The following is a 229,473-nucleotide window of genomic DNA, read 5'->3' as shown; positions in this document are numbered from 1 at the left end:
CGGACAAGAGCATCCGCAGGCCTTTCTTGGCGACTACCGCGGCATCTTGATGAGTGACGGCTATCAGGCCTGGCGCACGTTGAAAGGTGCCACGCATGTCGGGTGCATGGCCCATGCCAGGCGGCGCTTTGTCGAGGCTCTCAAGGCGCGCAAGAAACCCGGTGGGCCGCCGGCACAGGCCATCAAGTTCTTCGACCAGCTTTATCGGATCGAAAGGCAGGTGCGGGACGAAAAGCCCGATGACGGCGAAACGCAGGCCGATTACATGCGTCGCTTTCGCCAGAAACATAGCGTTCCGGTCCTTTCCGCCCTCAAGGAATGGCTCGACAAAATCGCGCCAAAGGTCGTGCCCGACACCAAGCTTGGCGATGCCGTTTCCTATACGCTCAACCAATGGGACTATCTGACCCGCTATACCGATGACGGCAGGATGCCGATCGACAACAATTTGCTGGAGCGCGACATCAGGATTTTTGCAACTGGAAGAAAGAGTTGGCTCTTTAGCGATACAGTCCAGGGGGCCAAAGCCAGTGCCGTCATCTACAGCTTGATGCTGACCTGTCGCGCCTGCGGTGTCGAACCATTCGCATGGCTACGCCACGTCCTCACCGAACTGCCGCAGCGCCCCGACGATGTCGATATCGACGACCTGCTGCCCTTTAACTTCAAAAGCCAGCCAGCCTGAGCTGCCCCTTCAAGCCGCTTACCACGTGCAATGAAACGCGCGCTTACGATATCGCAACCCGCACATTGCAGCCAAACTCTTGCTCACATCGCGTGGACTTGGCGGCGACACGCTCTATCGAAGTAGTGCCGACGCTCGCCAAAAACGATTCGATTTCGATCGAACGACGGCACCTCCCCCAGCGGTTGGTCTACGTCCGCAGAAGAACACGGCAATAATCGCGAGAACCGCGGCCGCGGTATGAAGCGGCAAGGCGACGGACAGGACCCTCTATATCGAGCAGCACCTCTCGCCTTTGAGCTCTGCGAACGCTATGCCTACTGGAGCAGGTATGCGATATTGATTATCGACAACGGCATCCGTCTGGCACCAATCTTGATCAAACACCAAAGAACTGCGGCAGCTTCACGAATTCGGCTTTTGGCACGGGCTTGCTGTACAAGAACCCTTGTGCCGCGTCGCATCCGTTAGCCCTTAGGAACGCCGCCTGTTCGACCGTCTCGACACCTTCCGCCACGACGTTTTGCCCAAGGCAACGGGCGATCGAGAGAATGGCCTTGACTAGCTCTGCGCTGCGCTTGTCGCCACTGCTGATGAATGATCGATCGATTTTCAGGGTGTCGATGGGAAAGCGAGCCAAGTAATTCAACGCCGAATAGCCGGTACCGAAATCATCGATGGCAATTGAGATTCCCATCGTCCGAAGGGCACAAAGAGTGGCCAGTGTCTCGTATTGTTGATCCAGCAGAAGGCTTTCCGTGATCTCAATCTCGATCCACTCAGGGCGGCAGGCGGTTTCATCGAGAATCTGGGTTACCATCTCCAGCAGATCAGATCGCTGGAACTGCCTGGATGAGACATTGATCGCCATTTTGTGAGACGCTGGGGTGTCGGCGTTCAATTCTGCCGCGGTTCGACAGGCTTCGCGAAATACCCATCGGCCCAAATCCGCGATTAATCCAGTGTCCTCGGCAATCGGAATGAACTCAGCCGGAGGAACCATGCCCATCTTTCCGTGATGCCATCGCAGGAGAGCCTCCGAGCCGACTATCCTGCCGTTTTCGACGAGTACCTTGGGTTGGTAGTACACTTCCAGTTCGCAGCGCTCGATGGCCCGGCGCAATTCCGATTCCAGCATCAGGCGGTGTTGCGCGTCTGCTGTCAGTTGCCTCGAATAAAATTGGAAGCCTCCCCGCCCAAGACGCTTTGCCAAATACATTGCGGAATCGGCATATTTGACGAGATCGTTTGCATCAGTGCTATGCTCTGGATGGAGCGCGATCCCGATGCTGCATGAGACGAAGACTTCCCTGCCGTCGAGCAGGAAGGGTTCGTCGAATGTTTTGAGCATCTTGGTGGCGATATCGCGCAAATCGTCCGCGTGCCGGATGTCTGGCAAGAGGATGGCGAATTCATCGCCGCTGAGACGGGCCACGGTGTCGGCGCTGCGCACGCTTGCCTGGAAGCGTCTGGCCGCCTGACAAAGCAGTTCGTCGCCGACGGGATGTCCCATCGTGTCGTTTACGGCTTTGAAATGGTCGATGTCCATCATCATGACGCCTACAACTTGGCGATGGGACTCAGCATCTGCCATCGCTTGCCGCAACCGCCCAAAGAACAGTTCCCGGTTGGGCAAGTCCGTAAGCGAATCGTAGAAGGCCATCCGATGAATTTTTTCGCGGGAGGCGTTCAACTCGGTAATGTCGCGGGCCACGCCGAGAACACCCGTTGTCTTTCCCTCGGCGCCAACGATTGGGACCTTTCGTGTTTCCAGAAGTATGCGTTGTCCACTGTCGTGGTGTGTGACCCATTTCTCATTGATCACGACGCCTCCGGCACGGATCGCTTCCAGCTCCCTTTCGCGGAAAAGGCGTGCGACGTCGGCGTCAAACAGGTCTAGATCCGTTTTGCCAACAATTTCGGACTCCGACTTGCCGATCAGACGCTCATAGGCGTGATTGCAAAGGAGATAGGCGCCCTCGATATCCTTCAACCATACCATGTCGGGTATAGTCTGAAGTACCGTGAGGAGGCGTGTTCGCGCTTCATCTAGAATATGCTCTCCCAGCTTCCGTTCGGTAACATCCCGTGACAGAACAAGAAACGTTTGGGAGGATGTTTCACTGCCCGCTTTCTTTGCAACATGATGCTCGAACCATCGGGACTCGCCGTTCTGTTGGACGATGCGAATGACGTGACAATCGCTGGCGCCTTTCTCGTCGGCCTCGCGGATGGCGCGCAACGCAGCCGCCGCGTCTTCAGGCGGGAGGACGTCGTTTACCGTTTTGCCCAGCAGTTGTTGTTTGGTCGCAGCCAGTAGTTCCGGATGCTTTGTCCATATCTGGAGATACCGTCCGTTTCGGTCCATCTCAAACAGAATATCAGGGATGGCGGCGATGATCGTTTCCGCGAATTCAAGCGCATCTTCAAGCCGCTGCTTCTCGTGCCGGCTAGACTCGTCCACGTGGGCAATCGCGCCGGGCTGAGCAACTGAATCGCTATCCGCAAACGAACCTTCCGCCTGCCAGTTATGGGAGAGAGATAGCAGCATCACATGGATCCTCCTGCCGGCAAAGGGACAGGAGGTGTCATACATCCGGTCGAACTTTCATCGGGAAGAACCGCACAATTCATTCCAGCGGAGTTGAAGGCTCAGCGAATTCATCGATCAAGAAAGAAGATGAATAGGCGCAATGCAGTTTGAGTACAGAGTCCTTAACAAACTACATCGCCGATTGCGGCAAACACAACTTGCTGCCAATTTGGATCGAAGGTCGAGAAATGGATAGGGTCCGTTGCGCCAAACCATATACCCGCGTCGAATGATGCTACGCCGAGCAGGTCCAACATCCGCTGGACGGCAGCCTCTACATCACCGACTGTGCAAGCTTCAAGGAGGGCGATTTCAGCAATCGTCTTTCCCCCCTCTGCGATTGGCCCAACTCTTGTAATCAGCTTCACCTTGATTCGTCGGGCTCGGTTTTGACCTAACCCGCTCGTAGAACTCGAAAATCGGCTACAATCCAAACTCCCTCCAGGTGGCAGGGACGAAACGGCGACAAGCAACCCGGCGTTTTTTTCAGGTCGCCATTGTCATAAATTTCCGCGGGTTGGAGATCCAGACCTTCGACTGATTCAGTTCAGGCCGACTTCCGAGTTGAACTCGCTAATCAGCTCATCCCAAGCCAAAGAGGTGCCTGCTGCATGCTTCCAGAACGATTGGTCCTTGCGGAGGTTGAAGTCCTCGACCGAAACACCTTGCTGTTCAACCCAGGTGAAATAACCGAGGTTGAATAGTCGCCGACGGTCGCGTGCTGTGGTCTCGATAAGGGTATCGCCGATATGTTCGTACAGGCAATCGCTCATGATGAAGTCGCGGTCAGCATCGGAGATGCCTGCGGGATAGTCGCGGTCCAGCGTCCGCTTGGCCTCGCTTTCGTAGAGACCCGCGCCATCGGTCGCTATAGTCATCACCACATCGTCCGGGCCATAGTTCATGTATTTGGCGAGCTTGATGGCCGCGACGATGTTGGCAAAACCGGAGATGCCGACATAGTTGAAGACGTTCAGCATCGCCGCGTCCGCCCCGAGCTTTTTCGCCAACCAGGCTCGGTTTTCATTGCCTCTGAAAAGAACATTCAGTCGGTCGGTGCTGCGATCCGAGACCCCGATGACGAAGTCCAGGTTCATCACATTATGGATTAGCGGTACGTGCTTGTCTCCGATGCCCTGTATGTTGTGTTCGCCATATCCGCTTTCGAGAAGGGTGGGGCATTCGAGTGCTTCTACCGCCGCAATCCGCGTTCCGTAGACTTCCTTCAGCCTGTCGCCAGCCGCAATGGTTCCCGCCGAACCCGTCGCAGATACGAACGCCGCAAGGCGAGAATTGCGATGAGACTTAAGGCTTTCGAAGACCTTACCGCATGCCGATCCGGTGCAGAGATAGTGGGCCATGTAGTTCGGGAAGGCGGAGAATTGATTGAGGATGACGTTGTCTTCGTGCAATGCGAGCTCGTGGCACTTATCGTAGATCTCTTTCACATTGCTTTCCGTGCCGACGGTCCGAACCACATGTGATGGATCGGTCACCCAGCCAGACAGCCAGTCATAACGCTCGCGGCTCATCCCTTCAGGCAAAACGGCAACGCCATCGCAGCCGAGTATCCGGGAGATTGCGACGCCGCCGCGGCAATAATTCCCCGTCGACGGCCAGATCGCACGATTGCGTTGCGGATTGAATCGGCCCGAGACCAGTTTTGTGACCAGGCCGGCGTAAGCCGGCAGCACCTTGTGTGCCCCGATCATCGGAAAGTGAGCACCGAGAAGGACGACAATCGGAGCGTCGACGCCGGTCACGGTTTTGGGAAGAACGACGTGGCAGGGGACGGCGGTCGCGCTTTTTCGATCCTCGCCGTTGAACCAGTTGACGCGCCATAGGTTGCTTGAATTCGGTGTGTCGGGATCGACGTTATGCAGCGTCGATGTCACGGATTCTGGAAGAGCATCGAGACCGGCAAGCTGCGAAAATGTCGGAAGGCGGATGCCTCGCGAACGAGCGCGTTCGATTGCTACAGCACGCACTTTGCTGTCGACGACCTCGATGGTGTCGAGAAGATTGGAACCCGGACCGGACATGTTTCACTCCCAGATGCTTGGCCGACGAGAGCACTTAATTGGCGTCGTCTGCATGAATTGTTCGATTTGGCGTGGGCCGCGTAGCGCGGAGAATATTTCACCCAGAACTTTATTTGTGCTCGGATTTGAGGGCGGTCTTGCAACAATTACTCCTCGGCAAGCTCTGTGGAGTAGCGTTGAGCTCCTGCTGGATCTCGATGCAATCGAAAATTCCCCCCATGATTGGCCCGACCACACCGGCCAATCCGGTTGCGGGATCCAGATGGTGGCGGGCGAGCCGGAAGCCCCCGTTCTGAACTTTGGCACGAAGCGATCGGGTGCGGTGCCTCAAGCAAGCAAGCTCGCAATGAAGCGCCCGCACACAATCAACAGGAAAAGCCCGAAGGTCACCTCCAACCGGCGCTTCGAAAGAGTGTGTGCGAGCCGCGCACCTCGTGGAGCCATCCAGGTGCTTGTGGGAATGAACAATGCCAGCCCGAGCAAGGAAACGTAGCCGAGTGCGAGTGGTGGCTGCAGCACTGCTAACTCCGGATAATCAGCCATCCGGGGCCAACCAGCATAGATATATCCGATGGCGCCGGGGACCGAAATGAGAACGCCTAGGCCAGATGATGTTGCGATCGCCTGATGAATGGGGCGGTTATAAAAAGTCATGAACAGATTGGATAGCTGTCCTCCTCCGACCCCCATCAAAGCCGACAGCACGCCAATCAGCCACCCATAGGAAAGCATGACACCCCTTCCGGGCATGTCGAGGCCGAGCCGCCAACTGTCCCTCCCGAAAAGGAGCCGCACAGCCGACACGGCCGCCACTGCTACATACACGATCTTGAACAAATCTCCGGGCGCGAACCGAGCAGCAATGCTGCCCATGACCACTCCGATGACGACCGGCCCTGCCCACAGCTTCAGGATGGAAATATCTACCGCACCTTTGGCTCGATGAGCGATGAATGAAAGAACTGACGTGGGAATGATGATTGCCAGCGATGTGCCGACAGCCATCGGCATTCTGACTTCTTCCGGAACGTTGAGAAGGCTAAAAAGCTCATAAAGGATCGGGACAGCCACGGCGCCGCCCCCGACCCCGAACAGCCCCGCGAGAAGGCCCGTAATCGCGCCTGCGGCGAGCAACCCAAAACCAAGGCCCACAAAGCTTATGAGAGACAACTCGGTCAATACGTTTCCTTGCTATTTTGCAGAAGCCAACAAAATTCTCGCTGCATTCCCAGAAGAACGAGACTGCTGTACAACGTCGTACGGAAACAGCGTCCTCGAACTCGCGACGTGCTCGCTACGCGTGGTTGCTGGCGAGGAAATCGATTCCGGCCTGCGCACATTCGGTATCCTGCGCGGGGGTCCCTGAGCTCACCCCGATTGCCCCCACGACCTCCCCTTCGACGATAACCGGGAGTCCTCCCGCCACCACCATGAGGCGGCCGCCGATCGCGGAATTAATTCCAAATGCCGGGCTGCCGGGCTGGCTCGCGACCCCGTAGCTTTCGGTCGTACGTTTCGCACCCGCTGCCGTATATGCCTTGTCCTGGGCGATTATGGTGCTGGTGATCTTGCCGCCGTCCATGCGCTCGAATGCAATGAGTTGTCCGGACTCGTCGGAGACCGCGATGCACATCGGCACCCCGATGTCGCTTGCCTTCGCGGCGGCACCTTGGATGAGACGACGCGCATCATCGAGGCTCAGGCGTTTAATTGTAAGCATGGAATTTCCTCTCGTATCCTAGTCGTCAGCTGTTATGAAGGATCTGCCCCAAGAAGCCTCTGAGGCGATCTGTCTTCGGTGAGCCGAACACTGCTTCTGGGCTTCCCGATTCCACGATCTCGCCACGATCCATAAAGATCACGCGGTCAGCGACTTCACGGGCAAAGCCCATTTCATGGGTCACACACACCATGGTCATGCCGTCCTTCGCCAGCGAGACCATGGTGTCCAGAACCTCCTTGACCATTTCCGGGTCGAGCGCCGACGTCGGTTCGTCGAACAACATGATCTTCGGCTTCATGCAGAGCGCCCTGGCGATAGCGACACGCTGTTGCTGACCACCGGAGAGCTGACCGGGGAACTTGTGGGCCTGGTCGGGGATGCGGACACGTTCGAGATATGCCCTCGCCTGCGCTTCGGCCTCGGCTCGCGCGACCCTGCGGACAAGCATCGGCGCGAGAGTGCAATTCTCCAGTACGGTCAGGTGCGGGAAAAGATTGAAGCTCTGGAACACCATGCCGACTTCGCGGCGGATGGCGTCGAGATGGGCGATATCCTTGTCGAGGGCGATGCCATCGACGACGATCTTGCCCTCCTGGTGTTCCTCCAGGCTGTTGATGCAGCGAATGAGGGTCGACTTGCCGGAACCGGAGGGGCCGCAGATGACGACCCTCTCTCCGGTCGCAACCTCGAAATTTACGTTCCGCAGAACATGCATGTGGCCATACCACTTGTTGATGTTCTGCATCGAGATCGCAATTTCATGCTTCTTGGAAGCGGTGGCGACTGCTGCTGCGTGAGCCATGTTCTTGACCTTTCGAGAATTGATGCGTCTCCGATCGGCGGGCACGGGCGCCCGCCGGGCTGCGGCTAGCGTCGCCGGTGGCGGTTGAGGTCGACCTCGAGGCGCTGGCTATATCTCGACATCGCGAAGCAGAAGACGAAGTAGATGAGGCCGACAAAGACCAGGGCCTCGACGGTGAACCCCTGCCACGCGGGTTCGCTGGCGGCGGCCTGCGCGGAGTGCAAGAGATCGTAAAGACCAATGACGAGAACGAGCGACGTGTCCTTGAAGAAGCCGATGAAGTTGTTCACCAGCGGCGGAATGACGAGTTGCAGGGACTGCGGCAGGATGATCTTCCGCTGCGTCTGCCAGTACGAAAGGCCGAGAGCATGGGATGCTTCGTACTGTCCCTTGGGAAGAGCCTGGAGACCGCCTCTGACGACTTCCGCCAGATAGGCGGCGAAGAACAGGATGATCGCGATCTGTGCACGCAACAGCTTGTCGAGGTTAACCCCTTCCGGCATGAACAGCGGGAACATGACGCTCGCCATGAACAGCAGCGATATGAGCGGTACGCCACGAATGATCTCGACGTAACCGACGCATAGCCATTTGATGAACGGCAGGTCGGAGCGGCGACCGAGCGCGACGAAAATCGACAACGGAAAAGCGACCGCAACGCCGATAGTTGCCAGGATAAGGGTAAGCGCGAGACCACCCCAGTTCGATTGCGAAACGAAGGGAAGGCCAAGGATGCCGCCCCACATAAGGATGCCGATGACGATCAGTGTCGCAGCCCAGATGTAAGCAAGCTCAATCCTCCAGAACCGCTTCATCGCCGAGATCACGTAAAGGGCCACAAACAATCCGATCACCAGCGCAGGCCGCCACTGTTCATCGAAGGGATAGAGGCCGAACAGGATGAGCCTGTACTTCTCTCCGATGATCGCCCAGCAGGCGCCTGTCCCCTGAAGCGCGCGACAGCTGTCAGTGACGGCGCCATTCGGGCCGAAGGGGACGGACCAGATTGCGTTCGCAAGGGCCCAACGATAGAGCCCCTGCGCCAATTCGGCCACCAGCGCAATGATCAGGATGGTTGTGAGCCCAGAACCCCATGAGTAGAACAGATTCTGGCGTATCCACTGGACGAAGCCTCCGCCGAGTTCGGCCGGGCGGTCGCGTGTTTCCACAGTTGTCGGATGAATGATGTGTTCAACAGCAATTGTCATGATCAGCGCTCCACCAGGGCCATGCGGGCGTTATAGATGTTCATGAGAAGACTGATCGTCAGACTGATTGTCAGATAGACGGCCATGATGATCCCGACGAGTTCGATCGCGTGCCCGCCCTGATTCATCGCGGTATTTGCGACCGAGACCAGATCTTGGTAGCCGATGGCAACGGCAAGCGAGGAACTCTTGGTCAGGTTGAGATATTGGCTCGTCAGCGGGGGTATGATCACGCGCAGGGCTTGCGGGAAGACGATCCATTTCAAGGTGCTGTTGGGACGCAGGCCAAGCGCACGAGCGGCTTCGTGCTGGCCATTGCCGACCGACTGCAGCCCGGATCTCACGATCTCCGCGATGAACGCGGCGTTGTAGACGACGAGACCAACCAGGAGTGCGAAGAATTCAGGTGACACGGAGCTACCGCCGCGCACGTTGAAGCCGCGCGCCTCCGGAAATTCCAACACATAGGATGCACCGAACATCAAGCTGACCACCGCTGGCAGACCCACAACCAGGACAAGCACGAGCGGCCAGATCGTCCGGTGTTTGCCGTCATCGAGTCGCTTCCGGGTAGCGGTCCTAGCGATGAAGTAGGCGGCGACAATCCCTAAGACCAATGCCAGGAGTGTCCAGGTGTGGGCGGGCTGCCACATAAGCGATGGGAAGCTCAGGCCACGATTTGAAAGTATAACGCCTGTCACCGGTTGGAGGGCTTGGCGCACAGGCGGGAGCTTCTGCAGTACCGTGTACCAGAGAAGGAGTTGCAGGAGCAGCGGGATATCGCGAAAGAACTCGACGTAGACGGAAGCGACTTTCGCGAGCAGCCAGTTCCGGGAAAGGCGCGCGACGCCGATCGAGGTTCCTATCAGTGTCGATAGCAGGATAGCCCAGAAGGCGACCCAGAGTGTGTTGATCGTACCGACGAGCAAGGCCCTGAAGTAGGAGTCGGTCGGCTCATACGGGACGAGGTGCTCGGCGATCGGCAGACCAGCCTCACTGCCGAGGAAGCCAAAGCCGGAGGTGATGTTACGGACAGCCAGGTTGTTCTGAAGATTGGAAACCATCCATGCGACGGAGCCGAACACGACGATCGCCGTCACTGCCTGCCAAAGGAGCCGCCGGAAACCGACGTTTGTGAGAATTCCAACTATGCTCGGTCTGCTGGCTTCGGTCATTCCCACACCATTGGTGTCAATTGCCATTGGTACCTCCCTTGGTTTGACCCAAGTTTCCGGAGATCGACGCTCCGGCGAAGAATAGTTGGCCGGGGGGCTGACCCGCCCGGCCGTCGTCGGTTGGCCCTGAATGATCAGCGCATCGGAGGGGCGTATTGCACGCCACCGTCCTTGACGAGGTGGTTCTGACCACGCTTGACGCCAAGCGGGATGATGTCCCGTTCGAACATCTCGCCGTAATTGCCGACGGCCTTCACGGCGTTCACCGCCCATTGGTTGTCTAGGCCGAGCGCCTTGCCGAGATCGCCGTTTTCGCCCATGAAACGCTGGATGTCGGGATTCGCATTGTTCTTGAAGGTATCGACATTGTCCTTCGTGATGCCGAATTCCTCAGCCGTCAGAAGAGCGGTGTGCGTCCAGCGAACGATGTCGTAAAACTTCTGATCACCCTTGCGGACGAACACGCCGAGCGGCTCCTTGGAAATGATTTCAGGGAGGATTTCGTAGTCGTTGCCTGCCTCGCCCATCGCGACCTTCAGCGAACCGAGCTGCGACGAGTCGTTGGTGTAAGCGTCGCAGCGGTCGCTTATCAGCGCGTCTCGGATCTGGTCCACCTTTTCGATTACGACGGGCTTGAGCTCCATCTTGTTGGCGCGGAAGTAGTCGACCATGTTCACTTCGCCGGTCGACCCAGGCTGTACACAAATTGAAGCGCCGCTGAGGTCCTTGGCGCTCTTTACGCCGAGGCTCTTCTTAACGAGAAAGCCCTGACCGTCATAGAAATAGACAGATGCGACCTGCAGACCCTGCGTCGCCTCACGAGTGAGAGTCCAGGTCGTGAAACGCGCCACCATGTCGACCTCGCCCGACTGAAGTGCCGGAAAACGGGTAAGACTGGTCAGCGATGCAAATTTGACCTTGGACGGATCACCGAAGATTGCTGCGGCCACCGAGCGGCATACATCGGCGTCGAGACCCTGCATGACCCCCTTGCTGTCTGGAAAGGCGAAGCCGGGCCGGTCGCCTGCGACACCGCAGATGAGATAGCCGCGGGACTTGATTGCCCCGAGCGTGTCTGCGCTCGCGGTCGCGGTGGCAGCTGGCTGCGTCTGGGCGCTGGCGACGCTCGGAGCCAGAGCCATTGCCGATGTGACGATCGCGGCGCCGACAACTGAGTTAATGACCTTGCTGCGCAAGGTTGTTTGAGATTTCTTCATAATCTTTCGTTCCCTTGTTGAATTGGAGGTAATCGTGGCCCGGTCTGTTCCAGGTCTTCTTCGTTGACTGGGCGGCACCCCTGCGGCTGCCGCTTCACACATACGCACGCAGGCCGAGTTGCCAGCGGCCGGCCATGAATTACGAATTGATCGGAGTGCCCGAAGCCACCTCGGCTTCGCCGATATCCCAAAACAGGCCCGTCATCATCTGCATGCCTTCCTCGACGACGCTCACGAGCATGTGCTCGTCAGGGGCATGCTGGGAGCAGTTGGGATAGGAATGCGGGATCCACACCGTCGGCATGCCGATCACATCAGAAAACACCTCGTTCGGCAGGGATCCCCCGAAGTTCGGCTGCAGCGCCGGCTCCCGTCCAAGCGTCTTTTCCAGCGACTGCATCGTGAACTGGGTCCATGGGTTGTCCGGCTCCGTGCGTGTCGCGAGGTAGAAGTCTTCCGGGATCTCCTCGATCACCATGTCCCGGAAGCCGCGCGCGTCGAGATGCTCACGGAGTGCGGGAAGGACCCTCTCCGGTGAAACGCCGACGACATAGCGCAGCTGGCAGACCGCCCGTGCGATGTCTGGCACAGCATTGACCGGCGCCTCGGGACGGCCAGCGATGAAGGCGAGGATCTCGAAGTTGCACCAGCCATAGACCTGTTCCGCACCTTTAAGACCGGGCTCACCCCAGCTGTCATCGATCTCCGGGTCGGCCGGGTTCTTCTCGAGCTTGATTTTCTTGAGCGCTGCGAGAACGGGTCCCGGGATTTCGCCAGGAGTCCATTCGGGGATCAGGATGCGGCCGTTCTCGTCGGTGATGGTCGACAAGGCGTGGGACAGCCTGATCGCAGGATTGGAAAGGAGACCGCCCCAATTGCCCGAATGATGCGCACCAATGCGAGGCCGGCACGTCAGGTTGAAGCCGACGCTGCCGCGGCCTCCAAGAAAAACGGTGGGCGTATTGGGTCCGACACGCGGTCCGTCTGACGCGATGAGACAGTCCGCCTTCAGAAGGTCGCGATGGGCGGCTGCCATCTCGGCCAGCCCGAGCGATCCGGTCTCCTCACCCGTTTCGATCAGAACCTTCACATTGAAGCCGAGGCTGCTCTTGGCCCGGAGAACAAGCCGAAGCGCAGCGAGGTTGATCGTGTGCTGACCCTTGTTGTCGGCAGTGCCGCGTCCGTAGATCTTGCCATCGGCCTCCGCGATGACCCAGGGATCGCGACCGTCCTTCCAGTCGCCGGACATTCCCCAGAGAACGTCGCCATGACCATAGATCAGAATGGTTGGACGGGCCCCATCTTCGACCCGTTCGGCAAACAGCGCCGGAAGTCGTGCTTCCTTAGGGTTCTCAAACAGCCGGCAGGAAAAGCCCATTCCTTCGAGCAGCGGCCTCATCTCTTCATTCAGGTATCGAAGGTTGTCGGCAAGGCTATCCTCGCGTGGGCTCTCGCTGCGTATCGCGATACGCGGTGCCATCTCGGCGACGAAACCGCCGTCCCGGACGTATGACAGCGCGGCGGAAACCGCCTCTTCCCGGCTTGGGATGTCGACACCGACTTTTACAGTCATTGTGAGCCTTTCGCATGTGATCGACGGGTCCGAGGTCTTACGAACAGTGTTGTGCCGCACCCTTGGGCAAGTCGCTTGGAGAGAAGGTCGCGCAATCAGCGCTGTGACTAAACTCTGCGTTTTCGGTTAACTGAAGAAACCATATTCAATCCGATGCTTAATGTGCGCTCTATTTGGCAGGTCGAAATGCAATTTTGTTTCATTTGGGTCGACTGCCAGTTCAGGGATCAGACTTGCTGCACGGGCGCTAGGCACCGGTTGTTCAAAGAATGTGCATCCGGGCAGATGGCTCAGTCGGCGATCAGGTCGGCAGCGCTCCAGCAAGGACGCGCGCGACATGGATAGCCTCACGTCCTGCCCCGTCATGGATCTGATGCCGGCAGCTCGTGCCATCGGCCACGATCAGGTCGGCTGGGGCTGCCTCGCGCACGGCAGGCAAGAGCGAGAGTTCCGCCATCTTCATCGACACGTCGATGTTTTCCTTGGCATACCCGAATGCCCCCGACATGCCGCAGCATGAGCTTTCTATGACCTTCACCTCGAGTCCGGGCACGCTTCGCAGCACGGTCTCGACCGGTCCCATGGCCGCGAAGGCCTTCTGGTGGCAGTGTCCGTGAACATGGGCGGTCCGGCCTTCCATGGACTTCAACGGAAGCGTGATCTTGCCAGCCGCCAAATCAGTCGCGATCAGTTCCTCGAAGAGAAGCGCCTTGCCCTCAACGAACGCCATCTCCTGCTTGGGAAGAAGCGCTTTCATCTCGTCGCGGAAGGTGAAGATGCACGAGGGTTCGAGCCCGACGACGCGCGCCCCGCGCTCGACATATGGCCGCAGAGCATCAACGGTTCGTTTTGCCTCTGCCCGTGCGGACTCAGTCTGACCGGAGGCGAGATATGTCCGGCCGCAGCACATCGCCCGGCTCTCGCCGCTCACGGCCACATGATGGAGACGATAGCCCGCCGCCTCGAGCACCCGCTCAGCGGCTTCGAGGTTTTCGCGCTCGAAGTAACGGTTGAAGGTGTCGCCGAAGAGAACGATATCCCGGCCGTCGCCAACCACTGCGCCCGGGCCGGAGGTCGTGCCCCCCTGCTTCCATGGCCTGCGCCATTTCGGGAGCGAGCGGCGCGCCGAAAAGCCAAGGTATTTTTCCGAGAGGCGAGCGAGCAGAGGCACCCGGTCCCGCAGATTCATCACGGGCGCGAGAACCGACGCGATCGCCGCGTACTTGGGCAGATGAGCGACGAGCTTCTCGCGCAGCGGCAGGCCATGCTTGCCATGGTAGTGGTGCAAGAACTCGATCTTCATGCGTGCCATGTCGACGCCCGTCGGGCAGTCACGTTTGCATCCCTTGCAGGAGACGCAGAGATCCATTGTCTCCTTCATCTCTTTCGAGGTGAATGCATCCGGCCCGAGCTGTCCCGAGATGGCGAGACGCAGCGTATTGGCCCGGCCTCGGGTGACATGCTGCTCGTCCTTGGTGGCGCGGTAGGACGGACACATGGTCCCGCCGGCAAGCTTACGGCAGGTGCCGTTGTTGTTGCACATTTCGACAGCGCCGCCAAAGCCGCCCCATTCCGACCAATCCAGGGCTGTCTTGCTCGGAACCGGCGTTCCGTACCCCGGCTTGAAACGCATCAGGCTCCGGTCGTCCATCTTCAGCGGCCGGACGATCTTTCCAGGGTTCAGGCGGTTCTCGGGATCGAAACTGTCCTTTACCTGTTCGAATATGCGGGTCAGCTTGCTGCCGAACATTGGCTCGACAAATTCCGAGCGCGAGATGCCGTCGCCATGTTCGCCTGAGAATGATCCCTTGTAGCGGCGCACGAGGGCGGACGTCTCCTCGGCGATCGCGCGCATCTTCCGGACACCGTCCTCTTCCTTCATGTTGAGGATGGGACGGACATGGAGGCAGCCGACCGATGCGTGGGCATACCATGTGCCGCGGGTGCCATGCTTGCTGAACACCTCGGTCACGGCATCGGTGTAGTCGGCAAGATGCTCCAGCGGGACCGCGCAGTCCTCTATGAATGAGATCGGCTTCCCATCTCCCTTCATGGACATCATGATGTTGAGGCAGGCTTCGCGCACCTCCCATACCGATTTCTGGCGGGCGGGTTCGACGACCTCGACGACAGCGTCGTGGAAGCCGTAGTCGGACATGCACTGATCGAGACGCTTGAGATCGTGGCCCAGTTGGTCCGGATCGTCGCCGGCGAATTCGACGAGCAGGAGACAGTTCGGTGTGCCGCGGGTGATGTCGCCGAGGGTCTTCACAAACATCGGAATGTCGGCACCGAGCACCAGGACGTTGTTGTCAACGAGCTCGACTGCGACAGGCTGCAGCGCGACGATGTGCCGGGTCGTCTCCATTGCCGACCGGAAGCTCGGGAAGTGACAGACCCCCATCACGCGATGTTTCGGCAGCGGCGAGAGCTTCAGGGTGACGGCGGTCGTCAGCGCGAGCGTCCCTTCGGAGCCAACGAGAAGACGAGAGAGGTTTGGATCCTTCGGCAGCAGTTCATCGAGATTGTAGCCACCGACACGGCGCTGCACCTTCGGGAAGATCGTCTCTATATCCTCGCGATGCTCGCGGGCGAGCGAAATAAGGCGATCCATAAGTGGCCGGATGCGCGGCGACATGTTGTCTGCCAGCGGCTCCGCACCGAGCCTAAACTGCTCGCCATCGTAGAACATCGCTTCGATGGCGAGCACGTTGTCGGCCATCTTGCCGTAGAACATGGACCGCGCGCCAGACGAGTTGTTGCCGCTCATGCCGCCGATCGTACAGCGCGTCGCCGTCGACGGCTCGACGGGAAAGAACAGGCCTTCCTTGCGCAGGAACGTGTTCAGCGTGTCAAGAACGGTCCCCGGTCGGACGCGGACAATGCGGGAGGATTTATCGAAGTCCAAGATGCCGCCAAAGTGTCGGGACATATCGATGACGAGGCCGTCTCCGATCGGCTGGCCGTTTTGTGACGTTCCGCCGCCGCGGGCGATAACCGGAATGCTGTGCTGGGCGGCGATTGACAGGACAGCCTGCAGATCCGTTTCGTGTTTCGGAAAGACGACGCCTTTCGGGATGATCTGATAGATTGATGCGTCAGTGGCATACCGCCCCCGCGTACCCACATCAAAGCGCACCTCCCCTTCCAATTCAGCCTTGAGCGCTGCCTCGAATTTATCGTCGCGTGGGAGAAGCTGCGGATGCGTGACAACGTGGGTATTCATGCGGGTAACTCCGGAAGGGCGCTCCAAACGGGAGACGAATGCAGATTGGCGACCATGCGCGCATGCAGCATCAACTGTCGCCGAGGCGACATTCAATAAGCTTACCCACATGCAAATGTGCCTTGGCATTGACGGACGGTGCCGTCGCGAAGGACTATCCCCTGCGACTTGGCTTCGGCATCACCCGCTGAGCGGCGGCCACGGTCGGGTAGTGAAATTCACGCATGCCTCCTCCTCCGAATAACGGCCATGGCCCCTCCAGCGGCCACTGGCAGAACTGCGACCTAGCCGCGGCTCTATTTTGAATTCAAAATTCGTATATATCCATCGAAACAGGAATGCAATAATTAATCTTGTACGCGCTCCGGAGACTGCAGTTTTCGAACGACCACGGTCTGTTTATGCCGCAGATGATCGAAGAGGATGTCGGCCAACTCACTCCCAGCCCTGCGGCGAAGAGCATCAAGGATGAGTTCATGCTCTCGAACAGCCGCACTCCAGCGCTCACCGCGGTCATCAAGATTGGCAGCATAACGGAAGCGGCGGATGCGTCCTGACAGGCTGCGATACATGACGGTAAGCGCATCGTTGCCTGCAATGCGGAGGATCGCTTCGTGGATTGCCTGGTTGCACCGGAAATAATTGGAGCGATCCCCACGAAGATAGTAGCCGTACATTTCCTGATGAAGCGCCTCGATCTCCTGCAGATCATCGTCCGTGATCCTCTCGCAGGCCAGTCGTCCCGCAAGCGATTCCAGGCCGCCCATCAAGTCGAACAATTCCCTGATGTCATCTTGGCTCAACGCCCGCATCCTGGCGCCCCGGTTGGGCAAAAGCTCGATCAGCCCCTCACTGGCAAGAACCTTGAGCGCTTCCCTGAGGGGCGTGCGGGAGACCCCAAACTCCTCGCACAGGCGCTTTTCCGGCACCCGTTGGCCGCCAGCAAGATTGCCTTCGACCAGGTAGTCGCGGAGCCGCTCCACAATCCCCGCATGCAATGTCGACGATTCCCGGCCCGTGCCCTCGTCTTGCCTTACCATGACATCTTCCATCAGTCCGTCCATGACCTTCCGCTTCCGACCTCCCTTGTGTAGCCGATTTTTCGACGAATGCGAATTTTCTTCTGCCACATTTTGAATTCATTTTACAGGGAGAGTCTTTCTGTGTATCGGAATTTTTGCATTCAATTCTTTGCAAACAGCAACATCTGAGGAGGAATCCATGACAACTGGCCGCCATTTTCTGCAGATCCCAGGCCCCAGCCCCGTTCCAGAGCGTGTCATGCGCGCCATGGACATGCCAGTCCTCGATCACCGCGGACCCGAGTTCCAGAGGCTAGGCCAGGAAGTCCTCGAAGGCTGCAAGGCGGTCTTCCAGACACGCGGCCCCGTGGTCGTCTATCCGTCCTCAGGCACCGGCGCTTGGGAATCCGCGATCGTCAACACGCTAAATGTCGGCGACAAGGTGCTCATGGTCGAGACAGGCCATTTCGCGACGCTTTGGAAGAATATGGCGACGAAGCTCGGGCTCGAGGTCGAGTTCATTTCCGGCGACTGGCGGCGGGGCGTGAACCCCGAAGCGATCGGCGCTCGTCTCGCCGAAGACAAGGAATTGAAGATCAAGGCAGTCGCGGTCGTCCACAACGAGACGTCGACTGGTGTCACGAGCCGCATCGCCGAGATCCGACGCGCCATCGACGGCGCGAACCACCCCGCACTGCTCCTCGTCGACACGATCTCCTCGCTGGGCTCTGCCGAGTACAAACATGAGGAATGGGGTGTGGACGTTACCGTGAGCTGCTCGCAAAAGGGCCTGATGCTGCCGCCGGGCCTCGGATTCACGGCCATCTCCGAAAAGGCACTTGCCGCCTCGAGGAGCAACAACATGCGCCGCTCCTATTGGGATTGGGAGGAAATGCTGAAGCCAAACGCAACGGGCTTCTTCCCCTACACTCCTGCAACCACACTCCTTTACGGCCTCAAGGAAGCGATCGCCATGCTTCTGGAGGAAGGCCTGTCCAACGTGTTCGATCGCCACAAGCGCCTGGCAGCGGCCACTCGCAGTGCGGTGCAGGCCTGGGGCCTAGAGATCCTGTGTCAGGAGCCGCTTGAATATTCACCCGTCCTGACGGCTGTCGTCATGCCGGAAGGACACGATGCCGACGCCTATCGCAAGGTCGTCCTTGAAAACTTCAACATGTCGCTGGGCGCAGGCCTCAGCAAGCTCGCCGGCAAGGTCTTTCGCATCGGTCATCTCGGCGAATGCAACGAGCTGACGCTCATGGGCGCGCTTTCCGGGGTCGAAATGGGCCTGACGCTTGCCGATGTGCCGCACCAGACTGGCGGCGCTGCGGCTGCTATGCGAGCGCTGCTGGACTCCGCTGCTAGGTGATAAGAAACGCCTCTCTTCCTTCGGGAAGGAGGCGTCGGCACATGGGAAGGTCAGGGGCCGATCCCGACGAGAAGCAGGCGCCGAAGAACCTCGAAAGCTGGTCAATGGAAAACTAAAAGCCCTCGACGAAAACCGCGCCGAATAGAGACGAGCCCTTCTTCTATGCCTAATCACATTGATACGCGCCTTGATGGATTGGAAAAGCCGTGAGCCCCGTGCTTGCTCAATGGTCAATTGCTTTCGTCGGATGAGAAGACATTCGCAGCGTTGGCGGGAGCGGAGAGCCTTCAAAAGGCCATTTGAGGTCAAATCAATTTTTCGTTAGAAGCTGACCGGGGGCCAGTTGTTTGCCGTCACTGCGAGCGCGCGCGACAAAACAGTGAAGTGGGTGGAGCAAATTGACCGAAATTTTGACGCTTAAACTCGAGGCGACGTCGCTCACGACGAGTGAGGTCTCCGAATGGCTTAACGGTGAAAAGCACGACAATTTCTATCGGCCTCTCAGTACCGACAGCCGTGGTCTCTTCTCATTCGGTGTTCATGGCGCTGGCGAGCTGGTGGGCTGGGTGGGATCGACTTCGACGGATCGCGCCTTTTCCGTCACCATCGAGAATGATGACTTCATGTTTTTTCTCGAGCATGGAACCTGCTACGATCTGGCAACAGGCGGCATACGACATGCTATCACGCCCTGCACGGGACTGCTGACGACGGCCGACCGCTATTCCGCGGTGAATATTCACGCAGGCTCTGTTGCGGAGGGATTTTGCGTCCCGAGGAGCGCGGTACACGCGGCCCTAACCAACACCTTCGAGCGGCTGCCACCTATTGATTTCGAATTCGCTCCCCGTCAGGACCTGACAGCGGGACCGGCGGCACATCTTTTCAAACTCATGCGTTTCTTTCGAGATGAGATTTGCGCCGATCAAAATCTCGAGATTTCTCCCATTGCCCTGACCAGCTTCCAAGAGATGTTCTGTCTCCTGATGGTGCAGAATCTGCCCCACACGCTTTCGGACACAGGATCGCCGGTGCAGACAATTGCCCCTCGCCAGCTTCGAAGAGCGCTGGAGTTTGCCAGAGCACATATTGCAATGCCTATCACGATCACGGACATGGCAGCGGCAGCGGGCGTCAGCGTGCGAGCACTTCAGATCAATTTTCGACGATTTTTGGATGTCACTCCAATGGCTTATCTGAGGCAGCTCCGCCTTGATGGCGCGCGTCATGATCTGTTGACCGCCACGCCATGCGCAACGATCAATGAAATCGCGCGCCGCTGGGGGTTTATACATCATGGCCGCTTCTCTCAGGAATATCGTACGGCTTTTGGTGTCCTGCCGAAATACGATCTCGGGCGCAGCTATGAGAAGAATCGGCGTGCGGCGCTATTCGCGGATTCCGATGATGGACAAATCGAAGGCGATGGATCTGCCAGCTAGAGAAACTGAACTCTCTGGGCAATTGCATCGGCTATTTCGGTCGGGCTGAATTCCCACGCATCCAGGTACCCATCAGATCCAGCAACGCTCTCCGCGTCGCCATGGTCAAGGCGAACATGCATGACACGATCATGCGCTCATTATGCATTGTGCATCGAAAAAGACAATCGGAGGGAGTTCGTCAGAAGCACCAACCTGTCCCATCTCTCTGAATGCCTCTATGGCAATGCAGACATAACAGCAATGACGCCCGGATCAGGTCATTGTCCGTGAGAATTATGGCTGATGCCGCTTCTTACTTCGTACGAAAATCATTGCTGCCGCCGCAATCCTGGCGGCCATTTGCGCATGATCGCCGGCGCCCCAGGTCATTCGCCAACAGGGAAGGCAGGTGCCTTGGCATCAGCCTCGATCGTCGAATTTGACCGGCTCGAGCGGACTATGCTGTGCAAACCCAGTTATACCACTGAGCGAAGGTAGTATCCCATTTCCGCATAAAAGTGCGCGGTAGGAAAGGTGGGGATGGGGCATTTAATTAATTGTAGATGTTCATCTTCAATGAAGCCGATGATAGAAAGTGGAGATTGCATCGTGCTCAGATTTTTTAACGGCAAAGCCGCAGCAAATGCGGAAAAAGTTACGAATCTCATCGCCATTAAAGAGCGTAGCGAATTGATGGAGGAGGTTTGTGGTATCGGCCTTTGGCACGCCACCAGCAGGATCAACGACCATCAGGCCGGCGACAATACAGTTGTCTGGTCTGCCGAGGTGCGCCGCCTAGTCGGAGCAGAGACAGAAGCGGAATTCCCCAATCGGCTCGAAGCGTTCTCGGAACGGATTCATCCAGACGACATGTCCAGAGTATTTGGTGACTATGCTGAGCATTTGAAACATCCGACCGGCGATGGAAGGTTCCGAACTACCTACCGAATGAGAGTCAAAGACGGAAGCTATCGGTGGTTCAGAAATACCGGCGGCAGCAGAGTGATTTCCAACGGGCAGATACTCGTAAGCTGTGGCTCGCTGGCCGATGTGCATGATGAAATCATAGCGGCTCAGGACGCCGAGCGCGTCGCCCAAGAGGATCGGCAGACGATTGAGGCCCTAGGTCGCGGCCTTGCTGCCCTTGCTAACGGTGACCTCACGTTCAGGATTATAGATTTACCCGAAAAAACCGGAAAATTGAAGGACGATTTTAACTGCATGGCCGCTAAACTAGAGGCTAGTATCCTTCAGATTGCATCAGCGGTTGAGGAGATCGCTGTTGAAACAGGAGCATTGAAGCATTCAGCGGCGGAACTAAGTGACCGCGCCGAACAGCAAGCCTCGGCAATTCAGGAAACCTCGGCTGCACTCGAGGAAATAACCGCCACCGTAAAGGCCTCCGCAGAGAGTGCCGCCAAAATGGTAGACATTACGATGGATGCCAAAACATGGGTAGAACAATCCGCCGGCGTTGTGGAAGGCGCTATTGGTGCAATGGCCGCGATCCAGGGTTCTTCTGACCAGATTGGCCGGATTATCGGGGTTATCGATGAGATCGCCTTTCAGACTAACCTGCTGGCGCTAAACGCCGGTGTTGAGGCGGCTCGCGCCGGAGATGCAGGCAAGGGCTTTGCTGTCGTCGCTCAGGAGGTTCGGGAACTTGCACAGCGTTCCGCAGCCGCCGCTAAGGAGATCAAATCGCTCGTCAACACTTCCTCACATCAAGTCGCAAAAGGTGTTTCTCTCGTAGGGGAAACCGGCACGGCGCTGACAACTATTGCGGAACGGATCAGTGAAATCTCCAACCATAGCGCCACTTTCGCGGTTACGTCGCGCGAGCAATCGATGGGAATCTCGGAGATTGGCAAAGCCGTCAACAGTATGGACCAGATCACCCAAACAAATGTCGGGATTGCAGCGCAAACGAATAGTGCAACACATTCGATGATGGTCCAGATGAACGGCCTTCGGTGCCTGATAGCACAATTCCGAATACCCTCGGAACGCGATGCCAGTGTTGCCAGAAGGGCAGCGTGAGGGCCGAGAGAAATTCGGAAATTAGCTCAGATGTTTGGTATCAGAAAAATATCGCGTGCTGATCCTATTCTTTCCTCGTAATGGATACCTTGATGACCGACAAGCTTGCGGCGGAAATGGTGGAACTCGACCGCTTCGATCTCGCGATCCTCGAAATTCTTCAGAAGGACAACAAGACACCACAGCGCTCGATCGCAGAGGTCATCGGCCTGTCGGCGCCCGCGGTGCAGCGCCGTATCAAGCGCATGGAGGAAACGGGCACGATCGTCGCCAACGTCGCTGTTGTCGAGCCGTCGCATGTGCGTCACGAGATCACGGTCTTCGTCGAGGTTGAGATGCACAGCGAATTCGGCACCACGCATGACGCGACGAAAAGATCCTTCGCCGAGGCCCCTGAAGTCCAGCAGTGCTACTACGTTACCGGTGAGGTGGATTTCATTCTCCTCGTCGTCGTCCGAACGATGGCGGACTACGAAGCCATGACGAGGCGGTTGTTCTTCACGAATAAGAACGTCAAGCGGTTCCGTAGCTTTGTTGCCATGGACAGGGTGAAGGTCGGATTGAACGTCGGTCTGGATCCCAAGCGCGATCGGAGCTGATGTAGTGGTTTCCTTGACGCCCACTCCGTTTTGTGTGAGCCTCTCCTAGCATAGCTAGTTCCCGTCCATAAACGACAAGGTTCTGATATTGTTATATTATTCTCGCTTTTTCCGCGCGTAAAGCCCGACGGTTTCAGGTACACTTTAGGTTCAAGCGACTGATTCTAAAGGGAAACCCGCAACCGCCGGAGCCGACAATGCGCCGAGAACGCACCGTCCAGGCCAGCATATTCGATCTTTTCGCCGAACATGAGATTGGCCGTGAACTAAAAGCGATGTCGCAGTGGCTGGACGAGCATGGCGAGCTGCTGAGCCGGGTGACACGGGATCTGCGCCGACACGGCATCAAGGAAACCGGCCGCGAGGGCCTGCCAACGGAGGCAGTGCTGCGCTGCGCGCTACTCAAGCAGTATCGTCAGTTGAGCTATCAGGAGCTGGCGTTCCATCTGGAAGACTCCGCCTCGTTCCGGGCTTTTGCCCGGCTGCCGTGGGGGTGGAGCCCGAGTAAGTCGGTCTTGCACAAGACGATCAGCGCAATCCGAGCCGAGAGCTGGGAAGAAATCAATTGGACGCTGCTGTAGGTGATACGCCAGTAGAAGCCATTGCCACCAAGTTACATGATGCGGCCACCGCGCTCGGAATAATCTCGGTAGGCGTCGAGCATTTTCGTGCTCCTGTATTCCGGATAACTTCCGGTAACGACGACCTTGTATTCGGCCAAGGCTTCGGCGCCTTCCGCTTCAAGGTCCTCACCTGCACCTCCTCATCCGGATTGAGAATGATTTTGCCCGAATGTTCGTGAGCCAATCCGGCGGGAGGCCAAGGCGCAATTCGCCGCGTGCCGCTTTCTGGCGCGCGCCCTGATGAAGGCGCTGCTTGATCTGGTGCAGCTCCGCTTCGCTCATGATGCCGGACAAGCCCAGCAATAAGCGATCGTGGTTAGCGCACGGATCTAGAGCCGTTCGCGCGACGAACCCTGAAGCAACTTCACTCGGATTTGGTGACTCTCGGCTTTACCGGCTCACGGTGAACGTCGGCTCGATCGTACCCGCGCCAAATACTTCGCGATCGTCTTGCGTGACAGCCCAGTGCCCGTGCCACCCGAGCCAGTCGCCGGTAGCTCTATTGAACGGCCCGTGTCACTGCCACGGCGGCTCTGGCAACAGGCATGGCTGCGAAAAGGCCTTATCCTGATCTTTCTCGCCATTTTATGGAAGATTGTCCGGGACTTCAGGGAAACGACCCTCTCCTGCCGTCGTTCACAGAAACATTTCACGCCTTCTTCGAAGATATCGGCAATGGGGTTTTACCTGGCCGGGCGGCAAACTCCATCAATATTCCGGTCAAAAGGCTATGTCGCGGGTATCGTTCTGGCATTCGTCCTGACAACAGCTTGCTGTATCCAGCCAACTTGGCTGCGATTTCCTGTCGACGTTGACCTCCATGCTCAATCCTCTCTCTCCTATCGCACTTTTGCCGCTCAACTCTTGTGGTTCGGGCTCGGCCAGGGAAGCCTCATCTTCGTGCTGATCCATTCGGTGCTCTGGCCGCTTGCCCTAAACATGTATACGGGGCTTTCCAGCGTACCGGAGACCCTGCGCATGACGGGCCGCAATTATGGCATGCGCAATTGCGATACGTCTTCCTCATTCTTGTGCCGGCTGCCCTCCCGTCGATCACCGCCGGCCTCAAGATCGGCTGGGACTTCGCGTGGCGCACATTGATTGCCGCGGAACTTGTCTTCGGCGCATCCTCAGGCCGAGGCGGGCTTGGCTGGTACATCTTCCAGAACCGCTACGAGCTGTATACCGACCGGGTGTTCGCGGGTCTGATGACGGTCATCCTGCTCGGCCTCCTCGTCGAGAATGTCTTGTTCCGGCAGTTGGAGCGGCGCACGATCCTGAAGTGGGGCATGACGAGATAGCGTGGTTGGCAAACAATAACGGCACAGAAGAAATGCGTAGTCGGTATCACCGATCATCGGTAGTCCAGATCTGGAGGCCGACGTGCTCGGCCAGGATGTCGAGATCGATTTTTCGCGACGACAAAGAGAGGCTGTTTAACCCAGATCGTTTGGCAAAACTCGAGGCGTTGATGGTCTGGGGCGCGTATCCAGCTTGCTGAAGAATTCGAACACCTGCGATCGCCGTAAAGCGCGATGAATGATAACGGTGCCAGCGTCGCCAACAGCGTAACGCTTATAACTGGACACGAGAACATCCATTTTGCGCACCAGCAGTCCATTTTGCGCATGCAAACCCTCATTCGTCGAGCGAACGGTGGAGTAGGCAAAGCGAAAACAGGATTTCGTTAAATGATTTCAGGCAAATAGATTATCTTGCCTGCTTTACTTTGGACGTCCCGGGAAGCGGCAATTCCTCCGCCGCTCGAATGACTCGATCGGATCATTTCCCAGAGTTCCCACAGACAGGAATTATGACGAGCTCCTGTACTTCATTGCGCGGGAGTATCGGATGAAACCTGCATTCCTTTCCTCCAAAGGCTTCCTCGCCAGAACCTTTGCCTTGTTGCTGCTGTTTACGCGAGACTTTTCGCTCCTTCGTGGAGCGGCGGCGTTTACACACGTTCAGCCCTTAGCCGCCAAATAGGTGCAGCGCGTTGATAGCAGTAACGAGAACCGTCTCAATTCGGAAAATCCGGAGAGTGCATGAGGCAAATAGAAAAATATTAGAAAGGGATAGGCTTCGGCTTGTCGTAGATCGATCGTATGAGTGGAAAGCACGCCAATACAGCTTATCCGGTCCAGAAGCGGTTTGACGTTCTGTCGAACGAACCGTGTGCCGAGGCGCAGAACGCCGACATATTGGTTCGGGCCAATGCCGTCGATAGCAACAAAACGCGCCAGATGTCGTACCTATCCATCGCTAATCTGGCTTCCTGGTCATTCGACGTTGGAACCGGTGACCTTTGGTGGTCCAGCGAACTCGATTGGCTTCTCAATCAGCTTCCAGAGGAGGTTGATCGGCACCAAATGCGGGAGGCTGTAGGTAGAGCGCTGGCGCCCTGGCTACAAGCCATTGCCTTGCGCTCCGCTTCGTCGGACGGCGATCAATGGCAAGACCTAACACTAAAGGTTGACGCACTCAACAGTCCCGGCAAAATCATCCAATTTCAATGCCATGCAGGAGCACGCCACCACCGCTCAATGATCCTCACAGGAATTGCATATGAATACGAACCTGACAGTATAGATCAGCGTGACCGGTTGTTTCGCGAAGCATTCGAATACGGACCATTCGGCGCGGCGCTGATCGATTCACACGGTCGCTATCTGAAAGTGAATGAAGCATTCGCGGAATTGCTGGGTTACAGCCGTGAGGAGCTTTCCGGGCGTTACGCCCATGAACTTACGCCCGCCGACGATATCAGTGTCGACCGCGAGGCCATGCAGGCTCTTCTGCAGGTGGGCAACGGACGCGCGACAATTTCCAAGAAATACTTTCACCGCGGCGGGCATCTGATCGATACTCGGGTCGAGATCGCAATAATCTCGGGAGATATCACAAGACCTGATGAAACCCTCCGCTTTCTCGCCTTCGTCCAGGACCTCACGGAGCTCCGGAAAACGCAAGCCGAGCTAAACGCGTCTCGGCTACGCTCCGAACTTGCGCTCGAAAGCGCCGGAATCGGTATATGGGAATGGAACGGCAAGGAAAATATAGGTTTTTACTCACCCCGCACCTGCGAAATCCTCGACGTTGACCTAAAGGAGCTTTCCTCTGAGGAAAGCTGGTTTGCCCGCATCCATCCGGGGGACCTTCAGAAGTACGTTGACGCCCGTACGCAGCATTTGAACGGCAATACCCCTCAGCAAAAAGCGGAAATCCGTATTCGCCAACGAAATGGTTCATACAAGTGGGTTGAGGATCTCGGCAAAGTCGTCGATCGCGACAAGCATGGTCGGCCGTTGCGTGTGGTGGGGACTCTCCTGGATATTCATGACCGCAAGGTCATGGAAGAAACGTTGGCGCAGCAATCGCGCGAAATCGCTTCCCTCGTAGAACACTCCCCTGATGGGATGATTCGTTATGATTGCGAATTTCGCCGATTGCACGCCAATCCCGCGATGCGCCGCTTTCTAAGTGGAATTGATCCAAAAGAGGTCATCGGCCTGCCTGCTGCCGAAGGCGATATCACGGGCATTCCCGCTGATTATCTTGAGACGCTGCGGTCTGTCCTGAGGACCGGCCAAGAGGCCGAACTGGAGACGAGCTACAAGTCAACCTCGGGATCTGACAACTGGCTGCACGCTCGCTTTACACCGGAAATCAATACCGACGGCAAGGTCTCGACCGTTCTGGTATTGATGCGCGATATTACGGAAGCCGTTTCGCACCGAGAAGACATACAGAAGCTCGCCTATTTCGACGCCCTCACGGGACTTCCCAATCGCGCCCGATTCAACCGCGTGTTTGAAACCATACTTGCCGACGCTGAAGCCAAGAAGGAGCAATTCGCGCTCATCATACTGGATCTCGACAATTTCAAGGACGTGAACGATACACTCGGCCATGCGGCAGGTGATCAGCTCCTCTGCGAGGTCGCCCGGCGTCTCTCGGCCGAGCTGCGGCATTCCGACAATTTTGCCCGCCTTGGCGGCGACGAGTTCGCGATTTTTCTGCAGGATGTCAGACGTCGCCAAAATGTAACAGAAATCACCAATCGGTTGTTAACTGCAATAGCTTGGCCTTTCCATCTCGATGGTCGCAATATCTTAGTGTCCGGTAGTCTGGGGATAGCGTGCTATCCAGACGACGGCGCTTCCCCTAGCGATCTCTTTGCTCACGCGGATGCCGCCCTTTATGAGGCAAAAGCACGAGGCAGGAACAATTTTCAGTACTACGATGAAGCATTTACCGCGCAAGCAAGGCTGCGAGTGAAGCTCGGTAATGCCTTGCACACCGCTTGCGCCAACAAAGAGTTGGAACTCTATTACCAGCCGAAGGTGGACCTCTCGTCCGGCGAGACTATCGGTGCCGAGGCATTACTGCGCTGGTGGCATCCGGAGTTTGGACTCTTGATGCCCAGTTCCTTTATCGCCATCGCTGAGGAAAATGGGACGATCGTTGAGATTGGCGACTGGGTTATTCGAACAGCCGCGCAAACGGCTGTCGACTGGAACTCCAAACGCCGGAAGCCATTGAAAATTGCCGTCAACCTTTCGCCCCGTCAGTTCAAGCAGAACGACCTCTCGAAACAGATTGAACTCGCCCTTACTCAGACTGGGTGCCCAGCGGCATGGTTGGAATGTGAAATCACCGAAAGCCTACTCCTCGATGACGAGCCGAGTGTTCATGCGACTCTGGAAAAGCTGCGGACGATGGGGCTCAGTATTGCCATTGACGATTTTGGAACCGGCCATTCGGCGCTTGCTTATCTCAGTCGTTTTCCCATTGACGTTCTGAAGATTGATCGTTCTTTCGTCGCCCAAATGGCCAAAGATCATCGCAGCAAAGAACTGGTAAAAGCATTCACGTCGATCGCCAATGCGCTTGGAATGACCACTGTGGCCGAAGGCATCGAGACAAGTGGGCAAGCTGTTAGTCTAAACGAATTCGGCTGCGAAATCGGGCAAGGCTATCTGTTCGGCAAGCCGGTTCCGCTCCAAGACTTCGCGAAGTATTTTGAGCACCGTTCACCTACATGATCCGCAAGCTTTGCAAATCCATGTAAAGACTGGCGGCTCGAGGGAGGATCCCATGTCATCGCTCGATGTAAGCTCTTGATTGGAATCGAATGCGCAACCAACGGCTGCCCAGTTTCCGGGCGATGACGCAAGTTGCTGATACCTGATTCTTTGCCACCAAGGTGGAGAATCAAGAAACCCGAGCGAAGGCGAGGTTGCCAGAGCTCTCCGTAGGCGGGTTGCCAAAAATGGGCCGGAGACGATGTCTCACGGCCCAGGCTTTTTCATAGACTGCGGAGGGAGGAGCCGCAATGCGTGGTCAATACGAAGTAAATCCATAATGTGATGGTCTTCTCCGGTTAGCGGAAGCCTTGTCGATCAGTGCAAACCACATCCAGCCCGTGCCGGATTTCGGCGCGACCTTCGACCCCGCGTTTTCGTACGGGATTATCCCTTGAACAAGGCATGGTCTGCTTCCTCAATCTCGACCACATGTTCGACGGGCCCGAAGACAACGCAGACGCCGCATGAGCATCGCTCCCGGCCGCATGACAATTTGGCGACGGGATGAGAGCTTCAGCGATCGCCAAGAAATTCGCGACCAGCCGACAGACTATTATGCGGGTTCGCGGATAACGGCTGAACATTCGAGAAGCCGTCGCCCACGGAAAATTGCAAGAGTACGCTCTACGAAACACTCATATTGGAAGGAAGATGAAATGACCAACCGTGACAAACTGTTCTTACTACGCCCGGGCTTTGAGGATCCGGCTTATCCGGGCCAGCAATTTTATTGCTGGCATTGTGCCCTCTTAGAGGGGGTTCTCGCATCGTTTCCGGATTTGGCACCGCAGCTTGATGTCCAGCGTATCGAATGGCCAAGGCCGAGACAAAGCGTCATCGCCCTTATTGGAGAGCAGAATCAGTCCTTACCCTTGTTGGTGCTGGCGGAAGGAGCGAACTCGCTCCATCAAACAGGAATCTACGACGGACGCGTCTTCATCTCGGAGAAAGACAAGATCCTTGCCGCGCTGTCGGAGCGGCACGGCTTTCCTCTCCCACATCCATGACCTGAGAAAACCAAGTCTTATTTGCTTCTCAAAAGCCGCGGGCATTTGATTATGGCGGATACGCGAGGATATGCCACGGAATACGCTAAAGTAGCTTAATCATCGATCTTGGGTTCCGTCAGGTGATAGACATCCGCATCGTCCTGCAGCTCTCGAAGTCGAGGCGTGACGCAGCTTGCCGTCATCCGTCCAGGCCGGTATTCGATCTCCGAAAGAGCGTCGGCTGTACCCAAACGACATCCTTTCGCTTCAGGTTGATCGGTGCGCGTGTTGTTTTGAGTCTGTCGAGATCTTTTCGCAGCTTTGTCATCTCTCGCTCTTTGAAGCCTGTTCCAACGCCACCGAAGATTAGATTATGGCCACGGTAATCGGCAAGAAGCAGACGCCCAATCCCGCCGAGCGCAACCTGGGACGGTTCATAGCCTACTATGAAAAAGCCATCGCTCTGGATGCATTTGACCTTGACCCCATCGCCGACGCGACCAGAGCGATAAGGCCGCTGGCGATGCTGGATGATGCCTTCCCGTCCATGAGCACACGCTACGGTATCAGCTTGTCGGCCTCGGCATCGATCTCCTCGGAAAATCTCATGACAGCTGAGGTCTCATTGAGGAGACCTTCCAACAGATTCCGGCACTCCGTCAGCTACAACTTCGTCAAGTCATGCCCGTCCAAATAAAGAAGATCGAACGTAAAACACCGCTTCGCTAGCTGCCTCCGAGGGCACGGTGCAGGGCGCCGAAATCCAGCCTTCCCTTTTCATCAAGAACAACGGCCTCGCCGTCGAGGATCATGGTCGTGCCGAAGCTTGCGGACTCGAACGCAACAGCTGGAAAGCGATCCATCCAATCGTGGCCACCGCGCGCAATAATCCTCACCCGATCCGGTTCGACGTGAACGGCCAGGCGATAGCCATCCCATTTTACCTCGTAGAGCCATTCAGGCCCTTTGGGTGGCTTCGGTTTCAAAAGCGCGAGAGCCGGCTCGATCCGGGTGGCCATTGGATCGAGCAGTAACTGCAGTTGATCTGGATCGCGTCGTTTGCGCGGGCGGCTCCGGAGCTGGAGCTCGCTCCGTGCAAGGAGCGGTTTTGATGACTTGCGCAGGGACTTAGTCATAAGGAAGTGCAACAGAGAAAGCTTAATAAGTCGAGTCGTTCCTCATCTCGGAAGCTGGCCTAGTATCCATTGGTTGCCCTGCTTGTTGCCGCATCTGAGGCAGCGACGCCTGGGGGCAAGGGAATTCGAGATAGGTGCCGCTCCCATTTGCTGGCCACATCCCAACGCTGCACCCACACTTCGCGCTCGTACTTCGGGCAATGGCCTCCGAGGGCGTAGCGTTAGCTTCTCGCCAAATACGGTTAGTCCTGCTCAAACGGAAATTGTCGTAAGAAACGTCGGCCATGGAGTGCTTCACACAGGCGAGATTTGGTAGCCCCCTCCCTCGGCCGCACGTCGTACGCGGCCAAATCCGGTCAGGTGACTGCCGGCAATGATCCAGTGTTCGCGAGTGGCTAATTCCAGGGTGGCTTGACGAGTTCGCGCCGCCATCTGGACATCGAGATCGTAAACCAGTCCAATCTCCGGATCATTGGATTGGAGTTCTCCCAGGTGCAAGGTATCTCCCCAGATCAAGAGATTGCTGTTTTCTTCTCCTTGCACCAGATAGCCGGTGTGACCTGGGGTATGCCCTGGCAGGGCGCGTGCCTCAATGCCAGCCAACACAGCGCCTTCCGGAATCCGTCGTACTCTTGGCCCATATATTTGCTGAAGTTGTTCAGCCATATCGAAGCCGCCTCGACGAGCTTCCGGAGTGGCCCGCCAAGCGCACGGATCGGTGAAGAAGGCCAAATCCTTCTCAGGCACGAGCACTTCGGCATGCGGGAAATAAGGCGTCCCCTCGTCAAACAAGCCCAGGACATGATCGTCGTGGATATGGGTCAGCAATACGCGTTGGACCTCTTCCCGAGCGATGCCTGCCTCGCGCATCGCGGTTCGCGCTTGACCAAATGTTGATCCCCAAGAGGTGCCAGCGCCAGCGTCAACAAGAGTAATGCCTTCTGCATTGCGTAGAGCGAAACAGTTTATATCCATTTGAACCGTCGTCTTAGCCCATGCCTCGATCGTGCGCCGCCGTTCAGGCCCCCCACGTGCGTGTGTCAGTACCTCCGATGAGGCTTCAAAAAAGCCATCACGCAAAGGGATGACTTCATATCGCCAGAACTTAAGAACGCTATCTGTCATTGCAATTATTCCTTAAAGACTTATTCATATCAACCGCGTAGAGCGGGCCGCACTTTTACCCCATGCGGGCCGCGACATCGGCGAAGAGGTTTTCAACGTCCGCCCGAAGGTCAGACAGGTCTTCTAGCCCGACACTAATCCGCAGGACTGGGTCAGCACCGGTCCAACCGCAAACCGAACGGTGTTGTTTGACCGGAATCGGCGCCATTAGGCTGCGCGTTCCGCCCCAGGAATTGCCGATTGCAAATGTTTTCAGTATGTCGAGCGCAGGCGGCAAATGTGGTGCTGCGGCCGGCTGAAAGACCACGCTGAATACGCCGCTCGCACCGAGAAAATCGCGTTTCCAAAGCGCGTGACCCGGAAAATCACGTAGCGTCGGATACAGGACTTGGTCAACGATCGGATGCTTTTGGATCCACTCGATTAGCGCTTGCGCGCCGGATGCAGCGTGGCTGAGCCTCACTCCCAAAGTTTCCAGTCCTCGCAGAACTAGCGATGCATCGTCGGGGGAAGCGCCGATGCCCAAGCGCCCGAGTGTGGAGCGAATGGGCGCTATTAAGTTTTCGTTTCCGACCGTCACAGAACCCATCAAAAGATCGGAATGGCCTGAGACGTATTTCGTCAGGGCTTCTGTCACGAAGTCGGCCCCGAGGGTTAGCGGTTTGCAATGGAGAGGCGTCGCCCATGTGTTGTCGCAACCCACCAACGCTCCGTACCGATGTGCGATATCTGCGATCCGGGGCAGATCCTGAATTTCCATGGTCGTTGAACCAGGAGACTCGCACCACACGATCTTTGTGCGCATATCAATTTGGCGTTCCAAATCCTGCGGATTGGAGGCGTCATAGTAACCAACGTCAACGCCAAAGCGCGCAAGGTCGCTGTCGGCGAAATCCCGAATGGGTGGATAAACCGTATCAGCGATAAGAACCTTGTCACCCGATTTCAGAAAAGAAAATATCGCGATCGCGTTGGCAGCTTGGCCCGATGGTAGAAGAAAGGTACGGATACCTTGCTCAAGCGCCGTGAGCTTGGCCTCGAGCGTCCGGGTCGTGGGTGTGCCGTAGAGGCCATAGGCATAACCATCATGTCCGCTCTGCGCACGGCTGGCATAGGCATTGGCGTTCTTGAAAACAATGGTTGAACCGCGATGTACGCCGATGCCCAGTGTTTCGAAACCCGCCGTCTTGACCTTGGGTGTTACGACACATTGCGTGAGATCTTTCATTTGCTTCGTTCCGTTCGATTTTTCCCGAACGTTAGAACACACGTCTTGCCATTCCGTCTAATATCAAGATCAAGAGACATTATTCCCAGTAGTTATATCTCGCGCAGGACAAGGCGATGAACATCAGGCAAATAGAAGTCTTTCACGCGGTCATGACAAACGGCACGGCGTCGCGTGCTGCGCAAATTCTGCGCATTTCGCAGCCTGCTGTCAGCAAAGCGGTTCAGGAGCTTGAGCGTATCGTCGGCTTTGCCCTCTTCCATCGCATCAGCGGACGGATGGTGCCAACGTCAGAGGGGCAACTGTTTTTTCGTGAAGTGCAGGGGGCATTTTCCGGCTTGGTCCATCTTCGGAGTTCGGCGGCGCGAATAAGGGATTTCGGTTCAGGCGAGATACGTGTGGCTAGCCTGTCCGCGCTGAGCACGAATATAGTGCCGAAGGCGCTAAAGGGCTTTCAGACGCGTCATCCGAACGTCGCAGTCACCTTCCAGGTGCACATGTCGTCCCTCGTCAGGGACTTGGTTGCCAGTGGACAGTTCGATGTGGGTTTAGCCGCTGATGAAATCGACGTAACCGGCGTCGACCCCTCGCCTTTTGCACGCCATCGGATGGCGATAGCAATCCCGGCTGGCCATCCGCTTAAATCGCTTGATGTTATCCAACCGGAACATCTTGATGGCCATTCTTTTGTTGCGTTGGCACCCGAAGATACGGTGAGACGGCAGGCCGACATCATTTTCATGAAAGCGGGTGTGGAGCCTAAGGTGGTATTGGAGACACCCTACTCGACGACTATCTGTGCCATGGTTCAAGCTGGTCTCGGCGTCGGAATGGTCAATCCGATGACCGCCGGGCCTTTTCTCGGCAAGGAGCTGGTGCTTCGCCCCTTTGAACCTGGCATCTACTTTCACACGCTTTTGTTGCTGCCGCCGCACCAGAAGCCTCCCCGGATTGTCGGCGATTTCATCGAAGAGCTCATGAATTTTTCGACGTTCGAGGAATGATGTCTTCCAGCGTCCTTGGCATCGGGGTAACCCGCAAGACATCGGTCGTGGCGGCGGCAATGTCCGTAGCAATTGCTGCTCCGTCCATCCTTATGCAGTGCGTCACAATGGCCGCGGCATCCGAGTCCAAGGTGACTTTGGTCGGCGATCAGCTAAAATCGGCCACTCTCGAAGGGTTTGCGAATAGCCTGGAGATCGGCCCGGATTTACATTCAAAGGCACTCGACCGAATATTGCCAGGCGATTGGGCTACATTCGCGCCGGAAGCGCCCCTTTCTTTGAAAGAGGGCAGTGAGCTAAAACTGTGCTCGTTCCTAAAAATGCATATTGAGCACCCAGATCCGCTCTATCCAATCTTCAACGTGGCCACGGGATTGCATGGCAGTCAGCGATCCGAGCTTCGGATCATCGCGGGCACCAAGTTCTATCTGATCGCCAATGTGTTCGACCAAATGCGCGCTCTCGGCTTGGAAGAAGCCGCCGATCCCAAGGCTAACGATGCAATGAACCTCCAACGAGGACTAGCATTGGCACAGAGCATCTCTCAAGGAACGCTTGTTCCGGTCAGCGATGACGTTCTAGCCATGATTAACGTCCAAAATCCATACCGGCCGGCGTTCATGGTCCGATGCCCCAGCGCATCAGACAACGCTGCGAATGTTTCCGAACGCGTCTCGTCAGCAAACGCGGTAAAGAAGAAGATGGAAGAAAGCGCCGCGTTCCTGTCCTATGGCGCAGATGGCACAGTCCCATTCGTATCGAAAATGCAAGGTCTTTGGACGTTGGTCGATGATGCCAATGCCTTACAAGTCTCAAAAATGCGGCTTGAGGAATTATGTCGCGTACGACGTATTGAGGTACGGGCAGAACATGCACCTCTGCCCATTTTGACCTCGCATGCCGTGGATGGCCTATCCGCGGAACAAAGGCCAGTTCCGGCGTCCCAAGATGAATTTGAGTTACGCCTCGCCGGCAATAACGAGCTTATGCGTGTGCCGACCCAGGATCCAATGAAGGATGTCTTGGAAAATCCAACGCGTTTGGAGGTTCCATCGGCCTTGCCAGGAGACATCGTGGCCAATCGACGGCAGCAAGAGGCCGTTCGATGGTATCGCCACGCGGTTTTGTCCTCGGCATTGCCAGTAACTCTGAGCCCTATTGATGAAAACACGTTCGTGGAAAAGCCCATACAGGCCTGGAAGCTGAACGGTGAACTCCCTGACTTAGGACTCTTTGGTTTCGAGCGTTTCTGGCTTCGCTGCCCGGCTTAACCGAGAGGTGGATCAATCTCGTTTAGCATCTTGCGTCGCTTTCATCTTCCCGGTCTTCAATCTCGCCCTGGATATCGTCAATGACCTCGGCCAGAAGTTGGCTGTACCCATCGAGAATATAAGCTAAATCATGGTCAGAGTCGGAGTGGGCCTTCGCTATGCGCGCTGCCACGCGTTGCTCTTCAAGCACAAGGGCATCACGTTTGACGGTCAGTTCGGCGGTGCGCATCAGTCAATGGCCTCTCTATTTTTGGCAGGGTTTCGAGGAAATCGCCATCGCCGCGTTCGATCAGGTCCTGCTTCGCTCGTCGCAGAGCGAATGGCGTTCCCATGCAAAACGTCATTGTGCAGGTTAACCCTCGATCCGATAGACCGCAGCATTATCCTGCTTTTCCCGCAAGCCTTTATAGGACGAATGCCGCAGCTTTCCGTCGTCCGTCCAACCACGATATTCGATCTCGGCGATAAGCGTCGGCTGCACCCATACGGCGCCCTTCCGCTTCAGGGCGACTGTCGGTTTTGACGTCCTCAATGTATCCAGATCCTTACGCAGCTTTATGGCCTCGTGCCGCTTGAACCCGGTCCCTACTCCGCCGACGTAGACAAAGTCATCGCCTTGGCCCGCCGCCAGTAGAAGGCGGCCTATGCCGCCCAGTGCGGCTGTTGATGGTTCGTAGCCGACGATAAAGAAGCTGCCGCTCTGAACACATTTGATCTTGACCCAATCGCCGCGACGATCGGAATGATAGGGCGCGTCCAGCCGCTTCGCGATGATGCCTTCAAGACCATGTTCGCAGGCGGCAAAGAGCACGTCGCCATCGCCTTCGATCTCCTGTGATAGCCGAATAGCGCCAAAGACCTCGACCGGAATGAGGCTCTCAAGCACCTGCCTGCGCTCAGCGAGGACCATGCGCCGGAGACCCATCGAGATAAAGGACATCGAAGGCAAAGAAAATCGCTTCATTTGCACTTCGCTTACCGCCGCGGCCGCCGAGCGCCTGCTGCAAGGCGCCGAAATCGGCGCGGCCCTGTTCATCGAGCACGACGGCTTCGCCATCGAGGATTATCGTGCCGCCAAGCCAGGACGCCGTCTTTGCGATCGAAGGGAACCGATGCGTCCAATCGTGGCCACCTCGAGTGATGATACGAACCCTCGTCGGCTCAATGTGGATGGCGAGGCGATACCCGTCCCATTTGATTTCATAAAGCCAATTGTCACCCTTCGGCGGCTTGGATACGAGCAGCGCGAGGCACGGCTCAACGCGTTCCGGCATCGGATCAAATGGAAGGCGTGGCTGCTCAGGATCGCGCGGCTTGCGCGGCCTGCTGCGAAGTGGCGGCTCGGTCTCGCGAAGAAGCGGGCGAGATGGCTTACGAGGAGCCTTTGTCATACGCGATAGTGCAGCAGACAAAGTAGGGAGAGTCGAGTCATCCTGACGGAGTAGCGAGAGGGCCATCACTTGACGCAGACGGAAATAATCACGACATTTCAGAGATGTCTGATATTCAACCTCCGCGCTGTGATAATTCCGATCCGGATCGGCACCTTTGGTGCCAGTACGCGATGCATCTGTCCTTTGCCGAACTTGTCAGCAAGGCGGTCGACGCCGGTTGGGGCGAGCGGGAGGTTGCGGCAGCCCTCGTCGAGTTGGCCGATCATCACATGCTCGGCCTCATTACATCGGGTGAAATTGACGAACTGCTTGGCGCCATCAAAAAGCGTCCTTGACTCATATTGAAAAAAGAGAACATAATAGGAACACATTGGCGGCGGAATGACCCGCCGTTCACCCTCAATACCCTGCTGATGAGACTCCCTGGCGACAGCGGAGAAGGAAGACGCTTGTCCGATGAGTACCGTAGTCGCCCAAACCGAAGAACCGGAATTTGATCCTGTCGAAGCCGCACTTGCCTTTTGTGGCGGTGACGCCCATGCGACGATTGCCGCCCTGTTGGACGAATTGCAGTTCGTCCGCGGCCAGTTGGCCTTGAGCGAAGCCGGAATGTCGGTTGGCTTTACACGGGGCTGGAAGCCGCGTTTTGAAATCAAAGGAGATACTGATGTTAGAGATCAAGTATGATCCTGAGTGGGATCCGACGCCGAAGGAAGGCGCTTTAACAGTCAGTGATACGGACATCGAGGCCGTAAGTGCTCTGGTAAAATACATTAGCGACGACGCGTTTGATCACTTTCACGGAAGTCGGCTTGAATTCCGTGAAAAGTCTCCGGAGTTTTTGGCTCATATCCAACGTGTCGGAGGTATTGTTGCCGGCTTGCGGCCTAACTCGACTATTGGCCAAGAGGATGTCATTGCCATCTACCTGCTGATGAGGTTCATCGGCTACAAGGTCTTCGATGTGTTCGGAGATCCGCCGGGCCATCGCGGTAAATCGTTTGAGCTTCAGGAGCTTGAACGCCCCGTAGATGCGATGCTCGCGAAGCTCATGAACCCAGGAGCGCCCGACTTCGAGGGCTTCTTCTGGAGGGAACCTTTCCCGCTCGCAGTCGACGAAGTACATCCCGAACTCCTGGAGGAGATCGGCAATCGGCAAGTGCGAATGCTGCAAGTCGATCTTTCTTACCAGAGTGAGGAGTTTTATCTTGGGTCACTCGAAATGGCATTCGATGACGACAGTGGCAAAGTGTGCGGCTTAGTCCGCTTGAACGCCAATGGAAGCGACTTCGTCGCTGGCCCTGCTTGGATCGAGACGAAGGCGGATGTGAATGACGTGATCCAGACTTTTGCCGATGCGATACCGGTAGATGAGTTCTTTGCTCTGATGCAGGGAGAAGACGAGCCCGCACATAAGGTCGCCTGATTGTGCCCGAAACGCATCCCCCCGCTTATCTATCGCCCACGAAGATCGCGCAACTTCCGAAGCTGTCGAGCTTCCAAGACAGACATTATGTTCAGATCAAATGCAGTCGGTGTCGAAGCCAACATCTTTACGAGCCAGCCGACCTCGTGCAGATTTTCGGCGATCTTCCGTTCATGGGAATCGAGGAGAAGTTCCGGTGCAGTCAGTGTGGGAAGAAAGAATATCTCACGTCGAAACTACGATCCGTGAGCGGCGCTGAAGCCGTCGGCATTACTGTCCGCCGCCTTGTCAGGATCAAAACGCTCAGGCGTCCCGTCTGGAAAGATGAAAAGCGATAGTCGATGCATCGACGCCGAGTGTGTCGTAGACACCCCGGAGAATTTTACGATGATGGCTTTTAGGAAGAAGGAGGGAGCGAGATCGTGTGCAATCTGTACAATGTCACGACTAATCAGGAAGCCATCCGACAATTCACCAGGGCGATGATCGACAGCATCGGCAACCTTGAGCCGTCGCTCGACGTCTATCCCGACCGCATGGGGCCAGTCGTTCGAAACACGCCTGCTGGACGCGAAATGGCAATGGTGAGATGGGGATTGCCGAGCTCGCAACAGGCGCTCATGCAGGCTGCCAAAAAACGCGCCGATAAGCTGCAGGCAAAGGGTTCACCGTTTGACTTCGCGCAGCTCCTGAAGATGGAGCCGGACGGCGGCACCACAAACGTCCGGAATACAAACAGCAAGCACTGGACGCGCTGGCTTGGTGTAGAAAACCGGTGCGTCGTGCCTTTCACCCGATTTGCCGAGCCCGACTATGGAAGTCGCGTAGAAGGTGGCCGGGTGCCGAACGCCTGGTTTGCAGCCAATGAAGAACAACCACTCATGTTTTTCGCCGGCATATGGGTGGCGCAATGGCGATCCGTGCGGAAGATCAAGGAAGGAGAAATTTCCGCCGACCTCTACGGCTTCCTGACGACTGACGCCAACAGGGTCGTCGGCGAAATCCACGAAAAGGCGATGCCCGTCATTTTACGGAATGTGGAAGAGATCGAACTTTGGCTGACTGCCTCATGGGAGGAAGCAAAACGGCTGCAGCGTCCAATGCCGGATGATGAGTTGCTGTTGCTTTCGCCAGAGAGCGTCCCCGCATGAGCGATTGGAAACGGAAAGAAGAACGCGTGCCAAGTGATGTTGCGGGTCAGCTGGAGTATGCAGCCGATCGCATTGGAGACGCGTCTCGTGCCGATCTACAGATCATGTTGCGACGTGCGGCGCTTGTGATCCGGAACGCAACACCGATCGGCCTGGATGCTGAAACGGACGATGCTTTGCTCTCGATCGCCGGCGAACTTGGCATGACGCGAAACGATATTGTCCGCCACATCATCAAAGAATGGCTGGAGACGAACGCCTACCTGCCGGTGCGGGAGCTGGATGAGGATGGCGACGTGGATGGCACCGCATGAAGACGTGGGTTGTTTCACGCTGCCTGCCCCTCCTTCTTGCCTACTTTGCCTTCTGGAGCATTGCACTGGGCGGATCTCTTCGGAACGACGGGTATCCCCCATTGCCACTCGCCATGAACGACTTCGACGCGTTCGTGCAGAAACTGGCCATTGAGGCGAACGGAAGCAAGGCTGTGATGGCGGAGAAGCTCCGTGGATTGGGCTTCACCTGTACCCCAGTTTCTAAATCGACGCAGTTTGAATGTGTGAGATTTGGTTGCCAAAGAGGCTTTTGGGGTCGTGGTTCGCTCATCCAGTGGTTGGTGAGCGAAGACCCTTTCAAACCTACGAAGAATGCTGTCTCTGGTACGGCCGTCAACTATTCGTGGGTCGCTCGTTGCCTCCCGCTTGAGGAGACAGAGGAAGCTCAGAAAAGTTTCCTTTCTCGGAACATTCCGGGCCGCTGACCCTAACCTTCCAACTTCATTGGCGAAACGTCGGTCGTCGTTACATTCCTTCTTGCATCCGCCCGTTAGGCCGGAAACCCATGAGGAAATCAATCACCTTTGACGACGACATCTCGCACGGCTTCAGCGTCAGCCTTCCCGACACTCGATAGAAGTTGAAGCTGACGATGTCTCTCCCGCCGGGCCCTTCGGCGAACAACCATGTTCGACGGCCATCAAGCGACCGTGTCGCGGTCGACCCCCATATTCGACCTCGGAAGTTGCCTTCGACGCACCCGTCCGGATGACACGTCAATGCCGCCTCGAAATCTTCGAGGGACCTGTCGGAGACTTGCGTTATGACGCCAGGCATTCTTCGCATATCCCGCAGCCGTCATCATGCATCCACTGACGTGACCGGAGTATGGCCGCAGCAAAGACATAGCGTTGCTCACTCGCCGACCCTATCGCGTCGCTTGGGTGGAAGGATAGCGTTTCGGTCGGCAGGTCGTCCATCTCGAGACTCCAGTCGAGGTCACCAAGGAAATGGGGAACCACTCGAACAGCGGCAAGGCACGCCAACATTCATTTAATTGTCGGCATAGCCGCTGAACAGCAGTCGCGGGTGCCGTCCCCACAGGACCTCCATCCGAGCCGAATTCAACGAGGTCGCCAGGTATTGCAGTCACTGTGCCACGCCGGTTATTGAATCAACGATCGGCCGCTCGCTCTCGTCCTTGCTATCCGACACGTTACGAGCAAGATAAATTTCTCTCGCCAAGATTGTCTGCTATAGACTGCCCCGCCCTGTCGCTGTCACACCATGCCATCCGTGCCAGCGACCGCCCTGTCATTGCCCGCCACGCGGTAGTGACAGGGCAGCCCCCAAAACGTTGAGAATTGATCTCACGTCAGTCATTTGGATATGATTGCACTCTCGGAAGCGAGACCGATGGCCAACGTTGTTAATCGCAACTTCTCTGATGAGGCTTTCGCGATCTCGCGAGCGTGCCTGTCATCAATCCCCGGATGGATTGACGATCTTAAAAGCGTCTTCGGCCGCGAGCTCGCTGGCCTTGACGGTTTCCGAGAAACGAAAGAGCGGCGGCCCGCTTAGCCAGCACCCTCTCCCTCCGAAAATGCGAGGATGAAATCGGCCGCGGCGGCTGATGCTGTTGCAGCTCGAAAGATAGCCCGCTTGTCTTCTTTGAGCATTTTGAGGTAGCCCGCGATGTATTGGGCGTGGTCAGCCCTCGGAACCGGCGCAATATCGAGGCGAGCGCAAAGGAAAGCAGCGGTCATCTCGGCGATGATCTCTTCGAAATTGTAGATGGCGTCGAACTGCCGCTTGTGATCTTCACGGTTGAGCCGGTGAGCCGCGCCCGCCCAATGACCGAGCTCGTGAAAAATTGTGCTGTAAAAAGACTCCTGTGGCGAACTGGTACGCGTTCCTGTGAAGTCGGCAGGAACAGGTATCTGAATGTGATCGTCGGAGGGCAGATAGAAGGCGCGCGAGCCTCCATAGCGGATGTCAGCTCGGGTTTGCGTGATGATATCCTCGACTTGCGCCAGTCGTTCGAAAAGCGTGCGCGGTTCCGGCGCTGCCGGAATTTCATAACCGTCGACCTGATCGACATTAAACACCCAGCTTGCTCGTGCGAAGGGAATCTTACGCCGATCGGCGTCCAGCTCAGCGAGAGTCTCTTCGATCTCGATTTGCCGATAAAAGACAATGGGAGTACCACGTTCACCCTTGCGAACCTGTGCACCGACCTCCTGCCACTGCTTGAAGGTTGCCCAGCCGCGACTTGTGAAACCGCGATTTTGAGCGCCGACCCAAAGAGACAAGACATTGATACCGCGATAGCCATTGCCGGTCACGGCGTTGATTGGCATCTGGAGATTTGGAGCGGAATACCAGGGCATCACGAAATTGCCGGGACCATTCTCGATCGCATTGACGATCGTGCTGGTGATAGTGTCGTAAATGTCGAAGCTCGGTTGCTGTTTCATCTTTTGCTCTCCTTGGGGAACGGTCCCCGTGAGAGCGACGAAGCGCGGGAGACGGCTGGCGCACCCGCAGGGCAGGCTCCGCCTGAGGGCTTGCCCCTTGCGCCTGGTGCCGGCATCTGCGGTAGAAGCGAACTGACATCGGGGCCGTGTCCAGGGAGTGCGAACAGGAGAAAGCGATGCTGAAGAAATTCGACATGGAGCCGGGAACGGGCATCGTTATCGCGACGGTCCTGATCTTAATGCTGTCCGGTGCCCGAGTTCTCAATCAGTGGGACCGTCTGTCGTTTTGGAGAGAACCGGCTCTGATCGCCGCTATCGTCCTTGGCTTGATTTCGGCGATTGCACTGGCCGTCGCTTTCGTGATCCGGCGGCGGCCTCTGCGGGATGTCGACCATGATGGAGTTTACGAGGGTCCGGTTATTGATTTGCAGGCGGAATCGAAGCCTGAGCAGGCGCATTAGCGGCGTTGCGGATATCTCGTAGGATGATGACGTTCGGATCGGGAACATCGGAGAATTGCCATAGGCCAAGGCGCTGTTTCTTTGCGACGTCCTGTGCGACGATATAGGGATCATGGACCGGAGCGCCGTTTGGTGTGACGGCCGCAAAGGCCCAACCGGTCGAAATCAATGCTGTGCCCAGATCGATGCGAGAACCAGCCGCAGATCCAGAAGTGGGCTGAGCGACGCAAATGACGAAGCGTGTCTTGGTCGCGGCCTGCCAAGCCGCAGTGTAGCATTCGGGTTTAAGATCCCTGATAAGAGAGACGAGCATAGCAAGGCTTGCTTCGCCGCAATCAACAGGCGCCCCTGCCCCATTTGTGAAATATGTGCCTCGCAAGCAGGCTTGAACGCCATAGAGGCGGTGCGTCTCCCCTGCATAGGTCCAGGTGTCACCGGTCGTGAAAGAAGCCGTGGCGGGCACCTGAAACCAGGGATTGGGTTTATCCTCGGCCCGTGCCGGCGCGCTGGCGAGGAAAGCTGCGAGAATGCCGGCAGCGAGAAATCCAGGCTTTTTCATTGATACTTGCTCAGATTGAACCAAAAGCGCTGTTTGCCGTCGGTCGTTGTCAGGTCCAGATAGTTGGGCTCAGTCCGGACCTCACGCGGTATGGCGGTCGGTGAAAGGCGTGCATCTGAATTTGATCCCGATTGGGACCCGTACGATGTGGAGGTCCCGAGCGGCCGGGCGCAGAAGGCGCCATCTTTGTCGGCCTTATAAACGATCTTCGAATGGGCGCTGTTGGAGCTTCCATTCCACTCGTTGGCGGCGGTCGCGGCCACAGTCCCATCCGGACAAGGTTTGTATTTTTCATAACCGATCCGGCCCGAGCTGCCGGCTTCCGGGCATTGTGGCCAGGGATGCCCTCGAGCAACCAGGCTGAAAGCCCTTTCGACCGGCGGCACACAGTCGCTGACACTCGTCCAGCCCTCAGGGTTGAGGATGCACAACAAGACCTTGCAGCCGAATTCGTCAGCATAGACCGGCTCGCTCGAGAGAGCCGCCAGGGTCGGCAAAAACGCCACAACGGGTAGAACTCTTGTCATTTTCATTGATCCATCTCAAATTCGCGATTGCAGTTCATCGGATCATTGTATTAATTCGATAGCGCAATTTCTGCAACGACGCAGGATTATTTTAATGGTTCTAATTCGAAAGGCGGTTCTGGCGGTGTGCGCATCCATGGCGGTAAGCCAGGTTGCGGTTGCGCAGGAAGCTTCACCGAAATTCCAGGATCGCGTGACAGCACCTGCTAAGCGCGTCATTAACGCTGCCGTCGACGCCGACGGCCGGGTCGTTCCGGCCTATCAAGTTGAGAGCCAAGACATTCAGCGGGTTGGTGGACCGGATGGCGCGCAAGGCAGTGCGCCCATCCCTGCGACGGCGACTGCTGAGAACCCCTGCCCGGGCATCGCAGCCCTTCCCAAAGAAGACGGCAGGCGGATCGTCGAAACGGTCGCACGACAACAAGGTTTCGATCCGTCGCTTGTCCTTGCGGTCGCTCGCGCAGAAAGTCGCTTCAATTCCGCTGCGCTATCGCCCAAGGGTGCCTATGGGCTTATGCAGCTTTTGCCATCCACTGCGGTGAGCTACGGCGTCAACATCTGCGATCCGGCAGACAATGTGAAAGGCGGAATTGCCTTTCTCCGGGATCTCCATCGCAAATATCCGAACCCGATCTACATGCTCGCCGCCTACAACGCCGGCGAGGTCGCGGTTCTCAAATATAAGGGCGTGCCGCCCTACTCCGAGACTGTCGGCTACGTCGCCAACGTCATCAATGATTTTTACCAATGGCCATCGGTCGGGTCCGAGGATGTGATGCCCGCAGGGGCGATGACCCTCGACCGGACGGGTGGGCAACAGGCTGTGATCGGCGCAGCGGATCATTTAAATGATCCGATATCCCAAACCAATTCTCGTAATGCCGGCACCGCAAAACGTCGCGAAGCGACGCCGCCGGTCTGGCAGGGCGGAATGGTGCAAAACTTTGACTAAGGAGAAGGGTCGATGAACTTGTTAAAGACTATTGCTGCTCGCAGCACGGGTGCGATGCTGCCGCTCATGCTGTTCGCAACGCAGGCGATGGCCGCGGGCGGAACTCTCCAGCCGGTGCAAAGCACGCTTCAGACCTTGGTGGAGACCTTGACCGGCCCGATCGCGACGGCGCTGGCGGTTCTGTTCTGCATCTTCATGGGTTTCATGGCATGGGCGGCCCGCCTCTCATGGTTTGTGGCTGGAAGCTGGATTTTGGGCGTGGTGCTGGTCTTCGGGTCGGCCCAGATCGTCGAATTTTTTCAGTCCGCAGTGGGTACGTGATTGAGATGGCAGATGGTCGGATCGATCCTAACGAACCCAAATTGTTGATCACTCCGCTCGTCAAGGGTTTGACCCGAGCGCCAACGGTACTCGGCATACCCTACGAGCTTGCCGGCTTCATCGGCGTATTGACGGCCGTCGTCTTTCTCGCAACCCACAATCTGTTCATGCTCGCTGCCTGCGTCCCTCTCTATGCGGTCGCCAGGATCGCTATCATGCGCGATCCCATGTTCATCGAGATCATGTTCATCCGCTCAAGAAAGACGCCGCCCCGAAGCACAAGCTTCTGGGGGGCGCGCAGCTATCGGGTGTGACCATGACAATTGCGCGTGCTCTTCGTGACGAATTGAGTTTTGGGGCCGTATCCCGACGGGAAAACCCGGTCTCGGCCCACATCCCTTATTCGCGGCACGTGTCCGACGAGGTGATCAAGACTGAGGACGGCATGTTGATGTCCTTCGTTCACATGAGCGGGCTGTGCTTCGAAACGATCGATATCGCAGAGATCAATTCGCGGCTGCTCGGCCGTAACGATCTCATTCGAGGGCTGGCGAATTCCCGCTACGCGATCTACTCGCACATTGTGCGTCGCGAAGTGAAGCCGGCAATCGAGTCGACCTTCGAAAACAAGTTCTGCCAAGACTTGGACGAGCGCTATACCAGGGCACTGCGCACCCAACGCATGTTTGTGAACGATATCTACCTGACGATTGTCCGGCGAGAGCTGCAGGGCACAGTCGGCGCCGCGGATCTTTTGATACGCAAGCTCTTCGGACGAAGGGCCGCAGACGGCCGCTCTTCCACGGAGGAGCGGGCACTCATCGAACTCACGGATGTGATGAAGGCCGTCCGGGAAAGCCTGCAGGCTTACGGCGCGCGGGTTCTCTCCGTCGTCAAGCGCAACGATGTCTGGCATTCCGAGCCGCTGGAATTCCTCGTGCAACTTGTGAATGGCGGCTCTCCGCGGCCGATGGCGCTGCCTCGCATGAAGCTGTCGGAGGCTTTGGCGACGAAGCGGTTGTTCTTTGGCCCGAATACGTTCGAAATTCGCGGGGCATTCCCCGGTGAAACGCGATACGGCGCCACTATCTCTGTGAGCGAGTATCCCTCCATCACCGGGCCGGGGATGCTCAACCCCATGCTGAAGGTGCCGCACGAGTTCATCGTGACGCAATCCTTCGCGATCATCGACAAGCCCCAGGCGCTGACCCAGATGGAGCGGGTCGGGCGCAAGATCGACATGTCCGATGAAGCCGGCTCGATTGTGGCCGAACAGCTCGGCGAAGCTCGCGATGAACTGCTGTCCTCGGAAGCACTCTACGGGATGCACCATCTGTCGGTGCTATGCCTCGGGAAGAGCATGGACGAGGTGGCGCGCTGCGTGACCGATGTCGGCACAGCGCTGACGGAGGTATCCGCTCTTTGGGTTCGCGAGGATCTGAATTGTGAACCGGCATTCTGGGCCACCCTGCCCGGCAATTTCGCCTATGTGGCGCGCAAGTCGATGATTTCCTCAAAGAACATGGCGGGCTTCTCGGCTTTCCACAATTATCCGAGTGGCCGGCCGAGTGGCGTTCATTGGGGACGCCCGATCAGCGTTCTCGAGACGACATCGCAGACGGCTTACTTCTTCAATTTTCATGTTCGCGACCTCGGCAACTTCACCCTGAATGGCCCCTCGGGATCGGGTAAAACGGTGTTGCTCGGTTTTCTCGCGGCGCAAGCCCAGCGCATTACCCCTCGCCCCAAGCTTGTGATGATCGACAAGGACCGGGGCCTGGATATCTTCGTGCGGTCGCTGGGCGGCCGCTATGAGGTCCTGAAAGCTGGGGAGCCCTCCGGGTTCAATCCGCTGCACCTTGCCGACACGCTACATAACCGGGAATTCCTCTTTCAGCTGTTCAGCTTCATGCTGCGTCGGTCCGACGGACATGAGCACTCGACGCGCGAGGAGCAGGTCATCCGAAACGCGATCGCCCAGGTGGCGAGCGCACCGCCGGAGGGTCGCACCATGGAGGAATTCGCGGAGCTGCTGCGCGGCGCCATGCGCGCCGGCGATGACGATCTCTACTCGCGCCTCCAGACCTGGATCAGGCGCGATCAGCGGGGCTGGCTGTTCAACAACGCGGAAGACTCGTTCTCGATATCGTCCATATTCGGGTTCGATATGACGAGCGTGCTTAGCGATGCCACGACCAGCACGGCAGCACTGCTCTATATCTTCCATCGCATCGAGGAGCTGCTTGACGGGCAACCGGTCATGATCTTCCTCGACGAGGGTTGGAAACTACTCGACAACGAGATTTTCAGCTACTTCATCAAGGACAAGCTGAAGACCATCCGTAAGCTGAATGGCATCATTGGCTTCGGCACGCAGTCTGCGGCGGATATTGTGAAGTCGTCGATCGCCAACACGCTGATCGAGCAGACGCCGACCAATATCTTTTTCCCCAACCCGAAGGCCGATGAGGAATCGCACCGGGCGTTCGGGCTCTCGGATCGCGAAATCAAATGGATCCGCGAAACGCCGCCGGAAGCGCGCAAATTCCTGATCAAGCATGATCAGGACAGCGTCATCGCGCGCTTGAACCTTTCTGCCATGCCCGACGCGATCAAGATCCTGTCCGGTCGAACTTCGACGGTTCAGGAGCTCGACGCGCTGCGCGCCCGTGTGGGCGACGATCCGGACGTTTGGTTGCCGCTCTTTCTCGGGAGGGACCCGGAATGAAAACCATCATGGGCGCCACAGTCGCCCTTCTAACGATATCAGCCGGATCGGCGGCCATGGCGGCCGTATCGGTATCCGACAGCTCGCTCTTGTCGCAGCGAAGCGAGGACAAGAGCGACAAGGTTCAGATCAAGCTAATTCAGGCTGGCACGAAATCCTCAGCGCAAGGGGTCAATTGTTCGCTGACGACCCCGAAAAAGGCCGGAAACGTAAAGAGCCCGACGGGTACGGTCGTTCCGGAAAGCGGCCGCGCATCGCTCGAACAGGCCAATCCGGACATCAAGAGCTCTACCGCGTTCGCCTCGACTGGATCTCAGTCGGGCGCAGGCGGCAGCAGTGCCGGCGATCGGAGCCAGTTGGATATAACCGGCCAGATCGTTGGCGGCATGAATGGCGGCCTGTCGACCGTCGCACCCAATAGCCAAGTCTTTCAGACCATGGGGCAGGATATCGGAACTGACAAAACAGCCATGGAGGCCTTCGACCGCAACAGCGGTATCCGGGCTCAAGGCGGGTTGACCTTCAATGAGGTGATCCAGGCGACGGGCTACTTCGCCCAAGCATTCAACGTTCGAAACATCGGCACGGCAACGATGACGAGCCGCGGAACCTCCGGATTGGTGGTGCCAGCACCGGCGCCTTCTCGTTCCTCAAATGGCGCGGACGGCGCCATAAGCTGCCCGAAGGGTACGAGCGGCGCCGGCACGACCAGCAACCCGTGCTGCTCGTCGGCTGACAACGGATGCACCGTTCCGCGCACGACCGATACCGTGGAGAACGTGTCGCCCATGCTTTCGCAGGTTCAAAACGAGGCGAGCAACGCCCCTGTCACCATGACCACGGACGATCTGACATCCGCAGTCAATCAGCATCAGGCGCAATAGGAGACATGGCTATGCGTAGATTTGCGTTTTCAGCGGCTCTCTTTCTAGGCTTCGCGAGCGTCGCCTTGGCGCAGGTGCCAACGAGAGACGACGCCAATCTGGAGCAGGCGCGCGAGATTGCATCGGCGACGACCCAGATCCTCAGCACCGACCGCAACATCATGAACTATACGCAACAGACGCTGCAGGCCGTCACGGGCGACCGTTCGAGCCAGGCCGGCCAGCTCGCGCACATGGCGCTCGGCAATGGCGGCTTCTCTATGGGCAGTGCGCCGTCTCTTGGTGGCGTGATTTCTGGCGGCTCTCTGTCGTTTGGCGGCCTTGGCAGCGGATCGCAGAGGATCGTTTCAAACCTGATCAATGGCCTGCAGCTTGTGCAATCCATCTCCGGCCTCATCAACGGACAAACGACCCAGATGGATAAAAACTATAACTCCCTCGTCAACGTTGCCGCCACCGTGACGGGTCTGGTCGACTCCTCGCAAAACAGTGTGAAGACCCGTTCGAGTGCTTTCCAATCGGGAGCGCAAAAGATCGGCACAGCGCAGGATATCAAGGGGTCAATCGATCAGAACAGCCAGATCATGGTCCAAACCGGCCTCACCGTGAACGAGTTGATCGGCTCCGTTAACACCGCCACCGCCGCAGCCAATCAGGAAAACATCGATCGGATGAACCTGATGACGCAGGCGACGCGCGCCCTTGATTACAAGTCAGGTCAATGACAGCACGCTTTTTCCTTCTGACCGCCGCCGTCATTGGCGCGGTCGCGATCTCGGGCTGCAGTCACAAGCCGCTCAAAGCCCCATGTGCGCGCGATGAAGGACCGATGCAGCCGATGGCGTTTGCGGCGGTTGAACCAAGAACAGAAGTGGCGAGCCCCTTCGATGCGTGCGGTCCAATGAAGGCGCTGAATAGCGATCCATCTCTGTTACCGGGTGGGATGATCAAATGAACTTCAATATCACGACGCTTCTGCAACAGGTCGACAAGTTCGGCGATAATTACGTATCGCAAGCCTACCAGAACCTCGCGTCGGCTTTGACCGGCGGAGGCACGGTCGGTGTCGCCGACCTGCTGCTGACGCTCTACGTGATATTTTGGGCGGTCAGCATCTGGCAGGGAACCTCGACGGGATCGGGAAAGGAGATGGTTTGGCGCTTGTTCCGGGCCTTCGTCATCTACGCCCTAGCAACGAGCTGGGCGGACTTTCAAAAATATGCCTACACATTCGCAAATGAGACGCCATCCGCGATCGGAAACAGCCTTCTCACCAGCGTGTCGGCCAATGTAACCGGGAACTCGGCCGGATTGAATTCCGTCAATTCCGTACAGACGGCCCTACAAAATATCTGGGATTCGCTGGCCAACTCGACCGCTGCCTTTATCAAGAACCTGGGTGTGTTGAACTTCGGCGGTTATGTGCTCGGGGCACTCATCCTCATCGTTGGCGCACTGCTCATCGGTTATGCGATCTTCCTGATCATCCTGTCGAAGATCTTTCTTTGGCTTCTGCTGGCGCTCGCGCCGGTATTCATCATTCTTATGCTGTTCGGCTACACCACCCGGTTCTTCGCCGGCTGGATGACGGCGATCGTACAGTACATGTGTGTGCAGATACTGGTCTATGCCTTCTGCGCATTCTTCATTTCGATCACGCAGACCTATTTCGACGCTGTCAACCAGTCGAACGCGTCTGCGACAACGACGTTGACCGAGGCGGCACCACTTATCCTGATCTGCCTGGTTGGCGTGCTGTTGCTGTCGCAAATCACGAATGTTGCGGCATCTCTGGCAGGCGGCATTGGCATAGGAACGCCGTTCTTTGGACGGTTCTACAGCCCCGCTTTAGGAGCATTGGGAGCCGGTTCGAACGCGACCATGAGACGCGCCGGGATGAGCACCCGACAGGAACGCCTGGCGGGCCGGGAGCGGGCGCGGGTTGGCGTCTCCCAGAGACGATATGAGAGTTCAGCCGAATATGCGCGGCTTTCTCGAAAGCTGACAGATCCGGCATAGAGGTTTGGGAGCATCAATGAGCGATGTGACGGAAAACGTCGGGGCACCGGCGAAGGAAAAAGAGTCGCCGTTGCCGTACTACCGAGACGCGGCAATTTGGGAAAAAGATATGGCGCGCCGTAATCGCTGGTCGCGATCTCTGGCATGGTGTGTCGCGACAGTCGCCTCGATCATTGCCGTTGCAGCAGTGGCAGCGCTGATCCTGGCCCTGCCGCTCAAGACCTATGAGCCCTATATGGTGGTTGTCGACAAATCGACCGGGTTTGTCGAGGTGAAGCGAGCACTTGCGGACGGTCCTTTGCAACAGGACGAGTCGATGGGAATGTTCGATATCGTCCGCTACGTGAAAGCGCGTGAGACCTATGATCCGAAGGCCCTGAAGGACAATTTCGACCTTGCCCAACTGTTGAGCACCGGCGACGCCTCGCGCGAGCTCGTCGAGCTGTTCAGTCCCGCCAACAAGGTTACCAACCCGGTCGTCCTCTACGGTCGCAACGCGATCGTGGATGTGACGGTGAAGTCGGTGACATTTCCCAATCAGAGAACCGCCTTGGTCCGGTTCATGACGGTAGAAAAGAGCCAGGCGAATACGATCCAGCGGCATTGGGTGTCGTTGATCCGGTTTCGCTACACGGGCGTTCCCGCCAGGAACGAGATCCGCTTTCAGAATCCGCTCGGTTTCCAGGTGCTCGAATATCGGCGTGATCAGGAAACAGCGCCGGCACCGACCTCGGAGAGCCCGAAATGAGGGTCGCCGGCATGCTGACAGCAATCGGGCTTGCCGTCTTCGCGGTTCAGCCGGCGCTTGCGGAGCAAACACCCCGGGCCGGATCTCGTGATAGTCGCATTCGCTTTGTCACCTATCAGAAGGACGACGTGGTGGCGGTGCCCGCGAGCTACGGCGCCTCAACCATGATCGAATTCGGCGATGACGAAAAGATCGAAACGCTCGGCGCTGGCGACGTTCCGGCTTGGAGCATCGAGCCCAATAAGAAGGGCAACGTGCTTTTTGTGAAGCCGATAGAGAAGAACGCCGGCGGGAATCTCAACGTGCTGACGAACAAGCGCAGCTATGTGTTCTTCCTGCAGGGCGAGTTTCGTCCTGTTGCGCAGCAGGTCTATGCGATCAAGTTTCGGTATCCGGAGGAAGTCTCCGACGCTGCCTTGATGGATGAGGCCAAAGCCCGGGCAGCGCAGCCGAACCGGCAGGGCTTCAAAGCGGAAAACGCCAACTCATCCTATGGCTACAAGGGGTCGTCGGCAAATGAGCCACTCGTGATCTATGACGACGGCGTAAAGACCTGGTTCCGCTTCGACCCCGCACGCGAAGTGCCGGCGATCTATGTGGTCGACAGCGAGCGGAACGAGACCTTGGTCAATTACCGGCGCGAGGGAGCCTACATCGTCGTCGACAAGGTCAATTACCAATGGACCCTGCGCAACGGCGATGACGCAACCTGTGTCTTCAATCTTCGACTGAACAATGTGAACGAGCCGACCGGACTTGAACCTTATGAGCCGCAACGTGTCGACGGCGGGACGGTTCGCAAAGTGAGGGGACCCGATGCCATCTCCCAATGAATACAAAGCGCTCGCTGAAGAAGGAACAGTGGTTGCTGCGCCAAAGTTCGGGGCAAGCGCGTTCTTCAAGCTCTTGGTGCCGCTGGGTGCGGTCGCTTTTGCTGGCTGGATGCTCTATGCGGCGACGCGAGCACCAGATAGGCCGCTGTTGACGGCGTCGGACGGTGAGGACTTTCATACGACACAGTTTCCGGCACCTTCGCTCGATACCCCTCGCCCCCAACTTGATAACGGCACCATCAAAATTCCAGCCACTCCGGAGGAGACGCCGGCGGTGCCTCTCCAGCCACCAACGACAATCCAGGCACCGCCTCTCCCGCCGCCATTGCAACCACCAACCACAACGCCTGAGGTCCAGGATGACTCGGAGGCACGACGCCTGGCCGAAGAAGAACGGCGGCGGCAGGAGGAAGAGGAGCGGCAGAAATGGGAGCGCCTGCGCGCCAAGCAGGTCGTCGTCGATAGCGGTGACACGTCTGGCAATGCCTCAACTCTTGGCGGAAATCAGACCGATGCGGCATCGGCCGGAAACGCTGGCGAGGGCGAGGAGGACCCCAACCGACGTTTTTTGGCCAGAGCGAGCCAGAGCGGAACGGATACATCGAAAGCCACGATGAACCCGCGAACGGATGCTTTGGTCGCTCAGGGTACGATGATAAAGGGCGTGCTCGAGACGGCGATAGAGAGCGATCTTGCAGGCATGGTTCGAGCAGTCGTATCGGAGGATGTGTGGTCGTTCGACGGCCGCAGGGTTTTGATCCCCGGTGGTTCCCGCCTTATCGGTGAATACCGCAGTGGCCTGGCAACCGGTCAAACACGGGTGTTTATTGTTTGGACCCGCCTGCTTCGATCGGACGGCGTATCGGTCCAGCTCGGCTCGACCGGCACGGACGATCTCGGCCGGAGCGGTATGCCGGGTGAGGTCGACAACCATTATGTCCAGCGCTTCGGCTCCGCCATTCTTCTGAGCGTCGTAGGTGGCGCCACGCAATTCATTGCCAATCTTGGCAGCGACCAAAATGCGTCGAACACCAATCAGACCTACACCGATCCGACCACTGGTCAAACAGTGACAATCCAGACGCAGCCGAACCAATATATGCAGAACGCCCGCCAGATCGGCGCACAGCAGATTTCGCAAAGCCTCAACAATATTGCGCAGGAGGCGCTTCGCAACTCGATCAACATCCCCCCCACGATCAATGTCGATCAGGGGGCGCGGATTATGGTGTTCGTCCGGCGCGACCTCGATTTTTCGGAGTTTTATCCGGACCCGGTGCGCGAGGCATTGAGGGAGATAAAACTTGAGCGGGCAGCAAAGAACCGTATTTCTAAATAGGGCGCTCGAGCCTCTGCGGCGCTGGCTCGATGACGACAGCGTGGTGGAAATCTGCGTGAACGACCCAGGACGTGTCTGGGTCGAAATTGTCGGCTCGACACATATGGAATGCTTTGATGTGCCGGAGCTTGATCGCGCCGCGATCACCTATCTCATGGAGCGGGTGGCGGCATCGTCGTCACAGTCCGTCAGCGAGGAAAATCCATTGCTTTCGGCCTCCCTCCCGGGCGGAGAACGCTTTCAAGGCGTCCTTCCGCCTGCAACATCGACGGGAGGCGCCTTCGCAATCCGCAAACAGGTGGTGAAGGATATGCGTCTTGAGGATTATCGCGAGAGAGGATCGTTCAAGGCGATTTCCGTTCAAGACCCAGGCGAATTGAGCGACACTGACAACGCCCTTTGTGAATTTCTCGATACCGGCAACATCGAGGAATTCATCCGCTTGGCGGTGCGGGAGCGTTATTCGATCTTGCTGTCGGGCGGCACATCATCGGGCAAGACGACGTTCTTAAACGCAATTTTGCACGAGGTGCCTTCGGACGAACGTATTCTCACCATCGAGGATACAAGAGAGGTCAAGCCACGCCAGCCCAACTATCTGCCGCTGGTCGCATCGAAGGGCGACCAGGGCCTGGCGCGTGTGACCGTCGAAACGCTGCTGCAAGCCGCCATGCGCTTGCGACCCGATCGAATTTTCCTGGGCGAGATCCGCGGGCCTGAGGCCTATTCGTTCTTGAGTGCGGTCAACACAGGCCACCCGGGATCGATCTCGACAATACACGCGGATAGTCCGACCGGTGCGTTCGAGCGGCTAGCCCTCCTCGTCATGCAAGCGGGGCTCGGTCTCAGCAAGGCAGAGATCATTGATTACGTGCGGTCTGTGCTGCCGATTGTCATTCAACAAACGCGCCGGGGCGGCTGGCGCGGGACTTCGGCGATCTGGTTCAACCGCATGACGGAATGGAGAGCCGCCGGAAAGGTTCCCCAGAATGTCTCGCGCATTCGTTCATAGACTTATCGTTGGCATCTTCGGCCTCATCGCCTTTTTCGCGCTGTGGAGCCTAGCTTATGAGTTGGTGACTGCGGCGCGGTGGAATCCGGCCCTTCCCGCGGAAGGCACCTCGAGATGGGCGCTCCTGCGGTACCAGAACACACAGCGCAGCCTTAGCGGTCTCTTGGTTGCCTGGCAGCACTTCAGCGAGCGCTTGGTCTATCCCCCTACCCGGAGCGAGACCATGGTCCGTGGCGCGATCGCTGCCGCGGCCGTCGTTGCGATCGGCGTCGCCATGACCCTCGTAAGCATAATCAACCGCAAGCCGACGCACCTGGGAAATGCGCGTTTCGGCACGATCATGGATGCCGAAAAGAAAAATCTCCTTGCAAAGCAAGGCTTGATCCTCGGCAAGATGGGTGGAGCGACAATCCGCTCGGATGAGCCCTCGCATGTCCTGGTGGTCGGACCGACACGATCGGGCAAGGGGGTGAGCTTTGTAATACCGAACGGATATATGTGGCGAGGCTCGTCCGTCTGGTTTGATCCGAAGCGGGAGAACTTCGAGGCATTCGGCGCGCACCGGCAGGCGCTCGGCGACAAGGTCTTTTTCTTTTCGCCCGGCGAGCGGGACTCGCATCGTTACAATCCGCTGGATTTCATCCGGCGGGATGCGCGTATGCCGACGGACTGCGCCGTGGTCTCCTCGTTCATTATTCCGGAAGCGACGGGAAGCTCGGAGATCTGGGCGCGCGCCGGCCGGCAGCTCCTCACAGCCATGATCGGCTACGTCCTCACGTCGCCCCGCTACGAGGGACAGCGCCATTTGCGGGCTGTCACGATGCTTCTTTCGACGGGCGTGGACTTCCTGCGGGTGCTGACGAATATCCACAATGACGAGGAAGGATATCTACCCCGTTGGGTTCTCCAGGGGCTCAATCAGTTTATTGCGCTGGAAAAGGAAACGCGAAACTCAGCATATTTTAATCTGACAGCCGCCCTCAATCCCTGGACAAATGATCTTGTCGCGGCCGCCACGTCGACGACAGATTTCGATATTTCGAAGTTACGCAAGGATCCGACAGCCCTCTTCATCGGCTGCTCGGTGGCGCAGCTCGACGTGTTTCGGCCGATCATCAAGATCTTGGTGCAGCAAATTCACGACGTGCTGATGGCAGCGTTGCCGGGGCCCGATGAGCCTCATCAGGTGCTGGTCATGATCGACGAATTTCGCCAGCTCGGCAAAATGGACTCTGTGGTCTCCAAACTGACGATCAATGCCGGCTATGGTTTTCGCATGGTCCTGATCCTCCAGGACCTTGCCCAGTTGGACGAGGTGTACGGGAAGGCCACTCGGCAAACGACGGTCTCAGCATGCCAGGTGAAGCTCTTCATCCGGATGAACGATATGGAGACCTCGGAATATGTTTCCGAGATGCTGGGATCGACCACGATCGAGGTTCGCACACCGATCATTCGGGCGGGACAGGGCTTCTTTGGCGCTCGTGATAAGAGCGTGAGCTATCAGGAGCGAAGGCTACAGACGTCGGCCGAACTCCGGCAGATGCCGGCGAAGCAGGCAATCGTGCTCGTGCCGAACGCCCCCGGATTTATGGTGCGGAAGGTCACCTATTATCAGGATGCGCCATACAAGACGACTTATCAGGAATTCCGCGGTCGGCGCCTGAAGGTCCCGCCGCTCTCTACGTGGCAGGATCTCCCCTTACGATCGATGGCGGAGGTCGAGGCAGCGGTTGACAGCAAGCCGGCGGTGCCTTTTGAGCTTGAGGATCCTGAGACGATCGAGGCACCTTCCGCGGGCGGCACCGCTTATGCCGAGGCTATCCCGCCCGGAAGATGGCCGATCCCGTCGAACGGTGCGGCGGCGGAAGGGCTCGAACCAGTCGAATTGAAGCCGAAGGCGAATTGGAATAGTTCGGACGCTTCGCGTAAACTGCCAAACTTAGACCCTCGGCCGATCGTTGAGCCTGAGGCGAGTGCTCCTGAAAGTGAGCTCGCCAGTAATGTTCCAGAATTAAAGCCGAAGGGAATTGATCAGGGCGACGACGGCGCTCCTTGGCCTCTCCCCGGCCTTGGCGGGCGATCGGCTCCGGCAAGCTCATCGGCCCCTGGTACGAATGTTGGGAAAGACAGTATCCTGCAGTTTCAGGTCCGGCCCGAAAACAAGGCGACCTCTATTGCGGCGCTGCTCGCCTCGCTCGATCTGGAAATAGAAAACAGCGCTCGATCCCTTGTGCCGGAAGATGGAGCATCTGTGGCCGCGATCGCAGCACTGCATCAGCAGATCAGCCGTCATGGTGATCGCCGCGATGCCGGCGCAGGGACCGTGTGAGCGTACCTGGAGCAAAATCGGCCTCGACAGCGCGGTACGCCGGTGGTCCTGGACATATGTCAGTCTTCGGGCAAAGCTTCGGGCCATTGCTGCGCGCCGTGCAGGACACGGAGAATGCGGACTGCAGTTTCCGTCACGACATAGGCAGCGATATAAGGCGTGCCGGTAATCACCAACTCGCGTGTCCCGGCAATCCTGCCGGGACGGCCGCTCTCCGGAAAATCCCGCAGACGACGGGCCGCGGCCGCAATCCGTTCGTCGACCGAGGCGGCGGCGGCCGGATTGTCGGCCTCAATATGGGTGAAGATGCCATCGCGATCGGCGAGCGCGAAGGCGGACCAGATGAGCTTCAAGGTTTCAGGTCGGCTGCCTTACGGCGTGCCGCCGCGCGCCGCTCCGCAAAGTGTGCTTCGACCTCATCATCGGGGATATCGGGCCGCGTATCGTTCAGCGCCTCCAGCACCTTGCCCCGGAACCAGGCATCATGCGCCTCGCTGCCAGTCACCAGTTCGAGCGGCAGTGCACCTTCATTGGCGGTCCGGGTGAGCAGGATCCGCACGGCATCGGAAACCGTCAGCCCCATGCTTTCGAGCACGGCGGATGCACGATCCCGAACCGAGGAATCAATGCGGGTTTGAACGAGAGCATTTGCAGCCATGGTCGCCTCCTGTATCGACCCCAAGGTAATGCAATTGAATGACGATTACCATACTTCAATATGCCGCAAGCCTTTCCTTTTTTCGCAGGGCAGGAGAAGATCAAGGAAGAGCTGGCGACTATCGGACTTCGAACGAAACCTCGATCGGGCTGAATAGGATACACCATCTCGACAAGATTCCCCTTATGCGTTAGTCCTAAAACTTCCGGAACGGAAGAGGAACAGCCATGCTCGTCATGCCAAAGAAGCTCGCACCCTATGCAGACCGTGATCTCGATTGCCAGGCAGCCCTCGAGACCACCTTCAATCAGGTCTTACACCTCGCCGAGCAATATGGCTGGACACGGACGGAAGCCGCCGCTGCCCTCCAGGAGCTCGCCTTCGCGCGCCTCGCCACAGATGAGGAAGATCGGCTCACCGCGGTCTCTGTCGAGGTGCAGAGCCGCGCCAAGCACTGAGAAGTAGCTCGGCCTCCTCCGGAAGGTCGATGGCGATCAACTCGGCGTCAAGATCCTAAATGACACCATCGAGCAACAACTGAGTGCCAAGCGGCAAATTGACGGGGAGCATTCAAATTCAATGCATCGGTCAGATTTTCTGCGGTCCGGATTTTTGTGATCCATCCGCACCGGCAACGGGGGTGACGTTGATGCCTCTGCTCAAGCGCTGCGCGTGAGACTGCTCTTCCGACTGGCGAGCTGCCGTTGTGATGGTGACCGTCTCGCCGTTCTGGGGCGGCGGGTTTGGCAAATCGGATGAGCGACCGACAAGGATCTCAGTGCTTGTGCGTGCCATGAAATTTGGCCCCGCCCGGCCGACAAGGGTCAGGGTATAGGTGCGCTCCCCTTCCGAGGTGGCCATATAGTGATCGCGCCAATCGACCGCTCCTTGATGCTGATCAAGGAAACTCTGCGCCTCCCGCAAAGCAGAAACGCGTTGAGGATCTGTGATTTTGCGGATCATCCGCTGAAAGCCGCTCACGCCGCCATGCTCATGGGCGGCTACGCTCGTCCGGAACATTCGTTCTCGCGACACCACATCGAGGCGCAGGGTATGACCCGCCCGCTCGCCCAAGGCGACCATGAAGGCTCGTTGCGTGCGACCATTACCCTCTCGGAACGGATGGACGCTGTTGATTTCGGCGAGGAGCTCGCCAGCCTTCATCGCGAACGTCTCGCGGTCAAGGCCCCGCCAATGATCTTCGGCGGCAAGCTCTGCAAAGACGCGGTTCAGGCGGTCGGGGATGTGGGGTCCGATCGCAAAGTCCTCACCTTCGACCTTGCGCAGGGTTGGTTGATAGGCGAGCTCGCCATCGGCGAGCCGCACACGCTCGTCACGGGTATGGCCGGCCCATTCATAGACGTCCTGGAAGATGTGGTGATGCAGCGCCTTGAGGTGCGCCAGGTCCAGATTGCCACGCGGGCCCGCACCCATGGCGATTTCTACGAGACGGATGGCGATATGCGGGGTTTTCCAAACGTTCAAGCTCGACGCTGGTTGTGGCGCCGAGCTTGTTTTTCAGGGTTTGGCCATCTGGAAGCGTGTAGCCCGGCATATCACCGGGTCTGGTTTGCAAGAAACTGTTTGAGGCGAGGCATCATTTCCGAAACTTCGATCTCACCATTGATGAAAGCTTCGAAGATATGATCAGTCTCTGGATGGCGTCGCTGGCCTTCAAGCAAATTCTCATGATCGACGCGGCGAATAATTTCGCGGCGCCGTTCGATTTCCTCGGCGGAAATCCGGACCGGAGTGGATCGAATACGCGATTTTGCTGCAATTGCCATGGTCAAATCCTCTGCTTTCTCTGTAGCACATCCAGCGCTCCCATGCGAGTGCATGCCGAACGGTGCCCTCGCCCTCCCGGGGCTCCGCTTCGAGAGAAACGAGCCTACGTGAAGCTGAACAACGAGGTGACTATTGCTTTTGCGGCTTCTGTGACTCCGGCTCTTCGCCATCGACGGGGGAGGTGTTGATGCTTCTCGATTGCAGGCGCTGCAGCTCCTCGAGATGTTCGCCCTTGACCATGTTGGGATCAAGCCGTTCGTTCGGATTCTGCGCCAATGCGCGAGCGGCCTCGCCTGCAGCCTGCGCCTCACGCGCTTCCTTTGCGGCGATACTTTCGGCATTGCGAACCATTTCGCGGTCTTGAGCAACCTGTTCAAGCGAAGTCGGATCAGCCGATCCAGCTCGCTCGTCACGAATTTCCTGCTCGACGGCGCGATTGCGGATTTCGCGAGCCCGATCCGCCTCAAGCCGCTCGGCCGCCTCGATCTCCTGAGCGCGGTGAATCAATGCTTCGGCGCGCGGACCGGCAATCTGCTGGGCCTGGTCCTCGCTGATGTGCGTCAGACCACGTTCCTGCATGGATTTGAGATCCGTTCGGATCGCCAGCAGTTCCATGGTGGGACCCGCCCGGCGCAAAAACTCGGCCCTCGTCTGGCCGTTCATCATGGCGGCCGTCTTGGCGACGGTGTCGTTGATCTCTTTCAGGTTTTCGCGCATCTGATCCGCGGTGGCATCTGAACTCATTCGAATACCCTTTCCGTCCCGAATAGCCGTCACGATAGTACCTGAGCGAACGGCTTGCGTCATCCGATTATTGAATTGATTCGCCATCGCGTTGTTTGGCTGAGCTGCAGCGACGGACCGCCAGTCCTGAAGGCCCGCTTGCGTCGCTTGTAGCTGACGTGCCGAAACCGGAATTTTTATGGGGTTGGCCTTGGCATCATTGATGCGCTGGCGGGCCTTCTGAATGACATGCGGGTTTGCCCGTGCATAGGCGCGATCCCGCGCCTCCCTGCCCTGCCGTGGCTTGTCGGCGGCCGAGACGATCGCCTTGTCACGCGGACCATAGCTTTGGGATGACGCGCGATAAGCTGCGGAGGTTGCGACGATTTTCATGCCTTGGGCTCTCGCATGCTGAGCATAAAGGGCGCGCCATTCCCGAAGCTGCGTCGGTCCGGCCCTTAATCGCTGGCCATCTTCACCTTTCACCGCAACGATGGCGTGGGCATGGATATGGCCGCCCTCCTCCGCCATGTCGGCATGCATGCCAAAGGCAAATTTGTGATCTGGGAACTGCTCGTGCAGGAACCCGCGCGCAGCTCGAACCAGGGCTTCCCCGTCTTCCCCGGCCTTCGCCGACAGGATCATGTGCATCGTGTCGCGCGGCTTGTAGGAATTGAGGATCTTGTCCCAGGATTGTGCCGTCTGTCGAACCGCCGCCTCCGACGCGATTGCGGCACCATCGGCGCCATCAGCTGCTCCGTCATGGGTAAGGCGCGAGAGCTGGAACACGACACCGGCCTTGCCGTGACTGGGTTCGCCGAGCGGTTTCACTGAAACCACATCCTCCTGGATTCCAAGCGCTTCAGAGATCCGGGCGGCGATCATCGCCTGGGTCGGCGCCGAAAACTGCCGATCACGTTGGCGGCGATCGGTAAGGTGAAACCGGTGGTTCACCTTCTCGTTCCCGTTTTCACCGCGCACGAAACTATGTCCTGCCATCGTCGCGACGATACGCGCAACGCTTGACCCGTCATCCAGTTTGTCGATGCGGTAGGCAAACCCATGTCCGGAGAAACCAGCCTGAACGGCTTGGGCAAGGCGCTCAGCACTGCCCTCCCCCGCTAGCGAAAGCCGGAATGTGGCGACATCCTCGCTTTCCCGGCGTTTGTCGAAACCCTTTGCCCATTCCTTCATTTCGTCGGCAACAGCCTTCTGCGTTGCCAGCACGCGGGCATCGTGGGTTTCGAGCGTGACGCCCTCCTTCTGGATATACTGTCCGATGGCAGTTGCCCTCGTGACACCATGCCCGTAGGAAATCACCTTGAGAACCGCGGGTTGATATCCGGCCGCCAGCTTGCCGGCCGTCGTCGATAGGGCAGCAGCGCCGGCGACTTGTGGACGTTTCGTTGGTAGCGCGAGACCCACTCGCCCAGCTTTGCCGCGTGGCGGATCGAGCTCTCGGCCTGACGCACTTGGTATCGCTGGTTCTGGTGGCCGGCCTGCTCCAAACCCGCCCTCTCCTTTCCAGCCGCGAACCGTCTTGAACAGCCAATCATCGTCATTTGCAGCAAAGGATAATGCGGCCTGGCGCCGTCGCTTGCGGTTTTCTGCCTCGTAGGCAGCGCTCGCGCGGATCCGATCGGCTATTGCCTGTATTGCCGATTGCTCGAGGTTCATTCGTCCTCACCATCCAGCAGATGCGCGGCCTGGCGAAGTTTCAGGCCATGGGCGATCGTCATCGCGGTCAATTCGGTATCGACCGCTCTCACCCGTTCATCCAAGGCTTCCCAGATCGGCAACGCGGCTTCCATCGGGACGACACGGCCGGAGTGAATGGCATGGAGAAGCTGACTGAGGTTTCGACCGACCATCCGGACCTGCGAGGCCAACGCAGCGAAAGTTCGTGAATTGTCGGCAGTAAGGGCTGGCCCAACATCCAGTGTGGCCCTGATTATGCGCCGCAACGTTTCCGCGCGATCAAGCTGGAACACTTTGGAAGCCTCGTCCAGGAGAGCGCTCGCCTCCGCCCCGACATCGATCCTGGCGCGCTTTCTTCTGTCCTTCTGTTCAGCGGTTCCGACCAAAACTTCCTCACAGTGATGCATGGGTCTCCCGTCGAAGACGGTCCAGGTCGAAGCGAAGCGACGAACTGCTCAGCGATTTGGACCCAAATTGCGTATCTTGTCAACTTAATCAACCCATGAATCATTAACTCATCTCCATCCAACTAGTTGATCTTACATGACTTCATGAGACAATGACTGCATGAGTTCATTGTCTCATTGCTATATTTTATCATTTATTCATCTGGTCATTGATACATTAAATCATTATCATATTTCATCATCGAACCATGCATGTTGTGATCCGCGAAATGCGCAAAGGGAAAGATGAGGGATGGCCGTGGTTGAAAGCGACGAACGACCATTCGTAATCACCATCGGCTCGCCGAAGGGTGGTTGCGGCAAGACAATGACGACGATCCTGCTTGCGGGCGAATTTGCGGCTGGGGATTACAAGGTCCTTGTGATCGACACGGATCCGCAGAGGTCGGCCGCCAACTGGTACGACACCAGCAAGAAAGCCGGCTATCCGCTCAAAAACATCGAGGTCCGGACAGTCACAGAACTTGGTGATCTGGCCAAAACGCTGGAAAAGCCGGGCGATTACCAACTCGTGTTGGTTGACATCCAGGGAACCGCAGCCGCAGCCGTCGGATCGGCTGTTGCATTTGCCGATTTCGTGGTGATCCCAACCAGAGCGCACATGTACGATGTGAACGGAACGATCGGCATGGTCGACCAAGTAAGGCTTGCGGGCGGCAGGAACCGCAAGATTCCCTTCGGCATCTTGCTCAATGCGGTGAACGGGATCGATGCGAGGACGACGGCGTTCAAGCTCGCAATGGACCGCCTGAAAACCACTGGGCTGCAGCTCATGGATAGTTACCTGTCCCTTCGACCGACGTTTCAAGCGATCGCGACCGCGGGCAGCCTTTATGAAACGGATGGCACGAACAAAGCGATCCAGGATGCACGCGATCAGACCAATGCGCTGGCCGCCGAAATCATCAGGCGCATAAGTGAGGAGTCTCCATAATGCCCGATGAAAGGAACAAGGGCGCGGCCGCGAAACAGCCAGAAGCAACGAAGAGCAAGCTTCCGACACTTCCAAAGCGCAGTAGTCCATTTTCCAAACTCGCCGATCTCGATCCGCTATCCTTCGCGAGCCCTCCGAGCTTGGCCGAACAGGCGAAGGTCGATCCTCAGACGGCCGCGTCAGAAAGCGCGCCGGATGGGGAAAAGGTAGACGTGTCGGAAGACCTTGCATCGCCAGCGCCGATCAGAGCGGAAGCAGTGCCGGCCGTGCGCGCCGCTGCCCGAGCGACACGTCCAGGCAAACCCGCAATGACCGAGACACCCGGCGAAGTCATGGTCCTGCAGACGAGTGTTCCATTCGAAATAGCGCTGGCCTTCAAAGCCTTGTGTGCCAGGTCCCGCTCGTCAGTGCGTGAGGAGCTAGCCAAATTGGTGCAGGCGGCCGTCGATAGAGCCAGATGAGGATTAGTTGTAAAAGTGAGGACTCGAGACCCTAACGTAACGGCGCCAGATAACGACTGCTGCGCAGAAAGACAGAATGGTTATGTCCCCTCAGCTGACCAATCACGCGATTCTGCAATTTGTTCCACGAACCATCCTGGTCGAGTCTATCGGAGATCGATCAATGTTCGTGAGCAGGCCGCTTCTCAACCATCGCGAATTTCTCAAATGGTAGCGTCTGAAGGCTTTGCCGATCCTGTACCCGCGAAGATGCTGCACGTCACGATCGCGAAAGGTCTTGGCGACAGGAACTGGCGTCAGCTTCCTCCCAACGAGAATGATCTAACAGTACGCGCTGGTCACCATCGGTTCGTTAGAAATTTTGGTGGCGTGGTGGTGTTAGTTTTCAGCAGCGGGAAACTCGTCCGTCGCCATACTGAATTCCGCCAGGCCGGGATGACTTGGGAACATCCTCACTACCAGCCCCATATCTCTTTCGCGGTTGATAACGGTATCGACTTGTCCACCGTGAAGCCGTTTTTCCGCCGGCTTATTTTCGGCCCTGAACGTTTCGGAGCGATCTCGATCTCAAATTGACTGCTTCGGCGGCGGAGGGCTCCAGGAGTTTCATGGCACAGAACTCGAAAGAGTCAGCGTTTTGTGCAATTGGGCACGATATTCGAGCCTTTGGAAGGGATATCCTTCAATTTGAATTCGATATCCCTTAACACCCTACGCTGATGGCTATGGCACAATTGGCGGCCGATCATTTGCAGCCAGGGAAGGAGCTTCGCCGGCGTTAGCATCACGGTTTCGTCATCGCTGATATCGGCCGGGCAAAGTGCGGTGGCGGCAGCCGATACACTTTCGGGCGACAACAGCGTTTATGGCATCGCCCCGGCTGTGCTGGCTGGGGTCAACGGTTATAAAGCAGTGCAGGCGCTGACGCGCGACAAGGAAGGTAACTTCAAGGGCAATGTCGCCTCGGTCTCGATCACCGCCGGCTATTCCTTTACCGAAAGCTCTGAGCAGCAGACCATCTCGATCCCGGTTCCACCGACCATCCGCTGCAGCTCCGTGACGATTGCCGCCGTTAGACATTGGAGGGGAGTTTGCATTCCGCGAATGCTCTCTTTGTCGTCGTCCTTGCTCAATTCTAGCCCTTGAGAATATGGCCCGTCGCCTTTGGATCCGGAGTGAGCTCCCTTTGCCGAACGTAGAACTCGGCTCGCGAGCGAACGGCGGCATTTCTGTCGGCAGCCAGTTTTAGCGCTACTTGGTCCATCTCCGGCGAAGCGGAATGCCGCAACGCAATCAAAGTATCACATGCCACTTTCCGGACGTGCGCCGCCTTGTCCTCAGCGGCCATTTTCAGCAGTGACTCGGAATCGACAATGCATTCGAGGGGGCGTGATCCAAACTCGGGTATGTATTGGCAGCGTCCATAGATCTTGTCGACCTTTTGGAGCGTGTGTCCGACGAGCCATGTTGCCTTTCCGCTGAGGAGCGTTTCCATGGCGGCGGCGCGCACGGACGGCAAAGCGGCGGAACGCGCCAATTCTTCCAAGTAGCGATCAAATTCAGGCCGCCGCAAAAGCTGTCGCAACGTCCGTGCCACTCTCCCCGAGCGGATGGTCAGGAATTCGGCTCTGAGCGCAGCGATAACGTCGGGTCGATAAATGGTGTCAGTGAGCAGAGATCGGCTTTCCGTGCTCAGGCGTCCCAAGACGTCCAGCTGCTCAAGCAGGAAGAAGCTGCTTTCGGCAACGATGCCGGCGTCCGTCTTCTGAAATGCTCTCGCAGCATAGTTCGATGCGGCCTGGCCAACAATGGTAACCCAATCATTCATCCGGTAGACGATCGCTGCAAATTCAAACGGCGAATTGGGGATATCTGGCAAACTCTCAAGGGCGGCCTGACGAATATAGCCGTCGCCATGAAAAAGCATCAGCCATCCAAGTCGAGGGCAGGCTCTCAACTGACCGAACACGTTCGAGGATTGACCTGAATAAAAGGCATAAAGCCCGCCGATCCGGCGAATTTCATCGCTCGCCCGCGGTACTGCGAAAGCGTCCATTTGGGCTAGGCCGTCACGGAAGCAAGTTATCCGATCATTGAGTCCAAAATCGCCACGTCCCAGGTCGTGTACGGCGCTCTGAGCTTCCGGCGGCACCAGCGAACGCTTTCGATGAGTGTAACCATCGGGATAGTCAGTGAGATTTGCCGAAGTGTCACGATAGTCAACAAGCTTTGCCATAGTCGTCTCCATAAGCGAGAACGACTCGCACGCTCGAGCAGCACGGTCAATCTGCTGCAGTACTCTGCCATCCCATGCGCACGCGAATCTTACCAAATGCGAGCAAAGTCGCGTTGCTCATGCTACGGTTGTCTGCTATAGACTTGCCGCCCTATCATTGCCCGCCACGCGGTGGTGACAGGGCAGCATCCACAAAGCATTGAGCGTTGATATCATTTTGGCGATCTAGATCTCATTCTTGCTGGAAAGTGAGATTGATGGCCAACGTCTTTTGCAACGCTTCGTGGACGAGATCGAGTCCAACGAGGACGAGGTCAAGGAGCGCAATGAACAGAAGTCGGCCGTCTACAAAGAGGCGAAAACGAGGAATTGCGACGCGAAGGCAATGAAACAAGTCATCGCGATCCAACGCCGACGCCGACAAGATGGCGGCCCGGAAGGGCTCGATGAGCATGATCGCAAGGTCAGCGAACATCTCGATCAAATGCGTGAGCATTTGTCGAAGAGGCTCACTCCGGCCGCTTAACGCGCCGTCCGCGGCGCTGCGGCTGGAAAACCTTCTTCAGAGAAATTCACGTGAGGCAGGCCGGGTATTTGGGTCACTGTGCACCGGTCTGTTTGAGGACACGGGCACGAGTGCGCTAAGCACCCAAGCACCTTGTTCTATTCTGCTGGCGCCCCTTCCAGCAGGCCGTCGAACACTTCCAGAAGCGCATTGGTGATCGCCTGGCCGAGTGCGTTACCGGCCACACGAACGTCTTCGTCGCCGCCATCTCGGGCCGCCTTGGCAAGGTCGAACCCTTGCTCGCCGACAATCTGCTTGGCCATTTCGATAGCCCAGAGGCCGAATTCACCGCGATTGTCTATCTCGATCGTGTCTTCCATGGGAACGTCCTGTTTCTGGCTCGGCGTGGCTTTTATACGCTGAGCTATCCGATGGCTAGCATTGCCGAGGATTGCCGATGGCACGGCGACGGCAAGAGTGCCGGATCCATCAGCAGCGTGAATCGAACGCAGTCAATCGATTCAAAAGTGTCGTTGGACGAATACGGGCAGTGCGACGATGCTTCACCCATGGCTCTTTACCCATATCAGCTCTATTGCCAACACATCGACACGGCCAGAAACATGGCCCGCTATTATTTGCTCTCCATTCAGCCGACGCTGTTTGGCGAAATGGCCGTCACGCGCGCCTGGGGACGGATCGGAAAGCGTGGCGGTGAAAAGAGTGAAATGTTCCCGACGGAGCGCGAAGCGGCAAAGCACTTTCTGGAATTGGCGCGTAGAAAGCGTGCCAAAGGCTATCGACCCGTCGGAACTTGTGGAAATGGCGGTGTTCAGCACCCTTCGAGCGACAACAGCAGGTGACAATAAGCAGCTCGAATGAAAACTATCCCCCGTGTCAAAAAAAAGGGGAGCCGTCATGACCACGACTAACGAAATCGCCGACAAGATTGCCGCTGACCACAACCTCACCAAGGCTCAGAGCAAGGCGGTCGTCGAGGCTGTATTCGCATCCATCACTGCCGCAGCAACCTCTGGCGCCGAGACGGCTATAGCGGGATTCGGCAAATTTAAGATCAGTGCGACGTGATAGTCGCCTAAGTAATTGTTTGTACAGGAGTTATATTCTGGGACAAACCTGATGTTCCGTCATCAGTAGCCTACCGGCACATGCGGGACTGGTAACGGTCCGGTGTGAAGCTGCCGGGACAATGTAGCCGGGCTTTCGGGCCATGCCGAGACCGTGAGGCGTAGGTATCTTCTGCGAGCATCAGCGCGGATGGGGCGCTAGGCTGGGTGGTATCGATCAATGGAAATGAACTGCTGATAAACGTCGTGAAATTTGACAAGCCAAAGATGCTGACAGGCTTGGACCAAAAGGTGCGCGGTCGGATGTCTCCCTTGATGTTGGAGGCACACGGACAACAGGACCGCCGGCGGATAATCACGACTGAAGCAGAGGCCTCACACGTCTCACTTTTTTCCCAGTGGATCGATCTATCGCATTTTAGCTTATTGCGACAAATGGAGTCGCATGGCCTTTTCGGCCAATGCTCTTTGAGCGAAAGCCGAACGTTCCTCCCGGTGGCCCAACGCTTGCTCTGGAACTCGGATGCGTCGGAGTTTCTTGGAGCCTCGCATCGGTGATCGCTTTGTGGTTCAGGCAGCCGCTAATGCCCGATGAAAGATACTTCGGTTAAGAAGGGCCAGCCGCTGTTTTGCTCGCGAACCACTGCGTTCTCGATCTGCAAGCTTTCCGGTGCGGACTTCGGCCTGTCCAGCTCTGGCCGTGGACCGGTCTCCAAGCCAGGCAAGACCTTCGGTGACAGCGTATCGGCATGCAATGGCGGTTTGCGAATACCCAGTCGATGGGCGAATGGTGGTCGCCGGGGCCGCAGGTCCCCCAGCTCAATTCTCTGTGTCGGTCTCTGCGGCCGCTAAAAAAATCAGACTCTGCAGAAAACGGACTTTTTCAATTCACGATTCGCTGTTTGCCGCTTGCCCGCGAGCTCATGTGAGGCCATTCTTAGATCGGATCCTGGCGGCGCGGTAAGACGAGAGGCCTGCAACGCTCAATCTCGACCTCACAGTACTTGACGTGGCGCCTTTGCTCGACTGATCCCCGAGCGAGGAGGTTGTCCATGTCCCCACCCTATGTCGACCATCCGCTACAACCGGGCGACCGGGTCCCGAACGTTGAGTTCGATGCGATCTCGCGCGAAGGGAAGATCGCACTTGACGATTTTCGTGGCCGCAGCCCATTGTTGATCGGTTTGTTTCGAGGCTTGCATTGCCCGTTCTGCCGGCGCCACGTCGCGGCCATGGCATATCTCAACCCGATACTGCGTGAGAAAGGCGTCCAATCCCTGGCGGTGGTAAACACCCCGGTCGAACGCGCGCGGCTCTATTTCCGTTACCATCCGATACCCGATCTTCTTGCTGCTTCCGACCCGGCACGGGCTTCGCATCAAGCGTTCGGCTTACGCGAGGTCGGGATCGACATGGTCATGGCGATACGGATCGATCTTCCGGGCGAATTGCCCGAGCCTATGGGCGTGATGGCAATGGACGAATTTCTTAACGAAAAGGAAGGATATCAAATTACGGAAGCCGATGAGCAGATGATGACTGCCGACCACGGGCAGCTTGTCGGTCAGTTCCTAATAGACCGGGAGGGCATCGTGCGCTGGAGCTTCACTGAAGTTCTGGATGCTGGGCTCCAGACATTCAAGGCACCGAATTCCCAGGAATTGATGTCGGTCGCTTCGCAAGTCGCACTTTAACAGCGATATGCGCCACCGTTGTGCGCCAAACGGTCGACAGCGTAGCGCTCGAGCAAGCCCCCTGCGTGCTCTTCTTTGAGAGAGGGCGCGGCCTCTAGTGAACCGCGCCCTTGCGAGGGCGTTCCTCGGCATCCTTTTGGAATTTCTTTGGCAGTCCGTCTGTGCGGTGCTTCTAACGACATCCATAGCGGCGTAAGCCGCTTCGCTCATGACTTCGCTTGCGATGTTCAGGGCGCGTTTCCCCGCACGTGCGCTTTTCCCGGCGCTGTCGGCGATATCGCCGCGTTTGGCAACAAGCACCGAGGCTGCAGCGCCGGCGGCGGCTGTCAACGCTTTCGCCAGTACGCCTCTGCCAATTTCGCTGGCTAGGAGCGTCTAAACGACATTCGATTTCCGGATCGCTCTCGGCACTTTGTAGCCAGCAATTTTATTGGGGATCTTGTTCTTTTCCATATCAGCCTCCTGCCCTTCAAAACTCTGGCTTCTTCGGTTAGTTCCGCAAGGACGACGGCTCCTAACGCGCCATAATGCTCGGTATGGTCTAGTTTCGCTAACGACCTCGCGGCACTTCGCCCTTTGTACGACTGCATGGCGCCGGGTGTATTATGTTTTCATGGGCGCTCCTGCTGAACCGGAATGCGAAATGACCATAGACATATGTGCGGTGGTGAAGTCCTCATCGCCCGGCAACGCGTGCTCATCGAGCGCCTCACAAGCTCGGGCTGATCGACCGTCGAAGCGAAATGTCATCCGAACGTCTTCCGAAGCATTCAAGCGGAGCTCTGCTGCAACTTGCGAGACTGAAAAGGTAGATCACCAATACCCCACTACCCTCATATTATACGACGTCTGCCAAAGAGCCTGAGTTGGTCATCCTAGGGTGTTGCAGCGTCAGTTCGCCTCCTGACGGAACCGCCCTTCGGCTGATTTGCCAGAGGGATCAAAACAGCGTAACGTTAAAATCGGCGCGGCGACTGGGATATCCAGATCCGTTTGCCTCTGGAACGCACATTGATGTTGCTCTCCAACTCACTCACTCTCGAAGACGAAGAAATCGATCTCGTTACGACCGTTGTTAAACTCTGGTGCGAAAAGAACCACATTGACCTCGACAGCGATTGTGGGAAGTCTGCAATGGCCGCTGCGGTTAACCGCGTGATCGCCGGTGAGAAAACGCCTGAGGCGCTTTACGAAGCGATTACGATCCAAATGCACATCGAGCAGTACAAAAATCCACTCATCTGAATTCACGAAATCGGTCGGATGGAGCACGCCACCGCGGCAGCGCCTCTGGCCAGCTGATTGTCCTTCCAAGGCGCAAAGGGAGTGGGAGGGCTCGTGGGGAAAGAATGCCCGAGAAAAAGAAAGAAATTTTCGCAGGTCTTTTCCAGGCGTGTGGCTGCACCGCCGCCAGCCCTTTACGGGAAACTTGAGTTACTTCTGGCGGCAGTTGCTGCCGAAGCCAGTTAGGCGTCGACATTACGGGAAGCGGGAGCGTTGTTTCCCTGAGTAATTCAACATTTTCGGCCTGCTGTTGTTCCATGAATATACTCGAAAAATTCTTATGGACCTGCCTGTGGCTGCAAACGATTCCGCGCTTTCTTACCCGGTCTTTTGTTTCTCCATTTCCGGGCAATCTCTAAACCGCCGGTGTGCTGGTCGGTTCAGAAAGAACCTTGTGTCGTCTCGCCGCCATCATCGTTTACCCGACAGGACACGCCGGAGCGTGAAGCGCACATCCGGGCACCGGCGCAACGATCAAAGTCGCCGCTGCAAAGAAGCTGACTTTCCAGCCGGCCAAAGCGCTGGAATTGCGCTTAAATGACAACGGAAGAGCCTTGCGCGATGATCAACGCAGGTCATTTCTGCTCCATCCATTATTAACGCCGTCCAAAATATTTTGATCAGGAAGAGGCAGGTTCGCGCTCTCATGCCAGCCCTCGACCGACAATGCTACAAATGGTACTTTAGGACAACGGAATACAAAGAGGATGTAAGGTTCATGGCAAAGCGAGAAGTGTTCCATTCCTCGCCTTCAAAGGAAGGCTGGAAGGTCACGTCAGGCGGAAAAACCATCTCCACCCACATGACTCAAGCCGAAGCGGAAAGCGCCGCAACCGCTGCCGGCCGCGCTGCTCACAACAATGGTGCGCTGGCTCAAGCCATTTTGCACAAAAGTGACGGGACAATCCGTGAAGAGCGAACCTACGGCGACGATCCGCGGAAAACGCCCGGCTAATTCTTCTAATTCTTGTCCCTTGTTGTTCGAAAGCGGACTTTCACGACAGCTTTTCAAGTGAGTGAGCCGGGGCATGAGGTGTATACGCACCATAGGTGGATACGAGTTAAATGCATTATGATGTCGGGTAGCCGCCCTACCCCAGATCCCAGCCGCGTGCTGCAGATTTCGTGTAATTGCCCTGGCGCTTCTCCATTCAAATCTTACCAAAGCTTCGCTCGCAGTCGGCGCAAAATTCGCGCGCTCGAACGTCAACTCCAAAGCAGCACCGGCTCGTGTGCCGCTGATGACGAATGGCAATCAGATGGCCAGCAGCAGCCATAGACATGGAACATTCCTCCGCGAGACCGGTTAGTTGTCATTCAACCCGGAGGATGCGCAATGTACCACCACGTCAAGAAGCTCATGTATACTGTTCGGGTTGACGAACCTGATACGAAATTTGGCAACATGCTGCTTGAGCAGTTCGGTGGCGCGAACGGCGAACTTGCGGCAGCCATGCAATATTCTATTCAAGGTCTGAACTGCGAGGATCCCGGACGCAAGGACCTCCTGATGGATATCGGGACGGAAGAGCTCAGTCATCTCGAGATCGTTGGCACTCTTGCGAGGATGCATCTCAGGCCGTTGAAGTCGGTCAGAGAAGAGGCGGAGGCCGACCCGTTGATCGCCATCGCAGGCGGCGGTGGCGTTAATCTCTTTAATTCGATGGGAAATCCGTGGACCGCCGACTATCTTAAAATCACCGGTGAGTTGGATGTGGATCTGCGCAGCAATATCGCTGCGGAAGCACGCGCGAAGATTGTCTACGAACGGTTGATCAATTTCTGTCGCGATCCGGGCACGAAGGATGCCCTGCAGTTCCTCATGACAAGAGAGATTACCCACATGCGTGCTTTTGCCCTGGCTCTTGAAAGCATGGGCAAGCCGCCTCTAAGCGTCGGCAGGATTGCGCCGACTGCGGGCCTCGTCGATCAGTTCTTCAACGACTCGACAGGTGAAGGGGATCTCGGTGAAGTTGACACCCGCGGTCCATGGAACGAAGGAGAACCTTGGGAGTTCGTGGAAGCGCCGGCCTTCCAGGGTCTCAGGGGAGCCGAGAACACAGGAACGGCGATCCTCACCCAAAGCGCTCCGCCGGAAGGATCGGAAGCGATTCAGGAAGTCCTCGTGGATGAGCTGCGCGACCTGCTGCATGCGGAAAAGCAGCTCTTGAAGGCGCTTCCCAAGATGCAGAAAGCCGCCCGCGCGCAGCAGCTCCAGACCTTGCTGCGCAACCATCTTGCTGAGACGGAGGCACAAGTCGAGCGTCTGAACGAATGTCTGCGCATTCTTGGCTCGGCAGCTCGCGCCAAGCCATGCAAGGGCATGGCCGGCCTGGTAGAGGAAGGCGACGAAGTGATGACGGAAGGCAAGAACAAGGAAGACGCTCCCGCAGATCTGGCATTAATCGGAGCGGCGTTGCGGGTCGAGCACTACGAGATTGCCGCTTACACCACTGCTCGCAATCTGGCACTCCAACTTGCGCAGCCCGCGGTCGCTCATCTGCTGGCACTATCATTGGGTGAAGAAGAGAATGCGGGACAGTTGCTGGATCAGGTTGCCCAACCTTTAATGTCCGCGGCGAGAATGCCACGTAGTGTCGTCTGACAGTCTAGCGGTAAAAGGTGACATCGTCGTGCTCAGCTCGCGGAAGCTGGCTCTTCCGGTCTTATTGATCCGTCCCGGAATGACGTCGCGGTCATTTGCGTGTCGTGAAATCCTATTTCCAGATCGTCTGACAGGCCTTTCAGCCTCGATCAAACGTCCAATGGGCGGTTCCGGACAGCGCAAGCCCTTTGGACTGAATGTCAGGCCCGTTTGACTGGATCGGGCGTATATCTTCCGCCGCGCAACGCGGGCAAACCTTCCATGTTTAAGCGGCACATCCACTCGGCTGTTCTGCCGCTCTTCTCGTAAAATCTCGATCACTGCCAGAAAGTATTTGATTATTGTCCGCGCCGAAATGGGTATGGAGCATGAAAGTGCCAAAGAAAGTTCGTTGGCGTCAGATTATCCACTTCTACAAGCAGGGTATCGCGTAGCCTGCGGTTCCAGGATGCAGCGCCAGTTATGGGATTGACGATCGGACGCTCGCTCTCGTCCTTGGCACCAGGCCGCCGCACTATCGGCGGAGGAAGAGATTCCGCGTCGGAAGGTTCCGGTTTCTCAGGTAACTGCTATGCCTTTTGGGCGGCCTTGCTCGGGCGTGGCATTCATGTGGTTCGTACCCATTGTGGTGCTCCTTCCCAGCAAAACCCGGACAGAAAAGAAGGGTTCCCCGAGCCAACACGCCTCGGTGCAGGATCAGACATCTCTAGGAGCCGACCGACCTTATTGAAGTTTTAGACCATCTTTCACTTATATGGATCAAGCAGGGGTTCCGGTGCTTCGGTGTGGCAAAAAAACAATACCTGACCTCGGCCTGCAATCCGGTAGCCGCCCTGGAGTTGTCGGCATTGTCGTCCACACGGGGGCTGTCCTATAGCCGCTCTAGAGGGTTCGCCTTCCAGGCCCCGCATTCCGGCAATCGCACCGGTTTGGCTAGTTTCGCCAGCGTCTCGGGTTTGGCGCACGCGGGGAAGCCAGCGAGCGGCATCGTCTCTATGAACCGACTACGCTCGATCGTGCTTAGGCCGGGTTCATTGATCATGCTCTCTACTGTCAGGTTCGGGTGCTGCTTGAGAGCTTCTGTAACCGAGGCAGTGGCCTCATTGGTGCGACCCAGGGCCGCCAGGGAGCTGCTGCGGACCACCCAGGTCCACTTTTGGTAGTTGTTAGGCGTCATGCGCTCCAGCATCTTCACCGCGTCCTCATACCGGCCGGCCATAAAATAGGCAGGTGCGAAGAAGTTGGATGCCCACATTGGGTAGTTCGGGTCCAGCCTCATTACCTGGTCGACCATTTGGGCGCCGCGTTCGGGTTCACCGAAGCGTGCTGCAAAGCCGGTATAGAAAGTCAGGATTTCAGACGAACCTGGAGCTAGACGAAGGGCCGTGTCCAGCTCAGACTTGGCCCGCCCCATGTCGCCCTTATTCGCAAGGCTCATACCAAACACCGCATGCGCTTCAGCGTCGCTCGGATCAAGCCGCACCGCGCGTTCTGCCACATCGGCGGCCGCCTCGCGGTTGCTCTCAGGATTGACGCCAAACACACTCATTAGATCATGAGCATGGTAAAGTTCTACCCAGGCCCTTGCCAGGCCCGGGTCCAACTCGACGGCGCGGTTGAGAAACGTGATGGCCTCCTCGTCATCTGCTTTCGTGAGCTTTTCAATCTTCTCAGACCCCAGCAGATAGTAATCATAGGCATTTAGGTTTTCAGGGCGTTTGCGTTTGGCTGCAGCCCGCCCGGCCTCTTGAATCAGTCCCACTCCGCCGCCGAGGCGGTTGGCGACCTGCTCTGCGATTTCGGTCTGAACCGCGAAGACGTCCTCAGCGGGTCGGTCCCAATTTTCCGACCAAAGATGGTGGCCTGTTTTTGCATTGATCAACTGTGCTGTGATCCGTACCCGGCCACTCTGCCGCTGGATCGAGCCTTCCAGTATAAAGCCGACATGGAGCGCACTTGCGACCTGGCGGGCGTCCACCGGCTTGCCTTTATAAACTTCGGTCGAATTCCGCGCCATCACCTCGAATTCTGGAAACCGCGCCAGGTCGGTGATGATGTCCTCGGTCAGGCCATCGGCCAGACGCCCGCTTGTCTCATCGCCGCCATAATTGTCGAAAGGCAGCACCGCCACTGACGGCTTTCCACTCAAAGGTTCGGGCTGCAAGAACCACAAGACCCCGCCGCCTGCCAGAGCAAGCGCCACGATCGCCGCCGCAGCCGTCCCGGCCCAGCGCGGTATCATTCCGAGAAGCGGGCGATGCACGCGTTTGCCGTCGAGTCTCAGCCGATACATGCGCACTGGGCGGGTGATGTTCTTGACCTGCTGCTGACCGGCGAAATCGAGCGGCCAGTCGAGTTTGCCCTGGAGATGATCGTATGCCGTCCCCGACACCAGCACACCGCCCGGCTCCGCCAAATGCTCCAACCGCGCGGCGACATTCACCCCATCCCCATACACATCACCATCCACCAGCGCCACATCGCCGAGATTAATCCCGACGCGGAAGACAATGCGCTCAGGCTCCCGTAAGTCGGCGTTGCTCGCCGCCACGGCATTCTGAAACTCCGCGGCGCAGGCAACCGCATCAACCACGCTGTCGAAGGCGACGAGAGCGCCGTCGCCCATCAGCTTGATAACGGTGCCATGACGTCGGGAGATGGTGGGATTAATCAGCTCTGCCCGGATGGCTTTCAGTCGTCCGATCGTACCAGCCTCATCGGTCTCCATCGCTTTCGAATAGCCTACCATATCCACCGCTAGGATCGCGAGCAGCTTCCGGTCAAGTGCGGGGGTACCCATCAAATTTGCCTTGCATGAACATGCAATTGTGTCGGCAGTCTACACCCATCGAAGCGCCACAACCAGCACACCGCCAAAACGGCATATCTGCTTGTGGCACGATCCGGCCAAGGCGGCTTTCGGCCCTAAGCAAGCATCTTTCTTGTCGATAATTCCCGCGCATTGAACAGGTCAAGGAAGTGAATAGTGCCGAAGGATAGCCACCTAAGCGTAGCGGTCGGACCGATGAGTATATAATCAGATAGTTGGTTGGAGTGCGATTACTGTCCATCCCTGGGCCCCCTATCTATGGGGTCATAGAATAGACCTTTATCCAAGTCGGACGATGACACCCTTGGATATTGTTCCATTTATTGCTTTGATCGGCGCCTCGATAGGCAACCCCATCCCCGCTATCGCGCCGCAAAGGTCGCGCCAGGTTAATCGAACAGATGACTCAATTAGCGGATACCATTGAAAAAGTCGGCGTTGCTGTTGGTGTGAAATTCTGGTTCGGTCCTTCCAGGCATCGGAAGGCAGGATGATGAGACGCAGCTTATCCCGACAAAGAATTCGAAAAACTGGCAAAGACGAAACACGCACTGCAAGCGGCGCCGCCTTGCTCGCTAGTGCGTTGCCACAAACACATCCGGCCCTAGTTACCAGCGTAGGAGCAAATGTTCATGAACATGAAATCAGTGCTGGTAGCTGCCATCATTGGCCTTACCGGGCTGACGCTGTCGAGCTGCGTCGAAGAAGGCCCATACCGCACGAACGGATATGGCCCTGCCTATTACAGTGGTGGCGCCATTTTTATCGGCGGCGGCGATCGGTACCGATATCGCTATAATCGGAACCGCTACTATCGACATCGCTATCATGGTCATCAAGCATATTACCGATCGGGCCGGCCGGAATACCGGAGCCATCGTCAAGAGTATCGCGGTCATTCGGCAGGACACCACCGGATTATATTCGACAAAAACCTAAGCCGATAAGACGGCCGGTCTGCTGAATTTAGAGGAGAGCAAGAAGAAATTGGAATTGGAAGATTGAGGTTCTCGCCTGCAACAGCCTGGAGCTGAGATCATCAACACGAACCCTGAAGGAGACGAAGATGAGCTTTCCAATTGCCGCTCACTACATCCTGAGGCCCGAGGGAGAGAACGCTTGGACCGTTTTTGACACGGCCATCGGCCGGCCCGCTGAGTTCCGGGGGTCATCCTCAAGGGGCTGGACCGGGATGTTGCCAGCTTTATGCTAAATGCGTTCCTCGGCGAATTTCCACCAGAATAGGCCCTACAAAACCATGACCGTCTCGCCTTGGCAGCTGCCTGCAGTTTATCGTTGACGTGTTGTCGGTAGCATTGTTTGCCTGCGAGAAGCCGATGACGAATTCGCCAGACTTGGCGCAAGCCTTCACCAACGGATCAGCAGCCTGAGCGACGCTGGCAATACCAAGGCAAGAGTCTCAAGGCGGTGCGACTAGGAAACAAACACGCTATTCGGCTGTGCTTACGGTTTCTGAGGCTTAAAATTAACGAGAAAAGATTTCAGCTCGATTTCACGAACACGTCGCGCCGCCTCGCCAGGGCTAACCCAGTCTAGCTGGCGCTGTCCTTGCTCCTTAAAGTCTGCCCTGACCTCTTTCACCTCCAACTGAAACAGGTCAACGACGCACGGGACAACGTTGCCATCATCAAGGTCCTTCAGATAAGTATAGCGGCCGACCGGCGTCTTTCTTACCTTGCCGCGAACCCCGGCTTCTTCCCAAGCCTCAATAGCCGCTGCTTCATGCGGCTTTTTGCCTTTCATCGGCCAGCCTTTCGGGATGATCCATCGCCCACTGTCACGCGAGGTGATCAAAAGCATTTCGATGTTGTCGGCGTTATCCTTATAGCGAAAGCAAAGCGCGCCATACTGATTGCGGAACGAAGCCGCGAACAGCTTTTCAGGCGTACGCGCAAGCTGTTGCAGCAGGTGATTTGATTTGAGTGTTGAAGTTTTGCGGGCTTCTTTTTTTGACTTCATAATTACCAAATATTCAGATTATCGCTGCTTACTCAATCGTCTCGGCCTGCCATGAAGAGCCGGTGGGTTCAGCGCATTCCTTCAAGTGGGTCCGCGAATATGCAAAATCGGTAGCAAATGCCACCCACCCTACAGGAGCCGCTTGGCGCCAGAAACGATCATACGTTTAAGCCCGCTTAACAAGCGAAATGATGTTTTGATGCGCTAGTCGTCGAAGGGAGGCGACTTCGCTCAAGCGAGCCCACGTTAAATCGCTATGCTCGTCGCCTAATAATCTCGGCCGACCATTCAGCCAATCAGTGACGATGAATAAATGGTACGCGGCTTCAGTCTCGTCGTCCTTGAAATCCCAACGTGGCGGAAGGTGGTGGGTGCCAAGCCAACTTCCTCTTCAGCCTCTCTGACAAGAGCGACTTCGACGGCTTCATCCGCCTCGATGTGTCCGCCAATTAACTCCCAGTGTCCGGGGTATTGCTTCTTATGATCGGCTCTCCGCACCATCAGTATGCGACCATTTTCAATGAATACTGCTAAAACTATGGCTGTCATTTATGCCGCTCCGATGGATATGGCGGAGCTCGGCTTCTGCCAATCATTGATGGTACGGATGGCGCTGGACAAGTGCAAAGAAGGATTCTCGCGGCTCGATGGTCCCCGTGCCGGTCTTGAGTTCAGGTCAGTTCCCCAGCGGGGCGACGATGTTGGGCAGGTCGGCAACACGTCATAACTTACGCACCTTTCTGTCGCATCAGCATTGGTTAAAGAACGGTATTCCGGCTTCTTCGGCTGCAGCCAAGAACGCCCGCCGCGCTTCGTCGGCAGAGATTTTGCGATCATGTGCATCAATGAGTGCTTGTCTCGCCTGGTCAAAGAATTTGCCGGTTTGGTTTCCCGGCCACTCCTCCAACATGTATTCTACTGCTCTTTCCGCACTGTCTATGGTAAGATATTGGCCGATCCGGCGCGTTTCGATTGTCACTGGCAGCGTCCACCATTGTAGTGTCATCTTCGTTTCCTCCCACTACCGAACGGCGATCTCTAAACTGGGTTCCGTCGGAGCGCATGGGAGCGCTTCCGCGTAGGGCAACTTCCCAGGGACATTGAGCTCAGGGAGAAAGCAAATGATATTCACTGAAGCCGACCTAGATGTCGTAAATCGCCATATCGCCGAAAGTGAGGAACAGGTCTCACGGCAGGAGCGAAAAGTGACTCTCCTTCGTATGCAACACTTGGACACGGAGTTGGCGGAAAGCGTTCTGAGAGTCTTTTACGAGACGCTGCTGATACACAATGCCAATCGCGATATGATAGCTGCTCACCTGAGACAGAAATGATCGCAATGACCTCTCTAGCATGCTGAAGAAATATTTGTACTGCTCAGCACAGAAATTTCTATCCTCGCTGGAGCAATATCCTGGTTCCTGGCAGAGCCTAGGGCTCGCTGAAGGACTTGGTTGTCAGCCAGCAGCTGTGAAATAGCCTTCAAGCTCATCCTCAAGCTCATGGCAGAGTTCTTCGTATTCTGCGATCAGCTTGCTATCGTCTCCCTCCGCGCGCAGCCTATCTCGAACTCTGATAGCATCGGCATAATTTTCGAGAACGTCGCTCCACCAATGGGCGGCCTTCGCATGGCAACGGAGGTGTGGGCGCCGCACCAAAAGTGTCGCTAAGCCGTACCGGTACTTTTCGATAGGCCTGTATTCCATGCCCTTTTGAACCACCCAAAGCGCATGTTAGCGCTGACCCGAAGGGTTTGATAGAAGTTTTTGATGTGCTGATATGCATCGTGCGGGGCGCCGCCCGTCGGCCCCTTCTTAGATCTGGCGCGCGGTCCGCCCAGTCGACATGGCAGCCGATCGCGCAGGGATCCGACCATCGCTCGGGAAATTCAAGGTTTGAATTTACAGAGAGGCGACCCGGCCTCCCTACGCGAACCCTACGATACGAGCACCTCGATCGTCGCAACCCGGTAAGGCCTTCGCGAAGGTCCGACTATCGCCCGCGGCTTGTGCTCCGCTGATGCGTGCCGCCATGACTTAGTTTGGCGCACGGCGTTGATGACGGGAAGGCGCCAAGACGCTCATTGGTGGCACCTGCCACGTAACCCGTGAATACGAAGGTGCATTCCGGCCATCACATCGAGCAATCTCGATGTCACGTGCACCTCCCGCATTTTCATAAATCTGTCATAAACCGAAATTCGCCAGTATCAGCTCCAAGAGATAGCGTTTAGAACACTGCTATCCCTGATGGCGGCTGTCGTCGTCTATCGCCCGAGGATTAGGCAATCGAGAGGTGCTCATGCTTGGTTGGTTTCGAAGGTTGATGCCACGTGAAGACCAGTTTTTTGCACTCTTTGAACAACATTCCAAGACAAGCGTCGCAGCCGCACAAGCCCTGGACATGCTACTCTCGGGGAAAGAGATCGAGCATCAATGCGAAACTATCGTCCGATTGGAGGATGAGGCGGATAATATCACGCGCGAAGTCATGCAGGCCGTGCGGCGAAGCTTCATCACGCCTTTCGATCGTGGAGACATCAAGGACCTCATTCAATCCATGGATGATGCGATCGACATGATGCATAAGACGGTGAAGACCATCCGCCTCTTCGAACAGAGCAGCTTTGATCCGGGCATGCAGGAAATGGGCAAGACGGTCGTCGAGGCGGCCAATCTTATTGCCGAGGCAATCCCGTTGCTTGATCGCATCAACGCCAACGCACCGCGACTGTCGGCAATCGTCGAGCAGGTCACGCGGGTGGAAGGTCGGTCCGACGAACTGCACGAACAGGGGCTCAAAGATCTGTTTCGTCGGCACGGGGCCAACAATCCGATGGCGTACATGATCGGCAGTGAGATCTACGGCGAGCTGGAAAAGGTGGTCGATCGTTTCGAGGATGTCGCCAACGAAATCAGCGGCATCGTGATCGAGAATGTCTGATGGATGCAGCGCTCGCTTTTCCCCTGCTCGTCGGCCTGATCGCTGTTGCCTTGCTGTTCGATTTTCTCAATGGCCTGCATGACGCGGCCAATTCGATTGCGACAATCGTATCGACGCGGGTTCTGAGGCCACAATATGCAGTCTTCTGGGCCGCCTTCTTCAATTTCATCGCCTTCCTGTTTTTTGGGCTCCATGTGGCGGAGACGCTCGGCACAGGCATCATCGATCCGGCGATCGTCACACCGCAGGTGATTTTTGCCGCCTTGGTTGGCGCCATCGTCTGGAATGTCGTCACTTGGATATTCGGCATCCCCTCCAGCTCCTCCCACGCCCTTGTCGGCGGCTTGGTCGGGGCAGGCCTTGCCAAAACCGGACTGAGCTCGATTGTCTGGAGTGGTCTTATCAAGACCGCTGTCGCGATCGTCATGTCGCCGATGATTGGCTTCCTCCTGGCGTTGTTCCTTATCCTGGCGGTGACCTGGACGTTCATTCGGCAGACACCGTTCGCGGTCGATCGATCGTTTCGCTTCCTGCAATTCGTGTCGGCGTCACTTTATTCGCTTGGTCACGGCGGCAATGATGCACAGAAGACCATGGGCATTATCGCCGCACTTCTCTATTCGCAGGGCTATCTCGGCGGCAGCTTTCATGTGCCGCTCTGGGTGGTGCTTTCATGCCAAGCAGCAATGGCCCTTGGTACCCTGTTGGGCGGCTGGCGCATCGTTCATACGATGGGCTCGAAGATCACTAAGCTGAACCCGATGCAAGGTTTCTGCGCCGAAACGGGCGGCGCTTTGACGCTCTTCGGCGCCACTTGGCTCGGCATTCCCGTTTCGACCACCCACACCATCACCGGCGCCATCATCGGCGGCGGCGCGGCGAAGCGCGTTTCGGCGGTACGATGGGGTTTGGCGGGCAACATTGTCGTCGCCTGGGTCGTTACCCTGCCGGCTGCGGCGATTATTTCGACACTCTCGTTTTGGCTGGTGACTGCAGTGGACCAGTTCTTTTTTCCTTGATGCAATTCAGGGCCTCGAGCATAAAGAGCTCGAACCGTCAGCTAGAAGGCTGTGCCGCAATTCATGAGCCCGAAGCTTGCGCTGGTGAAGGCGGGCGCTGGTAAGGATGTCGCAGGCCGCAGCTGTGAACAATTTACAGATGAGCAGCGTGGGGCCATTGTCGCCGCTCGTCCGCGACCTTCGGCACATTCAACGATGACGTACTGGCTTTTCAAGGATCCGGCATTCAGCGGATCAACATGTACAGCGTCATTCTCGGTCCTCGCTCCCAAACATTGCTGCTCCTTCAGCGCTCATCTCGGCTGCTCGCCGCCTCCGTAGACCTAATCAAAACGTCGACATTCTTTATTGCCTACCGCAATTTTGGTCTGCCGAATTTACACGAGCATCCGAACGTCCTGCCGTCATAGCTGCGTATGTCGGACCGATTTCGCATCTCAAATGCTCGGCGGAGGTTTTGCCCATAGCCGAAAGCAAGGCTATCAATCGTGTCGAGCAAAGGATTAGAATTGCCGAAGCATGCATTCTTCGTCGGAAAATTCTTGTGAGCTTCATGATGATAAAAGGGCTTTTGACCAAAAGCAGAGAAGGTACTAAGGAGACGTTGAGGGACTTACACCGGCTCCGCGACTTGATGAGCGCGACCTCGAACGGCAGGCCGTGACTCAACGAGTTCAGCAGTGCCCTCCAACAACTCACGCGCTTTGACGATTGCCTGGGTTGTAGTCTCGAAAATGTCTGGCAGTCTCGTTGGCGGCCTGGGATCGTCTGACATGATTGTCTCCCGTAGCAGGCGGGAGCGCTTGTGATCTCTCGGCCGTCAGCGCCTATATATTCGGTTGCCGACGATCATTCCAACATAGGGCATTTTCGGGAAGTCCAATCCGTTGACGATCATTTTGAATTGTTTCGCTCTGCCGTCGCTCCGGAGTTGGGGGAGTTAGACCAAGCGTAAAAACGATCAAGGGTTCGTTCAGCTGCGGGTTTTGTTGTGAACCGAGCTTCCTCGCTGGTACCCGCCGCGTGGAGCATTTGACCGTGGATGAGCGAAATTTCGAGATGCTTAGCCACAGATCAAATCGCCAGATGCTGTGGTGCAGATGTGGAGGAAGATCGCGCAACTTGCAGGTCGCCTGATCACGGACGTCACGTCATCCCTTGACCCAAACCCGATAACTACTGCCTCTCGAACGCCAAGTCGCATGAGGCGAACCTGGACGAACGGCTTCACGCGACCAAGCCGAATATTTGCAACAGAGCCACGTAGCGTGGTGCCAGATGATCGTGCTAGATAGCGTCCCCAAGAATGCACGAGGATGCCATGGCTGAAACGCGAAAGGTCGCCGCGATATTAGCTGCTGATGTAATCGGCTTTAGCCGACTAACAGGCGCCGACGAGGATGGCACTTTGGCGCGTCTCAGAGCCTAGCGGAGTGAACATGTGGACCCGACGGTCACCGCCCACAACGGGCGCGTATTCAAGCGCACCGGTGATGGCCTGCTCGTCGAGTTCCGGAGCGTGATCGATGCGGTGCGATGCGCGATCGAGCTTCAGTCCGCCATGCCGGAGAGGAATGCAGGACTGCCCCCGGACCGCTTCATCGAATTTCGCATCGGCGTTCACCTGGGTGAGATTGTCGAGGAGACCGACGGAGATCTCATGGGGGACGGCGTTAATATCGCCGCGCGCCTCGAAGGTATTTCCGAACCCAATGGCGTCTGCCTTTCGGCCGCAGCCTATGACCAGGTCCGCGACAGGCTGGACTGCCGCATCATCGACCTCGGCGAGAGAGATCTCAAAAATATCAAGCGCCCGATCAGGGCCTATCAGATTCTACCTAGCGAGATAGACCCTGCTGGAAGCGTCGTGCCAAACCATTCCGTGGCAGCCCGGTCCGCGATGGAGCGCTCTTGGCTTGCGGTACTGCCGTTTCAAAACCTCGGCGGCGATCAGGAGACAGACTATTTCGCGGACGGCATTGTAGAGGACATCATTACGGCGTTGAGCCGCACCCGGTGGCTGTTCGTCATCGCCCGTAACTCGTCCTTCATTTACAAGCATAAATCTGTCGACGCTCGTCAGGTTGGGCGCGAACTCGGCGTGCGCTATCTTTTGGAAGGCTCGATCCGCAAAGCGGGGCAGCGCGTGCGCATCGCCGGGCAACTCATCGAGGCTTCTACCGGACGGCACATCTGGGCCGATCGTTTCGACGGCGACCTGGCGGATATCTTCGATTTGCAGGATAGCATCACCACAAGCGTCGTCGTGGCCGTCGAACCACGTCTCCGGTTGGCCGAAATAGAGCGGGCGCAGCGGAAACCGACGGACAATCTCGGTGCCTACGATCTTTATCTGCGGGCGCTGCCGTCCATGAACGCCTACACGCGGGATGGCTTCGTGGAAGCCGAAACCATGCTGCGCCGGGCGATCGCGCTCGACCCAAGCTACGCGGATGCCCTTGCCGCATTGGCCGAATGCCTCGTCCGTATGACGCTGAATGGATGGGCCGCGGATAAGATGGCGAGCACAGCGGAGGCTTGTGAACTGGCGGGCCAGGCAGTCGCAATCGATCCCGAGAACGCTGCTGTCCTCGCTATCGCGGCCTGGGCATACTCCACACTCGGTGTCCGCTTCGAGCAGTCGCTAGAATTCGCGAACCACGCGCTTGCTTTGCACCCGAATTCGATGCACGTCCGCTCATTTTGCGGGTGGGTGTTCAACTATTTCGGTGAGAGCCTCAGGGCCATCGAGCAATTCGAAGAGGCGCGGCGCCTCAGTCCGGTCGATCCCAGAAGCTACTTCCCGCTGCTAGGGCTGGCGTGCGCGCATTTTTTTGCCGGCCATTTTGAGGAAACCGTGAACATAACGGGCCGCATCCTGGCCGAAGTGCCGACCCACAATGTCGCACGCCGCTATCGAGCCGCAGCTTTGGGACATCTTGGTCGCCTCGAAGAGGCAGGGGCGGTGATCGCTGATATCCTGAAGGCGCAGCCGGCCTCCAACCTGCGCAGTTCCCGAACCAGCGTCTTTCGCGATCATCGCATGTCCGAACTCTATGTTGGCGGACTGGAGAAGGCCGGATTGCCTGATTGAACTCCCGTATCCCCCAACGCTGCGTAAGGTCGAATGAGATGCTCGGCTCGGATACTCAGAACATGTGGCATCTGGGCAGAGCGTCCTCGTCTCCACGTTGATGGGGGCAAAACCTGGGACCCCACCATCCAATGTCTGGCTGCAGTTGAAGAGATGCGAACCTACGGGGGATCGAACCACAATTCTTCGGGGCAAACTGGCACTGAAGCCTAGAAACATGACGATATTGCCGTTCTAACAGCTATTCCGACCAACGCACTCTGGATGGCGGCACCCACAACGGGCCGCAACCGCGGCACTGATGCGATGAGAATGGAAAGACCCGGAAGATCAAGTGGATTGAGCAGAAGTGCTGAACTATGAATGATTTGCTTATCTTGAAGGGGCAGTTCCTTTTGAAGGTCGAAAAGCAGTGCCACCGCTGCGCTCGATCCTGCTAGGCACTTTGTCATAAACAGCAGGATATCTTGTTGAGTAAGATGGAGCATTTGAAGCAATGGTTGAGCGACGGACGTGAAAGCTGAAATTGCGCCAGCACTTTGGATCAGCTTTACGAGTGCAAGCGCAATCACGAGGACGGGCAAAACCGCGGAGATAACCTTGATGGCATCAGCGCCCCCGCGGTTGATTGCCGAAAGAAGATCGAGCCTTCCTTCACCGTGATTATCCACATCGTCGTCGCCAACAACGATGCTCGAAGGTGAAAGAGAACGACGCCCGACGATCCAGTATGCGAAGGTTGAGGCAACGAGTGCGCCGCAGACACCGTTCAATATAATCAGCGCAGGATCGATACCGATAGCCGCTAGCGGCAAGCTCGCATTTGCGGGAGCCGCGGCAAGCACACCAGCAAAGGCAGCTGCAAGAAATCTGTCCGACGCCCTTTTGTGTGTCATCAGTGACAAGGCCGCGATTGGAGCGGCAGAACTTACCAAGCTGAGTTGCAGGACGGCCACAACCCCCAAGCCATCCAGACCGAAAGCTCTGCAGACAGGATTGGCTTTGATGGCGAGCCATCGCAGTGCGCTTATGTTTTCGACATAGCGCATCAGCGAAAATGTCACGATCATGAGAGGCAGAAAGGTGAATATCGCGATGTCGACGGCACTTCGTCCGGCATCCAGGATGGCGGTGATCAGAATTGTCATGGGAACGGCTGGTTTGATGGACGGTGAACGCGCGGCCGGCTTTGATGGAGGAAGCAGACTCCGGATTCGATGCCGGAGCCTGGTCGTTCAGACTCTATTCCGGTTTGAAAGCTTCATCGAAGAAGCGGACGACCTCGGCATAGGCCTGCATGCGGTGGCTCTCCATGAGGGCCAGATGTGTCGCCTCCCCGATTTCCACCCATCGCCTGTAGGAGGCACCGGTCAGTTGCTCGAAATAGGCCCGCGCCAGATCAAGCGGAACGTCGATGTCCCATTCGCCGTGCAACAGCAGCACCGGAGCGCGAATCTCGCTCGGCTGATAATATGGGGTTCCAGCTCTCCAGTAGGCGCGGATGTCTTGGATCGGCCCGTTGGTGGCGCGAAGTTTGCCTTGCTCCCTATCGTCTGGCGACGTCTCCTCCGAGAGGGTCAATTCCGACCAGAGATCGAACCAGCCCTCGGGCACAAGACGTTCACGCGCGTATTCAGGTGCGGTGCCCAGCCAACGCGCCAGGGCCGCTTTGACGGGAACAAGCCTGTAGGAGCCGAGGGAACCGCCCTGGTCGATGGGAATGGGAACGTCACTCAGCCATTGTGGCGCGAGCAGCGCGAGCTTGACGACCTTGTCGGCGTTGCGAGCAGCATATGCGCCGGCTACGGTACCGCCCCACGACATTGCGAACACGTTGACAGCCTTCAGGCCCCGAAGTCGAAGCACGAACTCGACAGCCGTTGCGAAGTCGGTGACGCCCGTGTCGGTGGAAACAAGGGGCGGGTTGAGATCGGGCTGCGCCTGCATTTCCGGTGGACGGGTCGATTTTCCGTAGCCCCGGACATCGACGGCAAAGACGTCGAACCCATGATGCGCGAGGAAGTCGATGAAGGACATTCCATTGAAGGGAACGTCGTAAAGACTTCCGGACGAGAAGGTCGCTCCATGCACCATCACGATTGTTTTCTCCGCAAGAAAGACTTTGTGGTCCTTCCTTCGCTTATTGCGCAGATAGAGCTTGATGCCCTCGGTTCCGCTGTCGACGTAATGCTCGTCGAATACGATCTGACTGGCGTCAAAAGCTGACGATGCGAGCTCGTTGTTAGACATAGGACCACCTGAATTTTTCGCCGTCGCGGGTGACATAACCAGCAGACGAACCGGGGAAATGCGTGGAGAAGTACATGGCGCGACTATCAGCTGCGAGTTCGAGGACGCGCCGTCTGGACTGGGCAGCCTGATCCAGGAATTCGCAGAAGACCGTGTTGATGTCGGGCTGTTCCACCTGGATCGGATGGTGCATGACATCGCCGGCGAAGATTGCCGCTTCATTGTCCGCCTCCAGCATAACGGACATATGGCCGATGCTGTGCCCAGGCGTCGGCAAGAAGATGAATCGATCGAGGAAAGGACCGCCTGCGCTGTCGATGAAATCGGCAAGCCCCGCCTCGATCACCGGCCTTACGCTGTCTTCATAGACGCCGAGGCTGGGAGTGTTGACATCGTTGTGACTCGCCGTCGACGCGTAATATTCCTGCTCGGCGCGTGGAAAGACGTAGCGGGCGTTTTTGAAAGTCGGGATCCATCGTCCGTCCTGAAGCACGGTATTCCAGCCGGAATGATCGACGTGGAGGTGGGTATTTATGACAAAGTCGACATCTTCGGGCTCGACACCTGCCTGGCGCAACCTGTCGAGAAACGGAATGGTCTGCTGATGGAAGGCGAGATTGCGCGGTCTCTCCTTATCGTTACCCGAACCCGTATCGATGAGGATGACGTGATGGGGCGTCCTGACAAGCCAGCTGTGGATGCTCATCACAAGGGCATCGCGGCCCTCTTCCATATCGACGGCGGAAAGACGCGGCTCGATCGCCTTGATCTCCTCGGATCCGGCAGTCGGGAAGAGAAATGAGGGCGGAACGCTGTGCAGATACTGCTCCTGCATCTTTCTGACCGTCACGCCGGCAATACGATATTCCTTTCCAAGATCGCTCATGGAATTTCCTTTCGAGTTGAACTGGACCGGGACAGCGCTGTCTGATGGCTATGGACAGTAGGGAGAATTTATGCAACGATCAAATCGATGAATGAAATTGTCTCCATCGATCATTTCAATTTGTGGTCTTTCGACCTCAACCTGCTCGTCGCCTTCGATGCGCTCATGAAGGAGCGTAGCGTGACGAAGGCGGCTGTCCGGCTGAAAATCCAGCAGCCCGCCATGAGCCACAATCTCGGCACTCTCCGGACCCTGCTTCAAGACGAGCTGTTCGTACGTGTCGGTCAGGTCATGCAGCCGACCCATCGGGCGCTGCGCTTCGCCGAAGCCGTGGAGCACATACTCAGTCGCACGCAGCTGGCGATCGTAACGCCTGCGACCTTCGAGCCGGACGAGGCCGAGCAGATATTCCGCATCGGCTTTTCCAGCGAGCTTGAGGTGCTGCTCGTGCCGCGTCTCGCCGCTATGTTGAATGAGATGGCCCCCGGTATCAGAGTGCTTGCGCGAGCGGTCAACCCCGAGCTGGTCCATAAGCTTTTGGACGACAATGTCATCGACCTTGGCGTCGGCTGCTACGATGACGGCAACAACAGACACCGGCGGAGCCTGCTGTTCGAGCAATCGCTGATGTGTTGCTACAATCCGAAGCTTCTTGATCTTCCCGAAACTTTGGACCGCGACAGCTATCTCGGCCTGAAGCATGCCCTGGTTTCCCAGAAGGATGCCATCGAAGGCTGCATTGATGATGCGTTGAAGCGGATCAACGTGCGGCTCGACGTGTCTGTGGCAGCGCCGGAATTCCTCACAGTGCTGACCGCCGTCCTCGAAGCGCCCCTGATCGCCACCCTGCCGACCAGAATTGTGAAGCGGTATGCCGGTCTGTTCGGCTTGGCGATGGCCGAAGTTCCCCTCGATTTGACGGTGAGCCCGATATCGATGGTCTGGTCGGCGGCAGGCGACAATGATCCCGCCAACCGATGGATGCGTTCTCAGGTGGCACGGCTTGTTTCTTCTTATGGCTAAGTTTGGCCGATAACCCTGAATTACCTCTGCCTGCAGTTGTTCATACTTCGCTCTTAAAAGGGAAACGATCCGCCGGCCCCGGCATTTCACAGTCACTTTTTGCATTTGAACAAGCTCGAACTGGCGACCCGCTGCTTTCCGAGCATCAGGCGATGGGTTTCTATTGACAAATTGCGGCAATACTTACCTGACGCATCCGAGATCAAGCGCCAGGGCAATCAACTGCTTCCGCTACTGCGCGACTAAGGCGGTCTGGAGGCGAAGTCTCCCCCAATGATGGCTGCTCACGCACCCCTTCGACACCAGCATCCGGGCGGTCCGAAGATAGGCCATGCGTCCGGCAGGCACATTCAAGCTATGCAGATAAAGCTCGGTGCGATAAGCCGTTGCGGGACGAAGCCGGATCGTCGCCGACAATGGCGATGAATGCCGTTTCAGGAAGCAATTCGACGAGCTTGCAGACGTTGCGATCACGGAAAAGCAGAAGCCCACAACAACGGCATGCGAGATCGTCGCTTGTCCCGCATCCCGATGGGCGGGGGAATTGGCGATGTCCCCTGTTCATCTGATCTAGGGCAGGTGCATCTCCGATCCAAATGCGATGATCCCGTCGCCAGGAAATGCCAGTTTCGTCCTATGCGCTTCCACTCACAAGGCGGACACGGTCTGTCACGCTTTCCAATTCGTGGATAGCCCTAAGCTCACTGGCAACGAGCTTCTGAAGTCTCCACAGGTTGAGGTCCCGAATTCCCCAGGCCTCGAGATGTTTGACCGTCAAATAGAGATATTCGGCGCATGACCCTCTGGCACCGCACGCCCTTGCCAATATGCCTGCTACCGCTTCCAGTGACAGTTTGGAAGCAACATGCCCTCCCTTTGGATCCGCCCAGAAGACCAAAGCACGCACAGGACCTTGCTCGGTCTGTACGCGGATCCACTTTATGGTGGACGAGTCTTCGAGGGTGCCGATTTCACGGCGAAGCATCCGCCGAATCTGGCCCAGGCGATCACCGTCATCCAATCTGAACGCGACGGCCTTGCAGTACCCACCTCGCTTCTATGCAAGCATGAGCCCCGGCTGCGTCAGCGATCCTCGCCATCGCGTCATTCGAAGACAGAACGAGCGATGCCAATCCTTGACTGTTCCGACACGTGCTTCCACTGCATCGAAATCAGGCTTCCAGATCAGCGAGCCGTAGGCGAATACCCAAAGCGCATCGCCTTGCGATTCCTGGTCCAGCCGCTCGGCGATTGCTTCCAGTTCCCCGTCCGTGATCGGTATGCGCAGCGGGTCGGGGCCTGGGTCGATCTCGTCTCGCAAGCTTAGAGTTACCAATTCATCCGTCAGATCCATCTGGGATTGGCCTGCCACGGCTGCGGCGCTTCGTCGAACCACCCGCCTACCTCCGCCCATGGCTAGCCAATGTTCGACTCCCCGCCGAGTTTGCCCGCTGAAACCCTCTGTGATGCGGTCGGCTCGAGGTTACCCGGCAAGCGTCTGCGAGAGCGCCATCTTTCATAGCACTGCCGCCAAGCCTGATAAGGCAGCCGCTGGCAACTGTTTAGGCAAGCCGAGGTTGACACGGAGTGTCTCTTCTCCGTACTCGGTACGATAGACCCCCCGCTCCTGCAAAAGCGGCACGACTTTTTCCACGAATTCGTCAAAGCCGCCGGGGGTCAAATGAGGCGCAAAGACGAATCCATCGGCCGCGTCTGCCTGCACATGGCGATTGATCTCGTCCGCAATGCCATCCGGTGTTCCGACAAAATGCTGGCGCGCGGTGACACGAATGGCCAATTGGCGAATGCTAAGACGATCACGATCGGCAATTTCACGCCAAAGGCGCGCCGTCTCTAGCCGGCCCTTGATATCCTGATTGCTCGCCCGCCCCTGGGCGAGGCGCGAATCGGAAACATTGGGTTCGATCTCCGGCAACGGCCCGTCCGGATCGTAGCTCGATAGGTCGCGGTTCCAGACTTGTTCCAGAAACACGATCGCATTCTTCGGGCTGACCTGCTGGAGGCGGATCGCGTTCAGTTTTTCCTCCGCATCCTTCTTCGTATCACCGATTACGAAGTGAGCCCCGGGGAGGATTTTAAGAGCGTCCGCGCTGCGGCCGTATTTCGCCAGACGCTTTTTCACATCCGCGTAGAAGGCCTGACCCGCTTCCAGTGAGCCGTGGCGCGAATAGATGAGGTCCGCATGACTGGCAGCCAATTCCCTACCTTCATTCGAATCGCCGGCTTGGGCGATCACCGGAGCGCCTTGCGGCAAGGGCGCGAGCCCCGACCGTCCGGCAATGTCGAAGTGTCTGGAGCGAACCGAAAACTCGCCACCCCTCCATATCGCCCATGCCGCTTCGATGAACTCGCGCGCGCGTTCGTAGCGTTCGCCATGCGGCAGGTGATCGCCGCGGCGGAAGTTCGCGCCGGTAAAGGCGCCCGGCGAGGTGACAACGTTCCAACCAGCCCGGCCGCCGGACAATATATCGAGCGTCGCCAATTGGCGGGCGAGCGCGTAAGGTTCGTTGAAGGTCGTCGTCAGGGTACCGATCAAGCCGACATGCTCGGTAATGGATGCAAGCGCCGTCAGAATCGCCAGCGTATTCGGTCGGCCGGCAACGTCCAGCTCATGAAATCGGCCTTTCTGCTCGCGGATACGCAGCCCCTCGGCCAGGAAGATGAAATCGAATTTGCCGCGCTCCACAGTTTCGGCGAAATGTCGGAACGATGAAAATTCGATCTGGCTTCCTGCCGCCGGATCGCTCCAGACGGTGAAATTGTTGACGCCCGGAAACTGCGCGCCGAGAATGACCTGCTTTTTAGCCATGGACTGCTCCCTTGAAACTCACGCCGCCGCCGTAAACCGATTGGCCGCTAGGGGCAGGCCAAACCGATCTCGAAGCGAGCCGCCGGCTGCGGCGCGGACTGGAAAGGCCGCTCTCAATGCAGGCAAAAGCTCGCTGCCGAGATAAGCCACTTGCTCTGCCGGATCGGCGAGCAACAGGCGAATACCGTTGATGCCCGATCGGGCCAGCCCGGCGAATTGCGCCACCAGTTCAGCAGTTGTGTGCCTCCCGGCCTCAAGGGTGACGTCGGCAATAAAGGCTCCTGTCTTGCTGCTGGCAAAGCTGCGGATCCTTTCAGCCGCATCTCCGATGCTCGTTGCCGCCAGGCGCAGAAAGACGATATCAGCCGCCGTCGCGGCGAGAAGATCTTCGTCCTGGCGATAGGTCACAGCAATCACAGGCTGACCTTGCGGCGGCCGCGGCGTAATGGAGGGGCCGAGAATATCGAATCCCGTCCCTTTGAAATTGACGTAATGCAGCTTGGAGCCATCGAGAAAGCGCTGGCTCTCCTTGTCGCGGATGATCGTTCCGTCTTCCCAGCTATCCCATAGAAGCCGGATGACCTCGATCGCATCGCGTATGTCCTGATCCAAAGCCGTGGATTGCGCCGGCGGGAAGCCACCAAGTTCGCCGAGCGCATGCTTGGCTTGTGCTGCCTGGGCTCCACGATATTGCTGCACAAGCAACCCTGCCCTGCCGCCGCTGACGAAGTCCAAGGTCGCGATTGCAGTCGAGACGTGAAATGGTTCCAGGAAACTGACGGGTGCGCCGGCGATGATGCCAATATTGCGGCTGCGCGGCGCAAGCCAATTGGCAAGCAGCACGGCATCCAGACCATCGCCCTCGGCGTGTGCGAATCCATCATCGAGCGTCACAAAATCGACAGCCTCGTCTATCTGCGCGATGAGGGCTTGCCAATGATCGCGCTGGTCTTCGCGCCTGTTGCCGGAACGTGCGGCGACATCAAACCCGACGCCGACAGTCAGGCCAATTGCGATAGTGGTCATGTAAACTCCTGTCTTGTCACGATTTAAAAGCAGACTACCGTCCCGGCGCTTCGCTTTGGATGGGGCGATCGCATCTCCGGTTTTTGAGGGCCTCAGGCAGCAGAGATCTCGTACGTCGCCAGACGCGCGGTGATCTTCTGTTCCTGTGCGGCTTTCAGCGCAGACACGCGCGCCGTCGCCTCCTCGAAAGTGGCCGCGGGCGGATAGATCGGTGTCGAACCGATCTTGCCTGCCTTTGCGCCGATCGGCTTTTCAAACGGCAGGGAGCGGTAATAGACGGGATCCGCAGTCACATCGAAAAGCGGGCGATAGCCGAGCGAAACATAGAGCGCGACAGCCTCCGGCTGACGGAAACCGGTCGACAGATAGGCACGGGTGTAGCCGAGCTCCGCAGCGCTTTCCTCAAGTGCGACTACGATTCGTCGAGCAAGCCCCTGACGGCGCAGCGTCGGATGTGTCCATATGCGCTTGAGTTCAGCCGTTTCGTCATCGTGGCTCATGAAGGCGCCACCGGCGATCGTCTCGCCATCGCGCTGCAGAAGCAGAAAATCGCCAAGCGGCGGAGAGAATAACGTGACGGGATAGCGCAGGATTTCCGTGCGCGCTCCACCCGGCCGGCTCGCAGCGCCGTACCTGCCGTCATATTCGCTCACCAGCCCTTCGATCAGCGGCTGAGCCGCCGGCTCCAGGAGAGAAGAACGGACAATGATATCGGTCATGGGAGCGCCTCCAAATGGTACCTGAAGGCTGTCTGGAGATAGCGCGTAATCGGGATACCCGTCCCGTCGCCCTCTCGATGCCGCTCAGTGCTTCACGCTCTTAGGATGCATGATTGCCGGAGGGCTTCGCACGGCATGATCTTTTATTGTGCAGTCGACGATTGAAACATCATTGCTCGATTTAGTAATCCATTAAAAATATAGATTATGAAGATTGATATTGCCGCCAACCGCCAAGAGGACGGATGTCTTACGCCCTGAGTTTTCTCGACAAGAGCCCGATTGATGGACCCGAGCGTGCATCGCAAGCGTTGCAGCGCAGTTTGGCGCTCGCCAAACGCGCCGAAGAGCTGGGCTACCGGCGCTTCTGGGTAGCGGAGCACCACAACTCCGCCAAACTCGCAAGCTCTTCCCCCGAAGTATTGATTGGCTTTCTGCTAGCGCATACGCACCGCATCCATATTGGCTCCGGCGGAGTGATGCTGCAGCACTACAGCGCATACAAGGTTGCGGAAAACTTCAATCTCCTTTCGGCTCTCGCACCAGGACGCGTCGATCTTGGAGTTGGCAAGGCGCCGGGCGGCCTTCCGCTCTCAACCGGTGCTCTCCAGAAAGCCTATGATCCCGCGCGCAAACTAACGTTCGAAGCGCAGTTGGCCGAGCTGGATGGCTTCTTGCGCCATGAACAGGATATTGAACGCACTACTGATGACCTCGCCGCCTTTCCAGCGCCCGACCTGCCGCCAGGTCGCTTCCTGCTCGGCGCAAGTCCGGAAAGCGCGAAATTGGCTGCTCATCTAGGCTGGAACTATGTTTATGCAGGCCACATTCACGGGGACGACGAAGCGATTTCGCAATCGCTTTCGGCCTATCGGCAGGCGGGCGGCAAGACTGCGCTACTCGCTATCAGCGTCGTAACGGCGCAGACGGCCTCCCTCGCCGAAAGCCTTTTGGGCGACACACGCCGCTTCCGCCTCGAGATCAAGGATGGACAAGGCGTCAATGTCGGCAGCCGCGAACAGGCTTTGGAATATGTCCGCCAGGCCGGCGCAACCGACTATCGTATCGAAGAGAGAAGCCCGCGTGTCATTCGCGGAGCGCCCGCCGACGTTCATGGGGAGCTGCACCGCTTGCACAGGAGATTCGGCATCGATGAGTTCGTCATCGACTGCCCTCTTTCCGAAGGTGCTCATCGTCTGAAAACCATCGAACTCTTGGCCAGCGCACGCGACGCGGTTGCAGCCTGATTGGCTCGACCGCTCACAGACTTTTACAAGGAGATATCCATCAATGCTTATTCGCAGACATTTTCTTAGCCTGACCGTCGCCGTGCTCGTAACCTCCGCGCTGCCTAGCCTTTCCGTTGCTGCGGATGGCACGCCGGTCAGCGGCGGTAAACTGACCTGGGGCGTCGAGACGGAACCGGCCACGCTCAATCCGCAGCTCAACGGGCAGGACAAGACCAAGCTGCTCTTGCGCAACGCCTACGAATCATTGCTGGCTCGCACGGCCGATGGCGGCTACGTTCCCTGGCTGGCAACGGAATATAAGATCTCCGACGACGACAAGACGTATACATTCAAGCTTCGTGACGATGTGACCTTCACCGACGATCAGAAATTCGATGCCCAGGCCGTCATCACCAATTTCACCAAGCTCAAGGATCCGGCTTATAGCGGCAGCGTGAGCGCGGGTCCGGTCTCCCGCATCGTCGAGGCGAAAGCCTTGGACGACTACACAGTCTCCTTTACGTTGAACCAGGTCTATGCGCCCTTTCTCGACTACGCCGCGAGCCTGGAAATCCTCTCACCGTCAGCCTTTGCGTCGACGCAACTGAAATCCGGCGGCCCCGAGATCGCGGGAACCGGTCCCTTCATCCTCAAGCGCTATGCCAAGGGACAAGACATCCAGTTCGTCAAGAATGCGGCCTACCACTGGGCGCCCAAGACAGCCGCCCATCAGGGACCGGCCCATCTGGATGAAGTGACCTATCGCTTCCTGTCCGAATCCTCCGTGCGAACGGGAGCGCTTTCGTCCGGACAGGTCGACGTGATCGAGGGGATCGCCGGCAACGATGCCAGCCTCTTCAAGGACAATCCGGATTTCAGTTATCAGACGGCGCTCAATACAGGCACGCCCTATTCGCTTTTCCTCAATGTCACCTGGGGACCGACCCAAGATATAAAGGTGCGCAAGGCTCTGATCGCCGCCATCGACGTCGATGCGGTTCTGAAAGCGGTCTATCGCGGCGAACGCACCCGGGCATGGGGCATAACATCGCCGATCGACCCGCAATTTTACGACAAGAGCATCGAAGCGACCTATGGCCCCGATCCGAAGGCCGCAAACGCGTTGCTTGACGAAGCCGGCTGGACAGCACGCGAAGCAGACGGCATTCGAACCAAGGACGGTAAGCGGCTGACCATCGAAGTCATCCAGGCGCAAGCGACCGTGCGCGATCAGCGTGACGTTCTGCTGCAGGCTTTGCAGGCGCAAGCACGACAGAACGCCGGGATCGATCTCAAAATCGTCTTCGTGGATGCGGGCACCTATACCGATCGACGCAAGACCGGCCAATTTGGCTCGATCGCCAACTCCAACACGCCCACAGATGCGATCGACATCGAATACCACTACCTGCCCATCGATAAGGGCGGCACCATCAACTATAGCCGCGCCTTTGCACCGGAACTGCTGCAGTGGCTGAATGACGCTGCTTCGACGCTGGACCAGAAGAAGCGCTTCGATCTGTATTCGAAGCTGCAGCGCTTCGCCATTCTCGATCAGGCCTATGCCCTCCCACTTTACGAGCCTGAGGACCAGGTAGCGGCTGCAAGCTATGTAAAGGGGATCAGCTTCCGGCCCTTCAAGCAACTGCCGGAGAGCGCATACGACCTCTGGCGCACCGAATAAACCATCCAGTCAACGCGTTCTCGCGCCTCAAGCGGTGGGGACGATGCAGGAGCGACCGATCATGAGTGCTGACAACGCAACAGCGTTCGACCGGACCCCTTCGGTTTGGCTATCACGCCGAGGCCGCCGATGGAAGCGCAACAGTCTCTCATCGCGGATCCTGGTTCGCATCGGATCGGCAATCGCGGTCCTATGGGCCGCGGTTACGCTGAGCTTCATCAGCGTGCACCTTGCGCCGGGCGACATTGTCAGCCTGCTGATCGGAGAGCAATTGCAAACGCCCGAAGTGGAGACCGCCATTCGCCTGGAATGGGGATTGGACAAGCCGTTGCTGACCCAGTACTTGACCTACTTGCCGCGTGTTCTTCATGGCGATTTCGGTCGTTCCTACATCCTGCAGACGGATGTCTCGGGCCTCGTCCTGTCGCAGATGTTGCCGACGTTGAAGCTCACCGCGGCTGCACTTGTCGTGGCGGTGGTGTTCGCCGTTGCCAGCGCCCTGCTGACGGCCGGCAAACGCCTGCCCCGTAGCATCGCAGGCAGCGTTGAACTCATCCTTATCTCGACGCCGTCCTTCTGGCTCGGCATCCTATTGCTATTCATATTTTCCTTTACCTTGAAACTCTTTCCAGTTGCCGGCGATCGGACATTCTCGACATTGGTGCTGCCGGCCTTGTCGCTTGGCCTATCCCTCGGCGCCGTCGTCGGACAGGTGCTGCGCGAGGGACTTGAGCGTGCCCTGGAAGAACCCTTCGTTCTGACGGTCCGGAGCTGGGGTGTCGGCGATTTCGTCTTGAGGCTACGCCACGGCCTGCGTCACGCAGCACTTCCCGCCGTGACGCTCGCCGGCTGGCTCGTCGGCAATCTGCTATCGGGCGCGGTCATCACCGAAGCTGTATTCGGCAGGCCCGGATTGGGTCGTATCACGGTCGACGCCGTTCTGGCGCACGACCTGCCCGTCGTGCTTGCGGTCGCCATCCTCTCGGCCTTCATCTATGTCGTCCTCAGCACGCTGGTCGACGTGCTGTATCTGCTGCTCGACCCTCGTCTTCGTAATGATAACGTGGAGGCGGGCCATTGAGTGTCTCTTCCTCTCCACAGCAAGAAACCGATCGGCGCCATCTGAGGCTTCACACGCGGTTCGCAAATCCCGGGCTCAACCTTTCCATCATTTTCCTGCTGCTCGTGGCGGTCGCCACCATCTGGCCGCAAATTCTGACAGCCGCCAATCCGATTGCCGCCGACCCTTTGCAAGCCCAGTTGCCGCCATCGGCCGAACATTGGTTCGGCACGGATCATCTGGGAAGAGATGTCCTCTCGCGCGTGGTTTACGGAGCGCGCTACTCCATTTTGATCGGCGTCAGCGCCGTTACCATTGCCGCAATCGTCGGGGCTTTTCTTGGGCTTCTGTCCGGCCTGGCCAGAGGCGTTCTGGATGAAGCCATCTCGCGCTTTCTGGATGTGATTTCGTCGTTCCCGGACCTGCTGCTCGCTCTTGTCCTGATCTCGTTCACCGGGCCTGGCACGGTCAATCTCATCCTCGCGCTCGGTGTCGCCTCCGTGCCGCGTTTCGCAAGGGTCGTGCGCGCGCAGACCTTCGTGATTGCTAAAAGCGGTTATGTCGAGCAGGCAAAAACCTTTGGACTGACGCCCAGCGTGCTGGTGGCTCGCCACATACTGCCCCATGCTCTGGCCCAGGTGCCGATCCTGGCGACGATCGGTCTCGGCACGACGATCATTCAGGCAGCGGGCTTAAGCTTTCTCGGCATGGGTCCGCAGCCCCCGGCACCGGAGTGGGGAGCAATGCTGGCGGAAGCGCGCAACTACCTGCGCGTCGCCTGGTGGATCGGCGTATGGCCCGGTCTCGCCATTACGCTGACGGTCATTTCCATAAGCGTGCTTGGAAGACGCTGGCAGCTTGCCTTCGAAGGCAGGAGGGTATCGTGACCTCTGTGCTCGACATCCGCAACCTCACTATCGGGTTTCCCCAAGGCGGCTGCGCTAATACGGTCGTCCATGGCATTGACCTGACGATCAATCGGGGCGAAGTGGTCGCCCTCGTCGGAGAATCCGGCTCCGGTAAGTCCGTGACGGCGCGCTCGATCATCGGGCTGGCCGGTGCAGGCGCAGCCATTGGTGCCGATCGTTTTGATATCGATGGAATCGATGTACGCGATTTCGACGAAAAGGACTGGCAGCGGCTTCGCGGCGGAAAGATAGGTTTCGTTCTTCAGGATGCGCTGGTCTCTCTCGATCCGTTGAGACGAATTTCGCAGCAATTGTCGGACGCCTTTGGCGGACGCGGCCTTTTTCGCCGACCCAATCGACACGAAGACAGCCGCCTCGTACTGCAGTCGGTCGGCATCCCCGATCCGGATCGCCGGCTGCCGCAATATCCGCACCAGCTCTCTGGCGGCTTGCGCCAGCGTGCCCTCATCGCAACGGCTATAGCCCGTGGACCGTCACTGTTGATTGCCGACGAGCCAACGACCGCGCTGGATGCGACCGTTCAGAAACAGATACTCGATTTGCTGGCCGAACGTCGAAAGGCCGGCCATACGCTCCTCCTGATCAGCCATGATCTCGCCGTCGTCTCGCATCTTGCCGATCGTGTGCTTGTCATGAACAGCGGCCGCATCGTCGAGGCAGGTCCGGCGGAACAGATACTAAGACGACCTAAGCATCCCTATACGCAGCAATTGTTGGATGCCGTGCCATCCGCCAGCTCAAGGGGATTCCATTTATCTCCAGCGACAGCAGCGGATTTGCGGGCGACACCAGCGCAGCAGCACTCCCAGACCGGTGACCGCTCCAGGATTCCCCTGCCGACAAAGTCGATCGATCATCAGGTCCACATTCTGTCGGCTCGCAACCTCGTTAAACGCTACGGCGGATCGGGCGGTATTTCTGCCGTCAACGATGTATCCTTCGATCTCGCGGCAGGCGAAGCCCTCGGCATCGTTGGCGAGTCCGGTTCCGGCAAGACGACCGTTGCGAAAATCGTTCTTGGCTTGGCGGAACCAGATAGTGGAACGGTCTACCTCGACGGCGAGCGCTGGAGTAGTGTCCCCGAGAAAGAACGCCGTCACAGGCGCGCAAGCATGCAACTGATCGCACAGGATGCCCTCAGTTCCTTCGATCCCCGCTATACGGTTGAAAGAATCGTCGGCGAAAGCCTCGATAGCGTCGGCGTCTTTGGCGCCGCACGCCTCCAGCGCGTGCTTGAAGTGCTGGACGCGGTCCGTCTCGGCGAGGCGCTCCTGAAGCGTCATCCGCGCGAGCTTTCCGGCGGCCAGCGCCAACGTGTCGCCATCGCACGCGCCTTTGCGCCGCGTCCGCGGCTTCTTGTAGCCGACGAGCCGGTCAGTGCGCTCGACGTATCGGTGCAGGCGCAGGTGCTGGATCTGCTGGCCGAACTTCAGGCCGCATCCGGAACCTCGCTCCTATTCATCTCTCACGATCTTGGCGTCGTCCATCACCTGACCGATCGTGTTCTCGTGATGAAGGAGGGCCGGATCGTCGAAGCAGGCGCGGTGGAAGATGTCTTCGCCAGCCCGCGTCACAATTACACGCGCGCCCTGCTGGAAGCGGTTCCGGCTTTGACCTGAGAGGCGCGATCCGAGGCATGCTTTCGAACCATCAAGGAAATTCGCCATGACCAACAATCGCACCCGACGCCTGAAGACCCTGACAGGAGCAGGCAGCGTCATTTCAGCCGGCAACGACACAAATCCGGTCACAGGCATAAAGCGCGCCGTCGAACTCGCTCGCAAAGCCGAAGCAGAAAAGATCACCGGGCTGTTTACCGCGGATCTTCTCCACATCGACCCCGCGGGGCTTGCGGGAACCGCAGGGATACAGGAACCGATCGTTGCACTTGCCGCCTTGAGCCAGGTGACCTCTCAGATCGGTCTGATCGCCACGGTCTCCACCACCTTCCATTATCCTTACAATCTGGCCCGCCAGATCGGCACGCTGGACCATACGAGCGGCGGACGCGCTGGCTGGAATGCCGTGACCTCCTCGGTCGGCGAAGAGAATTTCGGCGAGACACTGCCAAGTCCGGAGAAGCGTTACGAGCGGGCTGCCGAGTTTATCGAAATCGTCAATGCGCTTTATGATGCCAACGAACGCAACGCGGCCGAGCGCAAGGCATCCGGCGCGATTGGCATCGATCCGACGAAATTTCATCCGATCAACTACCACGGCAAGCACTTTAAAGTCGAAGGTCCTCTGAACGTGCCGCCTTTGCCACAGGGTCGCCCTGTTCAATTTCAGGCCGGACAGTCCGAGGCAGGGGTGGGCGTTGGTGCACGATATGCCGAGGTGGTTTATACCTCTCAGCCTAAGTTCGAAGACGCCATCGCTTTTGCGACCGAGTTGCGGCGTCGGGCAACGAGTTTCGGACGTGCGGGCGGTCTGCCCTTCATCATGAACTCCTTCCACGCAGTCATCGGCGAGTCTGATGCAGACGTCGCAAGGCGCCTGAAGGAAAAGCACGAGCGGATCGATTACGAGCAAGGGCGTCTCAAGCTAGCGGACATGCTTGGTGGAAACCTTGATCTTTCCGACTTGCCGCTGGACAAGCCCTTGCCGGAAACCCTGCTGCCGGAAGTCACCAGTATCAATCGCCGGCGGGGCCGCGTGGAGATTTTTCGGCGTTATGCCCGTGAAGGACTGACCTTGCGAGAACTTATCATCCAGGCCCAGGAAACTGGACACTGGTCCGTTGCCGGCACACCGGAGCAATTGGTCGACGCGATCGAGGAGCGTTTCCGCGCAGGCGTTCTGGATGTCCTGTCTCTACATGGCTTTGGCAATCCCGATCAGGAGGACCTGCTTGTGAACGGACTACTGCCGGAATTGCGGAGGCGTGCGCTTATCGACACAGACTATGTCGGAGACGATTTCCGCTCGAATTTGGAACTTCCGCCTTACACAGCCGCGAACGGGACCTTCAGCTCGGCAAAACGCGCATGATCCGAGAATATGATTTCGGCTTACACTCATCCGCGGTTTCAGACGTACCGGCATCGGGATGAGCTTTCCTAGAGAACCCTGCCTTTAGCATCGAATTTATTACCCGAGCCGATCGCACATGCCGCGCGGGCTTTCGATAGCCACAAAGGCGTGTTTCAGAAATCGGCGATGGGATCTGCGACACCAGGCCGATCCGAACGGCGGATTATCCGATCTTCGCTGGAAGCAAAGAATGTCTTTCGGCAGAAAGCTTCGGCACGGACGCGATCAGATCGCGCGTATAAGTATGCCGAGGGTGCTCGAAGAGCTGCTCGACCGGCCCTGTTTCAACGATCGCGCCATCCTTCATGACGGCGATACGATGGCTCATGTGCTGAACCACGCCGAGATCGTGTGAGATGAAAATCATCGACAGTCCCAGCCGGCTCTGGAGATCGACTAGCAGATCCAGGACTTGGGCCTGCGTTGTCACGTCGAGCGCCGATACCGGTTCGTCGCAGATCAGGAGTTTCGGTTCCGCCGCCAGCGCCTGGGCGATGGAGACGCGCTGCCGCTGGCCGCCGGAAAGCGTGTTCGGCCGCCGCGCGAGAAGCTCCGCCGACAGGCCGACTCGTTCAATCAGCTCGGCTATTGTCCGCTTGCGCGCTGCCCGATCGAGATCACCGCGCAGTCGCAGTGGCTGCTCCAGCAGCCGCTCTACCGTGAAGCGCGGATCGAACGAACCGAGGGGATCCTGGCTGATGGTCTGAATAAGGCGACGCAGCGGCCGTCGCTCCGATTCGGCAAGTGCGCTCCAAGATCTGTTTTCGAAAAGCACGTCGCCGCTATCCGGGCGCCGCAGCGCTAAAGCGACCTTGCCGAGCGTCGTCTTGCCAGAACCGGACTCGCCGACGATTCCAAGTGTCTCGCCTCGCCCGACCTCAAGCGAAACCTGTCTAACTGCGTCGAAGCGGCTGCCGTCGGGGCGCTTGAAGTTTACGGAGACATCGCGGACCTCCAGCAACTGTCCTCCCGGTTCCACAACTCGCTGGCGTATTGGCGCGCCTTCGGCACTGCTCAACCACCGACCACGGGTCGCCGCGGTCGGCACGGCGGCAAGCAGCCGACGCGTATACTCGTGCTGCGGCGCGGACAGTACCCTGCGCGCCTGACCGGCTTCCACCAGGCGGCCATTCTGCATGACGACCACTCGGTCGGCGAGTTGCATCGCCACAGCGAGATCGTGAGTGATGAGAAGAACGGCATGACCGGCGCTCGCCAGTTCCTTGAAGACGCTGAGAACCTGCTGCTGAACCGTGACATCGAGCGCGGTCGTGGGTTCGTCGGCGATCAACAAGCGCGGCTGCGCGGCAAGCGCCGAAGCGATCAGCGCCCTTTGACGTAATCCGCCCGACAATTCATGCGGATACTGGGCGGCGCGATGATCAGGGTCGGGAATGCCGACCTCACCAAGCAGCTCTTCGACACGTCGCGCCGCTTGCGAGCGGGGCAGCAGACGATGCGCCAGGATCGGTTCGGCGACTTCGCGGCCGACTGTGCGCAAAGGGTCGAGCGAGACCAGCGCATCCTGAAGCACGAAGCCGATCTCCCGCCCGCGGAGCCGGCGCCAGGATCGCTCCGACAGGCTCAGGAGATCGAGCATTCGCCCGTCATGACCCGCAAGCGTCATCGCCTCCGCCCGGACGTCGGCCCGCGAACCAGCAAGGCCGACGAGCGTACGCGCTGTCACCGATTTTCCCGAGCCGGATTCTCCGACAAGCGCAAGGATTTCCCCGGCCGCGATCTGAAACGAGATGTCGTTGACGGCCTCAACACGGCCGCGCGGCGTCGGAAAAGCGACGCTGAGCCCTTTCACCTGCAGTAATATCGGATTGCCCGAAGAGGCGGTATTGGAACGGCTCGGCAGAATGGTGTTCAGGTTCAAGGTGTCTCCCCCTTGGACAACAAGGTCTGCAGCCGGCGGCCGAGAAGGGTGAGTGAGATCACGGAGATGGCGACCACCGTGGCAGGCAGCAAGCTGGTCCAGGGGGCGACATCAAGGAAGTTGCGGCCGTTTGCGAGCAGCGCCCCCCATTCCGGTGCCGGCGGCACAACGCCGAGGCCGAGGAAACTCAGTGCCGATGCGGAGAGAACGGAACTCCCCACCCCTATCGTCGCCAGGATCAGCAGGGGGCGAACCGTGTTCGGAATGATGTGGCGGATAATGATCGTCCAGGGACGTTCGCCGAGCGTGACGGCATGCTCGACATACCCAGAGAGCTTTACCTGCAGCACCTGCGAACGCACCAGCCGCGCATAGGAAGCGATGCTGGAAAGCCCGACGGCAAGCAGCGTGTTCGACGGCCCGCGCCCGAGCACAGCGATGACAAGCAGCGCCAGCAGCATTTCCGGAAATGCGAGCAGAATATCGATGCCCCGGACGAGAAGGCGGCCGATCGTCTTCGGCGCAAGTGCGGCCGCCGTGCCGAGCAGGATGCCGCCAAGTGTGGCGATCAGCGTCGCGCCGATGCCTATCATGAGCGACAGCGATGTTCCGTGGACGACGCGGGAAAACAGGTCGCGCCCGAGCTCGTCGGTGCCGAACCAATGTCTGAGATCAGGGCGCAGCAATATGGCATCCGTATCCACCGCTTCCGGATCGAAAGCAGTAAACCATTGCGGCGCGGCGACTGCGAAGGCCAGAACCACCACGATAAGAAGCGGAACGAATAAGCCAGGTGCCAACCAGGGATTGGCATAACCCCCACCATTTCCGCGCCGACGCAGCGCGGCATCGAACAATTCCGCGCTGCTCATTGTACCGTTCTCCTGAGACGAGGATCGATCAGGAGATAAAGGGCGTCGACTAGGAGGTTGATGACGGCGAAGACCGCTGCCGAAAGCATCACCAAGCCCAATACCAGCGGCATATCGCGAGTCTTGATCGCCTGTAATGTGATCTGGCCGATGCCGGACCGGCCGAACACCGTTTCCGTAAGGATGGAGCCGCCGAGCGTGCTAGCGAGAAGTGTGCCGGTCAAAGTCGATGCAGCAAGTGCGGCGTGACGCAGCCCATGGCGAAATCGCAGCATGGTTTCCCCGACGCCGCGAGCGCGCACCGTGAGCGCGAATGGCTGGGATAGGGCCTCTTCCAGCCCGTCGCGCAGCACTTGGCTCAGCAGCGCAGCCAGAGGCAGGCTAAGGGCAATCGCCGGCAGCACGAGGGCGGAAAGCCCGTCACTGCCCGTCACCGGGAACCATTGCAGTTGAAAGCTGAAAACTGACAGAAGCACGATGCCGATCCAGTAGACCGGCGTGCTCAACACCACCAGCTCGATGCCGGAAAGCGTTGCCGCAAGCCCTCGCTGGCGTCCGGCGGTCGTCAACGCGATGATGATCGCCAGAAACAGCGCGACAACGACGGCGCTGCCTGCTAGCTGCAGTGTCGGGCCGACGGCTTCCCATATCACCTCGATGACGGGCTGCCGATATTGATAGCTTTGGCCGAAATTGCCGAGCAGCGCATCGCCGAGATAGCGCAGATATTGAAGCGCCAGCGGCTGATCCAATCCGTACTGATGCACCAGCGCTGCGCGCTCGGCCTCGTCGACGATATTCTCGCCGCCGGCGAGGATCGAGACCGGATCGCCGGGAATGAGCTTGATGGCGATGAACGCAATCGTCGCCGCGCCCCACAGCACGGCAACGATCACACCCAGCCGCCTCGTGCCGGCACGGATCAGATTACGGGTTGAGCCAGGCATCGTAGAAATTCGGTTTGGCGTTGGTCGCCCAGCTAATGCCAAGCAGTTTCTTGGAGGCGCCGAGCTGATAGGCAGGGATGTAGCGCGGCACCGCGTACGCCTGATCGATAATCTCCGCCTGGATCTCGGCATAGAGCCGTTTCCGCTCTGCATCGGTTGCGCCGATCGCCTTGCTCAGCTTCTCATCAAGACTGTTGATGCGAGCATAATTGGCACCGTTGGGCGGCGCATAAGCGGAATGGAATACGGTGCGCAGGATGTCGGGCTCGGCGCGTACGTAGTAGAGCGAGACCAGATCGTAATCGTTGGCATTGGTGCGGCTGGTAAAGCCGCCGGCATCAACCGGATCGAGCTGAAGATCGAAACCAGCCTGACGCACCTGGTACTGCGCCGCCTGGGCAAGCGTGATATCTGAATCACCGACTTGCGCGCTGTCATAGACATAGTGAACCGTCAGGCGCTGGCCCCCCTTCTGGCGAATGCCATCGGCATCCTTCTCAGTCCAACCGGCTTCATCGAGTAACCGGTTTGCCTTGGCGACGTCGAAGCCCCACTTCGTCTTGACGCCGGGATCGTAATAGAGCGTCGAGGGCCCGACGATGTTGTCAGCCGGTTTCAGGGTACCGAAATAGGCAGCCTTCACAATGGAAGCCACGTTCACCACGCTCTGAAAAGCCTGGCGAACCTTGATGTCCGTGAAAGGCCCCTTTGATGTGTTGAGGAGAAAGGAGCTGCTGACGCCCGGATTCTCTTTCGTTACCACCTGCAAAGCGCCGTTACCCTGCACGGATCGGAAATTGGCGGGAGGAACGGCGTCGATAGCCTGGACTTGGCCGCTCGCCAAAGCGCCCAGACGAACTGATGCTTCCGGCAGGTATTTAAAATCGATTTCATTAAGATGCGCCGGCCCCGTATGTGTCGCGTAGCCGGGACCCCAGTTGTAGTCGGCGCGCCGGCTGAGCTTGCTGCCGCTGCCTTGGACGAAACTGTCGAGAACATAAGGGCCGGAGCCGACGACCGTGTTGTTGGTGCTCGTCGCCTTCTGCAGATAAGTGGGCGACTGAATTCCGAGGTAGGGTAAGCTCAGGCCCTGCAACAACGGCGCGAAGGACTGGCGGTAGCGTATGACGAGCGTCCGAGTGTCCGGAGCCTCGATCTTATCGATGGGACCGAGGAGTGACTTTGCGTAGCTGGAGGTCGTCTTGGGATCGAGAATACGATCGAAATTATATTTGACCGCCGCAGCATCAAGCGGCGTGCCGTCGCTGAACGTCACGCCCTGGCGCAGGTGAAATGTATAGACCGTATTATCGCCATTGATCTCCCAGCGCTCGGAGAGCCACGGGGAGAAGCTGTTGTCCGGAGCTTGACCAACCAGGGAATCGACGAGGTTTCGGGTGATTACCGCCGTAATCGAACTGCCGGTGATCGACGGGTCGATGATCGCCGTATCCGTTCCCAGCCCGACCTTCAGGACGCCGCCATCGACCGGCTTCGCAGCATCGGCACCTGCCCAGGCACCGTTGGCGGCCATGGTCAGAAGGAAAGCCACCACAGTGGCGCCAACACTGCCGCGCCTCGAAATACCGACGATTCTACCACTCATGATCCCATCCTGTTTTCTCAAAACACCTTTGCTGCCCGATATCGGCAAGGCAGCAACAACTGGGACTATAATTGTCTATAGATTTAATAGATAAAAGGAATTCTAATTCTTTGTGCGCCGATGTCGGAAAATTCCGGTTCCGAATTGCCCGATTTAATGGAGGCCGATCAGTTCGGCGGACAATATGATGAGGATGAGATGATAGTAGTCAAACGCGATTGACGTGGTTCGGTTGGATACCATGACGCTGTGCAACGATGCTGATCGTCGCGTTCGCCTCATACGTCTCCTAACGATGGCAAACTTCTCGGCAGTCGACAAGCGACGGCGGCGCTCGGGTCCGGACAGGACTTCTATCTTGGAATTGTGACTGGTCATAATGGCAAGTGGGTGATCGTGCCACTCATGTCCGGAAAGCGGGTTCAGATCGCTGGCGTTGGCTCACCAAGAGAAAGCATCAATCGGTTCGCCCAATTGAAGAAGGCGGCGCCATGGATCACATCGGCGATTTCCAGGTCATCAAGTCCTTCGTCGCGCAACTTTCCGATCTCATCGGCTCCGAATTGAGATGGCGTTGCTGTCAGTGCAGCTGACGCCCCAACCACAGCATTCCACCGGCTGCCCAAATCGGCTTGAAGACCCTCATCCAACAGACGCTGCACGTCATCCGTTCGCTTGGAATGATGGGAGGCAAAACGGGAATGCACCGAGGCGCAGAAAATGCAGCCATTCGTTCGCGATGCCGCCGTAGCAGCCAGTTCGCGCTCGGCCCGGGGAAGGCCCTCCGAAACATTGTAGAAGATATCCTTGTCCGTTTTGGTGCGGGCCTGGAGAATATCGGGGTCGCGCACCAGCAGCATGAAATAGGGCGATTTCGCGCGCGACGCATCTACAAGGCCGGCCCAATGACGCTCGGTCAGATCGGCTTCGTCAATTGGCTGCAGCCATGGCGTCCAGCCGATTTCAGCTTGGGTAAAGGCATTCGGCCGGTCTGCGATTTCGGGATGAATGACGGTTTCGGTCATGAAAGGATTCCTTGTTCGTGCGACTAGGCTTATGCGACCTTTCCGATATTGGCCGAGTTTTTCGCAAGCGCCCGGAGCCCGGCGACCACCCTGATCTGAAACGCCAAAAATGCCGCGATCTGTGACAAGGTGACAATGCCTGTGGTCGTCCAGCCGGCGTCGAGCAGCTTCTGCAGCGCCGCAGCACTTGCCTCCCTCGGACGGAAGACCAGAAGATGGCTGTGTTCGAGTGCCGCGCTGAGCTTCAGGTCCAGAAGTTTCCGGCTTTCGCCCGAAACCTCATAGACGAGGCCCGGCCGGTCCTCGCGGGAAAGTGGGCCAGCCGGATAGTGGCCGTAAGGTCCGGTCGTATCGCCGGTCTCCAGCTCCGCGCCGATGACGGCAACGAGCTCGGGACCATGCGTCTCATCCCGCAACTTGGAAGAATAGAAATTTGCGATCTCCGGTGCCTTGTGGAGGCCGGCAACAAAGGCGGCGACGGCAAAGCGCTCCGCCGGGGTCACGCTTCCCCAATGCTCGGGCTCGAAAAGAGCTTCATAGCTCTTCTGGGCATTGAGGCGCGTCTCGGGCCGTCGTGCCCGAAGGCCGTCAAGATCGGACCCAGGATCTATTCCTGCAAGGAAATCGATGACGTCTCTCGTCTGCAAAGTCATGGTCGATGCCTTTTCTTCGGATGCCGATATTAGACTTGCGCCGCGAAGCGGCGTTCATTTCCGGTGGGGCGCTGCTGCATCCAACCAAGCGCTGGGGCGACATGAGCAGCCGTCAGTTCCAGCGAGCGTAGAATATGTTCATGCGGCGGATCGACGGAATGCACTTGGAAGACCAGGTCCGTGACCCGCGCCAATGCCGTGTCTGCCTGAAGCGATGCGATAACGTCGTCAGGGGTGCCGACGTGAACATCGAATGCTCTGATCAAATCAGCCGTGGTTTCGCCCGGGATCACAAAGCCCGTTGCCTTGAAATGTTCGACGATCCGCCTCAGGCCGATATCGGCAAAGTGAAGGGCCTCTTTCCTGCTGTCGGCGACAAAGAGGCTCCGCGAACCCAATATTCGCGGTTGACGCTGCGCCGGCAACGCCGACAGATAGGCATCGATGATCGGGCCTTGCAGGTCCCAGAGCTTGGCGTCCGGCGTCTCGGCCGGCCGCGGCTGTGTGCGCGACAACATCAACCCGTCGCCATCGCGGCCGGCACGCAAGCCGCCACCAACGGAAAATGTCGCCTGCCAGACATGGTCGCGCAAATGCGGCGCTGCCGGATAGAGGCGGTTGCTGCCTGTAAGCTCTCCGCCCGCCCAGGCATCGCGCACCAGAGCAAGGTGATTGCCGTAGACCTCCTTGCGCTGGCTGCTTTCCAGACCGAAGGGAAGGAAGGCCTGCGAGGTGCCGCCCGTGCCGAAGCCGACCTCCAGCCGCCCGTCGAGCAGCTTGTCTAGCACGGCTGTATCTTCGGCGACCCGCACCGCGTTCTCCATCGGCAGCGTAATGACACCGGTCCCCAAACGAATATGCGAGGTCTGCGGGGCCAGGGCGGCGAGAAACACCAATGGCGCAGGCAAGCCGCCTTCGTCTCCGTTGAAGTGATGCTGCGCCACCCAGGCCGTGTCGAAGCCATGCTTTTCGGCGTGGATGATCTGCTCGGCAACCAGCCTGTAGCGGGTTCCAGCGTCCACCTGGTCTAGGACCCGACTGAAGAAGCCCAGTCTCTTCGGTAATGTTGGCGTACTCATGGGATCATCCTGCACTGATAAGGGTGGACTCGGTGGCCCGCGGAAACTTCTTGCCTGGCACCGCATCGATCAGCTCGCGCGTGTACGGGCTCCTGGGATCGGAAAAGACGTCTTCGACGCGGCCCGTCTCGACCAACTGCCCGGCGTTCAGCACCGAGACAGTGTCCGCGATCTGTCGTACGACGGCGAGATCGTGGGAGACGAACAGATAAGTCAGCGCAAGCTCGCGCTGCAGCTCGTCCAAGAGATCGAGGATCTGCGCCTGTACCGTTACGTCAAGCGCGGACACCGCCTCATCGAGCACCAGGATCTGCGGGTCGAGCACCAGGGCACGCGCAATCGCGACGCGCTGGCGCTGCCCTCCCGAGAGGGCCTGTGGCCGACGTTGCGATATGTCGACTGGCAGCCCTACCTTGTCGAGCGTGGCCGCCACCTTCGCCAATCGCTCACGCCGGGATAGGCGTTCGAAATTCAGCAACGGCTCCTCCACGATCCCAGCAATTGTCTGGCGCGGATCGAGCGAACCATAGGGATTTTGATAGACGAGCTGGATCTTCTTGCGCAGCAGCCTCAACGTTTCGCCGCGCAACGAAGACAGGTCGAGCCCGTCGATCAGCACCTGCCCTGAGGTCGGCTTCTGAAAGGCGGAAACGATCCTTATCGTCGTCGTCTTGCCGGAGCCGGATTCGCCGACGATTGCGTGGGTGCTGCCGCGGCGAACACGAAAAGAGACATCGTCGACCGCCCGGAAACTGCCGCTGCTACCGGTACCGAAATCCTGCACCAGCCTATCAACCACGACGATGTCGTCGGCCGGCGCGACGGATGCAACCGGGTGTGCCGGCGAGACCTTCGGCCGCGCATTCAACGATGGCGCGTCGGCAAGCAGACGGCTCGTATAGTTGCTTTGCGGGTTTGCGAGGATATCGGCCGTGCGTCCCTGCTCTTGGATGCGGCCGTGCTGCAGAACGATCAGCCTGTCGGATCGATCGGCAGCAACCCCGAGGTCGTGGGTCACCAGAAGGACCGCTGTGCCATATTCCCGTCTCAGATCGTCGATCAGATCAAGAATGTGCCTCTGCACCGTGACATCCAAGGCACTGGTGGGTTCGTCGGCGATGATCAGCGAAGGTTTCAACGCAATCGCAATGGCGATCAACACGCGCTGACGCATGCCGCCGGAGAGCTCATGCGGATATTGCCTGGCACGCAATTGAGGCTGGCTGAGGCCGACACGTTCCAGCAATTCGATCGCTTGAACGCGAGCAGCCGCTCCAAAGGTCCTGCCATGCACCGTCAGGATTTCGGCGACCTGTTCGCCGATCGTCCTCACCGGATTGAGCGAATTGCCCGGATCCTGCGGCACGAGGCTGATGATGGAACCACGAATGCCGTCCAGTCGCTTTTGCGGCCAGCCGGCAATATCCTGACCATTCAGGCGGATGGTTCCTTGCTGGAGAAAGCCACCTTCGGGCAGAAGGCCGATCAGCGCCTGTGCCGTGGAGCTCTTGCCGGAACCGGATTCGCCGACGAGGGCGACCACTTCGCCGGCGCGAACCTCAAAGTCAATATCGTGAACAACCGTGCGCTGGCCACTCTTGTCGCGATAGGCAACCCTAAGGCCCGAAACATCGAGTATCGGCGCACCCTTTTCCGTAATCGTTCCAATGATTGGAGCCGTCATTTCGCGATGCTCCCGATTGACCGGCTGATGTGATTGATGGAAACGACCACCAGGACGACGACAAGACCGGGCGCCGCCGTCAGCCACCAGGCGGTTGCGATATAGTTGCGTCCCTCGGCGATCAGCAGGCCCCATTCCGGTGTCGGTGGCGGCGCGCCATAGCCGAGAAAGCCGAGCGTCGCGAGCTGCAGGATCGCCCAGCCGGCCTGAAGTGCCGCAAAAGCGATCACCGAGGTCAGTGAATTCGGCAGGATGTGACGCCAAAGCACTTTGAGAAATGTCCCGCCGCTTCCGAAGGCGGCCTCGACATATTCGCTTCGGCGCACAGTCACGACTTCGGAGCGAACCAATCGGGCAAACTTGGCGATCAGCGTGCAGCCGACCGCGATCGCGGCGTTGACGGTGCCGAAACCGAGCAGAACGATGATGCTGAGCGACAAGAGAAGATCCGGTATCGACAGCATGACATCGACCAGCCTCATGATGACCGTCTCAATCCTGCCGTCGAACGATCCGGCAAGCACGCCGAGCGTCGTGCCGGCCACAAGCGCGATGCCAACGGCAGCGAGTGCGCCCGATAGCGAGTGGATAGCACCATAGACAATGCGGGCATAGAGATCTCGCCCAAGCGAATCCGTACCCAGGAGATGAATGGCACTGGGCGGTCGTAGATGTTGCCCGGGCAGGCCCTGGACAGGGTCATAAATCGTAAAGAGGCCTGGGAAGAGTGCCCAAAGGACGGCCAGTGCGAGGATGAGGCTCGCAAAGAGGAGACCAGGCTGCATGCGCGGAAAACGCCCGCCAGCTCCGGCGTTCTCGTGAAAATCGGTCTCAAGCGTCACGGGCGATACACTGACTTTCCGGTCGGACGCATCGAGGTCTGCATGATGTCGGGCGGTTTCGATCGTTGCCATCATGCGGCTCCCAGCTTGGTCTTCAGACGCGGATCGAGCACGGGATAGAGAAGATCGACCACAAGGTTGATGACGACGAACGCGGTCGCGGCAATAACGACGATTGCTTGAAGAACGGCGACATCCTGGCTGTCCACGGCCTGTTTCGTCAGCCCGCCGATACCATTGAGGCCAAAGACCGTTTCGGTGATGACCGCGCTGGCGATCAGCTCCCCGAACAGCAAACCGGCAACGGTTAAAACCGGTAGCAGCGTGTTCTTGGCGACGTGCCGCCACAGGACCTTGGCATGCGAAAGTCCCTTGGCCCGTGCCACGGGCACGAAGGGCTTCGTCAGGACCTCGTCTATGTTCTTCAGCAATATCTGCGCGAGCGGCGCCGAAATCGGCACTGCGACCGTCAGGATGGGCAGGAAAAGACCCTCCCATGGACCCGGATTGATGACCGGCACGAGGCGAAGCCGGAAAGAGAATATCTGAATGAGCATGATGCCGAGCCAGAAGGTCGGCACCGATATGAACAGCGACGGAATGGATTGGATCAGGCCACGCAGCCAGGCAAGACCGGAAAGATTGCAGGCGATTGCAATCAGAACGGCAAGAAGCGTCGCCACCACAAACCCCGATGCTGCAAGCAGAAGGGACGGTGGCAGGTTGGTGGCAAGCAGCGAGCTCACCGGAACGCCTGCCTGCAGGGAATAGCCGAAATCCCCCGTCAGAAAATTCCAGACCGCATGGGCATATTGGTGCAGGAACGATCCGTCGGCGCCATAAGCCGCCCTGATATCGGCAAGCTGCTCGGGGCTCAGCCCGTAATCCGGGTTCTGAAATTTGATCAGCACCGCGTCGCCTGGCAGCGACTGCAGCAACACGAACGAAACGCTGAAAGCCGCCCACAAGACGAACAGGGCCTGCCCGAACCTTGATAATATGTATCTTGCCATGCCACTACCATGTCTTCGCGCCAGGAGGCCCGGCACCACGCCGGGCCAGCCCCTTTTTGCTCAATGTTCGGCAAGCCAGGTGCTGTAGAAGGACGGGCGTCCCACAGCCTCGAACGCCACTCCCTTGACGTACGGTGCACCTGCAAAAACCTGAGGTTCCTCGAAGAACGGGATGACGTAAGCCTGATCCAGCAGATATTCCTGCGCGGCCTTGGCCGCAGCCAACCGCTTGCTGCGGTCGGTTTCGGAAGCGACGGTCTCGAGGATGCCGTTCAGCTTGTCGTCGAAGAAGATCGCCTTGGGATTGAGACCGCCCTTCTGCAGCAGAGCATCCCGGTTCTTGGGATAAAACTGGCTCTTGACGACGTCGGGATCGGCACGGCCGACTTCGGCGACAACCAACGGGGTCTTCGCCGGATCGACATTGTCAGTCACGACATTTCCCGACGTGCCGGCAAGAACCTGCAGCTTGACGCCGATCTTCGCCCATTGCTGAGCGACGAGCTGCAGTACGGCCTTGTTCTGCGGCTGCGGCAGAGATTCATAGACAGCAAGTGAAAGCGGCTTTCCGTCCTTCTGGCGAATGCCGTCCGCCCCCTTCTTCCAGTCCGCTTCGTCGAGAAGCTTCTCGGCGACGGCCGGGTCATAACTCAGGTTCGATGAGAGATCCGCGTATCCGGCCGCGGCCGATGAAATGACCGACTTTGCTTGCGGATAATTGGCTGAAAACAGCGTATCGACGATTTCCTTGTTGTTCGTCGCATGCAGAAGCGCCTGACGGACCTTGATGTCGGCAACGAGCGGATTATCGGGCCGGAAGGCAACGCTGTCGTTCACACCGCGCGTCGGTGCCGCATAGATCGCGAAACTCTGATCGGCGACCTGCTTTTCGTCATACGCCTGGAGCTGGCGAATGAAATCAGCCTGGCCGGACAGCAAGGCACCGATGCGCACGCTGTCCTCGCCGGTGATGATGTACTTGATGCCGTCCAGATACGCCCGGCCCTGATGCTCCAGCTTGCTCGGACCCCAATTGTAATCCGTGCGCGCCATCAGCGCGAGCTGCTTGCCGAGCGTCTCGCTCTCGACGACGAAGGGGCCGGAACCGATGATCTTTGTAGCATCGCCCAGCTGATCAAAGGGGAGCGCGAGTGTTTTCAGCGAAACCAGGCCAGAGCCGATCACCGACGTCCCCTGCAGGAAGCCGGGAGATGGCTTCTTGAAATAGAACTTGACGGTATAGGGATCGACAACTTCGCTATGGTCGTAGTTGTTGATGACCTCCGAAACCGGCTGCTTCAGCTCCTTGTTGCCGAGGCCGAACGTATCGTAATTCTTTGCAACGGCGTTGGCATCGAGCGGCGATCCATCGGAAAAGGTCACGCCCTTGCGGATCTTGAACGTATATTCCGTAGCGTTGTCGTTGACTGTCCAGGACTCTGCAACCCATGGCTCGATCTGAAGCGTCTGCGGGTTTTGATAGGTCAGCTTATCGGTGATCTGGTTGAGGATACCACCGTTCGGATAGAAACCACCGGCAGGCGGATATAGGTTCGTGTGTGCCTGCTGCTCAAGATAAATCAGCGTGCCTCCTTTGACCGGCTGGTCATCGGCGAATGCAACCGGCACAGCCAGTAACCATGCCGTCAATAGAGTTGCCGCGTTGAGTTTGGCTTTGATGCCCATTGTGTATAAGCCCCTGTAGGAAAATGCACTCCAACCTACGCCGGACATCTTATTAGCTATAGAATTTATATTCTAATTTGCAGGAAGCATAAGAAACGAACACATTGCGATCCCCTAACCAGCGCGATGGCGACCTTGGTGACACCGACCTAGTGGCTCACTCGTCGAGGCGACGACCAATAGTCGAATCGCTCGCCGACGGGTGAGCGACGCAGCCTCTGTATGGTTTGAAAACTCTCACGGCGTCCCGCATATCTCTCGTTCTTGAGAAACCCGCCTCTCGTATTAGAATGCTTTTTCGCGGCGAAGCGGCGATTTAGCATCGGCCGGAATGGTCGGCCGCATCTACTGCACTTATAATCCAGCAAATTAAATTAATTTCTCGAAACGCTAATCTGGCGCTCATACGAAATTGCCGGGACCACAGCCGCTTGGTTCAGCTTCATATTGGGAGAGACATTTATGGCTGCCACAGCCCAACCACTCATCCTCGATCATGCCGTCATTGGCGTCCTTGACGGATTGGATGCGGCTGCCGCTGTCTACCGCAAACTCGGCTTCACATTGACGCCGCGAGGCTATCATACCCTGGGCTCCATCAATCATCTTGCCGTATTCGGCGAGAACTATCTGGAGCTTCTGGGATTTCCTCAGGAGAACGACAGGAAGCGCGCCGACCTCTGGTCCTACCCGGTCGGCTTGAATGGCTTGGCCTTTCGCACCACCGATGCCGCTGCCCTGCAAAGCGAATTGGGCAAGGCCGGCAAATCCGTGACGGAATGGCGTGATTTTTCGCGCCCCGTTGACGTAGGGGGCACGGAAAAGTCGGCCAGCTTCCGCACCTTCCAGCTCGGCAAGGAGGCGATTTCCAACGGTCGCTTCTTCTTTTGCCAGCACAATACGCCGGAACTGGTGTGGCAACCGGCCGATCAGCACCATCCCAACGGTGTTCTCGATATCGTCGACGTATTTATCGTCAGCCGGGCACCGCAAGCGATTACCGAATTGCTCGGAGGATTTCCGAATACCGCAGCCCCTAGCGTCAACGACGAGGGCATTGCGGTCCAAGCCGGCATCGTCACGATCCGCATCATCTCCGAAGACAGGGCCGCGGCCCGCTTCGGCAAGGCCATTCCGCAGCATTTCGAGGGTCGCGAACGCAAGGTGGCGCTCGGCCTGAAAGTGAGATCGTTGAAGACGGCGGCGGACGTTCTGGCCGCCGGCGGCCAGCCGGCCATGCCCTTCGAGGGCGGCCTGTTTGTCGATGCAAAAGCGGCAACTGGCGTTGCGCTCTGGTTCAAAGAATAAGGAGCAGTCCTGTTTTATCCTGAAAAGGCAACGACTGGCTCGCATCCGGGCCGGTCGGAATGAGATCGGGCGCCTCTTACACCGCCTCCAGAATGCGGCGCTGCAGGTCGACGGCTCTGGGGTCGGCAAGCTCGCGCCGCGGACGGTCTAGATCGACGTCTATATCGAGGGCGATTGTGCCTTGGCGAAGGACGACGACGCGATCCGCAAGCGCAACCGCCTCGGCGACATCATGGGTGATCAGCACAGTGGTAAAGCCGCGATCCGCCCAGATACCCTCGAGCAGGCGATGCATGTCGATGCGGGTCAGCGCATCGAGCGCTCCGAAGGGTTCGTCAAGCAGGAGGATTTGCGGTCGGCTGACCAAGGCGCGCGCAAGCGCCACGCGCTGACGCTGGCCGCCCGACAATACGCTCGGCCAATCCTCCTCGCGCTTCTGCAGGCCGACGTCGGCAAGGACGGCTTGCGCCGTCTCCCGCCAGTTCGGCCCACGGGCAATGCCGACATTCTCGATGACGCGCTGCCAGGGAACGAGACGGGCCTCCTGGAAAAGCAGGCGTACTTCCGGATGAAGCCGATCGACCGCCTTTCCGCCGATCGCGACATGACCGCCGCTCGGCGCATCGAGCCCCGCTATCAACCGCATCAGCGTCGACTTGCCGCCGCCGGACCGGCCGACGACGGCCAGAAACTGGCCGGCCGGGACGTCGAGCTCGAAGTTGCTCAGCACATCGAGCTTGCCGAAGGATTTTCTGACATGGGTCAGCGAGATCGGCAGACCACCGCCCACCACCTCATCCGCAACGACCGCTGCTGATATCTCGGCCGCACTCATCGCTTCGCACCTTCGCCCGCCTGATAGGCTGAATGCCAGACGAGCACACGGCGCTCTATCAGCCGCGTGGCGATATCGGCAAGCTTGCCGAGCAGGGCATAGACGATAATGCCCAGCAACACGATATCAGTCTGGAAGAATTCCCGTGCATTCATCGTCATGAAGCCGATGCCGCTGGTGGCGGAGATCGTTTCGGCGACGATCAGGGTCAGCCACATGAAACCGAGCGCATAGCGCAGGCCGACGAGGATCGATGGCAGCGCACCTGGGAGGATGATGCGCTGGATCAGCGCCTTGCGATCGAGGCCATAGACGGAGGCCATCTCGACCAGCTGGGGATCGATGGTGCGAACACCATGGAAGGTGTTGATATAGATCGGGAAGAAGACGCCGATCGCGACGAGAAATATCTTCGCGCCCTCGTCTATGCCGAACCAGAGGATGACGAGCGGGATGAGCGCAAGGTGCGGAATGTTGCGCAGCATCTGCAAGGTGCTGTCGAGAAAGGTTTCGGCCGGTTTCCAGAGGCCGTTCAACACGCCGGCGACGAAACCCAATCCGCCGCCGATCACCAGCCCGATCAAGGCGCGCTGCGTCGAGGCAAGCGTGTGATAGAAGAGCGAGCCGTCAAGCAGCAACCGCCAGAAGGTGGCGGCAATCTTCGTCGGTGCCGGCATCAGGCGGGCATTGACCAGGCCCGTACGTGCCGCGATCTCCCAGGCGATCAGCAGCACGATCGGAAGCGCCCAGGGCGCAAATGCGCGCCCGAGTTCCCGGACATTGATCCTGCCGCGTGCACCGGCCGAATAGCCGGCCACCGACGTCTCCACCATCAGGCACCGCCCTTGCGCACGACGTCCGCGATGGAAATCTTGCTCGGGATGAGGCCAAGCTCGAAGAAGGTATCGGCGATTGCCTGCTGCTGCGTCACCACCGCCGCGTCCAGCGTCTTGACGCCATAGGACTGGCGCTTCAGCGCGATGGCGAGTACATCCTCCGGAATGCCGACGGACGGAGCAAGCTCCGCGGCTGCGGCCGAGGTATTCGTCTTTGCCCATTCATCGATTTCGCCAACCGCCTCGAGGACGATATCGACGGCCTGCGGATGATCGGCGACGAAACTCTTGGTGCTGAGATAAAACTGGTGGTTCGGCACTATACCATCGCCATTGCGCAATTCGCGCGCTTCGATCGCCACCTCGGCGGCCGCCTGGAAAGGGTCCCAGATTACCCAGGCGTCCACCGCACCGCGCTCGAAGGCGGCACGCGCATCAGCCGGCGGCAGAAAGGACGTCTTGATGTCGCTATATTTGAGACCCGCCTCCTCGAGCGCCTTGACGAGAAGGAAATGAACGTTCGAGCCCTTGTTGAGGACCACCGTCTTGCCCTTTAGCTCGGCAACCGATTTGATCGGACTATCCTTGGCCACGAGAATGGCTTCGCCCAGTGGCGCAGGCGGCTCGTGGGCCACGTAGACGAGAGGCGCACCGGCGGCCTGGGCAAAGATCGGCGGCGTTTCCCCGGTGGTGCCGAAGTCAATAGCACCGACATTCAACGCCTCAAGAAGCTGTGGGCCGGCCGGAAATTCCTTCCAGCTCACCGTATAGCCGATCTTGCCGAGCTTCTGTTCCAGCAAGCCCTTCCCTTTCAGCAACACGAGCGTGCCGTATTTCTGATAGCCCATCCGAACCACCTTCTCCGCCGCCGTCGCCGGGGCGATCTTCAGAAGAGGCAGTGTCAAAGACCCCGCCAAAAGGGCCGAAAACTTACGTCTTGAAAACTCCATGTGCACCCTCGCAGGCAAAGAAACCGATCTAACTCATATATTTTATCGAGTTTATCGACTATTCGAGGCGCTACGTTCTAAGCTTGGCCGCAAGGATAGTTTTTTATCCTAAGTTGACGCTGATATATGCACGAGCGCCGTGAGGCGAACTCGCCAGCCTCTGAAGACCGCGCCGCGATCTATCCATGCCAGAATGGTCAATGCGCGGATTTTCGGCTGGTTATGCAGTTGCCTCCACACACTCAAGTGATCGCCGGTTATCCCCGTCTTCTATGCGCAGGATCGGGAGAGCGGCATCAAGCTTCTCGGTAATCAGGCCTAGCTCGTCGTAATAAAATGGGTGAGGTGAGCGCCTTCCCACGGCTGCGTTCGACCGATATCGTCGCGTCGCACGAGTTCTCGCGACTGAAGCGCCATTGCCTCGACTGCTTCATGAAGACAGAAGTCCCGACACCCTGCCCCGCCTAACGCCGCTTGGGTTGGGAAGAGGTATGTGGTTGCCGAAGGTATCTGACGATAGTCTGCTGACTCGAGATGACTATTACGCTCCAATTTCCTACCATATGAAGAGCTTTGGATTATTATGGTGACGGAGCCGCCGCTGAGCACGCCTCCGTCACAAATGGCCCGATAGGCGAACTATTTTCTACTAATTTCGTAGAAAAAGAATGACCTGTCTTTCTCGAAGCATAGCCGTAATCTAGATTTCCTGCACAATCCAGCAGGACAGCGCATGCGGACTGTTGCGGTCGAAGCAATCGAGGTCCTGAGGCAAAGTGGACATGAGCCGGTATATCATCATTGGAGCGGGAGCGGTCGGCGCAAGCTTGGCTGCGCAATTTGAGCTTACCGGCATCAGCTACGCATTGGTCGGACGGGGTGCGCAAATCCACCATGTGAAGAAGCATGGCTTGAGCTACCAGCGGCCATCCGGTACGCAGCAGATCACTCTGAACGCCTTCGATCTGGCCGATCCGCCCGAGTTGACGCCAAGCGATATCCTTTTGCTGACGGTCAAGTCGCAGGACGCATCCAGCGCTCTAGCCTTCTGGTCATGGCGGCCTGCGTCGGAAGCGGCAGCCGCCGCGGCGGCAAGTCTTCCTGTCGTCACCTTCCAGAATGGATTGGCCACGGAAGCGTTTGCGCTCAGAACCTTTACGCGGGTTTATGGGGCGAGCATCCTGACGCCCGCACGGTTTACCGAGACTGGCAAGGTCGTTGCGGGCGGGGATCCACAGGTCGGCGTGGTCACGGTCGGGCGTTTTCCGCAGGGGCATGATGAAACGAGCGAACGCATTGTCGCAGACGTGAACCGCGCAGGCTATCTTGCCGAAGCCAGTCCCGATATCCGAAGTTGGAAATCCGCCAAGCTGCTCCATAACGTCCGAAACGTGCTGGAACTGTTCGACGGGCCTGCGGAATTGCGGGGTTTGATCAACGAGGCGTTGGTGAATGAGGCTCGCCGGGCTCTCGAGGCTGCCGGGTACCATTTGGCTTCCCCGTCTGAGAGAACCATCGATATTTCAGGTTGGCGCGTAGCGCAAAACAGCGGCATAGCGGCCGGTCAGCAATCGACCTGGCAAAGTTTTACGCGCGGCACCTCGAGCGAGGTCGATTTTCTGAACGGCGAAATTGTCCTGCTTGGTCGCCTCCATAGTATTCCGACACCTTATAATGAGGCAGTTCAAACACTTGCCGGCCGATTGGCGCATCAAGGCGGCTTTTCAAACCCAGTGCCGCTTGACGCAATCCGCTCGCTTGTCGACAGATCTCACCAAGGCATCGACGCCGGTCTCATCGAGACCGCGTGATCGGTTGCCTGCAAATCCGCAACAATGAAACCCATCCACCTGAAGCACCCCATGAGAGAAGCCATATCAGATCATATCCTTGTCGCGGCCGGAGCGCTTTTCTACAAAGAGGGCATCCGGGCTGTCGGGATCGATCGTATCATCGAAGAAACGAAGGTCGCCAAGGCGACCTTATACCGGCACTTCCCGTCCAAAGATCACCTCGTCGCCGCCTATCTCCAGGATCGCCACGATCGTGTCATTCGCTCGCTGCAGGGCGTCCTTGAAGCGACGAGCGATCCCCGCGACCAGATCAAGGTGATTTTCGAACGGCTGCACGAAAAGGCCGACAGCCCCGAATTCCGCGGTTGCGCCTTTGCTCTTGCGGTCGCCGAACACGGCGATTCCGAACGCGTCGTGTCGGTGGCGCGAACGCACAAGGCGATGGTGAAAGACATATTCGCCGCCATCATGTCGAGAACAGGCGGCCGTCCGGATCACGCAGCGGCGCATCTCTCCCTTCTCTATGAAGGGGCACTCGCCACCGTGGCGGTCGGCCGCGACCCGCAATCGGTGCTCGTTGCCCGCGACTGCGCACTTTCCGTGTTCGACGCAGCGATCCACGCAACCAAGCCTTCAAAAAAGAGTAGAACATGACAAAGACCATCGATTACTTCTTTGGCATCGGCTCGCCGTGGGCCTTCATCGGCCTTGAGCCGTTTGCCGAACTGGCGCGTGCACACGGCGCAAATATCCGGCCCTATGTCATCCCGCTCATCGAGGATAACGGTGCGATCTATTCCCGCAATCGACCGGAAGCGCGCCGCGCTTACTGGATGAAGGACCTGAAGCGTTGGGCCGCCCTGCGCGGCAAGGTGCTCAGCTTCGAAAACCGCGCCGCCCTTTCTGACCCGACGCCGGCCGGCTTCATGATCATTGCCGCCATTCAAAACGGCGTCGACTGGCTGCGACTGACACAGGCCCTTCAGCAGGCTTTATGGGGACGCGGCGAGGATATCGGCAACGCCGAGGTTCGCCGGGCGCTCGCAGATGCCGCCGGCTTCGATGGCGCCGCACTCGACGAGCAGGGCCAGAGCGAAGCCGTGCAGGCGATCTGGAAGGCCAATTACGAGACGGCCAAGACATCGGGCGTCTTCGGGCTTCCGACCTTCCGCTATGAAAACGAGCTTTATTGGGGACAGGACAGCCTGCCTTTCCTCGAACGGCATCTCAAGGGCGAGAAGCTCGTCGCCTGATTTCATGACCGCAGCTGCGCGGCGGATGCGGCTTTCCAGAGAGTTCTTTCGGAGTTTGCTATGTCGCTTTCCCTGCCCCGTTCCATCGTCTCGACCGAATGGCTGGCAGCGCTGAGCAGCCGTTTCGGGGATCGGTTTTCGACATCGCAAACTCTGCGTGAACAGCATGGCCGCGGCGAATCCCACCATGCGAGCGCAATTCCCGATGCCGTCGTTTTTGCGGAGACCACAGAAGAGGTGGCAGAGATTGTCCGCCTTTGCGCAGCCGAAGGCGTTCCGGTCATCGCGTTTGGCGCCGGGACTTCGCTCGAAGGCCATCTGACGGCGGTGCGTGGCGGTGTGTCGATCGACCTCTCGCGCATGTCGAAAATCATCCGCGTCGGCGCCGAGGATCTCGATTGCACAGTCCAGGCGGGCGTCACACGCGAGCAGTTGAATACCCATCTGCGCGACACCGGTCTGTTCTTCCCGATCGATCCGGGCGCCAATGCCTCGATCGGCGGGATGGCCTCCACCCGCGCATCCGGTACCAATGCCGTTCGCTACGGCACGATGCGGGAGAACGTGCTTGGGCTCACCGTGGTCCTTCCGAGCGGCCAGATCATCCGGACGGGAGGCAGAGCGCGAAAATCGTCGGCCGGATATGACCTGACGCGGCTCTTCGTCGGCTCGGAAGGCACACTCGGGATCATCACCGAGGTGACGCTCAGGCTCTATGGAATCCCGGAAACGATTTCGGCTGCGCTCTGCTCCTTCGAAAGCGTCGAACAGGCAGTTGCCGCGGCAATCGTGGTCGTGCAGCTCGGCATTCCCGTCGCCCGCATGGAGTTGATGGATCGCGGCCTGATCGCGGCCGTCAACGCCTATTCCAACCTGTCCCTGAAGATCGAGGATACGCTTGCCTTCGAATTTCACGGCTCGCCGGCAAGCGTTCGGGAACAGGTCGAGATGGTCGCCGCCATTGTGGAGGATAAGGGCGGCAAGGACTTCGAATGGGCCAATGCAGCCGAAGAGCGCAACCGGCTATGGAAAGCGCGTCACAATGCGTTCTACGCCGTCGTGTCGCAGCGGCCGAACGCCAAGGGCTGGTCGTCCGACGTGTGCGTTCCGGTCTCCCAGTTGAGCAACTGCATTCTCAGGACACGGGAACTGCTGCGCGGCTGCAGCGTGCCCGCCGCCATTCTCGGCCATGTCGGCGACGGCAACTACCATGTCGTCTTCGCCGTCGATCCGGCGAACCAGGCGGAATTGGACGAGGTCGCGGCAATCAACAAGAAGATGGTCGGGTATGCGATTTCGGTCGGCGGCACGTCGACGGGCGAACATGGCGTCGGCACGGGCAAGATCGGTTATCTCCGCCAGGAGCACGGCGACGCCGTGGATCTCATGACCCTCATCAAGAACGCCATCGACCCCGCCGGCATCATGAACCCGGGAAAGACCCTGCCGAGCTAGGTCCGGTCGGCCTCCTGTAAAAACGCACCGATCGCCAAGGACGCTCCGAGATGAACCCGTTCAAGACCCACAGCTCCCATTGGGGCGCGTTTTCCGGCCGGTACGAAAGCGGCAAGCTCGAAATCCGGCCGCATCCGGGCGATCCGCATCCCTCGCCATTGCTGGGCAACCTTTCGGCGATTGCCGACAGCCCGGCTCGTATCAGGCGCCCGGCGATCCGGCGCGGCTGGCTGGAAGGCGAGCCTGGCCATGCGCAGAGACGCGGAGCGGACGACTATCTGGAGGTCAGCTGGTCCGAGGCGGAAGAGCTCGTCGCGAAAGAGCTACAGCGGGTTTACGGTGGCTTCGGACCCGGCGCTGTGTTCGGCGGATCCTACGGCTGGTCGAGCGCCGGACGGTTCCATCATGCACAAAGCCAAATCCACCGCTTCTTGAACGTGCTGGGCGGATATGTGCGATCCGTCAACACATACAGTTCCGGCGCCGCCATGGTCATCATCCCGCATGTCCTGGGGCCATATGACCAGTTCGACCGCAAGAGCGTCACTTGGGATGCCATCGAGCGGAGCAGCGGGTTGATTGTCGCGTTCGGCGGAATGGCAATCAAGAATGCCGACGTGCACGGCGGAGGCATCAGTACGCATATCGTCCGGCAGAAGCTCACCGGTGCCAGCGCCCGCGGCGCCCGCTTCATGCTCATCAGCCCGCTGAAAGACGATTTTCCCGCTGAATTGAATGCGGACTGGCTGCCGATCGTACCGGGCACCGACGTGGCGCTGATGCTCGGGCTCGCGCATGTGCTTGCCAGTGAAGGGCTGCATGACCGCCCGTTCCTCGATCGCTATACAGTGGGCTACGCGCGGTTCGAGGATTATCTGCTCGGCCGTGCCGATGGATTGCCGAAGAGCCCCGAATGGGCTTCTGAAATCTGCGGCATCGATGTCGATGCCATCAGGAGACTGGCACGTGCCATGGCCGCCAAGAGGACATTGATCACCGTCAGTCATTCGCTGCAGCGCGCCGACTATGGCGAGCAGCCGGTGTGGATGGGCATCGTGCTCGCTGCAATGCTCGGGCAAATCGGATTGGATGGCGGCGGCTTCTCCTATTCTCTCGGGGCGCTGGGCAATATCGGCAAGCAGCAATTGGCGGCGCCGCTGCCGACGCTTGATCAATTCAAGAACCCCGTGGCGGACTTCATCCCCGTCGCCCGCATCGCCGACATGCTCCTCAATCCGGGCGAGGAGTTCCATTACAACGGCCAAGCCTTGCGTTATCCCGACATCCGGCTCGTCTATTGGGCAGGTGGCAATCCGTTTCACCACCATCAGGATATCAACAGGCTGCGGGCAGCCTTCAGACGGCCCGAAACGATCATCGTTCACGAAACGGCCTGGACGTCGACCGCCCGTCATGCGGACATCGTTCTCCCCGCCACGACGACACTCGAACGTGACGATATCGGCGCGGCAGACCGCGACGAACTCATGATCGCAATGAAGAAGCTGGTCGAGCCGGTCGGTGAGGCTCGGGACGACTACGAGATTCTTGCCGCGATAGCCCGCCGTCTTGGGAAGCACGCGGAATTTACCGAGAACCGATCCGGCCGGGAATGGCTTGCCTTCCTGTTCGAGACCACACGCAAAGCGCTCGCAGCCGGCGGCCATGACGCACCCGCTTTCGAAACATTTTGGAAACAGGGCGAACTTCGCCTCCCGCTCAAGCCCGACGATGGTGGACCGGCGCGCGCCTTCCGGAAGGACCCGTCCGCGTTTCCGCTGCAGACGCCATCGGGAAAGATCGAAATCTTCTCGCAGACGGTCGAAGATTTTGGCTACGACGACTGCGGCGGCCATCCGCGGTGGTATCCGCCCAGGCGAGAAATGGAAGCAGGCGGAAACGACTATCCGCTGTATCTGGTCTGCAACCAGCCGCATCAGCGCCTGCACAGCCAGCTGGACTATGGCGATTTCAGCCGTTCGACCAAAATCAAGGGCCGGGAGCCGGTTCGCATCAACCCGGTTGACGCGGCCGCGCGCGGCATCTCGGACGGCGATATCGTGCGGCTTTTCAACGCGCGAGGCAGCTGCCTTGCGGCGGCTACATTGAGCGACGACGTGCGAAAGGGCGTGATGCAGCTTGCGACCGGTGCATGGTTCGAGCCGGACGACCCGACGACAGAGAAAGCCATGTGCGTCCACGGGAACCCGAATATTCTCACGCGCGATATCGGAACGTCCCGCTTGGCGCAGGGCTCCACTGGACAGATTACCAGGGTGGAGGTCGTATGTTTTGCAGAAGAACCGCGGCCGGTGCGGATTTTCGAGGCGATGACGTTCGGAAAATCGCCGGCAAATCCGGCCATCGAAACTGCCCCGAAAAGCTGATCCTACCACCGTCGAAAACCACGGGAAAATAATCCATAATTTTAGTAGAAAAAGAACAACTGGTCTTTCTCCCTTAAGCCGCCCTGTTAGGCTATCGCCATGATCTTCTCGTAAAAACCAGGGACCTTTCATGGCCGAACGCTCTACCTTGCTCTCCCTTTCCAGGCGCCGTCTGCTGATTACGACATCCGCGGCAGCGGCCGCCGTTCTGCTCGCAACGAAAGGGCTCACTCCGGCTGAGGCCGCCGATAGCCCACGCGAGGGCGGCGACATCACCTTCCTGATCGACTCGCTCGGCGACACATGGATTCCGAATAACAGCGCGATCTCCAGCTTCCAGGGCCACATCTGGGGCCATGTAACCGACAAGCTCCTCTACGTCGATGCCGAGGGTAAGGTCAGTCCCTGGCTCGCCGAGCGCTGGGAGCAGAACAATGAAGCGACCGAGTTCACGCTTCATCTGAAAAACGGCGTAACGTTCTCCGATGGCTCACCGCTCGATGCGGCGGCGGTCGTCGCCAATCTCGACATCTGGTACGCCGGACGCAAAAGCGAAGGCATCAACCCGATCGGTCTCTTCCCCAAAACCTACGACCACGCCGAGGCGGTCGACCCGACCACGGTCAAAGTCTACTTCAAGAAACCGACGCTAGGCTTTATTCCGACGCTCGGCTATCACGGCTCGATCCTGATTTCCCCGAAAACCATTGCGCAGCCCGCTGCACAGCAGGCCGACCTGAGCAAGACTTCCGGCAGCGGCCCTTACGTGGTCGACTCCTGGAAGGAGGGCGATTTCGTCAAGCTCACCAAGCGCAAGGATTACAACTGGGGGCCTGCGGCGGTTGGTCATACTGGTCCGGCCTATCTGGACACCATCACCTACAAGCTGGTGTCAGAGCCGTCGCTGCGCGTTGCCGCCGTTCAATCCGGACAGGCCGATGTCGCCTACAACGCCTCTCCGCAGGAGCTGGAGTCTCTCAAGGCAGACGGCTTCACCATCGCGACGCCCCGCTATCTCGGTTTCGTCAACGGCTGGGCAATTAATACCAAACTCGCGCCATACGATGACGTGAAGGTGCGCCAGGCCCTCCAGGCCGGCATCAATCGCCAGGAAATCATCGACACCGTCTACACACCGGACTGGAAGCTCGCGACATCCTTCATCCAGAGCAATGTGCCGGGAGCGACAGACCAAAGCGCCCTGCTGGCCTACAATCCCGACAAGGCCGAGAAGCTTCTCGACGAGGCGGGCTGGATCAAAGGCGCAGACGGCATCCGCGCGAAGGACGGCAAGCAGCTGTCGCTGACGCTTAATTCCAATCCCTACCTCGCAACCTCGAAATCGATCGACGAACTGATCGCCCAGCAACTCGGCAAGATCGGCTGGAAAGTCGAGATCCGCGCCTATGACGTCGTAACATATGGCCAGAAGGTGAAGTACGGCGGTGCGGCGGTGCCTGCCTACGAGGTGACGCGCAGCTTCATCGACGCCGGCACTGTTGCCAGCATCCTGACGAACGCCAACAACGGCGAAAACTGGTTCGCCCTCGACGAAAGCGACAAGACCCTCAACGATCTCCGCGACAAGATCGCCAGCGCCGGCTCCATCGAAAGTCGCAAACCGCTCCTCGACGACCTGCAGAAATATGTCCTCGACCAGGGCTACTTCATCCCGCGTACGCAGATCGTCCAGCGGATCTACGCGCAGTCTCCCAAGCTGACAGGCGTGGTCTACAACGGTGTCGCCTATGCCAGCTACTACACCGCGACGAAGAGCGAATAATCCGCAGTTCGACCGAACAACGCGAGAAGGTGACCGGCATGAGCAAAGCCTACCTGAACTACGCCGCAAAACGCCTCGTGCAGGCGATCGTCGTGATCCTGCTGGCTTATGTCTTCACGTTCGTCGTCGTCAGCATCCTGCCCGGCGATCCGATCACCAACGTGCTGAACAACCCGCAGAATGGGTTCACGCAGGAGGAGATCAAGGAGATCATCGCCGCCCAGGGCCTGGATAAGCCGATCCCCGTCCAGCTGTGGACAGCCTTTTCCGGCTTCGTGACCGGCGATCTCGGTCTGTCGATGCGGACCAACCGCCCCGTGACAACCCTGATCGCCGAAGTGCTTCCCTCGACGCTGGTCCTTGCTTCTGCAGGCCTCGCCGTCGCACTTCTGCTGGCGGCGGTGATCGCCTATGGCACGCAGTTTCTGTCAAAAGGGTATGGCCAGGGCCTGCTGCGAGGCTTCCCGTCACTGTTCCTGTCGGTGCCGAACTTCGTGATCGGCCTGGTGCTGATCCACCTTTTCGGCTTCCAGCTCGGCGTCTTTCGCGTAATCGAGCCGGACAGTTTCTGGGCGACCCTTTTTGCGGCCATCGCTCTCGGCATCCCGATCTCCGCGCAAATCGCCGAAGTGCTGATCGCCAACCTCGACCATGAGTCGAGGCAGGAATATGCCGCCGTCGCGCGGGGCCGCGGCCTCGGGCAGTTGCACCTGTTCGTCAAGCATCTGCTGAAGCCGTCTTCGCTCCCGGTCGTTACCGTCGTCGCGTTGACGATCGGCGAGCTGCTCGGAGGCTCGCTGATCACCGAGACGGTCTTTGGCCGCACCGGTCTCGGCAGTTTGGTGCAGCGGTCGGTCAGCACGCAGGACCTACCCGTCCTTCAGGCGGTCGTCTCGCTGGCGGCCGTGGTCTTCGTCGTCATCAACCTGCTCGCCGATCTTACCTACCCGCTGCTGGACCCCCGCGTAAAACTCCTCGGCGCAGCCGAGCGTCGTCCAACCACGGCCGACGAAGGCTCCGTCGACATCTCCAACGTGGTGACGTCATGACCCTCGCCTCCCTCTCCTCTCCCGCGCGCGTCACCGCGATCGGCCGGCTGTCGGCGCTACGCGTGCCCCCGGTCGTCGCTCTCTCTTTTGCCGTCGTCACGCTCGCGATTGCCTGGTCGCTCGCCCCCAGCCTGTTTACGAGCTATAGCCCGGTCAACGGCGTACCAGCCCAGAAGCTCTTGGGCCCGAGTGCGGCGCACTGGTTCGGCACCGATCACCTGGGTCGCGATCTCTACGCGCGCGTCGTCTATGGCACGGCCTCCTCGGTGGCGAGCGCACTGATTGCCGTGATCATAGGCGTTGTCGCCGGTGGTCTCGTCGGCCTGCTGGCCGGCTTCTTCGGCGGTTGGGTGGACACCGCCTTCGCCCGTCTGGTCGATGTGTTGCTTGCGATCCCCAAATTCCTGCTTGCCGTGATCGTCGTCACCGCGATCGGTTTCGACACCACCAACGCCGCCATCGCGACGGGCGTGTCGGCTGTGGCCCTTTTCGCCCGAGTGATGCGCGCCGAGGTCATCAAAACGCGGCAGGCGACCTTCGTCGAATCTTCCTTTCTATTGGGCGGGTCACGCTGGCACATCCTATGGCGCCACGTCCTGCCGAACGCATCACGCTCGGTATTGCCGCTTGCCGTGCTGCAGTTCGGCGACTCGATCCTGGTGATCGCCAGCCTTGCCTTTCTCGGATACGGCGACCCGCCGCCGGCCTCCGACTGGGGCCTGCTGATCTCGATCGGCAAGGACTACCTCAAATGGCCATGGCTGGTTTACGCACCTGCCTTCGTCACGATCGCGACCGTCCTCTCTGTGAACAGGATCAGCCGATGGCTCCGCAAGATAGACTGACCGCCACTTTCACCCGTGCCGAGACCACCGCGCCACCGCACGGATCAGTCCCTCTCCTGCGGGTCGACGACCTCTCCGTATCCTACGGGCCGCACCAGGTCGTCGCCGGCGTGGGATTCGAGCTCGGCCGCGGCAAGAGCCTCGCCCTCATCGGGGAGTCCGGCTCGGGTAAGTCGACCATCGCCCGCGCGGTCCTGCGGCTGCTCCCCGACGGCGGGCACGCCACAGGCCGCGTCGAGTTCGATGGTCAGGAGGTGCTGGGGCTCTCCGGGTCTCGTTTCCGGCCGCTCAGAGGACGAGCAATCGGCTTCGTCCCGCAGGACCCCGGCAACTCGCTCAACCCCGTGCGGACGATCGGTGTCCAGGCGATGGAGGCGGCGGCACTCATCGACGAGCCCAACAAGGCGGTCCGCAAGGCGCTCATCCTTGAAACCTTCGCCCAGGTAGGGCTCGATAATCCTCAACGCGTCTACGACTCCTATCCGCATCAATTGTCCGGCGGCATGCTGCAGCGCGTGCTGATCGGCCTTGCGGTCCTCCCACGCCCATTGCTGCTGGTGGCGGACGAGCCCACCTCCGCGCTCGACGTCACGATCCAGAAGCGAATTCTCGACCTGCTCTCACGATCGCAGCACGAGCTGGATATCAGCCTGCTCCTCATCACCCACGATCTGGCGATTGCCGCCGAGCGGGCAGACACGCTGGTGGTGCTCAAGGACGGCACCGTCCAGGAGGCCGGTCGCACCGCGACTGTTTTCTCCTCGCCGAGCTCGGCCTACGCGAAGAAGCTGCATGCCGACGTTCCGGCCCTCAATCCCGACCGTTATGCCGGACTGCGCAACCCGGGCTTCCGTTTGCTGAGGAGCGAGGCCGGCAAGACGCCGAAGATCGAGGTCAGCGGCGTCACCAAGAGCTTCGCGGTCGACGGCAAGATACTGACTGCCGTCAACGACGTGTCGTTCTCCGTTCAGGCCGGCACCACGCATGCGCTGGTCGGTGAATCGGGGTCTGGCAAGACGACGACGATCCGGCTGCTGCTCGGGCTCGACGAACCCGACACGGGAACCATCTCGGTCGCCGGCGAAGAGCTCACCGGTCGCTCGCACCAGTCGCTGCGTGCAGTGTGGCGGCATCTTCAGCTCGTCTATCAGAACCCGTTCACTTCCCTCGACCCGACCTGGAAAGTCGAGCAGCTGGTGCGCGAGCCTCTCGACCGGTTCAAGATCGGAACGCCCAAGGAGCGGGCCGAGCAAGTCCGCGAGGCGCTCGCCAATGTCGGGCTTGGCGAACACCTGCTCAGCCGCAAGCCAGGGGCCCTGTCCGGCGGCCAGCGGCAGCGCGTGGCAATCGCCCGGTCGCTGGTCCTCAAGCCCGACGTGATCGTGCTGGACGAACCCACCTCCGCTCTCGATGTCAGCGTGCAGGCCGACATCGTCGAAGTGCTGCTCTCTCTCCAGGCCAGGCTCGGCCTGACCTATGTGTTCGTATCTCATGACCTGGCGCTTGTCCGTCAGCTGGCGCACACGGTCTCGGTGATGCAGCGGGGCAGCATTGTCGAACATGGAACCGTCATCGATATCTTCGACAATCCGCAACATCCCTATACGGCATCGCTGCTGGAATCGATCCCGTCCGGCATCGCCGGTCCCGCCCACGTACCACAGCTAAAACCCCGACACATTCTCCGTGGGGAGCGTATCGCATGACCATCGCTGTGCCCACCGGCGCCCTCCCCGCATCGTTCCGCCCGAAGCAGCGGCTGGGTTTCAACACCAGGGTGTCGTTCAACGACGAGGCCGGCCCGGCTCAGGGCTTACGGGACGGGATCGCGCTGTTCAAGCACGCCGAACAGCTGGGCTACCAGTCGGGCTGGGCCTATCAGCGCCACTTCGATCACTACCTGTCTTCACCGCTTCCATTCTTCGCCGCCGCCGGCCAGCATACAAGGCGTATCACGCTCGGATCGGCAGTTATCCCGATGCGCTACCAGGATCCGATCCTGCTTGCCGAGGCCGCCGGTACGACGGACTTGCTGATCGACGGCCGGCTGGAGCTCGCCATCTCGACCGGTGCCAACGGAGCATTCGATGCCGTGTTCGGCCCCGTCGACACCGACGCGCGCACGGAAGCCAAACGCCGCCAGACGCGCTTCCTCTCCGCGATCGCAGGCGACGTCCTGCACACTGTCGTCGAGCCGGGCCAGGGCGCGCCGCAAGGTGCCGAGTTGCGCGTGACGCCGCATAGTCCGACGCTCCGGGCCCGCATCCGGCAAGGCTCGGCCAGCCTGAGCTCGGCGGTTCAGGCGGCCGAACTCGGTATCGGACTGATCTCGGGAACCGTGCTGCATGACCAGGCGGAAGGCGAGACGTTCGGGCAGTATCAGGCCCGCATCATCGAGGCCTTCCGCACCACCTGGCGCAAAACTTGGGCCACGGAGCCGCCGCCCGTAGCCGTCGCGGCCTCCATCCTTGTCGGCACCACTGCCGAGCTTCGGGAAAAATACGCCGCCTATGACCTCGAGCGTCGCACGAAAGGAATTGCGGCGTCTCGGCCCAAAGGCGCGCTCCAGCCTGCCAACCAGCCGGCCGGCATCCAGATTTCGCCTGTCTTCCAAGGCACGCCCGACCAGGTGATCGAGACGGTATTCAATGATCCAGGGCTCGCCGCCGCGGACGAGATCGTGCTCTTTCTGCCGCCGGCCTTCGGGCTTGCCGAAAACGTGCGGCTGTTGACCGATCTGGCCGAGACGGTGGCTCCAGCGCTCGGCTGGTCACCTACCTTCGGACAATGAGCCATCGAGGCCGAAGAGAAGCCCCCGTCCCATCTGATCGGCCGTCACGCCAATATTTTCTACTTTTTCTATAGAAAAAGAAAGACCTGTCTTCCTCTTCCCTCCACTGCGACTTAACCTCGTCCCATCGTCGGAAACCTCAAGGAGCGCACATGGTCGCGGAATTCATCAGTGTCAGCTTTCCCAATGCGTCGAACGACCTGGACCCCATTCCCGACGCGCCGCTGGATCCTCGATTCCTTCAGCGTTACGCCCGAACTCTCGACGACTACGGCTTCAACTATACGCTGATTCCATACTCTTCCTCGTCCTTCGACCCCTTCACGATCGGCGCCACGGTTCTCGCACATACGGAGAGCATCAAGATCATCGTCGCTCTGCGACCGAACACCGTCTATCCGACGGTCGCAGCCAAATCGCTGGCAACGCTCGATCAGCTGAGCGGTGGCCGCGTCGTCGTCCACTTCATTGCTGGCGGCAGCGACGAAGAGCAGGCGCGTGAAGGCGACTTCCTCAACAAGGAAGAGCGCTATGAGCGGCAGGAAGAATATATCCGCATCCTGCGGCTTGCCTGGACGTCGAAGGAGCCTTTTGATTTCGACGGCAAGCATTATCAGTTCAAACAATTTCGCAGCGCGGTGCGGCCGACCAATGGGCTCATTCCGATTTCGCTCGGCGGCTCATCGGACGCCGCCTATCGCATCGGCGGTTCGCTCTGCGACATATTTGGGCTCTGGGGCGAGCCGCTTGCGGAAACAAAGCAGCAGATCGAACGGATCTACGCCGAAGCGGCAAAGGCCGGCCGGAAGGATCGCCCGCGCATCTGGGTCACCTTCCGTCCGATCGTCGCCGAAACCGACGAGTTGGCATGGGCAAAAGCCCATAGGGTGCTGGATCGGCTGAACGAAAACCGTCAGCAAGGCTTGGCGCGAGCACCCGTCAACGCTGCGCGGCCGGCCAATGTCGGTTCGCAAAGGCTTCTGGACATTGCCGCCCGCGGCGACGTGCACGACCGCGCTTTGTGGTACCCAACGGTCACCGCCACCAATGCCAGCGGCGCGACCACCGCACTCGTGGGTTCACCGCGCACGATCGCAGATTCCATCCTCGACTACATCGATCTCGGCGCCGATCTGATCTCGATCCGCGGCTATGACAACTATAACGATGCGGTCGACTACGGGCGCTACATCCTTCCGCTCGTGCGCGAAGGCATTCGCGAACGGGAAGATGCGAAGAAGAAAGCCGCTGCGTGACATGCGCGGTCTGGTTCCCTCGCCGGACCGCGCAAACGCCTCCCAAGCTTAGCCGGAGCCAACCGCTCTCTCCTAAGGGTGACGTCCCTCGACAGACAGAAAGTCCGAGCCGCATGTCCGATGATCCAATGGTGCCAGACGCTACCGTGCGCGTTCTCGCAGAGGCCGCCCCGGATGCGGATCAAACCGGTCAGTTTCCCTGGACCGGCATTCGAGCCGTGCACGAGAGCGGGCTGCTTGAAAGCACCGTTGCCGCTCGTTATGGCGGCCAGGGCGCCACGCTGAGCGATGCCGCCCACATCCTGGCCGCCCTGGGACGAGGTGATCCTTCGGTGGCGCTGATCAGCGCCATGACGATCTTTACCCATCTCGGCCAGGCGGCGAAAAATCATTGGCCGGACGATCTCTACCGGCGGCTGCTGGGCGAAGCGAAGCAACGGCCGTTGTTGCTGAATGCCGCCCGCGTCGAGCCGGAGTTGGGTTCGCCAGCGCGTGGCGGCCTGCCTGCGACGCTCGCCCGCCGCACGGCGAACGCCTGGTTGATCACGGGCCGCAAGCGCTTCGTAACAGGGGCGTGCGGCCTTACCCATTTCCTCGTCTGGGCGCATACGGACGAAGTGCCCGCGCGGGTCGGAACCTTCGTGGTGCCGAACGGACTGCCCGGCATTCAGGTGATCGAGAACTGGAAAAGTCTCGGCATGCGCGCTTCAGGGTCGCATGATGTCGAATATACCGACGTCGAGATTCCGGCGCAGAACGCGCTGGACCTCGTTGATCCCTCAGTGGCCCAGCAGGACAACCGGGCGCATGCGGCGATGACCTTGGCCTTGACCGCAATCTATCTCGGCGCCGCCGAGGCCGCACAGGCGGCCTTCATCCGCTTCGCCCATGAACGTGTGCCGGCCAATCTCGGTCATCCCATCGCTCGCACGGAGCGCTTCGTGGCGCTTTCGGGTGAAATCGACCTGCTCGTCTCCGGCGCCCGCCAGATCATCTTTGGCGCGCTCGAAAGCAACCACGGCGATTCGGAAAGACTGATCAGGGCGAGGCTGCTCGCCGGCCGGCAAATCCGCGACGCTGTGCAGATCGCGGTCCGCGGCATCGGCAATCCCGGCCTCAACGCCGAGGTGGGCCTTGAGCGGCATTTCCGGGATATCCAGTCCGTGCTCGTTCATGCTCCGCAGGAAGATACATCCATCTCCATCCTCGGCCGCTCTGCCTTCGACCGATGGCGCCGGGCCGCAGCCGTTCAATTGGAAACCTCGACGAGCGCGCCCGTTCTGAAGACGGCCTGAAGGAAGCAATCGAACGTTGCCGCCTCCCTGACGCCCCCCGAATACGCTTTGAAAGGAACTGAAATGAGCAACAATCTGATCGTCGGCTTCTCGGGCAATATCTCGCGGCCCTCAAGCACCAGGCGTTTCGTGGAAAGCGTGACGGAAGCGCTGGGAAGGCAGGCCGGCCTGCAGCACGTGGTTTTCGACGTCGAGGACCTCGGATCATCTCTGGCGGCGGCAAGATCGGTGACCGATCTCGATCCCGCCGCACGAGAGGTGATCCGAACGATTGTCGAGGCCGAGGCGCTTGTCATTGGATCGCCGACCTACAAAGGAAGCTATACGGGTTTGTTCAAGCATGTCTTCGACTTGCTCGACCCGTCGGACTTGCGCGGGAAGCCTATCCTTCTGACAGCGACTGGCGGCGGCGACCGGCACTCCCTGGTTGTCGAACACCAACTCCGCCCCCTGTTCGCATTTTTCGAAGCCTTTGTGCTGCCGACGGCGATCTACACATCGGGCCGCGATTTTACCGATGGCAAGCCATCAGCGGCCATCCAGACCCGCGTGAATCAAGCTCTCGCCGAGGCTTCGGTTCTTGTGAAGGCCCGCTCGGACGCCGCCGCGATCGCTGCGGAATAGGCTTCATCGTCTATTATGAGATCGACGGCCGATGCCTATCTTTCAGCGGGGATAAAGTAAGCGTCGTCATTCGTCGCGGTTCCAGCCTTTGCTTTCAGCGGTCTTGGCGACAAGAGCTGCATAGTCCGCGCTTATCTCTTCCAGCTTTTTCACCAATCCGGAATCAGCCCCGCCGAGCAGGCTTATATAGTCTTCGCCTTGTTTGGACTTCTCCCAATCATTGCCGACAAATCGTGCCACTGCCTTGCCGGAGGCGGAGACTTCTGGCTTCGGGGCGCCAAACGAGGCCGTGGTTCGCTTCAGGCCGTCAAGGAAGGCAGCGTCGTCGAGACCGCTGTAGGGTTTCCCGTCGGAATTGGTGACATTGAGAAAGATTTGTTCATCTCCGAATGCCGTATAGCCGCCGCCCAAACCCTTTTTCGTCGCATCAGCCGTCTCAAAGAATTTTTGCGCGACCGCTGCGTTGAGACTGTCCTTGGGAAATCGAACGACAACAAAGCCGGTCTTCCCCCGCGTGTCGTCAAGACGGGAGACGAGCACGCTATATTGTCGGAAAATATAGCCAAGGGAACCTGCAAGGCGATCGGCCGTGACATCCTCGAGCTCTCCCTCGGTCTGAAGCGACGCATTGGTTTTCAGGAGATATCCGCCGGGCGTCACTTCCGTTTCCAGCGTTGCAGGGTCGATGCCGTTGGCCGATATGATTTTCGGCACGATCTCTTTCAGCACCTCCGCTGAAAAGGCCACCCGATCATCATAGCTGGCCTGGGCAAGCCGCGGCAGGTGGAAGCCTGCAGATGGCGTCGCCTCGTAGGATAGAAGCACCTTCTGGCCTGCTACAGCCACATTCTGGAATGCGAGCGGAATGGCGGCAGCTAAAATTAGCGCCCTCACTATGGTTCGCAATGAGGAAGCTTTTTTGGCGAAAAATCCGCGTTGCATCCATTATCCTCCTGGTTGGCGTCATAAATGCCGGTAACGGCCCGAACAGAGTTCGTTGGAGAGCTCCGCGCATCGCGCGCGAAGTTCGCTGTCGGTGCCGTCGTCGAAATGATCGTCCAGGAGCAGGAGACGGTATTCGCGAACCAGCAGCCTCGTTTCGAGATCGTCGCGCAGCGCAGAGAGACGGAAGAAGTGACGCAGCCTGCCCATGCCATCCCCCTTCGTTTATGCAGCGCAAGGAATGCTGCCGCCAGGCGCCGACATCAATTTATGAATGGCCCGCAAAACGTCCGAGGGGGAGGCAAAGCGCTGACCGTCAAGATCATGCACATGAAATTTGACGGCGATGAATTTCAGCGAGCCGTTGTCTGGAATGACGATGCCGACGGGAATACCGGCATATTCGATCACCTGTCTGGTCATTGAGGTCACCCTTCCTCGCCCCTCTTGAGCGCTCCGCCGCCGCTATAATCTACTAATTTAATAGACTATAAGGCGCAGAGGTTTGGATGACTATTCCCATCGATGCCAAATAAACTCTCGGCCAAAGAAAATAATTCCAATCCGCAACATGAAGCGCCGTATCCGATACCCTGCTCGCATGATCAGCCTCGGCGTTACGGGGTTCCTGACAACAGGCATTAGCCTTTCAAAAGGAATTGGGCGGACGTGAGAAAATAGTTCCGGGCGGTCGCGTTTACCTGACGCTCTCCCAACTCCGTCAGAGCCCTGGCCTTCAAGACTTTGGCGTCAACGTTGTCTGTATCGACCACCAATACATGGTCGGCCAGTTCGGCAGCCCATTGAAATTCATGCGCCTCGATCGCTTCCCGTACCCGGGCCAGCATTTCGTCAGCGCCGCCGGCCAGATCGAGCATCTTTCTCGCACGCTCGGCCGGCGGCAGCGGGAAGATGTTGGTGGCATTGCCGTCGAACCAGCCCACATAGTCGGCGTAGATACCGCGCACCGTCCAGGCAACGCTGCCATAATATTCCTGCAGGTAGGGGCTTTCGGCCAATTCCGGCGAGAGTTTCACCTCTTGAACCAGCTCGTCCGGCCTCATTCCTCGCCTGATGCCTGCCAATGTCTGGTCGAGAACGGTCTTGATGCCATCCCGATATTGGGTGAGAGCCTGACGGACGCTGTCTTTGCCAAGGATCGGGCGCATGTGCCCCTGCACGAGGTATTGGGCGTTCAGAAGGATCATCTTTTCGAGGCTGGCGATCCACTTTTCGGGCGAACGCAACCGCAGCCCCCTGAGGGGCGAGAGGTTCGGATAGGATTTGTAAAAGTCGTCACCGGGCAAGAGCACGCCTTTGCGGGGAATCCAGACAGCGATATTCTCGGCGGACTCGCCGGGCGTGTGAATGAGTTGCATTTCAACGCCTGCGATGTTGATTGTTTCCTCTTCGCCGTTGAACGTCCGGTTTGGAGGAAGGAAACCCTCGCGCGTGTGCCGCGTCACCCGGCCATATTCGAGCTGAGTGCCGGCATTGATGAACAGCTCATCGGGCAGCGTTGTGCCAAAGGCATCGCCGCCATCGCGCTGGCCCCTTCCGAATTCCGCAGCGGAATCGACAAGGATCTGGTGGCTATGGATCTCGGGGCCGTCATTGCCGGCAAAAACACCGGCGCCGCCGGAGTGGTCGGGATGATTGTGCGTGTAAACGATCGCGCGAACCGGCCGCACCATCCGATCGCCGAATGCCTCGACGATCGCCGCGGCATCGATCGGATTGGCGGCCGTATCGACAATGATCGATCCGCCCTCGCCCTGGATCAGCGTCACATTGCTCGCCGAGTAACCGATCGCCACGAACACCCCGTCGGTGACTTCGATGACGTCCTTTCGGAACTCCGCCGAGCTGGCGCGAAGCTGCTCGCGCCCTGCAAATTCGTCGTGAGCCGCGTCCGGCGTTGAAATTCCTGCAGACGAAATGAATGCCATATCCTGACCCCGCATCGCGATTCGATGACCGTTGCGTGTTATATCCGACTGCGCAGAGCTATGCCCGCTGCGGATTGCATCGGCTCCCACCTTCCGCCCATGCCCCATTCGGTTTGCTCAAAATCACGTTCTGGCCTGCAGTTTCGCCTCCAGCCAGATGCTGTAGCGCGAGGCACCGAAGCTGATCGCGAAATAGACGCAGGCGGCAAAGACAAAGGCCTCGCTGTGGAAGCCGAGCCAGTTCGGATCCGTTGCGGCGGTCTTTGCGGCGTTCAGCAGATCGGAGATGCCGATGACGGTAAGCAGCGACGTATTCAGCAGGATGCCGATGGCCAGATTGACCATGGCCGGGATCACGATCCGCAACGCCTGAGGCAGGACGACAAGCTGCACTGTGCGCCAGTAACCAAGTCCGAGGGAATAGGCGGCCTCGGTCTGGCCGGCCGGTATCGATTGAAGGCCGGCACGAATGACCTCGGCCAGATAAGCCGAGACAAACAGCGTAATTCCGATCTGTGCTCGCAGCAGCTTGTCGGTCAGGGCATCCGCCGGCAGCGCCATGGGAACGATCAGCATTGCGACGTAAAGAACGGCAATCAGGGGAACCCCACGCAGGCATTCGATGAACAGCACCGCGATTGTGCGCAGGATCCTCATCTCGGATCGGCGGGCCAGCGCCAGCAGCAGGGCGATGGGAAATGCTGTCGCCAGCCCGATCAGTGAGACCAGCAAAGTGATCGGAAGCCCGCCCCATTGGTTGGTCGGAACTTTCGGCGGCAACAGTGTCCCGGCCATCAGCAACCAGCAGAGCGGTATTGCCGCAAGCCAGAGCAGCAGCAGCCATTTTCTCCAGGACTGCGGCCTGGCGGAGACGAACAGCAGGATTGTGATCCCCAGGATGACGAGGGCCGGCCGCCATTGCAGGGCGGGTGGATAGAAACCAAAGATGATGAAGCGAAATTTCGCACCTATGAAGGCCCAGCATGCGCCCGCGCCATCGACGCCGCAATCCGGCGCCAGGCCCGTCCACACCGCATCGTTGACGGCCCAGCGCCATAGAGGCATGAACATCCATACGGCGACGGCAAGGCAGGCAAGCGTCAGCAAACCGTTCAGCCTGCTGTCGAAAAGTCCGGCGGCCAGGTTTCGTCGACGAAATCTCGGAAGGACGATCTGCAGTTCGCTCATCGCCGCCTTTCCTCCCTCAGCATGATGCGGCGATTATAGAGGTTCATCAGCACAGAAACCGCGAGATTGAGCGTCAGATAGGCGGCAGCGATGATCGTGATCGCCTCCAGCGTCTGACCGGTCGTGTTGGCGGTGGTATTGGCGACGCTTACGAGATCGGGAAAGCCGATGGCGACGGCGAGACTCGAATTCTTGGTCAGATCGAGATAATTCGATGTCATCAGCGGCGTGATGACCCGAAGCGCTTGCGGCAGTACGATAAGCCGCATGATGTGCCCAGGCCGCAGTCCGAGCGCACGGGCTGCTTCCCACTGGCCGTTTCCGACCGACTGAATGCCGCTTCTCACGATCTCGGCGATGGTGGCCGCCGCATTGAAGACAAGCCCCGTCAACAGCCCTGCAAACTCCGGCGTCAGCGACAGCCCGCCGCTGATATTGAAGCCGCCGCGCGCAGGCAGTTCGGCGGATACCGAAACGCCTGTCGCCCAGCAAACGGCAACGAACATCGCAACGGAAAGCACAAGGATACGGGTCGCATAGAAACGCTGGCCGAAGAACCGCCGCCGCGTGGCGATGATCGTAACCCCGGCTGCCGCAGCAGCCAACGGCAACCAGATGAACACGGAAGGTCCGTCGAAAATCAACCGAGGAATGAAAATGCCGCGATTGGAAAGAAAAAACCCACCGGAAAATTCGATTGCCCGCCGTGGCGCCGGCAGGCTGTGGAAGATCGCGCTCCACAGAAAGAGCTGAAGCAGCAGCGGCGTGTTCCGGAATATTTCGACATAGGCACGCGCGACCGAGGCCAGCACAAGATTGCCGGACAGCCGTGCGATACCGAGCATCACGCCGCAAACCGTTGCGATGACGCAGCCGAAGAAGGCCACGTTGATCGTGTTCAGCAGTCCTGCCAGCAGCGCGCGAGCATAGGTATCGGAAGAGGAATAAGCGATGAGGCTTTCGCCGATTTCGAAATTCGCCCGCTGAGACAGGAAGCCAAAGCCGAGCTTCAGCCCAAGCCTTTGCATGGTTTCGACGACGTTATTGCCGAGATACCAGCAAACGGCGAGGACGACGAAGAGGAACGCCGCCTGAAGAAAGGGCGAAGGACCGAGCCATTGGCGGGCGGAGGCCCAAGAACCGGGCTTGGAAAAGCCCGGTTCGTATCTCTTCCGTGATGCGATACGCAGCAGCACGAGAGGCTCAACGGAACGGCGGCGAATAGATCAGACCGCCCTTGGTCCACAGCTGGTTCAAGCCGCGGTCGAAGTTGAGCGGCGTACCCTTGCCGACATTGCGCTCGAAGATCTCTCCGTAATTGCCCACTGCCTTGATGATGTTGTAGGCAAACTTGGGATCGAGGCCGATGGCTTCGCCAAGCGAGGTGTCGACGCCGAGAAACCGCTTGATGGCCGGGTCTTCGCTCTTCAGGAAGGTATCGACGTTCTCCTTGGTGATCCCGAACTCCTCAGCCTGAATGGTGGCATAGATCGTCCAGTTGACGATTTCGAGCCACTGATCGTCGCCGGCCCGCACCGCCGGCGCCAGCGGTTCCTTGGAAAGCCGTTCCGGCAGGAGGATATAGTCGTCCGGTTTCTTGAGCTGTGTGCGCCTTGCGGCCAGATCGGTCGAGTCCTGCGTCAACGCGTCGACGCGGCCGGTATCGAGCGCCTTGGTAAACTCGCTCGTCTCCTCAATCGTGATCGGCGTAAACTTCTTGCCCGTCTTGCGGAAGAAGTCGGCGATGTTGAGTTCACCGGTCGTGCCGCTCTGGACGCCGATCGTCGCCCCATCGAGCTCCTCACCCTTGGTGACGCCGAGATCCTTGCGAACGAGCAGACCCTGCCCATCATAGAAGACGACCGGACCGAAGTGGAAGCCGAGCTTGAAGGCCCGGGTGATGGTTTCGGTCACCCCGGAAAGCAGAATATCGAATTCACCGGCCTGCAGTGCCGGCAAGCGCTGCTGCGGCGAGGAATTGGTGAATTCGACCTTGTCGGCATCATTGAAAACGGTGACGGCGAGCGCCCGGCCGAAATCGACGAAAAAGCCCTGCCAGCGACCGTTGCTGTCCGGCGTGAAGAAACCTGGCGTCGTTCCGACGCCAACCTTGATTACGCCGCGCTCCTTGATCTTGTCGAGCGTCTGGCCGGCTTCGGCTGCGACCGGCAAGAACGCGGCAGCGGCCATCATTGCCGCTCCCGCGGCCATCCGCAGTTGCCGCTGAATAAGCGAAATTGCTTGCATGAAATACTCCTAGAGTTTCGTCCCCAATTGCAGGCGCATCGAGCTTGGGAGGATCAGAAAGCTGCCTGCATCAACGATCTTAAATAGATACATTCTATAAAATAGATAGATTATTGCAGTGTCCCACCTATTTATAAAACGCAATGCTCATTTTTGAGGCTGATGAGGTTTCTTTTGAAAGCGGTGAGATGCCATCGAGAAAGCAAGAGGAATTGTCGCCGGAATTGCCTTGGCACTGCACATTCTCAATTGATTTGCGCCTGCAGCGGCACTTCGTCATGCGTTGCGATATTGCGGCCGAAGGGATTGATGAAAAGAAGAGCCGTCATCGCGCATATCAGCGCGAAGACGACGAGAAGAGATCTTTGCTGCTTCATGGCGGCCCCAGAGTTGATAACGGCGACACGCGGATTCCCGTCAGGCCGAGGCTCCCTCTTTGACCTGCTCTTCGAGCAGGTCGGCATGATGTTCGCGCGCCACGTCGGGATGCGAGCGCAGGCGCGATTTCAGGACGTTGCGGCCGACTTCGCGAAAGAGCGGGTTGAGTGGGTCCTGCGTGACACCGCGCACTTCTGCTGCGAGCGCCTGCGGCAGATCGAGAACCGGGATGGTGGCCGCGAGATTGGCGCCGAGGAAAAAAGGGATGGAGAGGCGATCGCCTCCCGCCGGCGGCGTAACCACCCGATGGATGTTCGCCTTCAGATAGCCGTTGGAGGCAAGCTCCAGCAATTCCCCGACATTGACGACGAATGTGCCGCGGATCGGAGGCACTTCGATCCAGCCGCCGTCGCCATCATCCACCTGCAGGCCGCCAACCACGTCCTGCAGGAGGATGGTGACGAAACCGCCATCCTTGTGGGCGCCGACACCCTGGTCGCTTTCGGTCTGGTCACGGCCGGGATAGCGCACAACCTTGAGCAGCTGGTTCGGGCCGTTGCTGTAGATCGGCGCGAAGACATCCGGTTTCTGGCCGAGCGCTTCAGAGAAGGCTTGCAAAACCTTCAAACCGACGTCGGTGACGTCATCGATCCATTTGAGCACGGCCGGCCGCAATCCCGGAAGCGCCGAAGGAAACTGGTTTGGTCCGATCAGCCGTTGCCACGGCGGATCCTTCGGGGCGACCTGCAGCCTTTCTCGCTCCGGACCGAAATCGACCTGTTCGCGCCAATCCTGCTTGCCGCGTGTATATTCGAAACCGGCGCGATTGTAGCCGCGGAAATGCGGCGACCTGCGCATCTCGATCTCCAACTTCTGCGCGTCGGGCAAAGAGAAGAAGCGGCGCGCGAGCACGGCCAGGTCGTCTATCTCCTGCTGCGGGATGCCATGCCCGGTCAGATAGAAAAAGCCGAGAGTGCGGCTGACCGCGCGAAGCTCCGCCAGCGCCTGCTGCCGCTCGGGGTAAGCAGGCGCAAAGCGCCTCAGGTCGAGGATCGGAAGCGTCTTTGGGGAGGCAGGCAAGGCTTTATCCTTCTTGAGCGGCTCGAGGATCGAGCGCGGGAAAACTGTGGGGCCAGACATGCGGCGCTGCGATCAGCTGCGGCCTGAAGCCCGTTCAGGGTCATGCCGATATGTCCGGCGACCTCGGTGCAATCGCCGGCGGAGATCTCCGCCGGCGACGTGTCAGCCGACAGGGCTCAGTAGTCGAAACCGCCGCCCGGTGCGGCCGGAAGCGCCGGCTTGTCCTTGGGCAGCTCGGCGATGAGCGCCTCGGTCGTTACAAGAAGACCGGCGACGGAGGCGGCGTCCTGAAGCGCGGTGCGCACCACCTTGGCGGGATCGACGATGCCCTCCTCGAGGAGATCGACATACTTCTCCGACTGGGCGTTGAAGCCAAAGGTCGGTGAGCTGTTCTCCAGCACCTTGCCGACGACGATCGAGCCTTCGACGCCGGCGTTTTCGGCGATCTGGCGGATCGGCGCCTCAAGCGCCTTCAGCAGAATATGAATGCCGGCCTGGATATCGGGATTGTCGTTCTTCAGGGCTTCGACCTTGGTCTTCGCCCGAAGAAGCGCCACGCCGCCGCCCGGTACGATGCCTTCTTCGATCGCCGCACGCGTCGCATTCAGCGCGTCGTCGACACGATCCTTCTTCTCCTTGACCTCGATCTCGGTAGAGCCGCCAACCCGGATGACGGCAACGCCGCCGGCGAGCTTGGCAACCCGTTCCTGCAGCTTCTCGCGATCGTAGTCGGACGAGGTTTCCTCGATCTGCGTCTTGATCTGTTGAACGCGGGCATCGATTTCGCCCTTCACGCCGGCACCGTCGACGACCGTCGTGCTTTCCTTGTCGATGCGGATCTTCTTGGCGCGGCCGAGCTGATTGAGCGTGACGTTCTCGAGCTTGATGCCGAGATCTTCAGAGATCACTTCGCCGCCGGTCACGATGGCAAGATCCTCAAGGAGCGCCTTGCGGCGGTCGCCGAAGCCGGGCGCCTTGACGGCGGCAATCTTCAGGCCGCCGCGCAGCTTGTTGACAACAAGCGTCGCCAGCGCCTCGCCTTCGACGTCCTCGGCAATGATCAGCAGCGGCTTGCCGGTCTGCACGACGGCCTCGAGCAACGGCAGGAGTGGCTGGAGCGAGCCAAGTTTCTTCTCGTGAATGAGGATGTAGGCATCCTCATATTCGACGATCAGCTTGTCGGCATTGGTGACGAAATATGGGCTGAGATAGCCCCGGTCGAACTGCAGACCTTCGACAATGTCCAGTTCCGTCTCGAAGCTCTTGGCTTCCTCAACGGTGATGACGCCTTCATTGCCGACCCTCTGGACAGCCTCGGCGATGATCTTGCCGATTTCGTCTTCGCCGTTCGCCGAGATCGTGCCAACCTGCGCGACCTCATCGGAAGACGCGACCTTGCGGGCACGTTCCTTGATGCTGCGGATGGCTTCCGCGGTGGCAATGTCGATACCACGCTTCAGGTCCTGCGGGTTCAGTCCTGCTGCGACCGCTTTCGCGCCCTCACGAACGATGGCCTGGGCGAGCACGGTCGCCGTGGTCGTGCCGTCACCGGCAAGATCGTTGGTCTTGGAGGCGACTTCCCGCAACAGCTGCGCCCCGAGGTTTTCGAACTTGTCCTCGAGTTCGATCTCCTTTGCTACCGATACGCCGTCCTTGGTGATCCGAGGCGCACCGAACGACTTTTCGATGACGACGTTGCGGCCCTTCGGGCCGAGCGTCACCTTGACGGCATCGGCGAGGATATCGACCCCGCGCAGCAGCCGCTGGCGCGCATCAGTTGAGAATTTGATTTCCTTGGCAGCCATGAACTATTTCCTTTCCGGGGATTCGTTACGCGAGAACGCCGAGAATATCGGCCTCCTTGAGGATCAGCAGATCCTCGCCGTCGATTTTGATTTCGGTGCCGGACCACTTGCCGAACAGCACGCGGTCGCCGGCCTTGACATCGAGAGACGCCAGCTTTCCGGCCTCGTCGCGCACGCCCGGACCGACGGCGACGACAGCCCCCTCCTGCGGCTTCTCCTTTGCCGTATCGGGAATGATGATACCGCCCCGTGATTTTTCCTCGCTGTCGACGCGCCGTATTACGACGCGGTCATGCAATGGGCGAAATGCCATTTGCGTTTCCTTCCTGAATTCAAATCCAAACTCGCTCTGGCAGCACTCTCATGAAGGTGCCAACGACGATATTGTCTTGAGGAGTGAGGAGATTGGCAAAGCAGTATCACTGCTATTCAGCTCTGACCCGGAGAAGGGAATTTCAATTTTCTACCAAATCTGTAGATTTCTATGTCGCGCGCCGAAGCGTCCAGTGTTCTCGGAATTATCGGGCCGCCGAACGCCATTGACGCAACCGACGGCTTGAGCGTGAAATCCAGGCATGAAAACAAGGTAACGAGATGAAGCCCCTGAACGACGCCACAGCCTTGACATTCCAGGATGTCCGTTTCGTGCTCACCGACATGGACGAGACGTTGACTTATCGAGGCCGGCTCTCCGCTCGAACCTACGAAGCGTTGGAACGGCTGCAGCACGCCGGCATTATCGTTATTCCCGTAACCGCGGCGCCGGCCGGCTGGTGCGACCAGATGGCCCGTATGTGGCCCGTGGATGGCGTCATCGGCGAAAACGGCGGCTTCTTCTTCGCGCGCCGGGCCAGCGATCATGGCCTTCAGCGTCTGTTCTGGCATGGCGACAAGGAGCTTATCCGTATCATCGAGCAGTTGGCTCAGATCGGTGAGCGAGTGCGCAGGGAAATCCCTTCTGCCACTTTTGCCGACGATCAACCGTTCCGCCAAACCAGCATTGCCTTCGCGCGCCCGGAAGATGCCATGGTTGAGACCGAGGTCGTCGCGGCGCTACGCAGCGAGGGTGCCGACGTCACCGTCAACAATTTGTGGATTCTCGGCTGGCTCGGCGGCTATGACAAATTGTCCATGGCCCGACGTATCCTGCTCGAACGCTACGATCTCGATATCGACAAGGAGCGAAATACCGTGCTCTACGTCGGCGACTCGACCAATGATGCGCCAATGTTTTCATTCTTCAACCATACGGTCGGCGTCAGCACCGTGACCCAATATCTTCACGAAATTCCGGTGGCGCCGCGTTGGATCAGCGAGGGACCGGGTGGCTCCGGTTTCGTCGAGGCAGCTTGCGCCGTCCTTGCCGCGAGATGAGCGTGACCGACAGATGATGCCGCTGACGCGGCAAGACATGCCACCGCCGCGACCAAGTTAACGGCGATCGTAGACCCCATAGCCTCCCGTCCGCCGGCCTAAGCCTCGGACGTTTTCGTCTCGCCGTCTGCAACCATCCCGCCGCCAAGCGTTGCGGAGGATGGATCTTTCGGCATGTGGCGTGGGTGGCGGGGATCGTCGTGCGGCTTAAGAAGGAAACGCCGAGCGACGTCGAAATAGCTGTCGTAAACAAGACCGCCATTGATCGCCACCAGCAGTTCACGGTCTCGGCGATAGAGGTGGGGAATCCGATACCAGGGTATAGCCGGGCGCTGATGATGAAGCACATGGAGATTGTTGTAGAGGAACAAGAGCCCGAAAACTGGACTGTTTTCGACAATTGCAGTTCGCTCGTCGTGATGGTCGGCGTAGCGGTGCTCTGCATATGAGCGGAGCCTGGTCAACGCAGCCCCGAGATAGACGAAGCCGAGCAGGTAGAGCCAGAGCGGCATTTTGCAAATAAAAATTACCCAGAAGAGTATGGCAATGATTGACAGCCCATGCCAGAGCCAAATCTGCGCGCGCTCACGGCTGCCATTCACGATGTGAGACGCTTCCTGTGCAAGGAAGCTGATGATCATGACCAGCGGACCGATCGTCAATCTTCCGAGGAGCGTCATATTCCATTCTGCAATTTTCTTGCCGATTGGGCCTATGCGCTCCCATGCCGCCTGGGTGAAATAGGAGGATTCCGGATCCTCGATCGGATCTGTCAGATGCTCATCCCGATGGTGGACGAGGTGCGTCTCGCGGTAGATGACATAGGGCAACCAGAGAGACAGAGATAGCCAGCCGATAGCGTCGTTGATCGACTGGTTTCTGGTGGGATGGCCGTGGATAAGCTCGTGCTGAAGCGAGCCCTGCCAGGCTACCAACCACCCGCCCACCACCATCACGAGGACAGTCGGGATGGCTTCCCAGAACCAGGTAACCGACAGGAAGCCTATGTAAATTATGCCCGAAAGCAATATGGTCTGCCATTCGATATCGGCGATCAAAAGCTGGGGGCTAGGGCGTTCGAGGGAATTCTCTGAAGATGTCGAGTTTGGCATCGTCAATCCAGGAGCTGAATCATTTTCCGGCACTATAATTCGCGCCCGCCCTCCTTCGCGCCGCACGGGTTTTCCTCGCAGCCGGAGAAAAAAGAAAAAATACATGCATGGAGACACAAACGAGGAATATTTACTCTATCGATTTGGTAGGGAATTGAATTTAATCCGCATATCGACAGATAGACCCGCCGCTGGCTGGGTAAATGCGGAGGATCGAAATGACTTTCATAACCACACGTCGCCAGTTGCTTGTGGGCGGCGCGTCAATCGCAACCGTGGTCGCTCTTGGCGGCGTCCATCCTGCCTTCGCATCCGCCGACCGGTCGAAGATCGTCGTGCGTGTCGAAAAGGATCCGGTGAATCTGGACCCTGCCAACCGCTCCGGCCCCGTCGACCTCAACGTTCTTTGGTCGGTGCAGCAGGGCTTGATCTCTTTCAAGCCCGGCTCGACCGAGTGGGAACTCGATGCGGCGGAAGAGTTGGAGCAGGTCAATGCTACGGAAATCCGCTTCAAACTGCGCAGCGGCCTTGTCTTCACGAGCGGCTATGGCGAACTCACCGCCGAAGACGTCAAATTTTCCTTCGAACGTTTCATCAAGCCGAATGCCGAAGGCAAACCTGTTACCTATGCCAAGGATTGGTCCGCTCTCGATCGCGTCGAGGTGACGGGTCTGCTCGAAGGCCGCATCATCCTGAAAAAACCTGCGCCGGCGCTTTATACCATTGCGCTGGCAGACGGTTCCGGCCGCATCATCTCAAAGAAGGCATTCGAAGCGCTGGGCGAAAAGGAAATCGCGACAAAGCTGATCGGCAGCGGGCCATATGTCCTGAAGCAATGGACGCCCCGCGACCAATTCGTTCTCGAGATCAACCCTGACTACAAGGGGCCGATCAAGCCGCACTTCCAGCAGATCGTCGGCAAGCCGATCAGCGAACAGAAGACTGCGGAGATTGCCTTCCAGTCCAATGAGATCGACTTCACCGCCATCGACCCCGAAAACGGCAAAACGCTCTCTGCGCTTCCGGATGCAAGTGTTACGCAAATCCCCGCTATCGATTATGTCTGGTTTGGCCCGAACATCGAGAAGGCACCGTTCAACGATATCCGCGTGCGCCAGGCACTCCGTTACGCCGTCGATATCGACGCGATCCTGCAGGGGGCTTACTCCGGCCTCTATCCGCGCGCCAACTCGCTTCTTGCGCCGAGTTTGCTCGGCCACTGGAAGGACGCGCCGGTCTATGCCCGTGATCTCGAAAAGGCAAAGGCCCTCCTCACGGAGGCCGGCCATGCTGATGGCTTCAAGACGAAGCTGACAATCGAGGCGAATGCCCGCTACGAGGCCATTGCACAGATCATCCAGGCCAACCTTGCCGAAGTCGGCATCGATGTCGAAATCGAGGCGCTGGAGTCCGCCGCCTACTGGGCGCTCGGCAACAATGACGCCAGCAAGGATCTTGAGCTGTCGCTGATCAAGTACAACGGCAAGTTCGACCCCGGCTTCCAAACACAATGGTTCACCTCTGCGCAGGTCGGCCAGTGGAATTGGCAACGCTGGAAGAATGCCGATTTCGACGCACTGCATGAAAAGGGTGGCGTCACTGTCGACCCAGCCGAGCGCGCGAAGATCTACATCGAGGCGCAGAAGCTGCTCGACGAATCCGCCGCCTTCATCTGGATCACTCACAACCTCAATGCTTTCGCTTCGCGCAACTGGCTGAAGCCCGGCGTCCTGCCGAACGGCAATAACTGGCTTTATACGGCGTTTTCAGAAACGACGGCCTGATCCGGTGATTGCGTTGATACACGGGGACGCGCTGTGATGAGGAGCGCGTCCCTCTCCATTCATCTCGCCTTCAAGCTGGCAACGGCGTTTCTCGCTGTTGCCGGTTCAGTCCTGCTTTTGCTCGCACTGACGCGTCTGATCCCCGGCGATCCGGCAACCGTAATCCTTGGCTCACGCGCCACGCCGGAGGCCATCGCTGCGCTCAATGCACGCATCGGTCTCGACAAGTCGCTGACCGAGCAGTTCGTTGGCTTCTTCGGCCGGCTGCTTTCCGGCGACCTTGGAGAAGACGTTTTCAACGGCCGGCCCGTTCTGGGCCTTGTCGCCGCGGCACTGCCGAACACAGCGGCACTCGCAATCTCTGCCATGCTCTTTGCCATCGTCCTCGGGGTGCCGCTTGCTTTGCTTTCCGCCCGTTGGGCAGGCAGGCGACTGGATCGTCTGATTGCTTTTTTGAGTGTCGGGTTCATTTCGACGCCGAGCTTTGTCGTGTCTGTGTTCCTCCTGATGGTGTTTTCCGTGACGTTGCGCTGGTTTCCGGTGCTCGGCGCTGGCGAGAGCGGCCATCTTGGCGACCAGCTCTGGCATCTCGTACTGCCGACGGCCGCACTCGCCGCCGGCTGGGTCGGCTATATCGCGCGCTTATTGCGCTCCTCGCTGCTGGAGGTTTTGAGCGAGAGCCATATTCGCACATTGCGCGCCTATGGCGTCAGCGAAGCGAAGATCCTGATGAAATATGCCCTGAAACCCGCCGTGCTTCCGACTGTCGCGGTGCTTGGCATGGGCTTTGGGGAGCTGCTTGGCGGCGCGGTCTTTGCCGAGGTCATCTTCAATCGGCCAGGGCTGGGTTCGCTGATCTATGACGCGATCCGCACGCGCAACTACCCCGTCGTTCAGGGCGGAGTGTTCATAATCGTCCTCCTCTACGTTCTCACCAATCTCATTGCCGATCTTTCCCAGAGTCTGATCGATCCGCGCGAGCGCGCCCGCCTCTCTACCGGCCGGGGTGGCGTGACATGACGGCGCTCATCGAACTCTCTCGCCGCCCCGGCGGCACATTTGCACTTGTTGCTGTGACGCTGCTCTGCCTGGTCGCGATCGCAGCACCCCTTATCGCGCCCTATGGCCCGAGTGCAATCGCCCCGACCAGCCGCCTGATGAGCCCGTCATTCCAGCATTGGCTCGGGACCGATCAGCTCGGCCGCGATATACTGAGCCGTCTGATTTTTGGCGCCCGCGTCGCGCTCGGAATCTCGCTGACCGTCATTTCCATATCGCTCACAACAGGCGTCCTCCTCGGCATCGTGTCGGCACTTTCGCCACGCGCTGTCGATCTTGCCATCGTCGGCATTTTCGATATCGTAACGTCGTTTCCGAGCATCATCCTGGCCCTGGCTCTCGTCGCCGTCTTCGGCCCCGGCCTCGGAAACGTCGTACTGCTCGTCAGTATCGTCTTCGTACCCCATTTCGGCCGCGTCGCCCGCGCGCAGACGATCACCATCCGCAATAGCCCCTTCATCGAGGCGGAAAAGGTACTCGGCGCCGAAACATGGCGGGTGATCCTGCATCATGTGACACCCAACATCATCGGCCCGATCTTCGTGCTCGCCTGCATGGATATCCCCGTCGTCATCACCATCGAGGCGGGACTGAGCTTCCTCGGGCTCGGCGTACGCCCGCCGCTCGCCAGCTGGGGCAACCTGTTGAACGACGGCTACACATATCTCGACCAGTCGCCCTGGCTCGCCACCTTTTCCGGCCTGTCGCTGATCCTCGCCACGCTGGGTTTCGCGCTGCTTGGCGAGGCACTGCGCGACACGCTCGATCCGAAGCTGAGGAAGACCTTGTGACAGACACCCTCCTCACCATCGAAAACCTCAACGTCTCCTATCGCGGCAACGGCCGGGCGGCCCACATCCTCGACAGTGTCGATATCGAGATCGGTCGCGGCCGGTCCGTCGGGCTCGTCGGCGAAAGCGGCAGCGGCAAATCGACCGTCGCCTTCGCCCTGCTCGGTCTGCTTGCCGACAATGCCGAGGTTTCCGCAAGCCATGCCACCTTCGACGAACGTTTGCTGAGTTTTGCCGCGGGTGAAACCACCCCGCTGCGCGGCACCGACATCGCGATGATCTTTCAGGACCCGATGACGGCGCTGAACCCGATGTTCACCATCGGCGCGCAGCTCGTCGATATCCAGCGGCGGCGCTTTCCCAAGGAGAAGCGGCGGATGCTCTGGGCGCGGGCGAAGGCCGTGCTCGCCGATGTCGGCGTGCAGGATGCTGCCGCCCGGATGCACCGTTATCCGCACGAATTTTCCGGCGGCATGCGGCAGCGTGTGATCATCGCCATGGCGCTGCTGGTCGAACCGAAGCTTCTGATCGCCGACGAGCCGACGACGGCGCTGGATGCCACGATCGAGGCGCAGGTGGTCGAGGTGCTGCGCCGGCTGCGGCAGCGTACGTCTGCTTCGATGCTGGTTGTCAGCCACAGCATGGGCCTGATTGCAGAGCTCTGCGACAGCGTGGTCGTGATGTATGCGGGAACCGTCGTGGAAAACGGCCGGGTAGCGGATGTGCTGCACCACCCACGCCACCCTTATACCCGCGCCCTGCTTGCCTGCGAGCTCGATCCCTTTGCCACCTTCGACCCGTCGCAGGAGCTTGCAACCATCCCCGGCGGCGTACCCGATCCTTCACACCGTCCAGCAGGCTGCGTTTTCGCCGGCCGCTGTCCCGCCCGTCATGACCGGTGCAGCGAAAAGCCGCCGCAACGGCAGGCACGCGATGGCCAAAACTATACCTGCTGGTTGGAGGCTGCGTGATGACGGCCCTCGCGTTGAAAGATGCCGTCATCCGCTATGACCGGCTCACCGCCGTCGATGGGGTTTCCCTGGAGCTGCGGCGCGGCGAAACGCTCGGGCTCGTCGGCGAAAGCGGCTGCGGCAAGTCTTCCATCGCACGGGCCATCGTCGGGTTACAGCCGCTCGCCGCCGGCACGTTGACGATTGAAGGCGAGACGCTTCGGGATGCACCGGCGGGGCGCCGCGTCGATCTGCAGCGCAAGATCCAGCTGCTGTTCCAGGACCCGGCCGCGTCACTCTCGCCGCGCATGACCGTTGGCTCGCTCCTCGCAGAGCCGCTGAAAATCCGCAAGGTGCACACGCTCGAGAGCTGGTCGCGCATTGTGGCGCTGGCGGAAAGCATCGGCCTCGGCGAGCAGCTTCTTTCGCGCTATCCGCACCAGCTGAGCGGCGGGCAGGCGCGGCGCGTGGCGCTGGTCAGGGCGCTGGCCGCCGAACCCTCGATCATCGTTGCCGACGAACCGACCGCCGGTCTCGATATTTCCATTCAGGGTGAATTGCTCAATCTGCTCCGGGCTTTGCGCGACCGCCTGGGGCTAAGCTACCTGCTGATCTCGCACAATCTCAACGTCGTCGGCCGTGTCACGGATCGGGTGGCGGTGATGTATCTCGGCCAAATCGTCGAGAGCGGGCCGACAGCCACCTTGTTCCGCGATCCCGCCCACCCCTATACGCGGGCGCTGCTCTCGGCCAATCTTACGCTCGACCCCAGCCGCCGGCGCGAGCGCATCGTGCTGACGGGCGAACTTCCGAGCCCCAGCAATCCACCGTCCGGCTGCCGGTTTCACAAGCGCTGCCCCTTGGCGCAGCCGAAATGCGAAAGCGATGCGCCTGTACTCCAGGCTGGCCCAGGCGGTCGCAATGTCGCATGTCATTTTCCGTTGACAACGACGCCCGCTGTCACACCTCAAGCGATCGCGGGGTAACCATGCCGCGCGGCTTCGCGACCGAGCTCCGACAACACCTCGTAATCGGCGTCGCTGAGAAGGCTGATGCCACGCAGCGAAAGCGTGTCGCAAACCTCGGCAAGGTCCGGATCGGCAATGGCTTCGGCCAACGCACGGCGCAGGATGACGAGGTCTTTCGCCGACGTTTCGGCGGAGGTGATGAAGGGCAGGCCAGGCCCTTTGGCGGTTTCCGCCAGGATGCGCACACCGGCGAGGCGATCGGGATCGAAACGCAGGGTATTGCCGAAGGTGACACAGTCGATCGCCGCGACATCCGCCTCTCCGCTCGAAACGGCATCGATGCTCATCCGATGGCCGCCAGTCGTGATCACCGACGAGAAGAAACGTTCCTCGACCGCATACGGCGCGACGAAATGCCGAAACAGATTGTAGCCGGAATTGCTGCCGGGCTCGTTGATCGCCGCCCGCGCGCCGCGCAGTTCCTCGATCGACCGTACCGGCGACTTGGCATTGACGATGATGAAGCTGCATTTGAGCGGCCCGTCGCAGCCGGGCAGCCCGTAAACGGGCGAAGCGACGAGCTGCACTTTGCCGCGCAGATGCTGGACATAGGGATAGCCGCAGGTCTGGCCGAACAGGAGGTCCGGCCGAAGCCACGCTTCGTCATAGCGAATTTCGTCGTCAAGCGCCGCCGGCGCATCAAGCCCAAACGCGCGAATGCGCGCACCCAGCGCCTTCCAGAAGAGCCGCGTCGCCTCCTCGACCGGTGGCGGGCTGACATACATGGCAAGGCTGGCGAAGGACATGAGGCAAACTCCGAAGAACCATTCAAAAACCTATGCAATACATAGATTTAAACCGCAATGAGTTTCGTTGAAAGGATGTTGACCATGAGCAAGCCCGCGCAGAAAATCCGTCCTTCGGCCGATACCGAAATTATCTGCGACGTACTGGTCATCGGCGGCGGCCCAGCCGGCTGCTGGGCGGCGCTGGAAGCGACCGGCGCCAAGGCTCGGGTCGTGCTGGTCGACAAAGGTTATTGCGGCAGCTCCGGCGCAACGGCCTCGGCCGGCACCCAGATCTGGTACGTGCCGCCGGACCCGTCCGAGCGGGAGATGGCCATGGCAAGCCGCGAGGCGATGGGCGGCTATCTTTCGGAGCGCTCCTGGATGGCGCCTGTTCTCGACAAGACGTATGAGAGCGTCAACCGGCTGGCGGACTGGGGCTATCCCTTCCCCGTCGACGAAAAAGGCGAGCAGCAGCGCATCTCCGTCCAGGGGCCGGAATATATGCGGCTGTTGCGGCGACGGGTGAAGAATGCCGGCGTCACCATTCTCGACCATCATCCCGCCACCCATCTCCTGACCGATGGCGGTGCTGTCGTTGGCGCAAGCGGGCTGCGCCGGCAGGAAGGCGGACGGTGGGCGGTTCGGGCCGGCGCGGTGGTGCTGGCGGCGGGTGGCTGCGCCTTCATGAGCAAGGCGCTCGGCTGTGACGTCTTGACCGGCGACGGATATTTGATGGGTGCTGAGGTGGGCGCCGAACTTTCAGGAATGGAATTCTCGTCGGCTTATGCCATTTCGCCGGCCTTCGCCTCGATCACCAAGACCGCGCTTTATCGCTTTGCGCAGTTTTACCGCAAGGACCACAGCCTGATCGAAGGTGCAGGCTCTGCCCGCGGCCGCTCCATCATCGCCCGCACAATTCTATCGGAACCCATCTACGCCCGCCTCGATCTTGCCGAGACCGATGAGGTGAAGGCCATCCTGCGCCGCGCCCAGCCGAATTTCTTCGTGCCCTTCGATCGCCGCGATATCGACCCCTTCACCGAACTCTTCGAGGTGAAACTGCGCCTTGAAGGCACGGTGCGCGGCACCGGTGGTCTGCGGCTGACCGGCCTCGACTGCGCCACCACCGTTGCCGGCCTCTTTGCCGCCGGCGACAGCGCCACGCGCGAACCGATCTGCGGCGGCTTCACCGGCGGCGGCAGCCACAATGCCGCCTGGGCGATCTCGACCGGCGCCTTTGCCGGCGGATCCGCCGCGGCCTTTGCTCTTTCAAAGGAAACCAGGCCCAAAGGCAGGCTTCCAGAACCCGCCGTTCGAGCATCAGAAAATACCCAGCCCGTTGATCCCCCAGCCATCATCAAGGCCGTGCAGGACGAGGTCTTCCCGCTCGACGTCAATTACTTCCGTACCCATTCGACCCTCTCGGCCTCGCTTGAGCGGCTCGACCGGCTGTGGGAAACCATCTCGTCCGCCACCGGCGCTGATGAAAGCCAGGCGCTGCAACTTCGCCAGGCCCAGGCGATGGCCGCCACCGCCCGCTTCATGTACTGCACCGCGCTGTCGCGAACCGAAACCCGCGGCATGCACCGCCGCGAGGATTTCCCGAAGCAGGATCCCGCCCAGCATCACCGGCTTGTCGTCAGCGGCCTCGATACGACCACCGTGCGACAAGAGGCTGTAGGTCCCGGAGTATACAGGGAGGCTGCGGAATAATGATCGAAGTCCTTGATCCCCAAACATGCACAGACTGCAATCTCTGTGTTAAGGTTTGCCCGACCAATGTCTTCGAAGCGATTGCAGATGGACCGCCGGTCATCCTGCGCCAGGAAAACTGCCAAACGTGTTTTATGTGTGAGCTCTATTGCCCCGTCGACGCGCTCTACGTTGATCCAGATCCCGAGATAACGCACGATTTGACACTTGAGACCGTACGCGAGAGCGGTCTGTTTGGCAGCTACAGGAAGGCTATCGGCTGGCATAAAGACACGCGCGACCAGCGTCATATCGACGACCATTTCCGGCTACCACAATGACTGCTGCAGTCCATTCCGCATCGACGGGTAAAACCGCTGCAAGTACTGATCGCGGGCAGCGTCGCCGCGCTTGACGTCCTCGATGTCGCGATAGCGGTCCGCTAGGAAGTTCTTCGGCGGATATGGTGCGTCGCCGAAACAGCTTTTCGTGCAAGACGCCGGCCTTCTACGCGGTGCGTGTCGGCCACTGTTCCTGCAGTGTATCGGCGATCTGGCTATAGGGGCCGATAAAAACACCGGACCCAGCCCGCCGATGCCAACGAACTGCGCCAGCGCGATTGTCCAGGCCCTATCGCTAACGGCCAAAAGCTCGACCGCCCACTGGATCGCATTGGTCTCGACCTCTTGACCAGATCGGCCCCCGTATCTCAGCGTGAGCACTGAGATGCGGGGCGGCGGCTCCGGCAATCCGGCCTGGCCCCCTCAGCTCCAGGGATGGCGGGGCGGGCTGATGCCGTTGAGGTAGTAATTGCCGACATGGAAGAACTTCCACCGCACCGGATCGTGCAGCGTATGCGCCCGGGCATTGCGCCAATGCCGGTCGAGATTGTGTTGGGCGAGCGTCGAGCGCGTCCCGGCCAGTTCGAACAGCTTGTTGGTGGCGAGAATGGCGATCTCGGTGGTCAACACCTTGGCTTCGGCCGTCTTGACCGTGGCCTCGTTGACGTTCTCTTCCGTCGGTTCGGCTTGCGCCTTGTCGATGGCGAGACCGGCAATGGTAAGCAACGCCTCCGCCGCATGCAGCTTGATCTGGAGATCGCCGATCGCCTGGATGGTGAACGGGTCCTCGCCCGCGGTCTCCTTGCCGCTGTCGATCCAGGGCCGCGACTGGGTCTTGACGAAGGCGATCGTATCTTCGATCGCGCCCTTGGCGATGCCGGCATCGATCGCCGCCTGGATGATCTGCGACACCGGGCCGGCAATAGTCGGCCGTTCGAAGGCGGCCACCGGCAGCAGGCGCTCGCGCGGCACGCGGACGTTGTCGATCCGCACGCTGCCCGAGGCCGTGGTGCGCTGCCCGAAGCTCGACCAGTTGTTGGTCACAGTGATCCCCGGCGCATCGCGCTCAGTGAAAACCAGAAAACCCTGGCCGGCTTCGTCAACGGCGACGACCGGGATGATGTGCGACAGCAGAGCGCCGGTCGTATAGAACTTCTCGCCGTTGACGATAGCATCGGCGCCGTCGTAGCTGACTCTCGTCTCGAAGGCGGCGACATTCTTACTGTGGAGTTCGGAGAAGGCATTGCCGAAGCGCAGGCCTTTCAGCACCCAGCCGAAGAATTCCTTTTTCTGCGCTTCCGTGCCGTCGAGGTCGATATGACCGTTGATCGCCAGATGGTTCTGGGTGATCTGCGCGATCGATGAGTCGGCGGAGGCGATGATCTTGATCACCTCGGCAAGCGTTGCATAGGAGACGCCGGGGCCGCCATATTGCTTCGGCACGTTGATGCTCCAAAGGCCGCTCTGCGAATAGAGATCCAGTTCTTCGAGCGGCAACAGGCCTTCGCGGTCACGAAAGGCAGCGCCCTTGGAAAATTCCTCAGCCAGCTTTTTGGCGATTTCGATCGCCTCGGCATCGGATTTGACGATATGGGCGGGCTGGGCCGGGTGCGGGCGCGGCGGTACCGGATCGGTCGAATTGACGCGCGGATGTTGCGAATAGTCGATCTTGCTTTCTGCCTGGGAACCCATGGCCTGTCCTTTCTTCAAAGCGACGCCCGGCATCAGCCGGGGCTTGGTTGAGGTTGAGACGAAACCGGTGGCGCGAACCGCCACTCTCGTCGAATCTAGCCGCCATATTCGATGATGCTGAGGCCGGCATTGTAGTCGGTGGCATAGATCAGCCCGGCAGCGTCGACGAACACATCGGCCGACTGGATGACTCTTGGCCGCACACGGCGGTCGATCATCCGCTCAGGTGCCGCCGGTACCAGCGCACCGGTTTCCTTTGGCCGGTAGGGATCGGATATGTCGAACGCGCGGATGCCGGCATTCTGCCAGGTGGCGAAGACCAGGCTGGAGGAGCGGAACGTGCCCGGGCGGTTTTCATGGAGGTTATGCGGGCCGAAATGGCCCCCCTTCGCCGGATAGTCCGCCTCCGCGGGAATAGGAAAAGTCACGATCGACACCGGATTTTCCGGCGCGCGGATATCGAACACCCAAGTGTGTTTGCGGCCATCCGCCTCGTTGTCGGCCACCGCCTCGTCGGCGACGATCAGGAGATTGCGGTCGACGAGGGGCAAGGCGGAATGCGTGCCGCCGCCATAGGGTGGCGACCAGTTGCGGTGCACGGTCAGCCGCGGCTTTGCCTTATCGGAGACATCGATCAGCGTCAGCCCGCCGTCACGCCAGCAGGCATAGGCGGTATCGCCTTCGACCACGGCATGGTGAAGCGCATAACGCCGCCCTTCACCCCATGTCGGTGTCTCGCCAGCCGCCTTGTTCATGCCTGGCAGCCAGAAACGGCCGGCTTCGACCGGCCTGGTGGGATCGGCCAAGTCGACAATCACGAGTATATAGTCGGTGAAACCGTCGATCAGTGCCGAGACATAAGCCCAGCGCCCCCCGACATACCAGATGCGATGGATGCCGACGCCATCGACCGGAAAGAAGCCGATCCGCTGTGGCCGGGTCGGCTGCGAAATGTCGTAGATCGCCATGCCGGCCGACCAGGGTCGCGCTTTTGCCGCACCTGCCGCAGTGCCGAGCCTGTCGCCGACCGAGGCAGCATAATAATCCTTCTCATCGGCGAAGGCGGCTTCGGCGAAGAGGTCGAGCGCATGCACGACCAGCAGCAGGTCGTCATGTGTCTGCAGATGGATGGTCCAGGTCTTCGGCGGCGCCGGCACGAAGGTTGCCGCACCCGGCTTCCTGGGATCGCGGACATCGATGATGGAAAAGCCCCCCGACCAGGGATGGGCGACATAGGCATGGCCGCGATGGACCATCAATTGCGATCCATCGCCGCGTCCGCCTTGGTCCGAATGGCCTATCAGGCGCATATTGCGGGCATGGTCAGGCTGCGCGAAACTCATCTCAACGCGCCTCGCCGACCCTGAAGGAGCGCATGGCGACCGCCACCAGCAATAGCCCGCCGGCCCCCCAGAATGCCTCGGCCGAATAGCGGCGGATGCCGAGGAAGTGATCCTGCCGGCAGAGCGATTCAGCCAGCGAGCAGATGTCGGTGTTACGTGCCAGGCAGGGGACGACTTCAGACAAGGTCATAGTGTTGGTCTTCAGCAACTCGTCGAAGACCACCCACCACCAGAGGATGGCGAGCGTAGTCAGCACGCCACCGACGATCAGCAGCACATTGGAGAGCGACGGCCTAGCCATGGATGATCCCCAGCTTGGAGAGCAATTCCTGCCGCAGCTGCACGAGGTCTTCGTCGTCGCGCTTACGCGGGAACGGTTTATCGACGCTGACCTCGTGCACAATGCGCGCCGGCCGGTCGCTGAAGACGATGACGCGATTGGCGAGCAGCAGCGCCTCCTCGACATCATGGGTAACGAGGATTGCGGTGAAGCCGGCATCCTGCCAGAGCTTGGTCAATTCCTGCTGCAGGCCGAGACGAGTCAGCGAATCAAGCTTGCCGAAGGGTTCGTCGAGCAAAAGCAGATGCGGATCGTTGACCAGCGCGCGGGCGATGGCGACGCGCTGGGCCATACCACCGGAGAGCTGGTTGGGGTAGGCATCAGCGAACTTTTCCAGCTTGACGATCCTGAGCGCCTCGTCGACGCGCGCCTCATGCGTCTTGAGCAGGCCGCGCGCTTCGAGCCCAGTGGCGACATTCTTGCGCACTGTGCGCCATGGGAAGAGTGTCGGGTCCTGAAAGACTAAGATGCGCGACGGATCGGGCGCGGTGATGGGCGCGCCCTCTTCCAGCAATCGGCCTTCACGCGGCGTGTCGAGACCGGCGGCCAGCCGCAGCAGCGTAGACTTGCCGCAACCCGATGGCCCGAGCAGCGCGATGAACTCGCCTGGCTTGACCGACAAGTCGACATTGTCGAGCACGGCCAGCTTCTCGCCATTGATGACGAAATGGTGCGAGACGTTCTCGACATCGAGCGCGATGGCGCGGCGTTCCACCGCAGATGGACTGACGGTGACGTTCATCAGATAAGTCCCCTCTCCTGGCCGGTCAGCAGGCGGTCGCGGGCGACGAACAACAGCTTGACGATTCCCGAGCAGAGCAGAGCCATGATGACGATGGTGGCGTAGACATTGGCATAGCCGGAATAGGCGGTCTGGAACTGGATGTACCAGCCGAGCCCATATCGGGCGCCGAGCATTTCGGCGACGACCAGCACAGCGAAGGAATAATAAAGGCCCATGAACAGGCCGACGAAGGTGTGTGGCAGCGACGCCGGAATGGCAATCCTGAGGATCAGGTAGCGGGCATCCGCGCCCAGTGTCCGGGCGACATCATAATAGGCCTTGTTGACCGAGGCGACGCCGGATGCGGTGAGGATCGCGACCGGAATACCGCAGGAGAGCGCCACGATGAAGATCGAGGCATCGAACGTGGTCGGGAAAAAATAGAAGGCCGCGGGAATCCAGGCCGTTGCCGGCACCGGGCCGATCAGCTTCAGCACCGGCATGGCCCAATAATTGAACCGCACCGACCAGCCGAGCGCCACACCGATCACGAAGCCCACGGCAATGCCGGAAAAGAAGCCGAGCCCCCAAAGCCTGAGCGAATAGGCAATGCAGATCAACAGCCGCTGCCACTCGACGACATAGACGTTGAGCAGGCCATGCGGCGGCGAGAAGAACGGTTTCGGCAGCCAGCCAGTCTTGGCCGTCGTATATTCCCAAAGCAAGAACCAGACGCCGAGCGCTATCAGCCATGGGCCATAATAGGTAATTTTAGCGCCGGTCGCGCCCAGGCGCGGTACGGCAAAGCCGAGCGCTACGAGCGCGATCGCCCCTGCCGCCATGATGGCGGCAAACAGCGGACCGCTGCCCCAGGCGATCACATCCGGCAGGGCGACCGTGACGATGGCCGTCAGCGCCCAGAACAGGGCGGCAATGAAACCGGTGGTCCAGACCCCCTGCCGCAGAGACAGGGTGTCGATCCGGTCGTCGACAAAGGTCGGCGCGGCGTCCGTCATGGTTTTGGTCCTTATGCCAGGAGGTTGACCGTGATGCGCTCGGCAAATTCCTTCGGATCCGTCGACGGATCGAGGACGTTGACGAGCTTGAGGTCTTCCGAAGTGACACGGATCTGCTCGACCAGTTCGGGGCCGATCGGGTGATTGTGGGTCCTCAGATTGCCGATCACCCCAACCAAGTCCTCCAGGCTTAGGCCGGCCGGCTTCAACTCTTCGAGATACCATTGCGCCACCTCTTCGACATGGCCGGAGACATATTCGTGGATTTCGATATTGGCCTCGGCAAGCCGGCGCAGCGCATCCTTGTTGGTCTGCAGGAACGGGCCATTGGCGCCGAGCACGCAGCAGGTATGATTCTCGTAGACGCCCGTCTGGGTGTCGGCGATCAGCTTGAAATCGAACTTCTTTTCGATCGAATAGGCCCAGGGGTCGAGATGGGCGGCGAGATCCGCATCGCCACGCTTGACCGTTTCGCCGACCAGATCGAAGGGCACGGCCTTCCAGGTCACGTCGTTTTCCGGGTCGATGCCGGCCTTCTTCAGCGTTACCTGGAAGGCGACCTGCGGCGGCGCGCCGATGCCATAGGTGGCGATCGTCTTGCCCTTGACGCTGGCGAGATCGGTGATGCCGGATTCCTTCGACGCCAACAGCCGCTGGCAGCCGCCATGCGAGCCGACGAACAGTTTGACGTCAAAGCCCTGTTCCAGCGGCTTCAGCCAGTCGCCGATCAGGCCGGCGCCGGCATCGGCCTTGTTGGTGGCCAGCGCCTGGATCAGTGTCTGGCCGCTGGCGCCCTGGTAGAACAGTTCGACGTCGAGATTGTGCTTCTTGTAAAAACCCTTGGCGACGCCGAAACCGAGCGGCGAATGGCAGGCCGCGACTTCCGTCCAGGCAAGCCTGATATGCGGCGCCGGGCCGGCAATGGCCGGGGTGAATAGGCTGTTGCCGGCAATCGCGCCGGCGGCGACCACGCCGGTGCCGAGTGCCGCACCCTTGAGCACTGTGCGGCGCGAAACGCCTGCATGGCTGGCACTGGGAGACTTGCTGCCATCCGTCATATCATTCCCTCCGGATATGAGCGCTGCCCCTGCAGGCTCTGATCCGCCAAGCATAAATCCCATTTCCCCCTAATCAATATTGTCTATGGATTTAATGTTCTAACTTTCCGCGAAGTTGCAAAATGGCATTGCGCCTCCATTGTGAAGGACAGAAAATCTATGCATGCTGCTTTCATTCAGGCATATTCCAGTTATAAATCAACCATCTATATTAATTTAATAGACTATTGATTTTCGGATTCATTGCAGCTTATCGTCCCGGTCGGAAGCAACGGCCGGAAGCGAAAGCGAGTGCGTCATGACCTCTGAACAATCCTTGCCCGTCCTCAATCTCGAACGGTTCGCGCCCAACCATCCGGAGCGCGACGCGGCCCTGGCGGAACTGCGCCGGGTCGCCCATACGCTCGGCTTCTTCTACCTTTCCGGTCACAGCATCCCGCAGGAGCGCATTGACGGCGTGCTGGCGCTGTCGCGCAAATTCTTCGCCCTGCCGGAAGAGGACAAGCTTGAAATCGAAATGTGCAACTCGCCGCATTTCCGCGGCTATAACGGTCCGGGCCTCGAATATACCCGCGGCCAGCAGGACTGGCGCGAGCAGGTCGATTTCGGCGCTAACCGCGACAGGCTAACCGTTAACGCCGGCGACCCGCCGTGGAAGCGGCTGGTCGGCCCCAACCAATATCCAACCTCCTTGCCCGAGCTGAAGCCGGTGATCGAGCAATGGATCGCCGACGTGACCTCTATCGGCATCCGCGTGCTGAAGGCCTATGCCGAGGCACTTGGCCAGTCGCCCGACGTGTTCGAGCCGATCTATGCCGGCGGCCCCAACCAATTGCTCAAGATCATCCGCTATCCTGGCCGCGACAAGACCGAGACTGACCAGGGCGTCGGCGCCCACAAGGATTCCGGTTTCGTGACGCTGCTGCTGCAGGATACCGGCGCGGGCCTCCAGGTCGATGACGGCCATGGCGGCTGGATCGAAGCCAAGCCGGTGCGCGGCACCTTCGTCATCAACACCGGCGAACTCCTGGAAATGGCCTCGAACGGTTTTCTGCGCGCCAACATCCATCGGGTGGTGACACCAAAGGCCGGCACGGATCGTATGTCCGTCGCCTTCTTCCTCGGTGCCAATCTCTCCGCCACCGTGCCGGTGCTGACGCTGCCTGACGAGCTGCAGAAACAGGTGCGCGGCGTGACGCAAGATCCGCTCAACCCGCTGTTCAACGAGGTGGGCCGCAATTTCCTCAAGTCACGGCTCCGCTCGCATCCCGACGTCGCCCAGGCCCATCACGCCGACCTTCTCGCCGAACAGCAGAAGGTCGCCGAGACCGCCTGATCCATCAACGCTCAACAAAGGAGCCGGATATGAACCTCCATCTCAGTCCCCAAGACGCGACCGAAACCACGCCAGCCCCGCCGGCCGGAACGGCGCTTTTCAAAAGCCGGCACCCGGAGACGATCGCGCTGCACGGCGGCAGCTATCGCTTCGACCCGACCAGCGGCGCGGTGGCCGTGCCGATCTACCAGTCAACCTCGTTTCAATTGCCGGGCACGGAGGGCGCCGACAAGCTCTTCGCGCTCGAAGCGCCGGGCCATCTCTATACCCGCGTCTCCAACCCGACCCAGGATGCTTTCGAGCAGCGGCTTGCCGAGATCGAAGGCGGAGCGGCTGCACTGGCGCTAAGCTCCGGCCAGGCCGCTTCAGCCTTCGCCGTGCTCAACCTCGCCCGCGCCGGCGACAACATCGTCTCCTCCGTCGGCATCTATGGTGGCACCTGGGCGCTATTCGCCGCGACACTCAAAAATTTCGGCATCGAAACCCGCTTCGTCGATCCCACCGATCCGGAAGCCTTCGCCCGCGCCACCGACGACAAGACCCGCGCCTATTATGCGGAATCGCTGCCCAATCCGAAGCTCGAAGTCTTCCCGATTGCCGAAGTCGCCAGCATCGGCCGTCGCTTCGGCATTCCCCTGATCGTCGACAACACCGCTGCCCCCCTGATCATTCGCCCGTTCGAACATGGCGCTGCGATTGTGGTCTACTCGACCACCAAATATATCGGCGGCCATGGCACCTCGATTGGCGGTGCCATCATCGAAAGCGGCACTTTCCCATTCGCCAGCTATCCGAAGCGGCTGCCGACACTGCATGATCCAGACCCGAGCTACCAGGGCGCCACCTGGCTGGAAAAGGCTGAAAAGATCGGCTTCTTCGCCTATATCCTGAGAGCCCGCGCCGTGCTGTTGCGCGATCTCGGCGCCGCGATCAGCCCGCAGAATGCCTTCCAGTTCCTGCAGGGCCTGGAAACGCTGCCGCTGCGCCTCGCCCAGCACAACCGCAACGCCGAGATCGTCGCCGACTATCTCAAGGGCCATCCAAAAGTGTCCAACGTCATCTTCCCGAAATTCCAGATCGGCGAGGCCAAGGCCAATGCGGAGAAATACCTGAAACCCGGCAATTTCGGCGCGCTTGTCGGCTTCGAACTCAAGGATGGCCGCGAGGCAGGCCGGCGATTCATCGATGCGCTGCAGCTCTTCTACCACGTCGCCAATATCGGCGACGCGCGGTCGCTGGCGATCCACCCCTCGACCACCACCCATTCTCAGCTCTCCGCCGAGGATCAGCTCGCGACCGGCGTGACGCCGGGCTATGTCAGACTGTCGATCGGCCTTGAGCATCCGGACGATATCGTCGCCGATCTCGAGCAGGCGATTGAGGCAGCCTGAACAGGCGGGGTGGCGCTCTTCCTGCCGCGCCACCCTATCCGAAACGAATCATGACCCGCTATATCAAAACCGACACCGCCGCCCCGCCACCGAGAACCGCTCGCTATTCACATGCAGTGGAGGCCAACGGCTTCCTGTTTGTCACCGGCCAATTGCCGATCGACCCGGACAATCCGGAAGGGCCCCTTCCATCATCGATCGAGGAGCAGACCGAACTGGTCTTCCGCAACCTTTCGCTGATCGTCGAGGCATCCGGCTATGCGCTGTCTGACACGGTCTTTGCCCGTATCTACCTCAGCCATTTCGAGCGTGACTATGCGGGTTTGAATTCCATCTATCACCGCTATCTCACCGACGAGAACGCGCTCCCCGCCCGCACGACGGTCGGGGTGGCAAGGCTAGGACGCGATGCACTGGTGGAAATCGACCTTACGCTCGCCCGCCGATAGCCATTCGGCCATTCCCGGCGAGATATCCGATCCATAGAAATTTTTTCGCTAAGCGAACGTTAAGTTAGATCATACCGCCCTCATCATCACAAAACGCCCATAGTAGCGTCCGGGTTACCCAAGCGAGACGTCCATGAGCCACATTCCGCAAATCGACTACGACACCGCCTCGGCTGACATCCGCAGGGCGCATGACGACGAAGTCGCGGCCCGCGGGCGCATGACCAACATGAAGCGCACGCTGCTGCATTCGCCGCAAGCGCACCGCATCTATGCCGAGTGGTTCACGCTACGCGCCGAGCTGCTGCCCGTCATCAACGACCGCGCGATCTGGATATTTTCGCATTCGATTTCCAAGGCGTTGAACTCGAAGATCGCAGTGACGTTCTTCCGCCGGGCGCTGATCAATGCGCGACTAGATCCGCACTGGTGCTTTCGGACGAGGAGACCCTGCTGGCGCGCTTCGGCCGCGCCATCGTCGCCGATTCCAACGCGGTTCCCACCGATATCTGGGCTGCACTGAAGGAGCGCTACCCGCCGAAAACCCTGGTCGATCTCGTTGCTTTTGCCGGCATCATGATTGCCACCGCCGTGTTCAACAATGTCGTCGAGGTGGATTTCGATCCCGAACTCGCAGCCTTCGCCGAAAAAGACAGTTGATTTTCCGCCATCCGATCAAAGGGAGTCCATCATGACCATCACTATCCGGCAAAAACTGCTCGGCAGCGTCTTCGGCGCTGTTCTCGCATTCGGCATACCGCTCGCGCATGCCGAAACGCCGAGCGACACACTCGTCGTGGCGCAGTCGATCGACGATGCCGTCAGCTTCGACCCGGCCGAGGGCTTCGAGCTGACCACGGTCCAGTCGTTCAATAATGTCTACCAGCGGCTGGTGCAGTCCAACCGCCAGGATGGCACCAAGATCGAGCCTGCGCTCGCCGCCTCCTGGGAAGCGGGCAAGGACGGCAAGAGCCTGGTCTTCACGCTTGCCGACGCAAAATTTGCCTCCGGCAATCCTGTCCGTCCGGAGGATGTGATCTTCTCCCTGGCCCGTGCGGTCAAACTCAATAAGGCGCCGGCCTTCATCCTCAACGAGCTCGGCTGGAAGGCCGACAATGTCGATGCCGCCGTCACCAAGCTCGACGACAAGCATGTCAAGCTTTCCTGGAGCGCCGATGTCGGCCCGGGCTTCGCGCTCGCGCTTCTCACCGCGCCAATCGCCTCGATCGTCGATGAAAAGACGGTCTCAGTCCAGGCCAAGGACAATGATTTCGGCAATGGCTGGCTGAAGATCAATTCCGCCGGCAGCGGCACCTATGTGATCGCCAATTACACGCCGCATGAAGCGCTGGTGCTGCAGGCCAACCCGAACTCGTCCGACAAGGCTGCCCTGCCCAACCTCATCATCCGCAACGTGCCGGATGTCGGCGCCCGCCGCCTGCTCATCGAACAGGGCGATGCCGATATCGCCCGCGGCCTCTCCGCCGACCAGATCGAGGCATTGAAGAGCAAGAGCGGTGTGAAAGTCCTCTCCGTGCCGTCGGCCCGCACCGACTATATCCTGATCAATTCAAAGGCCAACCCGACGCTCGGCAACCCAGCCCTCTGGGAAGCGGCGCGCTACCTCGTCGACTATGACGGCATCGCCAAGCACTTACTGCGCAGCCAGAGCACGATCCACCAGGCTTTCCTGCCGGACGGCTTCCCTGGCGCGCTGACCGACACGCCGTTCAAGTTCGATGTCGAGAAAGCCAAGAAGATCCTTGCCGATGGCGGTATTAAGACACCGTTCAAGATCGAATTCATCGTCTTCAACGACCAGCCCTTCCTGTCGATCGCCCAATCGCTGCAATCGACTTTTGCTGAGGCCGGCATCACGCTCGACATCCAGCCGGGTGTCGCCAGCGAGATCTATGCCCGCGGCCGCGCCGGCAAGTACGAGATGACGCTGCGCTACTGGATTCCGGACTATTTCGACCCGCATTCCAATGCCAGCGCATTTGCGATCAACAAGGACAATTCCGCCAATACCGTCGCCAAGCAGGCGGGCTGGGTGATCCCGGAACTGGCCGACGAGACGCTGGCCGCCGTCAAGGAACAGGACCCGGCCAAGCGCGTCGAGCTCTACCAGGACCTGCAGAAGAAGATCCAGAAGAGCTCCCCCTACATTTTTACCCTTCAGGGCAATGACCAGGTCGTGCTAGGCGACAAGGTGAAGAACTACGCTCAGGGCCTGAATGCCGATCAGGTCTATTACGACAAGGTGGAAAAATAAGTGCCAGAGACGGCAACCCCGTCGCAAACCGAGAACGACGACTCCCGCCTGCGGCGACGCTCGCGGGAGTTCTCTTTCGTCTGGACACTGACGAAATGGCTCTGGTCCTTCGCGCTCACCCTGCTGGGTCTGGCGCTCGTCACCTTTGCCATGACCCGTGCAGCCCCCATCGATCCGGCGCTGCAGCTGGTCGGCGAGCACGCCAGTCAATCCACCTATCTTGCGGCACGCGCCGCGCTCGGGCTCGACCAGCCGCTGCCGCTGCAATTCGTCCGCTATGTCGAGACGGCGCTAACCGGCAATCTCGGCCTGTCGACTTCGACCGGCCAGCCGGTGGCGAGCGACATTGCCCGCACATTCCCGGCAACCGTTGAACTCGCCACCGTCGCCATCGTCTTCGCCACCTTGATCGGGTTGACGCTCGGCATTCTCGCAGCGATGCGGCTCGGAAGCTGGCTCGATGCGCTCGCACGCCTCGTCTCGCTGATCGGCTATTCGATCCCGATTTTCTGGCTCGGCCTGTTGATGTTGCTGCTTTTCTATGCCCGACTGCATTGGGCGCCAGGTCCCGGCCGCACCGATGTCGTCTTTCAGTATACGGTCAAGCCGATTACCGGCTTTGCGCTGGTCGACACCTGGCTCTCCGGCAAGGCTGGCGCCTTCCGCGATGCGCTATCGCATCTCGTGCTGCCGGCGACTGTGCTTGCCATCTATGCGCTCGCCTCGATTGCCCGGCTGACGCGCTCGACCATTCTGACCGAACTCGGCCAGGAATATGTCACCACTGCCCGGGCCAAAGGTGCGAGCATTCGCCGGGTCGTGCTCGTTCATGTCCTGCCGAATGTCGCCGGCACGCTGCTGACCGTCGTGGCGCTCGCCTATGCCAGCCTGCTCGAGGGTGCCGTTCTGACCGAGACCGTCTTTGCCTGGCCGGGGATTGGTCGCTACCTGACCACCGCCATGTTTGCCGGCGACATGGCCGCCGTGCTCGGCGCGACACTGGTGGTCGGCACGTCCTTCGTGCTGCTCAACACGCTGACTGATCTCGGCGCCGTGCAACTCCAGGCTGGAGGCCGGCGATGAGCGGGATCGTCGGACATCCAGTTGCCGCACCGTCTTTCGCCACGCGTTTCCTACGCTCGCCATCCGCCGCGATCGGCGGCGCTGTGGTTCTGCTGATCCTGATTGTGGCCTTGCTCGCACCGCTGATCGCCCCCTATGACCCAATCCTGCAGAACACTGCCGACCGGCTGATGCCTCCCACGGCGGCGCACTGGCTGGGCACCGACGCCTTCGGCCGCGACATGCTCTCTCGCCTGATCTACGGCGCACGGCCTACTCTGCTGCTTGTCCTTGTCGTGGTGCTGCTGATGGCTCCCCTCGGCATTCTCGTTGGCATTCTCGCCGGCTTCTTCGGCGACCTGACTGAACGCGTCCTGATGCGATTCACAGATATCGTCATGTCCTTCCCACGCCTGCTTCTAGCTTTCGCCTTTGTCGCCGTCATAGGGCCCGGCCTGATCAACGGCGCGCTTGCACTGGCGCTGACGAGTTGGCCGGCCTATGCGCGGCAGGCGCGCGTCGAAACGGCGAGCTTGCGGCGCAGCGAGTATCTCGCCGCCGCCGAGATGGTCGGCATACGCGGTATCCGCCTGCTCTGGGGCCATATCCTGCCGCTCGTCCTGCCCTCGTCGTTGATCCGCCTGGCGCTCGACCTTTCCGGCATCGTCCTCGCCGCCGCCGGCCTCGGCTTCCTCGGGCTGGGCGTACGGCCGCCTACGGCGGAATGGGGTTCCATGGTCTCGGACGGCACGCAGGTGATTTTCGACCAATGGTGGGTGGCCGCCGTCCCCGGCATTGCCATCCTGACGATTTCGCTGGCCTTCAACCTGATCGCCGATGGCCTGCGCGACATACTGGATCCCCGCCATGGCTGACCCATTGCTCGACATCGACGGCCTGTCGATCGCCTTCCCGTCCGAAGCCGGGCCGGTCCGGGCGGTCGATGACATTTCCTTCACGTTCGGCCGTGAAATCTTGGCGCTCGTCGGCGAATCCGGCTCCGGCAAATCCATGACCGGCCGCGCGATCATGGGACTCCTGCCGCGTAGCGCCGACATGCGCGCCCGCAAACTCGACTTCGACGGCCGCGATCTCAAGGCGCTCCCGCCATCCGCCTGGAATGCGTTGCGCGGCAATGACATCGGCCTCATCCTGCAGGAACCCAAATATTCGCTTAATCCTGCTCACCGGATCGGCCGCCAAGTCGAAGAGACATTACTGCTCCATACCAACCTCTGCGCTGCAGAACGTCGCGAGCGGGCGCTCGACATGCTCGCCAAGGTCGGGCTGCCGGACCCGAAGCGTGTCTATGCCAGCTATCCCGCCGCCCTTTCCGGCGGCATGGGCCAGCGCGTCATGATCGCCGCGATGATCATCAACCAGCCGAAACTGCTGGTCGCCGACGAGCCGACCTCGGCGCTCGACCGCGCGCTGCAGGACCAGATCCTAACGCTGCTGCGGACGCTGACCACCGAATTCGGCATGGGCCTGCTGCTGATCAGTCACGATCTCAAACAGGTGTCGCGCTATGCCGATCGGGTGGTTGTCATGCGCCGCGGCAAGATCGAAGAGCAGATTGCGGCCGTCGACCTCGCTCAGGCCAAATCCGCCTATACGCAGGCGCTCTGGGCCGCCCAGCCATCCGCTGCGACCTACGGCACACGGCTTCCGGTCTATAGAGAGGCGCCATGAACGCGCTTTCCGTCGAAAGCCTCGTGATCGGCTTCGAGACATCCGGCAATCGCTTCGTCGCGGTGAAAGGGGTGGGCTTCGAGGCCGCCGACGGCGAGACGTTCGGGCTTGTCGGCCCGTCCGGTTGCGGCAAGACCACCGTTCTCCGGGCCATTGCCGGCTTGAACACCCATTGGCAGGGTTCAATTCGCGTCTTCGGCGACATGTTAGGGCCCGGCCGCAAGATCACCGGCAAACTGCGCGACAATATCCAGATGGTATTCCAGGACCCTAATTCGTCGCTGCATCCACGTCACCGCATCGGCCGCACGCTGGGCGAACCGCTGGCAATCCGCGGCGAGCGCAATGTTGAACGACAGGTCGTCGACGCGCTCGCCAAGGTCGGGCTTGCCGCTGCCATAGCCGGCCGCTATCCACACCAGCTCTCCGGCGGCCAGCGGCAGCGCGTCGCGATTGCTCGGGCGCTGCTCCTTAAACCCTCGCTGCTGCTGCTCGACGAGCCGACGTCTGCGCTCGACATTTCCGTGCAGGCCGAAATCCTCAACTTGCTCAACGATCTCAAGCGAGCGCAGGGCATGACGCTGATCCTCGTCAGCCATGATCCCGGGGTAATCGCCCACATGTGCGACCGGGCCGTGATGATGAAGTCCGGCCTAATCGACCGCTCACTCGATCGCAATGCTCTGGCGACCGATGATTGGGCGGCAGCGCTCGCCTGACTTCCGGTCAAGCGATCGTGGTGACAATCTAGGATTGCTGCGGATCATATTGCTGACCGTGCAGATTTCATCCTCGGCCGCCGAGATGATCGCCTATCTGCAAGTAGGCGTTACCGAAGTCGCCGGAGTCAAAACTGGATCGCGTTTTCGACTGTAGATGCTTTATCTGAGGTTGCCGACGGTTAATCGACGTCAACTGCTTCTTATTCGCCTTAAAGGGATACGAACGGCTGGCCCCTAAGAGCAGATCCTGTGATCGATGAATCGATTGTGAGGTGACGGCAGGAGACGAAGCTGATTCAACATCCACGTCAGGAGAGGTGGATGATGGCACGAGCATTTAAGCGATGACCTTCGATTGCGCGTATTGAAAGCGTCCGCGGCAGGCATGTCTGCGCGCCAAGCTGTTGTCGAAGGCACAGTCAGGGTCGCGGAAAAAGGAATTCGATCACAGGCGTCGATCCGACGCAATCGAACCGGGGCGTCACGATGGAACGGCAGAGCCGCGGGCACCTGAGCCGGCCACGGGAGCGAACCTCAGATACGCGTATTCCAGTTCCTCTTCACACGGATATCGCCTGCACCGCGTTCGTAACGTTGCCAATCCATTCGTTCAGCGACGCAGCGGCGGCATGACTCTGTGAGACGATCTGCGGCACCAGATCGATATCGGCAACACTGCCAAGCGCCAGGAGGCCCATCGCAAAAAGACCAGGAACTGAACGGTGCGCAGCAATAGTGCGCCCGCATTCGTCGGTGACGAGACCAAGTTCGAGTTCATCGCGTTTTGCCAGACCGCACGCAACAACGGATCTTATAAGGGAACTGTCGTTGCTGGACGAAGGAAGCCGGCAGTCAACCGTGAAATCGGCCTGAAGTACTTCGAAACCTTGTGAGGCCGATATCAAGACGCCATTGCTGGCAATGCGTTCAACCCTGCCCTTCCTCAAGGTGATGGCGCCGCTTTCGATCGCCTGATGCAGGTGCCTGTAATCGTCTGGCGGCAACCGATGGCGATGGCTATCATACACTGCTTTCACATGGCGTTTGAACCTTGCGCGTTCATCCGGCCTCAACTCCTCCCAAAGCTCGCGTGCCTGCAGCCGAAACCCGTTCATGATGCCCTGCCATCCAGACCCCTCCGCGTCCGCCCGCCTTGCCGCATCGCGCAGATAGCGGAACGCACCGCGCAGCGTTCGCGGAATGGGTTCGCCCGTAGCGGCGGATCCGACCGCCGCCTGGGCATGCGATTGCGGCAGAAAGCCGGATTCGGAAATGAGATTGATATGAGGGACCTTGCCGTCTTTCAGAAGCGAAAGGGCCTGACCCACGGCTTTGACACCGCCTCCGATCACAACACCGCTTTGGGCTCCGGCGGGTATCGTGGGCTTCTCCAGACTGTCGCGCAATCCATAGCCTGTCGCCAGGAAGACAACATCGAAATGCTTCCTCTGGTCATTACCGAAGAAAATGGAAAAGCCCGTCTGCGGAAGGCGATCGACTGCGGTAACGGTCTCGGGAAGGAATTGAACAACCACGTCCGGACGCGCCATCAACGCTTCCGCGAAACGCTTGTAGACGTAGCTGCCAAACACCCGCTCGGGAACGAATGAGTGCTCGAGCCCTGCAGAATTGGCGGGAAGGCCATCATGCCAATCCCTGTCCGCTTCCAGCCAGCTCTGGAAGTCATCCCTGCGCGTGGGATCGATGGACAAGTCGCGAACACGACTGTTCAATACCGTTGCCACTGCATGGTTCACGCCCTCTCCTACATCAATCTTGGGTCGAGGATCGAACATTATTAGGTGAAAAGGACGATCGATGCCTTTGAACAGAGCGATTGCGGTCATGATGCCGGTAAAGCCCCGGCCAACGATCGCGATTGTTGCAAGGCGGTCCGCATCTTTCCCCTGAGGGTCCAAAGAGTGGGGCGAGAGAAGAGTCATGCGTTGGCTCCTTCTGCGTCGGATCAGCTCGGGTTAAAAACTTAGCCGGAACTGTTCTTGCCGCGTTAATCTCTACAAAGATGATAGATAATGGTCGCCGGATAGCAAGATGTATTCGGCAAGTCATCCTCGCCAACCCCTCACCACAGGACGCAAACCGTTTAATTCGCTGCGTAATTTCTCAAGCGGGGCTGCCGCGAAATGCGACCTTTGACCTGCGTCGAAGGCAGAATTTTCTCTTTTTCTATCGAATATGGAGGAAAATAAATGAGCTTTCGTCGTCGTCGCGAACCTTTGCAACCTCCCCCCGCGGCAACAACCGGCCTAGCATCGCTTCTTGCGATGGAGACGAGTGCTCGCGGTCTGGGGAGGTTGGCATGGCAGGTTTGAACCGCAGCTTGAGCGATCTGTCAAAAGAACCGCCCTTGTCGTCAGACGTTTCCGGATTATGGGAGGCGCTCTGCGGTGAGGCGATGGATGCATCCTCGAAGGATCCGTCCCTGACCCGTACAATGAATTCCGCAGTGCTTTATCATGCAAGTTTTGCTCAAGCGCTGGCGCAGCGCATCGCCTTCAAACTTGCCAACCACGATCTCGATCAGGATGAGCTGTTGTCCGTTGTCGCCCAGGCGCTGATCAGCAACCCGGATATCGTCGATCATGCTGCTGCGGATTTGGCGGCCATCAAGGAACGTGACCCCTCAAATGCGGAAATCCTGACGCCATTCCTATATTTCAAGGGATTCGTGGCTTTGCAGGGGCAGCGTGTCGCGCATTGGCTTTGGCATCATGACCGTATCCACATGGCCCGGCACGTGCAAAGCCGCATTTCCGAGGTCTTTGGGGTCGATATTCATCCCGCCGCGAAAATGGGAAAGAGCATCATGCTCGATCATGGAAGCGGCCTCGTTATCGGCGAGACAGCAATTGTCGAAGACGACGTATCGATCCTTCAAAACGTGACCTTGGGCGGAACCGGAAAGGAAAGCGGTGATCGCCATCCGAAGGTAAGGCGCGGGGCGCTGATCGGAGCCGGCGCAAAGATCCTCGGGAATATAGAGATTGGCATGGGCGCCAAGGTCGGCGCCGGCAGCGTGGTTGTCGGCTCCGTAGCGCCGTATACGTCCGTCGTCGGCATTCCTGCGACTCCGACCGGAAGACGTCATTCGGGCCTTCCCGGCATTACGATGGATCAAACTCTGGCGGAGCCGGAATACATCATCTGATGTCCCCGCTCCTACCGTGTCCCATCGCGATGGGCTCAAGAGCAAATATCGCTCTTCTTTGCGCTCAACCATGCTCGCCGCTTTGTCTTTGCCCCATTGGGAACAACAACAGCATCATCGCGATCAAGCCCGGTCCTGCCCCTACCATCTGCGAGGGAGCAGCAGCTGAGCAACGGCGGAAACCGATATAGCAAGCCCCATTCCACCCTCTGTCATCAGCCGCACGATGATGAGATTACCCACACAATAAAGCGCGACTGGCGGGACCAGCACAAGAATGCTGTTGGTTGCAATATAGGTGCCTGAAGCGGTCGCCGCGCCCAGGAATGTTGCCATTGCGCCGCCGAGCCAAAGCAGAAATTCTGTTCTCATAGGTGACCTTCGTTCGTCTTCCGCAAGCTGCATACAGCTGTCGGCCGAGGATCGCCAGCGTTGGATTCCACTACGGATCGGCTGTTCGGGCCTAGTCGGATGCTTCTCTCGAGCCTCGCATCGAGAGCGTGAATGACGGTCTCGATACGCAGCGGCGGGCTCTGCCGACTTCGTCTTTCAACATTCATCGGCTGATTGCGGGTCTTTCTGAGGCCGCCGGTGGTAGAATTTGTCAAGGCGGGCCTCGATTTGAGTGCCTTATACTTCGCATCGTTAACGACCTTCGGTCATCATCTTGATAGTCGGCGATTCACGGCGATTCATTCCTCCCGACCCGCTACGTCGGCTGTTCCCCTCTGGAGGTTTTCGACCTTCACATCTGGAGGCCCGGCTTTACGTCCGTAGCCTCTTTTTTTGTCCATCAGGCACAGAGTTGTATATTAAATTTATTGACTTCAGGTCAACGCAGCCAAAATCCGGATGGCTTCGCGACAACGCGCGGCGATCTCGATTTTAAACACGCGCTCTATTTTCCACTTCATTGGGCCGGCGGTCGCGGATCTTTCCTGGTATCCAAAACCCTAGACCTTCGCGCCTTAGGCGCCAGAAGAACGGCTCGTTCGGAGCATCGAAGGAAGACCCAATCTGCAGCAAGTGCCGTCGATGAATCGCGATATCCGCTCGGCTTGGGGCTCTGTGCGTTCTACCTGTCTCGCGCAGCCCGATAGCTGGCCGCATGATGCCGATCGGGCACCTTGTCGCCGTCTCTGAAGATCTTTTGCCGCAGCGAGCCTTCCTGGTAGGTAGTCTTGTAGATCCCACGATCTTGCACGGCAGGTACCACGTGCTCGACGAAGTCTTCGTAGCTTTCCGGGACGACGGTGCGGGTCAGATTGAACCCATCGATCTCGCCCTCCTCGATCCACGACGCAAGTTCGTCCGCGACCTGGGAGCCGTTGCCGACGATCGTTGGATACCGCCCACCGATGGCGAGTTCGCCAAGTAACTGGCGCTTAGTCCATCCACGCTGCTTCGCAAGCTGGGTTTGAGACTGAATGGCATTGGACGTCCCGTAGACGATCTCCTCGTCTAGATCGTATTTCGAGAAGTCGATGCCAGTACCAGCCGAGAAATGAGCAAGGCCTGCTTCCGGATTTGCGTAATGGAGATATTCGGCATGCTTGTCTTTGGCTTCACCAGTCGTTGCACCGGTGACCACCGTGACCCCTACTAGGATCTTGATGTCCTCCGCTCGGCGTCCTGCATCGACAGCTTCCTGGCGGAGAGCACGGGCTGCGGTTCGGGCCGACGATTTGTCGCTACCGGTGATAAACACGCACTCGGCGTGACGGGCGGCGAATTGCCGTCCCCTCCCCGAGGTTCCCGCCTGATAGAGCACGGGCGTCCTTTGCCGCGACGGCTCACTGAGATGATATCCGTTCGACCGATAGTATCGACCATCATGCTCTATGGGCCGGATCTTGCTCGGATCTGCAAACACGCGGTTGGCTTTGTCGAGCAAGATGGCATCGTCGTCCCAACTTCCCTCCCAGAGCTTGTAAAGCACCTCGAGATATTCGTCGGCTCGATCATAGCGACTGTCATGCTCGGCCTGGGCGTCTTCTCCTAGAGCTCTGGCCGCACTGTCGAGGTAGCCCGTGACGATATTCCAGCCGATCCTGCCGTCCGTCAGGTGGTCGAGCGTCGACATCCGCCGGGCAAAAAGGTAGGGCGCTTCTGAGTTGACGTTGACAGTGACGCCAAAGCCCAGATTCTTCGTCACCGCGGCCATTGCCGAAACCAGCAAGAGCGGATCGTTGATGGGTAACTGGATGGACTCCCTCACCGTAAGATCCGCCGAGCCTTGATAGACGTCGTAGACGCCGATGATGTCGGCGAGAAACACGCCGTCGAACAGGCCGCGTTCCAGCGTCTGGGCGAGCGACGTCCAGTAGTCGAGGGTCTTGTACCGGTGTGACTGATCGCGCGGATGCGTCCAGAGCCCGTGGTTGATGTGGCCGACAGAGTTCATGTTGAACGCGTTTAGTAAGATCTGCTTCTTCTGAGCCAAGGTCTCCCTCCGCCTCCGTTTGCATTCAGATTGCGCCGTGACGTGGCGGTAGCTTTCCGCTCAGATAGTAGTGTCCGATCGCCTGGTATTTCCAGCGAACCGGGTCGTGCAGCGTGTGGGTTCGCACATTGCGCCAGTATTGGTCGAGGTTGTCCTCCGAGAGCGTGGACGAGGTTCCCGAAAGTTCGAACAGCTTGCTGCCGGCCAATAGCCCCGCCTTTGTCGACAGGATTTTCGCCTCCGCCACTGCAATTGATGCCGCTGCGACGGTCTGTTCCGTCATGTCGCACTGTGCCGTGTCGACCAGCGCCGCCGCTCTGGCAAGCAAGGCTTCGGCCGCCCGCAGCCGCACCTTGACCTCGCCGACGCCATAAAGAGTCAGCGGATCATCGACGGCCCGCTCGACCTTCGCGTCGATCCACGGACGCGAGCGCTCCCTGATGAACCGCAGCATCTCGCGGTAGGCGCCCTGCCCGATGCCAAGATCGATCGCGGCATGCATGAGCTGTGCCTGTGGGCCGATCGTCGTCGGCCGGTCGAACGACGCCTTGAACGGTACGATCCACTCGGGTTTGACCTGCACATGCTCAAACTGGACCGAGCCGCTGCCGGTAACACGCTGACCGAAGCCATCCCAGTCGTCGGTGATGGTAACACCGGGCGCGTTGCGGGGAATGAAGACCAGATAGCTGGTCTCAAGCCCGTCTTCGACCGCGACCGCAAGAGTTGGGATCCAATGCGCATAAAGCGCACCGGTGCAATAGAACTTGCGCCCCTCGACGAAAGCACCGCTTTCATCGATTACAAGCCTCGTTCGCCGCGTGAAGTCGCGCTGTCCCACTTCCGCCAGAGCGTTGCCAAACCGTTCTCCTGCAAGGACCCGGCCGTAGAAGAATCGCTTCTGCTCCTCGCTGCCGCCGACCCGCAGTACCTCAAGGGCGTAGTAATGGTTCTGTGGGATCTGCGAGAGCGAGCCGTCGGCCGCGCCAATGATCGCGATGACCTGTGCAAGCGTTCGGTTGCAGAGACCCGGCCCGCCATAAGCACGAGGCACCGTGATGCCCCAGAGACCGCTGGCGGTGAACTCCTCCAGTTCCTCCCAGGGCAACACCCTGTCCCTATCGCGTTCCGAGGCGCCGTGCGCAAACTCTTCGGCAAGTCGGGTTGCCGCCGCAATCGCTTCTTCGTCGCTGGCAATTGATGCCGGGCGGCGTCGGATGGGCTCGATGGACGATGATGGTGATGCGTTGGTCATCGGCGCCTCAATTCCACTGATGTCTGGCTGGATAAGCGCCGGTCAGCTCATATTTTCCGAGAAGGTGGTATTTCCAGCGCACCGGATCGTGCAGGGTATGGACACGCGCGTTTCGCCAGTGGCGGCCGAGATTGTGTGCCTCCCGTGTCGAGGCCGAGCCCGCAAGGTCGAAAAGCTGTTCGGTCGCCGCAAGCGCGATCTCGGTGGTCAGGATCTTTGCCTCGGCGACTGCGACAGACGCCAAAGCGCTGGACGCGTCCGTGACTTTTTCTTGGGCAACCCGATCTATCGTCTCGGCCGCTTCATACAGGATTGCTTGCGCTGCATGAAGATCCGTGTAGAGGCTGCCGACCGAGTGGATGATCGTTGGATCGTCGGTTGCTGAGGAGACGCCGGAATCGACCCATGGCCTTGCACGATCTCGGACAAACGCCACGGCATCGCCGACCGCGGCCGCCGCAATCCCCGAATCGATGGAAGCCTGCACGAGCTGGGAAATCGGACCGGCGAGACCGGGACGGTCGGCATAGGACCAGACCGGGAAGACGAGTTCCGGGTCGATGGGGACATCAGCGAACCCGACGGAGCCACTGGCTGTCGTGCGCTGGCCGAAGGACGACCAGTCGTCGATGACAGTCACACCAGGTGCATCATGGGCAGCCCAGACCTGGATGGCTCGCCCTTCGTCATCAATCGCCCTTGTCGGTATCCAGTGCGCAAAGATCGCTCCCGTCGAATAAAAGCGACGGCCGGTCAGTCGCGGGCCGTCTGCCGTCGATCGCAGTATAGTCGTGCTGACGGCCACCGATTTCGTCTTTTTCTCCGGGCCAGCATTCCCGATGCGGAATCCATTGAGGACATCGCCGAAGATCCGGGCCTTCTGGGCGTCGGAGCCGACGTCCTTCAGCAACGCGAGCACGCCAAACTGGTTCTGAGGGATTTGGCCGAGGGCGGGATCCGCCGCGCAGAGGGTTTCGAACACCTTCGCCAGGGTGACGTTCGACACTTCCGCTCCGCCGAATGCCTTCGGGATCGTCATTCCGCCAAGACCGCTTGCGGTGTATTCGTTGACCTCCTCCCAGGGCAGCAGCCTTTTGGCGTCACGCTCGGAAGCTCGGACCACAAAGCGCTCCGCCAATCGAGAAGCAATGTCCAAAGCCTCCTGATCACTGGTAATGAGATGCGGCCGCACAGGAGCCGATGGACGGCGTCCGGCTGTATCGCGAGAATGAGGATTCTGATTGGTCATGTCGTGTATCGATCTTTCAGATCATCGCGCGCCAGGTATCGCACGGCGCTATCGCCGGCGAACTGCACGAGGCAGACCAGCGCGATCAGGACAACGATCACCGCCGCCATGACGGTCGTGTCAAAGCGCTGGTATCCATAGCGGATGGCCATGTCTCCAAGACCACCCGCGCCGACAGCACCTGCCATTGCGGAGGCGCCGATGACGCTAACGAGCGTGATCGTGAAACCGCCAATGATGCTGGGGAGTGCTTCAGGGATCAGGACATGACGGACGATATGCCACCGTCGGCACCCGATCGCCTGCGCCGCTTCGATCAGGCCGGGATCGACCTCGCGAAGACTGACCTCGGCGATCCGGGCGAAGAATGGTGTCGCACTGATGGACAAGGGCACTGCGGCCGCCCAGACGCCGATGGTCGTCCCGGTGATCAGACGGGTAAGTGGCAGCAACGCAACGAGAAGAACGATGAACGGTGTCGCGCGAAAACCGTTGATGATCGCTGCCAGTACGCGCTGCGTCTTGGGCGCCTCGATCAGTCCGCCAGGCTGGGCCAGCACCAGAAAGACAGCAAGCGGAATTCCTGCCGCAAATGCGATTAGAGAGGAAACCCCAACCATCGCAATCGTGTCGAGCAACGCCTGCCACAGGCGTTCATACATCATCGCCGACATAGCCGAGTATCCTGACTTGATGAGCGAGACCTTCGAGGCCAGGCGGCACCCTCGTTCTCACCTCGTTGACGGAAATGAGCAGACGCCCGCTCACATGTCCCTGAATGCGATCGAGCGAACTTTGCAGAACCCGCGTCGACGTGCCTAGAGCATTCGCGATCGCGGCGACGTCGGGTTCCAGCCCGCCCTCACCCGAATAGGACAGCTCCATGATTGTCCGCGTCGCTTCTCCGTCCGGTTGATCGCGAAGACGGCTTTTGACGTCTTCCGGAATGTCACGGTTCAATGGTTGCAGCAGCGCCCGCGTTGCAGGGTGGATCGGGTTTCCAAAGACCTGCCAAACAGGGCCCGATTCTGCGACACTTCCCTCATCGAGAACGAGAACCTGGTCGCAGATTTCGCGAATGACGCTCATCTCATGCGTGATCAGAATGATCGTCAGGTTGAGCCGGCGGTTGATGTCCTTCAAGAGCGCGAGGATCGACATCGTCGTTTCCGGATCAAGAGCGGACGTCGCCTCGTCGCAAAGCAGGATCTCAGGCCGGTGGACGAGCGCCCTGGCAATACCGACGCGCTGCTTCTGTCCGCCTGACAATCGCGACGGGTAGGTTTTCCCTTTCCCCTCGAGCCCGACCAGCGCCAGCACTTCCGCAACACGCTCTTCGATCTGGCGTTTCGGAACGCCCGCGACGAGCAGCGGGAACGCAACATTGCCCCAGACGGTCTTTGACGACAGAAGGTTGAAATGCTGGAAGATCATGCCGATCCTCCGACGGAGCTCCACCAGCCCGTCCTCCTCAAGAGTCGATACATCGACGCCATCGACCGTTACCCGGCCGCCGGTCGGCTTTTCCAGACGGTTGATCGTGCGAAGCAGGCTCGACTTTCCGGCACCGCTCCGACCGATGATCCCGTAAACCGATCCGGCCGGCACGTCGATGGAGATCCCCCTGAGTGCATGCACCTCGCCGGCCGACGAATTGTAACGTTTCTCGACATTCGTGAAGGAAACTGTACCGACGTTTCGCGACAGTCCCGGCAGAGCGTGTTCTACCGGGATTGTCGTTAATTCTGGATTTTTCGGCTCGCCGCCCGTCGCTTGGGACACGCGTAGGGCCGTCGCGCTCAATTTACCCATGGGAGCGTATAGAGCTTAGGATCCGAAGCGAACGCCTTGTCGATCGCAGCCTTCACGGCGTCTGATTTCTGGTAGAGATCAACCAGTTGTTTGATGCCCGCATCGTTGACCTTCGCAGACTGGACCGCGAAGACAATTGCGAACTGCTTGTCACCGACGCCCGAATAGAGCAGCCCCGAGCTCGGATTGAAAGCCTTCGATGCGACGATGAAGTGGGGGTAGCCCTGCGCAAGATCGACATCCGCGGTGACGCGCGAGAGCTGCGGCCCCTCGACTTCGTTGAACGTGAGGTGCTTCGGGTTGTCGACGATATCGTCAAGCGTTCCCTTGAAACCGACGCCATCCTTGAGCTTCAGCAGGCCTGCCGTCTGCAGGAGAAGAAGGCCACGCCCCTGGTTGACGGGGTCGTTCGCAATCGCGACCGTTCCTTTGTCGGGGATCTCGTCAAAGCTTTTATGCTTGAGCGAATAAAGACCGATGTTAGCTAGGACGCCGATGCCGGCACTCTTGAAATCGTAGCCTCGTTCCTTGATCGCGTTATTCAGGAACGGCTGGTGCTGGAAGTAGTTTACGTCGATGTCGCCCGACTGAAGAGCGATGTTCGGCGTCGTCCAGTCGGTGAATTCGACGACCTGGAGGTCGAGGCCCTTGGCCTTCGCTTCCGGAACGAGTGCCTCGATGGAATCGGCATATACTCCTGGCACCACGCCGACCTTGATCGTTTCGGCGCTGACACTGCCAGCCAACGTCAATGCCGCGAGCGCAATTATGCCTGCAATGTACTTTCTCATGAACGTCCCCTTTTGATTTGAGACGAAGCTATTGTCCATGAAAGCTGTAGACAAAGCAGAATTTGCCCATGAACGTCACACAGTGAGAAAAATTTTGCGGCAGTGCACAAGATCTCGCGGGCTATCCGCGCATCCGGAGACCCTTCAACGGTGGGCATCTCGGATGCGCTAAATTCGGATGACGCCCCAGGCAATCTCCCTCCTTGAACTCAATCCGGGCTAAATTGAAAGCGCGGTGGGCACGATCGCAAATCGCAAAAGCCTTCACCGACCAAGCGAGCGCCGCGGCCCTGCGGCCGCGCCGGGTTAAACGCATACATCAGGGGCGAAAAGCTCGCCTCGTTTAAACGCGTTTCGCTGCGATCCCTTGGCCTCCACCGATGCACGTCGGTCAGGCCACAACGGCCGCCAGAACGCCGCAGTTCGAGATCACCCCAAGGGACACAGCCCGCCTACGATGTGCATCGCAGCTTCCGAGAAGTTCAACCGCAGGATGGAAAGCGCAAAGCTGCCAATCAGAACTTCATCATTTCGAACGATTGATCGAGTCGCGATGGCGCGGTCTTTCGCCTTGAACGGATTAGAACCAACGACCCTGTGCAATAGATTCATTAGGCGAGCTAAGAGCTTGGGCTGGCTGGAATAACTAATTTGGGGCTGCGCGTACTGACGGCGTTTGGATCGGGGAAAGCGACAGCGGACATGCAACCTCAAGCTATCTGTCAGCCTTGGCAGCGCTGGTGGCAAACGCGTATCCAGCGAGACCAAACGACGATGGGTTGCATCGGTCGGCCGACTGTCCTCGTCACTTGACATCTACTACCCTCCGGATACCAAACTCTACGCCGTGCATGCATCCGGCCGTCAGCCGTCCCGCCGTGTCAGACATCTATCGACTATCTTGCGAGATCATTGCAGTCAGGCTGAGCCGCTTCCTCACTCTCCTCCCACTATCGAAGATCGGTGTTTCCCATCATTCCTCTTGCTGCGTTTGCAGCCGTTAGCGGGCCATCAAAAACGGTTGCAGATTCACTATCGCGACAGTTGAAATTAACGATTTGATAACCTACCTCTGGCCCGGAGGGACCCATGAAACTTGTCAATGATTTCAAAGATTTTCTTGCTGATACTGTCAATCTGAACCAGACGCGCATCACCCGGCTCGAGGAGCGGGTAGAGACTATCAAATCGTTTCTGAGAGATTCCGACTGGGAGCCGACAATTTCCACCTTTATCGGTCAGGGCTCGTGGGCGCACGACACGATCATCCGCCCGGTTGATGGGGGGGAATTCGATGCTGATCTTCTCGTCCGAGTTCGGCCGGTGGACGGCTGGAGCGCTGCCCAGTACGTGAAGGATCTTGGTCGGGTCTTTCTGGAAAGTGGTCGATATGCGGACAAGACCGTCGTCTATGACTACTGCGTCACCATCACCTACGCCGACGACTGCAAGATCGACATCGCACCCCTGGTGATGGACCGCGAATACCAGGGAACACTGGAGGTTTGTGATAAGCGCAACGACAAGTTCGATGAATCTCAACCCGTTGAGTATACCCGGTGGATGCGCGAGAAGAACGGGTATTCAGGGAATAACTCGTTCCGGAAGGCGACAAGGCTGATCAAGTACATCAGGGACATCAAGAAACGCTTCAGTTGCCAGTCCGTTCTGCTGACGACACTGATCGGTCACAGGATCGAGTGGTTCGACAAGGATTCGGCGGCCTTCGCAGACACACCAACCGCCCTTCAAACAATAATGGTCAGGCTGGACGATTGGCTGCAAGCTCGCCCGGATAAGCCAGAAGTCGCGAATCCATCCCTCCCTACAGAGAATTTCGCTGATCTCTGGAACGACACCCAGTACGCCAACTTCCGGAACTTCGTGAACAAGTATCGGAAATGGATCGACGACGCGATGGCTGCGGAAACCCGCTCTGACAGCATCGAGAAGTGGAGGAAGGTTTTCGGTGACGATTTCGCGAAGGGCGAGAACGTCAAGAAGGCTGAAGCGACCGCGAGCCAGCAGACATTGTCTCTCCTTAAGGAGGGGGCAGCCCATCTGGGCACTCTAGTTGATGCGGTGATTGACTTCGGGGTCAGCATTCTCCCGCCGGCCTTCCGAACGCCCGCTCATCTCCAAAGACCACCGTGGCAGCCCGCCCAGCATGTCTCCCACAATGTGCAGGTACTCGCCGAATACCGATCGTCCCAATCGTCAGGGCGCGGGCATCCGGTAAATTCCGGCGAGGCCCTGCCACCCCAGGGCGGACTTTGGTTCGATCTGCGGGTCAACAAATTTCAGATGGTACCAGCGGACTGCTACGTTCGGTGGCGGATCACCAATACCGGAGCCGTTGCTATGGCGCTCAAGAAGGGTCGAGGTGGCTTCGAGAAACCGAATGATCGCAATCGCCGGTGGGAGTCGCTGCAATATCGGGGAGTTCACATGGCGGAAGCATTCGTCATTCGCAGAAGCGATGATCAGCTCGTGGGCTTCAGTGAGCCCTTTTACGTCGTAATCAAGTAGTCGGGAGAGGTCGAGATGCCCAAGGTGGATACAGTCGGTGAGAATTATTACAAACCTCTGGAACTCGCCGAGACTATCGGAGGCTGGCTGTTCTGGATCGTATCGGCGCTTTCCATTGGCACGCTCTTCGTCGATAAAGCCGCCTATCCGGTGTTGTTCGAAATCCTCCAGATCGCATTCCTCGTGCTTGCGCTTCTGTTCTTCGTTCAGGGGCAGGCGCAAGAACTGTACTTTTTCCCTCGGGCGGAAGACAAGCGGAGGCAGGAACTCCTTTCGAACAGCTACGGGGTTTCCCTGACGAACGAGGAGACGGTTGGGTACTACAACAACGACCAGACGAACCCGCTGAAGCGCCTCGCTGCATCGATCATGGAGAGTACGTTCTTCACGCGCGAGATCGTTCGAAAGATGCTTGTTGGCCAGCGGGCGAAGACCCTGGGATACCTTGTTGTCTACGTTATCGCAATCTCGGTCCGATCCACCAATCTGGAATTGCTGACGGTAGCGGCGCAGGTTCTTTTCAGCGAAGACATCATCTCGCGCTGGCTTCGAATGGAGTGGCTTCGTCTTCGCAGTGAACAGGTTTACGACAACTTCCATCGGCTGTTCTCGAGCAAGCAGTCATTCTCGCGTGTTGCGGCGCAATCGCAGGCAATCGACTTGTTCTCCTTCTACGAGACGACGAAGGCCACTGCTGCCATCCTTCTTTCATCGCGGGTGTTCCACAAGCACAACGCACGCCTGACACAAGAATGGGATCAGGCACGAACACGGCTGGGGATCTGAGCGAACGATGGTCACAACCGTGGAAGAGGCTTTCCGCCAGTTCAGAACCAATCTGGAGATCACAAGTCTCCAGGAAAGCACGACCTCAACGCGCCAATCGAATGTCCGCGATGCCGTCGCGAGAGACTTCTCCGTGCTGGAGAGTTTCTTGACGGGTTCCTATCGTCGGAACACCATGATCGCGCCTTTAACGACCGCCGATATCGACGTCTTCGTAGTACTCGATCCTAAATACTATGCCAGCAACAATCAGCGCGCGTTGCTGTCCGCCGTGATGGGCACTCTTAAGAAAGAGTACCCGAAGACGCCTAAAATCAAACCGGACGGCCAAGCCGTGACCATCACATTTACGGACTTTGAGGTCGATGTCGTTCCCGGGTTCTATCCGACGGGAGGCGGCTTCCTTATTCCTGACGCGACTGTCGGCAGATGGATTTCTACCGATCCGAAGAAACACGTCGAGCTATGGACAGCCTCCAACAAGGCTCACGGTGGCTCGCTAGTGCCGTTGATCAAGATGATGAAGTGCTGGAACCGCGCCAACGGCAACCTTTTTCGGTCCTTCCATCTGGAGGTTCTGGTCCGCCATGTTCTGACAGACGTGACCATCACTGACATTCCGAGTGGGGTCCGGTGGGTGCTCGACAAGATCCGGGAAAAGGTCTGGACTAAAATTGCAGACCCCGCGGGTTACAGCGACGATGTGGCGCCGTATCTTTCCAAGGCTGAAGCGGACAGGATGATCTCAGTAATCAATAGCGCTCATCGGTCAGCGGTCGCCGCAGAGACTTACGCTAGTATCGGCTACGTGAGGTCGGCAATCGAGGAATGGCGTTCGATCTTCGGCGACTATTTCCCCGCCTACGGCTGAATGCCAGGAGCGCCGAAAACTAAATGGCGTTTCAAAATGGGAATAGCGGTTTCATGGTTCTGACAGAAGTCAGTCCAATTGTAGTTTGAAGCGGCTTCGTTGCGTTGGTAATGTCTTTCGAAAATGGGCTGGGAGCAGTCATGTGATTACAACAATCGTGACGGCAGGGATGGGGTTAATCGACGCATTAGCCGCCCTCGCGACCATATGCACGGATGGCACCAAGGTCGTGGATCGCGTGACGGTGAAGCAGATTCTGAGCGCGTTGCGCGAGATCTACTTCTACGATGATCGGACGCTTTCGCTCCTAGAGAAAACAGTCGATGGCGAAGAACTGTCATTTGAAGAGGTGGACAGAGCGCTAGGCGGGCTGTTTCGTGGTGAGGAGACGATTTCCGAAGCTCTTTTGAAGCTCGAACAAGCTGAACTGTCTCCACATAACGATCTTTCTGTGGAGGCCTGGAACAAGCTCCGTGGCTTGAGCGGGGGGAAGTGGCACGTTCGTTTCGCGATCAAAAACTTCCTTTACGACCTTGCCACTCCTCCCACAGACGAGAGCGAAAAGGCTGCCAGGATAGAGCAGGCAAAGCAAATTCGAGCGCAGATCCTAGAAATAAACGCACGCATAGCTGTGATCGATAGCAGCCTGCGGGGACGTTGAGACCGCGAAACGGAACTTGTTAGGGAGACTGAATGCGAAGGCTCCGATCTTGGTTGCGGCACCGTGTTGTCTTCCCGTGCGGACAATGCAAAGGCGAGACTCATTTCCGGGTAAATGAGCGGTCTAGAATCCTATTGAACAAATCTACGCTATCGAGAGTCAGGATGAGCGAACCGTTTGAGACTGCCACCTATCATCAAGCATTTCATTGATGTGGCAACAAGTTAACGCCAGGCGGCGGAACTGTGGTTGATGGCCACACGCAAGACGGAAGGGCCTGCGACAATCGCGTACCACGGCCCCTCTTCAAGTGCGCCCCATCGATCAATAAAATGGATTACCGGGCAGACCTGGCAGTACTTTTGGACGTTTCTCCGATGGCATCGGTTCCATCTCTTCGGGTTGGCTGCGCAACCAACTCTCCTGGCGCACGTGACCGACAGCAGTGCCATTATGCCATGCGCGCGGCCGAGCCTTGTTTTTCAGGAAACCAAACCATTGCTCCGGTTTCGGAAAGACATTTTCGGTCGCGATAAAATTCCTACCGAAGTCCTTGGCATCCTCCCCGGGTTTGAGTTCGCGAAAAGTGTTCAGCTCTCCCTCCACGGGTACCAAAACCTGTGTTCGTGTGCCTGATGTCCGAAACGGCTTCTGTTTGCCGATCTGCACAAGAAGGTGCTCGTGGTCCGCCCAATTTTTGAAATAGATGTTCTGCGCATCCGCCCTCATGAGGAGATAATTGAGATTGTCGATATTCTCCACGGAAGTAATCCTCAGCACATTATTCTGGATGCCATCGACGTTGTAGACGTTGCTGTCATACGCGAGGAATGCCGACCTCGGTGACAGCGGCATGTATAGACACAATCCAGAACTATATAAGCCGTAGCAGTCGATACTCTTGGTCTGATGAAGCCATTTGCTGAACATTACGGCCGGAGCGTCGGACGTGACGAAATCGCGCCGGGAGCCATTCTTGATGATGACGACTTTAAGGTCGGCTAAGCGGTCAGTGGACCTGAAAAATAGACCTATGGCGTCGTGGACCAGTTCTTCGTCGGTGACGTCCCAATGGAAACTCGCATCATCGATCGCGTCTCTCATTTGATCGTGGAAAGTTTTAAGCCGCTTCCGCGCAGAGTCGGTTCTTACATGCTGAAAATGCACCCAGGGGAGGAGCAGCCGCACAGTTCCAATCGCCGTCTCCCCGCTTTCGATTTGCCTAATTATTTCGGCGTATTGGCCTTCAAGGGTACCAATTGCCTTCTCCATACGAAGGTCTGGACCATAAAAGTAGCTCTTCGAACATTGCCCAGATATCGATGCGCCCTCTATCGCCTTCTCCCGGCTGACGTTGATCATATTGATCATCCGCTTGTCCACGCCTGGATCATCTGAGAAGTTCTTCAAGTGAACTCTCGGCACAAAATGCTGGTTCTTAAGCTCCGCCATCTTCATCTTTCAGTTCGGCGAGCGGCTGCTTTTCAGGGACGATCGGGCAATGTGCATCCGCACTCAGAAAGCCAGAAGCTTTCAACAATGGCTCAAGTTCAGCGATTGCCTTCGCGGGAACACCCAGCACAAAAAGGTTGCGAGCGCGAGTGAGGGCTACATATCCGATCTTCCCGTTCTCTGTCTGAGTTCCGGCGAGCATCTCCTCGATATTCGACTTGCTTGTGACGTACATGACCCCGTCGATGCTCTCTCCTTTCACCTTGTGAACGGTGGACATCCTGAATTTCAGAGATTGAGAGGGATCCGGATTGACGCCCTGCCATAAGGGCAAATCCGAAAGGGCTTTCTTTGCAAGTTTTTGCCCAAGGTTCTCACCGGGCTTCAGGGAAAAGAGCTTCTCCAGTCGCACGACCAGATCTTTCACCCGAGTGACCAAAAGCGGATGCCACTGAGTGGCGGCCTTCAGGTTAGCCGATGGCAAGCCTGCCACCGGATCTTTGACGAAGTTCCATATCTCTCTGCGAATGGATCGCATTGTTTCGTCAGCAGCCTGTGATCGAATTTTTGCGAGCAGATCACCGTGGTTGTTATCGAGAAGCCCGACGATACCAGCGCAGGCCGACACATAGGCGTGATTAAAATTCCGTGCTTTATCTCTCCAGATCGCGCTCGCGCCAAACGCCTTGACGACCCCCTGCCCCTGCGGCTCCCCTGGCCCGCTCCAGGTGTTGAACGCCTGCGTCGAACGGAAAATAACTGCGGCCTGCGATGCTGGAATTTCTGCGGCACCGAGAAGAGACCTGTATCGTTTGAGTGCCTGGTCGCGCTGATCATCGTCAATCGTGATATAGAATGCACCGCTCAGGCAGTCGGGCTCGACGCGATCAGGACCATCCTTTCTGCCAGAGAACGTGTTTGCAATCGCAACGATGGATGGCACGGATCGGAAATTCGTCTCCAATGGTCTAGCAAGAACGCCAGGCCGCTTGTGGTAGTCTCCTAAAAATTCGCCAGTCGCACCGGTGAACTCGAATATTCCCTGGTTCACGTCTCCAATCATAGAGAGCTTTGTGCCAGCGCTGGCAATCAATTCCAAAATGGCTTGATGGACCGAGCCGATGTCCTGGGCCTCATCGATCAGAATATGTGGATATCGCCGAGCAATAGCGCGGAGCAAGAACGGAGCCTCCCGCAGGAGGCGATAAGCCCAATACCGACCGCTTTCATGTGTGTAAGCCCCGACCACCGCCAACTTCTTCAATCCGGCTTTGGCTTCCGTCGGATCGACAGCAATCCCCGCCCACTTACCTACCCGGAAAGAGAATTTTCCGCCATCCAGCGTGACGCGTAATTCTGACGTCTTGGCGGGCTTGGCGCCATCCCATATCGTGAAGCTCTTCAAAAAAGGCTCGTGCCCCTCAACAAGAAAAGGGCAGCGATCGCATCCCATCACCAGATGACCATGCGGTCGCAGAAGATTCTTCGTCAGAAAGCCATCGACGGTGTCGATTTCGACGGTCGGCCGAGCCGTCCGGCTTCCCTGGCTTACGAGCGCCCCGTATTCACGCTGGAAGGTTTCCACAGCGACGTTGGAAAAGGACAACAGGAGCACACTGCCAGTGACATCGGTCAGTCGGCTTCGCATTGCTGCGATCCGATGGACCGCTGTCTTTGTTTTCCCGCTTCCCGCACATGCAGAGACGACGAATGGTTCGGCGGGAAGGTCGACAACATCTTCCTGTTGCTTTGAGAGGTCGTTTACAGCTGGCATGCGTGTTCAACCGCCCGCTGAATGTAGGGTGGCACCGTTATCGCCAGCCCTTCGTCTTCGATCTTTGCGGCTAGCGCCTGGGCGAAGCGACCTTTCTGTACGTTGTTCTGCTCCCTCTCGAACATTCCCCTAAACAATACTCTCGCCTTTGCCGCGTCGCCTATGGCAGCATCTACCTCTACCCTTAGACTCCTCGCAATAATTGGATGAATCTCTTCAAGAGCATCCAACATCGCGGTTCGATTATTCATTTCGAGTGCAAAATCGTACTCGAATGTTTTCTGGCCGTGGAACACCTTCAAGAACTTGTCAGACAAGGCTGTCATCGAGGCGGTGTTGTCTGAGACAATCACCTTCTCAGCCGCTGCGGGGTAATGCGCCTGTTTTTTTCCAGCAGCGTCTTTGATCTGGGGGTCTGCATCCGTGATCACGGAGACCGGGATGCGGATACCATCTTCGCCAAAAAGCGGCATAAAGGAATCGAAGTTGAGCCCCTCAACACTGATCAAGCTCACGCCGTGATTTCGAAGATTGAGTCCGAGTTTCGACGCCAGCAGGTTGACCATCAGCAACTCGGCCGCCCCCTCCACGAAAATGACCCGCCGCGCGAAGAAAAGCTCGGCTCTGGTAACGTCCAGATAGCGCTTTAATTTTTCCTTCTTTCCTTTCGCGAACTTCACATTTGCCGGATGAAAGCTGTCTACCTTACCGTCGGTTTCATACAAGCAGGCGATGGAATTCAAATCGGCGATACTCGCGAAATTTGGGGAGTGACTGGTCACAAATACCTGCACATCCTTTTCCCCGACACCCTTTTGTATGCTCGAGAGATATTGCAACAGAATGGCCTGCAGCTGCGGATGCAGATGAGCTTCGGGTTCCTCAACAATAAGGCTGCGGAAACTTGCCTCGGCATTTTTAGACAGTTCACTCAGAACGACTGCCATAAAAATCAGATTGTTGTAGCCGAGGCCGTTGCGTTCGATTTCGAAGTTGTCGACCAGAAGGGAGAGCCGTGCTGCAAGCTTGCTGAAGTCGCTCCCCGCAAGCCCGATGTTCAAAACCTGGGCAAGTTGATCTCCGAGCATCGTCACGTGTCGCCCCGACACAGCGGTCTGAGCATCCTTCAGGACCTGCAGTTCGTTGAGCTTGGCATCCACCTCTTTCAGCTGGGCCGCGACATCCTCTTTACCCGCATCGTTCGCCAACAGATGCAGCAACCGAGACAGTTGACTATGGCGGTTCGGTCTCAGACCTTGCTCTGCATCACGCAAGGGCGGAAGATAGACGCTTCGCAGATTGTCGAGCATCGCCGATGACATTGAAACCTCCTCGAACGCCCCGCACCAGCGCCGTGGCCGAAGGCGGCCTGATTTGTCAGGTTCGCCGAAGACAATGCACAGGATGGCTTCGAGTTTTCCATCCGGCTTTTCACGCAGTGCGTGGATAAAATCCGCCTCGTCGTCTCCGCTCAATTCGTCGAACACGAACTCAAACAAGATCTCGCCGCCCGCGACCCCGGCCTTTGGAACATGAATGTCGTCGACAGTTAACCTCGGATAGGGATCATCCGTACCGGCTAAGAGCGACCGTAAGGCGTCGACAATTGCCGTCTTTCCGATGTTGTTGGGTCCGACAATGATATTGAGGCCTGACTTGAACCGAACCGTAGTGTCGGCAAATCTGCGAAAATTTTTGATCCTTAGTGATGCAAGATGCACGCGAATCTCCAGCCCATACAATCGAACCTTGATCGGCTGCGTGCTCAATTACAAGCGTATGTTTACGCGCTAATTGCGAGATCAATCGGCAAGCGGATTGATACCGGCACAGGAGCTACCACGAGGCATTATCACGAATGCAACCAGCCCCAAGCTGCATATCCCTGAACATAAACTATTCAATGAGCCGATATCTCAATCAATCCGAATGCAAGTTGTGGATTGTTGAGTTGTACTATTCCGAATTACTTTGTTCACACTTGAATTGAATTCGCCCTAGAGCAACTCTGACGTTTACAACGAGGGGGCGAAAATGTGGGCGGATGTCGAGACCGGGAGAGATTTCGTAAACTTCAACGTTATGGCAAGTCTTGTTTCGCAGATGGTCCTCGACGCAAAAGGCGAAGCCCTGAGCATTGGTATCTCGGGCGGCTGGGGTGTCGGCAAGTCTTCGATGGTGAAGCTGATCGAAGCGGATTTGAGAACCCGTATCGCGGATGCACAGAAAATAGCCGGTAATTCACCTTCCGAGCAACGGTCACTTCTATTCGTGAACTTCAACGCGTGGCTCTACCAGGGCCATGACGACGCGAAGGCAGCTCTGATGGAAGAGATTGCCCAAGCGCTTATGCGGCGAGCGAAGGAAAAAGAGACCAGCGTCGAAAAGGGCATCAAACTTCTGAAACGGATCGATGTGTTTCGAGGGGTTCGATTGATCGGCGAGCTCGCGCTTACTGCCTACAGCGGCCTCCCAGTCGGCGCCATCGCTCGCGCAGGAAAGGGCGTGTACGACAGTTTCACCGATGGAGAGGTCACCGGTGATGACATCGAGGGAGCGTCAAACGCAGTAAGAGAGCAATCCGGAAATGCGAAGGGACTGCTCAAAGCCGAGGAGAAACAGACTCCACCTCAGATGATCCACGCAATTCGGAAGCAGTTTGAAGAGCTATTGGACGACCTGAAACTAACACTTGTCGTCTTCGTTGACGATCTCGATCGTTGCCTTCCGCCCACGGTGATCGGGACTTTGGAGGCGATGCGCCTGTTCCTGTTCATGAGAGGCACCGCTTTTATCATCGCCGCCGATGACAAGATGATCAAGGAAGCGGTCCGGGTTCATTTCCCGGGAACGAAGGTCGATGACGACATCGTCATCAGCTACTTCGACAAACTGATCCAAGTTCCACTGCGGGTGCCTCCTCTTGGAACAAACGAGGTCAAGGCATACCTCATGATGCTGTTCGTCCAGAGCAGCGGAGTCTCCGACGCCGACAAGGAAACGGTTCGCCTAAGGGTCATCGAACAGCTGGCGAGCAGTTGGCAAGGAAATGCTATCGACGCTGAATTCGTTCAGAAGCTGATTCCAAATTGCCCTGCACCGTTGGCGGCGGAATTGGAGCTTGCCGATCGCCTCGCCCGGCAGATGATCATATCACCGAAAGTGAACGGCAATCCTCGACTGATAAAGCGCTTCATGAACACGCTTTCGATCCGACGAAGCCTCGCCAAAGTTCAGAAGATCGCGGTCAACGATGCCATGTTTGCAAAGCTCATGCTGTTCGAGCGCTTTGCATCGGCAACGTCATTTAACGCCTTGGCAGAACTGATAAGCACAGCACCAAACGGCAAGTCTGAGACACTCCGCAAGCTCGAACACGACGTTCGGGCGGGAAAAGACATCGACGACCAGACGTGGCCCACCGGGTGGAAGGAAGACGAGAAGCTGATCAGAGATTGGCTCAAACTACCGCCCGATATCGGTGACGTCGACCTTCGAGGGGCACTACATGTTGGTCGAGAAAGCGCCCCTATCCTGTCAGCGGAAAACAAACTCTCCAAAGCTGCCACAGAGCTGTTGTCCCAGTTGGTGACTCTGAAGGTTTCTGCGACCGTCGCGATCAAACAAGCGTTCAATACTGTAACGCCCGAAGAACGATCTGTGATCATGACCACTCTATTGGACAAAGCCAGCAGCGAAAGCGAATGGGGTACACCCGCAATCCTGTATGCCTTGGAGGCAACGGCCGACGCTGACACCGCTCAAGCTGAGCGCCTCATTGTGTTCCTCGTGGAGCGCCCGGCGTCCGGGTACAAGCCTGCGATTGTTCCGCGACTGAAAGTAAGAGAGTGGGGGAAAAGAGCTGTGGTGTTGCTCGGAAAGCGTTCCGACCTACCGGCGCCGTTCACCAAGGCATTGAACCAGGCGCTGAAAGAGGGCAAGTAATGGGTACCTCCAAAACCAGCAATGGCCCCGGCAAGAATGTCCCTTTGGTTCCCAATTGGGTCAACCCGGATTCACCGCCGCCGCCCCCTCGCGAACCACTTTCACCGCCCCCGCTTGATGGGACCCCTTCACCTCCGAAACGACCTCCAGAGAAAAAACCGGACAAGCCGCAGGAGGAGAAGCCGGACCAGCCTCCGGCCCCGCAGCTAGCTCCGGCCCGCAGGTTCACATCCGCCCGCAGAGCCATAGGCAACTTCACAAAAACAGGCGATACCGGCAACCTTCGTAGTGCGCTGGGGAATTACGTAAGGAGTGGTTACGGCGGAGCGAACACAGCCACACAACGCATGGGCCGATCGACCTCTGCTGCTGGCGGCGTTTTCGATATTCTTTCCCCGGATGGCACTGCGGTGGCGGGCGAGCCTCGCACGTTGGATCTCGGAGCTCTTGCGGGTCTGTCTACGGACGAGATTGCAGAGCGTATCGCAGATGCGGTGAACCCGGCCGATGTCTCGCTCGATGATGCAGGCGTTCGAGAGGCCGTCGCTGAAGCCGTGAGTTCGGTACTCAGCGAGCACGAGTCGGCCGACATCACAGCTCTGCCGACCGAGCTGGTAGAGGAATGTTATATCCGCACCCTTTCGATTTCTACGTTCAACATCCTGATTGCAGATATCGGCGCGTCCTTGCAGCGAGCAGCACACGGCAACGCAGGCTTGGCCAATGATCGCTTGAAGGAAATCAGCGACTGGGTTCGCGAAGAATACAGCGCGCAATACACGAAATTCAAAAGCAGTGGCGGTCAACTCACGAAACGAACCGCTACGTCAATTGCCCGCGATATCACAGCTCAGGTTATGGACATTTTTGAAAGCTACCTCGAATGAAGATCGCAGCACTTCGTCCAGAACAGTCGACTCCAGCTCGCGTGGACCATAGGATTAACATCTTTGACGGCGATCTAGGCGCCCTCAGCCGTTCCTCAGGTCACGCCGGTTTATCGGTTGCGAACGAGCTTTTCAAATGGGCGGGGCGTTCCCCATCGAATACGGCCTGGGATTTCACGGCGTTGGCTCTTGCCGTTGTCGGTGCGGATCGATTGGTAAACCGAGCTGGAACGAGCGCCGACGGCTGGACCCGGGAGATCGAACTCACTATCGGTGTCAGCGATCCTCATCGATGGCAGAGCCTAGCCGGCAAGCTTGTTCCGATGTTGTCGTTTCTGACGGGGGATTTCTGGTCGCTCACGTTCGTGGAGGGCGGCTACCACCCTGCGCCGCCCAAACAACACGCCGGTTCCCGACGCGAAACCTGCGTCGCCTTGCTCTCTGGAGGCCTCGATAGCCTGATCGGCGCAATCGACATGGAAACTGCGGGGATAGAGAAACCTGTCTATGTGTCCAATAGAGTTCGTGGTGACGTCGCCAAGCAGGAATTGTTTGCGAACAGATTGAACGCGGGCAACAGGCTTCTGTCTTTAAATGCTGATCCGCGCACTTCAGGCGTCACAGCGGAAATCTCACAGCGCCCGCGCTCAATCGTCTTTGTTGCGTTCGCGGTACTGGCTTCGACCCTGTTGGACCGATACAAAGACGGCGGAACTGTGGACCTGCACACCCCCGAGAATGGTTTTATTAGCCTGAACATCCCGCTGACGACACTGCGTCGAGGGAGCCTCAGCACCCGAACCACGCATCCAAAATTCATCGAGATGTTGCAGGATGTGTTCGACGATCTTGGCCTCAAAGTCCGGTTGCGGAATGATTACCAGCTGAAGACTAAGGGCACGATGATGATCGAATGCAAGGACCAAGCTATCTTGACGGAGCTGGCGCCGAGGTCCATGAGCTGCGGTCGCGCAGGTAGAAGTTATACCCACTGCGGCAGGTGCTTGCCTTGTTTGGTTCGGCGCTCCGCATTCTTGAAATGGGCAGGCCGACTAGACGCAGACACTACCGCTTATATTCACCCTAAAGTCGAAGACCTGGTTCATGGGCGGGTCAATAACGATTTCCACGGGAAGGCCTTTGCAGAATATGACGACGTGATGCAGGTCATGACGGCACTTGATTCCGTCGAACGAAATGGCCCCCGCAGGTGGATCGGACCCCACATAACGGCGCCTCGCTTACGAATTGATGCTCACGCCTATCGAAATGTCGCGACAGAGGGACTACACGAGATTGGTGCTTTTCTGGAACTGACCGGTCTACGATGATTGATACGCACTGCCACCTTGATCTCTATCCGAACCCCGGGCGGGTGATCAATGAAGTGGACAAGCGTGGCATCTTCGTGATTGCCGTTACCACCACGCCGAAGGCTTTCTTGGGAAATTTGCGCCTTGCGGAGGGGCGTAAACGCATCCGCGTGGCGGTCGGCCTCCACCCCGAGCTCGTCGCTGAGCGATATCGCGAAATCGATGAAGTGCAAAAGCACATGGCACGTACGAAGTACGTGGGCGAGATTGGCGTTGACGGCTCTCCAGATCATGCCGCGAGCGCCCGCCTTCAAGCCGACGTTTTCAACACGCTGTTGAAGACTGCGGAAGAGTTGGGGGGAAAGGTGCTTTCCATTCATTCTCGCGGCGCGGCGAGAGCCGTGCTGGACAATCTGGAAAAGAACGTCAGCAAGAGCATACCGATATTGCATTGGTTTACCGGCTCCCGAAAGGAACTGGACCGAGCGATGGAACTGGACTGCTGGTTTAGCGTAGGCCCCGCAATGCTGCGAAGTCGCAAAGGCAGAGAATTAGCGTTCGCGATGCCACGCCATCGCATTCTCACCGAAACCGACGGACCATTCGGCACCAACGAACATTGTTCGTTGATGCCTTGGGACGTGGAGCTGGCGTTACCCATAATGGCGGATGCCTGGAAATGCTCCATCGAGGAAGCGGACCAGCAGATACGCTCAAACTTTCGAGAACTTGTTGAGTCGCAGTCGCTGGCCACCTGACGGAACCCGCATCGATCGCTGGCAACCGCGATGTGTCCAGAAGGCTAGTCTAATGCATCGCAAGGAACGCGAACGACATACGCAAAGTACGCTTCATAGGGACACCCCTTGAGCAAACTGCTGTCGGTTCGCGATCTCGTTGGCCGCTTTTCAAGACACTGAAAGGCTTACAAGCAGAGGTACGTGGGGCAAAATCGGTGGCAGCGTTTTGGCGAGGGAGCATAGAAGTGTGCATAACCCGGCGTTTTGATCCTTGATTGATAGCCTGGGGATTCTCCTGCCGGGGCAAATCATGATTCGATTCTGTCATGACGAAACGGCTCCCCTCCCCCGAGCATGCCGATACGCTGTCGCTGAATGCGTTGCGCAGTCTTGTGTCCGGTCTGTTGGAGCGGTCGCAGCAGGCGGAAGCCCGGCTCGCGAAGCTTGAGGCCGACAACATCCAGCTGCGCGAGGAAAACGCCGCCCTTCGGCTCGAGAACACCCGCCTGAAACTCGACAACCAGCTGCTGCGCGACGAGATCGCCCGGTTGAAGAACCTGCCACCGCGCCCGCCGTTTCGCTCCTCCGGTATGGACAAGGCAACGGACGCTGCACTCGGCAGTAAGCCTGCGAGCAAGAAGAAACCACGCGGTGCAAAGTTGGATGTCCAACGGGTGAGCCGGCAGGAGATCCTGCGCGTCGATGCTCCGGCCGGCTCACGCTTCAAAGGATACAAAAGCGTCTATGTTCGCGACCTGGTGCTCAAGGCGGAGCTCGTGCATTACCGTCGCGAATGCTGGGTAACGCCGGATGGAAAGACGGTGCTGGCCCCTTTGCCGGCGGGGATCATCGGTGGTTATGGCGCCAATCTCAGGCGGCTGTGCCTGATGTTGCATGCACAAGGACAGGTCACGGCCGCGCGTCTGACGACATTGCTCAATGACATTGGTCTCGACATCTCAAAACGCCAAATCGTACGGCTTTTGACCCGGCAGCTGGATGGCTTTGTTGCCGAGGACGCGGCGGTGTTGCATGCCGGTCTGGTGTCGTCGTCTTATGTCACTGTCGACGACACCGGCGCGCGGCATTCCCATAATAACTGTTACGCCACACACATCGGCGGCCGGAATTTTACTGTCTTTCGCACCACAAAATCGAAGTCCCGCCTGAATTTCCTGTCGCTGCTGCGCGGCAATTATCAGGATTATGTGCTCAACGATGCCGCATTCGACTATCTGAAAGAGCGCCGTGGCGAGCCAGTCGTGGCCGCTGGACTTCGCACTTTTGAACCACAACGCTTCTGCAACCAGGTGCCGTTCATGGCGCATCTGGCCGACAAGGGTGTCGATATCTTCGATCGGCAGGAGATCGGCACGCTTGCTGAAGCCGCGCTTTGGGGTTCTATCCGCCATCATGGCCTGGTGGGAAACATGGTAATCGTGTCCGACGATGCCGGCCAGTTCCGCGTCGGCAATCACGCGCTGTGTTGGGTCCACGCCGAACGCCTTCTGCAAAAGCTTATGCCGGCCACTGCCAAGGAGGAGCGATCCGTCGCACTTATTCGCGATCTCGTCTGGCGCTTTTACAAGGCGCTGAAGGCCTGGAAGCAGAGGCCCTCACCGCATGCTGCTCCAGCCTTCCGACGACGGTTCGACCGGATCTTCGCCCTGCGCACCGGTTATGAGGCACTCGATAAGCTGCTTGAGCGGCTGCGTCGAAGGAAGACCGAGCTGCTGAAGGTACTCGATCATCCCGAGATTCCGCTGCACACCAATGCATCCGAAAATGATCTGCGGAGTTTTGTCACGAAGCGAAAGATCTCCGGCGGCACGATGAGCCGCGATGGCCGTGTTGCGCGTGACGTCATGCTCGGTCTGATGAAGACCTGCCAAAAGCTTGGGCTGTCCTTCTACCACTATCTCGGTGACCGGCTTGGTATCGGCAACGTCGGCCAACCGGTTCCGTCCCTGTCGGCGATCATTCTCGCTCGGGCTTGATCACCCGGGGCCGCTTCGGCTCGGCTGCGCCAGCACCGTTGCCCAATCAACCGGCACCGCCACCAAATGTGGCTTCTACTTCCCAATTTCAAACCGCAAAATGTCATATGGTAGTTAGATTTAGCCGGTAATTTAGAGCCGATTTTCCGCTAACGATTTCAATGAAGCTCGCTTTTGACAAAGCAATTGCGCGATCGAACAGCCGCAACTCGACCGATTCCGGACGAGCAGTGGTCGACCGCGCGTCGCATCGCCCGTGAGTTGGACAAGATTCTCGATGGCGGCAGTCCCAAGCAGGCTGCCATCACACGCGCCGCAGCCGAATTGCGGCTAACAACGCGGCAAGTCTACAACCTCCTCGCCCGTTATCGCGTGGATCGGACGGTGACAGCCCTGCTGCCTCGCGCCGCCGGCAACCGGCGCAAACGGCTGCCGCAACAGGTCGAGGAAATCATCAACGCAACATTGCGCGAGCAATGGCTGACGCTCGAGGCGCCCCCACTCGCTCCTGTTGTTGCCGAGATCCAGGCGCGTTGCGAGGAAGCCGGTCTTACCGTGCCAACCTATGTCACAGTCGCCCGGCGCGTTCCTGCGTTGTTTTCGCCTGAAGAGATTGCGAAGAAGCGCTCCGCCAATCCGAAGCACCTGCTTCACCTGAAACCGCGGCCCGGCTATATCCACGCGTCGAATCCGCTCGACGTCTGCCAAATCGACCATACGCCAACCGACATCAATTTCGTGGAGGTTGTCGGCGGGGCTGGCCTGTTCGTCGGCCGTCCGTACCTGACAATTGTTACCGATGTGGCGACGCGGGCGATCCTCGGCTTCTGCCTCACTTTGGAAAAGCCGTCGGTCCTGTCTGTCGCGCTTTGTCTTGCCCAAGCCATCTGCCCGAAAGATAGATGGCTTGCCACGCGCAATCTCAATCATGCCTGGCCAATGTCCGGCCGGCCGCGGCTGCTCGTCACCGACTCGGCCAAGGAGTTCAAGAGTGATGCCTTCCAACGCGGCTGTGACGACTATGGTATTCGGATCCGTTATCGCGATCGCGGCCGGGTCCATCAAGGCGGCGTCGTCGAGCGACTGTTGGGCAAACTTAACGGGGTTCTTGCCACATACCCAGGTTCATCCGGGCGCTCGGTCGCCGATCGCGACGAATACCCGGCGGAGCGGCGTGCCTGCCTGAGCTTCGCCGATCTGGAGCGCTGCATTGCCCTGGCGGTCATCGACCACAATCTTCAGGAAAATCCCAAGACGCTGAAGGTGCCGTTCACGGAATGGCACCGCGACGCTGCGGCTCCGCCTGAGCACGGCGACAATCCGCAGCGTGTTCTGTTGTCGTTTTTGCCGGGGGCCGAACGGCGATTGTCGCCGCAAGGCATCAGCATGTTCGCTCAGCACTACTATGCGTCCTGGCTCGGCATCTTCGTTCCAGAGCGCGATCGACTCGGAAAGCTGCAGGTGCGATACGATCCCCGCGACATCAGCCATGTCTACGTCCGCGACCCGGAGACCCGAGTGTTTCGGCCGGTCGAACGACGTGACGGCCAGTGGACGCCGCTGACGCTTTGGGAACATGAGGCCGGGCGCGCGCGTCGGCGGGCGATGAACCAGCGATCAAGCGTCGAGAAGGTGGCATTTCGGCGTGAGATCGCGGCCATCGCCGAAGCGACAAAGCCTTCCAGGCGCCAGCTGCGCGACGCCGTGCGCAACGCCCATGCTGCCGCAGCGCAGAAGCCTTACGCCTCCGTTGAAGCGCATGTGCCGGCTCCCAGGGAACATGCGGCTCGCCAAAAGAAACCGCTGCCGGTGGAGGACTGGTAGTCCGCATGGCGGATCATCTGCTTGACCATGTTCGGCCATATCTCGATCGTGATCGGGAGGAACGCATCGCCTATATTCGTGCGCCACGATGGATCGGTCATCATGTTGCAAAAGACAGCCATCGGCGGCTGGCCGATCTTATGTCGCGACCTCCGTCATTGCGAACTCAAGGCCTGATATTGGTCGGCCCCTATGCCAACGGCAAGACGATGATCGCCGAGCGGTTCGCCGTCGAACACCTGCGATCCTCGCCTCAGCAAAAGGTGTGGATAGCCCAGACCCGCGAGGGCGCCGGGCTCGGTCACTTCTATGCCAGTATTCTGCAAGCTCTGCGAGCTCCGGGCGGCGATATGTGGGACGTCGGCCGTAAAGCGGCGCAGCTGGATCACTTGCTGGCGAACCTCAAGCCAAAGGTACTGATTTTCGACGAATTCCATAATGCGTTGCGAGGCCGGGCGCGGGACGTCGAAGCCGTCTTTGCTTTCCTGCGGCGGATCGGCCGCCAGTATGATATCTCGCCAGTGCTGATCGGCGAGGTGGCCATCTTTGATTTTATCCACGCCACCAGCGAGATGGCGAGCCGCTTCGACCTCGTAGCGGTCCCTCGGTGGCAATATGACGAAGCCTATCTCATGCTGCTCGACAGCCTCGAGGCCGCTTTGCCCCTCGCAAGAAGCTCGGATTTGTCGAATGAACGATTGGCCCGGCGGATATTCAGCCTCTCGGAAGGCTTGATCGGAGAGATCGTCGCCATCGTCACGAAGGCGGCTGTCGCGGCGGTCAGATCCGGGACCGAACGCATCACCAAGGCCGGCATAGATGCATTGCATCATGTGCCGATCTCGCAGCGGCGCAACTCGGCTGTGCGTGAGAGCCTGCTATGAGGGCGACCGGCACCCCGGCGCTCACAATCAGTATTCGCGAACGATATCGCGACGTCGTTTCTGATCAGTGGCCCGCCATCGTTGCGCCGCAACCCGACGAGTTGCTCTCGAGTTGGCTTCACCGACTTGCCTACTCCAATGGTGTTGCTCCGCGATCCTTCGCAAGCGTGCTGGGGCTTGGTATCGGCATGTGGTCGCCAGCGCTTGACTTCCGGCTTCCGAGCGATGTCACAAGACTGCTGTGCGCAAACGCCGGTGTTTCGCCCAACCAGCTCGCGGCGATGGAATTGTCGCACGTTCTGCCGAAGCAACTTTTGCTGCCGCTTCGCAACAGCGGCCGGCGCGATCGTTCGACTTGGCTGCAGTTCTGCTCTCGATGTCTTGCCGAGGATGCACAGCCCTATTTCCGGCGGCGATGGCGACTGGCGACGCGGGTTTCATGCACGAAGCATGGCTGCAGATTGCGTGACCGATGCCCTTCCTGCAGCAGCCGCATTGCGGTTTTCGACCAGAGCGAACTTGTCCCGCAACATTATTGTGTCCGCTGCGGCTACGATCTGCGTCGCGCATCGACGATCGCCGTGAGCTCGGCCGCGAGACAGCTCGATCGTTGCATCGACGAAATTTGCGGATTGGACTCGCTTAACGGCTCGCCATCCAGCGGAGCGCTCATTCGGCGCCTTTTAAACATACCCAGTCTTGTCGCAATTTATCCGCAGGCGACCTTAAGCAGCTTGTCCACATCGGCGCGCACGCGCTGTATCGAACGGCTTGCATGTGACCCCAATCATTGGCTGATCTATGATTATGATGACATGGCCTTTGATCAGCGGCGGCGTTTGGTTCCGCCAGCGGATGGCCACAGCGCGTTAATCGGGCTGCTTGCAAATGCTCTCATGCGAAAACGGGGGAGGCCGAGTGCTGGGAATGGGGAACGGCCGGCTGTAAACGTCGCTCCCCTGCTCAGAACTTATGGACAGATGTGTAGGTCCTCGCCGTCCATTGACCAACGCTGGAAATTATCGGTGCGTAGCGAAAGTTGCGAGAGCTAGAAACTCCTCGAGCACCTGGGGTTCTGAAGCACAGAGCCGATCCGCACCACCGCTGTCAATATTCTACGATTTTGTCTCGCGCTCGTTTTCGGTCGTTTGGTCAAACAAGAAGCGATCCGAAGACCACACGAGTGAATTCAACCAGCGGTGCGTCGCTCTTCTCCACCCGCATCCGCAGCAAGGCGCCTTCTCAACTGTTAAGGATGCCCCGCTTCTGGTCAGGGCTATTCCGCCACCCCTGAGATCCATTCCGCCGAGCAAATCGAGGGGTGGAAAAAAGTTACCGACGCTGTTCACGCCAAGGGAGGCATCACCTTCCTGCAATTGTGGCACACCGGCCGGTCGCCCCATTCTCGGTGATAACTGCGTCATAAGTGCACGGGCTAGGGTCAACCAGCGCCCCCTCTCGTCAACCCTAGCCACCGGAATCCCGTCTGGGAGCGGCAACCAAATCAGCTCACACCGGAGGGGCCGGTGTCAAATTCACATAATGGTCCTGATGACTATCCCAAAGAAGGGGGCGAGAGGAGAGGCACCTGCCCTACCACCCTTCAAGCCACCAAACAATGGAGCAACTTGAGCGTTGACAGGAACAAAGCTCCCCATTGCTGGTTCGGATTATGGAGGGATATAGCTATGGATAGACAATGGTGGGACCATCCTCTGATGCTCGCAACGAAACGCCTTGGCCGAGTGGTCAGGATCAACAGCACCGAGCACGCTGCTGGATTTCTTCTGAACGAATGGCCGACCGAGAAAACCGGACAAGCCTACGAATGGGCAAAGCAAGCGCTTCTTGATGCTGTGGAGGGGAGAATCACTACCGAGGCAGCCCGCAGTGCAATGATTGCGGCGGCGCGAGAGGATGGCGTATTCGTGTACGGGGAATAGGGTCATGTGGCCCTCGCGAATATGTGGAGAGACAACGGTGGTTTTTACAGCCGTTGTCGCGATAGGGATCCCGCTGTGCCGCCGGCTATTCGTGACGCACCCTCGGCTTCCAATTGGCTATTCCCCCTTAACGACCAGCAAAATCGGCAATAACCCAGACCAATTCTGCATCCGGCCCGCAAAACCATGGTGTGCGCTAAAGCTACATGGATTGCCTTCCTCGCTCCCTCCGCTCAATCAACTCACTTCAACCTTCGACCCGGCCCAGGATTTGAACGGCACAGCGTCGTGGCAGGAACGCTGACTTGCCGAGGATCTCTGTGACACACTTGGCCGGACCGGGTGCGTTGCTGAGGAAGCCGGAGGTCAGCACCAGCTTGTCCAGACGCGCACCTTGGCGTAATCCTTCCGCCGCACGCTGCGTTCCCTTGCTCGTGGCGACAATGATAACGGGGCGCTTGAGGCCGGCCATGAAATCCGTGGCTGCGTTGAGATTCGTTCCCACCTCGACGAGCAGCACGTTAAAGCCTTTGTCTCGGAACGCATCACGATTGTGGATGAGAGCGTTGGTCGCGCCATCGCTAAAGCGGGCGCCCGCACTCACATTCCGCCGGCCATCGCCACCGGTTAGCAACAGAATGCTTCCTTTCGGCTGATCGGCGTGCATGAGAATGTTCTGCGTGGTTCCGATGGTGACAGTCTCGCCGCTGTTCACAGACTGCCAATCTTGTGCCATTGCCGGCGCAGAGGTCGCAAGAAGGACAGAAACACACCAGACTCCAAGTGCTTTAAACATAGCGGCCCTCACCGGCCCGCTCCTTATTCCGAAGACGGAATATGCTTCTCGATAAATTCAACCGCCGATCTCGACATCCCAGCCGTCGCGTTGGCTCGCGCCGGATGTAACCCAGAGGGCCGATCGTCGAGCACAGGCAGCATTGCCATCCATGATCCAATTTGAAGCCGGCTTTTCGCACCGCTGCGCCCGCAAAGCGATCTGCGCCTTGGCGTGGACAGGGATGGTAGGGATCACGAACGGCTTTTTCTCCTGTCCATTTCGGCCACGACGTTTTCGATCGGAAAATGCATCAAGCGCACCAGCAGGCCCTTCAATTCGGGCTCCTGCACTCTTTTGGCAGCTTCCAAAGGCGAGAACCATTCTGTGGTGCGTTCTTTACGTTCCGGAAATTTGGCACATAGCTTCTGGACTCGTAGAAGATGAACCTCGACCATTGATGGCGTCGCGTTTTCCGAATCGAAGATCTTTAGATAGGTGTAGTAACCAAAGGGTTTTTTCTCGGCCTTGCCTTTGACACCAGCCTCTTCCCAAGCCTCGCGCTCCGCAACCTCGTTCGGCTTCAAACCTTTGATCGGCCATCCCTTGGGAATAGTCCAACGATGCGTTTCGCGCGTGGTGATGAGAAGAACTTCGATAGTCCCGCCGGCGCCGAGACGTGAACAGATTGCGCCGAATTGTTCAGCCATCTCGCCATTCATCATTATTTCCGCATAGGCTGCGAGACGTGCAAGATGGGGTTCGTACTTGTTCATGGGCCCCGCCAAATTCCTGATTAAAACGGGCGTTTGCTTTTCGACAACCAGTCGACTTTGGCCGAGCTGTGCAATGCAACTCCTTTGGCAAAGTCTGGCTACCTCGCCACATCAAACCGCCGCATTCAGCGTTTGTTCCCGATAAGCCGGCGAAGAACAGGCAACGGCAAAAGAGCTTGAAGTCGCCCAAAGGCTCCTGCTGCCGCAGGAAGGAAGAGCTACCACCAGCGTTTAGAGCGGAACGGATGGCCCGATCGTCAGTTCTATGGGAGCGCCTCCACGAGTTCCACCGGATCGGTCGATAGAACCATGCGCATTCTGATTTGGCTGTGCCTGGCGGCCCTAGCGGTTGCCGCTGCGATCTGGTTCGTGACGGGACCCACCGTGCCCTTTGCGGCAGATGATCCGCGCCTTCAAGGCAATGGTGATCCGGCTCGGGGGCAGCTTATCTTTGCCGCCGGCGACTGCGCGTCCTGTCACGCCACCCCTGGCCAACAGGACAGATTGCGATTGGGCGGCGGCATCGCGCTCGCGGCGCCCTTCGGCACGTTTCGCGCTCCCAATATCTCATCCGACCCCGTTGATGGCATCGGAAGATGGAGCACGGTTGATCTCGCCAACGCCATGATCGGCGGGGTTTCGCCGCAACGTCGGCACTATTATCCGGTGTTTCCCTATCCGAGCTATACGGGCATGCGCCTCGAGGACATCAAGGATCTGCGGGCCTATCTGAAGACGTTGGCTCCGGTTTCCGGCCAGCCGCCCCCGCATGATCTGTTTCTTCTGTTCCGCATACGCCGCCTCTTGGGCTTCTGGAAGCTGTTGTTCTTCCATGAAGGGCAGACCTCGGTATCGGTCGGCGCCGATCCCGTCTTGGCGCGGGGCGGCTATCTGGTCGAAACCATAGGCCACTGCGCTGAATGCCATTCGTCACGCAATTTTTTCGGTGCCATCAAGCCCGAAACACGGTTTGCCGGCGGCATCGATCCCGAGGGCACGGGCTTTATTCCCAACATTACACCAAGCCGGATTGGCCATTGGTCCGAAGCCGATATCGCGGAATTGTTGAAGAGCGGCAACACGCCGGACCATGGCCGCGTCGGCTCGTCCATGGCCGAGGTCGTCACCAACACGGCGATGTTGCCGCAGAGCGATCGCGACGCGATCGCGCGCTATATCAAGGCCTTGCCGCCTCGTCCGACGCCGCATCCTTGAAGGGCTTAATGAGTGTAGAGATAGGCGGCAAGATCGCGCGCCTCCGCTTCCGAAATCCCCGTTTTCGGCATCGCCGAATTGGGAGAGAAGATCTGCGGCGATACGATCCAATGAACGAGGTTGTCGCCGGTATTGTTGATCACGCCGGCGATATAGACGCGCTTTTGAAGGCCAGACAAAGCGCCGCCCACTTGTCCGTCCGCACCCGCGATTCCGGGGATTTGGTGACATCCGGTGCAGCCATATCGACGAAAGATCGGCGGTGCGCGGGAAGGATCGCCGCCCTGGGTGAGCAGGCGCGCCGCCTGTAGCCGCTGCTGCGAGTCCTTTGCCATGTCCGTGCCGATCAGAACGCAGAGCAATGCAATGGCTGCTGCGCCCAGCCAGGCGCCGCGATTTCTATAAAGGAGGGATGCGGTGAACATGGTCCACTCCCCTGCCGGCGCTGGCGATCCATAGCGCAGCCATTACGAGTGCCGCCCCGGCGTATATCGTCCCGGCTGGAATCCACATAACTGTTCCGGCGAGCTGCTGGTCCTCCAGCGGCGTAAGCCCCCATGCTGCCGCGGCATGCGTCTGCTCGACGTAAAGAACGCGGGGGGCCAGCGCCATCAGGGCGCCGAGCGCGCCCGTGTGCAGCATGGTCAGGAAAAGATGCCACGCAGCGACGCCATGATTGCTGCGCCAGAAGACCGACCACCAGAACAGCACGGCCGTGGCGAAGAAGCTCAGATGCTGCAGACGATGCAGTGCGACGTCGTCGACGGCGGCATCGAAAAGGGCCGGCGCGTGCCAAGCCCATATGGCGACGGCATGCAGCAGAGTGGCATTGGTTCCGCCGCTCAGCCAGCGCCAGACTGATCGCACCGTGCCTCGCCGCATGGCCCTGCCCGTCCAGCGCCTCAGTCGTTCCGGCATGCCCCATAGGAACAAACCCGCAGGCCGCGCTATGACAATCATCGGAGCGGAGACCGCCATGATGATCTCGTGCTCGATCATGTGAAAGGTAAAAACTTGCTCTCCGAGCCAGTGCAGCGGCGACAGCAGTGCGCCCGCAAGCGTCAGCCAGCCTGCCCAATAGCAAATGGCGCGTTTCGCCATAACGGGCCGGCTCCTTCCGGCGCGCCGCCACAATTTCCAGGAACCCCGGCCATAAAGAAAAGCGATGATCGCTAACGGCGTTCCGATCCACGGATCGATTGTCCAGATCGAATGAAACAAATGCGCTTCCGCGCCGTGCGCTGCCGCCTGCCGCGCCATCATCAGCAGAAATATCAAAGCGCCTAGTGTTCGCATGCGTTCAAGAGCCATGCGGCTCCCCCTTGCAGAACAAGCGCGACGGCGAAAACGAGCCCGACCAAGACGCTGAGATGGCGGATGAACAGCCCCGTTCGCGCCTCCTTCGGCCTCGAGCCGGCTTGCGGGACGACCGTACTCGCCAGCGCAAGAAGGACAGCCACGGAAGATGCGAGAAGCGACCAGTGCATACGATGGCTGCAATCGACATAGGGGAGGATTTGGCCGAGCTGGGTATTGATGGCCCAGACGACGGGAGCAAAAATCAATCCGCCATATTTTGCCGCTGCGGTCATCATAGGCGTGGCACCCAGTAAATGCATGCATAGAGGGGAATCCAAGCCACTACGACAAAGTTCCAGTACATCGCATTATCCTCGACATCGCCGAAGCGGCGCGGGTTGTCGGCATGCCCTGTAAACATCAGGCAAGTCAGCACCAGCGTATCGATGAGGTCCGTGATGATGTGGGTCGTATGGAGCCCCAGCATGGTCCATATGATCGAGCCATAGGCATTATCATCCCAGCGCACGTGGAGGACGGCGAATTCGAAAGCGCGCAAGACCAGGGGTATTGCCCCCAGCACCGACATGACGACGAGCCCGATCCGCACCTTGCGCAGATCTCTTTGCCGCGCCCAGCGGGACAAGAGGACATTCGGCACGACACTCGCCAATAATATGACCGTCAGAGACGTTCCGGGTATAAGGCCGGGCGCGGGCGCATTGGTAGGCCATTGCGGCGCGATGCTCATCAGATAGAAATAGACTGCGATGGCCAAAGCGAAGCCGGAACCTTCAATGAGCATGAAGGCGCAGGTTCCCCACCAAGTCGGGCTTGCCGTACCCATACCATGGGGCGGCAACTTCGAAACGTCGAGTACGATGCGTTCCTTCACGATTCGTCCTCCGGCGTCTGTTTGGGCCAGAACCAGCCGGTTAACGTGATGCCGATGGGAATTGATCCCCATACGACAGCCCATGGCGAGAAGATCGACCAAATCAGCGTCACCGTGGTGGCAAGAGCCGCCCATAGCGGCCAGATCGAATTTCGCGGCGAAGACTCGTTGGCTTCCGGCTGTGCCTCAACAACGCTGCTGACGATCAATTCACGCCGGTCGGTGCGCAGCCCGGTCGCAACCGCAAGCTCGTCGGGCTGCGTCCACAACGGGTCGCGATCGCCGACCACCGGAATGCGGCGGAAGTTGAAGCAAGGTGGCGGCGACGGCATTGCCCATTCGAGCGTCGACGCGCCCCATGGATTATCGCCTGCGATCGGACCCGATCGAGCGCTGCGGATGACATCGATGAAAAAGACGAGGAACCCCAGCGCGAGGATGGCGGCGCTCAGGCTGACGAACATATTCATGCCGGCCCAAGGCATTTCCGGCTGATAGGTATAGATGCGCCGCGGCATGCCTTCGAGGCCCAGAATATGCATTGGGAAGAAGGTCAGGTTGAAACCGGCGAAGATCAGCCCGAAGGACCAGCGGCCGAGCGTCTCGCTCATCATCCGGCCGGTCATCTTGGGAAACCAATAATAGATGGCGCCCAGCAAGGGGAAGACCGCGCCGCCGACCAGGACGTAATGGAAATGCGCCACGACGAAATAGGTGTCGTGCACCTGGGTGTCGAACGGCACTGAGGCAACCATGACGCCGGTCAGTCCGCCGATGACGAAGGTCACGATGAAGCCGAGGACAAACAGTATCGGCGTCTTGAACACGGGTTGCCCACCCCACAGCGTCGCCAGCCAGCAAAATATCTGCACCCCGGCGGGAATGGCGATCGCCATGCTGGAGGCGGTGAAGAAGCTCTCGCCAAGGCGCGGCAGCCCAACGACGAACATATGATGCACCCAGAGGCCGAAAGCCAGGATTCCTGTGGCGATTAGCGCCATCACCAACGGAAGATACCCAAATACGGGGCGGCGCGAAAAAGTCGCTATTATCGTCGATACCATGCCGACCGCCGGCAGGAAGATGATGTAGACTTCCGGATGCCCGAAGAACCAGAACAGATGTTGCCACAGCAGTACGTCACCGCCTTCGGCGGGATTGAAAAACTGCGTTTCGACCAGCCGGTCCAGGATGAGCGATGAGCTGGCGAGCATGATCGCCGGCATGGCCATGATGACGAGGAAGGCCGTGACGACCATCGACCAGACGAACAGCGGGATGCGGTCCAGCGACATGCCGGGCGCACGCTGCTTGAAGACGGTGACGACAAGTTCCACCGCAACGGCCAATGCCGAAACTTCCGTGAAAGTGATCATCTGCGCCCAAAGGTCGGCGCGCTTGCCGACGCCATATTGCGGCCCGGATAAGGGCACGTAGGCAAACCATCCGACGTCGGGCGCGGTATCCAGAGCAAACGAGGTCCATAATAGCAATCCGCCGGCTAGAAAGATCCAATAGGAAAAGGCGTTCAAGCGCGGAAAGGCAATATTGCGGGTGCCAACCATGAGCGGCACCAGATAGACCGCCATGGCTTCCATGACTGGCACCGCAAATAGGAACATCATGTTCGCGCCATGCATCGTGAAAATCTGGTTGTAGCGATCCGGGCCGATAAAACGTGCTTCCGGCTGCGCCAGTTGCAGCCGCATCGCGAGCGCCAGGAGACCGCCCATGGCGAGAAATACGAATGCGGTCGTGATGTAGCGGCGGCCGATGATCTTGTGATCGACTGTCGTGAGGGCGCCCCAGACGCCGGCCCCCGTCATCCAGGTTTGTGCCAGCCGTCGTTCGAGCTCGTCATCGTCGAACATCAAATCCGTCGGTACAGCTGATTTGGTGTCCTTCGTCATCTGAGGCTTTCCATATAGGCGGAAAGCTGCCGCAGTTCGTCGCTCGAGAGGAGAACCATCGGCATGTTGTTTCCTGGTTTCAGCGTCTGAGGATCGGCGATCCATGCGGCGAGCGAGCCGCGTGTATTGTCCAGCAGGCCCGCCGCAATCGTTTTGCGGCTACCGACATGGGTCAAGTCCGGCCCTGTCGTCCCCGATGCGTCCGTACCCCGTATAGTGTGACAGGCGGCGCAGGGCTTGCGCATGAAGAGAGCCTTGCCGGCAATCGCCTCGGGGTCCGACGGCGCTACGCTAATGCCGCGCTGTGAAGCAGCCCAGCGTTGATAGTCGGGCATGTTCTCGGCGATGACGAACAGCGCCATGTGACTGTGCTGAAGTCCGCAGAATTCCGCGCATTGACCGCGATAGACGCCGGGGCGATCCGCTCGAATGCTTATGGTGTTCTGTCGGCCGGGAATGAGGTCGCGCTTGCCGGCAAGGCTCGGCACCCAGAAGGAATGAATGACATCTATGCTTTCGAGCTCAATGCGAATATCCACGTCGACGGGAATATGCATCTCATTGGCTGTCTGGAATGACTTGGCCGGATCGGCATCGTCGTAGATGAATTGCCACCACCATTGCTGGCCGCGCACTTTGATCGTGATGCCGGCATCCTGAGCCGCGCCGAGACCGCGGGTTGCATAGAAGCTCGCGATCGTCAGGCCGGCGATGATGAGCACGGTCGCCGCCACCGCCGCCGCTACTAACTTTCCCATCCGCCGCTCGCTCTCGGAGCTTGGACGTTCCCGCTGCGTCCTCGATCGCAGCAATGCCAGGATCAGAACGATCATGACCAGCGCCCACACCGCCGAGCAGACGATCACGATCGCGATGATCAAATGCTTGAGCTGAACGGCCGCGGCACCCTCGGCATTCAAGGCCGACTGTGCGCCGTTACATCCTGCAATCAGGATTGCCGACAAAAGCAGGAAAACGGCAACACCCGCTTTCAAGGTGACGGCCCCTGCGCGGCGTTCATCCCGGCAGGGCCTTCTTCGAACAGGATTGCCGCCGGCGCGCGGTTTTCCGCCGGGCGCGTATGCTTGTCGTCATTGCGACTGGGCGCAGTGCTCTTCGCTTTATATGCGCCGATCGTGTGGACATAGCCCGCGAGCTGCCAGATCTCATCGATCGTCATCTTGTCGCGAAAAGGCGGCATTCCGTGTGGGCGGCCATCGCGGATAGAGGCCGCGATCGACACCATTTCCGGACCATAGAGCCACCAGCCATCCAGGAAAGAGGGACCGGCCGCACCGCGTCCGTCCCCGTGACACGCCCCACAGCCGAACCAGGAATAGAGCCGTTTGCCCTGGCTGAGGTCGTAAGCAGTTTTCTCGTAAGGCTTGCCGAGGGCGAAGTAGATCTCCGGCGGAGCACCGCCGATACCGTTCGGCATCAGTCGCAGCTCGTCCAACGCGGCTCCGACAGGAGGATCCGTTCGATATTGCCGTGCTTCACGCGCACCGCCGATCAAGGCGGCCGCGCCGAGGGCCACCAGAAAGGCGGCGATCGGGAACGCGCGATCCAGGAATTCTCTGCTGACCACCCACGCCATGTTCGATGTTCCAACCTGTGCAGGCTTCAATTCGCGGGCACGGTGCCGGAACGCATAAGGTGCACCGGCAACAGCTTGTAGGACGGAGTCTTCGACTTGGCGTCATGATGATCCAATGGAAACAGTGGATTGGCCTCCGGATAATAGGCGCCGCAACATCCTTCCGGAATGTCATAGGCGACGATGGTGAAGCCTGAAACCCTGCGCTCCGTCTCTTCATCGATCGCCGTCATCAGATCGACGACTTCGCCATTACGGAAACCGAGGCGCGTTATGTCGGCTGCATTGACGAAGACCACCCGCCTCGTTCCCTCGACACCGCGATAGCGGTCGCTAAAACCATAAATCGTCGTATTGAACTGGTCGTTCGAACGCAACGTGGCGAGATGAAGGACATCGTCACCTTGAGCGCCGAGAGAAAACTCCGGAAACAGGCGGTCGGGCGTGATGAAATTGGCCTTGCCGTTGCGGGTGACCCACTTGCGCTCCCGCGCCGGCAGCGGTCTTGGAATGCCGCCGGGATGGAACATGCGCTTGTTGAAGTCCTTGAACGTCTCCGGATAGGTTTGCTCGATGGCATCGCGGATCGTCGAATAGTCGTCAACCCAGCGGTCCCATGGCACGATCCCTTTCGTCAGCGTCGCTTTTGCCATGCCGGCGATGATCGCCGGTTCCGAAAGCAGTTCCGGACTGGCCGGCCGGGCTCTTCCGCGCGAACCATGAAAATGCGCGACCGAGCTTTCCACCGAGACGGCCTGCGGTCCGCTCGCCTGTTCATCGATCTCGATGCGACCGAGGCATGGCAGGACATAGGCGATTTCGCCGTGAATAACGTGGCTGCGATTGAGCTTGGTGGCAATCTGGACGGTCAGGCGGAGGTTTCGCCACGCATTTTCCATCGCGGCAGTTTCCGGGATAGCCCGCAGAAAATTTCCGCCGAGACCGATAAACGCCCGCGTCTCGCCATTGAGGATCGCTTTGCAGGTCTCGACCGTCGTGTGGCCGATCCACTCCGGCGGCTCGAATTGATAAAGGGCGGCCAGCTTGTCCAATGGCACGAGACCCGGCTTTTCGGTGATGCCTACCGTGCGCTGGCCCTGAACATTCGAATGGCCGCGAACCGCGCAGATGTTGGCGCCGGGCTTGCCGATGTTTCCGCGCAGAAGCGCAAGATTGACGACCATCTGCACATTCTGAACGCCCATGAGATGCTGCGTAAGGCCCATGCCATACACCAGCAAAACTGCATTCGAGTTGGCATATGTCGAAGCAGCCTGCTGCATCTGTGCCCGCGTCAAGCCGGAGACGCGCTCCAGTTCGGCCCAATCGTGGTTTCGCGCGGCAGCAGCGAATTCCTCGAAACCCGCCGTATGTTGCTGGATGAAATCGTGATCGAGGACATGTTTCTTGTCGGCAGCAGCCATCGCTGCGGCAAAGGCTACCGTTCCCGCGTCGGAGGGATCGTCCGGGATAGCATCGGTTCCCGTAACCTTGCTGGTCCCGGATGCCTTGAGCGCATCGTCGGCCTCGATCAGTGCCTTGCAGACGCCGAAAAGTGCCGCGATATCACCGCCATTCCTGACTTGATAATATTCCGACGAGATCAGCGTTTCCTTGCCCGTGAGCATCTGACCGGGCATCTGGGGATTGACGAAGCGCTCCAATCCAGGCTCGCGAAGTGGATTGAAGGTGACGATCTTGGCGCCCCTGTTGACGGCATCTTGCAGGTCGTGAAGCATTCTTGGCGAGGACGTGCCAACGTTCTGTCCAAGATAGAAGATGCAGTCGCAATTTTGGAAATCGGACAGGATCGCCGTGCCGATTGAAGCGCCAATGCTTTCCGGCAATGCCGCGGATGAGCCTTCATGGCACATGTTCGATGAATCCGGCAGATGGTTGCTGCCGAATAAGCGGGCGAACAATTGGTACATATAAGCCGTTTCGAGCGATGCGCGACCGGAGGTGTAGAAATCGACCTGCTCAGGGGATAGCGCTCTCAATTCACGGCCGATCTCTTCGAAAGCGTCCTGCCAGATGACGGGTACATATTTGTCCTTTTCGGCATCCCAACGCATGGGATGCGTCAATCGTCCCTGTTCTTCGAGATCACGGTCAGGCCAGGTTTCCAGCTCGGCGAGCGTATGGGCCGCGAAGAAGGCCCGATCCGCCCGCCGGTTTGTGACTTCCCAACTGGTGGCCTTGGCGCCGTTTTCACAAAACTCCAATGGATGAGGCTTCGCAGGCTTGCCCCATGCGCAACTGACGCACATGTAACCATCGGGCTTGTTCTGATGCGCCAAAAGAGCCGGACCTGCGAGCGGGATATGCTCGCGAAGGAGTATCCCGCTCACGGACCTTGCTGAACCCCATCCGCCTGCTGCAGGTTTGCCCGATGTTTTCGGTGGTTCGTTTCTCGGTTGCGTAGCCATGATGAAGATCCTCAATTCCCACAAAGAACCAACGACAAGCTCTTCTGTTCCCGGTCGGCGATGACTGCCGATGGCAATGGCCTCAGCCGAGGCCGCCGCTAAAGATCGATGAGCCCGCAAGGCTTGCCGGTGGGTCTCTCGATGAAGGCCGCGACATTGAAAAACCGGCGCTTCGGCGGCGGTGCGACGCTCATCATGCTCACTCCAGCCCGATGACGATCACAGGTCACCGCCAAAAGGTGCAGGAACAAAGCACAACCCTCAGAGTTGGGATTTCCGCAAATCTTTGTGGAGGTTTTTCAAATGGGTCGCGGCATCCTACTCTGGCTTCTCGGCATACCGTTGCCGATCGTCATCCTACTTGTTCTGTTCATGCGCTAGGAGGCAGTCATGTCTCCACGCGAAGATACGTCGACGGATATCCTACCAATCGAATCCTCCAGGTCCGCCCTCGCCTGGGGGCCGATTATTGGCGGCGCCGTTGCGGCGACGGGTGTCACGCTCATCCTCCTGCTTCTCGGATCGGGATTGGGTCTGACAATGGTATCACCGTGGTCCGGCGAGAGCAGTTCCGCAGCCACCGTTGGCGCGACAGCGGCGATCTGGCTCGTGGTCGTCCAATGGCTGTCCTCCGCTCTCGGCGGCTATCTGACTGGACGGCTGCGCACGAAATGGACAGCAGTCCATACGGACGAGGTATTCTTTCGCGACACCGCGCACGGTTTCATCAGTTGGGCCTTGGCCACCGTGTTCGTTGCCGGATTCCTGGCATCGTCGCTGACATCGCTTGCCGGTACCGGCGCGAGTGCCGTCGGCAGCGTCGCTAGTACCGCCGGTGTCGTGGGTGCGACGACGGCCGCTTCGAAGGAGGGCGCGGACCTCTCTACCGCCTACTTTACCGATGCATTGCTTCGGCCACAACGCGCAGGCGACCGGGCGCGCAACGACGACGGAGCGGCGGCCACAGAAGTTTCCCGCATCCTGCTTCAAGGTGCTGCAAATGGAGGAATTCCGGATGGCGATAAGGCATATATTGCCGGCATCGTTTCCGCACGGACGGGCCTGTCCGAAACAGATGCCCGTGCTCGGGTCGATACCGTCCTGAAGCAGATCAATGATGCCAAGGTCGCCGTTCAGGCCGCCACCGACAAGGCAAGGAAGGCGGCTGCAACAACAGCGCTCCTTGGATCGCTCTCGCTTGTGATCGGGGCGTTCATCGCCGCGGCGGCCGCCGCTCTCGGTGGAAAGCAACGCGACGAGGAGGAAGACCTGCTGGTCACGGACCGCCGCACGGTTTGACGCCGACCGAAGGCGCTCCGTCACATGCGAGCGCCCTCTGCCAACGGCTTGCAACGCTCTGACCCGAGACACCTCCCGGAACATTCGGGTGCTTTCCATGTTCGGTGACGACGCAATCAGGCGCCAGGAGGATCTAATGGCTACAGAGAAGACGCTGAACGACTTATTCCTTGATACCGTTAAGGACATCTATTTTGCCGAAAAACAAATCCTGAAGGCTTTGCCGAAAATGGCCCGGGCCGCCCAGCTCGAGGAAGGCAAGGCAGGATTCATGAAGCATCGTGACGAGACGCAGGCCCAGATCGAACGCCTTGATCAAGTGTTCGAACTTTTGGGCAAGCCAGCCCGCGGCAAAACCTGCGAAGCGATGCAAGGCATCATCGCCGAAGGTGAAGAGATCATGGAAGAGTATAAGGGCACGAAGGCTCTCGACGCTGGGCTCATCTCTTCGGCACAGGCAGTCGAACATTATGAGATCGCGCGCTACGGCACATTGATCGCATGGGCCAAGCAGCTTGGCCTCAAGGACGCCGTGCCGCTCCTGCAAGCGAGCTTGGCTGAAGAAGAGGCCACGGACAAGAAGCTGACGCAACTTGCGCAGTCCGCGGCCAATCCTCAGGGCAAGGCCGCCTGAGACTAACGCAGGTCTCACAAAAAGCCGCTCGACGAGCGGCTTTTCCACGTAGCTGCTTCACACATTACCTTACGGGATAACGCCATGGCCAAGAGGACGACTGCTCAGGGCGGTCCGGTTGCCGATGATCAAAATAGCCTGCGGGTCGGGGCACGTGGTCCTGCTCTCATCGAAGACTTTCACTTACGCGAAAAACTCTTCCATTTCGATCACGAACCCATTCCCGAACGCGTCGTCCATGCAGCGCGAAGCACGCCTCCACAAAAGGAAGAGGGTGGACCGCGCAGGTGGCGACGGGGCTGGCAGGAAGGGACTAAATCTACGCGATCCACCTATCAAACCAACATCCCTGTCTTAGGTTCCTGCTCGAAATAGCGATTTAGCCTCGATATTTGCCTTCGTTCATATCCGCGGGATCGTAGTTCAGATCCCAGTCCTTTTCCGGTTTCTTCTCGCCAGGCGGCATCTTGTTCAGCGTCGCGTCGTCCGATCCGGTAATGACCTTCGGTTTGACGCTGGCGACACCGTTGTTGCAGCTTTTCTTGACGAGCCGGCGATATTGGCCCCTCGCGTCCTTGCGGATGTCGGCCGCATCGTTGTTACCAGGATTATCCGATCTCGACATTTGTTGTCTCCTACCGCTGAACTCTGTTGTGACGAGGTGGGCCGTCGTTCAAACATTCAATTCGCACCTTTGAGCAAAGCGTCTGGTGCCGATTGGTTCCTAGTCTTCGAAGATTTCGTCAGAAATCCAAGGCCGTCGCGCGCGAGGACCCCGCGCAGTTTCAGAACTCATGGTTCCGAAAGACATGGAGATCCCTGAATCTTCATCGGCATCACGTTTCTTCATCGATCCCTCGGCAGGCCACAGGGCTTGAATTCTCACGGATCGAGAGGCTTCAGCACTTGGCATCGGGAACCCTACAGCCGCCATTCGATTATATTACGGAGATCGAGCTTGGGCATTCCGTGAGGCCACTGTGTTGAAGCTTTTCATCATCGCCCTGCTGCTTGTGAGCATGACCGCTTGCTCGGATGAACAGCAGACCAAACGCCAAATTCGTGCGTTGCTCTCCTGGACAGCGACGGCGGACATGGCCCTGGACGGACGAGCAAAAATGCTTGTGTCGAACAGCTTTACAGCACTCACCATGGAGCGATGCGGAAAGGAGATCGGCAGCCTGTCGAAGGAGCTTCCGACCTCTCCCCAGGACTTGACCGCACTGGCTGGCCGGTTGAACACGATTATCGGTGCCACGCATGACGACATCGTCAATGACCGAATAGGTACGGTTTCGCAGCATCTCGAGGATTTGCGAGGCGTCGAAGCTGAGTTGAAAGCAAGCGCCGGAACAGCACAATGAAAAAGCTGCTGCAGATATCGCTTGGTGTCGTCACGAGCATCGGCGGCTTTCTTGAAACGGGGAATATCGCAACGGCAAGTCAGGCGGGGGCGGCTTATGGATTCACCCCTCTGTGGGCCATCGTGCTCGGGACGATCTGCGTGATTTTCCTCGTCGAAATGTCGGGGCGGTTCGCAATTGCGAGCCATTATACGATCGCCGACGGAATTCGAGCCCGCTTCGGCTCCAACATTTTTCTTCTGACGGTAGCCATAGCATTTATCGTCAATCTTCTCGTTCTTGCCGCCGAAATCGGGGGCGTATCGCTTGCACTGCAGTTTCTGACCGGCGTGAAATTTCAATGGTGGTCGTTGCCGGTGACATTTGCTGTCTGGCTGTTGCTCTGGCGAGGCACGTTCGGCCTGATTGAGAACGGCATATCGTCTTTGGGGCTGATAGCTCTGTCATTCGTCGTTGCAGTCTTCGTCATGAGGCCACCATGGGACGAAGTCGCGAAAGGCATGGTGCCGACGCTGCCAAGCAGAGATCCGCTGCATTACAGCTTCATCGTCGTCGGAATATTGGGCGCGCTCATTTCTCCCTATCTCTTCTACTTCTATTCCTCGGGCGCTATCGAAGATAAGTGGGACAAGAGCTATTTCGGCGCCAACCGCGCGATCGCCATCATTGGCATGAGCTTCGGCGCGATCATCACTGCCGCCATCATGATACTGGCTGCGATGATCTATCCCGCTAGGGGTATCGAAGACATCGAAGGATATGAGCAGATTGCCATGATCCTCACTCCCGCCTTCGGAAAATGGGGGCTTTATCTCTTTGCAACGTCACTCGGGATCACCTGCTTGGGCGCGACCCTCGAAGTGGGCCTTGCGCAGGCCTATCAGGTTGCGCAGGGCTTCGGGTGGAATTGGTCGGAAGACGCAAAACCGAAAGATAACCCGGCATTCTGCCTCGTCTATACGGCTTCGCTTCTGATTGCCATGATCCCGATAGCCGTCGGCATCGATCCGCTGAAACTCACCATCTTCTCGATGGCGATCACCGCCATCAGCCTGCCGTTCGGCGTGGTTCCTTTCCTCATCTTGATGAACGACCCGATTTACGTGGGAGAACACAGAAATGGGTGGGTCGGCAACGCTGCCGTCGTCTTCATCGTCGCGATGGCATTCGTACTTTCGATTGTAACCACACCCCTGGAAATCCTCGGAGCCTGACATGTATCTTGTTCGCGATGTTCTGGATAAGCAGGTCGTCGACCGTCGGCAGACTCGTATCGGAAAAGTCGACGGGATCGTGCTCACCGCAGAAAATGGCAGCCAGCCCAAGGTTGCCTTCATCGAAATGGGGACCTCGATGCGGATCCGAAGGCTGAGCCAACGGCTGTATCGTTGGATGCTCGCCTTTGCCACGACATCGCGAGCGGTCGAAGGTCAGCATCCCTATCGGATCCCATGGTCAAAAATCACGGATGTCGGCGTCGATATCGAAGCCGATGTCGACAAAAGCGAAACGCCGCTCGAACAATCGCAGGAATGGCTGAGGCAACATATCCTTCGCTACATTCCGGGAGGACTGTCGTGACGGAGATCCACCTGGAACTCCTGCTTGGAATGCAGGTTCACGACACAAATGATCGGCCGGTCGGGCGATTGGAGGAAATCAAGGCGGCAGCCGATGGAGAAGATTTCGTCGTTGTCGAATATCACCTGGGCGCTCTTGGATTGTTCGAAAGATTATCGGCAACCACGATCGGTCATGCCATCCTGCGTCCCTTCGGCTTCAAGGAGCGGCCAAGCGGCCATATCGTGCCATGGGACAAGCTCGATCTGACGGATCTCTACCATCTGAAACTCAGTTGCTCCGTCGCCGAGCTTGAAACAAGAACTCTATGAACATGAGCTTTTCCGCAGGTAGATCCGTGGGCCGCTTTTTCTATGGACGAAGGCGCCGGGGCCGGATCATCGATATCTGCACAACCAGCCGATTGGTGTGCAAGCCGCTATACGTCGTCCTATCGTCGAGAGGACAATAGCTATCAGCCCTTCGACGGGCCACGTCGGGCAGGTCAGCCGCCTAGCGAAACGGCTGAACTCATCGCTAGCAGGTAATACTGCTGCGGTACGAAACAAACAGTCGTGGGGGAGAAGCCCACTCTTTTGCTTTTTGACACCCCAATTTACGCGGGATCGTATTTTGCGCTGGTGTCTCCCACCTTGTCTAGGACCTCTCGTGCAGTTCCGATTGCTTCGCTGGCCGCTTCAGTCGTTTTTGAGGTGATATCCCTGCGTAGCTGGTCAGAAACTTCGCCCACGGCATTGTCCTCGAACTCCGTATAAGGTAGCGCCGCTCCAATCGCTGCGCCGACTGCAAATGCGAGCGCACCGCCGACGAGCGGCTGATCGCGAAAACGCCTGAGAATAGCTTCGCTAAGCTGCCTGCTTTGATTTTCAAACGATTGCGCTGCACCTTGAACACTGCCAGCAATAGAACTTCCGGCTTGCGCAATCGACCCCGTCAGCCGGTCGGCAGAGGTGTTGATCTGTCGCCAAGTGTCAGACGCCCAACCGGAAGCCTCATCGAACAACGCGCCGGCCTCGTCACGAATGTCTTGGATCTGTTTGCCGGTCGCGTCGGTAAAACCGCGATAAGCTTTCCCGCTCTGGTCGACAAAGTGGCCGGCCCGTCGGCCGGCGGCGTCCGTCATCGCCCTGAAACGATTACCCCCTTCATCCGTGAAGTTGCTATACCGTTCGCCAAAGCTTACCTCTATGGGACCCATACGTCTTATGGCGCCCGTCACGATCGCCAGAGGGTATTCCTCCTCGGCGTCACGCCGCTCGGTGCGGGCGCCAGGATTGGCGAACAGCCAGGCGAGGCTCACCCCCAGCAAAGTGACGGGAATAGGGTTGGTCCTAACCGCCTTGCCGAGATTATTGACATATTCAGCGCCGCCGCTCTCCCTCGCGTAATCGAGCAGTTCGTCTACGAGTTGGCCGGGGGACATGCGCTCCTCGATGGCATGGAGCTTTTCCTCGATCCTCTGCCGATCCGCCTCGATCTCTCGCTGCAGCTCGGCAGCCGAGTGGGAGTGAGAATTGTCGTTCATTGCACTCTCTCCTTTACGACGTCCACGTCCCGCCGCAGCGACGTCGCCGTTCTATCCAGCTTTAGGTTGCTGCCACGCAGCGTGGAAATCCCGCGCGCTACCATTGCCCAGGCAAGGCCCGCGACGATGACGCCGACAATAAGCGCCGAAAGCGTGTCGGCATTCCGTGCGACGAGAAAAGCGGCTAGGCCTTTGACGGCCGCGGCCAACAACACGCCGATGGCACCGATTGCGAATATGACGCCAATGAGCAGGGTTTCGATGCCTCCCAGCGCGCGGTTCAGATTCTCCGATGCCTCCGCCTTCGCCAGGTCGATTTCCTTGCGAAAGAGCCCGGTTATATCGGTCACTAGGCCGGCCATGAGTTCGGTCAGAGAGCGGTCATCCCAATGATTTGCCATTGTCGCGATCCTTCTGGTACTACCCGTTTTTGAGGGGCTCGACACCTGCAGGCATTGAAGGAGTCGAGGTCCGGGAATCCGTCGGGCTGTTCCGACGGTGGGCTGAGGCCGTGAGCAGCCGGCTGGCTGTCAGGCCGGCAATCGCCGCTATGCCGAGAAAGGCAAGCGGCTGCCTCCGCCCGAAGTCTTCAACCATGCCCGCGATTTCCCCAAGATCACGACCCTCCATGTCGTGCGCGAAATTCTGAAGGGAACCGCCAATTTGCTTGGTGTATCGGCCGACGGCCTGTTGGTTCGATCGTTCGAGTTCGGCTCCGATTTTTTCGAATGCCGATGCGATACCGTCGAGTTGGCGTGCAGCAAGATTCTTCTTATCTGCGGCCGCGTCGCTGACGGCGGTTTTCGCTTTCTCTGTTTGCTCATCGGTAAACTGCCGTAGCTCCTGTAAATTCTGCCGGATTGCTTCTTCCGAACCGTCCGTATTCGGTTTCTGGCTCGTCCCCGCTCCTATGCCTGGGCGATCGTCTGCATCTCGAGACGTCAGATCCGCAGGGCTTGGATCATCAGATTGAATGTTCATTTCGGCTCTCCAGTAGGAATCGCTAGATCAATTCCTAACTGAGCAATCGAAGCATGGTTCCTTGTTCGCAGGAGCCATAAGGATAACGTTCGCAAATGCTTACGGAGAACCTTCTGCCATTCCGTGGATCGGAATGAACAATGCAGGCGCCGGACCTTCGCTCCGGCTCACAATTGACGGTTCGATATGAGCGGTGGACAACAACGTGATAATTTTTGGCGGTCTTACGCGCGGGAACGTCTGGATACCTGCTGTCGGCTTGCGTACCATAGCCGAGCTCTGCCCTTGGCAACCCGGTCATCCAAGCATCCACAATCAGCGCCAATCGCGTTGCGTTATATTGTATCGCAATCGGCAAGCCGTCACGAACAGCCCAAAGAGTTGAGAGCGTCTCTCCACTGCGCCATTTGCAAATCAACCGACCATATGCGTGCCGCCGTTTGGTGCGCTACCCCGTAGCAGGGCGATGGCGATCGTTAATGCCGACGAGATCGACGAGCTGTTGCTCATCATGAACTCCTTCCCTGAAAAGTTCGATGATCATTGCTGCCACTAGCTCGCCTTCTTCACTTTCGCGCTCGATGTTCCTTTTCAGCAAAATGGCATCAAAGGCGCGTTGACAGGTGTCCAAATCAACTGAATCTAGAGCCAAATCACGCTTGCTGAGATACCTGCGGATCATTCCTTTCCTGCCTCCTCTTTTGGATTTGCCGACTGAAAATGATGTAATTTTCAGCTATTAAATTTCAAGAATTTGCCGCGGAACCGGAGGCCGGAAGTAACGTTTTCAAGTACCCTAAGCCACTTACACTAGACTGAACGTCGCCCTTTTTGCCTTAGTTCTCGGCGCGATCCTCCCAGACAGATTTCCCGCCACCATATGGTGGCGGGTTCTTTGCCTGTTTGGCGCAATGGCCAATCCCGACGATCCGAACCGTCGCGTTCTAACAATCTTCTTCAATTTCAAAAGGATGCACGGCGGGTGAAATGTCTGTTATAGTGCTGCCCGGCACATCCCGATCAGGATGTGCGGTCCCGCTTTCGAGAACGACTTGCGTTCGGGCGAGTCGCAAGGGACAGCGACAGGAAGACATAATTTCGATCGCTGTTCGTATTGTCGAAGAGTTTGGAGGTTGCCGTGATCGCCAGGTTCGTTCACGAACGGGACATCCCTTTAGGCTCCGAAGCGCTTGGGACCTGTCAAGTCGCGTTTGATGCCGTTCTGGCTGCGCTAGAAATCAAGCGGGAACATGAAAAGGCTGACGTCGTCGCGGCGTTGATCGTGAACCTCTACCAGCAGGGCATTCATGACGGAGAAAAGTTGTTCGAGCTGGTCATGACTGCAAGCGCCAACCTCAAAATATAGCCGAAGCCTGGCTACTTCGATCCGTCGGGATCAGGGAACGATAGCGCGCCAGTTTCATTGTCTGGGTTTTCCATATCGCACAGTTCCCTCGGATCTTTCGACCACGCTTGCTCCACGACGGGATTATCGCTCACTTTGTTCTTCCTCCAAAAATTCCGGGTCCGCCTGTGAGCCGGATGTCTGGTCTCGCCGACTGAACAAACCCGCGTCCTCGAGCGCCTCGATATCCGGCAGGTCGCGCAGCGTCTCCAGGCCGAACGCCGACAGAAAATGCTTGGTCGTCACATAGGTATACGGCGCGCCTGGCGTCGGGCTGCGCGGTCCGGAGGCAATGAAGCCGGCGTCGCGCAGACTAGCGATCGTGTCGCGGCTGACCTCCTTGCCAAAAATCTTGCTGAGGTCGGCACGCGTGACCGGCTGGAAATATCCCACCGCCATCAGCACCATCGCCTCGAACTCCGACAACATTGTTGTCGCGCCGCGCGTCGGAGCATTCGAGGCCCGGATCGCGTCCGCGTAACGCGAACGCGTTCGATGCTGCCAGCCACCGGCGACCGACACCAGTTCATAAGGCCGGTCGCGCAGTTCTTCGATGAGGTCGTCGATGAGCAGGTCGACACTGCAGTCTTTTCCGACGGCCCGCACCAACATCTCGCGGCTGACCGGTTCGACGGAGGCGAAGATGACGGCCTCGACCCGCAGCATCCATTCGCGCCAGCGCAGCTCCGGCGGCAGATCCTCGAGCTCTCGATCAAACAGGACATCGTCCTGGGGAATCTTTTTGGTGTTGCGGCGTGGCTGCGTCGTCGCGCTCATACCGGCCGCCTCACAATCCAAATATCCGGAAGGAGGATCGGCCGGACAGTTCGCGCACGGCCTCAAAACCTTCCAGTCGCTCGAACAGCCGGGCGCTCGCCCAGCGGGAGAGAGGAGTACCGGGCGCCGACGGCGACAGCGCGTCCTCCTCAAGCAGTTTCCGGATAACGGTCTCGGCGCCCTTGGTGCGCAGCTTTGTCGCCGACGTCAGAAGAGTGTCGGCGCGGCGAGCAATGACGGTGGCGGAACACAGTGCAGACGTCGTGCCCTCGACCATGGCCAGGCACACCGCACGCGAAAAACCCGGCTCACCGGGCCGGACCCGCCCTCGCCCGCCAATCGTCTTGAAGGCCGGACCATAGCGCTCGGCCATCAGCAATGGTACGGCGAGCTGCCATTCCAGCATCGTTGCGACCAGCAGGTCAGCCAGCGCCCAGGCGAGCGGCTCGGCATCCGGCCGATCGGCGACAACCGCTGTCACCAGTTCCGCCGCGGCCAACGGCGCGGCGCGGCCGGACTGCAGCGCGGCATCGATGTGGTCGACCGCACCCGCAAGCCGGTCATTCCAGACCAGGCCAAACAGATCCGCCAGACCGGCCACGCCGATTGAGGACAGATCGGGTTTGCGCAGAGCCAATCGCTTGTAGGCCCAAAACACTTTTCCAGCAGGGCCGCAATCATCACCCGGCGCGGTGAGTAGTACGGCGTCGCGCAAGTCTGCTTCGGTCTCGCCGCGGCCGACAAGCCGAACAGCCGCCGCGGCGCTTTTCAAGGCCTGGCGGGAGCGCCAACAGCCGGCCCAGACCGGGTCGGTGCGAACGAGATCGTCGAGCGATTTCAGGGCGATACCGGCGGCAAAGGCGGCGTCCGCTTCGGAGGGATCGCGACCGCGCGGCAGCGTCCAGCCTGGCAGCCGGGGCATCCAGGCAAGGGGCATCGAAGCTGTACTGACGGGCGAATCCATGGGACGCAGCATAAATCGGACGTGTGGTTTATGCCAGAAATATCACCACGAACCGCACAACCTGTCGCCAACTAATTACGTCCGATAATCTTGCCTTATCGGACGTTTTTGTCATTATATAGAAATGGCGCAAATCATCGAGCAAAACAGCGAAAATGCCGTCGAGGAGCGCCCCGCTCCGCCAGAGGGCACGGCGTCCGGCCACGGTATTTCCGCGCCGCGGGTGTTGGCCGATATCCCGGCGGACCCTGCCGGTCTCCCCTCCCCCATTGCCGAAACGAACGCCATGCTGCCGACGCATCTCGAGCGCCTCGCCGATAAGGCCCGCACCTATGTCGAGGCCGCCAGTTCTGCCAACACCCGCAAGGCCTATGCCTCCGACTGGAAACATTTCACCAGCTGGTGCCGGCGCCAGGGTCTCGCGCACCTGCCGCCCGATCCACACACCGTCGGCCTCTACATCACGGCGCTGGCCTCGGGCGCCGCCACGACCGATCGCAAGCCCCATTCGGTGACGACGATCGAGCGTCGCCTGTCCGCCCTCACCTGGAGCTACGCCCAGCGCGGCACGCCGCTCGACCGCAAGGACCGCCATATCGCCACGGTGCTCGCCGGCATCCGCAACACCCATGCCGCCCCGCCCCGGCAGAAGGAGGCGGTGCTGCCCGAACATCTGATCGCCATGCTCGAAACATTGGACAGGGGAACCCTACGCGGCCTGCGGGATCGGGCCATGTTGCTGATCGGCTTCGCCGGCGGCCTGCGGCGCTCGGAGATCGTCGGACTGGATTGCGGCCGTGACCAGACCGAAGACGGCCGCGGCTGGGTCGAGATCCTCGACAAAGGCCTTCTCGTCACCCTGCGCGGCAAAACCGGATGGCGCGAAGTCGAGATCGGCCGCGGCTCATCGGATGCCACCTGCCCGGTCGTGGCCGTCGAGACCTGGATCAAGTTCGCGCGGATTGCAAAGGGTCCCCTCTTCCGTCGCGTCCGCGGCCAAGGCAAGGATGTTGGACCGGACCGGTTGAACGACCGGGAGGTGGCGCGTCTCGTCAAAAAGGCGGCACTGGCCGCCGGTGTTCGGGGCGACCTCAGCGAGGGTGAGCGCGCCGAAAAATTCTCGGGCCACTCACTGCGGGCCGGCCTCGCCTCCTCGGCCGAGGTCGACGAGCGCTATGTCCAAAAGCAGCTCGGGCATGCCAGTGCAGAAATGACGCGCAAATATCAGCGCCGGCGTGACCGCTTCCGGGTCAATCTCACCAAAGCATCGGGCCTTTGACCCTCCCCTCCTCAGCGTGAAGTCGTTAGGTGAAATTTGGATGCTGGATTTTTACCTTAGGGCTTCAATTGAAATCGGTAAGTAAAAGCCACATCACTTCATATGATCGATAGTAGCGTGCCTCACTTCCGATAAGGAGCAAGTATCGATAGTGATGGATTTGGCGGCACAAATCACCTAAACTCGTGCCAATCACAGGCCCGTACGAAGCTGAAAGCGATGGAAAAGCGGTTCCAATGCCCCCAAAAACGGTAGAACACCGCGTCCGTGCTACGATGGCTGCCGCCATATCGGCCTCAGTCGCTGCGGCTCGTGGAACGATGACCCTGCCCCCGGGCAAGCGCCACAAAACGCTGCTTGACCGCAGCAAACAGCGCCGGTGGCAATGGCCCGTAATAGCCACTTTCGCGGTCGAGCGGACGAATATCGGGGCCGGGCCAGACAAAGCGGTTACTTTCGGTCAAAACGATCCACGAGCGTTCGTCATCGAGGCCAAGGCGCCGCTTGGTGGCCGGCGGGATCTCGATGGCATCATCCGGATTGGTTGGCGGCGAATGGGTGATCGGCAAGACGCGCACGACCGGCGTTTCGTCCTCAAGCGCGGCCACGATCGCCAGCACCAGGCTCGGCCGATCCTTGTCGCCCTCCTCCCGTCCCTCGAGGTGGTGACGGTGCCAGAGATAGGAATAACGGAAGACCCAGCCGATCTTCGGTTCAGTCGGCAGCATTCTTGTCCGTCAGCAGTTCGGCATTGAGATGATCGAGACCCGGGTCCATTTCAGATGTTTCGACCGCGGTAATGTCCGCGTCGCCAAGCGCCGTCGTCAGTTCGACGCGACGCTCGCGCCGCATCAGCCGAAGATAGTCCTCATAGGCAATCAGCACCGTACGGGGCCGGCCGTTCTTGGTGATGATCACCGGCTCGCGAACCGCCGCATCTTGAAAGGCGCCGAAATTTTTCGAAACCGCCGCGGCGGTGACCGTCGCTGTCATGAGTCTTCTCCTTTTTCCGTAATATACGGATTTCCCGGAAATCCCGCAATAAGAAAGCGAACACAATGCGTCTGCTAAAATCGGCCCCAACGGCGTCCTCGGACGAAGCGCGGGTCGCGCGCGCCGAGGCGCTTGACGCTCTCGATGCCATTCTTCCGTTCGATCGGCGCGACCAACTGGCAGCACTGCTCACCGACGAAGACGTTGCCACATTAAAACATCTAGCCAACCAGGGCATGGGCGACAATACATTGCGGGCGCTCGCCTCCGACTTCGGCTATCTGGAAGCCTGGTGCCAGCTTGCGACCGGTTCCCCCCTGCCCTGGCCGGCGCCGGAAGCGCTGCTGCTAAAATTCGTGGCGCATCATCTGTGGGACCCCGTCGAACGCGCCGACAATCCTGACCACGGCATGCCGGTGGAGGTCGAGGCGGGCTTGCGCGCTGAGGGATTGCTGCGCGCCGATGGTCCGCATGCGCCCGATACCGTACGACGTCGCTTGACCTCCTGGTCGATCCTGACGCGCTGGCGCGGCCTGACTGGAGAATTTTCGGCGCCATCGCTGAAGACGGCGCTTAGGCTGGCGGTTCGGGCCGCACCGCGGCAACGTCGCCGCAAGAGCAAAAAAGCCGTCACCGGCGACGTGCTGACAAAGTTGCTTTCCACCTGTGCCGGCGATCGCCTGGTGGATCTCCGTGATCGGGCGCTATTGCTGACCGCCTTCGCCTCCGGCGGCCGCCGGCGCTCGGAAGTGGCAGGACTACGGGTCGAGGATCTCATCGACGAAGAACCGGTGAACCAGAACCCGGCCGATAAGGACTCCCCTTTTCTTCCCTGCCTCACCATCAATCTCGGCCGCACCAAGACGACGACCGCCGATGACGACGCCCATGTCGTGCTGATCGGTCGGCCAGTCACCGCTTTGAAACTATGGCTGGAAACGGCCAAGATCGAGAGCGGACCACTGTTTCGGCGCATCGACCAATGGGGCAACATCGACAGGCGGGCGCTGACGCCGCAATCGGTCAATCTGATCCTCAAGACCCGTTGCAAGAGGGCCGGGTTGGATTCGGGGGCGTTTTCGGCGCACGGGCTAAGATCGGGCTATCTGACCGAAGCGGCCAACCGCGGGGTATCCCTGCACAAGTCGGTGACGCAGGCCGCGAGCTATTACAACAATGCCGAACGGAAGAGCGGGCGGGCCGCAAGGTTAGTCGTTTGATGGTACTGACGCCGCTTAATCTCCCGTAGCCAACCTATCAACTTAGGCATGCAATGAAGGACGCATGGTGCCGGCCGCCGCACAATGGCGTTCGGTCCTCATTGCTGACCCTGACCGCTGTGACGTCGACGCAAGGAATAGACCAATGTCAAAGCCGCGACAGTTCCAAGCGCTACGATAGGCCAGAGAAGAGCAAATGTGATCTCGTCTCCGCTATTTTCGTATGGTGTGCCTTCGAGAACTTCGCAAGCACTGAAGCTGTAGACCAGAATATCGAATGAAAGTCTGATGGCGAAAGCGGCTTGCCATAGCAAGAAGAGGAAGACAGGACCGCAGGCAATGGTCGCGGCTTTAAGGTATCTCGTCTGCGACAGACCAATCACGGCGAGAAGATAGAAAGGAATGGATATCACCACGCCCCAAAGGCGGTCTGCCTCTCCTTGTGTGCATGTCCAACGACGCGGGCGAGCAGAGCAGTTAACGCTCCAAGGTGAAATGCCAAAACTGAAATTATAGCCCAAATCATGTACTCGACCTTCAGTGTTGGAGGGGCGCTTCCAAGATATTCCCTCGCGCTGCAAGGCTGCTAGGTACTCATAGTCCGATCCAATAGGGAGTGAGATGATGCCCACCTGATCAAGTTAGATGCTGCAAGTGAGATTGCCGCCAGGCGGCAGCTTATTAGCCCTCCGACGTCATTCTCGCACGGTGATTTCGACAAACCCAGCATGGGAGCAGTTGCCCCAGATTCCGGCCATCGAAGTTGGGCTGCGGCGATTGAGCGTATACTCACATTTCGACGATTTCCCCGGCTTCAGAGCACTGATTTCTTTCCAGGATAGCTGCTCGTTACCAGCGACCCGTCCCTTGATTAGCGTGGTGGCGCCCGACTTATCCCAATTCAACGTGGCGTTAAAATTATTATGATCGATCGCCATGAAATGATCTACGCGGAAAGATAGTATCCTTTTTCCGTTTCGGACCGATCCCGAAAAGCCGTCTTTCAATCTTTCAATCAAAGCCGCATTTGTTGCTTCAGCTGCATCGGATGCTCTCGTTCCATGGGAGGCTCCATGTTTGCGGCGAGTGCCGTTTTGAACATGGTTTCGGCGGCCCTACAGATTTTGACAGGAATTTTCCCGTGCGGGAATAGAATCATCACCTGCTTTTGCGCGTCTAACTCCACCGCCTTTCGCACATTTTCGGAAAGCCCATAACGCGAACCATATTGGATGATGCCGACGTCGATGCGGTTCTCCCAATTGCTACGCCATCTTCCCCTTCGAGTGTCACACTTTTTGACGAGGACTGAATTTGCGACATAGTAACCAAGCTGGACAGCCGCGTCGACCGGGCCGCTTCCATTCAAATGGGGACTACTCTCGAATAGGTATGTGGCAGAAGTTTCAGCTGCCTGTGCGACGACAGGCAGCTGAGAAAACAGGCAAGCCAACAGAATGAACATTTTTAGCAAATGAGCCCCCGGTTTATGAATGGTAACGATTCTGCTTCTCTTGCCAATGGCCCGGTGCAGCTAACGCATGACCCGAAGCTGGGAAGATTGCTGTGACGGCCGGATCTGTCAATCGCGTGATTGAGATTGGAGAAATCAGGTGCATTAGGCTGATATTTCCACAGAATACGTGGGCCGCGCATCC

Annotated in this window: 212 protein-coding genes and 14 pseudogenes (1 of these 226 only partly in view); 114 read left to right on the top strand and 112 right to left on the bottom strand. The window is 58.7% G+C overall.

The window, feature by feature from the left end:
• Positions 1–685, top strand: the 3' portion of a protein-coding gene (locus tag NXC24_RS21485; protein WP_104825542.1) for an IS66 family transposase. 914 nt of this gene lie to the left of the window's left edge; only the last 685 of its 1,599 coding nucleotides appear in the window; its start codon lies off the left edge, out of view; its stop codon occupies positions 683–685.
• Between the two features lie 379 nt (positions 686–1,064).
• On the opposite strand, the gene NXC24_RS21480 is transcribed toward NXC24_RS21485, so the two are convergent.
• The 11 genes from NXC24_RS21480 to NXC24_RS21425 all read right to left on the bottom strand — a co-directional run bounded on the left by NXC24_RS21480 (position 1,065) and on the right by NXC24_RS21425 (position 17,308).
• Entirely contained in the window at positions 1,065–3,236 is a 2,172-nt protein-coding gene (locus NXC24_RS21480) for a bifunctional diguanylate cyclase/phosphodiesterase (protein ID WP_245464010.1), read from the bottom strand.
• A gap of 584 nt (positions 3,237–3,820) precedes the next feature.
• Positions 3,821–5,320 carry a pyridoxal-phosphate dependent enzyme gene (locus tag NXC24_RS21470; protein ID WP_104825477.1) on the bottom strand — a complete coding sequence of 500 codons (1,500 nt, stop codon included), beginning with the start codon at positions 5,318–5,320 and terminating at the stop codon, positions 3,821–3,823.
• 327 nt (positions 5,321–5,647) lie between these two features.
• Complete coding sequence (locus NXC24_RS21465; protein WP_104825476.1) at positions 5,648–6,499, bottom strand: sulfite exporter TauE/SafE family protein; 852 nt, start codon at positions 6,497–6,499, stop codon at positions 5,648–5,650.
• 115 nt (positions 6,500–6,614) lie between these two features.
• Positions 6,615–7,040: a heme-binding protein gene (locus tag NXC24_RS21460; protein ID WP_104825475.1), complete on the bottom strand. Its 426-nt coding sequence runs from the start codon at positions 7,038–7,040 to the stop codon at positions 6,615–6,617.
• Between the two features lie 25 nt (positions 7,041–7,065).
• Positions 7,066–7,845: an amino acid ABC transporter ATP-binding protein gene (locus NXC24_RS21455; RefSeq protein WP_104825474.1), complete on the bottom strand. Its 780-nt coding sequence runs from the start codon at positions 7,843–7,845 to the stop codon at positions 7,066–7,068.
• A gap of 65 nt (positions 7,846–7,910) precedes the next feature.
• Complete coding sequence (locus NXC24_RS21450; protein WP_104825473.1) at positions 7,911–9,053, bottom strand: amino acid ABC transporter permease; 1,143 nt, start codon at positions 9,051–9,053, stop codon at positions 7,911–7,913.
• A gap of 2 nt (positions 9,054–9,055) precedes the next feature.
• Complete coding sequence (locus NXC24_RS21445) at positions 9,056–10,255, bottom strand: ABC transporter permease subunit (RefSeq protein WP_245464009.1); 1,200 nt, start codon at positions 10,253–10,255, stop codon at positions 9,056–9,058.
• A gap of 107 nt (positions 10,256–10,362) precedes the next feature.
• The gene (locus tag NXC24_RS21440) at positions 10,363–11,445 is read right to left on the bottom strand and encodes an amino acid ABC transporter substrate-binding protein (protein ID WP_245464008.1); all 1,083 of its coding nucleotides are present in this window, start codon (positions 11,443–11,445) and stop codon (positions 10,363–10,365) included.
• Between the two features lie 139 nt (positions 11,446–11,584).
• Positions 11,585–13,018: a M20 family metallopeptidase gene (locus NXC24_RS21435; RefSeq protein ID WP_104825472.1), complete on the bottom strand. Its 1,434-nt coding sequence runs from the start codon at positions 13,016–13,018 to the stop codon at positions 11,585–11,587.
• A gap of 301 nt (positions 13,019–13,319) precedes the next feature.
• Complete coding sequence (locus NXC24_RS21430; RefSeq protein ID WP_104825471.1) at positions 13,320–16,244, bottom strand: FAD-binding and (Fe-S)-binding domain-containing protein; 2,925 nt, start codon at positions 16,242–16,244, stop codon at positions 13,320–13,322.
• 347 nt (positions 16,245–16,591) lie between these two features.
• Positions 16,592–17,308: a GntR family transcriptional regulator gene (locus NXC24_RS21425; RefSeq protein ID WP_104825470.1), complete on the bottom strand. Its 717-nt coding sequence runs from the start codon at positions 17,306–17,308 to the stop codon at positions 16,592–16,594.
• Between the two features lie 157 nt (positions 17,309–17,465).
• On the opposite strand from NXC24_RS21425, the gene NXC24_RS21420 reads away from it, so the two are divergent.
• From NXC24_RS21420 to NXC24_RS21400, 5 genes and pseudogenes are all read left to right on the top strand, one after another.
• The gene (locus NXC24_RS21420) at positions 17,466–18,635 is read left to right on the top strand and encodes an alanine--glyoxylate aminotransferase family protein (RefSeq protein WP_104825469.1); all 1,170 of its coding nucleotides are present in this window, start codon (positions 17,466–17,468) and stop codon (positions 18,633–18,635) included.
• Between the two features lie 398 nt (positions 18,636–19,033).
• A complete protein-coding gene (locus NXC24_RS21415) occupies positions 19,034–20,077 on the top strand; it encodes a helix-turn-helix transcriptional regulator (protein WP_104825468.1) in 1,044 nt (347 codons plus the stop codon).
• A 591-nt stretch (positions 20,078–20,668) separates the two neighbouring features.
• Positions 20,669–22,099 (top strand): PAS domain-containing methyl-accepting chemotaxis protein, encoded by a 1,431-nt coding sequence (locus NXC24_RS21410; protein WP_158704513.1) that lies wholly within the window; start codon positions 20,669–20,671, stop codon positions 22,097–22,099.
• Positions 22,100–22,191: 92 nt separating this feature from the next.
• Complete coding sequence (locus NXC24_RS21405) at positions 22,192–22,698, top strand: Lrp/AsnC family transcriptional regulator (RefSeq protein WP_104825466.1); 507 nt, start codon at positions 22,192–22,194, stop codon at positions 22,696–22,698.
• Positions 22,699–22,895: 197 nt separating this feature from the next.
• Positions 22,896–23,264 (top strand): annotated as a pseudogene (locus tag NXC24_RS21400) (transposase); the annotation flags it as partial.
• A 47-nt stretch (positions 23,265–23,311) separates the two neighbouring features.
• Here NXC24_RS21400 and NXC24_RS36275 read toward each other — a convergent pair.
• A complete protein-coding gene (locus NXC24_RS36275; protein WP_348632735.1) occupies positions 23,312–23,419 on the bottom strand; it encodes a N,N-dimethylformamidase beta subunit family domain-containing protein in 108 nt (35 codons plus the stop codon).
• Positions 23,420–23,822: 403 nt separating this feature from the next.
• Between NXC24_RS36275 and NXC24_RS21390 the strand changes: the two are divergent.
• From NXC24_RS21390 to NXC24_RS21370, 3 genes and pseudogenes are all read left to right on the top strand, one after another.
• Positions 23,823–24,622, top strand: a pseudogene (locus NXC24_RS21390) (ABC transporter permease).
• A gap of 804 nt (positions 24,623–25,426) precedes the next feature.
• On the top strand, positions 25,427–28,366 hold the full coding sequence (locus NXC24_RS21380; RefSeq protein WP_158704511.1) for an EAL domain-containing protein: 2,940 nt from the start codon (positions 25,427–25,429) through the stop codon (positions 28,364–28,366).
• Positions 28,367–29,064: 698 nt separating this feature from the next.
• A complete protein-coding gene (locus tag NXC24_RS21370; protein ID WP_104825465.1) occupies positions 29,065–29,415 on the top strand; it encodes a DUF3088 domain-containing protein in 351 nt (116 codons plus the stop codon).
• A gap of 95 nt (positions 29,416–29,510) precedes the next feature.
• On the opposite strand, the gene NXC24_RS36270 is transcribed toward NXC24_RS21370, so the two are convergent.
• Positions 29,511–29,648, bottom strand: coding sequence for a hypothetical protein (locus tag NXC24_RS36270; RefSeq protein WP_199773595.1), 138 nt, complete (start codon positions 29,646–29,648; stop codon positions 29,511–29,513).
• The gene (locus NXC24_RS36265; RefSeq protein WP_348632740.1) at positions 29,597–29,764 is read right to left on the bottom strand and encodes a hypothetical protein; all 168 of its coding nucleotides are present in this window, start codon (positions 29,762–29,764) and stop codon (positions 29,597–29,599) included. The genes NXC24_RS36270 and NXC24_RS36265 overlap by 52 nt, the downstream gene beginning before the upstream one ends.
• 6 nt (positions 29,765–29,770) lie before the next feature.
• Between NXC24_RS36265 and NXC24_RS36260 the strand changes: the two genes are divergently transcribed.
• Positions 29,771–30,094 carry a hypothetical protein gene (locus tag NXC24_RS36260; protein ID WP_348632733.1) on the top strand — a complete coding sequence of 108 codons (324 nt, stop codon included), beginning with the start codon at positions 29,771–29,773 and terminating at the stop codon, positions 30,092–30,094.
• Between the two features lie 28 nt (positions 30,095–30,122).
• On the opposite strand, the gene NXC24_RS36255 is transcribed toward NXC24_RS36260, so the two are convergent.
• The 3 genes from NXC24_RS36255 to NXC24_RS21355 all read right to left on the bottom strand — a co-directional run bounded on the left by NXC24_RS36255 (position 30,123) and on the right by NXC24_RS21355 (position 32,886).
• A complete protein-coding gene (locus NXC24_RS36255; RefSeq protein ID WP_348632732.1) occupies positions 30,123–30,533 on the bottom strand; it encodes a hypothetical protein in 411 nt (136 codons plus the stop codon).
• 294 nt (positions 30,534–30,827) lie between these two features.
• Positions 30,828–31,658, bottom strand: coding sequence for an MBL fold metallo-hydrolase (locus NXC24_RS21360; protein WP_104825464.1), 831 nt, complete (start codon positions 31,656–31,658; stop codon positions 30,828–30,830).
• A 55-nt stretch (positions 31,659–31,713) separates the two neighbouring features.
• Positions 31,714–32,886, bottom strand: coding sequence for a PLP-dependent aspartate aminotransferase family protein (locus tag NXC24_RS21355; protein WP_104825463.1), 1,173 nt, complete (start codon positions 32,884–32,886; stop codon positions 31,714–31,716).
• A gap of 116 nt (positions 32,887–33,002) precedes the next feature.
• Between NXC24_RS21355 and NXC24_RS21350 the strand changes: the two genes are divergently transcribed.
• Positions 33,003–33,890 carry a LysR substrate-binding domain-containing protein gene (locus NXC24_RS21350; RefSeq protein WP_104825462.1) on the top strand — a complete coding sequence of 296 codons (888 nt, stop codon included), beginning with the start codon at positions 33,003–33,005 and terminating at the stop codon, positions 33,888–33,890.
• Positions 33,890–35,161, top strand: coding sequence for a hypothetical protein (locus tag NXC24_RS21345; protein WP_104825461.1), 1,272 nt, complete (start codon positions 33,890–33,892; stop codon positions 35,159–35,161). Before NXC24_RS21350 ends, NXC24_RS21345 begins: the two co-directional genes overlap by 1 nt.
• A gap of 22 nt (positions 35,162–35,183) precedes the next feature.
• Here the strand turns inward: NXC24_RS21345 and NXC24_RS21340 are convergent, their stop codons facing one another.
• Together NXC24_RS21340 and ligD are read right to left on the bottom strand one after the other, a co-directional pair.
• Positions 35,184–35,390 (bottom strand): hypothetical protein, encoded by a 207-nt coding sequence (locus tag NXC24_RS21340; protein WP_104825460.1) that lies wholly within the window; start codon positions 35,388–35,390, stop codon positions 35,184–35,186.
• A 123-nt stretch (positions 35,391–35,513) separates the two neighbouring features.
• Positions 35,514–36,552, bottom strand: a pseudogene (gene ligD, locus NXC24_RS21335) (non-homologous end-joining DNA ligase).
• A gap of 104 nt (positions 36,553–36,656) precedes the next feature.
• On the opposite strand from ligD, the gene NXC24_RS35160 reads away from it, so the two are divergent.
• The 6 genes from NXC24_RS35160 (at position 36,657) to NXC24_RS21305 (ending at position 39,892) form a co-directional block, all read left to right on the top strand.
• Positions 36,657–36,890, top strand: a complete 234-nt coding sequence (locus NXC24_RS35160; protein WP_158704510.1) for a hypothetical protein — start codon at positions 36,657–36,659, stop codon at positions 36,888–36,890.
• 121 nt (positions 36,891–37,011) lie between these two features.
• Positions 37,012–37,242 carry a hypothetical protein gene (locus NXC24_RS21330; RefSeq protein ID WP_104825459.1) on the top strand — a complete coding sequence of 77 codons (231 nt, stop codon included), beginning with the start codon at positions 37,012–37,014 and terminating at the stop codon, positions 37,240–37,242.
• Positions 37,223–37,981 (top strand): hypothetical protein, encoded by a 759-nt coding sequence (locus tag NXC24_RS21325; RefSeq protein WP_104825458.1) that lies wholly within the window; start codon positions 37,223–37,225, stop codon positions 37,979–37,981. Before NXC24_RS21330 ends, NXC24_RS21325 begins: the two co-directional genes overlap by 20 nt.
• A 422-nt stretch (positions 37,982–38,403) precedes the next feature.
• Positions 38,404–39,132 (top strand): SOS response-associated peptidase, encoded by a 729-nt coding sequence (locus tag NXC24_RS21315; RefSeq protein ID WP_104825456.1) that lies wholly within the window; start codon positions 38,404–38,406, stop codon positions 39,130–39,132.
• Positions 39,129–39,446: a CopG family transcriptional regulator gene (locus NXC24_RS21310; RefSeq protein WP_104825455.1), complete on the top strand. Its 318-nt coding sequence runs from the start codon at positions 39,129–39,131 to the stop codon at positions 39,444–39,446. The genes NXC24_RS21315 and NXC24_RS21310 overlap by 4 nt, the downstream gene beginning before the upstream one ends.
• Positions 39,443–39,892 carry a hypothetical protein gene (locus tag NXC24_RS21305; protein ID WP_104825454.1) on the top strand — a complete coding sequence of 150 codons (450 nt, stop codon included), beginning with the start codon at positions 39,443–39,445 and terminating at the stop codon, positions 39,890–39,892. The genes NXC24_RS21310 and NXC24_RS21305 overlap by 4 nt, the downstream gene beginning before the upstream one ends.
• 1,092 nt (positions 39,893–40,984) lie before the next feature.
• Here NXC24_RS21305 and NXC24_RS21295 read toward each other — a convergent pair.
• Positions 40,985–41,884, bottom strand: coding sequence for a zincin-like metallopeptidase domain-containing protein (locus NXC24_RS21295; RefSeq protein WP_104825452.1), 900 nt, complete (start codon positions 41,882–41,884; stop codon positions 40,985–40,987).
• 176 nt (positions 41,885–42,060) lie between these two features.
• Here NXC24_RS21295 and NXC24_RS21290 point away from each other — a divergent pair, with 176 nt between their 5' ends.
• Positions 42,061–42,345 carry a hypothetical protein gene (locus NXC24_RS21290; RefSeq protein ID WP_104825451.1) on the top strand — a complete coding sequence of 95 codons (285 nt, stop codon included), beginning with the start codon at positions 42,061–42,063 and terminating at the stop codon, positions 42,343–42,345.
• On the opposite strand, the gene NXC24_RS21285 is transcribed toward NXC24_RS21290, so the two are convergent.
• Together NXC24_RS21285 and NXC24_RS21280 are read right to left on the bottom strand one after the other, a co-directional pair.
• Positions 42,302–42,904, bottom strand: coding sequence for a thermonuclease family protein (locus tag NXC24_RS21285; protein ID WP_104825450.1), 603 nt, complete (start codon positions 42,902–42,904; stop codon positions 42,302–42,304). The genes NXC24_RS21290 and NXC24_RS21285 overlap by 44 nt on opposite strands.
• The gene (locus NXC24_RS21280) at positions 42,901–43,437 is read right to left on the bottom strand and encodes a hypothetical protein (protein ID WP_158704508.1); all 537 of its coding nucleotides are present in this window, start codon (positions 43,435–43,437) and stop codon (positions 42,901–42,903) included. Before NXC24_RS21280 ends, NXC24_RS21285 begins: the two co-directional genes overlap by 4 nt.
• A gap of 88 nt (positions 43,438–43,525) precedes the next feature.
• On the opposite strand from NXC24_RS21280, the gene NXC24_RS21275 reads away from it, so the two are divergent.
• Genes NXC24_RS21275 through NXC24_RS21215 form a run of 13 tightly spaced genes read left to right on the top strand, consistent with a single transcriptional unit; the run spans position 43,526 to position 56,599 of the window.
• Positions 43,526–44,383, top strand: coding sequence for a lytic transglycosylase domain-containing protein (locus NXC24_RS21275; protein WP_104825448.1), 858 nt, complete (start codon positions 43,526–43,528; stop codon positions 44,381–44,383).
• A 12-nt stretch (positions 44,384–44,395) separates the two neighbouring features.
• Positions 44,396–44,704: a TrbC/VirB2 family protein gene (locus NXC24_RS21270; protein WP_199773592.1), complete on the top strand. Its 309-nt coding sequence runs from the start codon at positions 44,396–44,398 to the stop codon at positions 44,702–44,704.
• A gap of 5 nt (positions 44,705–44,709) precedes the next feature.
• On the top strand, positions 44,710–45,018 hold the full coding sequence (locus NXC24_RS21265) for a type IV secretion system protein VirB3 (protein ID WP_104825447.1): 309 nt from the start codon (positions 44,710–44,712) through the stop codon (positions 45,016–45,018).
• A 2-nt stretch (positions 45,019–45,020) separates the two neighbouring features.
• Complete coding sequence (locus NXC24_RS21260) at positions 45,021–47,432, top strand: VirB4 family type IV secretion system protein (protein WP_104825446.1); 2,412 nt, start codon at positions 45,021–45,023, stop codon at positions 47,430–47,432.
• The gene (locus tag NXC24_RS21255) at positions 47,429–48,316 is read left to right on the top strand and encodes a hypothetical protein (protein WP_104825445.1); all 888 of its coding nucleotides are present in this window, start codon (positions 47,429–47,431) and stop codon (positions 48,314–48,316) included. Before NXC24_RS21260 ends, NXC24_RS21255 begins: the two co-directional genes overlap by 4 nt.
• An 11-nt stretch (positions 48,317–48,327) precedes the next feature.
• Positions 48,328–49,041 carry a type IV secretion system protein gene (locus tag NXC24_RS21250; RefSeq protein WP_104825444.1) on the top strand — a complete coding sequence of 238 codons (714 nt, stop codon included), beginning with the start codon at positions 48,328–48,330 and terminating at the stop codon, positions 49,039–49,041.
• A complete protein-coding gene (locus tag NXC24_RS21245) occupies positions 49,038–49,271 on the top strand; it encodes a hypothetical protein (RefSeq protein ID WP_104825443.1) in 234 nt (77 codons plus the stop codon). Before NXC24_RS21250 ends, NXC24_RS21245 begins: the two co-directional genes overlap by 4 nt.
• Positions 49,268–50,335: a type IV secretion system protein gene (locus NXC24_RS21240; protein WP_104825442.1), complete on the top strand. Its 1,068-nt coding sequence runs from the start codon at positions 49,268–49,270 to the stop codon at positions 50,333–50,335. The genes NXC24_RS21245 and NXC24_RS21240 overlap by 4 nt, the downstream gene beginning before the upstream one ends.
• 16 nt (positions 50,336–50,351) lie before the next feature.
• Positions 50,352–51,083 (top strand): virB8 family protein, encoded by a 732-nt coding sequence (locus NXC24_RS21235; protein WP_104825441.1) that lies wholly within the window; start codon positions 50,352–50,354, stop codon positions 51,081–51,083.
• On the top strand, positions 51,080–51,916 hold the full coding sequence (virB9, locus tag NXC24_RS21230) for a P-type conjugative transfer protein VirB9 (protein WP_104825440.1): 837 nt from the start codon (positions 51,080–51,082) through the stop codon (positions 51,914–51,916). The genes NXC24_RS21235 and virB9 overlap by 4 nt, the downstream gene beginning before the upstream one ends.
• The gene (virB10, locus tag NXC24_RS21225; RefSeq protein WP_104825439.1) at positions 51,900–53,255 is read left to right on the top strand and encodes a type IV secretion system protein VirB10; all 1,356 of its coding nucleotides are present in this window, start codon (positions 51,900–51,902) and stop codon (positions 53,253–53,255) included. The genes virB9 and virB10 overlap by 17 nt, the downstream gene beginning before the upstream one ends.
• On the top strand, positions 53,221–54,267 hold the full coding sequence (gene virB11 / locus NXC24_RS21220; RefSeq protein WP_104825438.1) for a P-type DNA transfer ATPase VirB11: 1,047 nt from the start codon (positions 53,221–53,223) through the stop codon (positions 54,265–54,267). The genes virB10 and virB11 overlap by 35 nt, the downstream gene beginning before the upstream one ends.
• The gene (locus NXC24_RS21215; protein ID WP_104825437.1) at positions 54,245–56,599 is read left to right on the top strand and encodes a type IV secretory system conjugative DNA transfer family protein; all 2,355 of its coding nucleotides are present in this window, start codon (positions 54,245–54,247) and stop codon (positions 56,597–56,599) included. Before virB11 ends, NXC24_RS21215 begins: the two co-directional genes overlap by 23 nt.
• A gap of 59 nt (positions 56,600–56,658) precedes the next feature.
• Here the strand turns inward: NXC24_RS21215 and NXC24_RS21210 are convergent, their stop codons facing one another.
• Positions 56,659–56,952 carry a type II toxin-antitoxin system RelE/ParE family toxin gene (locus NXC24_RS21210; RefSeq protein WP_104825436.1) on the bottom strand — a complete coding sequence of 98 codons (294 nt, stop codon included), beginning with the start codon at positions 56,950–56,952 and terminating at the stop codon, positions 56,659–56,661.
• Entirely contained in the window at positions 56,949–57,257 is a 309-nt protein-coding gene (locus NXC24_RS21205; protein ID WP_104825435.1) for a type II toxin-antitoxin system RelB/DinJ family antitoxin, read from the bottom strand. The genes NXC24_RS21210 and NXC24_RS21205 overlap by 4 nt, the downstream gene beginning before the upstream one ends.
• A 227-nt stretch (positions 57,258–57,484) precedes the next feature.
• On the opposite strand from NXC24_RS21205, the gene NXC24_RS21200 reads away from it, so the two are divergent.
• A complete protein-coding gene (locus NXC24_RS21200) occupies positions 57,485–57,715 on the top strand; it encodes a hypothetical protein (protein ID WP_104825434.1) in 231 nt (76 codons plus the stop codon).
• 130 nt (positions 57,716–57,845) lie between these two features.
• Here the strand turns inward: NXC24_RS21200 and NXC24_RS21195 are convergent, their stop codons facing one another.
• The 4 genes from NXC24_RS21195 to NXC24_RS21180 form a co-directional block, all read right to left on the bottom strand.
• Positions 57,846–58,742 (bottom strand): Fic family protein, encoded by an 897-nt coding sequence (locus tag NXC24_RS21195; protein WP_104825433.1) that lies wholly within the window; start codon positions 58,740–58,742, stop codon positions 57,846–57,848.
• A gap of 71 nt (positions 58,743–58,813) precedes the next feature.
• Positions 58,814–59,044, bottom strand: a complete 231-nt coding sequence (locus tag NXC24_RS21190) for a hypothetical protein (RefSeq protein WP_104825432.1) — start codon at positions 59,042–59,044, stop codon at positions 58,814–58,816.
• 130 nt (positions 59,045–59,174) lie between these two features.
• Positions 59,175–61,445, bottom strand: a complete 2,271-nt coding sequence (locus tag NXC24_RS21185; protein WP_104825431.1) for a relaxase/mobilization nuclease domain-containing protein — start codon at positions 61,443–61,445, stop codon at positions 59,175–59,177.
• The gene (locus NXC24_RS21180; protein WP_245464006.1) at positions 61,442–61,852 is read right to left on the bottom strand and encodes a hypothetical protein; all 411 of its coding nucleotides are present in this window, start codon (positions 61,850–61,852) and stop codon (positions 61,442–61,444) included. Before NXC24_RS21180 ends, NXC24_RS21185 begins: the two co-directional genes overlap by 4 nt.
• A 313-nt stretch (positions 61,853–62,165) precedes the next feature.
• Between NXC24_RS21180 and NXC24_RS21175 the strand changes: the two genes are divergently transcribed.
• The 4 genes from NXC24_RS21175 to NXC24_RS21160 all read left to right on the top strand — a co-directional run bounded on the left by NXC24_RS21175 (position 62,166) and on the right by NXC24_RS21160 (position 64,474).
• Positions 62,166–62,867 carry a ParA family protein gene (locus tag NXC24_RS21175; protein WP_104825430.1) on the top strand — a complete coding sequence of 234 codons (702 nt, stop codon included), beginning with the start codon at positions 62,166–62,168 and terminating at the stop codon, positions 62,865–62,867.
• A complete protein-coding gene (locus NXC24_RS21170) occupies positions 62,867–63,328 on the top strand; it encodes a hypothetical protein (protein ID WP_104825429.1) in 462 nt (153 codons plus the stop codon). Before NXC24_RS21175 ends, NXC24_RS21170 begins: the two co-directional genes overlap by 1 nt.
• Before the next feature lie 207 nt (positions 63,329–63,535).
• Positions 63,536–63,904 carry a phage prohead protein gene (locus NXC24_RS21165; protein ID WP_104825428.1) on the top strand — a complete coding sequence of 123 codons (369 nt, stop codon included), beginning with the start codon at positions 63,536–63,538 and terminating at the stop codon, positions 63,902–63,904.
• A 249-nt stretch (positions 63,905–64,153) separates the two neighbouring features.
• Positions 64,154–64,474 (top strand): hypothetical protein, encoded by a 321-nt coding sequence (locus NXC24_RS21160; protein WP_104825427.1) that lies wholly within the window; start codon positions 64,154–64,156, stop codon positions 64,472–64,474.
• Here NXC24_RS21160 and NXC24_RS21155 read toward each other — a convergent pair.
• On the bottom strand, positions 64,464–65,564 hold the full coding sequence (locus tag NXC24_RS21155; RefSeq protein ID WP_104825426.1) for a hypothetical protein: 1,101 nt from the start codon (positions 65,562–65,564) through the stop codon (positions 64,464–64,466). The two genes, NXC24_RS21160 and NXC24_RS21155, sit on opposite strands and share 11 nt — an antisense overlap.
• Positions 65,565–65,802: 238 nt before the next feature.
• Here NXC24_RS21155 and NXC24_RS21150 point away from each other — a divergent pair, with 238 nt between their 5' ends.
• Entirely contained in the window at positions 65,803–66,090 is a 288-nt protein-coding gene (locus NXC24_RS21150) for a GapR family DNA-binding domain-containing protein (RefSeq protein WP_158704507.1), read from the top strand.
• A 137-nt stretch (positions 66,091–66,227) separates the two neighbouring features.
• Here NXC24_RS21150 and NXC24_RS21145 read toward each other — a convergent pair whose 3' ends face one another.
• Positions 66,228–66,449: a hypothetical protein gene (locus tag NXC24_RS21145; protein ID WP_104825424.1), complete on the bottom strand. Its 222-nt coding sequence runs from the start codon at positions 66,447–66,449 to the stop codon at positions 66,228–66,230.
• A gap of 189 nt (positions 66,450–66,638) precedes the next feature.
• On the opposite strand from NXC24_RS21145, the gene NXC24_RS21140 reads away from it, so the two are divergent.
• The 7 genes and pseudogenes from NXC24_RS21140 (at position 66,639) to NXC24_RS21100 (ending at position 72,740) form a co-directional block, all read left to right on the top strand.
• Positions 66,639–66,932, top strand: coding sequence for a WGR domain-containing protein (locus NXC24_RS21140; RefSeq protein WP_104825536.1), 294 nt, complete (start codon positions 66,639–66,641; stop codon positions 66,930–66,932).
• A gap of 55 nt (positions 66,933–66,987) precedes the next feature.
• Positions 66,988–67,146: pseudogene (locus NXC24_RS21135) on the top strand (HU family DNA-binding protein); the annotation flags it as partial.
• Positions 67,147–68,209: 1,063 nt separating this feature from the next.
• A complete protein-coding gene (locus NXC24_RS21125) occupies positions 68,210–68,851 on the top strand; it encodes a peroxiredoxin-like family protein (protein WP_104825421.1) in 642 nt (213 codons plus the stop codon).
• A 1,014-nt stretch (positions 68,852–69,865) separates the two neighbouring features.
• A complete protein-coding gene (locus tag NXC24_RS21115) occupies positions 69,866–70,096 on the top strand; it encodes a hypothetical protein (RefSeq protein WP_104825420.1) in 231 nt (76 codons plus the stop codon).
• Positions 70,097–70,587: 491 nt separating this feature from the next.
• A pseudogene (locus NXC24_RS35775) lies at positions 70,588–70,674 on the top strand (HU family DNA-binding protein); the annotation flags it as partial.
• 179 nt (positions 70,675–70,853) lie between these two features.
• The gene (locus NXC24_RS21105) at positions 70,854–71,090 is read left to right on the top strand and encodes a DUF2188 domain-containing protein (RefSeq protein WP_104825419.1); all 237 of its coding nucleotides are present in this window, start codon (positions 70,854–70,856) and stop codon (positions 71,088–71,090) included.
• Between the two features lie 381 nt (positions 71,091–71,471).
• Entirely contained in the window at positions 71,472–72,740 is a 1,269-nt protein-coding gene (locus NXC24_RS21100) for a DUF892 family protein (RefSeq protein ID WP_104825418.1), read from the top strand.
• Positions 72,741–72,788: 48 nt separating this feature from the next.
• On the opposite strand, the pseudogene NXC24_RS35770 reads toward NXC24_RS21100, so the two are convergent.
• Together NXC24_RS35770 and NXC24_RS21090 are read right to left on the bottom strand one after the other, a co-directional pair.
• Positions 72,789–72,969 (bottom strand): annotated as a pseudogene (locus tag NXC24_RS35770) (restriction endonuclease); the annotation flags it as partial.
• 642 nt (positions 72,970–73,611) lie between these two features.
• Complete coding sequence (locus tag NXC24_RS21090; RefSeq protein WP_104825417.1) at positions 73,612–75,540, bottom strand: adenylate/guanylate cyclase domain-containing protein; 1,929 nt, start codon at positions 75,538–75,540, stop codon at positions 73,612–73,614.
• A gap of 759 nt (positions 75,541–76,299) precedes the next feature.
• Between NXC24_RS21090 and NXC24_RS21085 the strand changes: the two genes are divergently transcribed.
• The gene (locus tag NXC24_RS21085; RefSeq protein WP_104825416.1) at positions 76,300–76,509 is read left to right on the top strand and encodes a hypothetical protein; all 210 of its coding nucleotides are present in this window, start codon (positions 76,300–76,302) and stop codon (positions 76,507–76,509) included.
• Between the two features lie 329 nt (positions 76,510–76,838).
• Here NXC24_RS21085 and NXC24_RS36250 read toward each other — a convergent pair.
• The 4 genes and pseudogenes from NXC24_RS36250 to NXC24_RS21060 form a co-directional block, all read right to left on the bottom strand.
• Positions 76,839–76,987, bottom strand: a pseudogene (locus tag NXC24_RS36250) (ABC transporter substrate-binding protein); the annotation flags it as partial.
• A gap of 47 nt (positions 76,988–77,034) precedes the next feature.
• Complete coding sequence (locus NXC24_RS21075) at positions 77,035–77,550, bottom strand: NUDIX hydrolase (RefSeq protein WP_104825415.1); 516 nt, start codon at positions 77,548–77,550, stop codon at positions 77,035–77,037.
• Positions 77,551–77,838: 288 nt separating this feature from the next.
• On the bottom strand, positions 77,839–78,099 hold the full coding sequence (locus NXC24_RS21070; protein ID WP_104825414.1) for an NUDIX domain-containing protein: 261 nt from the start codon (positions 78,097–78,099) through the stop codon (positions 77,839–77,841).
• A 199-nt stretch (positions 78,100–78,298) separates the two neighbouring features.
• Positions 78,299–78,556: a DUF982 domain-containing protein gene (locus NXC24_RS21060; RefSeq protein ID WP_104825412.1), complete on the bottom strand. Its 258-nt coding sequence runs from the start codon at positions 78,554–78,556 to the stop codon at positions 78,299–78,301.
• 1,295 nt (positions 78,557–79,851) lie between these two features.
• Between NXC24_RS21060 and NXC24_RS21045 the strand changes: the two genes are divergently transcribed.
• The 3 genes from NXC24_RS21045 to NXC24_RS21030 all read left to right on the top strand — a co-directional run bounded on the left by NXC24_RS21045 (position 79,852) and on the right by NXC24_RS21030 (position 84,606).
• Positions 79,852–80,493: a DUF47 family protein gene (locus tag NXC24_RS21045; protein ID WP_104825409.1), complete on the top strand. Its 642-nt coding sequence runs from the start codon at positions 79,852–79,854 to the stop codon at positions 80,491–80,493.
• Positions 80,493–81,512 carry an inorganic phosphate transporter gene (locus NXC24_RS21040; protein WP_104825408.1) on the top strand — a complete coding sequence of 340 codons (1,020 nt, stop codon included), beginning with the start codon at positions 80,493–80,495 and terminating at the stop codon, positions 81,510–81,512. The genes NXC24_RS21045 and NXC24_RS21040 overlap by 1 nt, the downstream gene beginning before the upstream one ends.
• A gap of 1,441 nt (positions 81,513–82,953) precedes the next feature.
• Positions 82,954–84,606 carry an adenylate/guanylate cyclase domain-containing protein gene (locus tag NXC24_RS21030; protein ID WP_104825406.1) on the top strand — a complete coding sequence of 551 codons (1,653 nt, stop codon included), beginning with the start codon at positions 82,954–82,956 and terminating at the stop codon, positions 84,604–84,606.
• Between the two features lie 209 nt (positions 84,607–84,815).
• Here NXC24_RS21030 and NXC24_RS21025 read toward each other — a convergent pair whose 3' ends face one another.
• The 3 genes from NXC24_RS21025 to NXC24_RS21015 form a co-directional block, all read right to left on the bottom strand.
• The gene (locus NXC24_RS21025) at positions 84,816–85,754 is read right to left on the bottom strand and encodes a hypothetical protein (protein WP_104825405.1); all 939 of its coding nucleotides are present in this window, start codon (positions 85,752–85,754) and stop codon (positions 84,816–84,818) included.
• Between the two features lie 94 nt (positions 85,755–85,848).
• Positions 85,849–86,856 (bottom strand): alpha/beta hydrolase, encoded by a 1,008-nt coding sequence (locus tag NXC24_RS21020; RefSeq protein ID WP_104825404.1) that lies wholly within the window; start codon positions 86,854–86,856, stop codon positions 85,849–85,851.
• Positions 86,849–87,742 carry an MBL fold metallo-hydrolase gene (locus tag NXC24_RS21015; protein ID WP_104825403.1) on the bottom strand — a complete coding sequence of 298 codons (894 nt, stop codon included), beginning with the start codon at positions 87,740–87,742 and terminating at the stop codon, positions 86,849–86,851. The genes NXC24_RS21020 and NXC24_RS21015 overlap by 8 nt, the downstream gene beginning before the upstream one ends.
• An 87-nt stretch (positions 87,743–87,829) precedes the next feature.
• Between NXC24_RS21015 and NXC24_RS21010 the strand changes: the two genes are divergently transcribed.
• A complete protein-coding gene (locus tag NXC24_RS21010) occupies positions 87,830–88,765 on the top strand; it encodes a LysR family transcriptional regulator (protein WP_104825402.1) in 936 nt (311 codons plus the stop codon).
• 327 nt (positions 88,766–89,092) lie between these two features.
• Here NXC24_RS21010 and NXC24_RS35765 read toward each other — a convergent pair.
• From NXC24_RS35765 to NXC24_RS20985, 5 genes and pseudogenes are all read right to left on the bottom strand, one after another.
• Positions 89,093–89,275 (bottom strand): annotated as a pseudogene (locus NXC24_RS35765) (FAD-dependent pyridine nucleotide-disulfide oxidoreductase); the annotation flags it as partial.
• 124 nt (positions 89,276–89,399) lie between these two features.
• A pseudogene (locus NXC24_RS21000) lies at positions 89,400–90,179 on the bottom strand (gamma-glutamylcyclotransferase).
• A gap of 102 nt (positions 90,180–90,281) precedes the next feature.
• Positions 90,282–91,595, bottom strand: a complete 1,314-nt coding sequence (locus tag NXC24_RS20995) for an NtaA/DmoA family FMN-dependent monooxygenase (RefSeq protein WP_104825401.1) — start codon at positions 91,593–91,595, stop codon at positions 90,282–90,284.
• Between the two features lie 18 nt (positions 91,596–91,613).
• A complete protein-coding gene (locus tag NXC24_RS20990) occupies positions 91,614–92,621 on the bottom strand; it encodes an LLM class flavin-dependent oxidoreductase (protein WP_104825400.1) in 1,008 nt (335 codons plus the stop codon).
• A 92-nt stretch (positions 92,622–92,713) separates the two neighbouring features.
• The gene (locus NXC24_RS20985) at positions 92,714–93,340 is read right to left on the bottom strand and encodes a GNAT family N-acetyltransferase (RefSeq protein WP_104825399.1); all 627 of its coding nucleotides are present in this window, start codon (positions 93,338–93,340) and stop codon (positions 92,714–92,716) included.
• A 245-nt stretch (positions 93,341–93,585) separates the two neighbouring features.
• Between NXC24_RS20985 and NXC24_RS20980 the strand changes: the two genes are divergently transcribed.
• The 6 genes from NXC24_RS20980 (at position 93,586) to NXC24_RS20955 (ending at position 101,233) form a co-directional block, all read left to right on the top strand.
• A complete protein-coding gene (locus NXC24_RS20980) occupies positions 93,586–94,587 on the top strand; it encodes an MsnO8 family LLM class oxidoreductase (RefSeq protein WP_104825398.1) in 1,002 nt (333 codons plus the stop codon).
• 43 nt (positions 94,588–94,630) lie between these two features.
• Positions 94,631–96,253, top strand: a complete 1,623-nt coding sequence (locus NXC24_RS20975; RefSeq protein ID WP_104825397.1) for an ABC transporter substrate-binding protein — start codon at positions 94,631–94,633, stop codon at positions 96,251–96,253.
• 61 nt (positions 96,254–96,314) lie between these two features.
• On the top strand, positions 96,315–97,334 hold the full coding sequence (locus tag NXC24_RS20970; RefSeq protein ID WP_104825396.1) for an ABC transporter permease: 1,020 nt from the start codon (positions 96,315–96,317) through the stop codon (positions 97,332–97,334).
• 41 nt (positions 97,335–97,375) lie between these two features.
• Positions 97,376–98,200 (top strand): ABC transporter permease, encoded by an 825-nt coding sequence (locus NXC24_RS20965; protein WP_245464026.1) that lies wholly within the window; start codon positions 97,376–97,378, stop codon positions 98,198–98,200.
• Entirely contained in the window at positions 98,197–99,861 is a 1,665-nt protein-coding gene (locus NXC24_RS20960; RefSeq protein WP_104825394.1) for an ABC transporter ATP-binding protein, read from the top strand. The genes NXC24_RS20965 and NXC24_RS20960 overlap by 4 nt, the downstream gene beginning before the upstream one ends.
• Positions 99,862–99,907: 46 nt before the next feature.
• On the top strand, positions 99,908–101,233 hold the full coding sequence (locus tag NXC24_RS20955) for an NtaA/DmoA family FMN-dependent monooxygenase (RefSeq protein ID WP_104825393.1): 1,326 nt from the start codon (positions 99,908–99,910) through the stop codon (positions 101,231–101,233).
• Positions 101,234–101,438: 205 nt separating this feature from the next.
• Here NXC24_RS20955 and NXC24_RS20950 read toward each other — a convergent pair whose 3' ends face one another.
• The 12 genes and pseudogenes from NXC24_RS20950 to NXC24_RS20895 form a co-directional block, all read right to left on the bottom strand.
• A complete protein-coding gene (locus NXC24_RS20950; protein WP_104825392.1) occupies positions 101,439–103,157 on the bottom strand; it encodes an ABC transporter ATP-binding protein in 1,719 nt (572 codons plus the stop codon).
• Entirely contained in the window at positions 103,154–104,029 is an 876-nt protein-coding gene (locus NXC24_RS20945) for an ABC transporter permease (RefSeq protein WP_104825391.1), read from the bottom strand. Before NXC24_RS20945 ends, NXC24_RS20950 begins: the two co-directional genes overlap by 4 nt.
• Positions 104,026–104,976, bottom strand: a complete 951-nt coding sequence (locus tag NXC24_RS20940) for an ABC transporter permease (protein ID WP_104825390.1) — start codon at positions 104,974–104,976, stop codon at positions 104,026–104,028. Before NXC24_RS20940 ends, NXC24_RS20945 begins: the two co-directional genes overlap by 4 nt.
• A complete protein-coding gene (locus NXC24_RS20935; protein ID WP_245464025.1) occupies positions 104,957–106,510 on the bottom strand; it encodes an ABC transporter substrate-binding protein in 1,554 nt (517 codons plus the stop codon). The genes NXC24_RS20940 and NXC24_RS20935 overlap by 20 nt, the downstream gene beginning before the upstream one ends.
• A 298-nt stretch (positions 106,511–106,808) precedes the next feature.
• Positions 106,809–106,960, bottom strand: a pseudogene (locus NXC24_RS20930) (transposase); the annotation flags it as partial.
• 44 nt (positions 106,961–107,004) lie between these two features.
• Positions 107,005–107,607, bottom strand: a complete 603-nt coding sequence (locus tag NXC24_RS20925; RefSeq protein WP_104825388.1) for an alkylhydroperoxidase domain protein — start codon at positions 107,605–107,607, stop codon at positions 107,005–107,007.
• 29 nt (positions 107,608–107,636) lie between these two features.
• Complete coding sequence (locus tag NXC24_RS20920; RefSeq protein ID WP_104825387.1) at positions 107,637–108,260, bottom strand: CMD domain protein; 624 nt, start codon at positions 108,258–108,260, stop codon at positions 107,637–107,639.
• A gap of 29 nt (positions 108,261–108,289) precedes the next feature.
• On the bottom strand, positions 108,290–109,339 hold the full coding sequence (locus NXC24_RS20915; protein ID WP_104825386.1) for a putative FMN-dependent luciferase-like monooxygenase: 1,050 nt from the start codon (positions 109,337–109,339) through the stop codon (positions 108,290–108,292).
• Between the two features lie 4 nt (positions 109,340–109,343).
• Entirely contained in the window at positions 109,344–111,023 is a 1,680-nt protein-coding gene (locus NXC24_RS20910) for an ABC transporter ATP-binding protein (RefSeq protein WP_104825385.1), read from the bottom strand.
• Positions 111,020–111,937, bottom strand: a complete 918-nt coding sequence (locus tag NXC24_RS20905; protein ID WP_104825384.1) for an ABC transporter permease — start codon at positions 111,935–111,937, stop codon at positions 111,020–111,022. The genes NXC24_RS20910 and NXC24_RS20905 overlap by 4 nt, the downstream gene beginning before the upstream one ends.
• Entirely contained in the window at positions 111,937–112,878 is a 942-nt protein-coding gene (locus NXC24_RS20900; RefSeq protein WP_104825383.1) for an ABC transporter permease, read from the bottom strand. Before NXC24_RS20900 ends, NXC24_RS20905 begins: the two co-directional genes overlap by 1 nt.
• A gap of 60 nt (positions 112,879–112,938) precedes the next feature.
• Positions 112,939–114,564: a TIGR04028 family ABC transporter substrate-binding protein gene (locus NXC24_RS20895; protein WP_104825382.1), complete on the bottom strand. Its 1,626-nt coding sequence runs from the start codon at positions 114,562–114,564 to the stop codon at positions 112,939–112,941.
• A gap of 462 nt (positions 114,565–115,026) precedes the next feature.
• Between NXC24_RS20895 and NXC24_RS20890 the strand changes: the two genes are divergently transcribed.
• A complete protein-coding gene (locus NXC24_RS20890) occupies positions 115,027–115,872 on the top strand; it encodes a VOC family protein (RefSeq protein ID WP_104825381.1) in 846 nt (281 codons plus the stop codon).
• Positions 115,873–115,948: 76 nt separating this feature from the next.
• Here NXC24_RS20890 and NXC24_RS20885 read toward each other — a convergent pair whose 3' ends face one another.
• From NXC24_RS20885 to NXC24_RS20875, 3 genes are read right to left on the bottom strand one after another with little or no spacing between them, the layout of a single operon-like run.
• Positions 115,949–116,707: an ATP-binding cassette domain-containing protein gene (locus NXC24_RS20885; RefSeq protein ID WP_104825380.1), complete on the bottom strand. Its 759-nt coding sequence runs from the start codon at positions 116,705–116,707 to the stop codon at positions 115,949–115,951.
• Positions 116,704–117,540 (bottom strand): ABC transporter permease subunit, encoded by an 837-nt coding sequence (locus NXC24_RS20880; RefSeq protein ID WP_104825379.1) that lies wholly within the window; start codon positions 117,538–117,540, stop codon positions 116,704–116,706. The genes NXC24_RS20885 and NXC24_RS20880 overlap by 4 nt, the downstream gene beginning before the upstream one ends.
• On the bottom strand, positions 117,540–118,493 hold the full coding sequence (locus NXC24_RS20875) for a sulfonate ABC transporter substrate-binding protein (protein WP_104825378.1): 954 nt from the start codon (positions 118,491–118,493) through the stop codon (positions 117,540–117,542). Before NXC24_RS20875 ends, NXC24_RS20880 begins: the two co-directional genes overlap by 1 nt.
• A gap of 354 nt (positions 118,494–118,847) precedes the next feature.
• On the opposite strand from NXC24_RS20875, the pseudogene NXC24_RS35760 reads away from it, so the two are divergent.
• From NXC24_RS35760 to msuE, 14 genes and pseudogenes are all read left to right on the top strand, one after another.
• Positions 118,848–118,975 (top strand): annotated as a pseudogene (locus NXC24_RS35760) (ABC transporter ATP-binding protein); the annotation flags it as partial.
• A gap of 300 nt (positions 118,976–119,275) precedes the next feature.
• Positions 119,276–120,304: a 2-dehydropantoate 2-reductase N-terminal domain-containing protein gene (locus NXC24_RS20865; protein ID WP_104825377.1), complete on the top strand. Its 1,029-nt coding sequence runs from the start codon at positions 119,276–119,278 to the stop codon at positions 120,302–120,304.
• Positions 120,305–120,355: 51 nt separating this feature from the next.
• Positions 120,356–120,940, top strand: a complete 585-nt coding sequence (locus NXC24_RS20860; RefSeq protein WP_104825376.1) for a TetR/AcrR family transcriptional regulator — start codon at positions 120,356–120,358, stop codon at positions 120,938–120,940.
• A complete protein-coding gene (locus NXC24_RS20855; protein WP_104825375.1) occupies positions 120,937–121,539 on the top strand; it encodes a DsbA family protein in 603 nt (200 codons plus the stop codon). Before NXC24_RS20860 ends, NXC24_RS20855 begins: the two co-directional genes overlap by 4 nt.
• A 60-nt stretch (positions 121,540–121,599) precedes the next feature.
• Positions 121,600–122,994: an FAD-linked oxidase C-terminal domain-containing protein gene (locus NXC24_RS20850; RefSeq protein ID WP_104825374.1), complete on the top strand. Its 1,395-nt coding sequence runs from the start codon at positions 121,600–121,602 to the stop codon at positions 122,992–122,994.
• Between the two features lie 50 nt (positions 122,995–123,044).
• The gene (locus tag NXC24_RS20845; protein WP_104825373.1) at positions 123,045–125,381 is read left to right on the top strand and encodes a molybdopterin-dependent oxidoreductase; all 2,337 of its coding nucleotides are present in this window, start codon (positions 123,045–123,047) and stop codon (positions 125,379–125,381) included.
• Between the two features lie 130 nt (positions 125,382–125,511).
• Positions 125,512–127,164 (top strand): ABC transporter substrate-binding protein, encoded by a 1,653-nt coding sequence (locus NXC24_RS20840; protein ID WP_104825372.1) that lies wholly within the window; start codon positions 125,512–125,514, stop codon positions 127,162–127,164.
• A 38-nt stretch (positions 127,165–127,202) separates the two neighbouring features.
• Entirely contained in the window at positions 127,203–128,213 is a 1,011-nt protein-coding gene (locus NXC24_RS20835) for an ABC transporter permease (RefSeq protein ID WP_104825371.1), read from the top strand.
• Positions 128,210–129,058: an ABC transporter permease gene (locus NXC24_RS20830; protein WP_104825370.1), complete on the top strand. Its 849-nt coding sequence runs from the start codon at positions 128,210–128,212 to the stop codon at positions 129,056–129,058. The genes NXC24_RS20835 and NXC24_RS20830 overlap by 4 nt, the downstream gene beginning before the upstream one ends.
• On the top strand, positions 129,037–130,764 hold the full coding sequence (locus NXC24_RS20825) for an ABC transporter ATP-binding protein (RefSeq protein WP_104825369.1): 1,728 nt from the start codon (positions 129,037–129,039) through the stop codon (positions 130,762–130,764). Before NXC24_RS20830 ends, NXC24_RS20825 begins: the two co-directional genes overlap by 22 nt.
• Positions 130,761–131,849, top strand: a complete 1,089-nt coding sequence (locus tag NXC24_RS20820) for an LLM class flavin-dependent oxidoreductase (protein ID WP_104825368.1) — start codon at positions 130,761–130,763, stop codon at positions 131,847–131,849. The genes NXC24_RS20825 and NXC24_RS20820 overlap by 4 nt, the downstream gene beginning before the upstream one ends.
• A 152-nt stretch (positions 131,850–132,001) precedes the next feature.
• Entirely contained in the window at positions 132,002–133,105 is a 1,104-nt protein-coding gene (locus tag NXC24_RS20815; protein ID WP_104825367.1) for an LLM class flavin-dependent oxidoreductase, read from the top strand.
• Positions 133,106–133,218: 113 nt separating this feature from the next.
• Positions 133,219–134,400, top strand: a complete 1,182-nt coding sequence (locus NXC24_RS20810; protein ID WP_104825366.1) for an acyl-CoA dehydrogenase family protein — start codon at positions 133,219–133,221, stop codon at positions 134,398–134,400.
• A 63-nt stretch (positions 134,401–134,463) separates the two neighbouring features.
• On the top strand, positions 134,464–135,024 hold the full coding sequence (gene msuE / locus NXC24_RS20805) for an FMN reductase (protein WP_104825365.1): 561 nt from the start codon (positions 134,464–134,466) through the stop codon (positions 135,022–135,024).
• 66 nt (positions 135,025–135,090) lie between these two features.
• Here msuE and NXC24_RS20800 read toward each other — a convergent pair whose 3' ends face one another.
• From NXC24_RS20800 to NXC24_RS20755, 11 genes are all read right to left on the bottom strand, one after another.
• Positions 135,091–135,966 carry a hypothetical protein gene (locus tag NXC24_RS20800; protein ID WP_245464023.1) on the bottom strand — a complete coding sequence of 292 codons (876 nt, stop codon included), beginning with the start codon at positions 135,964–135,966 and terminating at the stop codon, positions 135,091–135,093.
• Between the two features lie 21 nt (positions 135,967–135,987).
• Complete coding sequence (locus NXC24_RS20795) at positions 135,988–136,176, bottom strand: hypothetical protein (protein ID WP_104825364.1); 189 nt, start codon at positions 136,174–136,176, stop codon at positions 135,988–135,990.
• A gap of 15 nt (positions 136,177–136,191) precedes the next feature.
• Positions 136,192–136,389, bottom strand: a complete 198-nt coding sequence (locus NXC24_RS20790; protein ID WP_104825363.1) for a hypothetical protein — start codon at positions 136,387–136,389, stop codon at positions 136,192–136,194.
• 218 nt (positions 136,390–136,607) lie between these two features.
• Positions 136,608–137,915, bottom strand: a complete 1,308-nt coding sequence (locus NXC24_RS20785; RefSeq protein ID WP_104825534.1) for an alkyl/aryl-sulfatase — start codon at positions 137,913–137,915, stop codon at positions 136,608–136,610.
• 123 nt (positions 137,916–138,038) lie between these two features.
• On the bottom strand, positions 138,039–139,103 hold the full coding sequence (locus tag NXC24_RS20780; protein ID WP_104825362.1) for an amino acid ABC transporter permease: 1,065 nt from the start codon (positions 139,101–139,103) through the stop codon (positions 138,039–138,041).
• A complete protein-coding gene (locus NXC24_RS20775; protein WP_245464022.1) occupies positions 139,100–140,299 on the bottom strand; it encodes an ABC transporter permease subunit in 1,200 nt (399 codons plus the stop codon). Before NXC24_RS20775 ends, NXC24_RS20780 begins: the two co-directional genes overlap by 4 nt.
• 7 nt (positions 140,300–140,306) lie before the next feature.
• Positions 140,307–141,314 carry an amino acid ABC transporter substrate-binding protein gene (locus tag NXC24_RS20770; RefSeq protein WP_245464024.1) on the bottom strand — a complete coding sequence of 336 codons (1,008 nt, stop codon included), beginning with the start codon at positions 141,312–141,314 and terminating at the stop codon, positions 140,307–140,309.
• 281 nt (positions 141,315–141,595) lie between these two features.
• Complete coding sequence (locus NXC24_RS36200) at positions 141,596–141,727, bottom strand: hypothetical protein (RefSeq protein ID WP_281060680.1); 132 nt, start codon at positions 141,725–141,727, stop codon at positions 141,596–141,598.
• A 40-nt stretch (positions 141,728–141,767) separates the two neighbouring features.
• On the bottom strand, positions 141,768–142,868 hold the full coding sequence (locus NXC24_RS20765; protein ID WP_104825360.1) for a 2-oxoglutarate and iron-dependent oxygenase domain-containing protein: 1,101 nt from the start codon (positions 142,866–142,868) through the stop codon (positions 141,768–141,770).
• 116 nt (positions 142,869–142,984) lie between these two features.
• Positions 142,985–144,613 (bottom strand): chaperonin GroEL, encoded by a 1,629-nt coding sequence (groL, locus tag NXC24_RS20760; RefSeq protein WP_104825359.1) that lies wholly within the window; start codon positions 144,611–144,613, stop codon positions 142,985–142,987.
• Between the two features lie 25 nt (positions 144,614–144,638).
• On the bottom strand, positions 144,639–144,926 hold the full coding sequence (locus NXC24_RS20755; RefSeq protein WP_104825358.1) for a co-chaperone GroES: 288 nt from the start codon (positions 144,924–144,926) through the stop codon (positions 144,639–144,641).
• A 281-nt stretch (positions 144,927–145,207) separates the two neighbouring features.
• Here NXC24_RS20755 and NXC24_RS20750 point away from each other — a divergent pair, with 281 nt between their 5' ends.
• The gene (locus NXC24_RS20750) at positions 145,208–145,987 is read left to right on the top strand and encodes an HAD-IIB family hydrolase (RefSeq protein WP_104825357.1); all 780 of its coding nucleotides are present in this window, start codon (positions 145,208–145,210) and stop codon (positions 145,985–145,987) included.
• A 98-nt stretch (positions 145,988–146,085) separates the two neighbouring features.
• Here the strand turns inward: NXC24_RS20750 and NXC24_RS20745 are convergent, their stop codons facing one another.
• Entirely contained in the window at positions 146,086–147,099 is a 1,014-nt protein-coding gene (locus NXC24_RS20745) for a fatty acid desaturase (RefSeq protein ID WP_104825356.1), read from the bottom strand.
• A gap of 218 nt (positions 147,100–147,317) precedes the next feature.
• On the opposite strand from NXC24_RS20745, the gene NXC24_RS20740 reads away from it, so the two are divergent.
• From NXC24_RS20740 to NXC24_RS20720, 5 genes are read left to right on the top strand one after another with little or no spacing between them, the layout of a single operon-like run.
• Positions 147,318–148,883 (top strand): ABC transporter substrate-binding protein, encoded by a 1,566-nt coding sequence (locus NXC24_RS20740; RefSeq protein ID WP_104825355.1) that lies wholly within the window; start codon positions 147,318–147,320, stop codon positions 148,881–148,883.
• Between the two features lie 36 nt (positions 148,884–148,919).
• Entirely contained in the window at positions 148,920–149,903 is a 984-nt protein-coding gene (locus NXC24_RS20735) for an ABC transporter permease (protein WP_104825354.1), read from the top strand.
• A complete protein-coding gene (locus NXC24_RS20730; RefSeq protein ID WP_104825353.1) occupies positions 149,900–150,733 on the top strand; it encodes an ABC transporter permease in 834 nt (277 codons plus the stop codon). The genes NXC24_RS20735 and NXC24_RS20730 overlap by 4 nt, the downstream gene beginning before the upstream one ends.
• The gene (locus NXC24_RS20725; protein ID WP_104825352.1) at positions 150,730–151,704 is read left to right on the top strand and encodes an ABC transporter ATP-binding protein; all 975 of its coding nucleotides are present in this window, start codon (positions 150,730–150,732) and stop codon (positions 151,702–151,704) included. The genes NXC24_RS20730 and NXC24_RS20725 overlap by 4 nt, the downstream gene beginning before the upstream one ends.
• Positions 151,704–152,669, top strand: coding sequence for an oligopeptide/dipeptide ABC transporter ATP-binding protein (locus tag NXC24_RS20720; RefSeq protein ID WP_104825351.1), 966 nt, complete (start codon positions 151,704–151,706; stop codon positions 152,667–152,669). Before NXC24_RS20725 ends, NXC24_RS20720 begins: the two co-directional genes overlap by 1 nt.
• On the opposite strand, the gene NXC24_RS20715 is transcribed toward NXC24_RS20720, so the two are convergent.
• Complete coding sequence (locus NXC24_RS20715) at positions 152,651–153,457, bottom strand: PhnD/SsuA/transferrin family substrate-binding protein (protein WP_104825350.1); 807 nt, start codon at positions 153,455–153,457, stop codon at positions 152,651–152,653. The genes NXC24_RS20720 and NXC24_RS20715 overlap by 19 nt on opposite strands.
• Before the next feature lie 84 nt (positions 153,458–153,541).
• On the opposite strand from NXC24_RS20715, the gene NXC24_RS20710 reads away from it, so the two are divergent.
• The gene (locus tag NXC24_RS20710; RefSeq protein WP_104825349.1) at positions 153,542–155,152 is read left to right on the top strand and encodes an FAD-binding protein; all 1,611 of its coding nucleotides are present in this window, start codon (positions 153,542–153,544) and stop codon (positions 155,150–155,152) included.
• Positions 155,152–155,472 carry a ferredoxin family protein gene (locus NXC24_RS20705; protein ID WP_104825348.1) on the top strand — a complete coding sequence of 107 codons (321 nt, stop codon included), beginning with the start codon at positions 155,152–155,154 and terminating at the stop codon, positions 155,470–155,472. The genes NXC24_RS20710 and NXC24_RS20705 overlap by 1 nt, the downstream gene beginning before the upstream one ends.
• A gap of 423 nt (positions 155,473–155,895) precedes the next feature.
• Here NXC24_RS20705 and NXC24_RS20695 read toward each other — a convergent pair whose 3' ends face one another.
• The 6 genes from NXC24_RS20695 to NXC24_RS20670 form a co-directional block, all read right to left on the bottom strand.
• Positions 155,896–157,164, bottom strand: coding sequence for an SfnB family sulfur acquisition oxidoreductase (locus tag NXC24_RS20695; RefSeq protein WP_104825532.1), 1,269 nt, complete (start codon positions 157,162–157,164; stop codon positions 155,896–155,898).
• 95 nt (positions 157,165–157,259) lie between these two features.
• Positions 157,260–158,507: a hypothetical protein gene (locus NXC24_RS20690; RefSeq protein ID WP_104825346.1), complete on the bottom strand. Its 1,248-nt coding sequence runs from the start codon at positions 158,505–158,507 to the stop codon at positions 157,260–157,262.
• Between the two features lies 1 nt (position 158,508).
• On the bottom strand, positions 158,509–158,808 hold the full coding sequence (locus tag NXC24_RS20685; RefSeq protein ID WP_104825345.1) for a hypothetical protein: 300 nt from the start codon (positions 158,806–158,808) through the stop codon (positions 158,509–158,511).
• Entirely contained in the window at positions 158,801–159,589 is a 789-nt protein-coding gene (locus tag NXC24_RS20680; RefSeq protein ID WP_104825344.1) for an ABC transporter ATP-binding protein, read from the bottom strand. Before NXC24_RS20680 ends, NXC24_RS20685 begins: the two co-directional genes overlap by 8 nt.
• Positions 159,589–160,587 (bottom strand): ABC transporter permease subunit, encoded by a 999-nt coding sequence (locus NXC24_RS20675; RefSeq protein WP_104825343.1) that lies wholly within the window; start codon positions 160,585–160,587, stop codon positions 159,589–159,591. The genes NXC24_RS20680 and NXC24_RS20675 overlap by 1 nt, the downstream gene beginning before the upstream one ends.
• Positions 160,588–160,598: 11 nt before the next feature.
• Positions 160,599–161,645, bottom strand: coding sequence for an ABC transporter substrate-binding protein (locus tag NXC24_RS20670; RefSeq protein ID WP_104825342.1), 1,047 nt, complete (start codon positions 161,643–161,645; stop codon positions 160,599–160,601).
• A 298-nt stretch (positions 161,646–161,943) separates the two neighbouring features.
• Between NXC24_RS20670 and NXC24_RS20665 the strand changes: the two genes are divergently transcribed.
• From NXC24_RS20665 to NXC24_RS20625, 9 genes and pseudogenes are all read left to right on the top strand, one after another.
• Positions 161,944–162,981: a 2-oxoglutarate and iron-dependent oxygenase domain-containing protein gene (locus NXC24_RS20665; RefSeq protein ID WP_104825341.1), complete on the top strand. Its 1,038-nt coding sequence runs from the start codon at positions 161,944–161,946 to the stop codon at positions 162,979–162,981.
• 29 nt (positions 162,982–163,010) lie between these two features.
• Entirely contained in the window at positions 163,011–164,372 is a 1,362-nt protein-coding gene (locus NXC24_RS20660) for a PLP-dependent transferase (RefSeq protein ID WP_104825340.1), read from the top strand.
• 50 nt (positions 164,373–164,422) lie between these two features.
• Complete coding sequence (locus tag NXC24_RS20655; protein WP_104825339.1) at positions 164,423–164,821, top strand: RidA family protein; 399 nt, start codon at positions 164,423–164,425, stop codon at positions 164,819–164,821.
• Positions 164,822–164,954: 133 nt separating this feature from the next.
• Positions 164,955–165,481 (top strand): annotated as a pseudogene (locus tag NXC24_RS20650) (hypothetical protein).
• A 31-nt stretch (positions 165,482–165,512) separates the two neighbouring features.
• Complete coding sequence (locus tag NXC24_RS20645; RefSeq protein WP_199773593.1) at positions 165,513–167,096, top strand: ABC transporter substrate-binding protein; 1,584 nt, start codon at positions 165,513–165,515, stop codon at positions 167,094–167,096.
• Entirely contained in the window at positions 167,097–168,179 is a 1,083-nt protein-coding gene (locus NXC24_RS20640) for an ABC transporter permease (protein WP_104825338.1), read from the top strand. It begins immediately after the preceding gene.
• Positions 168,176–169,033 carry an ABC transporter permease gene (locus NXC24_RS20635; protein WP_104825337.1) on the top strand — a complete coding sequence of 286 codons (858 nt, stop codon included), beginning with the start codon at positions 168,176–168,178 and terminating at the stop codon, positions 169,031–169,033. The genes NXC24_RS20640 and NXC24_RS20635 overlap by 4 nt, the downstream gene beginning before the upstream one ends.
• Positions 169,026–169,850, top strand: a complete 825-nt coding sequence (locus tag NXC24_RS20630) for an ABC transporter ATP-binding protein (protein WP_104825336.1) — start codon at positions 169,026–169,028, stop codon at positions 169,848–169,850. Before NXC24_RS20635 ends, NXC24_RS20630 begins: the two co-directional genes overlap by 8 nt.
• Positions 169,847–170,569, top strand: a complete 723-nt coding sequence (locus NXC24_RS20625; protein WP_104825335.1) for an ABC transporter ATP-binding protein — start codon at positions 169,847–169,849, stop codon at positions 170,567–170,569. Before NXC24_RS20630 ends, NXC24_RS20625 begins: the two co-directional genes overlap by 4 nt.
• A 563-nt stretch (positions 170,570–171,132) precedes the next feature.
• Here NXC24_RS20625 and NXC24_RS20620 read toward each other — a convergent pair.
• On the bottom strand, positions 171,133–172,515 hold the full coding sequence (locus NXC24_RS20620) for an FAD/NAD(P)-binding protein (protein WP_104825334.1): 1,383 nt from the start codon (positions 172,513–172,515) through the stop codon (positions 171,133–171,135).
• A gap of 377 nt (positions 172,516–172,892) precedes the next feature.
• On the opposite strand from NXC24_RS20620, the gene cysE reads away from it, so the two are divergent.
• Positions 172,893–173,741 (top strand): serine O-acetyltransferase, encoded by an 849-nt coding sequence (gene cysE, locus NXC24_RS20615; protein ID WP_104825333.1) that lies wholly within the window; start codon positions 172,893–172,895, stop codon positions 173,739–173,741.
• A gap of 141 nt (positions 173,742–173,882) precedes the next feature.
• On the opposite strand, the gene NXC24_RS20610 is transcribed toward cysE, so the two are convergent.
• The 7 genes from NXC24_RS20610 to NXC24_RS20580 form a co-directional block, all read right to left on the bottom strand.
• Positions 173,883–174,113 (bottom strand): hypothetical protein, encoded by a 231-nt coding sequence (locus NXC24_RS20610; RefSeq protein WP_245464021.1) that lies wholly within the window; start codon positions 174,111–174,113, stop codon positions 173,883–173,885.
• Positions 174,114–174,816: 703 nt separating this feature from the next.
• Positions 174,817–176,184: an LLM class flavin-dependent oxidoreductase gene (locus NXC24_RS20605; RefSeq protein ID WP_281060678.1), complete on the bottom strand. Its 1,368-nt coding sequence runs from the start codon at positions 176,182–176,184 to the stop codon at positions 174,817–174,819.
• A 25-nt stretch (positions 176,185–176,209) separates the two neighbouring features.
• On the bottom strand, positions 176,210–177,439 hold the full coding sequence (locus tag NXC24_RS20600) for an SfnB family sulfur acquisition oxidoreductase (RefSeq protein WP_104825332.1): 1,230 nt from the start codon (positions 177,437–177,439) through the stop codon (positions 176,210–176,212).
• A gap of 7 nt (positions 177,440–177,446) precedes the next feature.
• The gene (locus tag NXC24_RS20595; RefSeq protein WP_104825331.1) at positions 177,447–178,688 is read right to left on the bottom strand and encodes an SfnB family sulfur acquisition oxidoreductase; all 1,242 of its coding nucleotides are present in this window, start codon (positions 178,686–178,688) and stop codon (positions 177,447–177,449) included.
• Positions 178,685–179,362, bottom strand: a complete 678-nt coding sequence (locus NXC24_RS20590; RefSeq protein WP_104825330.1) for a methionine ABC transporter permease — start codon at positions 179,360–179,362, stop codon at positions 178,685–178,687. The genes NXC24_RS20595 and NXC24_RS20590 overlap by 4 nt, the downstream gene beginning before the upstream one ends.
• Positions 179,343–180,470 (bottom strand): ATP-binding cassette domain-containing protein, encoded by a 1,128-nt coding sequence (locus tag NXC24_RS20585; protein ID WP_245464020.1) that lies wholly within the window; start codon positions 180,468–180,470, stop codon positions 179,343–179,345. Before NXC24_RS20585 ends, NXC24_RS20590 begins: the two co-directional genes overlap by 20 nt.
• 17 nt (positions 180,471–180,487) lie before the next feature.
• Entirely contained in the window at positions 180,488–181,291 is an 804-nt protein-coding gene (locus tag NXC24_RS20580) for a MetQ/NlpA family ABC transporter substrate-binding protein (protein WP_104825529.1), read from the bottom strand.
• 1,089 nt (positions 181,292–182,380) lie between these two features.
• Here NXC24_RS20580 and NXC24_RS20575 point away from each other — a divergent pair.
• The 4 genes from NXC24_RS20575 to NXC24_RS20560 all read left to right on the top strand — a co-directional run bounded on the left by NXC24_RS20575 (position 182,381) and on the right by NXC24_RS20560 (position 186,138).
• Positions 182,381–183,820 carry a cyclic GMP-AMP synthase DncV-like nucleotidyltransferase gene (locus NXC24_RS20575; protein WP_104825328.1) on the top strand — a complete coding sequence of 480 codons (1,440 nt, stop codon included), beginning with the start codon at positions 182,381–182,383 and terminating at the stop codon, positions 183,818–183,820.
• A gap of 15 nt (positions 183,821–183,835) precedes the next feature.
• Positions 183,836–184,606, top strand: a complete 771-nt coding sequence (locus NXC24_RS20570) for a hypothetical protein (protein WP_104825327.1) — start codon at positions 183,836–183,838, stop codon at positions 184,604–184,606.
• 19 nt (positions 184,607–184,625) lie between these two features.
• A complete protein-coding gene (locus NXC24_RS20565) occupies positions 184,626–185,477 on the top strand; it encodes a CBASS oligonucleotide cyclase (RefSeq protein WP_245464019.1) in 852 nt (283 codons plus the stop codon).
• A gap of 142 nt (positions 185,478–185,619) precedes the next feature.
• On the top strand, positions 185,620–186,138 hold the full coding sequence (locus tag NXC24_RS20560) for a hypothetical protein (RefSeq protein WP_104825325.1): 519 nt from the start codon (positions 185,620–185,622) through the stop codon (positions 186,136–186,138).
• 324 nt (positions 186,139–186,462) lie between these two features.
• Here the strand turns inward: NXC24_RS20560 and NXC24_RS20555 are convergent, their stop codons facing one another.
• The 3 genes from NXC24_RS20555 to NXC24_RS20545 are packed head-to-tail and all read right to left on the bottom strand — an operon-like array spanning position 186,463 to position 191,085.
• Complete coding sequence (locus tag NXC24_RS20555) at positions 186,463–187,590, bottom strand: DUF4238 domain-containing protein (protein ID WP_158704506.1); 1,128 nt, start codon at positions 187,588–187,590, stop codon at positions 186,463–186,465.
• Entirely contained in the window at positions 187,577–189,364 is a 1,788-nt protein-coding gene (locus NXC24_RS20550) for an ATP-dependent helicase (protein ID WP_104825323.1), read from the bottom strand. Before NXC24_RS20550 ends, NXC24_RS20555 begins: the two co-directional genes overlap by 14 nt.
• Complete coding sequence (locus tag NXC24_RS20545; RefSeq protein WP_104825322.1) at positions 189,352–191,085, bottom strand: ATP-dependent endonuclease; 1,734 nt, start codon at positions 191,083–191,085, stop codon at positions 189,352–189,354. The genes NXC24_RS20550 and NXC24_RS20545 overlap by 13 nt, the downstream gene beginning before the upstream one ends.
• A gap of 313 nt (positions 191,086–191,398) precedes the next feature.
• On the opposite strand from NXC24_RS20545, the gene NXC24_RS20540 reads away from it, so the two are divergent.
• From NXC24_RS20540 to NXC24_RS20490, 10 genes and pseudogenes are all read left to right on the top strand, one after another.
• The gene (locus NXC24_RS20540; RefSeq protein WP_104825321.1) at positions 191,399–193,309 is read left to right on the top strand and encodes a KAP family P-loop domain protein; all 1,911 of its coding nucleotides are present in this window, start codon (positions 191,399–191,401) and stop codon (positions 193,307–193,309) included.
• Positions 193,309–194,196, top strand: coding sequence for a hypothetical protein (locus NXC24_RS20535; RefSeq protein ID WP_104825320.1), 888 nt, complete (start codon positions 193,309–193,311; stop codon positions 194,194–194,196). Before NXC24_RS20540 ends, NXC24_RS20535 begins: the two co-directional genes overlap by 1 nt.
• Positions 194,193–195,527, top strand: a complete 1,335-nt coding sequence (gene qatC, locus NXC24_RS20530) for a Qat anti-phage system QueC-like protein QatC (RefSeq protein WP_104825319.1) — start codon at positions 194,193–194,195, stop codon at positions 195,525–195,527. The genes NXC24_RS20535 and qatC overlap by 4 nt, the downstream gene beginning before the upstream one ends.
• Positions 195,524–196,267: a Qat anti-phage system TatD family nuclease QatD gene (gene qatD / locus NXC24_RS20525; RefSeq protein WP_104825318.1), complete on the top strand. Its 744-nt coding sequence runs from the start codon at positions 195,524–195,526 to the stop codon at positions 196,265–196,267. The genes qatC and qatD overlap by 4 nt, the downstream gene beginning before the upstream one ends.
• 308 nt (positions 196,268–196,575) lie before the next feature.
• Entirely contained in the window at positions 196,576–198,246 is a 1,671-nt protein-coding gene (locus tag NXC24_RS20520; RefSeq protein ID WP_104825317.1) for a transposase, read from the top strand.
• Positions 198,247–198,420: 174 nt separating this feature from the next.
• Positions 198,421–200,070, top strand: a complete 1,650-nt coding sequence (locus tag NXC24_RS20515; protein WP_104825316.1) for a Mu transposase C-terminal domain-containing protein — start codon at positions 198,421–198,423, stop codon at positions 200,068–200,070.
• Between the two features lie 5 nt (positions 200,071–200,075).
• Positions 200,076–200,954 carry a TniB family NTP-binding protein gene (locus NXC24_RS20510; RefSeq protein ID WP_104825315.1) on the top strand — a complete coding sequence of 293 codons (879 nt, stop codon included), beginning with the start codon at positions 200,076–200,078 and terminating at the stop codon, positions 200,952–200,954.
• Positions 200,951–202,006: a TniQ family protein gene (locus tag NXC24_RS20505; RefSeq protein ID WP_104825314.1), complete on the top strand. Its 1,056-nt coding sequence runs from the start codon at positions 200,951–200,953 to the stop codon at positions 202,004–202,006. The genes NXC24_RS20510 and NXC24_RS20505 overlap by 4 nt, the downstream gene beginning before the upstream one ends.
• Positions 202,007–202,222: 216 nt before the next feature.
• Positions 202,223–202,360: pseudogene (locus NXC24_RS20495) on the top strand (alkene reductase); the annotation flags it as partial.
• Between the two features lie 282 nt (positions 202,361–202,642).
• Entirely contained in the window at positions 202,643–202,897 is a 255-nt protein-coding gene (locus NXC24_RS20490) for a DUF982 domain-containing protein (protein ID WP_104825313.1), read from the top strand.
• Between the two features lie 247 nt (positions 202,898–203,144).
• Here the strand turns inward: NXC24_RS20490 and NXC24_RS20485 are convergent, their stop codons facing one another.
• From NXC24_RS20485 to NXC24_RS20475, 3 genes are read right to left on the bottom strand one after another with little or no spacing between them, the layout of a single operon-like run.
• The gene (locus tag NXC24_RS20485) at positions 203,145–203,705 is read right to left on the bottom strand and encodes an alpha/beta hydrolase (RefSeq protein WP_158704505.1); all 561 of its coding nucleotides are present in this window, start codon (positions 203,703–203,705) and stop codon (positions 203,145–203,147) included.
• Between the two features lie 45 nt (positions 203,706–203,750).
• Positions 203,751–203,930 carry a hypothetical protein gene (locus tag NXC24_RS20480; protein WP_104825311.1) on the bottom strand — a complete coding sequence of 60 codons (180 nt, stop codon included), beginning with the start codon at positions 203,928–203,930 and terminating at the stop codon, positions 203,751–203,753.
• Complete coding sequence (locus tag NXC24_RS20475) at positions 203,927–204,448, bottom strand: NUDIX hydrolase (RefSeq protein ID WP_104825310.1); 522 nt, start codon at positions 204,446–204,448, stop codon at positions 203,927–203,929. Before NXC24_RS20475 ends, NXC24_RS20480 begins: the two co-directional genes overlap by 4 nt.
• Positions 204,449–204,757: 309 nt before the next feature.
• On the opposite strand from NXC24_RS20475, the gene NXC24_RS20470 reads away from it, so the two are divergent.
• Positions 204,758–205,663 (top strand): cytochrome c, encoded by a 906-nt coding sequence (locus tag NXC24_RS20470; RefSeq protein WP_104825309.1) that lies wholly within the window; start codon positions 204,758–204,760, stop codon positions 205,661–205,663.
• Between the two features lie 5 nt (positions 205,664–205,668).
• Here the strand turns inward: NXC24_RS20470 and NXC24_RS20465 are convergent, their stop codons facing one another.
• Genes NXC24_RS20465 through NXC24_RS20430 form a run of 8 tightly spaced genes read right to left on the bottom strand, consistent with a single transcriptional unit; the run spans position 205,669 to position 213,793 of the window.
• On the bottom strand, positions 205,669–206,088 hold the full coding sequence (locus NXC24_RS20465; RefSeq protein WP_104825308.1) for a c-type cytochrome: 420 nt from the start codon (positions 206,086–206,088) through the stop codon (positions 205,669–205,671).
• Positions 206,063–206,974, bottom strand: a complete 912-nt coding sequence (locus tag NXC24_RS20460) for a cytochrome c oxidase assembly protein (protein ID WP_245464018.1) — start codon at positions 206,972–206,974, stop codon at positions 206,063–206,065. The genes NXC24_RS20465 and NXC24_RS20460 overlap by 26 nt, the downstream gene beginning before the upstream one ends.
• Positions 206,947–207,258 carry a hypothetical protein gene (locus NXC24_RS20455; RefSeq protein WP_104825306.1) on the bottom strand — a complete coding sequence of 104 codons (312 nt, stop codon included), beginning with the start codon at positions 207,256–207,258 and terminating at the stop codon, positions 206,947–206,949. Before NXC24_RS20455 ends, NXC24_RS20460 begins: the two co-directional genes overlap by 28 nt.
• A complete protein-coding gene (locus tag NXC24_RS20450; RefSeq protein WP_104825305.1) occupies positions 207,255–207,857 on the bottom strand; it encodes a cytochrome c oxidase subunit 3 in 603 nt (200 codons plus the stop codon). Before NXC24_RS20450 ends, NXC24_RS20455 begins: the two co-directional genes overlap by 4 nt.
• Positions 207,854–209,767, bottom strand: coding sequence for a cytochrome c oxidase subunit I (gene ctaD / locus NXC24_RS20445; protein ID WP_104825304.1), 1,914 nt, complete (start codon positions 209,765–209,767; stop codon positions 207,854–207,856). The genes NXC24_RS20450 and ctaD overlap by 4 nt, the downstream gene beginning before the upstream one ends.
• Complete coding sequence (coxB, locus tag NXC24_RS20440) at positions 209,764–210,762, bottom strand: cytochrome c oxidase subunit II (RefSeq protein WP_104825303.1); 999 nt, start codon at positions 210,760–210,762, stop codon at positions 209,764–209,766. The genes ctaD and coxB overlap by 4 nt, the downstream gene beginning before the upstream one ends.
• Positions 210,759–211,364 (bottom strand): c-type cytochrome, encoded by a 606-nt coding sequence (locus tag NXC24_RS20435; RefSeq protein ID WP_104825302.1) that lies wholly within the window; start codon positions 211,362–211,364, stop codon positions 210,759–210,761. The genes coxB and NXC24_RS20435 overlap by 4 nt, the downstream gene beginning before the upstream one ends.
• A 26-nt stretch (positions 211,365–211,390) precedes the next feature.
• A complete protein-coding gene (locus tag NXC24_RS20430; protein WP_104825301.1) occupies positions 211,391–213,793 on the bottom strand; it encodes an FdhF/YdeP family oxidoreductase in 2,403 nt (800 codons plus the stop codon).
• A 390-nt stretch (positions 213,794–214,183) separates the two neighbouring features.
• Between NXC24_RS20430 and NXC24_RS20425 the strand changes: the two genes are divergently transcribed.
• The 3 genes and pseudogenes from NXC24_RS20425 to NXC24_RS20415 form a co-directional block, all read left to right on the top strand.
• Positions 214,184–215,092 carry a hypothetical protein gene (locus NXC24_RS20425; RefSeq protein WP_104825300.1) on the top strand — a complete coding sequence of 303 codons (909 nt, stop codon included), beginning with the start codon at positions 214,184–214,186 and terminating at the stop codon, positions 215,090–215,092.
• Positions 215,093–215,228: 136 nt separating this feature from the next.
• Positions 215,229–215,726, top strand: a complete 498-nt coding sequence (locus tag NXC24_RS20420; RefSeq protein ID WP_104825299.1) for a ferritin-like domain-containing protein — start codon at positions 215,229–215,231, stop codon at positions 215,724–215,726.
• Positions 215,727–215,822: 96 nt separating this feature from the next.
• Positions 215,823–215,969: pseudogene (locus NXC24_RS20415) on the top strand (catalase); the annotation flags it as partial.
• Between the two features lie 136 nt (positions 215,970–216,105).
• Here NXC24_RS20415 and NXC24_RS20410 read toward each other — a convergent pair.
• Positions 216,106–216,351, bottom strand: a complete 246-nt coding sequence (locus tag NXC24_RS20410; RefSeq protein ID WP_245464017.1) for a hypothetical protein — start codon at positions 216,349–216,351, stop codon at positions 216,106–216,108.
• 358 nt (positions 216,352–216,709) lie between these two features.
• Here NXC24_RS20410 and NXC24_RS20405 point away from each other — a divergent pair, with 358 nt between their 5' ends.
• The 4 genes from NXC24_RS20405 to NXC24_RS20390 are packed head-to-tail and all read left to right on the top strand — an operon-like array spanning position 216,710 to position 218,982.
• The gene (locus tag NXC24_RS20405; protein WP_104825298.1) at positions 216,710–217,090 is read left to right on the top strand and encodes a hypothetical protein; all 381 of its coding nucleotides are present in this window, start codon (positions 216,710–216,712) and stop codon (positions 217,088–217,090) included.
• On the top strand, positions 217,087–218,304 hold the full coding sequence (locus tag NXC24_RS20400; RefSeq protein ID WP_104825297.1) for an Nramp family divalent metal transporter: 1,218 nt from the start codon (positions 217,087–217,089) through the stop codon (positions 218,302–218,304). The genes NXC24_RS20405 and NXC24_RS20400 overlap by 4 nt, the downstream gene beginning before the upstream one ends.
• A gap of 1 nt (position 218,305) precedes the next feature.
• The gene (locus tag NXC24_RS20395) at positions 218,306–218,671 is read left to right on the top strand and encodes a hypothetical protein (protein WP_104825296.1); all 366 of its coding nucleotides are present in this window, start codon (positions 218,306–218,308) and stop codon (positions 218,669–218,671) included.
• A complete protein-coding gene (locus tag NXC24_RS20390) occupies positions 218,668–218,982 on the top strand; it encodes a hypothetical protein (RefSeq protein WP_104825295.1) in 315 nt (104 codons plus the stop codon). The genes NXC24_RS20395 and NXC24_RS20390 overlap by 4 nt, the downstream gene beginning before the upstream one ends.
• Before the next feature lie 284 nt (positions 218,983–219,266).
• Here NXC24_RS20390 and NXC24_RS20380 read toward each other — a convergent pair whose 3' ends face one another.
• The 4 genes from NXC24_RS20380 to NXC24_RS20365 all read right to left on the bottom strand — a co-directional run bounded on the left by NXC24_RS20380 (position 219,267) and on the right by NXC24_RS20365 (position 221,859).
• Positions 219,267–220,196: a DUF3618 domain-containing protein gene (locus NXC24_RS20380; RefSeq protein WP_104825293.1), complete on the bottom strand. Its 930-nt coding sequence runs from the start codon at positions 220,194–220,196 to the stop codon at positions 219,267–219,269.
• Complete coding sequence (locus tag NXC24_RS20375) at positions 220,193–220,597, bottom strand: phage holin family protein (protein ID WP_104825292.1); 405 nt, start codon at positions 220,595–220,597, stop codon at positions 220,193–220,195. Before NXC24_RS20375 ends, NXC24_RS20380 begins: the two co-directional genes overlap by 4 nt.
• A gap of 19 nt (positions 220,598–220,616) precedes the next feature.
• On the bottom strand, positions 220,617–221,177 hold the full coding sequence (locus tag NXC24_RS20370) for a nutrient deprivation-induced protein (protein ID WP_104825291.1): 561 nt from the start codon (positions 221,175–221,177) through the stop codon (positions 220,617–220,619).
• A 448-nt stretch (positions 221,178–221,625) separates the two neighbouring features.
• Positions 221,626–221,859 carry a hypothetical protein gene (locus tag NXC24_RS20365; RefSeq protein ID WP_104825290.1) on the bottom strand — a complete coding sequence of 78 codons (234 nt, stop codon included), beginning with the start codon at positions 221,857–221,859 and terminating at the stop codon, positions 221,626–221,628.
• 456 nt (positions 221,860–222,315) lie between these two features.
• Between NXC24_RS20365 and NXC24_RS20360 the strand changes: the two genes are divergently transcribed.
• Positions 222,316–222,543 (top strand): hypothetical protein, encoded by a 228-nt coding sequence (locus NXC24_RS20360; RefSeq protein ID WP_104825527.1) that lies wholly within the window; start codon positions 222,316–222,318, stop codon positions 222,541–222,543.
• A 123-nt stretch (positions 222,544–222,666) separates the two neighbouring features.
• On the opposite strand, the gene NXC24_RS20355 is transcribed toward NXC24_RS20360, so the two are convergent.
• Together NXC24_RS20355 and NXC24_RS20350 are read right to left on the bottom strand one after the other, a co-directional pair.
• On the bottom strand, positions 222,667–223,359 hold the full coding sequence (locus tag NXC24_RS20355; protein ID WP_104825289.1) for an SMC-Scp complex subunit ScpB: 693 nt from the start codon (positions 223,357–223,359) through the stop codon (positions 222,667–222,669).
• A gap of 10 nt (positions 223,360–223,369) precedes the next feature.
• Entirely contained in the window at positions 223,370–224,296 is a 927-nt protein-coding gene (locus NXC24_RS20350; protein ID WP_245464016.1) for a DUF1403 family protein, read from the bottom strand.
• A 151-nt stretch (positions 224,297–224,447) separates the two neighbouring features.
• Between NXC24_RS20350 and NXC24_RS20345 the strand changes: the two genes are divergently transcribed.
• The gene (locus tag NXC24_RS20345; RefSeq protein ID WP_104825288.1) at positions 224,448–225,602 is read left to right on the top strand and encodes a site-specific integrase; all 1,155 of its coding nucleotides are present in this window, start codon (positions 224,448–224,450) and stop codon (positions 225,600–225,602) included.
• A 296-nt stretch (positions 225,603–225,898) separates the two neighbouring features.
• Here the strand turns inward: NXC24_RS20345 and NXC24_RS20340 are convergent, their stop codons facing one another.
• Together NXC24_RS20340 and NXC24_RS20335 are read right to left on the bottom strand one after the other, a co-directional pair.
• Positions 225,899–226,330: a plasmid maintenance toxin (PemK-like) gene (locus tag NXC24_RS20340; RefSeq protein ID WP_104825287.1), complete on the bottom strand. Its 432-nt coding sequence runs from the start codon at positions 226,328–226,330 to the stop codon at positions 225,899–225,901.
• A complete protein-coding gene (locus NXC24_RS20335) occupies positions 226,317–226,595 on the bottom strand; it encodes a type II toxin-antitoxin system Phd/YefM family antitoxin (RefSeq protein WP_104825286.1) in 279 nt (92 codons plus the stop codon). The genes NXC24_RS20340 and NXC24_RS20335 overlap by 14 nt, the downstream gene beginning before the upstream one ends.
• A 65-nt stretch (positions 226,596–226,660) precedes the next feature.
• Here NXC24_RS20335 and NXC24_RS20330 point away from each other — a divergent pair, with 65 nt between their 5' ends.
• Complete coding sequence (locus NXC24_RS20330; RefSeq protein WP_104825285.1) at positions 226,661–227,815, top strand: tyrosine-type recombinase/integrase; 1,155 nt, start codon at positions 226,661–226,663, stop codon at positions 227,813–227,815.
• A 98-nt stretch (positions 227,816–227,913) separates the two neighbouring features.
• On the opposite strand, the gene NXC24_RS20325 is transcribed toward NXC24_RS20330, so the two are convergent.
• From NXC24_RS20325 to NXC24_RS20315, 3 genes are all read right to left on the bottom strand, one after another.
• Positions 227,914–228,336, bottom strand: a complete 423-nt coding sequence (locus NXC24_RS20325) for a hypothetical protein (protein ID WP_158704504.1) — start codon at positions 228,334–228,336, stop codon at positions 227,914–227,916.
• Positions 228,337–228,510: 174 nt separating this feature from the next.
• A complete protein-coding gene (locus NXC24_RS20320) occupies positions 228,511–228,753 on the bottom strand; it encodes a hypothetical protein (protein WP_104825283.1) in 243 nt (80 codons plus the stop codon).
• 77 nt (positions 228,754–228,830) lie between these two features.
• Positions 228,831–229,280, bottom strand: a complete 450-nt coding sequence (locus NXC24_RS20315; RefSeq protein ID WP_158704503.1) for a hypothetical protein — start codon at positions 229,278–229,280, stop codon at positions 228,831–228,833.
• Positions 229,281–229,473: the final 193 nt, after the last annotated feature.

Source organism: Rhizobium sp. NXC24 (assembly GCF_002944315.1).
In the GTDB taxonomy this organism is placed as follows: Bacteria; Pseudomonadota; Alphaproteobacteria; order Rhizobiales; family Rhizobiaceae; genus Rhizobium.
Note: the sequence above shows the minus strand (reverse complement) of the source record. Positions and strands in the feature narration are given on the sequence as shown.

Excerpts from the sequence above, each read along its gene's own strand:
- NXC24_RS20645 (WP_199773593.1), top strand. The coding sequence starts at position 165,513 with ATGACCATCACTATCCGGCAAAAACTGCTCGGCAGCGTCTTCGGCGCT.
- NXC24_RS20925 (WP_104825388.1), bottom strand. The coding sequence starts at position 107,607 with ATGACCGAAACCGTCATTCATCCCGAAATCGCAGACCGGCCGAATGCC.
- NXC24_RS21240 (WP_104825442.1), top strand. The coding sequence starts at position 49,268 with ATGAACTTCAATATCACGACGCTTCTGCAACAGGTCGACAAGTTCGGC.
- NXC24_RS20770 (WP_245464024.1), bottom strand. The coding sequence starts at position 141,314 with ATGGCCGCGGGAGCGGCAATGATGGCCGCTGCCGCGTTCTTGCCGGTC.
- NXC24_RS20850 (WP_104825374.1), top strand. The coding sequence starts at position 121,600 with ATGTCGCTTTCCCTGCCCCGTTCCATCGTCTCGACCGAATGGCTGGCA.
- NXC24_RS20765 (WP_104825360.1), bottom strand. The coding sequence starts at position 142,868 with ATGTCTGGCCCCACAGTTTTCCCGCGCTCGATCCTCGAGCCGCTCAAG.
- NXC24_RS20830 (WP_104825370.1), top strand. The coding sequence starts at position 128,210 with ATGACCCTCGCCTCCCTCTCCTCTCCCGCGCGCGTCACCGCGATCGGC.
- NXC24_RS20590 (WP_104825330.1), bottom strand. The coding sequence starts at position 179,362 with ATGTCGGCGATGATGTATGAACGCCTGTGGCAGGCGTTGCTCGACACG.
- NXC24_RS21125 (WP_104825421.1), top strand. The coding sequence starts at position 68,210 with ATGTCCCCACCCTATGTCGACCATCCGCTACAACCGGGCGACCGGGTC.
- NXC24_RS20715 (WP_104825350.1), bottom strand. The coding sequence starts at position 153,457 with ATGTCCTTCGCCAGCCTTGCCATGTATGTCAGCCCGCCACCGGTCGAG.
- NXC24_RS20410 (WP_245464017.1), bottom strand. The coding sequence starts at position 216,351 with ATGTCGAGATCGGATAATCCTGGTAACAACGATGCGGCCGACATCCGC.
- NXC24_RS21275 (WP_104825448.1), top strand. The coding sequence starts at position 43,526 with ATGGTTCTAATTCGAAAGGCGGTTCTGGCGGTGTGCGCATCCATGGCG.
- NXC24_RS20975 (WP_104825397.1), top strand. The coding sequence starts at position 94,631 with ATGCTTATTCGCAGACATTTTCTTAGCCTGACCGTCGCCGTGCTCGTA.
- NXC24_RS20835 (WP_104825371.1), top strand. The coding sequence starts at position 127,203 with ATGAGCAAAGCCTACCTGAACTACGCCGCAAAACGCCTCGTGCAGGCG.
- NXC24_RS20940 (WP_104825390.1), bottom strand. The coding sequence starts at position 104,976 with ATGCCTGGCTCAACCCGTAATCTGATCCGTGCCGGCACGAGGCGGCTG.
- NXC24_RS20540 (WP_104825321.1), top strand. The coding sequence starts at position 191,399 with ATGTGGGCGGATGTCGAGACCGGGAGAGATTTCGTAAACTTCAACGTT.
- NXC24_RS21100 (WP_104825418.1), top strand. The coding sequence starts at position 71,472 with ATGTACCACCACGTCAAGAAGCTCATGTATACTGTTCGGGTTGACGAA.
- NXC24_RS20660 (WP_104825340.1), top strand. The coding sequence starts at position 163,011 with ATGAACCTCCATCTCAGTCCCCAAGACGCGACCGAAACCACGCCAGCC.
- NXC24_RS20680 (WP_104825344.1), bottom strand. The coding sequence starts at position 159,589 with ATGAACGTCACCGTCAGTCCATCTGCGGTGGAACGCCGCGCCATCGCG.
- NXC24_RS21200 (WP_104825434.1), top strand. The coding sequence starts at position 57,485 with ATGCTCGTCATGCCAAAGAAGCTCGCACCCTATGCAGACCGTGATCTC.
- NXC24_RS20600 (WP_104825332.1), bottom strand. The coding sequence starts at position 177,439 with ATGACCAACGCATCACCATCATCGTCCATCGAGCCCATCCGACGCCGC.
- NXC24_RS21190 (WP_104825432.1), bottom strand. The coding sequence starts at position 59,044 with ATGGCAATTGCAGCAAAATCGCGTATTCGATCCACTCCGGTCCGGATT.
- qatD (WP_104825318.1), top strand. The coding sequence starts at position 195,524 with ATGATTGATACGCACTGCCACCTTGATCTCTATCCGAACCCCGGGCGG.
- NXC24_RS20720 (WP_104825351.1), top strand. The coding sequence starts at position 151,704 with ATGACGGCCCTCGCGTTGAAAGATGCCGTCATCCGCTATGACCGGCTC.
- NXC24_RS21405 (WP_104825466.1), top strand. The coding sequence starts at position 22,192 with ATGACCGACAAGCTTGCGGCGGAAATGGTGGAACTCGACCGCTTCGAT.
- NXC24_RS20895 (WP_104825382.1), bottom strand. The coding sequence starts at position 114,564 with ATGGGCATCAAAGCCAAACTCAACGCGGCAACTCTATTGACGGCATGG.
- NXC24_RS21380 (WP_158704511.1), top strand. The coding sequence starts at position 25,427 with ATGAGTGGAAAGCACGCCAATACAGCTTATCCGGTCCAGAAGCGGTTT.
- NXC24_RS21290 (WP_104825451.1), top strand. The coding sequence starts at position 42,061 with ATGCTGAAGAAATTCGACATGGAGCCGGGAACGGGCATCGTTATCGCG.
- NXC24_RS21045 (WP_104825409.1), top strand. The coding sequence starts at position 79,852 with ATGCTTGGTTGGTTTCGAAGGTTGATGCCACGTGAAGACCAGTTTTTT.
- NXC24_RS20475 (WP_104825310.1), bottom strand. The coding sequence starts at position 204,448 with ATGAACAAGTACGAACCCCATCTTGCACGTCTCGCAGCCTATGCGGAA.
- qatC (WP_104825319.1), top strand. The coding sequence starts at position 194,193 with ATGAAGATCGCAGCACTTCGTCCAGAACAGTCGACTCCAGCTCGCGTG.
- NXC24_RS20630 (WP_104825336.1), top strand. The coding sequence starts at position 169,026 with ATGGCTGACCCATTGCTCGACATCGACGGCCTGTCGATCGCCTTCCCG.
- NXC24_RS20665 (WP_104825341.1), top strand. The coding sequence starts at position 161,944 with ATGACCTCTGAACAATCCTTGCCCGTCCTCAATCTCGAACGGTTCGCG.
- NXC24_RS21265 (WP_104825447.1), top strand. The coding sequence starts at position 44,710 with ATGGCAGATGGTCGGATCGATCCTAACGAACCCAAATTGTTGATCACT.
- NXC24_RS20555 (WP_158704506.1), bottom strand. The coding sequence starts at position 187,590 with ATGGCGGAGCTTAAGAACCAGCATTTTGTGCCGAGAGTTCACTTGAAG.
- NXC24_RS21440 (WP_245464008.1), bottom strand. The coding sequence starts at position 11,445 with ATGAAGAAATCTCAAACAACCTTGCGCAGCAAGGTCATTAACTCAGTT.
- NXC24_RS21060 (WP_104825412.1), bottom strand. The coding sequence starts at position 78,556 with ATGACACTACAATGGTGGACGCTGCCAGTGACAATCGAAACGCGCCGG.
- NXC24_RS20675 (WP_104825343.1), bottom strand. The coding sequence starts at position 160,587 with ATGACGGACGCCGCGCCGACCTTTGTCGACGACCGGATCGACACCCTG.
- NXC24_RS20400 (WP_104825297.1), top strand. The coding sequence starts at position 217,087 with ATGAAAAAGCTGCTGCAGATATCGCTTGGTGTCGTCACGAGCATCGGC.
- NXC24_RS21260 (WP_104825446.1), top strand. The coding sequence starts at position 45,021 with ATGACAATTGCGCGTGCTCTTCGTGACGAATTGAGTTTTGGGGCCGTA.
- NXC24_RS20610 (WP_245464021.1), bottom strand. The coding sequence starts at position 174,113 with ATGAGAACAGAATTTCTGCTTTGGCTCGGCGGCGCAATGGCAACATTC.
- NXC24_RS21370 (WP_104825465.1), top strand. The coding sequence starts at position 29,065 with ATGACCAACCGTGACAAACTGTTCTTACTACGCCCGGGCTTTGAGGAT.
- NXC24_RS21025 (WP_104825405.1), bottom strand. The coding sequence starts at position 85,754 with ATGACAATTCTGATCACCGCCATCCTGGATGCCGGACGAAGTGCCGTC.
- NXC24_RS20995 (WP_104825401.1), bottom strand. The coding sequence starts at position 91,595 with ATGGCTAAAAAGCAGGTCATTCTCGGCGCGCAGTTTCCGGGCGTCAAC.
- NXC24_RS20465 (WP_104825308.1), bottom strand. The coding sequence starts at position 206,088 with ATGTTCACCGCATCCCTCCTTTATAGAAATCGCGGCGCCTGGCTGGGC.
- NXC24_RS20425 (WP_104825300.1), top strand. The coding sequence starts at position 214,184 with ATGTCTCCACGCGAAGATACGTCGACGGATATCCTACCAATCGAATCC.
- NXC24_RS20755 (WP_104825358.1), bottom strand. The coding sequence starts at position 144,926 with ATGGCATTTCGCCCATTGCATGACCGCGTCGTAATACGGCGCGTCGAC.
- NXC24_RS21020 (WP_104825404.1), bottom strand. The coding sequence starts at position 86,856 with ATGTCTAACAACGAGCTCGCATCGTCAGCTTTTGACGCCAGTCAGATC.
- NXC24_RS20810 (WP_104825366.1), top strand. The coding sequence starts at position 133,219 with ATGTCCGATGATCCAATGGTGCCAGACGCTACCGTGCGCGTTCTCGCA.
- NXC24_RS20825 (WP_104825369.1), top strand. The coding sequence starts at position 129,037 with ATGGCTCCGCAAGATAGACTGACCGCCACTTTCACCCGTGCCGAGACC.
- NXC24_RS21015 (WP_104825403.1), bottom strand. The coding sequence starts at position 87,742 with ATGAGCGATCTTGGAAAGGAATATCGTATTGCCGGCGTGACGGTCAGA.
- NXC24_RS20735 (WP_104825354.1), top strand. The coding sequence starts at position 148,920 with ATGAGGAGCGCGTCCCTCTCCATTCATCTCGCCTTCAAGCTGGCAACG.
- NXC24_RS20420 (WP_104825299.1), top strand. The coding sequence starts at position 215,229 with ATGGCTACAGAGAAGACGCTGAACGACTTATTCCTTGATACCGTTAAG.
- NXC24_RS21115 (WP_104825420.1), top strand. The coding sequence starts at position 69,866 with ATGTTGCTCTCCAACTCACTCACTCTCGAAGACGAAGAAATCGATCTC.
- NXC24_RS21040 (WP_104825408.1), top strand. The coding sequence starts at position 80,493 with ATGGATGCAGCGCTCGCTTTTCCCCTGCTCGTCGGCCTGATCGCTGTT.
- NXC24_RS21305 (WP_104825454.1), top strand. The coding sequence starts at position 39,443 with ATGAAGACGTGGGTTGTTTCACGCTGCCTGCCCCTCCTTCTTGCCTAC.
- NXC24_RS21070 (WP_104825414.1), bottom strand. The coding sequence starts at position 78,099 with ATGACAGCCATAGTTTTAGCAGTATTCATTGAAAATGGTCGCATACTG.
- NXC24_RS21255 (WP_104825445.1), top strand. The coding sequence starts at position 47,429 with ATGAAAACCATCATGGGCGCCACAGTCGCCCTTCTAACGATATCAGCC.
- NXC24_RS21105 (WP_104825419.1), top strand. The coding sequence starts at position 70,854 with ATGGCAAAGCGAGAAGTGTTCCATTCCTCGCCTTCAAAGGAAGGCTGG.
- NXC24_RS20935 (WP_245464025.1), bottom strand. The coding sequence starts at position 106,510 with ATGGCCGCCAACGGTGCCTGGGCAGGTGCCGATGCTGCGAAGCCGGTC.
- NXC24_RS20900 (WP_104825383.1), bottom strand. The coding sequence starts at position 112,878 with ATGGCAAGATACATATTATCAAGGTTCGGGCAGGCCCTGTTCGTCTTG.
- NXC24_RS20460 (WP_245464018.1), bottom strand. The coding sequence starts at position 206,974 with ATGGCTCTTGAACGCATGCGAACACTAGGCGCTTTGATATTTCTGCTG.
- NXC24_RS20670 (WP_104825342.1), bottom strand. The coding sequence starts at position 161,645 with ATGACGGATGGCAGCAAGTCTCCCAGTGCCAGCCATGCAGGCGTTTCG.
- NXC24_RS20345 (WP_104825288.1), top strand. The coding sequence starts at position 224,448 with ATGGCGCAAATCATCGAGCAAAACAGCGAAAATGCCGTCGAGGAGCGC.
- NXC24_RS21175 (WP_104825430.1), top strand. The coding sequence starts at position 62,166 with ATGGCCGTGGTTGAAAGCGACGAACGACCATTCGTAATCACCATCGGC.
- NXC24_RS21075 (WP_104825415.1), bottom strand. The coding sequence starts at position 77,550 with ATGAAGTCAAAAAAAGAAGCCCGCAAAACTTCAACACTCAAATCAAAT.
- NXC24_RS20520 (WP_104825317.1), top strand. The coding sequence starts at position 196,576 with ATGACGAAACGGCTCCCCTCCCCCGAGCATGCCGATACGCTGTCGCTG.
- NXC24_RS35160 (WP_158704510.1), top strand. The coding sequence starts at position 36,657 with ATGTCTGATATTCAACCTCCGCGCTGTGATAATTCCGATCCGGATCGG.
- NXC24_RS36255 (WP_348632732.1), bottom strand. The coding sequence starts at position 30,533 with ATGACTAAGTCCCTGCGCAAGTCATCAAAACCGCTCCTTGCACGGAGC.
- NXC24_RS20315 (WP_158704503.1), bottom strand. The coding sequence starts at position 229,280 with ATGTTCATTCTGTTGGCTTGCCTGTTTTCTCAGCTGCCTGTCGTCGCA.
- NXC24_RS20865 (WP_104825377.1), top strand. The coding sequence starts at position 119,276 with ATGAGCCGGTATATCATCATTGGAGCGGGAGCGGTCGGCGCAAGCTTG.
- NXC24_RS20430 (WP_104825301.1), bottom strand. The coding sequence starts at position 213,793 with ATGGCTACGCAACCGAGAAACGAACCACCGAAAACATCGGGCAAACCT.
- ctaD (WP_104825304.1), bottom strand. The coding sequence starts at position 209,767 with ATGACGAAGGACACCAAATCAGCTGTACCGACGGATTTGATGTTCGAC.
- msuE (WP_104825365.1), top strand. The coding sequence starts at position 134,464 with ATGAGCAACAATCTGATCGTCGGCTTCTCGGGCAATATCTCGCGGCCC.
- NXC24_RS20435 (WP_104825302.1), bottom strand. The coding sequence starts at position 211,364 with ATGGCGTGGGTGGTCAGCAGAGAATTCCTGGATCGCGCGTTCCCGATC.
- NXC24_RS20985 (WP_104825399.1), bottom strand. The coding sequence starts at position 93,340 with ATGACCGATATCATTGTCCGTTCTTCTCTCCTGGAGCCGGCGGCTCAG.
- NXC24_RS20970 (WP_104825396.1), top strand. The coding sequence starts at position 96,315 with ATGAGTGCTGACAACGCAACAGCGTTCGACCGGACCCCTTCGGTTTGG.
- NXC24_RS21340 (WP_104825460.1), bottom strand. The coding sequence starts at position 35,390 with ATGCGCACCGCCGAACTGACCGTCAAACGTGATGCCCTTGTGCTTGAA.
- NXC24_RS20340 (WP_104825287.1), bottom strand. The coding sequence starts at position 226,330 with ATGCTGCCGACTGAACCGAAGATCGGCTGGGTCTTCCGTTATTCCTAT.
- NXC24_RS20365 (WP_104825290.1), bottom strand. The coding sequence starts at position 221,859 with ATGATCCGCAGGTATCTCAGCAAGCGTGATTTGGCTCTAGATTCAGTT.
- NXC24_RS21355 (WP_104825463.1), bottom strand. The coding sequence starts at position 32,886 with ATGAAAGATCTCACGCAATGTGTCGTAACACCCAAGGTCAAGACGGCG.
- NXC24_RS20625 (WP_104825335.1), top strand. The coding sequence starts at position 169,847 with ATGAACGCGCTTTCCGTCGAAAGCCTCGTGATCGGCTTCGAGACATCC.
- NXC24_RS21480 (WP_245464010.1), bottom strand. The coding sequence starts at position 3,236 with ATGCTGCTATCTCTCTCCCATAACTGGCAGGCGGAAGGTTCGTTTGCG.
- NXC24_RS20355 (WP_104825289.1), bottom strand. The coding sequence starts at position 223,359 with ATGAGCGCGACGACGCAGCCACGCCGCAACACCAAAAAGATTCCCCAG.
- NXC24_RS20905 (WP_104825384.1), bottom strand. The coding sequence starts at position 111,937 with ATGGCAACGATCGAAACCGCCCGACATCATGCAGACCTCGATGCGTCC.
- NXC24_RS21155 (WP_104825426.1), bottom strand. The coding sequence starts at position 65,564 with ATGGCAAAGCTTGTTGACTATCGTGACACTTCGGCAAATCTCACTGAC.
- NXC24_RS20845 (WP_104825373.1), top strand. The coding sequence starts at position 123,045 with ATGAACCCGTTCAAGACCCACAGCTCCCATTGGGGCGCGTTTTCCGGC.
- NXC24_RS20750 (WP_104825357.1), top strand. The coding sequence starts at position 145,208 with ATGAAGCCCCTGAACGACGCCACAGCCTTGACATTCCAGGATGTCCGT.
- NXC24_RS20395 (WP_104825296.1), top strand. The coding sequence starts at position 218,306 with ATGTATCTTGTTCGCGATGTTCTGGATAAGCAGGTCGTCGACCGTCGG.
- NXC24_RS20505 (WP_104825314.1), top strand. The coding sequence starts at position 200,951 with ATGAGGGCGACCGGCACCCCGGCGCTCACAATCAGTATTCGCGAACGA.
- NXC24_RS20705 (WP_104825348.1), top strand. The coding sequence starts at position 155,152 with ATGATCGAAGTCCTTGATCCCCAAACATGCACAGACTGCAATCTCTGT.
- NXC24_RS20470 (WP_104825309.1), top strand. The coding sequence starts at position 204,758 with ATGCGCATTCTGATTTGGCTGTGCCTGGCGGCCCTAGCGGTTGCCGCT.
- NXC24_RS20890 (WP_104825381.1), top strand. The coding sequence starts at position 115,027 with ATGGCTGCCACAGCCCAACCACTCATCCTCGATCATGCCGTCATTGGC.
- virB10 (WP_104825439.1), top strand. The coding sequence starts at position 51,900 with ATGCCATCTCCCAATGAATACAAAGCGCTCGCTGAAGAAGGAACAGTG.
- NXC24_RS21140 (WP_104825536.1), top strand. The coding sequence starts at position 66,639 with ATGGCTCTTTACCCATATCAGCTCTATTGCCAACACATCGACACGGCC.
- NXC24_RS20620 (WP_104825334.1), bottom strand. The coding sequence starts at position 172,515 with ATGACTCTTCTCTCGCCCCACTCTTTGGACCCTCAGGGGAAAGATGCG.
- NXC24_RS21090 (WP_104825417.1), bottom strand. The coding sequence starts at position 75,540 with ATGGGTACCCCCGCACTTGACCGGAAGCTGCTCGCGATCCTAGCGGTG.
- NXC24_RS20685 (WP_104825345.1), bottom strand. The coding sequence starts at position 158,808 with ATGGCTAGGCCGTCGCTCTCCAATGTGCTGCTGATCGTCGGTGGCGTG.
- NXC24_RS21345 (WP_104825461.1), top strand. The coding sequence starts at position 33,890 with ATGTCTTCCAGCGTCCTTGGCATCGGGGTAACCCGCAAGACATCGGTC.
- NXC24_RS21280 (WP_158704508.1), bottom strand. The coding sequence starts at position 43,437 with ATGAAAATGACAAGAGTTCTACCCGTTGTGGCGTTTTTGCCGACCCTG.
- NXC24_RS21310 (WP_104825455.1), top strand. The coding sequence starts at position 39,129 with ATGAGCGATTGGAAACGGAAAGAAGAACGCGTGCCAAGTGATGTTGCG.
- NXC24_RS20320 (WP_104825283.1), bottom strand. The coding sequence starts at position 228,753 with ATGGCGATCGATCATAATAATTTTAACGCCACGTTGAATTGGGATAAG.
- NXC24_RS20350 (WP_245464016.1), bottom strand. The coding sequence starts at position 224,296 with ATGCCCCTTGCCTGGATGCCCCGGCTGCCAGGCTGGACGCTGCCGCGC.
- NXC24_RS20980 (WP_104825398.1), top strand. The coding sequence starts at position 93,586 with ATGTCTTACGCCCTGAGTTTTCTCGACAAGAGCCCGATTGATGGACCC.
- NXC24_RS21420 (WP_104825469.1), top strand. The coding sequence starts at position 17,466 with ATGACAACTGGCCGCCATTTTCTGCAGATCCCAGGCCCCAGCCCCGTT.
- NXC24_RS20790 (WP_104825363.1), bottom strand. The coding sequence starts at position 136,389 with ATGACCAGACAGGTGATCGAATATGCCGGTATTCCCGTCGGCATCGTC.
- NXC24_RS20455 (WP_104825306.1), bottom strand. The coding sequence starts at position 207,258 with ATGATGACCGCAGCGGCAAAATATGGCGGATTGATTTTTGCTCCCGTC.
- NXC24_RS20595 (WP_104825331.1), bottom strand. The coding sequence starts at position 178,688 with ATGACCAATCAGAATCCTCATTCTCGCGATACAGCCGGACGCCGTCCA.
- NXC24_RS20745 (WP_104825356.1), bottom strand. The coding sequence starts at position 147,099 with ATGCCAAACTCGACATCTTCAGAGAATTCCCTCGAACGCCCTAGCCCC.
- NXC24_RS20740 (WP_104825355.1), top strand. The coding sequence starts at position 147,318 with ATGACTTTCATAACCACACGTCGCCAGTTGCTTGTGGGCGGCGCGTCA.
- NXC24_RS21425 (WP_104825470.1), bottom strand. The coding sequence starts at position 17,308 with ATGGACGGACTGATGGAAGATGTCATGGTAAGGCAAGACGAGGGCACG.
- NXC24_RS20695 (WP_104825532.1), bottom strand. The coding sequence starts at position 157,164 with ATGGGTTCCCAGGCAGAAAGCAAGATCGACTATTCGCAACATCCGCGC.
- NXC24_RS21250 (WP_104825444.1), top strand. The coding sequence starts at position 48,328 with ATGCGTAGATTTGCGTTTTCAGCGGCTCTCTTTCTAGGCTTCGCGAGC.
- NXC24_RS20785 (WP_104825534.1), bottom strand. The coding sequence starts at position 137,915 with ATGGCATTCATTTCGTCTGCAGGAATTTCAACGCCGGACGCGGCTCAC.
- NXC24_RS20635 (WP_104825337.1), top strand. The coding sequence starts at position 168,176 with ATGAGCGGGATCGTCGGACATCCAGTTGCCGCACCGTCTTTCGCCACG.
- NXC24_RS20795 (WP_104825364.1), bottom strand. The coding sequence starts at position 136,176 with ATGGGCAGGCTGCGTCACTTCTTCCGTCTCTCTGCGCTGCGCGACGAT.
- NXC24_RS20880 (WP_104825379.1), bottom strand. The coding sequence starts at position 117,540 with ATGGTGGAGACGTCGGTGGCCGGCTATTCGGCCGGTGCACGCGGCAGG.
- NXC24_RS21430 (WP_104825471.1), bottom strand. The coding sequence starts at position 16,244 with ATGAATACCCACGTTGTCACGCATCCGCAGCTTCTCCCACGCGACGAT.
- NXC24_RS20375 (WP_104825292.1), bottom strand. The coding sequence starts at position 220,597 with ATGGCAAATCATTGGGATGACCGCTCTCTGACCGAACTCATGGCCGGC.
- NXC24_RS21445 (WP_245464009.1), bottom strand. The coding sequence starts at position 10,255 with ATGGCAATTGACACCAATGGTGTGGGAATGACCGAAGCCAGCAGACCG.
- NXC24_RS21460 (WP_104825475.1), bottom strand. The coding sequence starts at position 7,040 with ATGCTTACAATTAAACGCCTGAGCCTCGATGATGCGCGTCGTCTCATC.
- NXC24_RS20655 (WP_104825339.1), top strand. The coding sequence starts at position 164,423 with ATGACCCGCTATATCAAAACCGACACCGCCGCCCCGCCACCGAGAACC.
- NXC24_RS20885 (WP_104825380.1), bottom strand. The coding sequence starts at position 116,707 with ATGAGTGCGGCCGAGATATCAGCAGCGGTCGTTGCGGATGAGGTGGTG.
- NXC24_RS21450 (WP_104825473.1), bottom strand. The coding sequence starts at position 9,053 with ATGACAATTGCTGTTGAACACATCATTCATCCGACAACTGTGGAAACA.
- NXC24_RS20920 (WP_104825387.1), bottom strand. The coding sequence starts at position 108,260 with ATGACTTTGCAGACGAGAGACGTCATCGATTTCCTTGCAGGAATAGAT.
- NXC24_RS20780 (WP_104825362.1), bottom strand. The coding sequence starts at position 139,103 with ATGAGCGAACTGCAGATCGTCCTTCCGAGATTTCGTCGACGAAACCTG.
- NXC24_RS21165 (WP_104825428.1), top strand. The coding sequence starts at position 63,536 with ATGGTAGCGTCTGAAGGCTTTGCCGATCCTGTACCCGCGAAGATGCTG.
- NXC24_RS20550 (WP_104825323.1), bottom strand. The coding sequence starts at position 189,364 with ATGCCAGCTGTAAACGACCTCTCAAAGCAACAGGAAGATGTTGTCGAC.
- NXC24_RS20800 (WP_245464023.1), bottom strand. The coding sequence starts at position 135,966 with ATGCAACGCGGATTTTTCGCCAAAAAAGCTTCCTCATTGCGAACCATA.
- NXC24_RS20380 (WP_104825293.1), bottom strand. The coding sequence starts at position 220,196 with ATGAACGACAATTCTCACTCCCACTCGGCTGCCGAGCTGCAGCGAGAG.
- NXC24_RS21285 (WP_104825450.1), bottom strand. The coding sequence starts at position 42,904 with ATGAAAAAGCCTGGATTTCTCGCTGCCGGCATTCTCGCAGCTTTCCTC.
- NXC24_RS21085 (WP_104825416.1), top strand. The coding sequence starts at position 76,300 with ATGGCCCTGCCTATTACAGTGGTGGCGCCATTTTTATCGGCGGCGGCG.
- NXC24_RS20370 (WP_104825291.1), bottom strand. The coding sequence starts at position 221,177 with ATGAACATTCAATCTGATGATCCAAGCCCTGCGGATCTGACGTCTCGA.
- NXC24_RS21235 (WP_104825441.1), top strand. The coding sequence starts at position 50,352 with ATGAGCGATGTGACGGAAAACGTCGGGGCACCGGCGAAGGAAAAAGAG.
- NXC24_RS36200 (WP_281060680.1), bottom strand. The coding sequence starts at position 141,727 with ATGAAGCAGCAAAGATCTCTTCTCGTCGTCTTCGCGCTGATATGCGCG.
- NXC24_RS20580 (WP_104825529.1), bottom strand. The coding sequence starts at position 181,291 with ATGAGAAAGTACATTGCAGGCATAATTGCGCTCGCGGCATTGACGTTG.
- NXC24_RS20955 (WP_104825393.1), top strand. The coding sequence starts at position 99,908 with ATGACCAACAATCGCACCCGACGCCTGAAGACCCTGACAGGAGCAGGC.
- NXC24_RS20815 (WP_104825367.1), top strand. The coding sequence starts at position 132,002 with ATGGTCGCGGAATTCATCAGTGTCAGCTTTCCCAATGCGTCGAACGAC.
- NXC24_RS20510 (WP_104825315.1), top strand. The coding sequence starts at position 200,076 with ATGGCGGATCATCTGCTTGACCATGTTCGGCCATATCTCGATCGTGAT.
- NXC24_RS21435 (WP_104825472.1), bottom strand. The coding sequence starts at position 13,018 with ATGACTGTAAAAGTCGGTGTCGACATCCCAAGCCGGGAAGAGGCGGTT.
- groL (WP_104825359.1), bottom strand. The coding sequence starts at position 144,613 with ATGGCTGCCAAGGAAATCAAATTCTCAACTGATGCGCGCCAGCGGCTG.
- NXC24_RS20855 (WP_104825375.1), top strand. The coding sequence starts at position 120,937 with ATGACAAAGACCATCGATTACTTCTTTGGCATCGGCTCGCCGTGGGCC.
- cysE (WP_104825333.1), top strand. The coding sequence starts at position 172,893 with ATGGCAGGTTTGAACCGCAGCTTGAGCGATCTGTCAAAAGAACCGCCC.
- NXC24_RS20860 (WP_104825376.1), top strand. The coding sequence starts at position 120,356 with ATGAGAGAAGCCATATCAGATCATATCCTTGTCGCGGCCGGAGCGCTT.
- NXC24_RS21470 (WP_104825477.1), bottom strand. The coding sequence starts at position 5,320 with ATGTCCGGTCCGGGTTCCAATCTTCTCGACACCATCGAGGTCGTCGAC.
- NXC24_RS36260 (WP_348632733.1), top strand. The coding sequence starts at position 29,771 with ATGGCCACGGTAATCGGCAAGAAGCAGACGCCCAATCCCGCCGAGCGC.
- NXC24_RS20910 (WP_104825385.1), bottom strand. The coding sequence starts at position 111,023 with ATGACGGCTCCAATCATTGGAACGATTACGGAAAAGGGTGCGCCGATA.
- NXC24_RS20570 (WP_104825327.1), top strand. The coding sequence starts at position 183,836 with ATGCCCAAGGTGGATACAGTCGGTGAGAATTATTACAAACCTCTGGAA.
- NXC24_RS21185 (WP_104825431.1), bottom strand. The coding sequence starts at position 61,445 with ATGAACCTCGAGCAATCGGCAATACAGGCAATAGCCGATCGGATCCGC.
- NXC24_RS20840 (WP_104825372.1), top strand. The coding sequence starts at position 125,512 with ATGGCCGAACGCTCTACCTTGCTCTCCCTTTCCAGGCGCCGTCTGCTG.
- virB9 (WP_104825440.1), top strand. The coding sequence starts at position 51,080 with ATGAGGGTCGCCGGCATGCTGACAGCAATCGGGCTTGCCGTCTTCGCG.
- NXC24_RS21455 (WP_104825474.1), bottom strand. The coding sequence starts at position 7,845 with ATGGCTCACGCAGCAGCAGTCGCCACCGCTTCCAAGAAGCATGAAATT.
- NXC24_RS20490 (WP_104825313.1), top strand. The coding sequence starts at position 202,643 with ATGGATAGACAATGGTGGGACCATCCTCTGATGCTCGCAACGAAACGC.
- NXC24_RS21010 (WP_104825402.1), top strand. The coding sequence starts at position 87,830 with ATGAATGAAATTGTCTCCATCGATCATTTCAATTTGTGGTCTTTCGAC.
- NXC24_RS21245 (WP_104825443.1), top strand. The coding sequence starts at position 49,038 with ATGACAGCACGCTTTTTCCTTCTGACCGCCGCCGTCATTGGCGCGGTC.
- NXC24_RS20535 (WP_104825320.1), top strand. The coding sequence starts at position 193,309 with ATGGGTACCTCCAAAACCAGCAATGGCCCCGGCAAGAATGTCCCTTTG.
- NXC24_RS20915 (WP_104825386.1), bottom strand. The coding sequence starts at position 109,339 with ATGAGTACGCCAACATTACCGAAGAGACTGGGCTTCTTCAGTCGGGTC.
- NXC24_RS20690 (WP_104825346.1), bottom strand. The coding sequence starts at position 158,507 with ATGAGTTTCGCGCAGCCTGACCATGCCCGCAATATGCGCCTGATAGGC.
- NXC24_RS21350 (WP_104825462.1), top strand. The coding sequence starts at position 33,003 with ATGAACATCAGGCAAATAGAAGTCTTTCACGCGGTCATGACAAACGGC.
- NXC24_RS21215 (WP_104825437.1), top strand. The coding sequence starts at position 54,245 with ATGTCTCGCGCATTCGTTCATAGACTTATCGTTGGCATCTTCGGCCTC.
- NXC24_RS21270 (WP_199773592.1), top strand. The coding sequence starts at position 44,396 with ATGAACTTGTTAAAGACTATTGCTGCTCGCAGCACGGGTGCGATGCTG.
- NXC24_RS20330 (WP_104825285.1), top strand. The coding sequence starts at position 226,661 with ATGCGTCTGCTAAAATCGGCCCCAACGGCGTCCTCGGACGAAGCGCGG.
- NXC24_RS21325 (WP_104825458.1), top strand. The coding sequence starts at position 37,223 with ATGTTAGAGATCAAGTATGATCCTGAGTGGGATCCGACGCCGAAGGAA.
- NXC24_RS20710 (WP_104825349.1), top strand. The coding sequence starts at position 153,542 with ATGAGCAAGCCCGCGCAGAAAATCCGTCCTTCGGCCGATACCGAAATT.
- NXC24_RS21205 (WP_104825435.1), bottom strand. The coding sequence starts at position 57,257 with ATGGCTGCAAATGCTCTCGTTCAAACCCGCATTGATTCCTCGGTTCGG.
- NXC24_RS21360 (WP_104825464.1), bottom strand. The coding sequence starts at position 31,658 with ATGACAGATAGCGTTCTTAAGTTCTGGCGATATGAAGTCATCCCTTTG.
- NXC24_RS21330 (WP_104825459.1), top strand. The coding sequence starts at position 37,012 with ATGAGTACCGTAGTCGCCCAAACCGAAGAACCGGAATTTGATCCTGTC.
- NXC24_RS20575 (WP_104825328.1), top strand. The coding sequence starts at position 182,381 with ATGAAACTTGTCAATGATTTCAAAGATTTTCTTGCTGATACTGTCAAT.
- NXC24_RS20730 (WP_104825353.1), top strand. The coding sequence starts at position 149,900 with ATGACGGCGCTCATCGAACTCTCTCGCCGCCCCGGCGGCACATTTGCA.
- NXC24_RS20875 (WP_104825378.1), bottom strand. The coding sequence starts at position 118,493 with ATGGAGTTTTCAAGACGTAAGTTTTCGGCCCTTTTGGCGGGGTCTTTG.
- NXC24_RS20945 (WP_104825391.1), bottom strand. The coding sequence starts at position 104,029 with ATGAGCAGCGCGGAATTGTTCGATGCCGCGCTGCGTCGGCGCGGAAAT.
- NXC24_RS21145 (WP_104825424.1), bottom strand. The coding sequence starts at position 66,449 with ATGGAAGACACGATCGAGATAGACAATCGCGGTGAATTCGGCCTCTGG.
- NXC24_RS21170 (WP_104825429.1), top strand. The coding sequence starts at position 62,867 with ATGCCCGATGAAAGGAACAAGGGCGCGGCCGCGAAACAGCCAGAAGCA.
- NXC24_RS20990 (WP_104825400.1), bottom strand. The coding sequence starts at position 92,621 with ATGACCACTATCGCAATTGGCCTGACTGTCGGCGTCGGGTTTGATGTC.
- NXC24_RS20820 (WP_104825368.1), top strand. The coding sequence starts at position 130,761 with ATGACCATCGCTGTGCCCACCGGCGCCCTCCCCGCATCGTTCCGCCCG.
- NXC24_RS21295 (WP_104825452.1), bottom strand. The coding sequence starts at position 41,884 with ATGAAACAGCAACCGAGCTTCGACATTTACGACACTATCACCAGCACG.
- NXC24_RS20335 (WP_104825286.1), bottom strand. The coding sequence starts at position 226,595 with ATGACAGCGACGGTCACCGCCGCGGCGGTTTCGAAAAATTTCGGCGCC.